The sequence below is a fragment of the Streptomyces capillispiralis genome, from assembly GCF_007829875.1.
GTDB lineage: Bacteria > Actinomycetota > Actinomycetes > Streptomycetales > Streptomycetaceae > Streptomyces > Streptomyces capillispiralis.
Window position 1 is genome coordinate 7,165,504 of sequence record NZ_VIWV01000001.1, and the last position, 230,686, is coordinate 7,396,189.

At 71.2% G+C, this 230,686-nt stretch carries 165 protein-coding genes and 7 pseudogenes (2 of these 172 running past the window's edge); 65 read left to right on the plus strand and 107 right to left on the minus strand.

The features are described 5' to 3' along the window. A protein-coding gene (locus FHX78_RS31500; protein WP_145870779.1) for a hypothetical protein crosses the window boundary here: on the minus strand, positions 1–1,488 show its 5' portion. Its footprint begins 60 nt before the window's first position; the window shows 1,488 of its 1,548 coding nt (coding positions 1–1,488); its start codon is at positions 1,486–1,488; its stop codon lies beyond the left edge, outside the window. Positions 1,489–1,976: 488 nt separating this feature from the next. Between FHX78_RS31500 and FHX78_RS31505 the strand changes: the two are divergent. Further along, positions 1,977–3,018: pseudogene (locus FHX78_RS31505) on the plus strand (IS110 family RNA-guided transposase). 96 nt (positions 3,019–3,114) lie between these two features. On the opposite strand, the pseudogene FHX78_RS38245 reads toward FHX78_RS31505, so the two are convergent. The 7 genes and pseudogenes from FHX78_RS38245 to grrM all read right to left on the minus strand — a co-directional run. Beyond that, positions 3,115–3,278 (minus strand): annotated as a pseudogene (locus tag FHX78_RS38245) (helix-turn-helix domain-containing protein); the annotation flags it as partial. A 169-nt stretch (positions 3,279–3,447) separates the two neighbouring features. Then, complete coding sequence (locus tag FHX78_RS37685; protein WP_229924131.1) at positions 3,448–5,082, minus strand: tetratricopeptide repeat protein; 1,635 nt, start codon at positions 5,080–5,082, stop codon at positions 3,448–3,450. Between the two features lie 489 nt (positions 5,083–5,571). Then, positions 5,572–6,066 (minus strand): annotated as a pseudogene (locus tag FHX78_RS38250) (S1 family peptidase); the annotation flags it as partial. Positions 6,067–6,086: 20 nt separating this feature from the next. Further along, positions 6,087–6,404, minus strand: coding sequence for a trypco2 family protein (locus tag FHX78_RS31520; protein ID WP_145870782.1), 318 nt, complete (start codon positions 6,402–6,404; stop codon positions 6,087–6,089). A gap of 52 nt (positions 6,405–6,456) precedes the next feature. After that, a complete protein-coding gene (locus FHX78_RS38255) occupies positions 6,457–7,116 on the minus strand; it encodes a 7-cyano-7-deazaguanine synthase (protein WP_145870783.1) in 660 nt (219 codons plus the stop codon). A gap of 15 nt (positions 7,117–7,131) precedes the next feature. Continuing rightward, a complete protein-coding gene (locus tag FHX78_RS31530) occupies positions 7,132–7,962 on the minus strand; it encodes an SAM-dependent methyltransferase (RefSeq protein ID WP_145870784.1) in 831 nt (276 codons plus the stop codon). Continuing rightward, the gene (grrM, locus tag FHX78_RS31535) at positions 7,952–9,124 is read right to left on the minus strand and encodes a cyclophane-forming radical SAM/SPASM peptide maturase GrrM/OscB (protein WP_145870785.1); all 1,173 of its coding nucleotides are present in this window, start codon (positions 9,122–9,124) and stop codon (positions 7,952–7,954) included. Before grrM ends, FHX78_RS31530 begins: the two co-directional genes overlap by 11 nt. A gap of 374 nt (positions 9,125–9,498) precedes the next feature. Between grrM and FHX78_RS38260 the strand changes: the two genes are divergently transcribed. From FHX78_RS38260 to FHX78_RS31545, 3 genes are all read left to right on the plus strand, one after another. After that, a complete protein-coding gene (locus FHX78_RS38260) occupies positions 9,499–10,341 on the plus strand; it encodes a formylglycine-generating enzyme family protein (RefSeq protein ID WP_145870786.1) in 843 nt (280 codons plus the stop codon). 12 nt (positions 10,342–10,353) lie between these two features. Next, positions 10,354–10,917 (plus strand): GNAT family N-acetyltransferase, encoded by a 564-nt coding sequence (locus tag FHX78_RS38265; protein ID WP_373313112.1) that lies wholly within the window; start codon positions 10,354–10,356, stop codon positions 10,915–10,917. A gap of 162 nt (positions 10,918–11,079) precedes the next feature. Further along, the gene (locus tag FHX78_RS31545; protein WP_145870787.1) at positions 11,080–11,805 is read left to right on the plus strand and encodes a hypothetical protein; all 726 of its coding nucleotides are present in this window, start codon (positions 11,080–11,082) and stop codon (positions 11,803–11,805) included. Between the two features lie 339 nt (positions 11,806–12,144). Here the strand turns inward: FHX78_RS31545 and FHX78_RS31550 are convergent, their stop codons facing one another. The 33 genes and pseudogenes from FHX78_RS31550 to FHX78_RS31715 all read right to left on the minus strand — a co-directional run bounded on the left by FHX78_RS31550 (position 12,145) and on the right by FHX78_RS31715 (position 41,145). Continuing rightward, positions 12,145–13,266, minus strand: coding sequence for a DnaB-like helicase N-terminal domain-containing protein (locus tag FHX78_RS31550; RefSeq protein ID WP_145870788.1), 1,122 nt, complete (start codon positions 13,264–13,266; stop codon positions 12,145–12,147). Beyond that, positions 13,266–14,537 carry a DNA cytosine methyltransferase gene (locus tag FHX78_RS31555; RefSeq protein ID WP_145870789.1) on the minus strand — a complete coding sequence of 424 codons (1,272 nt, stop codon included), beginning with the start codon at positions 14,535–14,537 and terminating at the stop codon, positions 13,266–13,268. Before FHX78_RS31555 ends, FHX78_RS31550 begins: the two co-directional genes overlap by 1 nt. After that, positions 14,534–14,671: a hypothetical protein gene (locus FHX78_RS37690; RefSeq protein WP_229924132.1), complete on the minus strand. Its 138-nt coding sequence runs from the start codon at positions 14,669–14,671 to the stop codon at positions 14,534–14,536. Before FHX78_RS37690 ends, FHX78_RS31555 begins: the two co-directional genes overlap by 4 nt. Further along, positions 14,668–16,461, minus strand: a complete 1,794-nt coding sequence (locus tag FHX78_RS31560) for a type IV secretory system conjugative DNA transfer family protein (protein ID WP_145870790.1) — start codon at positions 16,459–16,461, stop codon at positions 14,668–14,670. The genes FHX78_RS37690 and FHX78_RS31560 overlap by 4 nt, the downstream gene beginning before the upstream one ends. Positions 16,462–16,495: 34 nt before the next feature. Further along, a complete protein-coding gene (locus FHX78_RS31565) occupies positions 16,496–17,155 on the minus strand; it encodes an SPDY domain-containing protein (RefSeq protein WP_229924133.1) in 660 nt (219 codons plus the stop codon). Positions 17,156–17,288: 133 nt separating this feature from the next. Continuing rightward, complete coding sequence (locus FHX78_RS31570; RefSeq protein ID WP_189908712.1) at positions 17,289–17,813, minus strand: hypothetical protein; 525 nt, start codon at positions 17,811–17,813, stop codon at positions 17,289–17,291. 74 nt (positions 17,814–17,887) lie between these two features. Then, the gene (locus FHX78_RS31575; protein ID WP_145870792.1) at positions 17,888–18,709 is read right to left on the minus strand and encodes an SPDY domain-containing protein; all 822 of its coding nucleotides are present in this window, start codon (positions 18,707–18,709) and stop codon (positions 17,888–17,890) included. Continuing rightward, a complete protein-coding gene (locus tag FHX78_RS31580) occupies positions 18,700–19,053 on the minus strand; it encodes a hypothetical protein (RefSeq protein ID WP_145870793.1) in 354 nt (117 codons plus the stop codon). The genes FHX78_RS31575 and FHX78_RS31580 overlap by 10 nt, the downstream gene beginning before the upstream one ends. A 29-nt stretch (positions 19,054–19,082) precedes the next feature. Further along, positions 19,083–19,883: an SPDY domain-containing protein gene (locus FHX78_RS31585; RefSeq protein WP_145870794.1), complete on the minus strand. Its 801-nt coding sequence runs from the start codon at positions 19,881–19,883 to the stop codon at positions 19,083–19,085. After that, the gene (locus FHX78_RS31590; RefSeq protein ID WP_145870795.1) at positions 19,880–20,263 is read right to left on the minus strand and encodes a hypothetical protein; all 384 of its coding nucleotides are present in this window, start codon (positions 20,261–20,263) and stop codon (positions 19,880–19,882) included. The genes FHX78_RS31585 and FHX78_RS31590 overlap by 4 nt, the downstream gene beginning before the upstream one ends. 275 nt (positions 20,264–20,538) lie before the next feature. Further along, positions 20,539–20,742 (minus strand): hypothetical protein, encoded by a 204-nt coding sequence (locus FHX78_RS31595; RefSeq protein ID WP_145870796.1) that lies wholly within the window; start codon positions 20,740–20,742, stop codon positions 20,539–20,541. Further along, on the minus strand, positions 20,739–21,497 hold the full coding sequence (locus tag FHX78_RS31600; protein ID WP_145870797.1) for a hypothetical protein: 759 nt from the start codon (positions 21,495–21,497) through the stop codon (positions 20,739–20,741). Before FHX78_RS31600 ends, FHX78_RS31595 begins: the two co-directional genes overlap by 4 nt. Positions 21,498–21,522: 25 nt before the next feature. After that, positions 21,523–22,203: a hypothetical protein gene (locus FHX78_RS31605; protein ID WP_373313119.1), complete on the minus strand. Its 681-nt coding sequence runs from the start codon at positions 22,201–22,203 to the stop codon at positions 21,523–21,525. 34 nt (positions 22,204–22,237) lie between these two features. Then, positions 22,238–23,089 (minus strand): relaxase/mobilization nuclease, encoded by an 852-nt coding sequence (locus FHX78_RS31610; protein ID WP_145870799.1) that lies wholly within the window; start codon positions 23,087–23,089, stop codon positions 22,238–22,240. Then, positions 23,086–23,874: a hypothetical protein gene (locus FHX78_RS31615; RefSeq protein ID WP_145870800.1), complete on the minus strand. Its 789-nt coding sequence runs from the start codon at positions 23,872–23,874 to the stop codon at positions 23,086–23,088. The genes FHX78_RS31610 and FHX78_RS31615 overlap by 4 nt, the downstream gene beginning before the upstream one ends. After that, the gene (locus FHX78_RS31620; RefSeq protein WP_055495473.1) at positions 23,871–24,296 is read right to left on the minus strand and encodes a hypothetical protein; all 426 of its coding nucleotides are present in this window, start codon (positions 24,294–24,296) and stop codon (positions 23,871–23,873) included. Before FHX78_RS31620 ends, FHX78_RS31615 begins: the two co-directional genes overlap by 4 nt. Before the next feature lie 99 nt (positions 24,297–24,395). After that, positions 24,396–24,893, minus strand: coding sequence for a hypothetical protein (locus FHX78_RS31625; RefSeq protein WP_189908713.1), 498 nt, complete (start codon positions 24,891–24,893; stop codon positions 24,396–24,398). Positions 24,894–25,854: 961 nt separating this feature from the next. After that, positions 25,855–27,045 (minus strand): hypothetical protein, encoded by a 1,191-nt coding sequence (locus tag FHX78_RS31635; RefSeq protein ID WP_145870802.1) that lies wholly within the window; start codon positions 27,043–27,045, stop codon positions 25,855–25,857. Beyond that, positions 27,042–27,499 (minus strand): annotated as a pseudogene (locus FHX78_RS37695) (hypothetical protein). Before FHX78_RS37695 ends, FHX78_RS31635 begins: the two are co-directional and overlap by 4 nt. 36 nt (positions 27,500–27,535) lie before the next feature. Beyond that, on the minus strand, positions 27,536–28,642 hold the full coding sequence (locus tag FHX78_RS31645) for a hypothetical protein (RefSeq protein WP_145870803.1): 1,107 nt from the start codon (positions 28,640–28,642) through the stop codon (positions 27,536–27,538). Then, positions 28,635–29,378, minus strand: a complete 744-nt coding sequence (locus tag FHX78_RS31650; protein ID WP_145870804.1) for a glycosyltransferase family 2 protein — start codon at positions 29,376–29,378, stop codon at positions 28,635–28,637. The genes FHX78_RS31645 and FHX78_RS31650 overlap by 8 nt, the downstream gene beginning before the upstream one ends. A 48-nt stretch (positions 29,379–29,426) precedes the next feature. Then, on the minus strand, positions 29,427–29,942 hold the full coding sequence (locus FHX78_RS31655; RefSeq protein WP_167531903.1) for a hypothetical protein: 516 nt from the start codon (positions 29,940–29,942) through the stop codon (positions 29,427–29,429). A gap of 141 nt (positions 29,943–30,083) precedes the next feature. Then, a pseudogene (locus FHX78_RS38340) lies at positions 30,084–31,081 on the minus strand (DUF8094 domain-containing protein). 87 nt (positions 31,082–31,168) lie between these two features. Further along, positions 31,169–31,942: a hypothetical protein gene (locus tag FHX78_RS31665; protein WP_145870806.1), complete on the minus strand. Its 774-nt coding sequence runs from the start codon at positions 31,940–31,942 to the stop codon at positions 31,169–31,171. A 29-nt stretch (positions 31,943–31,971) separates the two neighbouring features. Then, positions 31,972–32,898, minus strand: a complete 927-nt coding sequence (locus tag FHX78_RS31670) for a hypothetical protein (protein ID WP_145870807.1) — start codon at positions 32,896–32,898, stop codon at positions 31,972–31,974. Continuing rightward, entirely contained in the window at positions 32,888–33,136 is a 249-nt protein-coding gene (locus tag FHX78_RS31675) for a hypothetical protein (RefSeq protein ID WP_145870808.1), read from the minus strand. Before FHX78_RS31675 ends, FHX78_RS31670 begins: the two co-directional genes overlap by 11 nt. A gap of 695 nt (positions 33,137–33,831) precedes the next feature. Further along, entirely contained in the window at positions 33,832–35,346 is a 1,515-nt protein-coding gene (locus FHX78_RS31685) for a TraC family protein (RefSeq protein ID WP_145870809.1), read from the minus strand. Between the two features lie 28 nt (positions 35,347–35,374). After that, positions 35,375–35,827, minus strand: a complete 453-nt coding sequence (locus FHX78_RS31690; protein WP_167531904.1) for a DUF6238 family protein — start codon at positions 35,825–35,827, stop codon at positions 35,375–35,377. 56 nt (positions 35,828–35,883) lie between these two features. Beyond that, positions 35,884–37,356 (minus strand): SCO6880 family protein, encoded by a 1,473-nt coding sequence (locus tag FHX78_RS31695; RefSeq protein WP_167531905.1) that lies wholly within the window; start codon positions 37,354–37,356, stop codon positions 35,884–35,886. An 81-nt stretch (positions 37,357–37,437) separates the two neighbouring features. Further along, a complete protein-coding gene (locus FHX78_RS31700) occupies positions 37,438–38,820 on the minus strand; it encodes an SCO6881 family protein (protein WP_145870810.1) in 1,383 nt (460 codons plus the stop codon). A gap of 37 nt (positions 38,821–38,857) precedes the next feature. Further along, the gene (locus FHX78_RS31705; RefSeq protein ID WP_145870811.1) at positions 38,858–39,553 is read right to left on the minus strand and encodes a hypothetical protein; all 696 of its coding nucleotides are present in this window, start codon (positions 39,551–39,553) and stop codon (positions 38,858–38,860) included. Next, positions 39,553–39,867: a DUF6112 family protein gene (locus FHX78_RS31710; protein WP_006143162.1), complete on the minus strand. Its 315-nt coding sequence runs from the start codon at positions 39,865–39,867 to the stop codon at positions 39,553–39,555. Before FHX78_RS31710 ends, FHX78_RS31705 begins: the two co-directional genes overlap by 1 nt. Positions 39,868–40,011: 144 nt before the next feature. Next, positions 40,012–41,145: a C40 family peptidase gene (locus FHX78_RS31715; RefSeq protein WP_145870812.1), complete on the minus strand. Its 1,134-nt coding sequence runs from the start codon at positions 41,143–41,145 to the stop codon at positions 40,012–40,014. Positions 41,146–41,660: 515 nt separating this feature from the next. On the opposite strand from FHX78_RS31715, the gene FHX78_RS31720 reads away from it, so the two are divergent. From FHX78_RS31720 to FHX78_RS31810, 19 genes are all read left to right on the plus strand, one after another. After that, on the plus strand, positions 41,661–42,416 hold the full coding sequence (locus tag FHX78_RS31720) for a DNA-methyltransferase (protein ID WP_145870813.1): 756 nt from the start codon (positions 41,661–41,663) through the stop codon (positions 42,414–42,416). Positions 42,417–42,669: 253 nt separating this feature from the next. Continuing rightward, positions 42,670–43,212, plus strand: coding sequence for a DUF4913 domain-containing protein (locus FHX78_RS31725; protein WP_167532007.1), 543 nt, complete (start codon positions 42,670–42,672; stop codon positions 43,210–43,212). Next, a complete protein-coding gene (locus FHX78_RS31730) occupies positions 43,209–43,694 on the plus strand; it encodes a hypothetical protein (protein ID WP_145870815.1) in 486 nt (161 codons plus the stop codon). Before FHX78_RS31725 ends, FHX78_RS31730 begins: the two co-directional genes overlap by 4 nt. A gap of 18 nt (positions 43,695–43,712) precedes the next feature. After that, entirely contained in the window at positions 43,713–44,411 is a 699-nt protein-coding gene (locus tag FHX78_RS31735; protein ID WP_145870816.1) for a hypothetical protein, read from the plus strand. 16 nt (positions 44,412–44,427) lie between these two features. After that, positions 44,428–45,168: a hypothetical protein gene (locus FHX78_RS31740; RefSeq protein WP_145870817.1), complete on the plus strand. Its 741-nt coding sequence runs from the start codon at positions 44,428–44,430 to the stop codon at positions 45,166–45,168. A gap of 179 nt (positions 45,169–45,347) precedes the next feature. Continuing rightward, positions 45,348–45,641, plus strand: coding sequence for an SH3 domain-containing protein (locus FHX78_RS31745; protein WP_145872242.1), 294 nt, complete (start codon positions 45,348–45,350; stop codon positions 45,639–45,641). Between the two features lie 97 nt (positions 45,642–45,738). Beyond that, on the plus strand, positions 45,739–46,221 hold the full coding sequence (locus FHX78_RS31750; RefSeq protein WP_145870818.1) for a hypothetical protein: 483 nt from the start codon (positions 45,739–45,741) through the stop codon (positions 46,219–46,221). Then, positions 46,218–46,661 (plus strand): hypothetical protein, encoded by a 444-nt coding sequence (locus FHX78_RS31755; RefSeq protein WP_145870819.1) that lies wholly within the window; start codon positions 46,218–46,220, stop codon positions 46,659–46,661. The genes FHX78_RS31750 and FHX78_RS31755 overlap by 4 nt, the downstream gene beginning before the upstream one ends. Positions 46,662–46,671: 10 nt before the next feature. After that, on the plus strand, positions 46,672–47,085 hold the full coding sequence (locus FHX78_RS31760) for a hypothetical protein (RefSeq protein ID WP_167531906.1): 414 nt from the start codon (positions 46,672–46,674) through the stop codon (positions 47,083–47,085). Positions 47,086–47,128: 43 nt separating this feature from the next. Further along, positions 47,129–47,971, plus strand: a complete 843-nt coding sequence (locus tag FHX78_RS31765) for a winged helix-turn-helix transcriptional regulator (protein ID WP_145870820.1) — start codon at positions 47,129–47,131, stop codon at positions 47,969–47,971. Further along, positions 47,968–48,480 carry a regulator gene (locus tag FHX78_RS31770; RefSeq protein WP_145870821.1) on the plus strand — a complete coding sequence of 171 codons (513 nt, stop codon included), beginning with the start codon at positions 47,968–47,970 and terminating at the stop codon, positions 48,478–48,480. Before FHX78_RS31765 ends, FHX78_RS31770 begins: the two co-directional genes overlap by 4 nt. Then, entirely contained in the window at positions 48,477–49,712 is a 1,236-nt protein-coding gene (locus FHX78_RS31775) for an MFS transporter (RefSeq protein ID WP_145870822.1), read from the plus strand. The genes FHX78_RS31770 and FHX78_RS31775 overlap by 4 nt, the downstream gene beginning before the upstream one ends. Before the next feature lie 33 nt (positions 49,713–49,745). Next, positions 49,746–50,048 (plus strand): hypothetical protein, encoded by a 303-nt coding sequence (locus FHX78_RS31780; RefSeq protein WP_145870823.1) that lies wholly within the window; start codon positions 49,746–49,748, stop codon positions 50,046–50,048. 210 nt (positions 50,049–50,258) lie between these two features. Continuing rightward, positions 50,259–51,485, plus strand: coding sequence for an ATP-grasp domain-containing protein (locus FHX78_RS31785; RefSeq protein ID WP_145872244.1), 1,227 nt, complete (start codon positions 50,259–50,261; stop codon positions 51,483–51,485). Further along, complete coding sequence (locus FHX78_RS31790; protein ID WP_145870824.1) at positions 51,482–52,627, plus strand: MFS transporter; 1,146 nt, start codon at positions 51,482–51,484, stop codon at positions 52,625–52,627. Before FHX78_RS31785 ends, FHX78_RS31790 begins: the two co-directional genes overlap by 4 nt. Next, entirely contained in the window at positions 52,624–53,244 is a 621-nt protein-coding gene (locus FHX78_RS31795; RefSeq protein WP_145870825.1) for an HAD-IA family hydrolase, read from the plus strand. The genes FHX78_RS31790 and FHX78_RS31795 overlap by 4 nt, the downstream gene beginning before the upstream one ends. 30 nt (positions 53,245–53,274) lie before the next feature. Continuing rightward, the gene (locus FHX78_RS31800; RefSeq protein ID WP_145870826.1) at positions 53,275–54,144 is read left to right on the plus strand and encodes an SPDY domain-containing protein; all 870 of its coding nucleotides are present in this window, start codon (positions 53,275–53,277) and stop codon (positions 54,142–54,144) included. Positions 54,145–54,174: 30 nt separating this feature from the next. After that, complete coding sequence (locus FHX78_RS31805) at positions 54,175–54,663, plus strand: hypothetical protein (protein WP_145870827.1); 489 nt, start codon at positions 54,175–54,177, stop codon at positions 54,661–54,663. A gap of 65 nt (positions 54,664–54,728) precedes the next feature. Next, positions 54,729–55,772 carry a SpaA isopeptide-forming pilin-related protein gene (locus tag FHX78_RS31810; protein WP_145870828.1) on the plus strand — a complete coding sequence of 348 codons (1,044 nt, stop codon included), beginning with the start codon at positions 54,729–54,731 and terminating at the stop codon, positions 55,770–55,772. Positions 55,773–55,974: 202 nt separating this feature from the next. Here FHX78_RS31810 and FHX78_RS31815 read toward each other — a convergent pair whose 3' ends face one another. The 3 genes from FHX78_RS31815 to FHX78_RS31825 form a co-directional block, all read right to left on the minus strand. Beyond that, positions 55,975–56,310, minus strand: coding sequence for a DUF2267 domain-containing protein (locus FHX78_RS31815; protein WP_145870829.1), 336 nt, complete (start codon positions 56,308–56,310; stop codon positions 55,975–55,977). Between the two features lie 453 nt (positions 56,311–56,763). Then, complete coding sequence (locus FHX78_RS31820; protein WP_229924136.1) at positions 56,764–58,287, minus strand: gamma-glutamyltransferase; 1,524 nt, start codon at positions 58,285–58,287, stop codon at positions 56,764–56,766. Between the two features lie 147 nt (positions 58,288–58,434). Then, on the minus strand, positions 58,435–61,005 hold the full coding sequence (locus tag FHX78_RS31825) for a GIY-YIG nuclease family protein (RefSeq protein WP_167531907.1): 2,571 nt from the start codon (positions 61,003–61,005) through the stop codon (positions 58,435–58,437). 700 nt (positions 61,006–61,705) lie between these two features. Here FHX78_RS31825 and FHX78_RS31830 point away from each other — a divergent pair. The 5 genes from FHX78_RS31830 (at position 61,706) to FHX78_RS31850 (ending at position 65,394) form a co-directional block, all read left to right on the plus strand. Beyond that, a complete protein-coding gene (locus FHX78_RS31830) occupies positions 61,706–62,956 on the plus strand; it encodes a hypothetical protein (protein WP_229924137.1) in 1,251 nt (416 codons plus the stop codon). A gap of 219 nt (positions 62,957–63,175) precedes the next feature. Next, the gene (locus tag FHX78_RS31835; protein WP_093724906.1) at positions 63,176–63,529 is read left to right on the plus strand and encodes an SPDY domain-containing protein; all 354 of its coding nucleotides are present in this window, start codon (positions 63,176–63,178) and stop codon (positions 63,527–63,529) included. Between the two features lie 102 nt (positions 63,530–63,631). Beyond that, on the plus strand, positions 63,632–63,922 hold the full coding sequence (locus tag FHX78_RS31840; protein ID WP_061915897.1) for a hypothetical protein: 291 nt from the start codon (positions 63,632–63,634) through the stop codon (positions 63,920–63,922). Between the two features lie 15 nt (positions 63,923–63,937). Continuing rightward, positions 63,938–64,759: an SPDY domain-containing protein gene (locus tag FHX78_RS31845; protein ID WP_145870832.1), complete on the plus strand. Its 822-nt coding sequence runs from the start codon at positions 63,938–63,940 to the stop codon at positions 64,757–64,759. 230 nt (positions 64,760–64,989) lie between these two features. Beyond that, positions 64,990–65,394, plus strand: coding sequence for a hypothetical protein (locus FHX78_RS31850; protein WP_145870833.1), 405 nt, complete (start codon positions 64,990–64,992; stop codon positions 65,392–65,394). A 55-nt stretch (positions 65,395–65,449) separates the two neighbouring features. On the opposite strand, the gene FHX78_RS31855 is transcribed toward FHX78_RS31850, so the two are convergent. From FHX78_RS31855 to FHX78_RS31900, 9 genes are all read right to left on the minus strand, one after another. Further along, positions 65,450–66,145 carry a hypothetical protein gene (locus tag FHX78_RS31855; protein ID WP_145870834.1) on the minus strand — a complete coding sequence of 232 codons (696 nt, stop codon included), beginning with the start codon at positions 66,143–66,145 and terminating at the stop codon, positions 65,450–65,452. 79 nt (positions 66,146–66,224) lie between these two features. Continuing rightward, positions 66,225–66,668 (minus strand): hypothetical protein, encoded by a 444-nt coding sequence (locus FHX78_RS31860; protein ID WP_167531908.1) that lies wholly within the window; start codon positions 66,666–66,668, stop codon positions 66,225–66,227. A gap of 442 nt (positions 66,669–67,110) precedes the next feature. Continuing rightward, positions 67,111–68,853 carry a relaxase/mobilization nuclease domain-containing protein gene (locus FHX78_RS31865; protein ID WP_145870836.1) on the minus strand — a complete coding sequence of 581 codons (1,743 nt, stop codon included), beginning with the start codon at positions 68,851–68,853 and terminating at the stop codon, positions 67,111–67,113. 15 nt (positions 68,854–68,868) lie between these two features. Then, positions 68,869–69,480: a plasmid mobilization protein gene (locus FHX78_RS38270; RefSeq protein WP_373313118.1), complete on the minus strand. Its 612-nt coding sequence runs from the start codon at positions 69,478–69,480 to the stop codon at positions 68,869–68,871. A 320-nt stretch (positions 69,481–69,800) separates the two neighbouring features. Further along, on the minus strand, positions 69,801–69,992 hold the full coding sequence (locus FHX78_RS31880) for a hypothetical protein (RefSeq protein WP_093724892.1): 192 nt from the start codon (positions 69,990–69,992) through the stop codon (positions 69,801–69,803). Continuing rightward, the gene (locus FHX78_RS31885) at positions 69,989–71,656 is read right to left on the minus strand and encodes an ICP22 family protein (RefSeq protein ID WP_145870838.1); all 1,668 of its coding nucleotides are present in this window, start codon (positions 71,654–71,656) and stop codon (positions 69,989–69,991) included. The genes FHX78_RS31880 and FHX78_RS31885 overlap by 4 nt, the downstream gene beginning before the upstream one ends. Continuing rightward, positions 71,653–72,294, minus strand: coding sequence for a WhiB family transcriptional regulator (locus tag FHX78_RS31890; RefSeq protein WP_145870839.1), 642 nt, complete (start codon positions 72,292–72,294; stop codon positions 71,653–71,655). Before FHX78_RS31890 ends, FHX78_RS31885 begins: the two co-directional genes overlap by 4 nt. A gap of 154 nt (positions 72,295–72,448) precedes the next feature. Continuing rightward, the gene (locus FHX78_RS31895) at positions 72,449–73,165 is read right to left on the minus strand and encodes a zinc finger domain-containing protein (protein WP_145870840.1); all 717 of its coding nucleotides are present in this window, start codon (positions 73,163–73,165) and stop codon (positions 72,449–72,451) included. A 2-nt stretch (positions 73,166–73,167) separates the two neighbouring features. Continuing rightward, positions 73,168–74,055 carry a helix-turn-helix domain-containing protein gene (locus tag FHX78_RS31900; protein ID WP_145870841.1) on the minus strand — a complete coding sequence of 296 codons (888 nt, stop codon included), beginning with the start codon at positions 74,053–74,055 and terminating at the stop codon, positions 73,168–73,170. An 849-nt stretch (positions 74,056–74,904) separates the two neighbouring features. Between FHX78_RS31900 and FHX78_RS31905 the strand changes: the two genes are divergently transcribed. From FHX78_RS31905 to FHX78_RS31920, 4 genes are read left to right on the plus strand one after another with little or no spacing between them, the layout of a single operon-like run. Beyond that, positions 74,905–75,375, plus strand: coding sequence for an XRE family transcriptional regulator (locus FHX78_RS31905; protein ID WP_229924139.1), 471 nt, complete (start codon positions 74,905–74,907; stop codon positions 75,373–75,375). A 35-nt stretch (positions 75,376–75,410) separates the two neighbouring features. Next, on the plus strand, positions 75,411–75,923 hold the full coding sequence (locus tag FHX78_RS37710) for a hypothetical protein (protein WP_229924140.1): 513 nt from the start codon (positions 75,411–75,413) through the stop codon (positions 75,921–75,923). After that, the gene (locus FHX78_RS31915) at positions 75,920–77,128 is read left to right on the plus strand and encodes an MAB_1171c family putative transporter (RefSeq protein WP_145870842.1); all 1,209 of its coding nucleotides are present in this window, start codon (positions 75,920–75,922) and stop codon (positions 77,126–77,128) included. The genes FHX78_RS37710 and FHX78_RS31915 overlap by 4 nt, the downstream gene beginning before the upstream one ends. After that, entirely contained in the window at positions 77,125–78,573 is a 1,449-nt protein-coding gene (locus tag FHX78_RS31920; protein WP_145870843.1) for an amidase family protein, read from the plus strand. The genes FHX78_RS31915 and FHX78_RS31920 overlap by 4 nt, the downstream gene beginning before the upstream one ends. On the opposite strand, the gene FHX78_RS31925 is transcribed toward FHX78_RS31920, so the two are convergent. From FHX78_RS31925 to FHX78_RS31970, 10 genes are all read right to left on the minus strand, one after another. Next, positions 78,551–79,069: a P-loop nucleotide/nucleoside kinase family protein gene (locus tag FHX78_RS31925; protein ID WP_145870844.1), complete on the minus strand. Its 519-nt coding sequence runs from the start codon at positions 79,067–79,069 to the stop codon at positions 78,551–78,553. The two genes, FHX78_RS31920 and FHX78_RS31925, sit on opposite strands and share 23 nt — an antisense overlap. Positions 79,070–79,108: 39 nt before the next feature. Continuing rightward, on the minus strand, positions 79,109–79,744 hold the full coding sequence (locus FHX78_RS31930) for a M15 family metallopeptidase (protein WP_145872249.1): 636 nt from the start codon (positions 79,742–79,744) through the stop codon (positions 79,109–79,111). 75 nt (positions 79,745–79,819) lie between these two features. Then, entirely contained in the window at positions 79,820–81,019 is a 1,200-nt protein-coding gene (locus FHX78_RS31935; RefSeq protein ID WP_145870845.1) for a bifunctional class I SAM-dependent methyltransferase/NUDIX hydrolase, read from the minus strand. A 29-nt stretch (positions 81,020–81,048) separates the two neighbouring features. After that, positions 81,049–81,876 carry an NUDIX domain-containing protein gene (locus tag FHX78_RS31940; RefSeq protein WP_055493683.1) on the minus strand — a complete coding sequence of 276 codons (828 nt, stop codon included), beginning with the start codon at positions 81,874–81,876 and terminating at the stop codon, positions 81,049–81,051. Between the two features lie 324 nt (positions 81,877–82,200). Then, positions 82,201–83,691: an NUDIX domain-containing protein gene (locus FHX78_RS31945; protein ID WP_145870846.1), complete on the minus strand. Its 1,491-nt coding sequence runs from the start codon at positions 83,689–83,691 to the stop codon at positions 82,201–82,203. Between the two features lie 57 nt (positions 83,692–83,748). Further along, complete coding sequence (locus FHX78_RS31950) at positions 83,749–84,888, minus strand: NUDIX hydrolase (RefSeq protein WP_145870847.1); 1,140 nt, start codon at positions 84,886–84,888, stop codon at positions 83,749–83,751. A 78-nt stretch (positions 84,889–84,966) separates the two neighbouring features. Beyond that, on the minus strand, positions 84,967–86,262 hold the full coding sequence (fxlM, locus tag FHX78_RS31955) for a methyltransferase, FxLD system (protein ID WP_167531909.1): 1,296 nt from the start codon (positions 86,260–86,262) through the stop codon (positions 84,967–84,969). A 23-nt stretch (positions 86,263–86,285) separates the two neighbouring features. Beyond that, positions 86,286–88,277, minus strand: a complete 1,992-nt coding sequence (locus FHX78_RS31960) for an ABC transporter ATP-binding protein (protein WP_145870849.1) — start codon at positions 88,275–88,277, stop codon at positions 86,286–86,288. Next, positions 88,274–88,741: an NUDIX domain-containing protein gene (locus tag FHX78_RS31965; RefSeq protein ID WP_145870850.1), complete on the minus strand. Its 468-nt coding sequence runs from the start codon at positions 88,739–88,741 to the stop codon at positions 88,274–88,276. The genes FHX78_RS31960 and FHX78_RS31965 overlap by 4 nt, the downstream gene beginning before the upstream one ends. A 471-nt stretch (positions 88,742–89,212) precedes the next feature. Then, on the minus strand, positions 89,213–90,421 hold the full coding sequence (locus tag FHX78_RS31970; RefSeq protein ID WP_145870851.1) for a hypothetical protein: 1,209 nt from the start codon (positions 90,419–90,421) through the stop codon (positions 89,213–89,215). Between the two features lie 166 nt (positions 90,422–90,587). Here FHX78_RS31970 and FHX78_RS31975 point away from each other — a divergent pair, with 166 nt between their 5' ends. Continuing rightward, positions 90,588–91,094: an NUDIX domain-containing protein gene (locus FHX78_RS31975; RefSeq protein ID WP_425282241.1), complete on the plus strand. Its 507-nt coding sequence runs from the start codon at positions 90,588–90,590 to the stop codon at positions 91,092–91,094. A 20-nt stretch (positions 91,095–91,114) separates the two neighbouring features. Here the strand turns inward: FHX78_RS31975 and FHX78_RS31980 are convergent, their stop codons facing one another. The 21 genes from FHX78_RS31980 to FHX78_RS32080 form a co-directional block, all read right to left on the minus strand. Beyond that, positions 91,115–91,660 (minus strand): NUDIX hydrolase, encoded by a 546-nt coding sequence (locus tag FHX78_RS31980; RefSeq protein ID WP_145870852.1) that lies wholly within the window; start codon positions 91,658–91,660, stop codon positions 91,115–91,117. Further along, on the minus strand, positions 91,657–92,502 hold the full coding sequence (locus FHX78_RS31985; RefSeq protein WP_145870853.1) for a class I SAM-dependent methyltransferase: 846 nt from the start codon (positions 92,500–92,502) through the stop codon (positions 91,657–91,659). Before FHX78_RS31985 ends, FHX78_RS31980 begins: the two co-directional genes overlap by 4 nt. Positions 92,503–92,562: 60 nt before the next feature. Then, positions 92,563–93,492, minus strand: coding sequence for a DUF2797 domain-containing protein (locus tag FHX78_RS31990; RefSeq protein ID WP_145870854.1), 930 nt, complete (start codon positions 93,490–93,492; stop codon positions 92,563–92,565). 36 nt (positions 93,493–93,528) lie between these two features. Then, a complete protein-coding gene (locus tag FHX78_RS31995) occupies positions 93,529–94,221 on the minus strand; it encodes a dTMP kinase (RefSeq protein WP_006143029.1) in 693 nt (230 codons plus the stop codon). Further along, positions 94,218–95,297 (minus strand): purine-nucleoside phosphorylase, encoded by a 1,080-nt coding sequence (locus FHX78_RS32000; RefSeq protein WP_145870855.1) that lies wholly within the window; start codon positions 95,295–95,297, stop codon positions 94,218–94,220. The genes FHX78_RS31995 and FHX78_RS32000 overlap by 4 nt, the downstream gene beginning before the upstream one ends. After that, complete coding sequence (locus FHX78_RS32005; RefSeq protein ID WP_145870856.1) at positions 95,294–96,121, minus strand: hypothetical protein; 828 nt, start codon at positions 96,119–96,121, stop codon at positions 95,294–95,296. The genes FHX78_RS32000 and FHX78_RS32005 overlap by 4 nt, the downstream gene beginning before the upstream one ends. Further along, the gene (folE, locus tag FHX78_RS32010) at positions 96,118–96,747 is read right to left on the minus strand and encodes a GTP cyclohydrolase I (RefSeq protein WP_145870857.1); all 630 of its coding nucleotides are present in this window, start codon (positions 96,745–96,747) and stop codon (positions 96,118–96,120) included. Before folE ends, FHX78_RS32005 begins: the two co-directional genes overlap by 4 nt. A 56-nt stretch (positions 96,748–96,803) precedes the next feature. Beyond that, positions 96,804–97,547: a 7-carboxy-7-deazaguanine synthase QueE gene (locus tag FHX78_RS32015; RefSeq protein WP_145870858.1), complete on the minus strand. Its 744-nt coding sequence runs from the start codon at positions 97,545–97,547 to the stop codon at positions 96,804–96,806. Then, positions 97,544–97,954 (minus strand): 6-pyruvoyl trahydropterin synthase family protein, encoded by a 411-nt coding sequence (locus FHX78_RS32020; RefSeq protein ID WP_093593327.1) that lies wholly within the window; start codon positions 97,952–97,954, stop codon positions 97,544–97,546. Before FHX78_RS32020 ends, FHX78_RS32015 begins: the two co-directional genes overlap by 4 nt. Positions 97,955–98,013: 59 nt before the next feature. Next, positions 98,014–98,481 (minus strand): DUF6082 family protein, encoded by a 468-nt coding sequence (locus FHX78_RS32025; RefSeq protein ID WP_093593323.1) that lies wholly within the window; start codon positions 98,479–98,481, stop codon positions 98,014–98,016. A gap of 73 nt (positions 98,482–98,554) precedes the next feature. Next, on the minus strand, positions 98,555–99,130 hold the full coding sequence (locus FHX78_RS32030) for a DUF6624 domain-containing protein (protein ID WP_145870859.1): 576 nt from the start codon (positions 99,128–99,130) through the stop codon (positions 98,555–98,557). Next, entirely contained in the window at positions 99,127–99,699 is a 573-nt protein-coding gene (locus FHX78_RS32035) for a carbohydrate kinase family protein (RefSeq protein WP_145870860.1), read from the minus strand. Before FHX78_RS32035 ends, FHX78_RS32030 begins: the two co-directional genes overlap by 4 nt. A gap of 74 nt (positions 99,700–99,773) precedes the next feature. Further along, the gene (locus FHX78_RS32040) at positions 99,774–100,265 is read right to left on the minus strand and encodes a LuxR C-terminal-related transcriptional regulator (protein ID WP_341874758.1); all 492 of its coding nucleotides are present in this window, start codon (positions 100,263–100,265) and stop codon (positions 99,774–99,776) included. Between the two features lie 128 nt (positions 100,266–100,393). Next, positions 100,394–101,647 (minus strand): acyl-CoA dehydrogenase family protein, encoded by a 1,254-nt coding sequence (locus FHX78_RS32045; RefSeq protein ID WP_145870862.1) that lies wholly within the window; start codon positions 101,645–101,647, stop codon positions 100,394–100,396. Between the two features lie 87 nt (positions 101,648–101,734). After that, entirely contained in the window at positions 101,735–102,376 is a 642-nt protein-coding gene (locus FHX78_RS32050) for a GAF domain-containing protein (RefSeq protein ID WP_145870863.1), read from the minus strand. After that, positions 102,376–102,963, minus strand: a complete 588-nt coding sequence (locus FHX78_RS32055) for a GTP-binding protein (protein WP_167531910.1) — start codon at positions 102,961–102,963, stop codon at positions 102,376–102,378. The genes FHX78_RS32050 and FHX78_RS32055 overlap by 1 nt, the downstream gene beginning before the upstream one ends. Before the next feature lie 52 nt (positions 102,964–103,015). Next, positions 103,016–103,420: a DUF742 domain-containing protein gene (locus FHX78_RS32060; RefSeq protein WP_145870864.1), complete on the minus strand. Its 405-nt coding sequence runs from the start codon at positions 103,418–103,420 to the stop codon at positions 103,016–103,018. Beyond that, a complete protein-coding gene (locus tag FHX78_RS32065) occupies positions 103,417–103,932 on the minus strand; it encodes a roadblock/LC7 domain-containing protein (protein WP_061916021.1) in 516 nt (171 codons plus the stop codon). The genes FHX78_RS32060 and FHX78_RS32065 overlap by 4 nt, the downstream gene beginning before the upstream one ends. 69 nt (positions 103,933–104,001) lie before the next feature. Continuing rightward, positions 104,002–105,516, minus strand: a complete 1,515-nt coding sequence (locus tag FHX78_RS32070; RefSeq protein ID WP_145870865.1) for a sensor histidine kinase — start codon at positions 105,514–105,516, stop codon at positions 104,002–104,004. A gap of 25 nt (positions 105,517–105,541) precedes the next feature. Beyond that, positions 105,542–107,437, minus strand: coding sequence for a glycoside hydrolase family 15 protein (locus FHX78_RS32075; protein ID WP_145870866.1), 1,896 nt, complete (start codon positions 107,435–107,437; stop codon positions 105,542–105,544). A gap of 232 nt (positions 107,438–107,669) precedes the next feature. Beyond that, on the minus strand, positions 107,670–108,161 hold the full coding sequence (locus FHX78_RS32080; protein WP_229924143.1) for a DUF6415 family natural product biosynthesis protein: 492 nt from the start codon (positions 108,159–108,161) through the stop codon (positions 107,670–107,672). Positions 108,162–108,350: 189 nt separating this feature from the next. Between FHX78_RS32080 and FHX78_RS32085 the strand changes: the two genes are divergently transcribed. Continuing rightward, positions 108,351–109,739 (plus strand): NsdA family TPR-like regulatory protein, encoded by a 1,389-nt coding sequence (locus tag FHX78_RS32085; protein ID WP_189908716.1) that lies wholly within the window; start codon positions 108,351–108,353, stop codon positions 109,737–109,739. Positions 109,740–109,811: 72 nt separating this feature from the next. Beyond that, entirely contained in the window at positions 109,812–110,312 is a 501-nt protein-coding gene (locus FHX78_RS32090) for an SAM-dependent methyltransferase (RefSeq protein ID WP_055493703.1), read from the plus strand. Positions 110,313–110,374: 62 nt separating this feature from the next. Here FHX78_RS32090 and FHX78_RS32095 read toward each other — a convergent pair whose 3' ends face one another. After that, the gene (locus FHX78_RS32095; RefSeq protein WP_145870867.1) at positions 110,375–110,884 is read right to left on the minus strand and encodes an ATP-binding protein; all 510 of its coding nucleotides are present in this window, start codon (positions 110,882–110,884) and stop codon (positions 110,375–110,377) included. 130 nt (positions 110,885–111,014) lie between these two features. Between FHX78_RS32095 and FHX78_RS32100 the strand changes: the two genes are divergently transcribed. Then, a complete protein-coding gene (locus tag FHX78_RS32100) occupies positions 111,015–112,256 on the plus strand; it encodes a helix-turn-helix transcriptional regulator (protein ID WP_145870868.1) in 1,242 nt (413 codons plus the stop codon). A gap of 74 nt (positions 112,257–112,330) precedes the next feature. Here FHX78_RS32100 and cutA read toward each other — a convergent pair whose 3' ends face one another. After that, complete coding sequence (cutA, locus tag FHX78_RS32105; protein ID WP_073948164.1) at positions 112,331–112,651, minus strand: divalent-cation tolerance protein CutA; 321 nt, start codon at positions 112,649–112,651, stop codon at positions 112,331–112,333. Between the two features lie 1,548 nt (positions 112,652–114,199). Between cutA and FHX78_RS37715 the strand changes: the two genes are divergently transcribed. From FHX78_RS37715 to FHX78_RS37725, 6 genes are all read left to right on the plus strand, one after another. After that, complete coding sequence (locus FHX78_RS37715; RefSeq protein ID WP_073946053.1) at positions 114,200–114,397, plus strand: helix-turn-helix transcriptional regulator; 198 nt, start codon at positions 114,200–114,202, stop codon at positions 114,395–114,397. Further along, positions 114,388–115,782 (plus strand): tyrosine-type recombinase/integrase, encoded by a 1,395-nt coding sequence (locus FHX78_RS32115; RefSeq protein WP_073946052.1) that lies wholly within the window; start codon positions 114,388–114,390, stop codon positions 115,780–115,782. The genes FHX78_RS37715 and FHX78_RS32115 overlap by 10 nt, the downstream gene beginning before the upstream one ends. A 675-nt stretch (positions 115,783–116,457) precedes the next feature. After that, positions 116,458–116,670 carry a hypothetical protein gene (locus tag FHX78_RS32120; protein WP_145870869.1) on the plus strand — a complete coding sequence of 71 codons (213 nt, stop codon included), beginning with the start codon at positions 116,458–116,460 and terminating at the stop codon, positions 116,668–116,670. Beyond that, a complete protein-coding gene (locus FHX78_RS32125) occupies positions 116,670–117,344 on the plus strand; it encodes a restriction endonuclease (RefSeq protein WP_145870870.1) in 675 nt (224 codons plus the stop codon). Before FHX78_RS32120 ends, FHX78_RS32125 begins: the two co-directional genes overlap by 1 nt. 43 nt (positions 117,345–117,387) lie before the next feature. Beyond that, on the plus strand, positions 117,388–117,693 hold the full coding sequence (locus FHX78_RS37720) for a hypothetical protein (protein WP_244403713.1): 306 nt from the start codon (positions 117,388–117,390) through the stop codon (positions 117,691–117,693). Positions 117,694–117,701: 8 nt separating this feature from the next. Further along, positions 117,702–118,100, plus strand: coding sequence for a restriction endonuclease (locus tag FHX78_RS37725; protein ID WP_244403714.1), 399 nt, complete (start codon positions 117,702–117,704; stop codon positions 118,098–118,100). Positions 118,101–118,298: 198 nt separating this feature from the next. Here FHX78_RS37725 and FHX78_RS32135 read toward each other — a convergent pair whose 3' ends face one another. Beyond that, entirely contained in the window at positions 118,299–119,144 is an 846-nt protein-coding gene (locus FHX78_RS32135) for a helix-turn-helix transcriptional regulator (protein WP_145870871.1), read from the minus strand. A gap of 135 nt (positions 119,145–119,279) precedes the next feature. On the opposite strand from FHX78_RS32135, the gene FHX78_RS32140 reads away from it, so the two are divergent. From FHX78_RS32140 to FHX78_RS32150, 3 genes and pseudogenes are all read left to right on the plus strand, one after another. After that, positions 119,280–119,726, plus strand: a complete 447-nt coding sequence (locus FHX78_RS32140) for a nuclear transport factor 2 family protein (protein ID WP_145870872.1) — start codon at positions 119,280–119,282, stop codon at positions 119,724–119,726. Then, entirely contained in the window at positions 119,723–120,589 is an 867-nt protein-coding gene (locus FHX78_RS32145) for an NAD(P)H-binding protein (protein WP_145870873.1), read from the plus strand. Before FHX78_RS32140 ends, FHX78_RS32145 begins: the two co-directional genes overlap by 4 nt. Before the next feature lie 112 nt (positions 120,590–120,701). Then, positions 120,702–121,040 (plus strand): annotated as a pseudogene (locus tag FHX78_RS32150) (helix-turn-helix domain-containing protein); the annotation flags it as partial. Positions 121,041–121,248: 208 nt separating this feature from the next. On the opposite strand, the gene FHX78_RS32155 reads toward FHX78_RS32150, so the two are convergent. Together FHX78_RS32155 and FHX78_RS32160 are read right to left on the minus strand one after the other, a co-directional pair. Beyond that, complete coding sequence (locus FHX78_RS32155; RefSeq protein WP_229924207.1) at positions 121,249–122,673, minus strand: amidase; 1,425 nt, start codon at positions 122,671–122,673, stop codon at positions 121,249–121,251. Between the two features lie 63 nt (positions 122,674–122,736). Then, positions 122,737–123,492, minus strand: coding sequence for a thioesterase II family protein (locus tag FHX78_RS32160; protein WP_145870874.1), 756 nt, complete (start codon positions 123,490–123,492; stop codon positions 122,737–122,739). Between the two features lie 458 nt (positions 123,493–123,950). Here FHX78_RS32160 and FHX78_RS32165 point away from each other — a divergent pair, with 458 nt between their 5' ends. From FHX78_RS32165 to fabD, 10 genes and pseudogenes are all read left to right on the plus strand, one after another. Further along, positions 123,951–138,158: an SDR family NAD(P)-dependent oxidoreductase gene (locus tag FHX78_RS32165; RefSeq protein ID WP_167531911.1), complete on the plus strand. Its 14,208-nt coding sequence runs from the start codon at positions 123,951–123,953 to the stop codon at positions 138,156–138,158. Continuing rightward, positions 138,155–160,180: a non-ribosomal peptide synthetase gene (locus FHX78_RS32170; RefSeq protein WP_167531912.1), complete on the plus strand. Its 22,026-nt coding sequence runs from the start codon at positions 138,155–138,157 to the stop codon at positions 160,178–160,180. The genes FHX78_RS32165 and FHX78_RS32170 overlap by 4 nt, the downstream gene beginning before the upstream one ends. Continuing rightward, the gene (locus tag FHX78_RS37740) at positions 160,180–174,480 is read left to right on the plus strand and encodes an SDR family NAD(P)-dependent oxidoreductase (RefSeq protein WP_268257236.1); all 14,301 of its coding nucleotides are present in this window, start codon (positions 160,180–160,182) and stop codon (positions 174,478–174,480) included. The genes FHX78_RS32170 and FHX78_RS37740 overlap by 1 nt, the downstream gene beginning before the upstream one ends. Further along, positions 174,477–182,039 (plus strand): annotated as a pseudogene (locus FHX78_RS38345) (amino acid adenylation domain-containing protein); the annotation flags it as partial. The gene FHX78_RS37740 and the pseudogene FHX78_RS38345, both read left to right, overlap by 4 nt. A 137-nt stretch (positions 182,040–182,176) precedes the next feature. Continuing rightward, a complete protein-coding gene (locus FHX78_RS32200) occupies positions 182,177–191,428 on the plus strand; it encodes a non-ribosomal peptide synthetase (protein ID WP_244403715.1) in 9,252 nt (3,083 codons plus the stop codon). Positions 191,429–191,481: 53 nt separating this feature from the next. Next, complete coding sequence (locus FHX78_RS32205) at positions 191,482–191,736, plus strand: acyl carrier protein (protein ID WP_145870878.1); 255 nt, start codon at positions 191,482–191,484, stop codon at positions 191,734–191,736. A 1-nt stretch (position 191,737) separates the two neighbouring features. Then, positions 191,738–192,961 carry a beta-ketoacyl synthase N-terminal-like domain-containing protein gene (locus tag FHX78_RS32210; RefSeq protein WP_145870879.1) on the plus strand — a complete coding sequence of 408 codons (1,224 nt, stop codon included), beginning with the start codon at positions 191,738–191,740 and terminating at the stop codon, positions 192,959–192,961. Positions 192,962–192,981: 20 nt separating this feature from the next. Beyond that, a complete protein-coding gene (locus tag FHX78_RS32215; protein WP_145870880.1) occupies positions 192,982–194,247 on the plus strand; it encodes a hydroxymethylglutaryl-CoA synthase family protein in 1,266 nt (421 codons plus the stop codon). Beyond that, positions 194,235–196,571: an enoyl-CoA hydratase/isomerase gene (locus FHX78_RS32220; protein WP_145870881.1), complete on the plus strand. Its 2,337-nt coding sequence runs from the start codon at positions 194,235–194,237 to the stop codon at positions 196,569–196,571. Before FHX78_RS32215 ends, FHX78_RS32220 begins: the two co-directional genes overlap by 13 nt. Before the next feature lie 4 nt (positions 196,572–196,575). Further along, positions 196,576–198,528, plus strand: a complete 1,953-nt coding sequence (gene fabD, locus FHX78_RS32225) for an ACP S-malonyltransferase (protein ID WP_244403716.1) — start codon at positions 196,576–196,578, stop codon at positions 198,526–198,528. Positions 198,529–198,610: 82 nt separating this feature from the next. Here fabD and FHX78_RS32230 read toward each other — a convergent pair whose 3' ends face one another. Then, on the minus strand, positions 198,611–199,843 hold the full coding sequence (locus FHX78_RS32230) for a cytochrome P450 (protein ID WP_145870882.1): 1,233 nt from the start codon (positions 199,841–199,843) through the stop codon (positions 198,611–198,613). A gap of 210 nt (positions 199,844–200,053) precedes the next feature. After that, positions 200,054–200,881 (minus strand): pentapeptide repeat-containing protein, encoded by an 828-nt coding sequence (locus tag FHX78_RS32235; RefSeq protein WP_145870883.1) that lies wholly within the window; start codon positions 200,879–200,881, stop codon positions 200,054–200,056. Between the two features lie 719 nt (positions 200,882–201,600). Between FHX78_RS32235 and FHX78_RS32240 the strand changes: the two genes are divergently transcribed. Next, on the plus strand, positions 201,601–202,998 hold the full coding sequence (locus FHX78_RS32240; RefSeq protein ID WP_145870884.1) for a glycoside hydrolase family 43 protein: 1,398 nt from the start codon (positions 201,601–201,603) through the stop codon (positions 202,996–202,998). Between the two features lie 205 nt (positions 202,999–203,203). On the opposite strand, the gene FHX78_RS32250 is transcribed toward FHX78_RS32240, so the two are convergent. Then, the gene (locus FHX78_RS32250) at positions 203,204–204,292 is read right to left on the minus strand and encodes a CU044_5270 family protein (protein WP_189908647.1); all 1,089 of its coding nucleotides are present in this window, start codon (positions 204,290–204,292) and stop codon (positions 203,204–203,206) included. Beyond that, positions 204,289–204,921: an RNA polymerase sigma factor gene (locus FHX78_RS32255; protein ID WP_145870886.1), complete on the minus strand. Its 633-nt coding sequence runs from the start codon at positions 204,919–204,921 to the stop codon at positions 204,289–204,291. Before FHX78_RS32255 ends, FHX78_RS32250 begins: the two co-directional genes overlap by 4 nt. 675 nt (positions 204,922–205,596) lie before the next feature. On the opposite strand from FHX78_RS32255, the gene FHX78_RS32260 reads away from it, so the two are divergent. After that, a complete protein-coding gene (locus FHX78_RS32260) occupies positions 205,597–206,157 on the plus strand; it encodes a hypothetical protein (protein WP_208766194.1) in 561 nt (186 codons plus the stop codon). Positions 206,158–206,230: 73 nt separating this feature from the next. On the opposite strand, the gene FHX78_RS32265 is transcribed toward FHX78_RS32260, so the two are convergent. From FHX78_RS32265 to FHX78_RS32280, 4 genes are all read right to left on the minus strand, one after another. Continuing rightward, the gene (locus FHX78_RS32265) at positions 206,231–207,187 is read right to left on the minus strand and encodes a sigma-70 family RNA polymerase sigma factor (protein WP_189908645.1); all 957 of its coding nucleotides are present in this window, start codon (positions 207,185–207,187) and stop codon (positions 206,231–206,233) included. Positions 207,188–207,197: 10 nt separating this feature from the next. Next, a complete protein-coding gene (locus tag FHX78_RS32270; protein ID WP_145870888.1) occupies positions 207,198–208,451 on the minus strand; it encodes an NAD(P)/FAD-dependent oxidoreductase in 1,254 nt (417 codons plus the stop codon). 175 nt (positions 208,452–208,626) lie between these two features. After that, on the minus strand, positions 208,627–209,367 hold the full coding sequence (locus tag FHX78_RS32275; protein ID WP_145870889.1) for a VOC family protein: 741 nt from the start codon (positions 209,365–209,367) through the stop codon (positions 208,627–208,629). 309 nt (positions 209,368–209,676) lie between these two features. Then, entirely contained in the window at positions 209,677–211,557 is a 1,881-nt protein-coding gene (locus FHX78_RS32280; protein WP_145870890.1) for an SMI1/KNR4 family protein, read from the minus strand. A gap of 85 nt (positions 211,558–211,642) precedes the next feature. On the opposite strand from FHX78_RS32280, the gene FHX78_RS32285 reads away from it, so the two are divergent. The 3 genes from FHX78_RS32285 (at position 211,643) to FHX78_RS32295 (ending at position 215,866) form a co-directional block, all read left to right on the plus strand. Further along, positions 211,643–212,047 carry a hypothetical protein gene (locus FHX78_RS32285; RefSeq protein ID WP_145870891.1) on the plus strand — a complete coding sequence of 135 codons (405 nt, stop codon included), beginning with the start codon at positions 211,643–211,645 and terminating at the stop codon, positions 212,045–212,047. Continuing rightward, entirely contained in the window at positions 212,034–214,442 is a 2,409-nt protein-coding gene (locus FHX78_RS32290; protein ID WP_145870892.1) for a caspase, EACC1-associated type, read from the plus strand. Before FHX78_RS32285 ends, FHX78_RS32290 begins: the two co-directional genes overlap by 14 nt. Before the next feature lie 188 nt (positions 214,443–214,630). Beyond that, entirely contained in the window at positions 214,631–215,866 is a 1,236-nt protein-coding gene (locus FHX78_RS32295; protein WP_145870893.1) for a TolB family protein, read from the plus strand. A 62-nt stretch (positions 215,867–215,928) separates the two neighbouring features. On the opposite strand, the gene FHX78_RS32300 is transcribed toward FHX78_RS32295, so the two are convergent. The 3 genes from FHX78_RS32300 to FHX78_RS32310 all read right to left on the minus strand — a co-directional run bounded on the left by FHX78_RS32300 (position 215,929) and on the right by FHX78_RS32310 (position 219,318). Beyond that, positions 215,929–216,462: a TetR/AcrR family transcriptional regulator gene (locus tag FHX78_RS32300; protein WP_145872258.1), complete on the minus strand. Its 534-nt coding sequence runs from the start codon at positions 216,460–216,462 to the stop codon at positions 215,929–215,931. Between the two features lie 22 nt (positions 216,463–216,484). Then, positions 216,485–217,321 carry an alpha/beta fold hydrolase gene (locus FHX78_RS32305; protein ID WP_145870894.1) on the minus strand — a complete coding sequence of 279 codons (837 nt, stop codon included), beginning with the start codon at positions 217,319–217,321 and terminating at the stop codon, positions 216,485–216,487. Between the two features lie 68 nt (positions 217,322–217,389). Next, on the minus strand, positions 217,390–219,318 hold the full coding sequence (locus tag FHX78_RS32310; protein ID WP_229924039.1) for an ATP-binding cassette domain-containing protein: 1,929 nt from the start codon (positions 219,316–219,318) through the stop codon (positions 217,390–217,392). A gap of 115 nt (positions 219,319–219,433) precedes the next feature. Here FHX78_RS32310 and FHX78_RS32315 point away from each other — a divergent pair, with 115 nt between their 5' ends. Further along, positions 219,434–220,027, plus strand: coding sequence for a helix-turn-helix domain-containing protein (locus FHX78_RS32315; protein ID WP_145870895.1), 594 nt, complete (start codon positions 219,434–219,436; stop codon positions 220,025–220,027). Between the two features lie 8 nt (positions 220,028–220,035). Here FHX78_RS32315 and FHX78_RS32320 read toward each other — a convergent pair whose 3' ends face one another. Beyond that, positions 220,036–221,061: an SMP-30/gluconolactonase/LRE family protein gene (locus FHX78_RS32320; RefSeq protein ID WP_145870896.1), complete on the minus strand. Its 1,026-nt coding sequence runs from the start codon at positions 221,059–221,061 to the stop codon at positions 220,036–220,038. A gap of 175 nt (positions 221,062–221,236) precedes the next feature. Between FHX78_RS32320 and FHX78_RS32325 the strand changes: the two genes are divergently transcribed. Beyond that, on the plus strand, positions 221,237–223,036 hold the full coding sequence (locus FHX78_RS32325; RefSeq protein ID WP_145870897.1) for a flavin-containing monooxygenase: 1,800 nt from the start codon (positions 221,237–221,239) through the stop codon (positions 223,034–223,036). 86 nt (positions 223,037–223,122) lie between these two features. Here the strand turns inward: FHX78_RS32325 and FHX78_RS32330 are convergent, their stop codons facing one another. Next, a complete protein-coding gene (locus FHX78_RS32330) occupies positions 223,123–223,884 on the minus strand; it encodes an SDR family NAD(P)-dependent oxidoreductase (protein WP_145870898.1) in 762 nt (253 codons plus the stop codon). Positions 223,885–224,048: 164 nt separating this feature from the next. Between FHX78_RS32330 and FHX78_RS32335 the strand changes: the two genes are divergently transcribed. The 3 genes from FHX78_RS32335 (at position 224,049) to FHX78_RS32345 (ending at position 227,196) form a co-directional block, all read left to right on the plus strand. Next, a complete protein-coding gene (locus tag FHX78_RS32335; RefSeq protein WP_145870899.1) occupies positions 224,049–224,675 on the plus strand; it encodes a TetR/AcrR family transcriptional regulator in 627 nt (208 codons plus the stop codon). Between the two features lie 390 nt (positions 224,676–225,065). Next, a complete protein-coding gene (locus FHX78_RS32340) occupies positions 225,066–226,127 on the plus strand; it encodes a right-handed parallel beta-helix repeat-containing protein (protein WP_145870900.1) in 1,062 nt (353 codons plus the stop codon). 40 nt (positions 226,128–226,167) lie between these two features. Further along, positions 226,168–227,196: a methyltransferase gene (locus tag FHX78_RS32345; protein WP_145870901.1), complete on the plus strand. Its 1,029-nt coding sequence runs from the start codon at positions 226,168–226,170 to the stop codon at positions 227,194–227,196. An 84-nt stretch (positions 227,197–227,280) separates the two neighbouring features. Here FHX78_RS32345 and FHX78_RS32350 read toward each other — a convergent pair whose 3' ends face one another. The 5 genes in view from FHX78_RS32350 to FHX78_RS32370 are tightly spaced (at most 29 nt apart) and all read right to left on the minus strand, a layout consistent with a single transcriptional unit that may run on beyond the window. Continuing rightward, complete coding sequence (locus FHX78_RS32350) at positions 227,281–227,616, minus strand: TcmI family type II polyketide cyclase (RefSeq protein WP_145870902.1); 336 nt, start codon at positions 227,614–227,616, stop codon at positions 227,281–227,283. Positions 227,617–227,645: 29 nt separating this feature from the next. Next, on the minus strand, positions 227,646–228,128 hold the full coding sequence (locus tag FHX78_RS32355; protein WP_145870903.1) for an SRPBCC family protein: 483 nt from the start codon (positions 228,126–228,128) through the stop codon (positions 227,646–227,648). Positions 228,129–228,130: 2 nt separating this feature from the next. Then, positions 228,131–228,391, minus strand: a complete 261-nt coding sequence (locus tag FHX78_RS32360) for an acyl carrier protein (protein ID WP_145870904.1) — start codon at positions 228,389–228,391, stop codon at positions 228,131–228,133. A gap of 28 nt (positions 228,392–228,419) precedes the next feature. Next, positions 228,420–229,664: a ketosynthase chain-length factor gene (locus FHX78_RS32365; RefSeq protein WP_145870905.1), complete on the minus strand. Its 1,245-nt coding sequence runs from the start codon at positions 229,662–229,664 to the stop codon at positions 228,420–228,422. Further along, a protein-coding gene (locus FHX78_RS32370; protein ID WP_145870906.1) for a beta-ketoacyl-[acyl-carrier-protein] synthase family protein crosses the window boundary here: on the minus strand, positions 229,661–230,686 show its 3' portion. The gene runs 243 nt beyond the window's last position; 1,026 of the gene's 1,269 nt are visible here — the last part of the coding sequence; its start codon lies off the right edge, out of view; its stop codon occupies positions 229,661–229,663. The genes FHX78_RS32365 and FHX78_RS32370 overlap by 4 nt, the downstream gene beginning before the upstream one ends.

Consider the following 230,686-nt stretch of genomic DNA (forward strand, 5'->3'; position numbering starts at 1 on the left):
GGTGGGGGCATCGGATGGTCCGGGTGGGACCGAGGGCCGCGATTGGGTGCGGATCAGCAGGAAGTCGCTGCCGCCGAAGCGTTCGTCCAGCAGCTCGGTGCCGTCGTCGAGAGCCACGACGGCAGGCTCACCGACGGCCAGTTGACGTACCGGCACCCGCCGGAAGAGCTGCTGCACGCGCATCGCCAGGAGTGCGTCCGTGCCGGATTCAGGACCCATGCCGGGGCCGGGCAGGCGGGCGGAGCCCAGCAGCGCGGACAGCCGCACTCCCTGGTCGGTGGCCGTGTCCAGCAGGGCGTCCACCGCCTCGTGCTGCGCGTCGCTGAACAGGGCCGTGTGCTCGCTGTCGCCTGGGTCGTCGTCCTGTGCAACCGGTACCAGGTCCCCCGCGGCTGATTCGCTGACGCGGGCCAGGGCCTCGAAATAGTCCGGCAGATACATCACGCGGGGCTGCTGCGGGCCCAGGACGGCCCTGGTGAACGCCTCCAAGGGCTCCAGGCAGGCATCCAGGGAAAATTCCATCACCGGCTGCAGGAGCTGCTCGTGCATGTGCACCCGGGCGTGCAGCGTCGGGGCCACGAACACCTGGCGGTCCTGTTGGCGCCGGTACTCCGGGCCGACCTTCAACAGCATGTCGATAAGCACCGAATGCCGTTGCATGCATTCGACGATCAGAGCCCCCAGCCCCTCCAACTGCCGACGCTTTTGCGCGTCGTCAGTGACCTCCAGCAGCTGGTCGACTCGCTCCTTGAGCTGCTGCTCAGTCGCGGAGCGGCTGCGGACGTGCTCCAGGGCATCGTCGACGGTCTCCTTGACCTCAGTATCCCAGTCCACCGCCCGCACGTTCCGCTTCATCGCCTCGATGCGCCCATGGATGTCCTTGGCGTAACGGATGCTCTGCAGACGGGCCGTGTGCGCGATCTGCCACGCCTCGCCGATACGGGCACGCTTGAGCAGCGCCTCCAACTTGGCCTCGGCAGCGATCTGTTCGGAAGCGATGTCCACGTCGATGGCATGCACCAGCACGGTGATCGCCGCATCCGTGGCAATCAGCGCCGCCTGCCCCACATGGTCAGGCACCTCCTTGAGGATCTGGAACGACGTCATACGGGTCTGGAACCCCTCGTCCATCACGCTGCCGATCGCGTGACGGAACGCCCGGTCGCGCTCCTCGGTGTTGATCAGCCGTTCGGTCACCCAGCGCCCGACGGCCCGGTACTCCTCAGCCGGGCGTCCCGGCAGCTGCAGCGCGGCGAACTCGGACACATGGTCCACCACCGTCTCCTGGCGGACCGCCGTGCGCATGTCCGTGCGCAGCGTGACGACATCGATCGCAGCCAGCGCCAGCTCAGCCAGGCGGTAGCCCTCCCACCCCCGCTCGGCCTTGGCCTTGCTGCTGTCGAGCGCCAGCAGCGGGCGGACCACCGCCAGCGCCTTCATGCGTGAGGTAATGCTCTCGTAGACCGCCCGTGGCTCCTCAAAGATCACCCCGAAGGCTCCAATCGCCCTTTTTCCACTTGGAGTTCACGCTAAAACGCGGCACTGACATTTGCGCTGGGACCGAACCAGAACGGCCGACAGTGAGAGGGGAGAGAGGCGCGCACCTCCCGTGCGAAAGGAGCCATGCATCTTCACGGATCTTCCCCGCCCGGACCGGTTGATCGCCTGGCGGCCTCCGGGGGTACGCACGCGGTGGATGCGATCTGGGATCGGCATGCGGGACAGGCTGGGGGTGATCTCGGTGGTGATCCCTTCGGCGTCGAGGGCTTGGGTGGCCGGGTCGGCCCAGTAGGGCTCCGTAAGGTGTTGGTCAGTCCAGGAGAGTCGGATGTGGCTGAGTAGGGCCTGCCAGTAGTGGCTAGCGAGGAGTGGCCGTCCGACTCTCTAGGGCGCCCTGACTGCTGATTGAGATGTGCGCGCCTTGTGCGGCCCCTGTTTACGGTGCGGACAGCGGGGGTGTTCCTCGGGCTCACGACATGCCGTGCGGAGTGAGGAGAGGGCGAGTGAGCAACCGACTCAGCCAAGCCTGGTGTGGGATCGACGCATGCAAGGGCCATCACTGGGGCAGCAGTGGTCGACGAAACCGGTACGACCCTATGGTCGAAGAAGATCGACTACGATGAGACTGCCATCCTCGTGGCCCTCGGCGAGATCCTGGACCTGGCAGATGAGGTCCGCTGGTCGGTGGACATCTCCGGAACGGCTTCCGTTCTGCTCATAGCACTGCTCGCTAGTCACAGTCAGCAGGCTGTCTATGTACCTGGTCGCACGGTCAACCGCATGGCTGGCGCCTACCGTGGCGAAGCCAAGACAGATGCACGCGACGCCTACGTCATCGCCGAAACTGCCCGCCATCGCCAGGACTTCGCAACCATCGATGTGCCTGCCCAGTTGGCAACCGACCTGGCGCGAGACTCACGGCGCGTGGCTTGCCAAGCGCGGTGTCCGCGCCGCCCATGCGGTCGCCGCTACCGCGCTAGAGGCTTCTCAGGCTCAGCAAATCTTGCTGCCCGGTGAGGATGTTGCCGCCCAGATCGTCGCCGATTTGGCTGCGCAGATCCTTAGCCTGGATGACCGACTCAAGGGCGTCGACCGCCAGACCCGGGAAAGATTCCGCACCCACCCTCAGGCCGAGATCATCGAATCGTTGCCAGGTATGGGCCCAATTCTCGGTGCCGAGTCCGTCGTGGCCGCCGGTGACCTGTCGGCTTACGCGGACGCTGGCCACCTGGCCTCAGCAGCGGGGCTGGTGCCCGTGCCAAGGGACTCGGGCCGCCGCATCGGCAACCTGCACCGCCCCAAGCGCTATAGCCGGCGCCTACGCAGAGTGTTCTACCTGTCCGCCCAGACCAGCATCATCCGCGAGGGCCCCAACAGGGACTTCTACCTCAAGAAGCACGGCGAGGGCTGCAAGCAGTCCAGGCCGTCATTGCGCTCGCCCGCCGGCGCGCCAGTGTCCTATGGGCTCTCCTGCGCGACAACCGAACGTTCACCCCTGTCGCGCCGATCACGCGATAAGGATCTTCGAGGATGGCGCTGTCTGGCACTCCGTGTCCCTACCACTGGTAGCAGGAACGAGGCTAGCCTGATGCCCTCCTCGCGTGGGGAGCTGTGCCATTCCCGCCGCCAGCGCCGCACAGACCGCGACGTCACCCGAAGATCCCTCGCGACAGCCTCGCTCTTCTCGCCGCGAGCGAACCGCTCGGCCGCCTCAAGACGCACCCGCTCGTGCTTCTCCTGCTCCCTGGGCGTCAGCCCTCCCCATGCGCGTACCGCATGATGACGTCGTGCCGCAGCGATCAAGAACCGTCACGGCACGACGGACTCCGCGAATTCAACCTGAGTAACTGTCAGGATGGTGCAGAAAATGGGGTCAAGTTAAGCGGTCAACTGGTGCATTCCGCAGGCCAGTCTGACCGGTTCGTCGACCGCCGCAAGGTGGAGGGTTCAATGGCTTCCTTCGCCCTGGCGGCTGTCACGCTCATTGAGTAGGAGAGCCTGCACCTGCACGGACTCCGCTAGCAGGGGCTCAAATTCCTCTTTTCCGGCGGCAGTTAGGAAACGACGGATCTTGATCGCTTCTGTGATCGACCCTAGTGCCTCCTCCAGTTCTCCCAGTGAGTAGTGGCTGAGAGACTGGTTATGGAGTGAGCCAGCGAGGCCAGGCAGATAGGCATCGGGATACTCTTCGGCCAGGTGCCGATAAATTCCGACGGCTTCTATGGTCGCCTCTAGGGATGGCCGGTGGCGTCCCAAAGATGCTAGCTGGTTGGATTGGCTGGTTAGTGAGCTGGCAAGGTCTGGGCGATAAGCGTTGGGGTGCTCTTCCGCCAGGCTGCGGCGGATTGCGACCGCTTCGGTGGCGGCCTTGACGGATTCCTCCAGTCGCCCCAGTGAGGATAGGTAGGTCGACTGGTTGTGTAGGGACCCGGCAAGACTAGCGAGATAGACATCAGGGTGGTCCTTGGCTAGTTGCCGGTAAGTGTCAACGGCTTCGGTGGCGGCCTTGAGAGCATCCACAGGGCGCCCGAGCGAACCGAGGCGGCTCGCTTGGTTTGTGAGCCACCCAGCCAAATCCGCCCTATCTTTGCCCGTACGGCGTAGGGTTACGAGGCGAGTGGCCAACTCTGCGGCGAGCTCTGCAAAAGCCTGAGGCTGGTCGGGCATCACCGCGTACAACCGTTGCAGGTCTTCAGGTTTGCTGTGCGGGGCATGCACGAACAGGCTGAGAGCCTCCATGAGAGCCTTTCCACCGGGTCGCGCCGCAGCTCGGCTGAGAAGGGTGAGCGCATGCCGGAGCTGCTCTGGGTTGCACGCGGGCAACACATGGACTGCGAGCTCAGGCTCGCTGGTAATGCTGTCGATGAGATATTGCTCGGCCAGGGGGTCAGGTTGCAAGCTTCCCCAATAAGCATCCCCGGTGGCGGGGGGCGGATACAGGTCGCGGATCCATTCCGCGAGGGCGCGTCGATCCTGCTCGGCCATCTCACCCCGCAACCCGGGAACCTGGGCGAGGATATGTAGTGCGTTGGCGCGTGGGGCAGGTCCGGACAGCTGGGCGGCGGCCATCGCCAACGGGCGGATCTGATCCATATCGAGGTCACGACGGTTGGCGACGCGCTGCCAATATCGGCGTTCATGAGCGAGCAACACTCGTTGCGGTGGAAGATCCGCTTCAGGTTGTTCACTTAGGAGCTTCGCGAGCGCCGCGACATGCAATGTCAAAGCTTGGATAGAACCCGAATCTGCGAAGGCCGGTGGTCGGGCTCCCGTGCATCGAGCACTGAGGTCCACGGTTGTGTATACCTCGTCCAATAGCTGAAGCCCATTACCAAGGGCGGTGAGGGCTTCTTGCCAGGCGGCCTCGCGTTCCGTTGCTGTAATGGTGAAAGCTTCAACGCGCAGTGGTTCTGGGCGTACGGTGGTAGACATGGCCGTTGATGCGGAACGCAGAGCAGTGAACCACTCTCCGGACGCGCGGGCTAGGAGCAGCAACCGCACGGGGCAGCGCGGAGGATGACTGACGAGATAGTCGACGATCTGTTGTGCCTGCTCGGGTCGGGTCTCAACGTAGTCGAGCACCAGTAGCACGGGTGCCGTGCATCGCGTCAGGGTCAACAAATGTTGCGTCGACACGTCCGTGGGTTCCGCTATCTGACCGACCACCCAATCCTCTTCTGCTAGCAACTCGCACAGACGTCGGGCGAGACGGGTCTTACCCTGCCCGCCCGGCCCCGTCAGGAGTAGCGAAGAACACGTCTCGGGATCTTTACACCAGCTCAATAGGGCTTGCAGAGCCCGCTCACGGCCGCGGAATGGGACGACCTCATGCTCAGCTCTCAGCAGTGCAGCTGGAGATTGAGGGCCCTGAGCAGGAAACCATGGGGCGACAAGGTCCTGCAGTTCCACTGGCTCGCAAAGGACTTTCCGGCCGGTAGCCGACGTCACCGCCCGCCTGAAGCCTTCTTCGACGGCGAGCGCCTCGATCGGTACGGCAGTGAGCCGGCTCTGCCCGAAACCCCGGGGCGCCCAGCCAACCGAACCCACCAGCAAGTCCCCGCTCCACACGGCGGCACCCGACATTCCTGCCCACGGGGATATCTGCCCTATCTGGTCATCGGGCCCGCTGTCCACAAGTATCTCCAGTAGGTTCTGCTTTGAGCGTGCAACTGTATTTATGTGACCAGCCAGATGTTCACTGTCTCGCCGCAGCAGCTCAGGATCTTCGAGGAATCGCATAGCCTCGGGGAACCCGACTGCCTCGCACGGCACAGACGGGACAGAGCTAACCAGCCGGCCGAAGCGGGCGGGAGCCCGCCAACCGGGGTCGAAGGATGGGTCGGTGATTTCCACCAGCGCCGCGTCCAACTCGCCAAGCCAGACCACACGTGCGTCACGTAGGACGCCCTCGTCCAGCAAGCGCACTTGTACCGTGCTGCTAGGCGTGACCACGTGTGCCGCCGTTAGAAGGAGTCTCTCCCCTACTAGGCAACCAGAGCCTACGGCCCATCCGGGCTCCGAACCTCGAACCCAGACCTCTGCCACCGCACCTGTGTCCAACCCCATTGGAACCTACCGAAAGCACGTCATTCAGGGGGGATTTGTTGTTCTACTGGGCCCACTACACGCAGGCTCCTGTCCTGCTGGTCCTTGGGAGTGAGCACGAGCTTCATCCTGTTTGTGGCTGTCGCTGCGACTGACCCCCGCACCCCCAGCGACAACACATACACCCGTGCGCCGGCCTCGCCAGCAGCTTCCTTGCGGACATCAACAGCGAACTCGAGCTCAATTTGTCCCACCTCAAACCCGACTTCCCTCCCAGCACCTTCCTTCTGCGCCGCATCGAGTTCTGCCCTTACCCCGCGCACCGCGTCCGCCAGGCCGACCCACATCTCAGCTGCCACAGCAACCTCCCTAGACCAAAGCGACGCGAACCTCAGTTCCTATTTCAACGGGTTATTGCCTCTCGTACTGCGTGGCATCGACCACTGCGGCCTGCCTGAATGCATTTCTCCTTGAGAGACATGCCTCGCAAGTACCGCATTGCATACTTACTGATGGACGCAGACAACTCCAGGACCGAGACATATCCACACTCAGAGCGTTTCCTATCCGGACGATGTCGCATTTACTCATATCCTGGAATGGAACCAGAATTCGCACCTCACTTCCGACGAGCTTGATTCCTTGCCGTATATAGTTGAGGAATGATGGACTTTGCTCAATATATTCTTGCGCATCCTCTCGGTGGAGCCCGAACGCCACCGAGTTGATTTTGTGTGCCATTGCGAAAGCCAAAGCAGCCGAGTACATTGTGGCTGCGCCGAAAACAGCCCGCTCACCGCTCCCTTCCTGGGTGACTCGTGCGGATCTCCAGGACAGCAGCAACGATGACATATCGATGCTCCAATATGCGACTCGCGCCTGATGCGCGATGGCTCGAGCGGCTGCTGCCTCTTCCGGTGAGGAGAAACCCGCGAAGTGAACGGCGATCAGTTCGCTCGACTCCTCGGCGCACATCTTTCCCAGGAGAACGGTGGAGTCGACACCCCCTGAGAGGAATACAGCAACGCCGAACCGCCCATCGCTGATCGTATGGCCCTGTCCTGACCTCATATACACCTCTAAGTATTACCGATAATTCCTCTCAAACTCGCTTTGATCTCGAAAGCGGTCCGAGAAGTCTTCATCTGGCTTGAGCGGAACTGCTGCAGGGATGAAAAGAGACGCGCCTAGGGTCTGGGGTGACATTTCGGTCCCGCCTAGACAACTCAGCGGAAAGGACTCGACATGAGCCGGATTACCTGATCTCACAGAACACGTGATACAGGTCACCGTATGATCACTTGGGTAACACTTAAGAAGATGATCGCGCAGGGGCCACAACGCTGCCGCACGCGGCTTCCGCCCCATCGTCACAAATGCTGTGCCAAAAACGTTGGGCTGCATCACCAAACAGTCAATGTCATTTCGTGGCTGAATATTGTGAGCCACAAGGGAAGACGCATCAAAAATCTGGATCCCGGGTGCGTAATCGATCCCGAGATCAGCCATGATGGCATCTACGGAGGATACGCCAGCAACCACGCGGACGCGCATGTCGCCGCATTTAGCCCGCTCGATCAGCCCTGCAGTGACACTGTCGAAAACCACCGGATTTCCCACTGTGAGGTAAGCCACGGGGGGATTGCTGCGAGCAGCTTGCCATATGAGGTCGATCTCTTTCCTATAGACATCCAGCCGACGCCCACCCCGTTGGTATATCTCCTGCAGATCTCTCGTTTTTGATGCCCATCTGCTCGGCATCAAGCGGCTCGTGGACTGCGGTAGGATCGAATAGATCTCCTGGCACTGGTCCAGGGCGTCGATCGCCGCAGATGTGAGATGAGCCGGCACCTGTACCCCGGCGCCAACGATGAATACATCTGCCGGACATCGTCCACCATCTGCGCTAGTTGTCATGACTCCGACCTCCTCGAGACTCTTTCCGTGGGCGAGCGGAATCGACGAATGCGCTTACCATAACTTTTATTCTGAGCCTGCATGATCGAGTTTCCGCCACGTCGAACGTGCCGGCCTCCGCAATCTTGTTCGACGGAGAACCACCACCACAAAAGTCAAAGTAACCGCACTCAGATTGACACTTGGCCACACCACTTTGGACGGCCTTATTGACCGCGGTGAACTTTGGGCTCTCGACTATGGTATCTATTTCGTCGTCGTGAACGTTACCGAAGAGAAAATCTCCGAATGGCTCATGCCTTGCCGTCAAGAGTTCAGGTGAGAATGTAGAGATATTGCCCCGATGGTCGAAGCTCAAGATCGCCATAGGAACGTTGTCGTGGCAGCGCACTTCATTCGTGCGGAACGAACTCGCGAGCTGACGAAAGTTGTCGTACTCCCGCAAGCGGGGATACCCGCGCTGACCGATGCCCAGAGTCAGGATCTCATCGACGAAGGCCCGAAATCCGTGCTCTGAGTCGTCGTCGTGGATACTGGAGCACTCATGTGCTCCCTCGGCTTCTTCCGGATTCAGACCCACAACGCTAATGCCGGCATCAGCGAAGAACTGCCAGAACTCCCGGCCGTGTGTAAGTGAGCCTTTGGTGACGACCGCGATAACCGATGGATTCAGGCCGGAATCCTGCAGTAGGCGGACTCCCCGCATCACCCTATCGAACGTGCCGCGTCCCGCTCGGTCGACTCGATTTTGGTCGTGCAACTCCGCCGGCCCATCCAGACTCACACCTACGTTTACCTTATATTCGCTAAATAGGTCGCACCACTGTTGATTGATCATCATGGCGTTGGTCTGCATCGAGAAGGACAAGTCGACACCGCCCCAGTCCCGGTTCCGGAACAGATCGAAAGCCTCGCGGTAGAACTGGATTGGGAGTCGCAAGGGCTCTCCCGCATGCCAGACAACTGTCAAAGTATCCCGCACATGACGAGATTTAGACAATTGGTCGGCAATGCGCTCGAGCGTAGCCATGGAAATAACTTCGGTTGATCCACGGTCAGGCAGATAGCAGTATCGGCAGCGAATATTGCAGAATGGTGTCGCCTGTACGACCGCAAGCTGCGTCTGCACAGATGGATGCCCAGCTGTCATGATTGGCGCCATTTCGCGTTTGGCGATTTATCCCACGAGGCATACGGCGTTAGATGCCCGGAAGTAACGCATCATGCGATCTTGGTCCATGAGGCCCAGTTTGCCCACTGCCCCCACTGAAGTTCTGGGCTTTCGGGCAGGTTGTCCTCGGCAGTCTCGTCGGCGAGGTCTAGAACCGCATCACCCAGTTGGTCCAGGTGGGGTCCAATCTCCTGGTGGAAGGCATGCCGCTCAGAGTCCATCACTGCCTCCGTAGAATTTGACGAAGGTCGCTCACTAGTTATGGTAGATGGGGTCTGAGTCGCCGCAACCTGAGCCACGCAGGCACCGGTGAGCTCCGAGATTCGGGGCCTCCCGGCGGCGCCAATCAAGGGAGCGAGGCTCAAATGTCGAAGATCAATCCACGCACCTCCGCCAGCAAGCGTCAGGCGAGTGGTCAATTCGGCCTCTTTTCCCTACATGGATTGCCAGTCTACCTGCAAGAGCTCGGCTTTAGTGTCCAAGCATCTTGCGGGGCCGTAACCCCGCCGACCGTGCATGTTCCTCACGGATCATTTAGCATGGGCAGTGATCCGCAAAGAGACCGAGCCGCTTACACTGATGAGTGTCCAGCTCATATTGCAAATACAGTAGACATTGAGTTTGGTGTGTTTCCCGTCACGGTGGCGGAGTATGCGGTCGCCGTGTCCGATGGCGCCGTTCCCAGGCCATACACATTCCGTGGGGTGACGTGGGACGATCAGTTGGCTAAACCTGCTCTCCCGGTTACGTCTGTCTCTTGGTTCCATGCCGTCACTTATTCTGTTTGGTTGAGTGAACGGCTGGAGCGTCCTTGCCGCCTACCGACAGAAGCTGAATGGGAGAAAGCTGCCCGGGGTACAGACGCCCGGATCTATCCATGGGGTGATACCTGGGATCCTCAACTGGTGAATACGCCGGACGGCGGGCTGGGAAAAGCTGCTGAAATCGGCCTCTACCCCGCTGGGGTGAGTCCCTATGGCGCGCATGACATGGTTGGCAACGTTTGGGAATGGTGCAGCTCTATGCCGCTGCCCTACCCTTATGATGCATCAGATGGTAGGGAAAACCTGTATAGGATCTGCGACCGAGTGATGAGAGGGGGGGCATGGTACTGCGCACCCTACAACTCCCGGGCGGCATGTCGTGGATTCGGGTATTCGGGCATGTATCTGGGAGGAGGCTTCCGCCTTGTCTTTCCAGCTGACTAGCGGGTTTCTGTGATGGTCCGGTCGGCAGTGATCGTCCGACTTGGCTCGGCTGACCTCGCTTCTCGATGGCGTGACGAGATCACGGACTTGTACGTCGAGGTGTTTTCGGCGCCTCCGTTCGTGTGGTGCGATGACGAGGGATGCCACCAACGGAATCGCCTGTCGAGGCTCATGTTGACCGAGGGTTTCACGCTGGCTTTGGCTGTGACAGGGTCGACTTTGATCGGTTTCGTGTACGGAGCTCCTGTTCCCTCCCAGCAGCAGCGGGGATTCCTTCCGGATAGGGTCGTCCGTCGTTTCGCAGGGCCAGCTTTCCATGTTACTGATTTCGCAGTCCGACAGGACTTTCGGTTCCTTGGAGTAGGCAGAAGCCTGCATGATTCAATTCTCAGTGATCGGTCCGAGAAGTGGGCAACCTTGGCAGTGCAGCCGCAGGCTGGCGTTTCCATCTCCATCTATGAGAGGTGGGGGTGGAGGAAGATCGCTCAGCACCATCCGGACGCTGAGGGTCCAGCCCCTTCGCTCGACATATATGCCCATCGCTTGGGACTCTCAGATCCGAGTGTGGGGTGGTGATGACGCGTGGTACTCGAACGTGGAATCAGTTTCGTCGATGCAACAACAAGCCCCCGTTCAGAAAAGCCTCGGGTCTGGATAAGTTCTGGACTTGCCGCGCCGCCATATGCTTCAACCCTGTCATGCCACCCACGGCATGCTTTGCTGTACGAGGACAACGCTGTGGTTGCCAGAGAGCCATGGGTTCTTCCGTCGGCCTCCGAGCTTGACACCATCGTGAACGGAGTTTCCGCGGCGCCCGGCTGCTGCGTTGCGGTTCTATCTCTTTCGTCTGATCTCTACGATGAGTTCGATGCTGCCCGAAGTATGGCTGAGATGCTGTCCGACTGGGATGAGGTGAATAGATATGTAAGCGGTCAGCCGCTGCAGCGAGCGATTGAGTGCGCCACTGAACATGCTGAATCCGGTTCATCGCAGATATGGCAAATGGGTATCCGCGTTAATCCTCCGGGGCTGCCCAACGTCACAGTGGACAACAAGACTGGCCGTCTCGTTGGGCTTCATTGCGACAACTGGTTTGGGGCACAGATGAAAGCTCGCGATGGTTCCCCAAATCGTATCGCGATGAACCTTGGAAATGGGGATCGATATTTCACCTACATTAATCTTCCCCTCTCTAGAATATGGCAGCTTGGTAATGACGCCACGGATCTATCCGTTGCGCGGCTAACCGGAGACCTGCTTGTTCGCTTTGCGGAGCGTATGCCGGCCTATCCCGTTGTGCGGCTGCGTATTTCACCCGGCGAGGCGTACATAGCACCTACGGACAACCTCATCCACGATGGCAGTACCCAAGCGGGTTATGAGTGGGATATCTACTTCACCGTCGTCGGCCGCTTCGGAATTCCAATGCAGCGGCCCGGCCAAGCGGTGGGAGAAACTCGCTGATTACAGTGAGTGTTCTGCTCGGGCGATCAAGGCGGCTGCAGGCAGACCCCACCTCAGAGAGCCCGAGCCACGCAGGCGCTTGACCCAGTCATTGAGACTCTTCGTGGTCGATCCGGGCCAGGACCATGGTGTGTTCGTCGAACTGCTCGAAGCCGCGCGAGGTGAGCATGGCTTGGGCGGTTCGGTGGTGGGTGCCTGTGAGGGAGGGCGGCCACGGCGCTGGGGTGGGCGGGGTGGGTGTCGAGGCGGACATGGGCCTTGAGGGGGCTCTGGTGCATAGGGTGGCTCGATTCGAGTCCGGGGCCCCTGCCGCGGGTTGGCTGGGCCCGGAGGGTGAGGTCATCGGTGGGTGCGCGCGGCGGACAGGGCTGGCCGGTGTGGTGGGCCGGCCCGGGGAAGCGGCGCGGATCGTGCGGGTGCACTTGTGGTGGGCGCGGGGGTGGGTGAGGTGGCGCGGTTCCAGCGGGTACGCAAGGCGTTGAGGTCGGCCAGGGCGCGGCGGCTGCCGGTGATGAGCTGGTGGGGGGTGTTGGCGGGGTCGTCGGTGTAGGCGGTGATCCGGTCGGCGACCGTGTGGGCGCGGGCGAGGAGGGCGCGCTGGAGGATCTTCTCGCCCCAGTACTCGGGGGAGCCGGCGGGCGTGGAGACCAGGGCCATCAGGTCGCGGGGGGTGAGGGAGTCGGTGAGGAGTCCGCGGTGCTGGGCCTCGCCGAGGACGGTGATCGGGTCGACCATGTCGCCGCGGTGGACCAGCGCCGTGACGGACTGCCAGAGCGCGGCGTGCAGCGGAAGGATGAAGTCCTCCGCGGCCAGCCACCGCATCTGCTGCACATTCGCCGGATAGGCGGTGGCGGTGGCCAGGAGGAGACGTTCTTCGTCCAGTTCCTCCTCGCCAGCCTGCCGTGGGACATCCCCGCTGTGTGTGGTGCGGGGGAGGGAGCCGGGGTGTGGGGTGAACTGACCGGCGAGGTCGTCCAGGACAAGGCCGAGGGCGTCGGCCTGCATGAGGGTGGCGGCCGCCGGGTCGGGCCCGGCTGGGTCGGTGGCGGTATGGGCGAGGCGTTCGGCGTGCAGGCGCAGGGTTCGGCGGGCGTGGTCGGCGCGGATCATCCGGGTGTAGGCCGCGGCGTGCTTGGGCTGTGGGCAGAACTGGATGAGGGCGTGGAGGTGGGAGGCGTTCAGGCCGGGGGCGTGGGGGCGGGCGCGCTCCAGGACTTGGTTGAGCCAGGCGGTGTCCTTGGCGTGGTCGTCGGGGTCGGGCGGTGGAAGGGTGCGGATCGCGGTGAACAGGTTGGCGTGGGCGTGGTTGTCGAAGTGGTCGGCGGCCAAGGTGCCGGTGTCGGCCAGACGTGCCGGTTGGAGGAGGAGGGCGCCGAGCAGGGCCTGTTCGGCGTAGTGGACCGGCTTCGGCGCCGGGACGCGGTCGTCTTCCTCGTCGGGATCGGGGGTGGTGTAGAGCATCAGGCTGCCAGGGTGAAGTCGTCGGGGTTGAAGGGCTTGTCGAGGAGTGGAGCGAGCAGGTGCGCGGCCATCTGCGGGGGGACGGCGTTGCCGATCTGGGAGAACTGCTGGCCCTTGTTGCCCTGCCAGGGGTAGTCGGCGGGAAAGGTCTGCAGGAGGCCGGCCTCCCGGGCAGTGATCCGGATCGGCTCCGGCACCGCCGGCGCGTCCGTGCCGTTGGCCAGAGCCGACACCGGTTCGGCAACCCAGGTGCACTCGTTCGCTCGGTGTCCGAAGAACAGCGTGCCTGCCGGCTCGTACAGCGGGCGGACGGTGGCGTTGGCCTGGTTGTTGCTACGTAGGGACCATGACCATCGGTGTGCTTCGGCGGTGAAGGTTGGCGCAGGGGCGGTGGCGCCGCGGTTTTCACGGGTGCCGTGTCTGGCAGCCCAGCCGGCTCCTTCGCAGCAGGACTGCAGGACCACTCCGTCCGGCTGGGGCACCCAGGTGCCGCGCTCCCGGGCGTCGGACAGCGTCTTTCGCGAGCCGGAAGGGAACGGTTCTGGTCCGCCGCCGGGCCCACCGCCAGCGCAGACGGTCGGGACGGGCCGGTCGGTCGCGCCCCATCCCAGGGCCTCGGCCATGCTGACCCAACGGGCACGGCCCGGACCGAACAGGGATTCCGGCTCCTCGACCTGGGAGTGCGTCGGCGTGGGAGGCTGTGCCGTACGGACACGGGAGGCGAGCAGCATCGCCCGCCTTCTCGTCTGCGGAACTCCGAAGTCGGCGGCGTTGAGGATCCCGCACCAGACCGAGAAACCCCACCCGCGCAGGACGGCCGCGTACTGTTTCCACAGAGGCAGGACGTCCGGCACCTCCTCCATAGCCACCCACTCAGGCTCGCCGACCGTGTTCAGGGCCTGGAGGTAGCGCATCGGCTCAGCCGCCAGCAGCGACCGCTCGTCACGGCACGCGGTGAGGAGGCGTTCGCGGGTGTCCCGCCCGGCGGCCAAGTCCTCGACCGCCGCGTGCACTAGCGGCTGGTCCACCAGACCGAGGCGCTTGCCAGCCATACTCCACGCCTGGCACGGAGGGGAAGCGATCAGCCCACTAGTGCGGCCGATGAAGGGCCCCGTCGGATACATCGCCACGTCGGCCCGGATCGTCAACTGACTGGCGGCGGCACGAGTTTTGCAGGCCCACTCGTCCCACTCCAGGCCGACGTCGCGCACTCCGAGGACAGCCAGTGCTCGGCTCCAGCCGCCCGGCCCCGCGAAGAGGTCGAGTATCACGTGACCAGCCCCAACTTGTGCCGCTTCGATGCACCCGCATCCCCGCGGCAAGCGACGAGGCCATGCTCGGGCCAACATCTGTCCTTGCCGCCCGTCTGCACTTCGTCGGCTTCGTCCAGGCGTGTCCTGCTCATGCTGCCGATCCAAAGTCGGCTTGGCTGGGTGCGTGTTTCGTGATGGCACGGGCGGTGATCGCCGTGGAGGCACGGGCAGAGGCGGCAGCCAGTTCGCCGGCTCCGGGCTCGGCGTACCAGGGGCGCAGGTCGAGCATCGCGGCGCGCATGCCGGTGGCGAAGACCAGGGCGGTGCCCTTGGGCAGGGCGCGGATCGCATCGGCGGGCAGGATCCGCTCCTGCCGCATCGACACGGACGTCGACTTCCCGGACTCGGACGTTGAGGTGGAGGTGGTCTCGACGTCGTGGTCGCCGATCAGCCGGGACAGCTTGTCCGCGAAGTCCGGGTCGTCGATACCGGATCCGATGACCTTGACGGTCGCGGCTGACCACATGGCGTCCATGCCCGCGTCTCCCCAGACCTTCTGGCCCTGGCGGTAGGACTGCAGGATCGTGATCGGGATGATCCCGCGTGAGCCGAGGTGGGAGTACAGGTCCGGCAGATCGCTGATCTTGCAGACGTTGGCGGCCTCGTCCAGGATCGCCAGCATCGGCGGGTCGAGCCGACCGCCGGCCCGTTCGGCCTGGGCGGTCGCGGCCCGCATCACGGAGTCCGCGCACGCCGCGATCAGCGCCGACGCGCCTCCGCCGCCGTCCTTGGACAGGAGGTAGAGGGTGTCGGTGGAGGTGACGAACTCGGCGGGCCGGAACTCGGCGACGTCCTTCTGCGGGGTGACCCAGGCGGCTATCTCGCTGTTGAGGAGGGCGGCGGCGTACTGGCGGGCGGTCTCGTAGATGCCGTCACGGGTCTCCGGCGGTCCCTCCACGGTGCCCTTGAGCTGGGCGGCGACCGCGGTGAAGTCGTGGTCGCGCAGGATGTCGAGCGGGGTGCGGTCGGCCGGGAAGGCCAGCCACTGCATCACGTCGGTGATCGGCCGGTCATCGAGCGCGGCGGCGAGGAAGAGCTGGCTGAGGATGTTGGATCCGGCCTTGGACCAGAAGTCGCCCTGCTGGGAAGCGTCCACGGAAGCGGCGAGGAAGTGGCCGGCCAGGCGGCTGGCGCCGTCGAGAGTCTTGGCGTCGGCGAGGGGGTTCCACCACATCTCGCGGGCGGCGTGCGCGATCTGCTGTGGGTCCATCGACCAAACCCGTCCCACCGCACCACGGGCGTCGAGGGTGGCGGTGTAGGCGTCGCTGGCCGCCTTGTTCGAGGTCAGCAGGACCGGTCCGGGCGCGTTGAGGATGGACGGGATCGCCAGCGAGGTGGTCTTTCCCGAGCGCGGCGCCATGATGGCGACGGCCACGTCCTCGTAGCCCATGCGGATCTCGTGCTTGGTGCCCTGGAGGTTGCCGAGGAGGATGCCGGTGTCGCGGGCCTCGATGTGCTTGGCGCCCTTCAGGCTCGGGCGCAGGGAGCGGGCCTTGTCGGTGATCGCCTTGGCCATCAGCGGTTGGATGTCCCGTGCCTGGGCCATGCCGGTGATCTTCTTTTTCCGGCCGCGGCTGCGGTTCTTGTGCCGGGCCCACAGGATGCCCGCTGTTGTCCCGAGCGTCAGGAGGAGGAGAACGGGCAGGACGCGTGCCCCGATGAGCAGGGATGTTTCTCCCGCGTGGGGCCAGAGGCGCTGGGGGTGGAGCAGGGCGGTGGTCGGCTGGTACGGCGCCCAGCCGCCTCCGGTGAGGTAGGCGGTGATGTTGCCGGACAGCCAGGCGAGGTGGGACAGGGGGACGACGACGGCTGCGACGCCGATCAGGAGGCGCAGGACGATGTCGTACCCGTCGGTGGAACTGTTGGAGGAGGTGGGGGGCAAAGAGTCACGTGCCTTCCGGGCGGGGGCGGGGCATTCAGCGGCTGCGGCTGTTCCGGGCCGGCGGCTGGCGCGGCGGGCCTGGAGTCGTCGGCGGGACGGTGCGGCGCGCCGTGAGGGCGTGGACGCGTTCTTCCAGGGCGGCGGCGACGTGCACGGCGAGGACGTCCGTCGTGCGGCGGGTGACGACGTCCGGATCGAGGATCGGAAGACTGCGCAAGCTGTCGGTACGCGCTGCGGGGTGTGGATCGGTGAGCGCGGTGGTGAACGCGGCGACCAGTCGTGCAGGGGTGCGTTCGCCGAAGCGGGCCTGCCACACCGGCTTTCGCTCCGGGCCGAGGGAGGCGGTGACGAACCAGGCTCCCGGCTCCTGCGCGGTTCCCAGGCGCTGCACGTAGGCCGTTCCGTCGGGCGACACGAGGCCGTCAGCTCCGATAGTGGGGGGCTGCCACGCGCTCTGCCGGAGCGGTTCGTACGGATCCGAGGGTGTGCTCGCGGCGAGGGCGGGGGCAGGGTTGGTGAGGGCGTCGGTGAAGGCGGCGATGAGTTCGACCGGGGTGCGGGCGCCGAAACTCGCGTACCAGGCGGGCCGGTCCGCCTCCGCAGCATGGTTGAGGGTCCACCACTGTCCGTGGGGGTCGGGTTCCAGGCGCAGGAGGGCCTTCTGGTCCGGGCTGGAGAGCAGGACGCGGGGCATCAGGGGGTCGTTACCGTGGCTCCAGCCGCAGGCACGGTGCAGGGGGCCGGTGATCCAGGCTGGGTCACCGCCGCCGGCCAGGTGGCGCGGCGTGATGAAGTCGACCTCGACGGTCTCGGGAATCGGGGCATGCTCACTTCCGTGCCGCAGCTCGCCGGTCGGGTGCGGTGGCCGGGGCCGGGGCCGGTGTGGGAACCAGGGGTGAAGGGGCTTTGCGGGCGGCCGTGTTGATCTCGCGGAGCGCCTTGCCGTGGGTGGCCCAGTCGTCGAGGTAGCTCCACGATTCGGCGTGATGTTCTGCGAGTGCGTCGTCAAAGTCCTGCGTGCCGGGCTTGGCGGTGGCGGGGAGGGCGTCGCGGGTGACCAGCCATTGCTCGTGCAGTTCGTCGAGGCGGTCGAGGGCGTCGCGCAGGACGCCCAGCTGGTAGACCCAGCGGCTCTGCACGTTGGTCTCCGGCAGCTGGGCCAGTTGAGTCTCTGCCGTGGCCAGCAGGTGACGGGCGCCGTACCGGAGCGGCTCGAATGCCTCGGCGGTGTCGGCGTCGCGCTGGCTCGCGCGCCTTCCGTAGGCGTGGTCGTCGTAGGGCCAGCCGTCGAGGTCGGTGTGCTCGTCGGAGTAGGCGTCCCAGGCGTCGAGGATCTTCTTGCTGTCGCTCACGTAATGGTCGAGGTGACGGCGGAGGTCGCGGTGTGCGCGGTGATCGGCGGAAATGGGAAAGGGGTCCTGTCGGTTCAGCGGCGGGCGGCCGTCTGGGCGGTGTGGGCCTGCGCCGGGGTCGGTGCGGGTTTCGTCTGCTGCCTGCGGGCGGAGCGTGCCTGGGCGCGGAGCGACTCGATACGGGCGGTGTGGGCGTCGACCACCTGCTGCGGGCGCAGCGGGCTGGGTGCCTGCACGGCGCTGTAGTGGCCGGTGCGGTCGTACATGCCGCGCTGGAGCGGGCTGCGGTCGGCCAGCGCGGTGAGGAACGATCCGACGAGGTGGGCGGGGACGTCCTCGTCGAAGTAGGCGTGCCAGATGCGCGGGCCGGAAAACTGCCCGTCGCCGGGCTCGCAGGTCTCAACGTGCCAGGACGACCGGCCACTGAATTCGCTCAACGGGCGCAGTTCGATGTGGCACATGGAGTCCGGCGAACGCGCCGTACCGTCCGAGTCGCGGTGCCAGCCCGCCGAGGTCGCCGGCTGCCACGGATCGTGCTGCTGTGGCGGCGGGGCGATGAGGGCGTCGGTGAAGCCGGCGAGGACCTCGGCGGGCACGAGTTCACCGAACTCGGCGTACCAGCCGGGCTCGGTGTCGGTGGGCTCGGCCCGCAGCCTCCACCATGCGGAGGTGGTGGACTGCGGGTCGAACTGGAGGCTGTGGCGAAGGTCGGGACTGCGCAGGACGATCTCGGCACTCAAAGGGTCGGAGACGGCGCTCCATCCGGCGGCGGCCAGGCCGTGGGTGACGTGGCGGGCATCCCCGGGGCCGGCGAGGTGGCGGGGGCCGGTGTCGAAGGGGATCTGCCAGGCGTGCTTTTCGGCGAACCCGGCGAGCTGCCGTTCGCTCAGCGGCACCGACCGCACCCCGGCTCACTCGGGGCGGTGCTGACGACCTTGCGCAGCTCGTCCAGGACGTAGTGGAGCATGTACTGGTCGGTCTGCACCCACGCTGCGGCACGCAGCTCGGTGACCAGATCGCTGATCTTCTCGCTGTGCGGTGTGTTCGGGTGGCTCTGTACGGCGCGGGCGAGGGCGCGCAGTGTGTCGCCGAGCTGGATGGGCAGGCCGGTGTATTCGTCGAGGAGGGGCTCGACGAGAGCGAGCGCCTCCTTGGGGTCGGGGTTCTCGCGCAGGTATTCGGTGAGACGGCAGAGGGTGTCGGTCGCGGCGCGGATGGTGTCCGGGGTGAGTGCGGGCATCGGGCTCCTTGGGGTGGTGGGTGTCGTGGTCAGCGGCGGGTTCGTACGCCGGCGGCGGCGTGGGCGCGGGCGGTGGTGCGCGGTCTGGTGCTTCGGGTGCTGTTGCGGGCCCAGGTGGCGGCGCGGGCGGCCGTGATGCGGGCCTGTTGCCAGGCGCTGAGTTGGGAGGGCTTGACGGATACCGACCAGGTGCGGATCTGCGCGCTGTGTGGGACGCGTCCGCGCGGGCGCATCACGGGGTCGGGGCTGGCGAGTTCGGTGGAGAAGGCTTGCACGAGGTGCATCGGGGTGTTCGGCGTGAAGTTGGCCGTCCAGCCGTTGCCTTGCTTGTCCTGCGCTCCGCTCCACCACATCGCCGCCCCGTCGGGGTTCTGGCGGTACTTCATCCAGGCGGTGCCATCGGGGCTGGTCGCCACGTAGTGTTCGCCCTCGAAACGCGTGTGCCAGTTCTGCTCCTGCAGTGGAGCCCAGACGTTGGGGGCGTGTGCGGAGCGGGGACGGGTGAGGGCGTCGGTCAGGCCGGCGACGATCTCCACCGGGGCCTGACGGCCCAGGTGCGCCGACCACTTGCCGCTGGCCCCGTCTGCCCGGCCGTGGATGGTCCAGCCGCCGGGAAGGACGTAAGGGTCGTAGGCGACGCGGACGGTCCGGTCCGGGCTCTCCATGAACAAGGGGCCGCCGGTCTTGGACTTGTCCCGCCAGCCCGAGGCACGCAGGAACTCCGAGACGTGCCGGACGTCGCCGCCGCCTGCCAGGGCACGGGGCTGGACGAGGTAGTGCTGCTCGGCCTGCTCGCCGGGCCCCCAGCCCTGCCACTGCTTCTTCTTCACCGGCGCCGCCGGACCACGAGCGGTGCGGGCACTGGGGGCTTCGCCGCGGGGGTGGCGGGCTGGGTGCTGACGTGCTGCAGGGCGTCCTTGTGTTCGTCCAGGTCGAGGGTGATGTCGTGCAGTTCGTTCGAGGCACGGCTCAGAGCGAGCCACACCTCCGCGGGGAGCGCGCCGCGCTCTGCCTGGTTTTTGGCGAACACGCTTCCGGTGGCGACGAGGTGAGTGACGCCGCCGAGGACTCCGGCGTCCGGGTCGAGAACGCGGGCGATGATCTGCGCGGCCTGGGGTGGGGGAAGCTGCGAGAGGTGGTCGGCGAGCTGGCCGAGCTGGCGGGTGATCTCGTCGGCCAGTCTCACCGGATAGGGGGCGGGGTGGGACATGCTCCTCCGGGTCGGTGGACGGTCAGTGGTGGTGGCGCTGCCCGACGCGCTGTGACTCGGTGAGGACGCCCTCCGGGCGGGCGCCGGTCAGCGGGGAGGTGTGGTCGGGACCGGTCGGTATGCAAGCGCGCAGATAGCGGCGGAACAGGGCTGTGGCGAGCCGGGGCTTGAGCCGGTTGCTGATCGGTGGGGGTGTGCGGGGTGCTACGGGTTTCTCCGGGAGTCGGGCGGTGTGCTGGGCGGCCCCGGCGTGGTGCCGGGGCCGCTCGGGCGTCTTACGGGGTACGGCGGGCCGGTGCGGAGTGCGACGGGGAGCCGTCCGGTGCCGGTTGCTGCGCTGCGGGACGGGCCGCTCTGGTGCGGAGGCCGTGCATGGCCAGCCGGCAGGTGGCTTCGTCGAAGATGCCGGGCGTGCACTTGACGTCATGACCGGTCAGGAGCAGGGCGGGGATGCCTAGGTCGGCCTCCGCCTGGTTCATCGAGTCCTGGCGGTTGGCGTACGGGTGCCGGACGGGGTCGGCGGCATGGATGCCGGGGCTGAGGTAGGCGCGGTCCGTCCGGCGGGGTGCTGGAGGGCGGTACCGATGCCGAGCGCGTCGAGGCGCGGGCCGATCTCGCGTAGGGCGCGGGCCTGGACCTGGGTGTCGTCACCACTCAGGCGGTAGATGCCGCTCTGCGGGTCCTGGATAAAGCCGTGGGCGACGAGGATCGTGCCGGCCCGGTCGTCGGCGGGGGCGGTGGCGACGCTGCCGTCCGGCTGCCAGGTCAGGACGATCCGGTCCGGCTGGGAGGGCTGGATGCCACCCAGGGCGTTGTGCCGGACCTGTGCGAGCGCACGGTCGTAGCGGGCGAGCAAATCGCCAGCGACCTGCTCGGCACTCAGGAACGGGTCGTCTGCCAGGGCGACGCCGTTGGGCTCAGGGACAGCCCGGTACGCCTCGTCGGGCAGGGCGCGCGGGGCGACGGCGGCGAGAAGGAAGCCGTCGCGTCCGTCGTGCCGGTCCAGGAGGACGAGCTGGGCGCCGTCGGGGCGGCTCAGGACGGCTGCCTGCGTCAGCGGGTGCTCGGCGAGGGAGGCGGCGACCAGGTCCAGGTCCCAGATCCGGTCGGCGATTTCGGCGAGGTCGTCTTTGGCGTCGGCTGTCAGGTGCGTGCTGGTCCAGGTATCGGGGAGTTCACCGGCGAGGACGTCGGCGTACGAGGCGAGGTGCTCGGAGGTGTCGTGGTCGTGCATGGTGTCCTTGGGCAGTTGCAGGGGCTCAGCGGCGCAGGCGGGTGGCACCGACGGGCGGCGGTGCCGGGGCCGGCAGTGCACGCGGCGTGGGTGGGCAGGCGTACACGGCGGAGCGTTCGGGCTCGTGGTCGGGCACCTGCTCGGCGCAGGGGCGGCGGCCGGGGTGAGGGGCGTGCCGGTCGGCCAGCCGTTCGCGGGTGTACGCGAGGTCGGAGTGGATGACGCGGACGTATTCGTCGGCGAGGTAGCGCAGGCGCCGGGCGGTGTGCGGATCGGTCGCGTTGCCGAGTTCGTCGAAGAACTCCGCCAGAGCGCCGAGGGTTTCCTCCAACCCGGCGAGGATGCCGTCGTGGGGCGCGGTGAGTTCGGTGAGGATGTCGGCTGCCTCGGCGGTGTCGGTGGCTTCGCGCAGGCGTTCGGCGAGGTGGGAGACCGAGGTACCGAGCGTGGGATAGCGCGCGGGGCGGGCGTCGGTGTCGAAAGATTCGTCGCAGTCGACGTGGTACCCGGCAGCCCGCAGGCGCGCTACGGCATCGGTGGCGAGACGGGACCCGTCGTCCTCGGTGAGGCCGGCGGGGGCGCGGTGGTAGGTCTTGTGCAGGCGGACGACCGCGATGAATCCCGCGCGCTGGAGAATGCTGTGTGCCTCCAAGTCCCCGCCGCGCGCGAGGAGTTCGCTGGAGTTCGAGTCGCGGCGGATGTCCATGAAGCGGCCGGTATGGGGCAAGAAGGCGTTGCTCCTACGGAGATCTGTGGGCGGTGTGCCGGGCTACGGGCGGTGCAGCGGCGATCCGGGACCGGCGGACCAGGTGGGCCGCGGTGGTGTCCAGGTCCTGCTGGATCGCGTGGAGCCGGCGGGCGATCAGCTCCAGACCGTGTGCTGCTTCGATGCTGGCGGCTCCGGGCTGGCGGGCGATGCGGTGAGCGGTGTGCTCGATCAGTCCGCGGACCGTGGCCAGCGGGCCGGCCTGCTCGTCGGCGAGCTGCGTAAGGACGCTCGCGAACTGCGCGGATGCGGTGGGCGCCGTACGGACAGCGGGGCGTGTCGCGGGTCCGGTGCGGGCGGGGATCAAGTTGAGGTCCTGTTCGATGCGGCGTGCCTCGTCCGCAAGGCGCCGCAGTATGTCTGAGGGCGGGGTGCGCCAGGTGCCGTCGAGGTGGATCAGGTTGGCGATCAGGTCCAGGCGCCCGGGCTGTGCCTGGACGGCGATCCACCGCCAGCCGTGCTCCGCGGCGCCGGGTATCTCGATACCGGCGGCTCGCGCGAACCGGTGAGCGGTTTCGGCCCACTCGGGACCGGTCAGCTCCCGGTCGTCCGGGTGGAGGCGGATGTCGAGATGGAGGATCGCCCGCCGGTCGTCGTCCGCACTGGCAGTGAACGGATGCTCCAGGTGGGGATCTTCGAGGTGCTCGGCCCACTGAACGGACGTCCAGGTTCTCTGCTCGTCATCCGGGGTGTAGTAGTCCAGGCCCGGCCAGTGGGCGACGATGGTGTACTCCGTCGGACCCTCGTTCGGGGAAAGGGGCCGCCTGAGTGCCTCGGCGAGCGGGTCGCGCGGCGAGTGGGTCCGCGCGTGCAGGCGGGGGATCATGACGGCACCCCGCTCGACGTGCGGGTGGGCGGCCGGTGCTGATGAAGGTCGCGGGCTGTGCAGAGCAGGGAGCGCTCGCGGACCAGGTCGGCGTGCACCGAGGTGTCCCCCGGCGGGAGACAGTCGATCGCCCTGTCGATGGCGCCCAGCCCTTCGTCGTACCGGCCCAGCCGCCGCAGGGCACCCGCCACGCGGAAGAGGACGATCGGGTCGCTGCCGGTGGCGAGGGCCGGTCGGGAGCGGAGGGCCAGGAGACGCTCCGCGCCGTGGTCCAGGTCCTGGCCGAGCCACAGCCCGTGCAGCAGGACGTGCAGGGTCTTGGTGTGCTGCCCGGCGTCCGCGAGGACCTCGTCCATGACCGCGAGGCCCTCCGGGCGGGACTGGCCCAGCAGCGCGAAGGCGTACAAGGCCCGCGTGTAGCAGTCCAGCGGCTGACGCGCGGTTTCCGCGAGTTGTTCGACGAGGCGTTGGAGGGTGGGGCAGCGGAAGTCGAACCGCAGGGCGCTCAGGTACAGATGAGCCAAGGTGCGGGCGGTGATCGGGTCAAGGCCCATTGCGGTGACGTCCTGCGGGGACAGCAGGGCCAGGACGCTGTGTCCGGCCGACCGTGCCGCCCAGGCAGCATCCGCGCACACCTCGGCCGAAGTTCTCCAGTCGGCCTCGATGTCGCGGAGGTCTTCGGCCAGGTGAAGCGGCCAGGAAGAATCGACCGGAGATGCGGTGGCTCGGGCCCTGGCTCTGTCGAGCGCGGCGAAACGGCCGGGACGGTGCGTGGGGGAAGTCATCGACCACTCCGGATGTCCGCGATGTGCACGAGCTGGCCCAGGGCGGTGGTGGTGTACCAGCCGCAGTCGATCAGCTCGTCGCGGTCGGCGAACCGCGTAAAGAGGGCATCCTCCATGGCGCGCAGGTAGATCAGGCAGTCCGGGCAGCGGCGCGAGAGGTGCACGAGGTAGCGGGGGTGGGCGGTGACGTAGGACTGGGCGCCGCCGGTCGCATCACGCAGCCGCCAGCCGTCCTCGTCGGTCGGGGTGTGCCAGGACGGGGCCACGACGCGCATCGCATCGCCCCACAGTTCTCCGCCGGCCATCCCCTTCAGGACGACGACAGTGTCACCGGCCTGGAAGTGGGCGTGGGTGATATCCCGATCGGGGGTGAGCGGGTCGGGCGTCGGTGCGAACGCCGAGGTGGGCGGAAGCTGGGACATGAGTTCCTTCCACGCAGATGCTGGCGGGGTGGGAGCATCAATAGTCCGGAGGAACGCCGGTTTGGCTAACCGGCGTTATCCGGTTATGTTGCCCCGCCGTCAGCGGAACGGGTTCTCCGTCCCGCGGTCCGCCTCACTGGCTGCGTCGAGGAGTTCGAGCAGGTCAGTGCCTTCGGCGTCGCGCTGGTCGATCCACCATCCGGCACGGGTGATGGCGCGGGCCTTCTCCTCCAGCTCCGCCCAGTCCGCCTCGTCCCACGTGCCCTCGATGACGAGCGCGGTGTGCGCGGATGTCATCAGTTGGTGGCGGGAGCGTTCGCCCCAGTCCAGGGCCTTGGCCGGGCCCTCCAACTGCGGCATGTCGAACTGCTTCGCCCACGTGAGGGCTGCCTCCTGCTCCTCGGCCCGCTTGGCCGCGAGCCACTCCTCCTTGGACTCGGTGTCGGCGTCGCGCGCCACCTTCCAGCAGTCGGTGCAGTTCTTCGACGCGAGCCAGCGGGCGAAGCCTGCCCGCTTGTCGGCAGGGCGATTGGACAGGTCATGATCCACACGGTGGGAGCAGGCGTGCTCCACAGTCCAGTGCGTACGCACAGCCATAATTCGATCTCCTCAAAGGGGTTGCAAGGTGGGGGTTGCGCCCTGATCAGGGCGTCTTATGCCGGCCTCGATGCAGGCACCGGCGCCAGCCGCACCGCGACTGCCCGCGGGGCCCAGACGTCGGCGCGCGGCGAGAAGGACGGTGAGAGCGAAGGCCGCGCCGGTGCCAGGGAGCGCCGGGTCGGCGAGCGGCTGCTTGGCGAGGTGTCCGGCGAGGGCGGTGCGGCGGGCGGGACGCTTGGCCAGGAGCACGGCCACCAGGAGAGGTTTGCCTGCAACGAGGCTTCGCGCGTGAAGACCAGGTAAGTGGGAGTCGCTGTAGATCGGCGCTTGGGCTCCCCCGAAGCGGTCACCAACTTGTCTGTGTGTCAGTGGGGTTGGCTACTATGGACGTGGTCGACGAGATCCTTGAAAGGCATGGTGCATCGGTGATGATGGCCAACCGCTACGGCGCTCCATCCGAGGAGCGATAGGCGCGCCTGGCCGGCGCTTCCCTATCGCGACGCCCGCTGGGCGGCGACGCTGTGACGTGAATCCAGCGCAGGATGCACCCTGCCCTGATTCAGGTGACGGCGCTCCGACGGAGTATGGGAGGGCCCTACTTGTCTGCCACCACTTCTACCTGTGACCACCGCGTGTATCACGTTGTCGTCGTTGCTCTGGTATCCGTCACTGCTGGGCTGGTTGCGGGGATCGGCTCCGCTGTTCTGGGGCAGCCTGCCCTCACCGCCGTCGCTTCTGGCGGGGCCGTCCTTGCCTTCACCTACGGCGCCGGCATGACCGCCGTGTCACACGTGAGTAAGCGTCAGCAGTAGCCGCTGCTCCGGGGCGGCTGGCATGGCCGCCCCTAGGCCGTGGGCGCTCAAGACAGCTCACGATCGTGCTCGTATTTTGCGAGGGCAAGGTTGATCGCGTACTGCTCCATGGGCTCGTGTTCGTCAAGACCAGGTGGGACATGGGCTTAGCGGTGTCGGGCGGTGGTGCTGGCGCGGGGTGGCGGCTTGGGCGGTGTGGTGTCCACGGCGGGGCGCGGACGGGTGCGCAGCACGGGGGTGCGGTGCGGGGGCAGGACGGCGACGGTCGCGCCGAGGTCCTCGGCCGCCTCTTCGACTTCGCGGGTGAGGAACTCGATCTGCCGGCTCAGCGCTGCCAGGCGGGCGGCGATCTGGCGGCCCTGCACGGTCTCCAGGGCGCTGGCGAACTGGCCGCTGGTCTCCAGGAGTTCCTGCAGGCGGACCATCGGTCCGGCGTCATAGCCGCGCTGGACAGCGCTGAGAAGCGCATTGGAGGCGTCACCGGCACTGTGGCCTTCGACGACATCGCGGATGAGGTCCTGCAGGGACACCTCCGGGACCGGTGCCGGGCGGTTGAACCGGGAGACGTCCGCGCGCAGCACGCCGGGCGGAACCGGAGCGGGCAGTACCTTGCCCGCCTCGTACTCGTGGGCGTAGTGCCCGATCACCTGCCAGCCCGGTGCGTCCGGATCGCCGCGCAGCGCGACCACCGTCGAGTCGTCATCCTCGACCAAATAGGCGAGGGTGATCGGCTGCCCGTCGGCGGCGTACCACGACTCGGTCAGCTCCAGCTCGCCGCGCCTTTGCGCGGCCTGGGCCTTCTTGGTCCACATTTGCTGTTCCTCGTCGGTCAGCGGAGTCTTGTGGTGCTGGCCGCCCTGCTGGTCGGCGAGGTTGCTGGCGATGGAGCCGTGGTCCGCCCAGGCGGCCAGGTGCGGCCACAAGGCCGCGTGCTGAGCGCGCTCGGCCGGGGAACCGGGTGCGGCTGGCCGGTCGAGCGCCCGGCGGATCTCGGCGGCCGAAACGGCCAGGCCGTCCAGGACGGCCCGCCACCCGGCCAGGTGCCGAGCGGGTGGCAGCTCATCGAGCGCCAGGCGGGCGGCATCGAGGAGAGCCTCGGCGTGCGGGGCGAGGTGGGCGGCGTACGCCTCCACCGCGGCCTTGTCGCGGTGGGCTCGTGCGGCTGCCGCGGCGCCCGCGTGGACGGTACGGCCGTAGCGGTCGCGTGTCATGTCGAGCGCTGCCTCGGTCTCGCGGTCGATGACCGCCAGCCGCAAACGGAAGTCGCGTGCCGCGTTGGCCAGTTCGGGAGCGGTCGGCAAGGGGCCGTCGGGGGTCGGACCGCTCGCGGGTGTCATCGGGACCGCCCGCCGGTCGCGGCCGTCAGATGGACGGTCGGAGCGTACGTGGGCTTCGGCGGGATCGGCCGGGCCGAAGGCGGGGAGGTGGTGGGCGGTGTAGAGCGCTGCGTCGTCCGGCCGGCGGCGGCCTGGGCGAGACGGCTGCGGCGCTCCTCGAGTCCGTGGGGCCGGGCGGGGTGTGCCGGGCCGGCCGAGAGGGACGGGTCAAGGCGCATGTCGCCTGCACGGTGTAGCCGTGGCGGCGCAGGTCGTGGACGGCTTGGCGGGTGCGGCGGACTCCGTCACGCTCGGGCTCGCTGAGCCGGTACAGGCCGGGTTCTCCGGGAACGGGCTCGAACTGCTCGCGCTCCAGGTACCAGTGGGCGAGGTGCGCGGGCATAGAGGCGGTGAAGGAGGCCACGAAGCCGTGTTCCTCGTGGTCGCCGAAGGTGAAGTGGGTGCCGGGTTGCAAGGGGGCGGTGTTCTCCTCGGGGCGGGGGCGGAAAGGTCAGGGGCCGCGGTGCGCGGGCCGGGCCGCGGTGAGGGGGTGGGCCGGCGCGGCGACGGGCAGAGCCGGGCGGCGGTGGGGTGCGCTGATGCGGGTCTGCCGCAAGAACGTTTCGCCGTCAGTGAGCCAGGTCTCGATGGCCGGCCACGCGCGTGCTCGGCGCTCCTGCTCCGGCACGAAACCGCCGTGGACGATCTCGTCGACCAGGGTCTCGGCATCGATCACGGCGTCGGCCAGACGGGAGAGGGCCGCGGCGTCGTCGGGCCACGGGCTGCTCGCGGGTCGGCACCGGTCCAGCAGCGCCGGGGCGTGGTCGACGACGGTCAGGAAACGGCGCCAGGCGTGGTCGAGGAACAACTCCGTCGCGGCGCCGAGAGCGGCGGCGCTCAGCGGGGTGGCGTCGCTGTAGCGGCCGGAGGCGTTCATGGCCTGCCAGGTGTCGTGCTCGCAGCGGATGTCCCCGAGCACGGCGGCGATGGCCGCCGTCTGGCGGGCGTGGACGGCCTGCTCGTAGGCGGGGAGGTACCGGCCGGTGAGGGCCTGGGCAGCCCGCCCGGCAACCGGCGGCAGGACGATGCTGCGCGGGGCGTGGGGATCGCCGTAGCCCCCTTCCAGTCCCTCGGGCGAGAAGGCTCCGACCAGGTAGTCGAGTTGACTGCCGGGGCGTTCGATGAACAGCAGCGCGGTGCGCTGCACCGCGTCGGTGAGGAGCGCGGCGTAGGGGATTCGCTCGGTCTGGACGGCGCGGCCGAGTTCGCCGCTGTCCCAGATCCAGGGGACGAGGTCTTCCTGCCAGGCGGGGTGCGAGTAGATCTCGACCGAGGCGTGCCACTGGCCGGGCAGGAGGCGCGCGAGGTCGCGGGCGGCGTCGCCGATGAACCGGCGGCTGCTCATCTGCACGCTGGTGCGGTGCCGCTTCGCGCACGTGACCAGGTCGACCACGGTGGTCTGGGTGCTGTCCGCGGGCAGGTGCCAGACGCCCTCGTCGTCCCGCTGGAAGCCGCTCTCCGCGAGGGCGGTGTGCGCCCAGGCATAGCGCTCGCCCGAGGCGATGGCGACGATCCCGGACTCCCGGCTGTGCGCCAGGATGATCTGCGCCTCAGTCACGGACCAGGTCCTCGCCGCCGCGCAGGACGGCGCGCAGGCTGCGGCCGTACGCCCAGGCGTGCTCACGGGCAGCCGCCTCCAGCTGGTCGTATCCGACCTGGGCTGTCATCTGCCCGTTCCACTTGCGGTATCGGTACACGGGGACCGGCAGCAGGATCCCGGGCGCGAGAGCGGTGACGCCGAGGGCCGCGCAGTAGTCCTCGCCCTGGATGAGGCCGCCCATCGGCGCGGCGCGCACGAGGTCGGTGCGGGCGAGGATCGTAGTCGGCCCGATGGGGATGGTGTCCGCCGGTGACTTCCAGTACGTCCACACGTCACCGGCCTCGTGCCGGCCGGGCGGCGTGGGGCAGCGCCACAGTGTGGTCGAGCCGTCGGGGTGCTGGTCCTCGCTCCAGCCGGCACACCAGCCGACTCCGGTGGACTCCAGGGTGTTCAGCCGTAGAGCCATCGCATCGTCGGTGAACTCATCATCATCGTCCGCCCAGTTGGTGTACGGGGTGCGTACGTGGTTCAGGGCCAGGTTGCGGGCGCAGGCGGCGCCGACCGGCCGGGGCAGCGACAGGGTGCGAACGCGGGCATCCTGTGCGAGCGGGGCCGGCAGGCGGTCGGGCGAGGCACCGTCGAGTGCGATCACGGCCTCCCACGGCACGGACTGCCGGGTCAGGCTCGCGTGCATGGCGGTCAGGTAGTCGAGCCGGTCTTCGCGCAGGCGGCTGGCGATGACGACGGTGATCAGGGGCGTGGTGTGCGGGGGCAGGGAAGGCTCCGGGAAGACGAGGGAAAGCTAGCGGTGGGCGGTGGGGCGCGAGGGGCCGGCCTTCGCCGGGGCTGCGGCAGGAGCGCCCGGAGTCGGCGTGCTGCGCGATGCCCGGATAGCGGGCGGGGAGTCGCGGGAGGACCAGGCCGCCGGGTGGTCGTTGAAGGCGGTGCGCGGGTCGATGGACCAGCTCACGATGGGGCCGATGTCCTCGTGTAGGAGGCTGATCACCTCGACGCCCTCCTTGTGTAGGACGTACCCCCACTCCATGTCCTCCACATCGGCGGTCTCGTCGGTGACCGACATGCGTACCGGCGGAGAGCTGTCCGGGGTGACCAGCTGGTCGAGGGTTCGGCTGGGCCAGTGCTCGCCGCCGGTCAGCGCGGCCACGAGTGCGGGCGGGGCATCGTCGAGGAGATCGGTGCCGAGTTCCTCCCAGCCGACGGCGACGTCGTCGATGAGGTGCCGCCACATGGCCTCGACGTTGCGTCCGAACTTGTACTGGTAGGCGGCCAGGAGCAGGGGGAGGTGGTGGCTGGGCACGCCGTCGAGCTGGACGTGGATGCCGGTGTACCCCGTGCCGACGGTGGGGCGGGCGATGAAGGAGCGAGTGGACAGGGAGTTCTCCGCAGCAAGCAGGAGGCGGGAAACGGTCGGCGGCCATCAGGTGGCGCGCGGGTGCGTCTACGCGCGGTCCGACCAGGACGGGAACGGCGGGCCGGAGGCGTCGGTGCGCGCACAGGTGTAGCCGATCAGGCGGGACGGGGCGGCCTTCGCGGGGACGGTGGTGGCGTCGTTGCACACGAACGTGTACGTGATGGAGGTGCGGGGCACGGCGTGGAGCCAGGCCCGGTCCTCCTTGCCGGGGTTGATCTGCAGGCCGGAGTGCGCGACGGCGTCGGTCTGGGTGTGCATGTGGGAGAAGAGGATCAGCGCGCCGCCGTCGGTGGTCTTGAGGGCGTAGGCGTCCTTGTAGCGGTTGTCGGCGCCGGCGAAGACGGTGGTGCCCCGGTCCCCGTAGCGGGTGCCGGTCTTGTCGTGGACCTCGATCTGCCGCTTGCTCGCCGTGGTCGGCGTGAAGACCTTCGTCCCGGTGTGCGTGCCGCCGGTGGCGAAGTTGTCGAGCACCGCGGCACGCAGAACGCCGGCGTCGGCGGCAAGGTGCTTGTTGCCGTCGGCGGCGACGGCCGTCGCGTACCCGTCGTGGTCGAGTGCGATGTCCGGCAGCTTCGGGCTGTCGAGGTCGACGACGGAGACCATCTCCCAGCGCTTGCGCTGGGGTCGTTCGGCAACACCGCCAGACGCGAGGGGACCTTGCCCTTGTCGTCCGAGAGCGCGGCGGCGAACCAGCGGTTTTGTTCGGCGGCCAGGCGCGGGATGTACAGCTTGGCGCTGGCGGTGTCGTAGGACCAGGGCTTGTAGGGCGTGCGGTCGGCCGCGGGGAGTCCCTCGGTCTCGGTGTAGTCCGAGACGGACATGGCGTACAGCGGGCCGTCCTCGATGGTGTCGAGCAGGACGCGGTTGCGATCGGCGTTGGCCTCGTTGTTGATCTGCGAGTAGTGGGTGATGACGGCGCGGGCCTGGGCGGCGCTGAGGGCAGGCGCCGGCTGCGGCGCGCTGCTGGCGCTGGGCGTCTGCTTGGCGACGGCAGCATCGTTGTCGGTGGCACAACCGGTGAGCACCAAGGCGAGGCAGGCGGCGCCGACGAACAGCGGCAGGGTGCGGCGGGCGATGCGGATGGAGACTCCAAGGATCTAGGGGCCGGGGGGTCAGCGCGTACGGCGGAGCGGGGACACGGCCTTCGCTAAGGCCGGCGGAAGGGCGGCGCTGGTGGCGGGCGCCGAGTGGCGCAGGTTCACGCCGATGCCCTTGGCCGTGAGCTGCTGAACCACGGCGTGGACGCGAAGGGCGCGACCGGTGTCCCCGTAGGCGGTGGGCAGGAGGAACGCTGCTTGGTGCGGGTGGTACTGGAAGCCGTGGGTGTACAGGGTCATGCGGGCATCCACCGGCACGCTCTCGTACGGTGCGCCGAGGGCGCCGTCGCTGTAGAGGGTCAGCGTGAGGACCTGGTCGACCTGTGGCGGTTGGGGCCGGTGCGGTGGCTGGGGCTGGTGCGCCGCGTTGTTGAGGACGGCCTGCAGGGCTTCTTCGTAGCGGGGCAGCAGCCGCCGGGCGACTCGTGCTGCCGCGCGTGCGGGGTCCTTGGGAACGGCGATGCCGTTGGGTTCCTCGACTCCGGCGAAGTGGTGGGGCTTGATGTGCGTGCTGTCGGGTGCGAGCGGGGCGACGACGAACTGGTGCAGATAGCGGGGGCGGTCGGCCACGTACAGCCTCTGGTCGGCCGGCCCGTGGAGCACGGCGCCGTGGGTGAGGACGTACTGGCTGACGACATAGTCGACGTGACCGGTGTCCCAGAGCTGCTCGGTACGGGGGAACTGGTCCGCGTACTGCGCGTGGCACTGGTACTCGCTGGTCCAGGTGCCGGGCAGGCGCGCGGCAAGGCCGGCGGCGAAGGCGGCCAGGTCGGTGCGGGGTGACGTCATGTGTTCCTGGAGGGGAGCGATGGTCCGGGTCAGCGCGGGTTCCGCGGCTGCGCCGGCGGGAGCACTCGCGGGGGAAGGGACGGTGTACGGGCCGGGCTGGAGGGCAGTCGCGGTGCCGACGCGAGCGGGGTGAGGGCCCGCATCCGGTCCTCGGCCACGTGCAGGACCTCCACGAGGTTGCGGATCTCGGCGGCGGCGTCGGCGAGGTCGTACGACAGGTCGAAGCCGTCGTCCTCCTCCGCTTCCTTGGCCTTCTCCCCGGCTGCTTCGAAGAACTCGCCGAGTTGCGCCAGCAGGCCGTCGGTGGGCTCCAGGATCTGGTGCAGCAGGGCAGCGGCATCCGCATGCGACTCGGCTCCATTGAGCCGGTCGGTCAGAGCGCGCAGCGCGTCGCCGTAGACGTAGATGGGAGCGTCGTCGGGTGTGCCGGGGACGTCACGGGCCTGGGGCGGGGGCGTCGGCTGGGCTGAGTGCACGTGTGGGCTTTCACCGGGCAAGACGGGGTGCGGCAGCAGTCCGAGCTGGGTCAGGCGGTGGTTGATTGCTTCGATCAGGGGCTGGGCGCTGCCGCCGTGGCGGGCTTCGGGCCGCTGGGGAGCACCGGGGTCGTCGGAGGGGGCCGAGTCGTAGAGGACCTCGAACAGCGACGGGTCGTCGGGGTGCTCACGCGTCGCGATCCAGCCCTCGGGGTCTCCGGGCGGGCGCTCGGAGGACGGCTCCTGCGGCGGACAGATGATCAGGTAACTGTCGTCGGGGAGCGAGGCGCGCACGATGTAGGCGCTGAGGCCGAACTCGATGTCGCACTGCAGGCCGCGCGCCCGCAGCGGCGTGGTGATGTGTGCGTGGCGACGCCACAGCTCCTGCCACCACGGGGTGTCCACGTTGCGGTGGTCGGGAAGCGGTGCGAGCGAGGCAACGCGGCGGGAGTCTGGGGTGCTCGCTTCGTCAGCGGCCACGGTTCCTCCCGCGGGAGGAGGCGGGCGATCGGTGCGGTGGAGGCGTCCGTCCAGCGGGAGTGACTCCCGGCTGCGACTCCTGACTGAAGCCGAGTTCGTACTCGTCGTGGGTGGCGATCAGGTCGTGTTCCATCTGGGCTTCCTGGTCGGCGACCTGTGCCATGAGGTCGTCGAGTTCGGCTTGGCGTTGTTGGTATTCGGCCCATTCGGTGGCGTTCAGGTGAGGGGGACGTTTCAAGAGGACTCCGTGTGCAGGCGGTGGCGGTGCCGTGTCGATCAGTGGTGGTCCCTCGGGATCGCGTTTGCGAGAGTCGGGCGGGACTGGAATCGCAGAAAGAGAGCTATCGGCGGGGTGCGGTACCGGGGGACGGAGGAGCGGGCGGGACGCCTGCGCTGGCCCCAGGCTGGCCGCCGGTCGGTGTCGCGGGGGTGGGAGCCGGGTCGTAGGCGGCGCGCAGCCTGCTCAGGCCGGCCTCGTCGGCGAGGGCCAGGACCGACAGCGCCCGGCTGGCCCGTCATCAGCAGGTTTGAGGGAGATCCCTTGGCCGCACCGCGGTTCTCCCGCCGCCATCGGGCGGCGGCGACGAGGTAGTCGCTCACGGCGCGCAGTGCAGGTTCGGCGGCGTCCAGGACGTGGTCGGTGACTGCTTCGATCTCTGCCGGAGTCTGAGCCGCGGCGAGGGCGTCCAGGTAGGGGGTGAGATCAGGTGCGGGCCAGGGCTGGTCCGGCAGCGGATGCGCGTCGCGGAAGGGCTGCGCGTCGCGTCGCGCCCACCGCTTCAGGTCGCCGCGGGTGGCGAGGTTGTACCGGGCGGCGTGGATCTGGTCGGCGTCGCGGCCGACGTTGTCGTACAGGTCGAAGTCCGGGTCACGCGGGGAGATACGAGAGTCCTTCGATGGGGTGTTGTCAGGATTCGTGAACTAGACGCTTTTTCAATGCATTCGGGCGTCGGTGTCGAACAGCGCCAGCTCGTTGGGATGCAGCAGGTGCTGGACGATGAAGGATCTGCCAGCGACTTTCCACAGACCACGGCCCCGGTTGAGGTGCGCGATGGCGTCCATTTCCACAGAGGTCAGGCCGAGCAGGGCGGCGGCGGCGTGGAGTTGGTCGGTCTCCTGGCGGTAGATGATCCGGGTGCTGCAGTCGGCGAGGAGGCCCTCGGCGAGGGCGCGGCCTTGTGATCCGGCGTCGCCGGCGGTGAGCAGGTCGGACAGCCGGTGGATCACCATGAGGTTGGCGATACCGAGGCCGCGGCTGAGCTTCCACTGGGCCTGCATCCGCTGCAGCAGGCCGACGTGCCGCATCAGTCGCCACGCCTCGTCGTACACGATCCAGCGCCGGCCGCCGTTCGGATCGGAGAGGGCGGACTCCATCCAGGCACTTGCGCAGGTCATGGCCAGGACGAGGGCGGTGTCGTCGCCGGATCCGCCGAGGCGGGACAGGTCGATTGTGAGCATCGGCGCGTGCGGGTCGAAGGCGACGGTGGATGGGGCGTCGAACATGCCGGCCAGGTCACCGTGGACGAGGCGGCGCATCGCGTGGGCCAGGTCGCGGGCGGCGTCGCCGAGCTGGCCGGACATCATGCCGGCGGCTTCGTCGAGCGCACTGGGGGTGTTGAGGGTGGCGGCGACGTCGCCGAGGAGCGGGGTGCGGCCGGTGGCGGCGGCGCGGGTGACGACGGCGTCGAGGGCGACGTCGAGGGCGGTGTGCTCCATGGGCATCAGGTCCCGGCCCAGGACGGTCCGGGCGAGGGAGCCGAGCAGGAGCAGGCGCCGTTTGCGGATCTCGCCGACCCAGTCGGCCTCCGTGACGCTGTCCGGTCGCGGGGCCGCGTCCAGGGGGTTCAGGCGTCCGGGCAGTCCGGGGCCGAGAGCGACGGACCGGCCGCCGAGGGCTTGCGCCACCGGCGTCCACTCGCCTTTGGGATCACAGGGGACGTAGACGCGGTAGCCGAAGGCCACCGAGCGCAGCGCGAAGGACTTGGCGAGCGCGCTCTTGCCCTGGCCGATCACCCCGGCGAGCAGGAGGTTGGGGTTGGTGAATCCCTCGACCTTGCCGTACAGCGCGAACGGGTCGAAGACGAACGACGCTTCCGCGTGGACGTCGCGGCCGATGTAGATGCCCTCGGCGCCGAGCCCGCCTTCGGCGAGGAAGGGGTAGGCGCCGGCGGCCACGGCGGTGGTCATGCGGTGGGCGGGCAGCTTCAGCCGGTTGTTGCGCGCGGATGCGGGCCCGGAACGTCCGCTTGGAGGGTAGAGCGGAGCGGGCATCTCGTGCTCGGCGGGTGTTCTCTCGGCCTGGTGGGCGCTGGCTTCGGCGCGGGCCTTGGCGGCGGCTTCGGCGAGCTGGCGGCGGGCTGCCTTGCGGCTGGCCCGGTCGGTGCCGTGGGGGGTGAACAGCGGGCTGGCGGAGGCGCGGCGGGCGCGGCGAGCGGGCCGGTGGCTCATCGGAGGCCCTCGATTCTGCGGGTGGTGCTCATCGCACGCAGGCCGTGGTATGTGGGCGGAGGTCGGTGGGGGTGGTCTTGCGCCGGATGCTGTGCCCGGCGGCGAGGTGGCGTTGGCAGATGGTCAGCACGGGCGGCCCTTCGGGCAGCCGTTCCGGATGGCACGCGCTCGTCTCGGTGTCTGCCTGCGCTGTATTGCCGGGCAGCAGGTGGAAGGCGGCATGGATCTCGGTGGCGGCCTGCCACAGCCGGGTGTGCGCGGTGGCGAGGTGGCGGCCTGCTGCAGGATGCGGGGGCCCTGCTACCTCGACCAACTGGTCGATGAACCGGTGTAGTTCGGTGAGGTGGGCGTGGAGGGTGTCGAGGTGCCCGCGATCCGGGGGCGCGGCACGGTTGAGGGCCCGAGCGTGGTGGCGGACGCCTGCGGTGGCGGCCCGAAGGTAGGGGTGCGCATCGGGCGCGCTGGGACGGGGATGGATCAATGGGAGGTCCTTGCCGCTAAAGAGGCGGGAGCGGGGTGGGGGGGGCGAACTGGCAGCTACAGGGTGGTGCGGGCCAGGGGGAGTGCGGCAACGGCGAACGCGTCGGGCTGCTGGTAGTTCAGCCGTCGCAGGTCGACGCCCGAGGTGACGGCGTGGGTCTCGATCTGGGCGCAGGCGGCGTCCAGGAGGGCGTCGGTCTCGGCGGTGACGGTGACGAGGCCGGTCAGGGCGACGTCCGCGTGTCCGGCGATGAGCTGGCGCTCACGCTGTTTGACGTCGGCGTACTCGACGGAGTCTTCCTCGCTGTCGACCTGCCCGCGGCGGGCGCGCTCGTTGGCGTCGGCAATGATCGCGGCCTTCTTGCGCTGGACGTCCCGCAGCGCGGACTCGAGCCCCTGCGGGACATAGATGAGGGACAGGCTGCGTCGCACGCCGGCCGTGAACATGAGGCCGTGCATGAAACCGGCGTTCGTCTCGGTGCGGGGCCAGTTCTCCACCCAATACGTGGCGTGCCGTGCGCTGTCGGTGGCGAGGCGGTCGTACTCCTCGACCTGGACGACGGGACCTGCGGCTGCGGGATCGGCCTCGGCGCGGCCGGTGTCGGACCACTGCTGGAGTGCGGCGAGGGCCCCCGGGTCGTAGGCGGTGCGGATGACGGCGGCGATCTCCCGCGCGGTCAGCCACCCGGTGACCATCAGTCCGGCGTTGCGGGCCGCCTGGGCGATGGACGCGGTGGTCTGCTCCATGACGGTGAACGCCCCGGGCAGCCCGCCGCCAGCCTGCGAGATCAGCCGCCGGGCGGCCTTCAGATCGAGGGAGATGGCGAGGTAGGTCTCGTGGGGTGCGGCGGCGGGACCGGCCGAGGCGACCAGTTCGGAGTAGATCTGGCCGGCGACCGGTGTCTGGGGCTGACCGTTCTGGGCCCAGTGGCGGGTGAGGGTGTCGCCGCTGTCGGGGACGGTGCGTTCCAGCACCTGCACGGTGGCGATGTGCCCGGTGCGGGCGATGCCTGCGAGCGCGCGTCCCCAGCTGCCCACGTTGTGGTTCTGGGTGGCGGGGTCGAGGAGGGCGAAGGCGCGGCTGCTGACCCGGGCGATGGCGGTCAGGGTCTGCCGGTGCGGGTCGTGCACGGCCGCGGCGCCGTTGGCGGAGTCGCCGGGTGTGACCACCTTGAGGGAGGCGGCCGTGCCGGGCAGGTGGAGGATGCCGTCCTGCCGGGGCCGGGTGACGGGCCGGGCGAGCCAGAGCGTCTGGCCGGTGCGTCGGCGCTGTGCGTAGCGGGTGACGATCGGCGCCCAGTCGATCAGGGAGCGTCCGTGCCGACGGATCACCACGAGCGCACCGGAAGCCGCCCACAGCGGTGCCAGGGCGACGGCGCCGACCAGCCCGGTGGAGACCACCGTCATCAGCAGCAGCGCCAGCGTGCAGGAAACAAGGACGAGTTGCGGCAGGGAGAGGCCGAGGAGGATGCCGCGGCGGGACCGGTGCGGAAACTTCACCGTGACCGGAGCGACGGAGAGATCAGTCAAGGGGCGGGTCCTGAAGACGCGGGCGGAAACCCGGGGGCGGGGGTGCAGTACACGCCCCGCCCCCGGTAGACGGACAGGGGATCAGAGGCCGGTCGCAGGCGGCGGCGGTGAGGCCGTCCCGCTGGGCGTGGCGTTCTGTGCCCCAGGGGACGGCGGTGCGCCCTGCGGCGGCGGGGTCGTGGTCGGCGGCACTGACTGCCAGCCGCCTTGCTGGCCGGACGCGGCGCTCACGCCGGATCCACCCGGCCCCGGGCTGCCGCCCACCTGGCCGCTGGTGTCATCCGACACGCTCGTCGGCGCGGGCTGGACGGCCTTCTCCAGGCCGGACTTCATGGCACCGCCACCGGGCGAGCCGCCCGTTCCGCCACCCTGCGAAGCGTCCTTGCCGCCGCCGCTGTCGCCGGTCGGGTTGGCGGCGATGTCGCCGGGGAATCCGCCTCCGCCTGCGGCGTCGGGGCCTTGCGCGGCGGCGACACCCGCTCCGGCTGCCGCGCCGCCGGTTCCGGCGGTGGCGGCTGCTGCCGCGGCCTTGCGGGCGACGTTCTCGGCGTGGGCCTTGGCGATCTGCGCTCCTGCGCCGCCGGCGCGGTGGATGGACTCGCCGTCGGTGCCGTCGGCCGCCCAGTGCACGAACTTGAAGACGGCATAGGGGCACAGCAGCACCAGGATCATGATCACGATGCCGGACATGACGTCGGCGAGGGCGGCGATGCCGTCGGTGGCGTCGGTCTTGCCCATGGCGGCGATGCCGAGCACGAAGATCACAGTCATCAGCAGCTTGCTGACGACGAGGGTGGCGGTGGCTTCGATCCAGCCCTTGCGCCAGCGGCGTGCGACTTCCCAGCCGCCGCCGGCGGACGCGAAGACGGCCAGGGTGACCATGACGAGGATGCCGACCTTGCGGACCATCATCACGCACCAGTAGAGGAAGGCGCCGATGGCGGCGCCGAGACCGACGACGACCGGGACGAGCCAGCCGAGTCCGGCCAGGGACCCGATCTGGCTGACCTTCACGATGCGGCGCACGGCCGACTCGATGCTCAGGTGCGCGGTCTTGAACAGGCCGTCGCTGACGGCGTCGACGACTTCGACGGCGACCGTGGTTAGGGCGATGGCGCAGAACGCGAACAGGACCCCTGACATGGTGCCGGTGAACGCCTGGGTGAGGGCTTGTCCGTCGCGTCTGACGGCGGCCCGGACGAGCTGCGCGCAGAAGGTGGCGACCAGCAGGACCAGGCCCAACGGCAGCAGCATCTTGTAGTTGTCGCGGAACCATCCGGCGTTCAGGTCGACCCTCGTGGTGGTGTTGACCGCCTTGGCGGCCAAGTCGGCCGCTGCCGCAGCCAGCTCACCTGCGGACTTCGCCATCCAGTCACCGATGGCCTTGCCAGGGTCCGAGGCGAAATCGACCGCGTCGCCGACGGCACAGAGCTTGTCCGCCAGGGGGTAATCACAGAAACCCACGGGGAATTACTCCTCCTTATATCGTGTCAGGCGCGGGTCACTGCGTGACGCTCGGAGCGATGGCGGCCAGGGCACAGTCGTGGCCGGGGCGGCACTGCACGGCGAGGGTCACGGCGCGGTCCTCGGCTCCGCCGCCGCCCTTTTTCCAGGCGATCTGCTGCGTGCCGTTGACGGTGACGACGTAGATGTACGCCTCGGTGATCGCCGAGGGGTCCTCGGCGAGGGCCTGCTTGAACGCGCCCGGGTAGTGGCCTTCGGTGACGCGGGCGGTGGCGTGCTGGTCCTGGTCGGCCATCCGCGACCACAGCAACGGATCAGGGACCTGGCCGGAGACGGACGCCCAGTCGGCGTAGGCGGGCTCTTTGGTCATCCACGCGCGCATGCCGGCGAGCTGCTGGTCGCGGCTGGTGTCGCGGGTGTCGTAGGACCACAGCATCTGGGCTACTGCCTTGGCGTACGCGACCGGCTCGGCGATCTGCGGAGGCTTGGGCACGGAACCGGAGTCGGCCTCGGGTTTCGGGGCGGGGGCCTCGGAGGAGGACGGGCTGTGCGTCGCGGCCGGCCCGGCAGCGGTCGGATCCCGGTGGGCGTTGCCGCTGCCGGACAGCCAGGCGACGGCTGCGGCGATGGTGAGCAGGACGGTGACGACCAGAGCGACGATGGCGACGCGCCGGTTGGCCGACCAGCCGACGCCGTAAGAGGACAGCGAGAGGGTGGGGAATCGGTTCCGCATCAGTGAACCTGCGAGCCGAGGGTGGAGAAGAACGCGACGATTCCGTTCGCGGCGCCGAGGCCGAGGGCGGCGCCCGCGGCGACGACGGCGCCCTTCTTGCCGTTGGCCTCGGCCTGGTGGCCACCGGTGTGGTGGCCCCAGGCCCACACGCCGAGCGAGACCGCGAGGGCACCGACGACGGCGATGATCCCGAACATGTTGATGCTGTTGACGACGTTCTTCAGCACGCTCAGGCCGGGCAGGCCGCCGCCCTTGGGCGAGATCCCTGGGTCGTAGGCGAGCTGGATGACGCGGTCTGCGAGAGGGAGGGACATAGGTGTGGCGGGGCTCCTTGCCTACGCGGGCCAGACGAGGGGCCGGCGAGAAGAGGGGAAGCAGAGGGGGTGGGGAGATGCGCTCGGGGCGCGGGAGATCGCCGCGGCGGCGGCCCGCCCGGGCGGTGCCCTGGCGGGGTGGCGTCAGATGACGCGGCGGGCGGCGAGAATCGTCCAGTCCTTGATCGGGGTGATCCGGACCGGCTTTGATGTGCGCGGTGCCTCGATCACGAGGCCCTCGCCGATGTACATGCCGACATGCTCAGGCCGGGCGGCGGTGCCGCGGCTGAAGATGAGGTCACCGGGCTTGAGCTGGGCGGGCGAGACCGCCTTGCCCTCGTTGACCTGCGTGTACGTGGTGCGGGAGAGCGTGACGCCGGCGTGCGCGTACGCCTGCTGCATCAGCGAGCTGCAGTCGCAGCGGCCCATCGGGTCCGGGCCGTGGGCGTTGGTGCAGGCTCCGCCCCACTGGTAGAGGGTGCCGAGCTGGTGCATCGCCCACTCGATGGCCTTGCGCGCCTTCGGGTGGGCGTCCTTGGGGATCTTGTATCCCTTCGGGACGCTGCCCTCGGGGATCGGGCCGAAGCCGGAGCCGTCCTGGCCCGGAGCACACCCGGTGGTGCCGGCGTCCGGGTCCTTTCCTGGGTTCGGATCCTTGGCGTCCTTGTCGTTTCCGGCGCCGGGGAAGGTCTTGGCGATGGCTTCCTGCAGCGCGGTGGCCAGGTGCTCCCACTGCGCGTAGGCGTCCGGCAGGCCGGACTGCTGGACGGCTTGGGCGGCCTGGGTGACGGTCATCTGCTGCCAGCCGTGCACCTTGAGCAGGTGCTTGTAGAACTGCTCGCTCGCGTACGTCGGGTCACGGATCTGCTCGGCGGTGCCCCAGCCCTGGGAGGGACGCTGCTGGAACAACCCAAGGCTGTCCCTGTCGCCGTAGTTGAGGTTGCGCAGCCGCGACTCCTGCATCGCCGTGGCGAGCGCGATGACCTGGCCCTTTTTGGGGACGTGGAGGCTGATACCGGTGGCCACGATCGTCTGGGCATTGGGAACCTGCTCGGCGGGCAGGTCCAGGCCCTCGACGTGGACGTCTTTGCCGGACGCCCCGTCGAGGATCTCGGTGACCTGCTCGGCGACCTTGCTGGTGTCGATGTCGTTCAGGCAGATGAGGGAGCTGCTGCTGCTTTGAACGGCGTCGGCGGAGGACGCCATCATCATGCCGGTGCCGGCGAGCAGGAGCGGGGAGAGGAAGACGACGCCGATGCCGGCGGCGAGCGCCTTCAACCGGAGCGGACCGCTCGCGGGTCAGCGAGGTCGGGCAGGGGTGGGTAGCGAGACGTCATGAGCGTGTCCTTCGGGGATGCGGTGTCCGGCGTGCCGCGTGCGCGAGGCGTGGTGGAAGGGCGCGGCGGCCGGGGTGGGCGATCAAGGCGGACCGACGCGGGGCGAGTTGCCGCTCGCTCCAGCTGGCCGGGCCGTGAGCTAGGTGTGCCGGAGCAAGGGGGTACCTCCGTGAGGTGTGGCGGGGGAGTAGCCAGCGGCGGTGTGCGCCGGGCGGTTCAAAAACAGTAGATGCGGATTGGCGGTTGACCAAAAAGCTGGCGCGAGGTGCCGGAATCCGGCACCCCCGCACGGCACTTCTTGGTCGTCGGCGGATTCGCCTCTACAGTTTTTGGACTCCCCCTCGCCTCCTCGGTCTGCGGCCCTGGGCTTCTGCACGCCCACTTCCGGCCCGCGAGGACTCCTGTGCGAGGCGGCTAGTTCCCCCCGTGAATCCGCACCCGAATAGGGGCCCCTCTTTGCCTTTTTCCCTTCACCAGGGCGACGCCCTGGCCGTTCTCTCCGGCCTTCCGGACGGCTGCGTCGACTCCGTCATCACCGACCCGCCGTACAACAGCGGTGGCCGGACCGCGAAGGAGCGCACCACCCGCTCCGCGAAGCAGAAGTACACCTCCGCCGATGCCAAGAACGACCTCGCCGACTTCACCGGCGAGAACATGGACCAGAGGTCCTACGCGTTCTGGCTCACGCAGATCATGACCGAAGCGCACCGTCTGACGAAGACCGGCGGGACCGCGCTGTTGTTCACCGACTGGCGTCAGCTCCCGACGACGACGGACGCGATCCAGGCCGCCGGGTGGCTGTGGCGCGGCGTGCTTGCCTGGCACAAGCCGCAGGCCAGGCCGCAGAAGGGCCGGTTCACCCAGAACTGCGAATTCATCGTCTGGGCCAGTAAGGGGCCGATCGACGGCTCCCGGAACCCGGTCTATCTGCCCGGCATGTACTCGGCGTCGCAGCCCTCGGGCGCGCAGCGCCGGCACATCACGCAGAAGCCGGTCGAGGTGATGCGCGAGCTGGTCAAGATCAGCCCCGAGGGCGGCACGGTCCTCGACTTCTGCGCCGGCTCCGGCTCCACGGGCGTGGCCGCTCTGCTGGAAGGCCGGGACTTCATCGGCGTGGAGAAGACCGAGCACTACGCGTCGATCGCGGCTGACCGGCTCACCGAGACGATCCGCGAAACCCTCACGCAGGACGACGTGGACCTTAGCGGCTGAGCCCCGTCCTTGCCTGCTGCCAAGGCGACCGGCTCCCCAAGCGTAGCCGCCGGCGCAATACCGCCGCAGTGGCCGTGCAGCTCGCCGGATGGGCCGCGCGCAGACGCTTCCGTCCTTTTTTCATCCCGTGTCTCGTAGGAGGCCGAGCTTTTCAATGCCCGAATCAACAAAGTCGCCTGACGATGGCGAGTTGGAGCCGGTTCGTATTCCGGATCGACAGCTGGAGGGAATCGAGGCGAGCGTGCGGCGGCTCATGGAGCAGTCGGCGCAACAGGCTCAGCAGCTCGACCACCTCGCGTCCGCCCCGCCGCCCAGCGGATCACCGTTCGCCGCCTTCGGCATGCCAGGACTCGGCGGGCCGCCTCCCGCCGCTCCACCGGAGCCCCGCCCGATCCTGGAACTCGACGGAGAAGAACGCGAGGACGAACTCGACGCCCTGTCCGACTGGGTGGATGACTTTTTCCTCCCGGTGTACGGGGCGGAGGTCACCACCGCGGCTCCCTGGTGCCTGCAGTGGCAGGAGCACGACGACGTGGTGGCCTGGCTCCACGCCCTGTGGCTCGCCTACCAGCAGCACAAGGATCCCGAAGCCGGGCTGTCCGGTCTGTTCGTGTGGCACCGGGACTTCCTCACCCACGCCGTCGCGGCGATCCGCGCGCCGGGTGGGCCGCTGTCGGCCTGCATGACCTCGCCCGACCGGCCCGCGCACCGCCTTCTGCCCGGCCCGCCGCCGTCCGTGCGCACGGAGACGGCGAACACGACACAAGTCGCCGAACCGGACGAGCCGACGTCATGACCGCGGGAGCGGGACAGCCCGCCTTCGCACTGAGCTTCGACCCCCGCGCGCTGACCGATCTCCTCCAGGCCCCCAGCGACATACGCGACCTCACCCTCGCCTACCTGCAGGAAGTCGTGAACGCGCAGCGCTTCGGCCTGCGTCTCGACGGTGACCTGGAGGGATTCAGGAAGCTGTTCGTGGACTCGCGCAGGGACTGGCGTGTCGTCTACGGCGTCCGCCCGGCACCCGCGGAGTCCGCGCATCCCAAGGAGATCCACGTCGTCGCCATCCGGCCGCGAGCAGGCAACGACGTCTACGACGAGGTCGGCCGCCGCCTGGGGATGACTCGTCGGCCGCTGAGCGCCCGCACCCACGCGGCACGCTCGCGTTCCCCGCAGCTGACCACCCGCGCTCCAGTACCCCGGCCCGGTCCGCCGCCCACCGCACTGCCGGGGCTGCCCCGTCCCGCCCCAAACCCCGCGCACCATCACACCCGCTGAACGCACAGAGGTCCGCCTATGCACCCTCCACCCGCGCCGGCACCCACCCGGCGTGCGGTCTCCCCGCTCGACCACCGCCTCCAAGCCGTCACCGGGCACGACGTCGACACCCTGTGGGCCTACCGCGACCGCGGCATCCTCGACGAGCAGCACGCCCACCTGGTCGACCGGCACCGTGAACTGGCCAAGGCCCAGACCAGCGTCACCTTCTACCTCCGGCTCCTCAACCGCCTGTCCAGCGGCGAGTTCGACGTCGACAGCGCCCTGTTCACGCGCATCGACCGCACCGTGGACCAGCTGGAAGAGGCCACCGCCGCGCGGGACGCCGCGGCTAGGAAGGTGCTCGCCGCCCTGGAGCCCATCGAAGCAGCAGCGGCGGCTTGCGCGCCCGACGCCCGGCAGCTCTCGACGGATGACCAGGCGGCGCTGCTCGCCATCGCCGGCGGCGCCAAGCTCTACGAACACCTGCTGACCGGCCGGATGTCCGTCACAGCCGCCTCCGGTATCCGGATCCCCCACGCCAAGCTGCAGCAGTTGGAGGATGCCGGCCTGGTCGTCCGGGACACCGGCCACCCCTTGCACGCCGGCCAGCCGGTCGCGCTCACCGATGCTGGACGGGCCGCGCTGTTCGCCGCCCGCCGGGCTCCCACGGTGCAGGCGCCGAAGGTCTCGGCTCGCCCCGGCGCATCGCGGCCCACCCCGGCGCAGCGGCGCTGACTTCACCGAAAGGCTCTTGTTGTCTCCCACCGACCCGGCGCCGGACCGGAAGTCCATCCCCCAAGTCGACTTCAATCTGGACGACCTCGACGCCGACGAGGAGAAGTACCTCGACTTCTACCGCAAGGTCGCCGTCCACGAGGACATGCTCGTTCCCCTCGCCGAACACCACGACGGCCCGCACAGCTACTACGTCCTGTTCGACCGCACCGCCACCTGGGGACACCCCGGCATGCCGCAGGTGCTCGCCGTGCATCTGCAACGGGACCACGAGAAGCGGACGTTCAGCTTCGAGCATGCCCCTCTGCCGCTGCCCGCGATGGCGCAGTCCTGGCTCATCCACCGTGGCTGTCCGTCCGATGCCATCGCCCTCGCCCCACTGGGCCCGCCGCCAGCGGACGAGGCCACGCGCGCGCTGGAGTTGCGCCTCGCCGGCGACGGCGACCACTACGCCATGGGCTACTCCTACACCAGCGACGACCCGGACGACATGGTCATCGTCGTGGCCCTGCGTGCCCTGGACGAGCGAGCTCCCTCGCCGTTCCGCGTCGTGGTCGAAGAGGTCGACACCGAGACGTGGACGCACACCCTGCGCGAGGGCGGCTTCGACACGCTCGGCGAGGCACTGCAGTGGTGCGACGACCGCCTCGCGGGCGAGGCCGGCCCTCTTCCGCCGGTCCGCCCGGCAGCCGCAGTTAGCCGCCCGGCCGGCTTGCCGAAGGCTCCTGCCCCGCGCCCGCCCGGCCGCTCACGCTGAGCGTCAAAGCCGACCAGGGCGGCGCAACATAGCCGACGATCGCCGGTTAGCCAAACCGGCGAATATCCGGACTCTTATACAGCCGCCGGGACAACCCCGCGGCATCTTCCCCGCAATCCCTATGCCTTCACGGAGGTTTCTTCCGCATGCGCTCCACCCGAATTGCCATATCCGCAGCCATGCTCGGCGCACTCGCTCTGCCGGTGCTGTCCGCCACCACCGCCAGCGCGACCCCCGCGAGCAGCTGCTCGTCCCAGCCGCCGCTGCCGTACGAGGTGCACACCGCGGCCGTGACCATCCGGTCCAAGGCCACCACGCATTCCACCGCGCTCGGCGTGCTCTACAAGAGCCACCGCTTCAGGGTGCACAAGAAGAGCGGCAACTGGCTCTACATCACGGACAAGACCACCGGGGTCAAGGGCTGGGTCTCCGGCACCTACGTCTACCGCGACGTCCGAATGTGCCTGGACTGACAGGCCCCAGCAGGTGACCGTAAGCGGCTCAGCCACCGGGTACGGCAGCCCCTCCCATTCCCCAGGGATCGGCCTTTTGAGAACAGGAGATTTCCCTATGCCCGATGGCATATCCGATGAGTCTGAGGATGTCGTGGGCGTGCTCACCGAACGGATCGAAGCGCGTTTCGGCATGGGCATGGACCAGTTGAAGTCCGCGGTCGCCGCCGCGCCGACCGCGAATCCTGACGCCACCGACGTCGTCAAGTGGCATGGCCTTCTCGTCGAGAGCCAGTCCGTGCTGGACCGTGCGGAGGACGATCTTGTTGCTGCGCTGCAGACCCAGCCCAGCGAGGTCGACGATCCGACGATGGGCCTCGCCCACCGGGTGAACGCGGCTGTCACCGCCCGCGACGGCCGGGCCATGGTCGTGCGGTGGCTCCTTGACCCGGACGCTCCGGGGAAGAAGGACCTTGCCGCCCAGCGTCTCGCCCGCCTCCGGCCCCGAACCGGTCCGGCGGTGCAGACCAGCGCTCCCCATCGTCCCGCCGGTACAGCCGCACCGGCGTCGGCGTGGCGGTCGGCCAGGGCCGCCCGATGAGCCGGGGCGAGGCCAGCACCATGGACGACGACCTGCAGAAGGTCTTCGGGAAACCGGTACCCGAGCTGTACGAGGCGGCTGCCGGCCAGGATGCTTCGCCCGCGCTCGCCCGTGCCCTGGAGCTGCGGTCGTTTCTGGCGCTCACCGAGGAGCAGGTCGTCCGCGTCCGCGACCGCGTCCACGCCGACATGGACCCGGACCGCGACATGGGAGAGCTGTCGGCGGACAAGCTCCGCTTCGACGCGCAGTGGCTGGAAGCAGCCCTGGAGGCCCGCGACGGCTACCGCGCCGCCCTCGGCGAACTGCTGCGCGCCATGCCCCCGCCTGCCCAGCAGGCACGTCCCGTCCGCACGGCACAGCTCAGGGCCACCGCAACCCTGCCCCCGTCTGCCGCCCCGGCACCCCAGCGTGCCGGGGCGGCCCGGGCCCGCCGACCGTGAAAGCCCCCGATTGCCCCACCTCACGTCCACCGACATAGCCGGACGGATCGAGGACCTGTACGGCGCGCCGCTCGCCGACCTCGAAGCCCACGCCCAGGACCAGCCGCCCGGCATGCTCTCCGCCCTGCTCGGCATGCACGAGGGCCTCGCCCTCGCCGAGCGCAGCATCGACGTCCACCGCGACCACCTCGCCCGGCTCCTCCACCCCGAGCGGCAGATCGGCCCGCACGAGGTCTCCCACCTCCTCGACGGTGCACGCCGGCTAGCCGAAGCCGTCGCCGTCCGGGACGTCCATGCCAAGTCGGCCGCCGCCGTTCTGCAAAGCCTGGCCCGCGTCCCTGCCCCCACGCATGCCCCGCCGGCTTGCGCGCCGCCCGTTCCGGCTCCACCTGTTGCGGCGCCGAGCCCGGCGCACAGCCGCTGACCCCAGGCGATCCCTCTCTTTCCTTCACCCAGGAGCTCCTCCCTTGGCCATCACCGCTCTGCCCCCTGACACCGACGCCGACATCGCCCGGGTCACCGAGGCCCTCGCCATGATCACCCCGCGCTGGAACGTGAGGATCCTCCTGGCCCTCTCCGGCCCGCCGCTGCGCTACAGCGAGCTGGCGGCCAAGGTGTCCTGGCTGCAGAACGGCCAGCTCCATCCCAAGCTCAAGTCGCTGTGCGATGCCGGACTCGTCGAACGCACCGAACACACCGCACGGCACGTGACCTACCGCCACACCGAACGCGGTGCGGCCCTGCTGCAGGTCCTGCCGGTGATCGTCACCTGGGCCGAGGAACACCTGGAGAAGGCGGAACGCCCGCTGCCCGCGATCGAGCAGATCGAGGACAGCCTGACCCTGCTCACCCGGCGCCACGCCGCCGCCATCCTGTGGGTGCTCAAGTCCCGGCAGGAGGTCAGCGGCCGGGCCCTGGCCCGGATCGTGATGCCCAGCAGCGATTGGACCAACATCTACCCGCCGCTGCGGCAGCTCGTCGCCGACGGCCTGGTCGACACCGAGGGCATCGGCCAGCCCTACCGCCTGTCCGCAGCCGGCGATGGCCTTGGCCCCGTGCTCGGAGCCCTGTCCGCCTGGTCCGCCGGGCAGCCCCTCGACCAGGCGTCCCACCATCCGGTCTGGGGACACCCGCAGGCGAAGCCCGCGCCGAGGCCGTGGCTCAGCAGCCAGCCACGGCCGGCCCCCGCGGCGCTCCCACCCGTTCGCACGACCGGATCCTCTCTGGCGTGGCACCACCGCGATCTCTTCTCGCACGCCACGACCGCCCGCCCGAAGGCAGCCATCCCGGCGGGAGGCCCGCGCCGATGAGCACCCCCTTCACCCCTGCCGAAGTACGCCACGCCGTCGAACTTCTCGCCTCGCGCTCCTTGATCCGCCTGGTCACCGAGATCGACGACAACGGCGCCATACCGCCGCGACGGCTGGCCGGCACCCTGCCCGACCTCTCCACACACCAACTGCGAAGCGCCTCCGACACGGCCCGCACCCACGGTCTCATCCGGGTCGCGTCCGGCGCCGGTCTGGAACTCACCGACAGTGGATCGGAGTTGGCCGACCTGTACGACGCGATGGCGCGCTGGGCCCGACGTCACGCCGTCCCGGCCCCCGTCTGCGAGTTCAGCCCCCGTATCCGACACGTCCTCGACCTGTTGGCGCCCTCGCTCACCACCGAGCACGGCGATGGCCTCGCACCGCTGTCCGCCGTGACCGGCGCCGGGGCGGCGGCGGACCTTGCCCGTCCCCGCACGCTGCTGATCCAGTGGCTGGCCGCTAACCCCCAGGTGGCCAGGGCGTTCGAGCCTGAGCCGGTCGCGTGAGCGCAGCGGTCACGCCCCGGCACGCACGCCACACCGCCGGGCTGCTGCGCGGCATCTACCTGCCGCGCACGGCGGACGCGTTGGCGTTCGCCATGTCCACCTACGGCATCCCGCTGCTGGTCCTGGCCACCACGCGCTCCGCCGCGCTCACGGGAGCGGCGTTCGCGTTGGAGTGGATCCCGAGGCTGGCGGCGTTCGGGTGGGCCGGATCGATCGTCGACCGGCGCGGGGCGTCCGTCGTCTTCCACCTCGCCTCCCTAGGACGTGCGATGGCTCTCGCCGCCGGCGCGGTCCTGCTCCACCATCACCCGTCCGGCACGGTGGCGAGCGTGACCGTGATGGTGCTCGCGGCGGTCACGGGCGTGCTCACCGAGTTCAGTTACATTGCGGCCGAGACCGCGGGCGCCGCCGTCGGCCGCCGAGCGGGAACGCGGGCCCATCGCGTTCAGGCCGTCCTGCTCGGCATCGACCAGATTGCGACCCTGGCCGGGCCGGCGCTCGCCGCAGTGCTCCTGCTCGCAGGGCCGCCGCCGATGCTCGCGGTGATCACCGTGTTGTCGCTTCTCGCCGCGCTGCTCGCCCTGCGAACACCCCCCTCGCCCGTCGCCCCGGCCCGCACGCCGAAGCGGCAGGCCAGCGCCGGGCTGCTCACCGGGTGGCGCACCATCCGATCGCTGCCCGCGCTCGGCTGGCTCGTGACCGGGCTGACCCTGTCCAACCTCGCCACGGGGCTCCTCCAGGCGGCCGGTCCCGTGATCGTCGTCAAGCACTTCGCGCAGTCCACCACCGACGTCGGCCTGGTCTGGTCCGCCGCTGCCGCAGCGACGCTCCTCAGCGTCACCCTCTGCCGGGTTGCGATCGACCGCCTGGGCCTGTGGCCGGTGGGCGCCGCCTGCGCGGCCCTTGCCTCGCTTGCCTCCCTCGCCGCCGCCCAAGCCCCCGACTACCTCTCCTACCTTGTCCTGGTCGCGGTCCTCATGGCGGCCGAGGGCGGCATGACGGTGGTGCTGCGCACGCTGCGCTCCCAGCTGATCCCACCGGAGAAGTTCGGCAGCACCCTGTCGGCGACCATCCTCATCCTCCTGCTGCCCTACCCCGTCGCTGGCGTACTGACCGCGCTCACGCCGCCCGACGCACTGGGCCACGTCATCACCGCTTGCGCCGTCCTGCAGGGCCTCGGACTGGCCCTCGCCTTCACGCGCCTGCGCACCGACCCAGCCCTGCGCACCTGACCCTGCACTTTTCCCTAGCCTGTGGAGAACCCCATGCCCACCGCCGTCTCCAGGATGAACCGTGCGAGCGGTCGCACCATCACCGAGCGGTTCCACGCCTTCGACACGCAGAACCCGCACGTCTACCGCGCCCTGGAACGCATGGCCGCCCGCCGCCTGGACGCAGGCGCCACGCGCGTCGGCGTGAAGGGCCTCTTCGAAGACCTGCGCCGCCAACTCCCGTACGGAGTCGCCGGGCTGAACAACAACTTCACCGCCCTCTACGCCCGGCGGCTGATCACCGCGCACCCGAACTGGGCCAGCGCGTTCGAGCTGCGCCGCCGCCGGGCCGACTGACAGCTCCCCGTCCGTTTCCTCCCCTCTGAGCACCCCCGGCCCTGCACCGACTACGCCGCTCAGCCCCGCCTGTCCCGCTCGCGCTGGAGCAGGCGGGGCAGGCGCAGCGTTCCTCGGCCGCCGAGGTCCGCCGTCCACACATCCACGCCCCCTCCGAGGAGCCCTTTCTTGTCCGACCGTCCTGTCGTCCTGGTCGTCGCCGCATCCGACATGGAGGCCGAGGCGTACCGCGGGTACTGCCTTCAGTCCGTGGCCGCCGCCTACGACGTCGTCCTGATCACCGGCGAAGAGCCCTCGTGGGAGACGCCGTACCTGCGGGACTGCGTGGTCGTGCCCGACCCGACCGACCAGGCGGCGCTGTCCGCCGCCGGCCGGGCCCTGGCCGACCGCTACGACCTGGCAGGCGTGTTCACTTGGACCGAGTGGTACCTCGTCCCGGTCGCCCGCCTCGCGCGCCAGCTCGGCCTGCCCACCACCGTCCCGGAGGCCATGCAGGCATGCCGTAACAAGGCCACCTCCCGTGCATTGTTCGCCCGGCACGGGGTTCCGTCGGCTGCCTCGGTGAGCGTGCGCACGCCTGCCGAGGCCGAGGCAGCGGCCGAGCGGATCGGCTACCCGGTCGTGCTGAAGCCCGCCGCGCACGCGGCCAGCATCGGGGTGATCCGCGCCGACACCCCCGAACAGCTCACCGCCGCCTTCGCGTTCGCCGACCAGGCGGCCGGGCTGGGGCTCGAGTCCACCAGCGTGCTGGTGGAGGAATATCTCGACGGGCCTGAGGTGTCGGCCGAGTGTGTCACCTACGGCGGTGAGACCACCGTGGTGGCCGTCACCCGCAAGACGGTCAGCGCCCCGCCGTATTTCGAGGAACTGGCCCACTCCGTCGACGCCGCCGACCCGCTGCTCGACTTGGTCGCCCCGGCGGCACGCGCCGCGATCCACGCCCTGGGGATCACCGACGGCGTCTCCCATGTCGAGATGCGGCTGGTCGACGGCAGGCCGCGGCTGGTCGAGGTCAACGGCCGGATCGCCGGCGACATGATCGGCCACCTCGTCCAGCTCGCCACCGGCATCGACCTACCGCGCGCCGCCGCCGACATCGCCTGCGGCCGTGCCCTCGAGCTCACCCCGACCCGGTCCTCGGCCGCCGCGATCCAGCTGCTCTACCCCGACACCTCCGGCACCCTGCTCCGCCTCGGATTCGACGGCGTCAGCCCGCGCTGGCTGGAACGCGTTTATTTCCAGCACCAGGTCGGCGACCAGCTGCTCCTCCCGGCCGACGGCGGCAACATGTTCACCGCCCGTATCGGCTACCTGATCACCACCGCGCCCACCGCGGACCTCGCCCAGGACCGCGCCCAGCAGGCTGTGCGCCATCTGCAGGTCGACGTGGCGCCCCGCACAACCGACGAGCCTGTTCCAGGTGGCCGCCCTGCATGAGCCGCACCGACGCTTCCGTTCGCCGCAGCCGTGTCCTGCTGACCGGCTACTTCCTCGGCCTGGGCGTGGTGATGGCGGTCTGGGGCGCCCGGATGCCTGCCGTCCAGCACGCCGCCCACCTCACCACCGCCGGCCTGTCGCTCGTCCTGCTCGCCGCCGCTGTCGGTATGGTCGCCGGACTGCAGGCTGGCGGCCGACTCGCCCGGCCCGACCGACTCCCCCTGCTCCTGATCGGCGGAGCCGTAGCACTAGCAGCAGCCCTCGCCCTGCTGGGGCAGTGCCGGACGCTGGCCTCACTACTCGCAGCGGCCCTCGCCTTCGGCGCCGCGCACGGTGTCCTCGACGTCGTCGCCAACACCGCGGCGGTTCGCTGCCAGAACGCCGCTGACCGGCCGGTCATGTCCTCCCTGCACGCCGCGTACTCCATCGGCGCGCTGGGCGGTGCCGCCCTGGCCGCCGCCACGGCGCGCACAGCCCACAGCGCCTTGTTCCTGGCCACCGGCCTCGCGCTGACCGCGACCGTGCTCGTGGCCGGGCCGCGCACCCTCGCGCTGAGCGGCGCCGACCAGTCCGAGCCCTCCGAGCCCCAGGGGCCCGGCCAGGGTCGGGCGGGCAGTGTGTGGCTGTTGGGGGCGCTGGCGGCTGCGAGCTTGCTGGGGGAGGGGGCGGCAGCCGACTGGGCCGCAGTGCACCTGCACACGCTGCACGCCACAACCGCCCTCAGCGCGACAGCGTTTGCCCTCTACAGCACGGGCATGGCGATCGGCCGGCTCACCGGCGACCGGCTCACCGCCGCCCTCGGCGCCTCTGCCGTGGTCCGCACCGGGGCTGCGCTCGCTGCCGCCGGACTGGCCACCGGGGTCCTGGTCGACAGCGTGCCTGCGGCGCTGGCCGGTTGGGCGGTCTTCGGGCTCGGCCTGTCCGGCACCGTCCCCTCCCTGATCGCCGCCGCCGGCAGACACGGCCCCAGAGCCGTCGCCACGCTCTCCGTCACCGGCTATCTCGGCCTCCTCGCTGGCCCCGCCGTCATCGGCGCCCTCGCAAGCGCCACCACCTTGCCCACGGCCCTGCTGCTGCCTGCCCTCCTCGCAGCCGCTCTCGCCGCCCTCACCCGCCGAGCCCTGGAGAACACCGCCCCTTGACCCGTCCCACCGGCCCCGACGCCGTCATCCTCGACTACAACGGCGTTCTCGGCCTGCAGCCCACCCGCGCCCAGTGGCTACGGCTGGCCCGTACCGCTTCCTGGCCCGAAGATGACCTCGCAGCATTCCAGCGCGCCTTCTGGAACGCCCGCGACCTCTACGACGCCGGCCAGCTCAGCGACCTGGCGTACTGGGCCCGCGTCCTCGGCTCCCACCCCGGCCCCCGCCTGTTGCGCGAACTCCTCGCCGCAGACACCGACATGTGGACCGCGACCGACGCCAGTGTCCTGTCCGTCCTGCGCCGCGCCCATGCCACCGGACTGCCGATGGTGCTGTTGTCCAACGCACCCGCCCACCTCAGTACCGTGCTCGACACCCACGACTGGCGCCGCATGATGACCCAGGCGCTCTACTCGGCCCGCCTCCAGCTGTGCAAACCCGCCCCTGACACCTACCAGCAGGCGCTTCAGGCCACCGGGGTCCGTGATCCACGATGCGTGCTGTTCGTGGACGACCGCGTCGACAATTGCCAGGCCACCGCCCGCTTGGGCCTTCGCACGCTGCACTACACCGGCTCGACCGACGCCCTCCGAGCAGCTTTGCTGCCCGCTGCCTGACTCATCCGCCTCGCCGCTACTGAGGAACCCGTGTCCCTCCACGACGACCTTCACACGCTCGACGGAGACGTCTTCGTCTCCCCCCGCTATCTCGCCGGCAGCACCAGCACCGGCGACCTGGCCCTCGCCCCGCTCCTCGACCATGGCTGGGACCTCCAGCACGATGACCTCGGCAACGTGTACGTGAATGCCCCCGACCGGCGCGTGCGCCTGGGCTACCTGCCCGAAGGCGAGGACGACGGGCTCTGGCGCATCAACGCCTACAAGGACTTGTTCGGTCCGCCGACATGGGGCGTCTGTTTCAACGACCGCGTCCCCACCGAGTTCGTCCAGGCGTTCACCACCGCCCTCGCCACCGCCTACGAACAGGGGCCCGATGCCTACCTCGCCAGGCCGGTCACCGGGATCGACGAGCACGATCCCTTCCTCGCCGTCGTACCTCTCCTGAAGCAGGGCTGGGAGATCGACCGTCCCCGTTGGGGCGTCTTCGCCGTCCAAGCCCCAGACGGTCTTGCCGGAATGGAGTTCACCACCGGGGACCTCGATCCGGAAGCCGAGCTGACGACCCGTGACGCCCGCTGGCAGCTGTGGGCGGGCAAGTCCATCGACCGGCCCGTCTGGTACGCGACGGCCAGCACCGACACCCCCGTCGCCCTGCTCACCGCAGTCACCCGGTGCGTCGCTGATCCGGCTCCGCTGCCCCGGTGGCGCCAGGACACCCTGAGCTACATCGAGGGCATGGCCCAGCTCACCCCCATCGTTCCCCCGCAGCCGCCGGCCCCTACCCCGCTTGACGTGCGGCGGGCTGCCGTGTCCCGCCGCCCGGCCGCGCTTCCCGCTGTCAGCGTCCCACGCTGGAGCACCACCAGCCGACCGGCCCTGCCCGGCCAGCGCCGATGAAGTCGGCCCCACCTCGACCGGAGATTTCTCTTGCCCCTGCAGGCCGCCGAGTTCTTCGCCGAGCTGTGCCTTCCCTTCCACGACTTCGCCGTCGTAGGAGCCACCTACTTCGCCGTCCCGGTCCCGGGCGCACCGCTGCGGCTGCGGATCGACTTCACCGCCACCATCCACGCGGACACCTGCGGCGGTCTTCGTGTAGCGGTCATCCACCCGGACCGCGGTGAGATCGACGCGGTCGCCCTCAGCTTCCTCGATCACGGCACCTTCCACCGCCGCGACGAAGCCCACAACACCCAGCCGAACACCAAGCAGTACAGCACGTTCCGCACCTACCGCTATCCCGGCCGTCCACCGTGGGAGGGAGCCGTCACCACCGGGCTGCGCGACGCCATCGAGCAGTACACCGCCGTCTGGTTCCCCGGCGCCTGGGCCGCGTCCACGCCGAACCGCACCGCGGGTCGTTCCGCGCACCGGGCGCCCGCCCCGCCGGCCACCCGCAGCCAAGCCCGCACCCGCTGAGTCCTGACCTAATTCCCCGTCCGGTGACCGACCTTCCACCAACTGATCAAGGAGTCCCCTTCCTCGTGCACGCTCGTTTCGTCCGTGGCGCCGTCCGATCCGCCGCCGTCGCCGCCGCAGTGACCGGTACCCTCACCTGGGCGCCGGCCGCGAACGCCCAGCCCTCCGAACCGACACCCTCGACCTCGGCAGTCGCTGCCGACACGCCGGCCGCGGACGCGGGCAGCGTCGAGATCACCACCAGGGACACGGCCGGAGATGTGCTCCCGGGCGCCGCGTACCTGCTGCTCGACTCAGCCGGTCAGGAGGCCGGGCGCGGGACAACCGACGCGCAGGGGAAGCTGACCTTCCCCGACCTCACGCCGGGCGTCTACCGGCTCAAGGAGACGGCCTCCGGCAACCCGCTTCACGAGGTTGTCGCCGACCAAGACGTCATCGTCACGCCCGGGGCGACCACGCGGCTGACGATCACGGACTCGTACAAGGCCGCCAAGGTCCTCCTGCAGGCCAAGGACGACAAGACCGGCAAGCTCCTGTCCGGCGCAACGGTGAACATCGGCACCGGCACCTCAACGCTGCTCACCCTGACGACCGGTGCCAAGGGCACAGCCTCCGGGGAACTGCCGGTGTCCAGCCGGAAGACGGAGTTTTGGGTCAAGCAGGTCAAGGCACCCGCCGGATACGGCCTCTACAAGCCGTCCAAGACGTTCACCGCGGGCCCCGGCGCCCCTGTGACTGTGACCGTCACCAACACCAAGGCCGCGACCAGCCCGAAGCCCCACCCCTCGGACAAGCCGACCACCGAGCCCACCGGTACCCCGTCCACCCCTGCGGATAGGCCGGGCAGCGAGACCGGCGGGGCCAAGCCCTCCGCGCCGGGCACCGGCACGCCGGATATCGACCCTTCGGCCACCGCAGCCGCAGTCCCGGACGGCGACTCCACGCCGGCGACCCAGGCAGGCTCCCTCGCCCACACCGGCGCCGACGCCACCCCTTGGATCGCCGCAGGCGCGGGGATCCTCATCGTCTCCGGCGCCGTCACCCTGGTCGCTGTGCGCCGTCGTAGGGCTGCCGAGTCCGAGCCCGACGACAACAGCAAGACCAACTAGCCGAAGATCAACCACCGCCAGCAGGCCCCCGTGAAGCGCATCCGGGGGCCTGCTGGCGTCTATCGACGCCGAACCGCTGCCCCACCTCTGGCACGTTTGGCGTGCCGCCGCTATGCCTGGCTCGGCATAGCGCAGGCCGGCCCGCGCGTGGACCGTTCGCACCGGCACGGCCGAGCGCTGTGTCGTGCTGCGCCCCGACTGGTCAGGCTGGCTGGGGGCGACCGAAGAGAAGGTCGTAGCCCGCGGGGAGCTGCAGCAGGATCCGGTTCAGCAGGTCGTCGCCAGCGATGTCGGCGACGACGCTGAGCACGGCGCTGACATCCCAGGCCGCGGTCTGCTCGGTGGCGCCCTCGATCCAGGCCGCTGTCGCCCGGACGAACCCTTCTGGCACAAGCGGTTCGTGTGCCTGGAGCGGGTTGAGCAGGACCAACGCGAGCGTCTCGGGGAGGCGGGCGGCCAGCTCGCTTCGCACCTCGCCCACCAGGTGCGCGCTCAGCAGAGCGAGCACGACGCGGGAGGATCGTTCTGCCTCTTCCATGGTCGGGTATTCGCCGCGCTCTTGGACCGCTGCCAGGAAGCGTCCCAGTTCACACGCATGATCTCCTCCCGAACGAGCGGGCGGGCACCACCGCGAGGGGCTGCCGCACGGGCGGCAGCCCCGTCTCCCGACTTGTGACCGTCGCTGTCGATTCAGCCGCGCTCAGAGCCGTAGGCGACGGCACCAAGCCCTCGCAGTTCTCCCGGCCGCTGCCGGGCAGCCCTCGCGGCAGCGGCCAGAGATCCCATTGCGAACACCCTTCGGTCTACCCCGATACCTTGATCCATGCCATCACGCGCCCGACTGTTCAGCTACGCCCCCACAGCGGCGAATCGGCTCTGTGCGTTCGGTGCTCCATCCGTCAGGCGCTAGCTAGCTGCCGCCTGTCATGCCGGCAAGGGGAGCTGCTCCTTTGCGCACCCCCGAACGCTTGGTATCGGCTGATGCGGAGATTTAGGCGCGTGCCGGGGGCAGGTCGTAGCGGCTGACCGCCAGGTACGTCTCTGGTGTCGCCGCTTCGAGGAGGCTCTCGTCGCCTTCCAGGTCGAGTGCCGGCTCCTGGGATCGGCGCAGCAGGCTGCTCCAGTCGCTCGTCGCACCCCGCTCGTAGGCGTCGCGGAGCAGGAGGCGCAGCCGGGGGCGGGCTTCCTCCTGCTGCTCGCGGAAGATCCGCCGCTGGGTGAGCCGCTGTTCTTCCTGGGCTTCGTCGCTGAGCTCTTGGTCACCGCTCGGCTCGTCCTCGGCGCGCAGTCCTGGAGTGCGCCGGGCGATGTCGAAGTCTTCCTCATGGAGGCGCTCGCAGGCGGCGAAAAGCTTCCGGGACATGCCGAGGTGCACTTCGGTTCCGGGGATGCGGCAGGTGAGGAAGTCGTCGAGCCCTATGGAGCGGATACCGGCGCGCAAGGTGTGCTGCTCGGCTTGGAGCGCTGCTCCGCGGGCATCGGCCCGCATGGCGAGGGTGAGGCCGTCGTGCTCCAGGGGCGTGGTGAGTCCGGTGCGCCGACGACGGGAAGTGCGGTCTGCGGGCACGGGCACGGTGCGCAGTTGCGAGGCGGGAGCGGAGCGCAAGGCGAGGTAGGTGAGCATCTGGGCGCGGGCCGCGCCGATGAGCGCGTCGTCGCTGTCGCCGAGGCGGTCTTCCAGGTTGCCCGCGCCTGCCGCCTCCTCGTCGGTGCCAGACCTATCAGGGCTGAGGGGCGGCTGGCCAGGGTGCAGGTTGTGGTCGATGGTGAGGAAGAGATCGTCACCGGGTCGTACGGACGCTCCGACCAGGACGGTGCGGTGCGCATACGCGCCGAGGATCTTGCTGCCGGCCGCCAGCTGCGCCCACCCTTTGCGGAGCGTGCCCAGGCCGACGTCGCCACCCTTGGCCTCGATCAGCCAGTACCTCTCCTCTGCCTCGTGGCGCCCCCACAGGTCGGGCTGCTTCTTCTTCGGGTCCTTGAACGTGTCGTACAGAGCGGCGATGGGCCCGCCGAGTTCGAGGTGCTCGGTCTGGCCGAGGCCCAGCAACGAACGGCAGGCCCACTCGGTCATCGTCATGCCCAGCCGGTAGCCGGCGGCGTTCTTCGCGCTGCGCTCGGTGCCGTGCGCGTACACCGGGTTCCAGGTCAGGCGCCGCCCCTTGTACCCAGGCACGGGGTGACGGGGCTCGACGACGTGCGCGCCAAGGTAGGCGTACAGCGGAGAGACCCGAGCGACCAGTTCCCCGTGTGCGTAGCGCGGCTGGTTCTGCAGGTGCGGGGTGACGTCCCGGCCTACTTCGGTGGCAGCCTTGATGATCTCCCGCCACGTGGTGGTCGGGGCGTACCAGCCGTCGGCCGCCGGGAACCCGTCCGATCCCGCCCACGCCTTGTGCTTGGCCGTCCGCCACTGCCGCCGAGGCTTCTTCGCGGGTCCGTTTCGGAACAGGACTGGTATGTCGAAGCTGTCGGGGTAGGTCAGCGGCGGCTCGTCGGGGATGTGCGCGGGGATCATGCGGTTCACTCTGGCATGTGCTCAGACCGCTCCCGGAGCCGGGTATCGAGCCGTCTACGGAGCCGCGGCGCAATCGATCCGGCTGGTAATTCAGTCTTGGCGCTGGACATGGACTCGTCGAGCTGGCCCCCCCATTCCGCACGGTTCTCAGGGTCGGTCCCGGCGCACGTCCTTTCGCCGTCGTTCGAGTTGAGGGAGCCAGTGCTCGGGTGGCTGGGGATCCGTGGCTGCTACCGCCCAGCCGTCCTCTTCTTGAGGGTTCCGGGGAGCCCAGGTGCGCGGTGGGCGCAGTGCGAGGACATCCTTGACGAGTGCCCCCATAGCATCAGGAAGGTCCCGGTCAGGATTGTTCAGCAGGAGAGGAATACCCAGCGGGCCCCGTTGGGGGGCTGATGTCCGGTAGGTGACCTGGCAGGAGGCGTTCGCTTCAAAGACGACGCCGCGGGCGTCGGTCGGCCCCTCCTCGTCCGAGAACCAGATCAGCCGGTCGCCGGCTACCAGGCGCTCCCTGCCATGGAGCATGCCGTTCCGCACGGTTCCGTCTCTGTCGAGGAAGGGAACGGGGTCCTCGTAAGCGCCGGGATCGTTGTCGCTGATTCCGGCCACGTGCCCGGGGTCATGCGTGGAGTGGATCTCCAGGAGGTCGCCGTCCGCGTGGGCCATCCAGATGTCGAGAACCTCAGCGGACGAGCTGAGTAGATGGGGGTACGCGGTGAGCACGAACAACTGCCCTGCCCTCAGGGGCAGGACGACTCGGTCATTCGCGGGCAGGCGATGAAGCGCTGGGATCGGCTCCCAGCTGTTGATACCGGTTACCTCCCTCTGGCATCGGCGGATCGCCTCGATGGCCGTGTCCAGGGAAACGCGGAAAAACTCCTTGCTTGCGTTAACGCGTTGGGCGGTGAGGAGGCGGTGGACAGCCTGTTCGACGTCTTTGGGCCGGGACGTGTGGGCCCTGAAGAGCACGTCGAAGGGGAAGGGGACCGATGTGCCCGACAGGTTCTTAGCTCGGTCCTCCGCGAGCAGGTCTGTGTAGCCGATCTTGAGCATGTCCGGGAAGGCAGGGTTCCGCTGGACGTACACGAACCCAGTGGTCCGAGGAGGGGGCAGAGGAGTCCCGATGTCCGTCTTCCTTGGGCTGCTGGTTTTCTGGTGCCTCTTGGTGCCCCTGGAGAATCCGGAGAGCGTGACTGGCGGGTCGGACGACAGTACTTCGATCCCACCTTCGAGGTTGTGATGGGATGAGACGGCGATGCGGCGTCCCGAGGAGAAGTGCTCCACCTCAGCGCGGGACAGACAGCGCAACGCTTCTTCGAGCGGTTCGATCCCCTCATGTTCGTCGTAGTCGCGGTTACGGAAGTCTGGCAGGGATCGGGCCAGTGCATTGGTGGCGGCTTCCGTGATCAGACTGGCGAGCTCCGGGCCGATGTGTGCGTACACAGTGCCTAGGTGGGTGGACTCGATTTCGTCGTACTCGTTGTGTGCTTGGCCGTAGAGGTCGATAGGGACGCCGGCACGCTTCGCGATGAGGAGCAGCTCGCAGGCGTGGCCTGGGTTGTCCAGGTCGAAGACGAAGTGGGCTTGCATGCCCGGGGACTCCGTCCTGGGCTTACGGCAGATGAGTAGAAGGCGGTTCCGATGTTCGGGATCCCGCTCGAAACCGAGGGGCAGCACCCCCTCTGTGAATGCGGCGAGGGCAGCCTCCGCCTCTGCTGCGGTTCGGACGATGACGTTCCACCAGGGCAGAGGGCCGAAGGTGCCGTGTACCGCTTCGGCATCAGGAACGAAGGAACTGCGGGGGGACGACTGCCGGAAGTCGAGGGACTGGTTCAGGAAGGTCTGAATGCAGGCGTCCTGAAAACGCTCCTGATGGGTGCGCGCCCGCAGCATGTCGCGCTCTGTGTCGCTCAGGCAGCCGATCGCCTCGCCGAGCATCTCTAGCTGCTCGTTGACCAGTTTCAAGGCTCGGGCGATCACTGGCCGCAGAGCGTGATTCGTCCGGAGCTGTCGGCTAACCTCTCGAAGGTGCTCCTTGGCCGCGGTGCAGTAGGCCACATCTGCGCCCAACTTCCATAGGTGCCTGGCCTCGTCGGCGGGAAACTGCGCCAGCCACAGGCGATGAGCGTCGTTACCCTTCCTGATTAAGGCAACTGAGGCGGCATGCCGCACATGAGCGTCGCGTTCCGCTTCCAGCCTGGACCAGATGGTGTCGGAGTACGCATCAAGAGATATGACTGAGAGAGGCACCAGAGCCTCTCCGGTGCGAGCCTCCACGCCCCAGTGCCGGGCCAGTTCCCTGGCCACCTGGGCGGCGGTCGCCGCGCGGGACGACCGACGTGACCAGTGGTCCAGGAGGAGGGCATACGTGCTCTCTGGATCCGCAGCGCGCAGTCCGAGGCCGAACAGCAGGACGGAACCGACAAGGCCGTCGCGCTCCACGTGCCGGCGGACATGCTCGACCAGGCTGGTGAGTTGATCCGCGTCAGGCTTGGGATCGGCGAAGACCGGGTGCTTTGCCAGCAGTCCCGTGATGTGCGCGGTGGACCGGCCACGCGCGTCCAAGACGGCGATCCGCAGGATCAGGAGGGCACGCAATAGATCCAGATCACTCGGGTTACCGACGATCCGCGCCGGATCCAGCAACGGGTGGTGGCGACCGACAGAGGTGGCAATCCCCGCGCAGATCTTCTGGATCCACTGCTCGCGCAGATCGGTCAAGCCAGTAGCGGAAGGCACAGCTCTAATCCCCCTGTTGGACAAGGACGGTAATGGAACCCTCTCCGACATCCGCACCGGAGACCGTCACACCTCGTGAAAGCTCTGCCGGCGCGTGCTGCCGGCGACCTGTGGGACATGCAGGCGCCTGGCAGACGCCATGCCCATCAGCCCTGGTGGCCACGGCCAGGCAGCTCATCATCCTGGCCTGTCGCATCTGCGGAGTGTAGGAGGTGCCGCTGACAAGAGACCCGCATCGCGACGTTCCCGCTGACTTCCTCGGGCCCGTGGCGGTGTGGGAAGCCCCCACGACTCGGTTCGCTGTCAAGCGCCTGGATCAGATGCCAGGGCGACTGGCTTCACTGTTGTAGGTTCTCAACTTCAGTGTCAGGCGCCGACCCTGTGACCTGGATATTTCCCTTGAGTCTCACGATGTGTCGGCAGGCGGCTAGCTCAGATCGGTGTCATTTCCTCAGGCTGTCCAGCAGGCTGCAACGCGGCCCGGGGCGTCACGAACCTGCATCGGCAACCATCCGTTCCACCCACTCACACACCTTCGTTGCACACGAACGTCCCGAGCGTCGTCGCCGACAAGCGCCTGCGGGACTACGGACGGGTTGATCAGCCCATAATTGGAGTCAGTGCCGAGCGACCCGGCGCATCGCACCCGCCCCGGGTGCACTCACCGCGATCGGAGAGCATCGTGAAGAACAGCGCGTTGTGGCGAGTGGTTGACAACGAGAGTGGTACCCAGTCCATCGTCAGCACGCCCTCCGAGGCGGTCGCGTTCGTCAACAGCCGGTTCGACACCGATGACGACGACGAGCCGTTCAGCATCACCAAGGTCGGCCCTCTCCTTCCGAAGCCGCTCGGGGTCATCACCGCATGGGCAGCCAAGAAGGACGGCGAGCGAACCGACGGGCGTACTGCCCCGATCACCATCAGGCCGGTTGTGACGGACAACGCCAGCGAGTGCGATGACGTCGTGCTCTGGGGCGACGTGTACGTCTCCTGGGACCACGACATGTACACCGTCGAGGAGCCGGATAGCTCCGAGTACAGCGAGGCTTACAGCGCAGCCGAGTTGAGCGCGATCCTCGACGGGTACGCCGACGACTACGAGTACGCGCCTGAAGGGCCTGAAGGGCCCGACAGCCACAGGTGGCCGAAACCGGAAGAGTTGATCACCTACGGCGCCCAGGAGTGTGCCAAGCGGTTCGGGCACCTCGACGACGACGCCCTGCTGTGGCTCGCTGCCACCCGCATCACGCTCGCCGTGTGGCGCAACACACCCGTCGAGAACTGGCATGCCGGGAAGAGTCCGCTGCACGACGGCACAATGATGCGGATCAACACGGCAACCACCCGACTCGTGCGCTCGATGCTGTCGTTCGACCATGTCGACTGGATCGGTCTCGGTCTCGCGATCGTCAACCCGTCCCGGGTTCTACCGACCGGGCAGTCTGTGCTCGAGCTCGGGCTGGCCTGCCACAACCCTGACGACCCGGCACACGAGGTTGATCCGCGCGTAGAACTCGCGGGGATGGCACAGGTCGCGATCTCATGGGGGCGAAGGTACTGCCTTAGCGAGAAGGAGTTCGGCCTGCGAACCCTGATCGAATCCTTCTGCGCGTCCGACAACGGCTGGTTCGGAGCACCGAGTTGGGGGCGCATCGTCGATCGGTTCCTTACGGCTGTCGACGACCGGGAGAATGCGCACTGGCGCATACACCGGGACAAGCCTTGGTTCGACGAGTGGTTCACCAACCGGCCGGCCGACATTGCGGACACCACGGAATTTCGTCGGCTGCTCCTTGCCGGGCCCGACCTGCTGTCCGAGGAGGCCGCCGAATGGTGCGTGGAAGGTGCCATCGGCTACGTCTGCCAGGACGACCACGCAAACGGCTGCCCGCGGTGCGGTATCCCGCTGGCAACGGAGTCCTCAAACGAGTGACGGCAGTGGCCAGCGATTCTCAATCTCGTGTCAGTTCGGCCAGTCACATGACATCGCGACTGAGAAAATGACACGGGATCTGAGAACCTACAACTGTCCAAGGACGACAGTTCGCCGGGGGCAGACAGGAAAGATCACGGAAAGACTGGCCAACCTGCGCGGGAGCATGTCAACGTAGACGACCTTGCAAGAAACCCCAGGTCAGAGAGGTGATTGTCTGTGACCGTGGCTTCCGTCGGCCCCGGTTTCTCCACCACCGTCGAAGCCCTGCGGCTGCGCGAGTGGCAGCTGGGCCCTGGCCAGCCCACGCTCGTCATGGACCAGTTCTGCGCCGAGGACTTCAACCTCATCGTGGACGACCGTGCGGACGTGCACGTCAGCTCCAAGGACGGCCGGTTCTACCTCGGCTGGTTCCCGCTCGGTCGTCCCGGCACCGACGGCGAGGGATGGAAGATCGCCGTCACCGGAACCGCCAAGGTACCCGGCTACCAGCTGTCGTTCGACACCGAGACGCCGGCCGACATCGTCGCTGCCGCCGTGGCGCGCGTGCTGGAAACCTCGCGTCGCGTATGACAGTGCCCCACGCGTAGTCCTCGCTGGGAGGGTGGTCGGCTGACTGCCAGGCCGCCGGCTCACTCCACCGCTCACCGTTTTCCTCACCCAAGGAGGCCGTTCATGACGTCCACGGAGATGACCGTCGGCGATCTCATCGACCTGCTGTCCGGTTGCGACCGCAGTGCTCCCGTCCGCCAGGCCATGAACCCGTTCTTTCCGATGGCACACCGCTTGGCGCAAGTCGTGCAGTCCGTGGACGAGACCGGCCAAACCGTCGTGTACCTCGCCGAAGGCCGAGACGAGGGCTCACAGCTCGGTCATCTGCCGCCCGAGGTCGCTGTCGCCCTGACCTGGCAAGGCGACACGCAGGCACCGCCGCGCCGCCCCCGCCGCCGTGCCGGCGGTAACTAGACCCGCACCGAGCCCTTGGAGGCGCCCCTGTATCCCGAATTCCCGCCCGACCCGTCCACTCCACGTGGCGGCCAGCCTGCGTTCTGGGTCGGCCCCCGGCATCTGGCCGGTGACGATGGGCGGCTCTACGACACCGTCGCCGACACGCTCGCCGGCTTGGGCTGGACGAGCCTGACGATCGTCCGCGGACGCCACGAGCCGGACGAGGCACCCGAGGGCCGCCAGGTCCTGCGCAGCACCGTCCTGCACATCAGCCCCGACACCCTCCGATGGGCCCAGTGGAGCCTGGCGGACGAACCGTTCCACTTGGGGGACCTGCCGATCGCGTGGCAGATCTCCGCCCGCGCTGACACGAGCAGCCCGCTAGCCCAATGGTCGGCCTACTTCACCCCCGACGTCCCTGGCGAGGCCGTGTCCGACTTCCTCGTCGCGCTCGACGCCCGCGACCAGGCCGCCATGCCGCTCGCCGGCCCCGAGATGGTCCTCGACGCCGTCGCCGCACACGGCTGGCTCCGCGACATCGACCAGCCCCAGGCGGCAGCGACGGACCCGACGTTCACCTCGCACATGAGCCTCGGCGAGGTTCCGCCGCTCATCCAGGACGCCGACCCTCGCGCCCTGATCACTGAGACCGAAGAGGCGGGGCTGGCCGGTTGGCAAGCGTGGGCCGAGCCCGCGCTCGGCGCACCGTGCCTGTGGGCGGCCTCCTTCGGTTCCAGCGTCCCGCACGACCTCGTGGCAGCCTTCGCCGCCTCCCTCAGCTCGACGGCACCGGTCCTGCGACGGGTGCTGCCCGAGGCCACCCGGGAGCGGCTCCTGCGCGCGCCGGCCATCTAACGCCCCGCCGTTGCCTTTCCCCTCAAACACACAGCCCGGCCTTTTCCGAAATGGATGGCCGGGCTTCGTGCTCACGGGCTGGCACTTCTGTGCACACAACGCGCTGTTGGCTTTCCCGGGCAGCAGGGACGGGTCCCGGCTCGCGAGAGGCGCAGTCGCTGCCTGAAACTGCTCCTCGATGTTCGGCGAAGGGTTTGCCACCCTGTGACGCCAGGCTGCAGGATGCAGCAATGCACCTCGGCCCCGGCGTCCTTCTTGTCCTCGTCCTTGGCGTCGCCGTGATCGTCGCGCTGAAGGTCCGTTCACACCGCAAACGCACGGCCACCCTCGCGGCACAGTGGCAGGCGTTCCAACAGCACAGGAATGCAGGCCGAGGAGATCTTCTTCAGATCACGCGGGTCTACCAGCGCGGACGCCGCGGGTCGAAGGCCGTTGTGACCTGGTGCGACACCGGTCGACAACAGGACGCCTGGTTCTGGAACTGGCACGTCCCCGCGGGCGCGTACCTGCTCGTCAATGCCTCTAGCGGCTATGGACCCCACAGCCACAATCCGAACGTGCTCTACGTACAGCCCGGCCAGGTCCAAGCCTGGGTCCCCGCCCAGGCGGCGCGCGCTGCTCAGCGCGTCGGCTGACGCGCTGCTGCCCCCCGACCACCATGGTCGGGGGGCAGCAGCATGACCGGGCAGGTCAGCCGGTTGCTGTGGCCTTGGCGAGGGCCTTGTCGAGGTGGCGGTCGACGAGGGCCGGAGCGCCGGAGACGATCAGCAGCAGATTGCCGTCCCGGATCGCGGTCTGCTTCACCACGGTGCTGCGCCCGGCGGTGGAGAACGTCAGGAGCTGGCTCCACTGCTGATCCCCGAGTCGTCGGGGCGCGGGCAGCTTCTGCGCGGTTATGTCGATCGGTGTGCCGCCCGCGACGACCTGATAGGCGGGGCAGCCGGTCATGGCGTCGAAGATCCGTCCGATGCCGGCGGACAGCTTGTTCGCCGTGTCGCTGTAGAGCTCCTCGGAGAACTCCGAGGAGCTGTCGCCGTAGGTGAAGGCGGTCTTCGCCTTGCGCGGGAAGGTGAGCGTGCCGCCGGTCGCCGCGCCGCCGCCCAGCTCGCTCAGGGCCGGGCAGCCGATGACGGTGACGTCGTCGTGCTGGGCAGGACGCTGCGACTTGGACAGGTAGCCGCTGCCGAGGTCGCTCTGGTCGAGCAGACGGGACTCGAGCGCGGCCGAGGAGAGCGCGGCTGGCTTGTGGACCGCGCCGGAAAGCTTTCCGGTCCGGGCGGAGGAGGGGGTCTGGTGCTTGGCCCCGGTGGTGTCGGTGGAGCAGGCCGGCAGGGCGAGGAGGGCGGCGGTGATGCCGAGGGCGGTGATGGCGACGCGAACGCGCATGACGGAACTGACCCCTTGGTGCTAGGCGACGGGTGGTCAGTGCAGGCCCGAGGGCCCGGTGGGGTCGTAGGAGTGGTGGTCAGTGCCCGAGGTGGCGCAGGCAGTCCTCGAACGTGGCGTGCGTCGCGTCCGCCGGTCCGCTGTTCCGGTTGAACCACGCCGTGTCGAGGCGGGTCTCCTGCTGCTGGTGGCCTGCTCGGCAGCGCAGCCAGATCTCGCCGCGGGTGGAGAGGATGAGCCAGTCCCGGTAGGCGCCGCACTCGGCGCAGGCGGCCATCTCGCCGTCGAGGACGAGGGGCTGCTTCCACGGCATCATCTTGCCGTCGACCTGGTCGTGGCTCGGCACGCGCAGCTCCGGCGGAAGGAAGTCGTCCACGAGGCGGGCCGGCTCGGCGGGCTCCGGTTCGGCCGCTGGCACCCCAATGCCTGGCGGGACCTGGCCCTGCATCCGCGCGTGCAGCTCGGCGAACTGCCTTTGAGCTTCGCTCGGCTCTTTCGCCCGGCGGCGTATCCGGTGAAACACCCTGGCGCCCTCCTCTACTTCGTCACCTCGTCCTGCGCGCTTCAAGATCGTGCCCCACGTCCCCGACGGTTGCAATTCACAAAGTCCACAGCCGCCTTCGGCCAGGTCATCTGGGGTGCTCCGGCTTCTCGGTTGCCTGGATGACGAGTTGGCCACCGTGCGTGTCTTCGTGCTGTGAGATGCCGTTTTCACGGTGTGCCCGATCACACGTCGCCGTTTCCCTCGACCGCCCAACTCCGCGACGCCTACTGGCTCGACTCGCCTCATCTACGTCATGCTCGCCTGTCCTGTAGGTGCGCGGATTTCGACGGCCTCCACATCGAACCTGGTCGTCACCGAGGTTCGATGTGGCGTACGGCCATGCCGAGGGTTGCGAGCGGAGCGGTGGTGCTCTCCCTTCTTTCGGTGATGCGCTGAGACCGCGTGCCGGCACCCGTCGGGCTCACCGCGTCTTACGCGATGCCTCCTCTCCGCTGCGCCGCCTGCCGGGCGCGGAGGTCCTGGTCGTCGTCCCGCGCGTTGCGGACCGGCTCCCCGTGGTGCTGCTCTCGGGCAGGTGGGAGGCGTCTGCGGGCAGGTCGGCCGTCCGCCGCATCCGCCACACGAGCACGTCGCTCACGGAGTCCGCGGTACCGAGTTCACGGCGTTCGGCTACGTCGGACAGGAGGGTGGCCGGGTCGTGGCCGGCGGCTTCTGCCTCCGCGATGGTCGCTGCCAGGGCGTACCAGCCGGGCTCGGCGAGGATCTGCTCGGCCAGCTCCGGCAGCGCCTCGCGCAGCAGCACGGTCTGCCGCTGGAGTATCGGCCGGCTCATACGCCGGCCTCGTTGGTAGAGCGCTCCGAGGGGCTGGGCGGCGGCGGTCTGGTAGGCGGTACGCAGGTGCTCGGCGGCCCGGGCGGCGGCCTCGGCCTGCTGAGCGTGGCCCTTTCTGGCGTGCCAGTGCGCGGCGGCAGTGATGAGGAAGAACAGCATGTCGATGGCCATCGCCGTGGTGGCGCCGTCCTCACCGCGGCCGAGGGCCGGGCCGCCGTGGACGAGGTCGCGGGCGGCCTGCCGCAGGGCTCGGTCGTGCCCGCGTACGGCGCGGACATGGGAGCGCGAGGCACGTTCGAAGGCCGTAGCCGCGTCCCGGAGTTCGCGGCGGGTGTGGGCGGCGGACGTCTTTGCGAGGGCATCCAGGACCTCGCCGACCGCGGCGATGTGGGCAGCGGCGATCGCATCGTCGCCGTGCTCGACGACGAGGACGGCCTGCCAGGCGGCTGATGCCGTGCTGCGGCGGGCGGAGGCCGGAGCGCCCGGTCCTGTCCGGGGTGCTTGCTGTTGCCGGGCGGCTGGGTTGTCCTGGGCGTCGCCGGACCAGCGCTCTCGGATGCGGGGCAGGGAGAGGTCGGGGGCGAGGCGTGCGCCGGGGTAGAAGACCGGCTCGCCGTCCTTGTTGAGGTCGTCGGGCAGAGCGACCTTGTATCCGAGGAGGTCGCCGGAGGGGGCGGCACGCTTGCGGATCAGGAGTCCGGCGGCGACGAGCCGGTCGAAGAATTCCTCGTCGCTCCTCGCGCCGGTCACCGCGCGCCGTACCTTTTCCCGCAGTTCCTCGCGGGCGGTGCGCTCGCGGCCCTGGCGCTCGGCCTTGTGGCGCTCAGCGCTGGTGGGTCGCTTCGCGCCGGTGCCGTCGCCCTTGTTCAGGCGGCGCAGGCCGAGTTCGGCTTCGAGGGTGCGGGCTTGGGCCTGGACCCGGACGGCGTCGTGGTCGAGGTCGGGCTTGAACCCGTCCTCGCGCACGAGGGTGGCGATGATGTGGATGTGGTCGTCGGCGTGCCGGACCGCCGCCCATCGGCATCCGGCGCCTTCCTCGGGGTCGTCGATGCCGGCGGCGGCCACCATGCGCCGGGCGACCTCGCCCCATTCCTCGTCGCTCAGAATACGGTCTTCTTCGGCGTTGCGGACCGAGAGGTGCCACACATGCTTCTTGGGCCGGTCGGCCTGCTCGACGTTCTCGACGGGCTGATCGAGGAGCTGCTGGAGCTGTTTGAGCGTGGCGGACGGGTCACGGCCGGGGTCGGGGGCGTTGCCATCCCAGGAGGCGACCAGGTGCGGGTCGGTGTGCTCTTCGAACTTGCCCGGCCCGTAGAGGTAGGAGAGGAGGCCGATGGTGCGCTGTCCGCGCTTCTGGATCCTGGGGATCATGCCGGTGAGGGGGTCCTAGTCCTGGTGGAGGAGCCGGTCGGTGGCGTGCTGGACGCGCTGGACTGCGCGGTCGGTGGCCGCGATGACCACGTCGAGTTCGTGCGGGTGCCCTCCGGCGTTGACCGCTCGGGCGATCTGGTTCAAGTTGCCGCCGACATGACCGAGGTGCCGACGGGCGGCGAACAACTCGGCGATCACCTCACGCTCGCCGGCGACGGCACTCGCGGTCCGTTCAAGGTCGCGGGCGGCGGACAGGGCAGCGCGGGCGAGGAAGCCAGCGAGAGTGAGGCCGGCGGCCTTCGCGCCGGCGGTCACGAGGGCAAGTTCGTCGTCGCTGAAGCGGGTGTTGCGGACGTGGGGGCGCTGGCGACGCTGGTACTTGCGGCGGCGCGTGCGCGGCTGCTCACGTCCGTCCTTTATCCCCTCTGGCTGCGATCCGCCCTCGGTCGCAGCCTCCTCGTCTGGCGTCCCCCGGCGCCGGACGAGCCCCTGCCCCCCAGGGGCAGGGGAACCCTTGGATACTCCGCTCAAGGCGGAGTATCCAAGGGGATAACTTGCTCGCCCCGAGACCGAGTTGGAGTCACCAGCAGGTTCCGGGGTGGTGCCGTTCTGGGTGGGGTTCGTCATCGGGATTCGGGCCTCGTAAAGCGGGTGTGGTGCTGGATGGTCGCGGCCAGCGCGAGGACGTCGGCCGGTCCCTTTAGGACGCGGACGGGTCCGTCGGGCTTGTCCTGGACGAGCCACTGGCCGCTCGGCGTGAGGACGGCCGCGTGCAGGAGCCGCCGGCGGACCAGGACGTCCGCCCAGGCGCCAGCCTCGACGACTGTGGGCTCGGATGAGCGAGCAGGACGCGGAATCACGGCGTGTCTCCTCAAGTGGGGCGGCGGCCCGGCACAGAGCCGGGCCACCGGTTGCGATTAGGGGCGTTGAGCTGGGGCTTTGCAGATTCAGCCGCACTCGGGGCAGCGACCGACGTGGCTGCTGAGCGCCCGTGCCATCCGCTGCTTCGTCGAGGCAGCCTGCTTCGCGCTGGATTTCGCCGCCGGCCTGCCCTCGTGCCGCTTGGAGTGGGCGAGCATGAAGCCGATCTCCCGCTCGTACTCCGCACGGACGGCGTCGAACTGGTGGCAGGTCTTCACGGGGCGGTGCTCCTTGCTGTAGTGGTGGCGTCGCTCCGCAGTTGCTGGAGCACGAGGCTGAGCCGGTCGTTCCGGCCGCCCTTCAGGCCCTCGCGGCGGAGGATCTCTCGCAGCTGGACCCGGGTGACGGACTCGTTGCCGTCCCGTTCGAGCAGGGCAGGGACGTGCGGACGGACCTGCTGGACGAGCTGGTCCACCGACTGCTCCGGCTCGCGCGGCGGACGCTGCGTCTGCGGGGTGCGGGACCGGGTGCGCTTTCCCTTGGTCTTCGTCCGCGGCTTCGGAGTCGTCTTCCGGCGGAGAGGGACCTTGTGCCCCCGGTCCCCGGTGGGCTCGGTCCCCGTGTCGGTCCCCGGTCCCCGGTCCTCGGTGGGCTCGGTCCCCGTGTCGGTCCCCGGTCCCCGGTCCTCGGTGGGCTCGGTCCCCGTGTCGGTCCCCGGTCCCCGGTCCCCGGTGGGCTCGGTCCCCGTGTCGGTGTCCTTCGGTCCCCGATGCGGATCCGGGCCCTGAGCAGGCGATTCTCGCGAAGTTCTGTCGGTCCCCGCGCCTCCCGGGTCCCCCTGCAAGGCTTCCGGATTGGCACGACCGGTCCCCGGGACCGCACCTGCTTCTGGGGCCTCGATCCCCGCCCTGATCCCCGCGGTCTCGCCCTCGGTCCCCGCGCTAGCTGGCTCCTTCGAGTCCGCGATTTCGGGGACCGGTCCCCTCGGAGCGCTCGGTCCCCAGTCCCCGACCGACTCGTCGGAACCGTCTACAGGGACCGGCGCTTTCGAGGCCGGCTGTGCGGGGACCGTGGCTGCCGTCGAGGTGGTGTGCGCCGGGGACCAGGGGGAGGGAAGCGGGACCGTGGCGAGCGTGAGTGCGTGTCGGCGCGCGGCGAGCTGGTCGAGCAGTTGCGCGCGCTGGCGGGCGTCGGTCCCGACCGAGGCCCTGCCGACCGCCTTCGACAGGCGCCGCGTCAGCCGCCGGCCGCCTCGGCTCTGTTGCTGCTCGGGTGTGCGTTCGGCGAGGCGGGCGGCGAGGGCGACTGCGCGGGCGGTGGCCCGGTCCCGGGTGATCTGCGCGGCGTCGCGGTCGCGTGCGGCGATCCCTAGGCGGGACAGCAGTCGCTCGCGTGCTTCCCGCCCCAGGACGGCGATCAGTCCGTGGGAGGCGGCACCCGGGGTGCGCAGGCGCAGCTCGATCCCCATCGCGAGGTGCCACAGCATCGCCGCCATGACCGGCCCGACGAAGGCCCTTACCGTGCCGCCGATAGGACCGCTCTCGGCATAGGCGGGGATCACCTGCACTGTGGTGATCACCCAGACCAGCGTGCCCGGCAGGCCGGGGGCGCCCTCGGTGGCCAGGTTCTGCCGTGCCATCAGCGCCGTCGCGAAGAGCGCCAGCTCGGCCGCGGCGAACATGCCGGCTCGCTCGGCGGCGCCGGCCATGTCGAGGTAGTCGGCGGCGAACCGCCAGCTCGTGTCCGCGGAGTAGCAAGTACAGCCGAGGGCGGCAAGGGCAGCGACCTTGACCGCCGGACCGCTGAGACGTTTCTGCGGGCGCGTGCTTCGGCGCCGGATCGTCCAGGCGGTCAGCACCAGCACGACGGCGGCGGGCACGACGGCGGCGAGGAGGAGAGGGAGGTCCGGAGCGGCGCTGAGGGACAGGAGGGGGTGGGTCATGCGGCCTTTCCGAGAGAGGCGTGCGCCGGAGTCGACGCTGCCGGGCGGGCTGCCGGCTGCTGTGTGCCGGGTGCGGCGGGCGCGGGGCCGCCTGCTGCTGGGGCGGTCTTCTTCCGCTTCTTCTTGGGCCGGGGCACGCCGTAGGTGCGGTCGCGGTCGAACACCTTGTTGGCCGCCTGCCGGAGCAGGTCACGGGCGTGCTTGTGGCTGATCTGCAGGGCGGTGGCGAGCCGGTCGGGCCGCCAGCCGCGTACGTAGGCGTGGTCGATGACGACCTGCCGCTCGGCCTCGGTCAGATGCACGTCGCGTCCCAGGAAGAAGGACGTGACGCGTCGGTAGTCGAGGCGCTGGTGCAGTCCGTCGTGCCAGGGACGCCGCTCGGCCTCGGTGAGGCCACCCCAGATGCCCTCCTTGAGAACGTTTTCCAGGGCGAAGTTGAGGCAGTCGCTGCGTACCGGGCACCAGCCGCACAGCTCCTTCGCCTCGGCTATGGCTTCGTGGTCCCGCGGGAGCGGGAAGAAGACGGCGTCAGCGTCCTCGACGTCCATGCCGTGGCACGCTCCCTGGGTGTGCCAGCTGGTGTCTCCGATACTGCGCAGGCCGGTGGCCGGCGCGTCGTGGGTGGTGATGTGACGCAAGGGTGGTCTCCGATGTGCTGCCGCGTCGGCCGGCTGGGCGGGCGCTGGGCGCGGCGTCGGGTGCCGGCTACGGCGCGCGGGCGTGCGCCGCATCCGGGGCGGGACGGTGATGTTGGGGTGGCGGTGCGCCGGGAGGCACGCGCCGATGCGCCGGTCAGGCCAGCGCGGGCTGCTGGACCTGCTCGCTCTGCTGGGTCTGCTGGGCGGCGGCGAGGTCGACGCGGCCGGGGTGCGGGGTGGCGCGCGGGGCGGTCGTGCGTACGCCGTCGTCGGGGCCGATCCGGCGGCGACGACACGGCTCGCCGGGCTGGGCCAGGCACCACTCGCACTTGACGCTCAGGGCGTCGGGCAGTCCCTGCGCGACGGCGGCCTCGCGGGCTGCGCGGGCGGGCCGGTAGGGGGCGAGGGCGGCGCGGGCGGCGGGCGGTATGCAGGAGCCGATCTGCCGCAGCCTCACCTCCAGCCTCGGGTCGATCCGGTCGCGACCGCTGGTGATGGCTCTGGCCTGGGCGGGCTGCGCGGTGCCGGCGGCGACGGCGCGGCGGGTGCCGACCAACTCGGCGGTCCAGGCTGCTTGGTCGTCCGGGTCGGCGGACGGCGTGGGATCGGAGTGCCGGGCCAGGCGGTCGCGCCGGTAGCTCTCCCAGGGGCGGGCCACGTCCGCGGGCAGGATCTGGTAAGGCGAGACTCGGATGTGCTGTCGGGCGGCGACGCGGGCGTCCCAGCCGTGCGGAGTGGCCATCGGCACGTCGCCGAGCAGCTCGTGCCACTGGGCGAGCTGGTCGCGTGCCTCGCCCTGGTCGGTGCGGATGGTGCGGGGGTCGAGTCGGCCGATGTAGGCCAGCAGGGCGGCGATTTCACGGCGGTCCACGGCTACTGCTCCGTTCCGGTCGGCTCGTTCAGGGCAGCGAGAAGTGCGGCGGTGTGGGCCTCTGCCCGCGTCATGCCGCCGGGCTGGCCGGGACCCGTGCCGGGCACGGCGTAGACGTTCGGGCGGCCAGGGGGGTGCTCCCGGGCGACCCAGGAACGCCAGTCGGCAGCCCACGCAGCCGCCGACCTCGGCTTGAAGCCGGAGCGGTGGGCACGCCACTTCGTGTCGGCCGCCTGCAGGCCCTGCTCGCCCAGACGGTCGAGGTGCCCCTGCTCGCGGGCCCAGGTGTGGGTGGCTGGGTCGACCTGCCACTCGGCAGCTGAGAGGACGGCAGCACCACCACTGCTGTACCTCCGGTTCAAATCCGGTTCACTACGGTTCTGTGTGCCGGTTTCCGGTACATCGCTGTGCCGGTTCCCGGCACGTCGAGGTGCCGGTTTCCGTCCGGACCTGCCGGATTCCGGTACTGCCGGTTTCCGGGCCCTCGCAGGGGATTCCGGCACCTCACGCGGGCGGATGTTGTAGCGCCGCAGGGCCGAGATCCGGAGCGCCGGGGTGGCTTCGGTCCCCTCCGCCGGCGTCTGGTCGGGGTCCTTGTCGTCCACGGTCTCCGCCAGGACCTTGGCGGCGAGGGGGAGGCGGTAGACGGTGCTGCGCTGCGGGCCGGTGAGGTCTTCGAGCTGCTCCAGCTCACCGGCGTCGACCAGACGGTCGATGGCTTCGCGGACCGTGGAGACGGAGGCGCGGGTGCGCTTGGCCAGGCTCGACAGGGAGGCCCAGGAGACGCACTGCTCGTCGCCCACCCGGTCGGCGATCGACAGCAGGACCAGACGCGCCGTCCCCCGGCTGCAACTGTGCTCCCACACCCAGTCGCGGGCTTCGCTGCTCATCGGCAGCTCCCGACGAGCGGGCGGGTCCCGCAGCTCGGCGGGGCCATGAACGTGCGGTCCGGCTCGGGGCGCTGAGGCGCCGAGGCGGAGATGGCTGCCGCGCAGGCCAGGCGAAAGGGCCTTTTGCGCAGGGCAGGAGACATGCGATACTCCCCTTTGCAGTGTTGCCACGCTGACGCGCCCCTTGGAAGGACTCAGCGTGGTGATGGTGGGCAATCTCCGCCCTTGCCGGGGTGGGTATGCCGCTTAGCGTTCGGCGTCCGTGAGTTACCGCTCCCGGGCGCCGTCGCTGTTTGTGGACCTTCGCGGTCCGGTCCGTCCTCGTGCTCTCCTCATGTCCGTCGCTGCGGGCGGGCTGCCCGGGGACGACGAACATACGCACGGACCCGTATCAAGATCCAGACTTGGTTCTTAAACTCTGTACTGGTTGCAGAGAGTCATCGGATGATCGTGTGCCGCAAGTGTCCGTACGGCGCGACCTGGGGCGCACCCCCGCGTCGAAGCGCACCGTTGCCGCGGTTGCCTCGAACGCCGAGAGCGTGTCACTGTGTCCGAATTGGAACGGGTGTCTGTTATTCCCTGCAGCGGAAATGCGAGGCGGATGGGGTGTTTCCACTGCCGCCTCCGCGCTTTCCGGTCGAAGATAAAATCCTGCGTGCCAGACGTGACCTATGTCGCTGGCTGAATGTGGCTTGTGCCACTCACCCGGCATACTCCTGCCGGTAGAAACGGACAGGCCGACCTGAAACAGGCGGTACGCGTCACACGGAAACGTGCTGGTGAGGAAGAACTTTCCATACAGTGGATCAGCTCGTCAACTCACGTTTATCGCGGGGTAGGGTGCTTGAAGTGACGACGAAGTCCACCCAGGAAAGGATCATGAAAGACTCGACCGAAGGCCAGGTGAGCCCCAAGGGGCTCATGGACCGCCTAAACCGCCTGTTCGACACAGTGCACCCGCCCGACCGCGGCCCCTTCAGCAACGCCGAGGTGGCCGAACTCATGGAGAAGCGCGGGCTGGGCAAACTGTCGGCCCAGTACCTCTGGCTCCTGCGGACCGGGCAGCGCGATAACCCGACGAAGCGTCACCTCGAAGCGCTAGCAGGGTTTTTCGGCGTGGACCCCGCATACTGGTTCGACGACGCCGTCGCCGAAAAGACCGTGCAGGAACTTGAGTTGCTCGCACTGCTTCGCGACACGAAGATCAAAAACGTGCTCCTTCGCCTGTCCGACGTTTCCGCAGACGGAAAGGATGCCGTCCTGGGAATCGTCGAGAGCGTACGAAAATCCGAGGGGCTGCCACCCTCAACTGGCTCGTAAAACGGCCGCGTTCAGTAAGTGATCAAGGAAAAGCAATGTGGTCCGCACGTAGGCTGCGCCGGCCTGACCTCTTGGCCGAGCTGCAGCTCCCGCACGTCACCAATATCCGCGACCTCAGCGACGAGGTCTCACGCCGCACGGGACGGAAGGTGGTCCTGGAGGCCCGTGAGCAGGCGCCCTCCGTGTGCGGGGCATGCGCCGTCACGGAGAGTGCCTTCCACGTGTACTACGACCCGCGGACCAGCTCCCTGCACCAGGACCACATCATTGCCCACGAGTTCAGCCACCTGCTGCTCAGCCACCACAAGAACCGCCCGGCGTCCGCGCTCTCCTCAACGATCTTCACCAGCGTGGGCTCGGCCACCGTCGAGATGATGTTGGGCCGTACCAAGTACGACGAGGACGAGGAGCGGGACACCGAGCTCCTCGCCTCGTTGATCCAGCGCCGGATCATCGACCGGTGGCTGCGCAGCGACGAGTCCTCCGGAGACGAAGTGCAGGACCGGGTCACGCACACGCTGCTGCGCCGACGGGAGGCCCGGCCGTGAAGGACCTGCTCCACCCGATCAGCCTCGTCGTCGCCACGCTCGGCTTCCTCTGCTTGCTGCGGGACGTGCCGACCCGCCGCCGAGACCCCGCCTTCACCGCGCTGGCCGCCGTCTTCCTGCTGTCAGGGCTGTCGTTCCTGTTCTCCATCACACTGATGTGGCAGTACCTCGACCATGTCCTGGGCGTGGTGAACCTCTCCGTACCCCTGGCGATGGGGTGCGTGGTCGCGCTGCTCGCCTGCCAGCAGATCGTCCTCACCTACTGGGGATCACCCCCCGAAGTTGCCCGCAGGAGGGCACGGGAGTGGCTAGCCGCAGGCTTCACTGTGATCGCAGGGCTGCTGGTGCTGTTCGCCCTGCTGACGCCGAACGCGCCGCGACCGATCAACTTCACGCTGTACTACGCGCATGATGGCTGGTACGCCGCGTATCTCACCCTGTACGTCACGGCCTACACCATCGGTGAACTGTCCCTCGCCCGTGCCTGCTGGCGCCTGGCCCACCGCAGCACACGCGGGTCCGTCCGTATCGGCCTGCGCATCGTCGCCCTCGGCGCGACCGTCACTCTCGGGTACAGCGCCGTGCGCATCGGGAACGTGATCGCCGGTGCCTTCAACGCGTCGCTCGCAGAGTGGGAGGGCTTCGCGTGGACCTGCGGCGATGTCGGCGCCATGCTCACGCTCATCGGCTGGCTAGTGCCCACCATCAACGATCAGGCTCAGAGCCTCCAGTACCGGATCAAGCAATACCGCAGCTACTACGGCCTACGCCCCCTGTGGCTGGCGTTCTACAGCGAGGCGCCCGAGATCGCACTGCCGATCGACCGAGTCGACCCGGCCCAGAGGCGCCGCTTCCGCAGCATCTCGATCCGGCTCTACCGCCGAGCAGTCGAGATCAGAGATGGACGGTTCGTGATCCGTCAGTACCTTGATGCCGCAGTCCGCGAAGCCAGCGAAGCCCGCCACCGGGCCCGAGGGCTTCACGGAGAAGAGCTGTCCGCGGCCGTCACCGCCGACCAGATCCTCGCCGGAATCGCCGCCCGGGCAGCCGGTACCCGCCCGGAGACCGACCAGCTCACCGAGTTCGCCGACTCCGAACGCCAGACCAGCAGGCCCATGGACGACATCGACGCTCTCCTCGACGTCGCGCGCCACCTGCCCCGCCAGCCCGCACGAGCCCCCCACCTTGAGCAGGTCTCTGCATGACGACCGACCTCACCCACCAGCCCGCCCACGTCCAGCTCCAGGCCCTGGATCGTCGCGAGATCTCCAGCCGCGAACTGCTCGACCTCCACCTGGCGCAGATCGACGCCAGCCAGATCAACGCCGTCGTCACCCGCGACGACAGCGCTGCCCGAGCCGTCGCACACGCGGCCGACGAACGCCGCGCCCGCAACGAGAGCACCGGCATCCTCGACGGCCTTCCCCTCACGATCAAGGACAGCTTCGAGACGGCCGGCCTGCGCACCACCAGTGGCGCCGAAGACCTCGCCGATCACGTTCCCGCACACGACGCCGACGCAGTCGCCCGGCTCCGCCACCAAGGCGCCGTCATCATGGGCAAGACCAATACCCCGGCCTACTGCCAAGACCTGCACACCGACAACGTCCTGTTCGGCCCCACGCTTAACCCGCATGACCCCAAGCGCACTACCGGCGGCTCCTCCGGCGGCCCCGCCGCAGCAGTCGCCGCCCGTCTGACCCCCGCCGACCTCGGCAGCGACCTCGCCGGCTCCCTGCGGCTCCCCGCCCACTACTGCGGTGTCTACGGCCTGCGCCCCACGCAGGGACTCATCCCGGCCCGCGGCCACGTCCCTCGCCCGCCGGGCTGGATCACCAGCAATGACATGGTCACCCCCGGCCCCCTGGCCCGCCACCCCCGAGACCTCGACCTGCTCCTCGCCGCACTGACGACACCGTCACCCGACGAGAACAACCCCTGGAGCGTCACGCTGCCCACAGCGCAACGCCCGATCGGCCAGCTCCGCGTGGAAGTGTGGGCCGACGACGCGAGCTGCCCAGTCGACCGCAAGACCGCCGATGCTCTCGCCACCGTCGAGCGGACGCTGACCTCCGCCGGCGCGAGTGTCCGCCACACCACGGGACCGGTCGGCTTCGCTGACTCTCTGCGCCTCTTCGAGCAGCTCCTCTACGCCACCACGACCGCAGCCACCGATGACGACGTCGGCGCCGCTGAACTCGCCGCTGCCCGTGACCTGCACACGGACGATGCGAGCCCTCGAGCCGCCTTCCTCCGCCACCGAACGCAGACACACCGTGTCTGGCTCCGCGCCAACGAGGAGCGCCTCCGGCTCCGGCAGACGTGGCACCGGTTCTTCGCCGACGCCCAGCACGACGTCCTCATTACGCCCGCCGCTCCTACTGCGGCGATCCCAGCCGGGAGCCGCTCTCTCGTGGTCGACAGCGTCGAGCGGAGCTTCTTCGACCAGACCGGCTGGGCCAACCTGACCAGCCACGTCGGTCTGCCCAGCCTGGTCATGCCTGCTGCGCGTAGTGCCGATGGCCTCCCGATCGGTGTGCAGCTGGTAGGACCGGCCTATTCGGAGCGGTCCTTGCTCGTGATGGCCGAGCACCTGGCGCCTCTGCTCGGCGGGACGGCCGCGGGCGTCATCGGATCATGGAGCGGATGACCTCTGCGTCGCCGTTGCAGGTGATGACGGCACCTTCATCGTCGGTAGGCGGTTCGAACCGAGCGAAGAAGTCGTCCAAGGCTTCGGGAGTCACGTTCAAGGCATTGGCGTCCTTGCGCTGGTTGCGCGCGGCGAGGCGTCGCAGGAGCTCCTCCCTGGAGGCTGGCAGGTAGACGAGCAGCGGGAGTCCGCCCGCGGCCTGGACTGTCTTCTTCCATTCCTCGCGATCGGAACGACGCCACAGGCCGTGGTCGAGGACGACGGCACGGCCCGCGCGCAGGTGCTCCGTGAGCTGCGCACGTACGGTCTCGACCGCAGGAGCCTCGCGCTCGAAATACCCGTGCTCGGGGTAGTCGACCCCATACCGGCCGTGGAGGCGGTGGACCTCCTCGTCAACGCTGAGGCGGACAAGGCCCATCGCGGCGAGGGCCTGTGCAAGGTGCGTCTTGCCGGAGCCGGTGATCCCGATGAGCAGGACGGCGGTCGGCTTGCTCACGATGTCGCGCTCCCTCGCGGTACTGCTGATAGCTGCTGCTTACGTGCGGTCGCGTGGTCCGTAGACGGCGGCTGCCTGGCCGGTGTGGAGGGCCCAGTATCGGTCTCCGTAGCTGAAATGCCACCACTCCGTTGGATAGTTCACAAAACCGGCGGCTGACATGACGCGGCAGAGCGTGTCGCGATGGGCCCGGGCGGCGCCGATGATCGAGTTCGCGTGGGTGTAACAGGCGCCGTCGCTTTCCTCTGGGGAGGCGTTCATCCTCGTCCCCATGTCCACCTCCTGGCCGTCCGGGGCGGCGAGGGTCAGGTCGACGGCCGCGCCGGCGCTGTGCGGCGCGATCTCCGGCGGGGAGACGTAGCGGCTTGCGGCCTCGTGGACGCGGCTGTCGCTCCAGTCGGGGTTTCCGCGACGCAGCTTGGTCGCGTACTCCTCGAAGTACGCCCGCTGGAGCGCCGGAGGCCGGTACCCCTCGACGACGAGCAGGCGGAACTCAGTGGGAAGCAGTCGCTGGGCGTGTTCCAGGCGCTCGATGAGCCCGTGCCGCAGGTGCGCGAAGTGGCCGCCGGGGTCCTGCTTGCGTTGATCGACGAGAAACAGGCCGGACGCCCGTGTGTCGATGAGTTCCTCGCCGCATTCCTGGACAGGGATGGCGGCGACCCGAGGGTCGGACATCAGCACGATCTTCAACTACGTCTCCTTCGACGCTAAAAGAGGAGCGGCGCGACAGGCGTACGTCGGTGTCGACGGTCAGGCCAGGCCGTCGCCAGGCGTGGCCGCTGGTCCGGATGCGAAATGCGTGAAGTGCGCTGGCGAGTGGTCGATGGCCAGGTCGGGCCGCCATGCGGTGAGGATCTGGGCGCTGCACACGAACAGGCCGTCGGGCAGTTGATCGAGCGGGTGCCAAGCCCACTCGCCGACGCTTTCGTCCGGCTGCGTGGTCGGCTGCCCCTGCCAGGCGTGGACGAGTGCGCCGACGGTGACCCGCAGGACACCTTCGACGTGGTCGACCAGCGTGCCCAGGAGCTGGACGTCGCCGGTCCGAGCGACCAGACCGGTTTCCTCGCCGAGTTCTCGGATCACCGCGTCCTCGAAGGATTCCCCGGCCTCCACACTCCCACCGGGCAGTTCGAGGGTGCCGCGTCGGTGTCGGCCCAGCAGAATGCCCTGTTCGCTCAGCAGGATCGCTCCGACGCCGACGGCTGCGTGGGCTGCTGGCGCTCGGGTGCTGCGGGGCCGGCTGGAGACTCGCGCCGGCCGGTCGGGAAGGCGCCGGGCGTGGATGAGCTGCTGGATAACCGTGGCGCCCTCGTCGGGGTGAGGCAGCAGGTCGATGGCCTCGACGCGGAAGCCGTACTCGGTGAGCAGGTCCTCCCAAAGCTGCGGTGACAGGACCCACATCTGCGTCGGCAGGGGCGGATCGTCGCGCAGCAGGATCATCTGCTCGCGCGGCGCCACCTCCGTGGACGGGCCGCGGCCGTGCAAGTCGGTGTGGAGGAGCGAGAGGATCAGAGGGGCACCGGGGCGCAGTCCGTCGCGCAGCGCGGGCAGGGAGCGGTGCGGATCGATGAACCCGAGCGTCCCGATCGCGTATGCGGCGTCGAACGGCGCGGTGCCAGCCAGGTACTCGGCCACGTCTCCTTGGACGAACTCCACGCCCTCCACGTTCGTGTGGGCGGAGATGGCGCGTTCGTGCTGGGTCGGGGACAGCTCGATTCCGGTGACGCGGGCTCCGTGCGCCTGGGCGAGATGGACGGCGTGGTGGCCAGCTCCCGAACCGATGTCCAGGACGCGGCGGCCGGTGACGTCACCGAGGACTTCTGCTCCCGGTCCGACCCCTTCCCAAGGCGTCCAGGTGAGCTGGTCGGGGACGGGCGGGGTGTAGGCGCGAGCCAGTTGTCGCTGCCCATACATATGCCAGGCCCGTGTGTTGGTGTCCTCGGCGGCCACGATTGCCTCCTGGGTGGGTGCGCTGGGGATCAGGTGTGCGTGGTGAGGTAGGCGGGGCCCTCGCCACGACGGGCCTGTTCGATGGCGTCGAGGCGGGCGAAGGCGCGCGGCGCCATCAGTCCCTGCCAGGTGGCGAGGTCGTGCACGGCCCACATGTCGTGCTCGGCGGGATCGAGTCGGATCCGACCGAGCTGCTCTGCGGTCAGCCGCCCTCCGTCGAAGATGAGCCCTACCTTGTTCAGCGGCAGGCGGGGCCCGGCGTGCAGGAAGTGCGTGAGGAGAAGCTTCGGCGTATCCAGGCCCAGTTCGAGGCCGGTCTCTTCGACTGCTTCGCGGCGAGCGGTTTGCAGCGGGTCCTCTCCTTGGGCGTCCAGGTTGCCGCCCGGGAACTGCCAGAGGCGCGAGCCGTAGACCGAGCGCAGTTGAACCGGCCGGTCGTGTTCGTCGCGGATGTACAGGCAGCCGTACACCGTGTGGTGGGGGACGGTGTGCGCGTACTGCGCGGGCGTCATCGGCATCGGTCGGCCTGGCCGTGCAGGGCGGTGGTCGAATGCGAAGGCGAGGACGCCGAGGCCCTCCTTGGCTGGCGGGTAGATGCTTCGCAGGTTGGCGAGCAGTTCTCCGGGCGGCCCGTTCGGGTCGATGCGCGCGGGGTCCTCTGAACTGAGCAGATCCTCGAAGGAGGGGTACGGGGTGATCCGCTGCACGATGACGTCGAGCTCCCGGCCGGTGTCGCGGTCGTGGAAGACGACCGTGTCGCCGACGGCAACGGCGCGCTTCCGCGGGGTGGCCACCCTCACTTCGATCGTCTTGCGGCCTGCTTCCACTAGGCGGTAGTACCGCGGGAGCAGGCGCATGTGGTGCTCTTGCCGTTCCTCTCTGGCCGCCGGACTCGGGACGGCTGGGATCGCCTGTTGGGTGTCGTCTGGCACACATGCCTCCGATAGATACGGTGTGGTTCGTTGCGTTCAGCGGCTCATGGAAGGTGAACGGGGGTTGCTCCGTGACGGAATCTTCAGGGTGGACCATGTCCCGCCCCCTGCTCCGTCGGCCCGTCACACCCGGCTGCTCTCGCGGGCCGCGGAGGTGTCCGACCAGCTGGCGATGTAGCCCACTGCTTGTTTCGGCGAGCTGCCGCACTTCCTCGGGCGGGAGGTCCGGGTGCATGGAAGCGGCCATGTTCACACCCAGCCCGTTTCGGAGTAGGAGCGGCCGGCCCGGATGCCTTCGATGGCGACCCTGGTATAGGGGACGAGGTCCTCGGGGAGGGCGGCCGGATCCCAGAACTTCCACTGGGTGCACTTGTCCGGCTCGCGTAGTTCCGGCTCGCCGCCCCAGGTCCGAGCGCGGAAGAACAGGCCCATGCGGGGCCGGCCCCCGGCCCGGTCGATGTGGTGGACGACGTGGACGAGTTCGACGTCCTGTCGTTCGATGCGCAGACCGGCCTCCTCCCAAGCCTCTCTGATCAGGCAGGTAATGGCGCACTCCTGCTCGCAGTGGCCGGCCAGGACGTGCCAGGTGGAAGGCGCGAAGTTGGAATCGGGGTGGCGCAGCCCGAGCAGCACCGTCCCGTCAGGCCGTTCCAGGTAGAGGTGAACGCCGATGATGTTGGGAACCGTGCCGTGCGGAGCGGCCGGGCGGCGCCCCTCGTGCGATGCGGGCCCGCTCTGCGACGTGGTGCGGGATGCGCCGGCCGGGCGGCTGGCGGCGTGGCGCCGTACGAGGGCGCTGGTGGTGTCTGCGATGCGGAGGCGGTGGAGGTCGTCGGGGGCGAACCAGGCCAGCATCACCCCTTCCGTCAGGTGGAGTTCGCGGGGGTCACCGTTCCAGCGGCCGGCGTAGATGGCGATGGGTACGGTCACGCCGGCGTCGTCGGTTGCTTCCTCGATGCCGAACGGGGTCAGGTCGGCGATGTGGAGGTCGGCTTCCTCGGCCAGTTCGCGCCGCACAGTGTGCTCCAGGGTGGCGTCCTGGGGCTCTCGGCCACCACCCAGCAGTGACCACATCCCCGGCTCCCAGATCCGGCCGGGGAAGTAGTCGCGCAGGTGGAGCAGGTACTCGCCACGGTCGTTGTAGATCAGGGCCGAGGCGTTGGCGGTCGCCGGTCCGGTTCCGGGCGGGAGCTTGAGCAGCTTCTGGCGCAGGGAGGGGGAGGCCACTCTGTCCGCGGGACGCCATTCGATGCCGCCGACCTCTTCTTCCTGCAGCACCAGCGGCACCTCTGCCGCGGTCTGCAGGCGGAAGAGGAACCGGAGGTCGAAGTGCCGGTGGCCGGGTTCCCCCTTGCCCGGGTGGGCGTCGATGTCGTGTATGTCGATGTCGAACGGGACAGTCTCGTAGCCGGGCCACGGTGCCACGGCCTGGGGCGGAATCCCCGTCTCCTCGTGCAGCTCCCGAAGAGCCGCCCCTGCCAGAGACTCGTCCTCGGGCTCGGTGTGTCCGCCGGGAGCGAGGACTTTGCCGCTCGCCAGGTGCAGCACGTGCAGGACGCGGCCGAGCGGATCGACGACGATCGCGCCGCAGGTGACGTGTCCGGTGAAGGTGGAGCGGCTGGCGATATCGGTGGGACGGTCGAGGGCGCCCAGGATGCCGCCGAGCTGCGCGCGTTCGTGAGGGTGGCGAGCGAGGTAGGTCTCGACGGTGGTGCGGATGTGGTCGGGTGACAGCGGCATTCGGCTACCTCAGAGGAGCGTGAAGCGGGACAAATGGAGACGGGGTAGTCGTTCGTGTCAGCTCAGCCGCATCCCCTCAGCAGGGATCTCCTCGATGGCAGCGGGCCGAGCGGCAGGCAGACCCCACCGCTCCCGGGCCGTCTCAGCGGCAAGCAGGGCTTGCCGCGCTCCGGGCGGCCCCCATCCGAGCAGGGCGGCTGCTTGGGCGGGGGAGGCGAGCAGGCGTGCGAAGGGGTGGCCGGTGGCAGGGTCGACGGCCGCCGGCCCGACGGCGGTGACCCGGGCGGCCAAGCGGAGCCGGGCGTTGGGCCCCACCCCGCCGTAGACCTCACCGGTTTCGTCCAGCACCCAGCCCAGTCGCACCGGGTCAGTCAGAGCGAGCTGCGCTTCCTCGGCGGCTTCCCGGTGGAGGGTGTCCTCGGGAGTCGCGTCGGTCTTCTCCACCGTGCCGCCTGGCAGCATCGGCAGCGCGCCTCGCGGGCCGGGGTCGGCCAAGAGGACGACCCGGCCGTCGGGGACGAAGCACCACGCCCAGGCTTGCTGCACGGGGAGCCGTTCCGGGACGGGGTCGCGGTTGAAGGGGCTCTCCCACAGAGGCCGGTAGCAAACGTGCACGTCATGGCGGTCCAGTACCGGGACGTCGAGGATGTGCCGGCCGTCCGCGAGGTGAGCGGTGGCTGTGTTCCCGAGCCGTGCACGGTAGGCCGCGAGCATGATCTGCCCGTCCACGCGGCGCAGCCGCTGCACCGCGTCCCGGGTCTCCAGGAAGGCGTACTCGGACAGCTCCTCGCGCGGGAGGCGGATGGCCTCCGCCTGGTCAGGAGTGAGCGTTCCGCCATCGAAAACGAACCGGATCTCTCCGGGGAAACGCGTGCTGTGCTGGCTGTCCGGGTGGTGCGGGGAGAGGGAGTGGACGGCGAGCACGCCCGACAGGGGCAGGCTCGTCAGGCCGAGCTCCTCGGTGATCTCGCGCCGGCAGGCGACGTGCGGGTGTTCGCCGGGTTCGACGACTCCTCCGGGCAGCAGCCACCGGCCGTCCTCGCGGTAGGTGGGGTGAACGAGCAGGACGCGGCCGACTTGGTCAGTGACGAGCGCGGCGGCGCCGACCCACACCGTGTGCCGGGGGACGGCGTGCTGCCCTGCGGACAGGGCGGCACGCGGTGCGACGTCATCCGAACCTGAGACGGGAGTGGTCACTTGGCGGTGCCTTCCATATCGGTGGGGCGGGCATGGGTTCGGCACGGGCCGGGAGCGGTGATCAGGAGGTACCGCCGTTCATCCGGCGCTGCAGCTCCCTCGGCCGATGAGCAGTGCAGCGGGGCCGGGAACGATCGGCCAGTCCACGGTGATGCGGGTGTGCTTCTTGGCAAATACGTGCAGTTCGTGGTCTCTGGCCGGCGGGGCGCAACTGGCGGCCGGTCGGGCGGTGATGCGGGGGCAGAGGGCGCCGCGGTGGTTGTGCTGCCAGTGCCGGACCTGCTCGGCCATCTCCTGTGCAGCGAGGTGTCCTCGGGGGCCGTGGCCATGGACAACGAACTCGTACAGGCCCTTGCCCTCGTCTCCGTCGCCGATGCGCTCGGTGGCCAGTCGCGCGAGGGAGTTGCCGCGGACGATCGCGGCGCCGGGCCAGTGCTTGGGCGGCGGGTTCAGGACCCCGTTGTCGCCGTCGGAGTCGGCCGAGAGGCGGCAAAAGCCCGGCAGGGCGCCGGCGAGGTAGAGGGTGAGGGCGTCGAAGGGTTCCTGGCCGCCTACGGTGACGTGGGTGTGCGTCACGGTCGGCTCGCAGGTGAGGGCTAGGGCGAGTTCGTCGACGGGCAACGGGGTGCCGTCTTCCCAGGACAGGTGGACGCCGGTGCCTGGGACGGTGCGGCGATTCCTGTGCCAGGCGCCGTCGCCCTGCATGGCGACAAAGCCGCAGACGATGAGCGGCTCGTCGCTGTGCAAGGCCCCGTCGCGCTTGGTGAAGCTGATGGCCCAGTGGTACCCGTGCAGACGCAACGGTGCGACGAGACGGCCGCCCTCGGCCAGGGCGTCGATCCAGGGCAGATCCCAGGTGTCGACGGTGACCACGATGGCGTCGAATCCGCCGTCCGGTACTACCTCGGCAGGCACGTGCTCGGCGTCCGCGGTGACCACGCGGATGCGGCCGTATCCGGTCTGGGTCAGGAAGCGGGTGGCCCGGTCGGTGACGGCTGGGTCGATGTCGAGGGTGGTGACGTGGCCGGTCGGGCCGGCGAGTTCGGCGATGAGAGCAGCGTTGTAGCCGCCGGAGCCGATCTCCAAAGCGTGGTGGCCCGGCTGGATGCGGGCGGCTTCGAGCATGTCGGCCTGCAGCCAGGGTGCGGAGATGGAGCTGATGACGGTGCCGTCGTCGCTTTGGCGGGTGGCGATGATCTCGTTGGCGTACGCAGCATGGAGGGGCCTTTCGGGGGCGAAGGCGTGCCGGGGCACGGTGCGCAGGGCGCGGTCAACCGCGGGGGTGCGGATGTGTCCGGCGGCGGCGAGTTCGTCGGCCAGTTGGTGGCGCAGAGCGGTGGCTTCGTCGAGGTCCGTGCTGGGGCGTGTGGTCACGGCGCGCCCTTCGGTCGTGCGGGTCATACCTGGTCCGAGACGGTGGGCGTTGCAGGGTTCGGGATGGTCACGGTCGGGGCGTACTGGGCGGCCTGGGCGTCGAACATGGTGGCGTACCGACCGCGGGCGGCGATGAGTTCGTCGTGGGTGCCGTGCTCGGCGAGGTGTCCGTTGTTGAGGACGTAGATGTGGTCGGCGTGGCGGACGCCGGACATGCGGTGGGTGACCAGGACGACGGCTCGGTTCGGTGCGGCGAGGCGGCGGATGCGGTCGAAAGCTTCGATTTCGGCTTCGGGGTCGAGGGCGGAAGTCGGTTCGTCGACGATGAGGACGCCGTCTGCATGTGATGTTGAACTGCGCCAGTGCGTGCGGGCCAGGCCGACTTTCTGCCATTCGCCGCCGGACAGTTCGATGGCGCCGCGGAACATGCGGGCCAGCAGACTGCGCAGGCCGTCGGGGAGTTTGGCGATGACGGGGCCGGCAACGGCGTAGTCGACCGAGGGCTTGAGGTCCTGGTCTGTAGCGGGGTGGTCGGGGCGGCCGAGGCGGATGTTCATCGCGGCGGTCACGGGCCAGCGCTGGAAGTCCTGGGTGAGCAGGGAGACACGCTCGAAGACCTGGGAGCGGTCGAGACCGGTGAGGTCCGCGTCGCCCCAGCGCAGGGTGCCGGCCTCGGGAAGCAGCATGCCCGAGAGGATCTTCATCAGGGTGCTCTTGCCGGAGCCGTTCTCACCCACCACGGCGGTGACCGATCCCATAGGCAGGGTCAGTGACACGCTGTCCAGGGCGGCGGTGTCCCGGTCGGGGTAGCGGTAGGTGACCTGGTCCAGAACGATTTCCCTGACGCGTTCCGGTACGGGCGCACCGCCGGCGGGCAGCGTCCGCTGGGCGGCCTGGGTGAGGAAGCGGCCGTGGTCACGGACGTAGAGGCTCTCCTCGTGGAGCTGGTTGATGTTCATGACCAGCGCGCCCAGGCTCGCCGAGCCGGTGCGTACCGCGATGACGGCGGTCCCGGCGACGGCGAGGCTCATGTGCCCGTCCATGATCAGCCAGAACATGGCCCCGTAGGTCGCCGCCATCGCCAGACCGGACAGCGCGGAGGCGACCCACTCGGTCAGGGCCTTGTTGGAGGCGAGGCGTTCCTGTTCGGCCTCGGCGCTCTCGGCCATCTGCTCGTAACGGCTCAGGAGGAAGTCGCCGACGGCGTGGAGGCGCACTTCCTGGGCGGCGGTGCGTTCGGTGAGCAGGTTGCCGATCAGGCGGCTGGCCCGCACGTGCTCGATCCAGCTCATCACCGACACGTATCGTTCCTGGGCCACGCGCATGGCGCCCCAGCCGCGCGGGGCGGCGATGAGGATCAGCATGGGCAGCAGCACGGGGTGGAGTACGGCGAGGACGCCGGCGGTGGTGATCAGCGAGATGAGGCCGTTCAGTGCGGCGACGCAGGCGCTGATCATGCGGCGGGCCGAACCCGGGCCATGCTGGGCGATGTCCACGAGCCGCCGGAAGTCGGGATCGTCGATGGCCTCCAGTTCGACGCTGGCTGCGGCGGCCAGGTACTGCGTGGTAGCGATCCGCTCGACCTTCGGCTCCAGCCGCCCTGCGCGGGAGGTGGACCAGGCGGACAGGGCGGAGTTGATGACGCCGATAGCGGCGGCGGCCAACAGTCCGGGTAACAGGGCGTGCAGCCGCTCGGCAGCGCTGCCGTTGCCGGCGAGCAGAGCGTGCATGACGGCGTTGACGGCGAGCAGGCCGGCGGCTGCGGCGATGCCTTGGCCGATCTCGCTGACCCCGACCGAGAGCAGAGCACGCCGGTCGGCCTGCCACGCCATGCGCAGCGTTGCGCCGACGAGTGTGGGCATGGAGCGCAGCGCGGACATCATGGTCAGGTCCAAGGTCGCGTGCTCGTGCTGGGACCAGCCCATGTCGTAGCGCAGGGGGCCGCCGAACAGCTCGTGTTCGGCGTCGGAGACCTGCGGATCGGCCATCGTGACCGGGCCGAAGAATCTCTTCACCGGGCGCCTCCCGCAGGCCAGTTGATGGCCCGGTAGGACGGGCCGTGGGTGAGCATGTGGAAGATGGTGGCGGTGTAGGGGTGACAGTCCGGCGACGGTCGTTCCATCGGCACCCAGAAGAGCCCTTCGTGCTTGTGTGGCTCGGCGTTGTACGGCTCACCCGTCCAGGACTGCGCCCCGAACACGGCGGTGATCCGGTCCAGGCCATTGTCGGAGTCGTGGTGGTGGATGAGCCCGCAGAACTCCTGCTGCTCAGCAGTGATAAGGACCCCCACCTCCTCCATGGCCTCGCGTCGCGCAGCATGGTCGAGTGGTTCGCCGACTTCCAGGTGGCCGCCCACGACAGTGAGCTGTCCCGGTGCGAGGGCGGCGTCCAGTGCGCGGCGTACGCACAGGGCGGTGCCGTTCGTACGGGGCAGGACCTGTGCCACGTCGGCGATCAGCTGGTGAGGCGAGTCGCTCACGGGCGGCCCTCCTGTACCAGGCGTTCTACGGTGTGCCGATCATTGGTCACCAGGGCACCGCCGTGCCGAAAGCTATAGGTGAGGACGGAGGACGGGAGAGGTGTGGGCTGCGTCATGCCAGGTACCTCGTATCCGGTCGTGACCCGTCGGCGAGCAGAGCTGCGCGACCGGAGGTGAGGTGAAGGCTGGCGCCCGAGGAGGTAACGGCATTTTCGAACGCAGGATGAACGAGTCCAGGACGGCGTACGGGATGCATGGGGACTCCTCGGGGCGAGATGCGGACAGGTGATCGGGTAACGGCGGTCCTGCTGTAGCCGTAACGGGTGGAGGGGGGCGAAATCTAGAACGCGATTTCGGATACCGGGCTCTCTCCTTGTGTGGTCGGGTGGGGCGGGCTGTGATGCAGTGTTCGATCACTCATGTGGGTTGCGGTACCTCCTGCGGGGGATTGCCGGGGGGGCGCTTGGTCAGTCATCGCGTGGCGAGGTCCGGGCGGAGGGCGATGGCGTCGCGAAGGAAGCTGCGCTTGGAGTAGAAGGTGTGCTCGGCGGCCCAACCGTGACTGGCGAGGTACTCGCAGAGCCAGCTGTCGATCCGCTTCATCTCGATGAGGATCTCGTCCTGGTCGTGGTCGAGGATGCTGCGTGAGCGGCGGTACTCCAGCTCGCACTGGGAGAGCACCACGTCGGGGGCCGCCAGGAGGGCGCAGCGGTCGAGGAAGATGCCGTAGACGTGTCCGGTGCGCAGCGACTCGCACTGGATGTCGTAGCGGACGCGCTGGAAGGGCGGCATGGCCCGGACCTGGAGGTTCAGGTCTTCGCGCAGGAACGTCTCGAAGCGGTCGGGGGGGATGTCGAGGCCAGGGGTGAGTTCCTCGCGGCGGGCGAAGGCGTCCTCGGTGAACCACTTTCGCTTGAGCACGTGCCCGGCGGTGACGGTGGGGATGAAGGAGGCGTAGCCGATCTCGGGCTCGGGGCCGGTGACGTCGAACAGATGGTTCTCGGTGTGGTGGATCTGGAACTCTTCCCGGTACTCCGGACGGCAGCCTTCCAGCTTGCCGTCGCGCAGGGCCTTGAGCAGTTCCATGGACGCGGACCAGATGTCCGGTGCCGGGTCGAGGGTGTACTTGATCTCCAGCTCGGTGCCGGAGAAGTGCTTGCGGAAGTACCGCAGATGGTTGTTGAGCGCCGTGCTCGACTCTGCGTGCGCCGTCAGCACGGGGTCGAACCAGCGCAGTTCCTCGACCGGGCCGTGGCCTACTGGGTCCCGGGTGGTGCGGACGAAGCAGGCGTCCTCGGGGTGGAAGCGGATCTGCGCGTACGCGTGGTAGCCGCCGCCGGGGTGTTCGGCCAGGTAGCACAGCGGCACCAGGCCGGGGGCGGCCTCGGTGCCGACCAGGCCGCGCAGGGCGGGGCCGGCGATGGCGTCGGGGAACAGTTCGCCGCCGTCGATCCTGGCCGCCCCGAGCCGGGTGCCGCCGGGGTGCAGCGCTTCGGCCGGGCAGGGCCCCAGCGCGTTCCAGCGGACGATCACGGTGGTGGCCGGTCGGCATACCTCCTGCGGTGGCACCCGGACGAGCACGATCGGCTCGTCTGGTCGCCGTGGCGCGGTGCGGTTGAGGAGGTGGACGCCGCCGAGGACGACCCAGGCTCCCCGGTCCGAGGGCTGCTCATCGGGCACGCTGGTCTCCTTCGTGTGAAGCGGGTGCCACGGGTGATCGCCCTGCAGCCCGAAGGGGCCACCGGGTCGGCCGGACATCCCCGGATGGCTGCCTGCTCGTCGCTGCGACGTCCGGCCGGTTTGTCGGCCTAGGGTGGGGCGGGTGAGTCATGGTGAAGTCGGTCAGGTGATTTTGGACGAGGCTGTTGCGGATGCCCGCCTCGCCGCATGGGAGTTCGACGGTGCACGGGCCTGGCTGGAGGAAGCCCGCCGGCATCCCATGGAGCCGTTGGCGGCCGAGGTGTGGGTCACCGACCCTGCTTTCGAGCACGTCCTGCTGGTCAAGCACCGCGTGCGCGGATGGGTGCCGCCAGGCGGCAAGGTGGAGCCGGGCGAGGCGCCGCGTGCGGCGGCGGCACGAGAGCTGCTGGAGGAGACCGGCCTGCGCTGCGAGCTGCTGCCCGAGCCCGCAGCCGTGGCGGTGCGTTCCTACCGGGCCGACTGGACTCCGACGCTGGGCCTGTCCTACGCAGCGGTCGTCGGACGCGACGTTCCGCTCGCCGGGGAGCAGAACCAGCCGGCGGCATGGTTCCGTCTGGACACAGGCTGGGACAGCGTCTTCCCCGAGGACCGCGAGCGGATCCGTGCGCACGCTCGCCGTCTGGCAGCCGGCCGGGCGGTCGGCTCCCGCTGAGGTAGGCCCCTGGCCGCCGTTCACAGGACGGCCTCGATCTGGTCGAGGTCGGCCGAGGACAGGGTGACGAGCTCAAGGTCGTGCAGGAAGCGGCACCACACCGGCTCCAGGCCGGGTTCGCGCTCGAACTCCTCACGGTCCAGGCATCCGTTGGCGTGCGCGGCGGTCCGCAGCGCGTGCTGCTGCAGCTGGGCCGGGTGGATCCACCGAGGGGTGCGGACCTCCCGGGGCGAGGGGCACAGCGACCCGGAAACCTCGGCCTGGAAGATCCACCAGTGGTGGCCGACCAGACCGCTGGGCGTGCGGTGGCAGTGGTTGGGTCGCCACTGGTCCAGCAGCAGGTGCAGGTGGGTGACGGTAAGACCGACCTCTTCGGTGACTTCGTCGCGGGCGGCCTGCTCGGGGCCGCCATGCTCGTCGACGTGGCCGGCGACCGGGGCGATTCCGGCCGGAGGAATCGCCCGCTCGAACACCAGCAGGCCGCTCGGGGAGGAGATCAGTACCCCGACACTTGCGTGGTCACAGAGGCGGGCCCCGCCGCCGGGAGCCGGGGCGGCCGGAGTCATGCGGCGGCCTCCGGCCGTTGGGCGACGACGACGAGCCAGCTCGTCACGGCCGGGGCGTCGGGGGTTGTCATGGCGTAGGCGGTGTCGAGGATCTGCATCCGCTGGGCGTGGGTGAAGTCGCCCTCGGGCCGCGCGAAGACTGGGATGGACAGCCACGCCTTCTTCTCGGCCATGGTGCTGTGCTGGGCGGTGACCTCCGTGCCGACGACCGTCAGTCCGGCTGAAGTCAGCTGCTCGGTGACTGTTTTCAGCGGCAGCTTCGGCGGCCTGTCCGCGTCGCGCGGCGGTGGGGCGTATCCGTGGGTCTCAGCGGCGACTTGGCGGATGAGGGCGTTCAGGGTAGGTCCGGTGCGGGTGGACAGTTCGTCGGGGTGCCGGACGCCGGCGAAGCCGCCGCCGATGTTGAAGACGAAGTGCCCGCCTGGGCTCAGGATGTGGGCGACGGCCGCGAACACTGCGGCGGTGTCGGTCTTCCAGATCGCGGAGTTGCACACTACGGCGTCGGCGCTGCTGGCGTGCAGGTGGTCGGCGAGCCGTTCGGCCGGGGAGGTGATCCAGGTCAGGCGGACGTCGGTCAGGGTGCGGCGACCGACACGCTGCATCGCGGCGGCGTTGTCGACGGAGACGACCCGAGCGCGGGCCGGGATCAGGTCGAGGATCGCGCGGGCGGTCGCGCCGGCGCCGCCGCACAGGTCGACCACCAGGCTGGCGTTGGCCAGATGGCCTCGGCGGGCAAGGTCGCGGCTGGTCGCGTCGTACATGGGGTGGGCGCGGGTGAATGCGTCGTACGCCTCGGCGTTGCTGTCCTCGTCCCAGCCGAGGATGGCGTCCTGGGGTGCCATGTTGCTGTGGCCTCGCTTCTCAGAGCGGCCCGGCAGTGCAGGCCGGGTGTTCGGGCAGGGTCAAAAGAGCGCGGACTGTACGGCGGCGGGCGGTGAGGAGAACTGTGCGCCGAGGACGATGCGCCGGCCCTTGAGGGTGCCGAGGTCGAGCAGGTAGGGCAGTTGTTCGCCGTCGCCGTCGAGGGTGGCGAGGACCTGGGAGCCGAGGCAGGAGAGCACCGTCAGCCCGTGCTCACCGGAGCGTGGGTCGTGCGGGTACAAGGCGCGCCCGGTCCTCGGCGTCCGCAGCAGGTCGCCTTCGCCGGGCGGCGTCCACGGCTCCGGTGTGGCCAGGACGTTCAGGCCGCTCAGGGCCGCGGTGGCGCGGTCGAGGTGCTGATGGTGGGCGGCACCGGCCGGGGCGAGGTCGCGCAGCTCGGCCAGGGCCGTCAGCTTGGCCGCGGCTCGCACGGTCTGCGTCAGGCCGAGGTGGCGGGTGAGGGCATCCTCCAGGAACCGCACGGCGCGGCCGTCAGCACTCCGGGCGAGGTAGGTAGCGATCAGGGCACCCTGTTCGTCGAGGCGGGAGCGCTTACGGGGTTCGGCCGCGGTGCCGATCTTGGTGGTGCCGTCGGCGAACGTCGCCAGGTACAGCCAGTGCGGCTGGGCCATGTACGCCGCCAGGGCGTCGGGAACATGCCCGCCGGAGTGGAACCGGTGGGCGAAGCGGAAGTCGTCCCGCCCGGCGCAGGCCGGGCACTGTCCGCCGGCCTCGGCCGGGGCCCGGTCAGGGCAGGCGACCGCCTCGACGCGGACGCGGTCGGCGAACCGGTACCGGCCGGTGCACCACCGGCCGGTACCGCTCACCTGGTAACTCAGGCGCCTGCCCATCACCGGGGCGTAGACGAGTGGTCCGCCGGTCACGGGGGCGAGCAGAAGACGGGGGTCTGCGCTCGCCCAGGTGATGCCGTGACAGACGTATGTCCCGCTGGCGGGCAGGGCCTGGTCCATGGTGCGTTCCTTGTCGATCGGGGAGGGAGGGCCGGTTTAGACGGTCAAGCGCAGACGGTCGGCCAGGGCAGCGGCGGCGGCCTTGAAGACCTGGTCGCGGTCCAACTGGGCGACGTCCAGCGTCAGCCAGGCGCCGCGCTCCGCCTGTTCGCGCATCTGGTCCAGGACGGTGTCCTGGTAGCGGATGAAGTCCTCGTCACCGCCGCCGGCGTGGCCGGCCTCCAGGGAAGTGAACGAGCCTTTGCGGACGAGAGCCTCGCGGGCACCGATGTTCAGGAAGAACACCAGGTCCGGCTTTGTGAGATGCGCGAAGACCTGCTCGCACAGGCGGGGGGAGACCTCGGGGTTGACCGCGTACCGAGCGAGGATCTTGTGGTGCGCGTTGTCGAGGATCACGTGGGTTCCCGCGGCGAGGGCCGGCTGGATGACGAGCCGGTCCTGCAGGGTGTACCAGGAGGCCAGGGCAAGCAGCCAGTAGTGGTCGCCGCATGCCTGGGCGACGCCGGCGTCGCGCCGGTAGACCAGCTCGTTGAGGCGGTCGAGGTAGGCGGACAGCTCCGGGTCCCGGCGGACGTCGGTGCTGTGCTTGCCGATGAGGACTGCCGTGTGGCCGGCGTCGTTGAGGGCCTGGTGCAGGCGGGCGGCGAGGGTGGACTTGCCGGCCCCGTCACCACCGACGAAGGTGATCAGCTTCCCGGCTGCGGTGGTGGTCGGCGCGTTCGCCGTCATCGGGATTCTCCCAGGGCGTGGGTCGGGCTGGCGGTCAGGCGGCCGGTGATGATGGTGCGGATGCGGTCCACCAGGACGGCGCGCTGGCGCAGGACGTCGCTGTGACGCTCATTGGACAGGTCGGCGGGATAGTGCGTGGCGAGGTTGTTGGAAATGACGTGGAGGTAACCGAATCTGATCCCCGCCTGGCGCGCCGCCGCCCCCATGGGGCCGATCTCCGGGTCGACGAAGGCGTACGAGGCGGTGTGCTGGGCCAGCCAGTCGCGGTTCTCCAGCAGGATCGACGGGGAGGACACGTGCAGGCCGCTGCGCACCCCATCGTGGGCGGCGGCGTAGTCGCCGAAGAAGTCGTCCCAGCTCACCATCGCCCCGCGTACCAGGCTGGCGTTGCCGGTCGCCAGCCAGGCGTTCGGTTCGACGCCGGGGGTCAGCGAGCCGACCTTGCCGACGTAGACGATGTCGCCTGCGCCGAGTTCGGCAAGGCGCGTGACGACCCGTCCGGCCACGTCTCCCCAGATGCTGTGGAGGAACCCGAGGTAGACCACGCGACGGCCCGCGATGTCGAGGCGCTGCCAGGCGTAGCCGGGTCCGCGGGTCCACACTCCGTTCTCGGGAGCGAGGTACTGAAGGCCCCAGCCGACGATCACCAGGTCGCCGTCCAGTTCCACGTCGAGCGCATCGAGCGCCGTTCGGCACTCCTCCTGCTCGGGCGGCTGATAGGTGACGGTATCGGCGGGGCGGCCGGTCATGGCCAGGTACGTGGCGATGATCAGGGCGTAGTGCTGGACGTAGTCGGCTCCGGGGAACGCCTTGACGACGAGGTCACGGCCGTGGATCTCTGCGGTGGGCCGTTCGATGTTGAACAGCTTCCCGGTCTTCTCGTACCGGGAGACCACCGCCGTGCGGTCGTAGCCGCCGATGACGCGGATGCTGTCCCAGTCCTGGTCCTGGATGAGGTGGTGGACCTTGATCTCCAGGTAGCGCAGCAGCCTCGCGTGGGTCATAGTGTGCCCGGCCGGCTCGATCGGGGCGGCGCGCAGGAGTCCGGGGGTCGGGTCGGCGAGTAAGGGCGTCATCGGTGCTCCTCGGCGATCGTCACGGTGCTGCCGGCCGCCGTGCGAACGACGGAGATGTTCTTCCGGATGAGGTCGAACCGGTCTTCGGGGATCGGGCCGAGCTTCTCGATGCGGGGCGTGGAGGGCTTCTCGTACGGCCCTTCGGGCAGCAGGGCGACGCCCATCGCGCCGAGGATGACCGGGGCTGCGCCGTCCACGGAGGAGATCCACTCGTGCTCGCGCTGCTCGATCAGCTCCAGGTGCCCGGTCCGGCCCAGACCGAGCAGCCGGTAGATGAGCAGATCGTCGACCAGGCCGCGATCCTGCAGGTAGGCGGTCGCCAACCAGCGGGTGCGGCACAGTTGCTCGTCGGGATCCGGTCGACGCGAGGCCGGCAGGGCGATGGCCCCGGCCCAGCCGCTGGTCACGAAGGCGTCGTAGGTGCGCAGCCACTCGTCGTCGTCCGCGGCGTGCAGGACCGCGCACAGCCGGAATGCGTCGCCGGACAGCTTCCGGATCTCTCGCGCGGCCTTCTCGCTCGCCTTCAAGGTCGCGGTCCCGTCCCGCATGACGTCCGGCAGGATGATCTCCCTCGCGGACACCGCCAGCGCGGCTTCGACGAGGCTTTCCGCCGGCAGGGCGTAGCCGAGGTCGAAGAGCCCGTTGTCGATGATGATCTCGGCGCCGCGCTCGGCCTCGTGAGCGAAGAAGGCCCGGTAGCTCTCGTTGGACAGCACATGCTGGGCGGCCACATGGTGGACGCGGGCCGGCTCCTGGGCGACGAAGTTCTTCAGGTAGGCAGGCGGAGCGATGACGGAGAAGTCGATGCCCGCGGTGGTGATCACGACGCCCCCCACAGGCCGGTGGTGAGGGTGAGGAACTGCTGGGAAAGGACGGGGTCGGTGCCGAAGCGCCCGCCCGAGTGCACCGTGGTGGTGCGAGCCTCCTCCATCCGTACGCCCCGCATGCTCATGCACAGGTGCACGCCGCGCACGGCGACGGCGATGTTCTCGTGTCCGATCACGCCGTTGAGGTATTCGGCGACCTGGCGGGTGAAGCGTTCCTGGACCTGCAGTCGGCCGGCGAAGTGCTGGGCGATCCGCCCGAACTTCGACAGGCCCACCACCTCGCCATCCGGCACGTATCCAGCCGTGACCTGCAAGTTCATGGGCAGCATGTGGTGCTCGCAGAGCGACCACACGCTCATGCCGCCCACGATGACCAGCTGACCACCCAGCTGGGACTCGGTGAAGCAGGTGGCCGTTTCGGCGCCGTCCGGGGACAGGAAGGCTCTCCACCAGGCCGCGACGCGGTCCGGGGTGCCGGTCAGCCCCTCGCGGGCGGGGTTCTCGCCCAGCTCGACCAAGAGCTGGTGGATCAGGCCGGCGACCCGGCCGGTGTCGATGACCGCAGTGGGCCCGGCGCCGGCAGCCGTCGGCGCCGCCGCAGGGCTGGCGATAGAGGTCGTCATGGGCGTCTCTCGTTTCCGGGGACTGGGGAACGGATGGGGCGTGGAGTCGCGTGCGGTCAGCGGCCTCGGGCGTCCGCGAAGGCCAACACGTGAAGGCGGGTGGTGAAGTGCCAGTGCCGGGCCGCGACCCCGTCCGCGAGGACCCGGGTAGTCGCGGTGATCACCTCGGGGGTGGTGCCCTCCGGCATCACCCACACCGGCGCGAGCCGGTGGGCGTCGGCCAGCTCGGCGATCCGGTCGAGGTCGTCCACCGTGGAAGCGACGAACTTGAACGCCGCCCGCCCGGAGGCCACAAACGCCTCCAGCGCGGCTGGCACGATGCTCTTGGTCTCCTTCACGCCGAAGCTGGCAAGCTTGGGCGAGACGTTGAACCGGACCCCGTCGGCTACCAGCTCGGGAGTGGGCGCGATGGTGCCGTTCGTCTCGAACTCGATCCGCTTGCCGGCTGCTATCAGTCCCCGGACGAGAGGCACCAGTCGCGCCTGCTGGATCAACGGCTCGCCGCCGGTGATCACGACCAGCTCGACCGGTGAAGACGTGGCCCAGGCCACCAGGCCCGCGACGGATTCCCTCGTCGACTCCTCGTGCGGGTCGAAACGAGACCAGTCCCAGGTGTACTTCGTGTCGCATCTCGTGCAAGTGAGGTTGCACCGGGACAGGCGGATGAACAGGGCCGGGTGTCCGCAGCTTGGGCCCTCGCCCTGAAACGTCGGCACCTCGGTACCGAAGCACTCCGCGACGATCAGGGATTCGCCTTCGGCAGCTTCCGGTTCGAGGTTGAGCGGCTTGGTTGTGGTCATTGGCCCACCACATCGAAGCGGGCCCAGCTGCTTGCGGTCTCGCGGACTAGGACGGCGACAAGGCGGCCGGGGATCTCCGACTGGAGGTTCTGAACGAACCAGCCGGCCAGGAACTGGGCCAGGCGCTCCGAGGTGGGCTCGAAGGGCAGGATCTCGTGCAGGTTGTGGTGGTCGAGCTCGGTGTCCAGGAACGACTTGAACGGGGCGAGCGCACCGAAGTCCGTGACAAAGCCGGGATCCTCCAGCGCGGATGCAGTGAGGATGACCTCAACCTCGTAGCTGTGCCCGTGCTGGCGGGAGCACTTGTGCTCATGCGGCAGCCGGGGAAGCCGATGGCCAGCCTCGAAGGCGAACTTCTTACCGATGGTGAAATTGCCGGGCGGTAGTGGAACAGCAGTGAAGCCCATTCGATTTCTCCGAGAGGTGAGGGTGTGGCTGATTCGGGCGGGGTGGGGCAGCCGCCTCTTCAGGCGGCTACGGGCTGTGCCCCCAGGTGGTTCTTCGCGGCCTTGTCCAGCACCTTGGTGAAGTGCTCGGCGCGCTCGTCGCCCTCGGCCTCCTGAGCGCGGAGGCCCCCGAAACGGGCCCAGTACCGCCGGCAGACGTCCCTCTCCATCAGCTTCGAGGCGTAGAACGGCAGACGCCCGTCCCGGACGAAGCCGAGGCGGTCGCGCAGGCTGAGCATGCAGATGAGCTGGTTGGCCTTCAGCAGCTGCATGTACTCCTCGACATCCAGGTCCTCGGGCGTCCAGAGCTTGGCGAGGTCAGGGTTGGCGGACATCTGCGTCAGCCAGTCGAGTTGGTTGCGCGCGACGGTCGCCTCATTTCGTTCGGCCTGGTGCCGCGCGTCCTGCCTCAGCCGGGCGGCTCCGACCACGACGGTGGCGAGGGAAACCGCGGCGCCGGCAGCGAGGACGGCGGTGGTGAGCTTCATGCTTTAACGGTCCTTTCACGCAAAGTGATCTGGGGCGAGGGCGGGTCTGTGGAAGCCTGCGGGGCTCGCTGCGTCATGCGACCCCCGCTAGCACGACGGCCGGTGAGCCGCCGTCAATGCGATCCAGGGCGTACCGGCGGCGCACAGTGTCCAAAGCGACGGCGATCGGCGGCAGTCCGACGGCGGCCCTTCGCTGGTCCAGCAACTGCGGCGCACGCAGTGGGCACAGCTCCACCCCTGCTGCGCTGAGGACGAGTTGCGTCCCGAACTCCTGGGGTCGCCCGCTGTTGACCAGGGCGCGGTCGTGAAGGTGGGCCCAGTGCTGGATGCGCGCATCGCCGTCCTGGACCGCACGTTTCAAAAGGGTGGTGGCCGCCCGCTGGAAGTCGGGTTCGTCGTCGGCGTGCAGAGCGATGCTCCAGGCGGCACGTGCTGCGTCGGGGCCCACGAGACGGTGGCCGGGCCAGTCATGTTCGGCCAGGATGCGGCGCAGCACTTTGGTGTCGGCGTGCTCAGCGTGACGGTCCTGGCCGAGGTGGACGGCGTCGAGCTGGTTGCGTACGCGTCTTGCCCGGCGTGCTGCCGACTGTGCGGCGCGGGCGATGAGTTCGCGGGCGAGGTCCGCCCGCAGCGGTTCCGCGGTCCTCACGCGATACTCCGCTGGTCGGCGGCGGACTGCGGCTCGTGGACCTGGCAGCCGATGAGCGCGCTCAGCCCAGGCCGAAGCTCGGCGGTGAGTTCGAGGCGCGCGACTCGCTCATGGTGCTGTCCGGTGCCCCATCCACGGACGTCCCAGCCCATGTCGGTGAGCCGACGAAGGAATGTGGCGATCGGATCGACGTCGAGAGGATGGCGGGCCATGGCCTCGGCCCGCACAAGCGGTACCTCGAGCCGGGCGGCGAAGTCGGAGGCCCACAGAGTGATCAGCGGGACGGTGTCATCGGAGTGACCGGGCAGGGTGTGGACACAGTCCAGGAAGAGGCACGGGCCTTCGCCCCATCCGAGGTCGGGCCCGCGTTGCGGGATCATGCAGGCCAGCAGCAGCCCGTCCTCGAACAGTCCAGCCGGCTTCACCTGCGGGGCGCGGAACAGGGCCGGGATATCGGACCGGGCGGGTGTAGGCATGCCGCGCATGGCGAGCCAGCGCTGACGGTCCTGGACGAGGGCCGCGGCCTCGTCCCGTTCGGCGTCGGTGCGCAACGACCGAATCTCGTACACGGCCGGTAACCCTGTCGCGCACTGGCTTCGAGGCGCGGGGGAGGACTCGATGGCAGTAGAAGCGGGTGAGGCATTCACTGGCGAGCTCCGCTCTCCATCGTGGTGACCCGCCTGGCGCCCAGCAGGCCCCACGCGTGGGCCCAGACGACAAGTTGGGTGGTGTTGGCCGCCCCGGTCTTGGCGAGCAGTTCGTCATGTGCGGCTCGCACGTCGGCGGGCGCGATCTTGGCTATGGCAGCAATGTCGCTGGGATTGCTGTGCTCAGCGACCGCCCGCAGCAACAGTTGCTGCTCTGGACTGAGTTCCGGCATTGACCTGTCCGTTGCGGGCGGAGCGACCTGCCGGGCGCTGCACAGGAAGTGCACGATCACCGGGGGCTTGCAGCGGGGCGGGCAGTGGAGGCTCTCCCGGATGTCGCGTACGTACTGGCGGACGGTCACGGCCGACAGCCCGGTCCTCGCGGCGATCTCTTGAGGGCCGAGGCCGTCCACGAGGTGCTGGGCGACGCGCTGCTGGGTCGGGGTCAGGGGGGTGATCGGTGCGCTGGTCGTCATGCGCGGGGTCACGGGTGTCTCTTTCGCGGCTGGGTTGAGGGATATCGGGTGGGGTGTCGCCGGACCTCGCGGGGGCCGGGGGCCGGCGACACGGGCCCGTGCGCGGCGGTCTGGATTCACGGGGCGCCGCACACGGGGGCTCATGCGGCTGTCGGGTCGGGGCGGGCCCACGCCGCTTCGGCGGCGAGACGTTCTGACCACTGGATGTGGGCCTCGTCGAAGGCGGCGTCGGCGAGGCGTATGCGCTGGACTTCGCCGGTTCCGGCCGGTGGGTAGGTGAACTGGATGTCGCGCCACAGGCGCTGGAGGATGTAGTCGCCGTTGAGGGCGTGGGCGCCGTGCAGCTCCATGGCGTCCTGGGTTGACTGCATCGCCCACTGGTGGCCGAGGTACTTGGCGTTGATCAGGTCGGTGTCGCAGGGCAGGCCCTGGTCGAGGAGGTGCACGGACTGATAGGCCAGGATTCGACCGGCGCGCAGGCGGGCCTCCATGTCACCGATGCGGTCCCGCAGAACCGGCAGATCGGAGAGGGCGCCCCGGTAGCGGGAGCGCGCCTTGAGGTAAGCGGTCGAGGCGGCCACGACTGCCTCGTGTATTCCCAGGCTGACTGCGGCCAGGTTGGGACGGCCGTACAGGATGCTGCTGCTCTGCGCTACGCCCAGCCCGTGGCCGATCTCTCCGACCACGTTTTCCTCGGGGACGCGGACGTGATCGAGGTCGAGGCGGCCGGCGGAGAAGCCGTGCAGGCCGAGGCCGGGACGGTGGTCGGCGACTGAGAGCCCTCGGCGCTTGGATTCGACCATGAACGCGGTCAGCGCCTGGGAGGTGCTCACGCCTGCCTTGGCGGTCCGGGCGACCACGAGGTGGGCTCCCGCGAGGTGGCTATTCCCGATGTGGATCTTGCTGCCGGTGATCACCCATTGGTTGCCGACGTGCTCGGCGATGGTCTCGATGCCGCCAATGTGCCCGCCAGCTCGCGGTTCGGTCACGGCGATCGACAAGAGCAGTGAACCGTCCGCTACGCGGGGCAGCCAGCGGCCCTTCTGCTCGTAGGTGGCGAAGTGCAGCAGGGCGCCGACGGGGATCAGCGTGGCCTGGAGGATGGCCGCCGCAGCCGCCGAGACGCGGGCAATGCGGTGGACGAGGATGGTCTTGGCCACGTGCCCGGCGCCCAGCCCGCCGAAGGAGGACGGGACGGTGACGGCGAACCAGCGTCGTGCGGCCATCAGGTCGGCGACCTTGCGCTCCACCCTGCCGGGGGCGGCCTCCATGCGTGCGGCGCGCGGCGCGATGTGCTCGGCCGCGAAGGCGTCCGCCTCGTCCCACAGCAGTTCGTGGCGGGCGGTGAGATAGGGGCGCAGCGCCGGCGGCGGCGTGGGGGGTGTGGCGGGCATGGTCGTCTCCCTCTCCCTGGATGAAGGTCGCACGGTGGAGCGGCCGGGGATCGCCTGCGGCTCCCGGGTGGGGGGTCGTGGAACGGACTAGCGGACGGGCGCGCGGGCGATGTGGTCCATCACCCGGACGCCGGCGTTGATGACGATGTCTCTCAGCCGTCGGGCCTCGCTCAGGGGCCGCTTCTCGGGGTCGATGACGCACACCGTGCCCAGCACGGTGCCGCTGTCGTGGATGAGCGGGGCACCGAAGTAGGAACGGATCCCGACCGCGTCGACCACGTGGTTGCCGCTGAAGCGCGGGCTGGCGTGCACGTCGTGCAGCGGAAGGGCCTTCTTGCGGGCCATGACCTCCGGGCACCAGCCGTGGTCGCGGCTCATGGTGCGGCCGACTATGACGTACCCGCTGTCCGCGGGCGGCTGGTGCAGCCCGACGAAGGTCTGCTCCTCCAGGAAGAGGTTGACGAAGCCGTACAGGAACCCGGCTCGTGTGGCCATGTCGCGGGCCAGTTCGTCGAAGTCCTCGCTGGCAGCGGTGGGCACGCCTAGGCGATCCAGCAGCTCGTATCGCTGCGCCAGCTCGCTCGCCTGCTGGGCCTGCGGGACGGGGACGGCGGCGCCGGCGGGGAGGGATGGCCCATGGGTGACCTCGCGCATGGTGCGTCGCGGCAGCGACTGCGTGAGGGGGGCGATCTGCCGTGTGCGGTAGGGATCGTTAGGCTGATACGACATCAGGCGTCCTGAAAGGTGGTAGTGGATGCGGGGCGAGCGGGGCTTGCCGATGCGCTCTTCAAGGCGTGGCCAACTAGGGTCAGCAGGACGCCAGCGACGTGGTTCGGATCGCGAGCGTCGCAGGTGACCACCGGCACAGAGGCGGGCAGTTCGAGGGCGGTGCGGACCTCTTCGGGGGGGTAACGATGTGCTCCGTCGAACTGGTTCACCGCGACGACGAAGGGCAGGCCGATGTCCTCGAAGAAGCCGACGGGGGTGAAGCTGCTTTCCAGGCGGCGGGTGTCGACCAGGACGACCGCGCCGACGGCTCCGCGACAAAGGTCGTACCAGAGGTCGACGAACCGGTCCTGGCCGGGCGTGCCGAACAGGAACAATTCCAGGGGCACGGGCGCGTCGGGCAGGTTGAGGCGACCGAAGTCGAAGGCGACCGTGGTGGTCTGCTTGGCCTCGACGCCCGCCAGGCTGTCCACGTCCGCGCTCGCCTCGGTCAGGTACTCCTCCGTGCTCAGCGGCGTGATCTCACTGACGGCACCCACGGCGGTGGTCTTGCCCGCGCCGAAACCGCCAGCGATCACGACCTTCAGCACGGTCGGTGCACCGGTACGCGGGCGCGACGACGGCCGCAGCACCACGGCCGGGTCACCCGGCCTGGGGGTAGGCGATGGCATCGGGCCACTTCCTCTTCAGGCCGGCAGACAGGGCCGCCAGCAGTTGTGCAGAGGGACGTGCATGCGCGTCGGACGCGGCATAGGCGGTGACAGGGACGACCAGGGCGTCGGCGTCCAGGAGGTCGGAGATGAGGATCTTGATGGCGGTTACGGGACGGCCGAGTCGGCCCGCCAGCTCGGTCACCGAACGCCGGTGGTCCCGGCACAGGGCGAGGATCTCTGAGCATTCCTCGGCCTGGCCCGGGCCGGGCCGCCCGGGTCCGGCATCCAGCACCGTGTCCAGGCCGAGCAGATGCCGTGGCCGGGTGCGACCGCGCGTCAGGGTGTAAGTCCGCACGAACGTCGAATCCTCGGCCGCGCTGCCGTGTGCGGTCACCGGACCTCATCACCCGTGCCGACGCGGACGGGGATCTGCATGTAGGGGGCGAACTTCTGCACCAGGCGCCCCATCTCGAACCCGACGGTGCCGGCATCGGCGTCCATGGTCGCGATCACCGCGAGGACCGTGTCCACCACGCCCCGTTCGTTGCCGGGATGGCCCTCGAAGGCCGCGCTGCGACCGGAGCTCTGGACGAAGATCAGACAGTCGTCTCGCTCGATGACGACCTGCCTCGCCGGCCTCTTCTTGTGGGTGGGACCGGTGATGTTCGCCGCGAGTGAGGCCACTCCGCTGATGGCGGCCGACAGTTCGTCCGCCCAGTCCTTGTCGACGTCGCTGTCCAGCAGCCGTAGTCCGTCCCGCGAGAGCAGGACGGCGTGCGTGACGCCCGTCGTGTCGGAGGCGAACTGCCGCAGCAGCCACGCCATGTTGTCCCGCTGTCCGCTTGCCGTTGTCTCGGTTGCGGGTGCGTCGCCGGTCACGTTGTTCATCGCGGGGTGGGTGCTCATAGGGATCGCTCCAGAAGGGGGGAAGGGCCAGCGGATGTAAGGGCCACCGGGAACGTGGAGGGACGAGGTTCAGGAACTGGGGTGCTCTGTCGAAGCGGTGGGAGAACCGGCTTGCCCGCCGGCCTGGATGCCGGTGCGGAAGGCGGCTGCGAGCCCTGGCGTCGCCGCGGTCACGGGGGCTTGCTCCCGCTCGTGTGGCGGATGGAACGTGCCGGCCTGGCGTCTACGCATGGGAAGGGCGGGCGCATCAGCAGAGTGACCTGCCTGTGCGGCTTCCGGCGCCCCTGCGGTACCGGGGCGTGGGACCTGCCCCGGCCTCGGGGTGGCTGGAGTCGCTGCAACCTGCTGCGGTTGCGGCGCCAAGGGGCGGGCGTCCTGGGGCGGCGCGCTCGCATCGTCGACGGAGGGAATCGCTACTAGGAGCCGTGCCGGGATGACCACCAGGGCGGTGGTGCCTCCCGTCACGTTCTCCTGCAGGAGAACGGACAGCCCGTGCGACTGGGCGATCTTCGCGGCGACCAGCAAGCCGAGCTGCCCCGCTCGCACCTGGCCGCTGACGTCGACCTCGTCGGGGGCCTGGAGCAGGTGGTTCATCTGCGCCCGCGTCTGCGGATGCATGGGGATGGCCCGGTCCTCGACCTCGACCGCCAGCCCGTTCGCCACCCGCTGCGCACGCACCATCACCTTCGTAGCCGGATCGGAACACTCACAGGCGTTCTCGATCAGCTCAGCCAGCAGGTGCGTCAGGTCCGGCCCCACATGGCCGGGAAGACCCACCTCCGCGCCCACGGACCCGGCCGCTACCGCCACCCGCGGATACTGCACGACCTCGGAGACCGCGCCGCGTAGCACGCTCTTGACGGGAACGGGCCGACGCACGCTGCGCAGGGACTGCCCGCCCAGCACCGCCGTGCTCTCGACCTGGCGACGCATCCGCGTCACGAGGTGATCGATCTCGAAGATCTTGGCCAGCAGCTCCGGGTCGTCGGTCAGCATCTCCAGCTGGCTCAGTGCTTCAAGTGCCTTGCCGACCAAGGCGTGCTCGCGCATGGCCAGGCGGCGCAGCACTTCCAGGAGGACGACGGACTGGGACTCGTCGTGCACCCGTATCAACGACGCGACGGCCCGCACTTGGAGAGCACTCAACGCCTTGTCAATCTCGGCGTCAGGGCTGGCAGGTGGCGCCTGCAGGTCCGGCAGCGGCGGGCGTCCCCCGCGGCACAGCTCGTCCGCCGACCACTGCACCGACTTCTCGATGGCCGCGGCTGCCCCTGCGATTGCTGCCAGTGCCGTTGCCCGGGCCTCCTCCGCCGCTGCCTGTATGGCTCCTGCGGCCGTTCGCGCTCCGCGAGCCGCCATCGTGGCGACGCCCGCGAGTCCGCAGATCAGGCCGGCCAGGAGCCAGCCGGGGCCCACCGCGGACACCGACCAGAGGGTGAAGGCGGCACCCAGCAGGGCGGCAAGGAGTACTAGGGGCAGTGCGACGGCGCGGTGGACACGGTGCAGGGTGAACGCGTTGATCGGAGGCCGCCGTCGGCGGTGGCCGGTGGCGGCCGGCCGTGCCGAAAAGGCGCTGTCAGGCATGGGAATCCTCGTCAGGGTGGGGTGGCTAGGCGTGCTGCAGCGTCAGATCTGCGCAGGTCTTGTGTGTGCTGCGTGCGGTCGAGCGGGGTGACGGAAACGCGACCGCGCCGCGGTGGGAGGACTGCGTCGCCAGGAGTTGAAGCAGCCGGGCGCTCTGGATCAGGCCCATGTGGCTGAATGCCTGCGGGAAGTTGCCGAGCTGGCGCTGCTGGACGGGGTCGTACTCCTCGGCCAGGAGGCCGAGGTCGTTGCGCAGTGCGAGGAGGCGTTCGAACAGGGCGTGGGCCTCGTCGAGGCGGCCGGTCAGGGCCAGGGCGTCTACGAGCCAGAAGGAGCAGAGGACGAATGTGCCCTCGTCTCCGCTCAGGCCGTCCACCCCGGTGTGGTCGCCGATGGTCGGGTAACGGCGCACAAGCCCGTCAGACGTGGAGAGTCCACGGCGCACTGCGTCCACGGTGCCGATGACGCGCGGGTCGTTCGGCGGTAGGAAGCCAACGCGGGGGATCAGCAGCGTGGCGGCGTCGAGTTCCTTGGAACCGTAGGACTGGGTAAAGGTGTTGCGCACCGGATCGAAGCCCCTGGTGCAGACCTCGTGGTGGATGGTTGCCCGCAGCTCGGTCAGGCGGGCCAGGTCGATGTCGAGCGCGCCGGCTTCGGCCAGGCGGATGGTGCGGTCGATCGCCACCCAGGCCATCACCTTGGAGTGGACGAAGTGCTGGCGTGCCCCGCGGATCTCCCAGATCCCCTCGTCGGGCTCCCGCCAGCGCTGTGCCAGGTGCTCGACGAGCCGCTGGTGCAGGACCGCGGTGTCGGCACAGTGGGCCACACCGCTCTCGTGCGCGAGGTACAGGGTCTCGATCACCTCGCCGTACACGTCGAGCTGGAGCTGGTCCGCCGCCCCGTTCCCGACCCGCACCGGCGTCGAGCCCTCATACCCGGGCAGCCAGGGCAACTCCCGTTCCCGAAGATCACGCTCTCCGGTGATCGCGTACATGATCTGCAGGTTCTCTGGGTCGCCGGCCACGGAACGCAGAAGCCAGCGCCGCCATGCCTGCGCCTCCTGCCGGTAGCCGGTCTCCAGTAACGCGGCCAGGGTCGTAGCGGCGTCGCGCAGCCAGGTGAAGCGGTAGTCCCAATTGCGTCGGCCGCCGATCTCCTCGGGCAGCGAGGTGGTCGGCGCGGCGACGATCCCGCCGCTCGGGTGGTAGGTCAGTGCCTTCAGTGCGATCAAGGAACGGACCACGGCCTCACGGTAGGGGCCGTCGTAGGTGCACTGCTGCGTCCAGTCCTGCCAGAAGGCGAGCGTCTCGGTGAGCGCCGCGTGCGGGTCGGGGATCTCCGGAGCCGGTGCGTGGGACGGGCACCAGCTGAGCACGAACGCCACGCTCCGCCCGGCGCGGATGGCAAAGGCACTGACGACGACCCCGTCCTTCTCCGCCTGCGGGACGCAGGTGTCGAGCCACAGTGCGTCCGCGCCGGCCTCCGCGACCATGCGCCCATCGGCCTCGTGGATCCACGGGCTGACGCTGCCGTATCCCGGCCGCGGACGCATGGCCGAAACCAATGCCACCTCACCGGCCAGACCCTCGACGATCCGGATCACCTGCGGTGCCCCGTCGCGAGGCGGCATGAAGTCCAGGACGCGGACCGACCCGGCCGGTGTGCGCCAGATCGATTCGAGGACGAGCGTGTCACCGCGGTACCGGCGCTCGGCGACCGCTTCGGGCCCGGAGGGGCCAGGCGCGGCCGGGGCGATCTGCCAGGTGCCGTGCTTGTGCGTGCCGAGCAGGCCGGCGAAGACGGCCGACGAGTCGAACCGGGGCAGGCACAGCCAGTCGATCGAACCGTCGTCGCAGACGTGGGCACTGGTCTGCATGTTGCCGATCAGGCCGTACTGCTCGATGCGCGGGAGGCGTTTCATCGTGTGGGTCTCCGTAGTCCCCGTGGACCCGGGGGTGGCTTCGGGGCCGCCGGGGCGGCCGGGAAGTGTCGGTGAGAGAGGCACGGTGGTTACCGGTCCGGGGGAGGTCTGTTCTGCCTCGGCCGGGGATCCACGTCCCGTGGAGCAATGCGGCCGGTTACTCGCTCACCACGAAGAGCCAGCCACGCCATGGGACCGAGAATCAGCGCGATCAGAACTGCCCCGGCGGCGGTCATGTCCGGGGCGCCGACGCGGCCAGAACCACGCACGCGAGGGCGAGAGCGAAGACCGCGCCGCGCAGCACGTTGATCGGCGGCTTCCACCAGCGCCGTCTCTGGACCGACTTCGCAGGGGCCACGTCGTGGGCCTGCACGGCAGCGATAAGGTCTTGGGTCGCCTCGGCCAGCCTGACCAGATGAACCCTGCTGGGCATGTAGCCATCGGGGAGGCCGCCTGAACAGAGCTGCTGCGCACCGAGCAGGGCTGGCTCTTGCGAAGGCGTCAGAGCTCCGAGCTGGCTGACGTGTCCTCGCAGCCGCAGTGCGAGGTCCTCCACATCGGCGGCAGTATCGGGTAACGGCGAGTCCTCGCCCAGCACGAGCGCCACCGTTTCCGTCGCCGAGGCCGCCGGGTCCCGTCGCAGGATGGGCTCACCAAGGGCGTGGCTTCTCCTTCCCTGATCACTGAGTTGGCACGCCCGGCGAAGGGCCAGCGAGGGACGCATGACGCAACTCCTAGGTGAATCAAGCCAACTTGAGCGAGGAACGCTGTGCACCGCAGGCAACTGACGTGCAAGGTGAGTGATCCTGCGGCTACGTTGAGCGAACCGCGAATCCCTGTCAGGGGGTATGCCTACGCGGCCCTCAAGGCCGTCAAAGGCGTCAAAGATCATTTCGGAACCGAGGGGCAGTACATGGCCCGTGAGAGAAACGTCGCCCTTGCCGCGCTCCTGCGCGAAGCGGGCTGGTCCCAGCCCCAAGCAGCCGCCGCGGTCGCTCGCGTTGCCGCGGAGAGCGGTGTACGCGAACTGGAGGCCATTTCCCGCTCCCACATCGCCATGTGGGTCCAGGGCACGAAGCCCAGTGGACGAGCGCCTCATATCCTGCGTGAGACGCTGTCCCGCAGGCTCGGCCGACGCCTCACCCTCGCTGACCTCGGACTGGAAGATGGGCCGACAGGATCCACTGACAGTAGTTCTGACTGGAGCGTCGACCCTCTGACCGTGCTGGCCGAGCTGGGAAGCGACGATCTGGACATGCACCGACGCAAGCTGTTGGCTACCACCGCGTACTCGGCCGCCAGCCTCGTCCTGCCTGCCGCTCCATGGTGGGCAGCCGCCCCGGCCGCGGCGGCCTCGCGCCCTGCAGTCTCCTCCCGGCTGGTGACTCAGGCTGACATCGACGATGTCCGCAAACTGACCACCTTCTACTCCGCGAGGGACCAGCAGCGCGGTGGAGCCTCGGGGCGCTCGGCCCTGGCCGGCCATCTTCGCGACGAAGCGGTGCCGCTCCTGGGCAGCAGGTTCCGAACGGAACAGCACCGCCGGGATACGTACTCGGCTGTGGCAGAGATGACCTACCTCGCCGGCTGGATGGCCTTCGACGCCTCCGAGCATCGGACCGCCCAGCGCTACCTCACCCTCGCCGCACGCATTGCGGCCGAAGCCGCAGACGGACCGCTGGGCGGCCACATCTTGCGTGCCCTCGCCCATCAAGCAGTCGACCTCGGGCACCCACGCAGAGCGCTCGACCTGGCAGACGCCTCCATGTCCCGCACCCACTATGGCCAGGCCAGCTCGCGGGAGAAGGCCCTGCTCGCGGTAGTCCATGCCCGCGCCCTGGCCGCCGGCGGCGACCGCCGCGGCACTCTCGCGGCCATCAGTCGCGCGGAGAGGGACCTCGCACGTGCCGATAACGAGGATGCCCCCGACCGCGTCAGCTTCTTCCAGGAAGCCTCCCTCGCCCACGAGACTGCGTGTGCCTTGCGGGACCTGGGAAATCCTCTCGACGCGGAGTTGCATTTCCAGCGCAGCGTCGCCACCCGCCGGCGGCAGCAGTATGCCCGTACCCACAGTGTGACGCTCGGCTACCTCGGTGCTGTCCAGGTCCAGCAGGGACGCCTTGATGAGGCATGTGGTACCTGGGGACAAGCGCTGGACGCCATGGCTGGCGTCCAGTCCGGCCGCGCCCGCGACGTCATCGTCCGCATGCAGAGCGACCTCTCGCCTGTGCGGCAACGTGGTGGCCGCCACGTCGCCGAACTGGACCGCCGGGCGCGGGAAATGCTGCGCGCCATAGGCTGACCACAGGGCACGTCCGCAGCTATTGACGGCAGCTGCTGAACACGCGACCCCGTTAGAGAGGAACGAGCGCCGATGGCAACGTACGAGGTCGAATCGATCGCAACGGTGGTCGGGGGCCACACCCGCGTTCAGGACGATTACCAGGGCGGAGTCGAGTCGGTCATCCGACTCAACGAGGCGTACCCGCTTGAGACGCTGCAGGGAATCGAAGAGTTTTCCCACCTGACGGTGACCTGGCTCTTCCACCTGGCGCGACCGGAAGATGTCCAGCTCCACGCACGCAGCCCCCGCGGGAATCCGGACTGGCCGTCGACCGGTACCTTCGTCCACCGCAACCATCGGCGTCCCAATCAACTGGCGATCAGCTACCCGCGGCTGCTCGAGGTCGAGGGACGGGACCTGTTGGTCACCGATCTCGATGCTGTAGACGGAACGCCCGTGATCGACTTGGCACCGTACTTCGAACAGATGGGGCCTCGTGGCCCGATCCGTCAGCCCGCCTGGCCCGGCGAGATGCTCGAACCGAATTACTGGGCGAAGGCAAGCGAACGGCCCTCGGAGCGCCCTGTGTGACAGAAGCGACTGAGCTGCCCGGCTTGCCATTTGCATCGTCGGCAACCAACTGGAGGTCTGGCTCAAGCTGCAGCCCTCGCGTCTTGGAACTCACACCACGTCTCCTCGCCGCTGCTATCCCATGCGTCTGAGATCGCATCGACCAGCCGGATCCCGCGCCCCGATTCACCGTCGGGTCCGGCTTCCTTGAGCACAGCGGGCGCCGGGTTGTGGTCGGTTACCGAGACACGCACCACGTCGACGCCCACCGTGATGCGGAGCACGACTTCGCCCTCACCGTGGACTACGGCGTTGGTGACCAGCTCCGAGACGGCCAGTACGACGAGCCCCGCCACCGGCTCCGAAACACGGCACCGCCGCAGGAACGCCCTGGCTATGCGCCGCATCTCCCCGACCTTCGCGAGGTCGGGGAGAAGGGCCGCCTGACAGGCATGGGATGCCGCCGGTACCTCTGCCCTCGCCCATGCGCCGGGCTCGTCTTCCTGAACGGGCCTGACGCATGACGCGCCTGCTGTGTCCGCACAGCTACGGATGCCCCCGCCGGGCGGGGCCGCCTCTTGGAGCCTGGTCATGTGGGCTATGGCACCGCGCGGCGACGCCGTCGACCAGGGGAATCCAGAGGGGGAAAAGTACGGCAAGGGGGAAACTGCAGGGGGAATTGAGGCCATGATTGGATTCCGCCCACCAACAGAGGTCACACTCATGCCAGACCCGTTCGCCGACCTGCTCCTCCGGCTTCGGCAGGAGGCGGGCCGGACTCAGGAGGAGCAGGCGGAGGCGATCAACGCTGTCTCCGGCCGGGACACCATGACCCGCCGAGAGATCAGCCGTTATGAGAACTTCGAGAACATTCCTACCAACCACACGATCGGGCACATCGCGGCGGCCTGTGGTGTCCCCTTCGAGGAACTACAGCGAGAGGCCAAGGCCGCCCGCGCTCGGAAGAGAAAGGGGCATGCCGATGCAGGGGAGGAGCAAGACGCCGTGAAGCGTCGCACGCTCCTGGGTAGCGCCACCATCGGCGTGAGCGTGGCCGCCGAGCCCTGGGGGCGCCTCGCCTTCGCCCTCAGCAAGGGGGCCAAGATCGATTCGCCCGCTGCCGCCGCGCTCATCGACCGAGCCGCTGAACTGCACGTCCAGGAACTCAACCTCAGCGCGCGGCGGCTACAAAAAACGGTCGAGTCGCATCTTGACGCGATCACTGCGGCCCTGCCTCGTGCAGGCGATCACGAAGGCGCTCTCACCATCGCCGCCGGAGAAACCGCCGCTCTGGCCGGTTGGGTGGCCTGGGACCTAGGGGAGCACGACAAAGCCAACGCCTACTACAAAGTCACGTCGCAGTGCGCGGCGGCTGCCGGGCATCCTCCACTCCGAGCCCTGGCCCTGACCTACAGCAGCTACGGCGCTTTGACGCCAAAGGCGAAGATGGAGTTCCTCTCCCAAGCCGCCAACGACGTGCGCGGCCACGGTAACGCTACTGCTGCCGCCTGGGTTCTCGGTAGGCGTGCGGAAGAAGCTGCGGCGGCCGGCGACGAGGTGGGGGCGCTCCGGGCGTTAGACCGAGCGCGCTTCGCTTACGATTTCGCGGACCACGCCAGCGAGCAGGCATGGGTCAGGTTCGTGACCCCATACCGCATGGACTCGTTGGCCCTGTCCGTGTACGGCCAGCTGAGGCGTCCCGAGCTCACGTCCACAGCTGATACCGCGGTCGACCGCCTCGGAGACGGACTACCGGACGGGGGCGTCGTGGTCCTCGGTGATCTCGCTTCGGCCCTACTGCGTGGGGGTGACGTCGATCAAGGGGTGTACGTGTCACGTCAGTTCGTCGCAGCTGCAGAGGCCAAGCCCAACACGATGGGCAAGGAGCGCGCATCGACTATCGCCTCGTCGCTCCCTGACAGTGAGCAGGAACTCGGCCGCCATCTACGGAAGTTCGCATCCTGAGACCCCACACGCAGTAGGCGGGTAAGCCCAGGACGCGAGCGCCGTCGTACGGGCGGCCCGGCGCTCCGCAGAACCTATGCCGTCTCCTCGATAACCCAGGATAGGTACGCCTCCGACCCGCCGGTCACGGGCAGCGTGATCCACTGGGGAACGTCGTAGGGGTGCTTCTCGTGCAGCCACGCCTCTAGTGCCGGGAGACGGTCCGTCGTAGTCATGTACGAGATCCGCCACTCCTGCGCCGTCTCGACCTTCCCCTTCCACCAGTAGAAGGCTGTGATCGGCGCATCAATGTGAACGCCCGCTGCCAGCTTGCTCTCGACCGCGCCACGGGCCAACGCCTTCGCCTGATCCTCGTTGTCGCTGGTCGTCTGCGCGATCACAATCTCGTTGGCCATGCAATTACCTCTCCAGTTCAGTTACCGCGACTCTACCGAGCCGTCAAGGGCACACGTCACGCTGCTGAAACAGCATCATCCCGGCCCGTGCCGGACCATCCGCTAAACAGAGCGGCGTGATCATGCGGGTCACCGAGCCATCGAGGCGGCGACGCCCCTGTCCGAGGACGGTCACGGGTAGTTGCGGCATCGAAAGCGGAACCCCGCAATTAGGGGGCACAGAGCCGCGGGCACACCCGAGTGCGTGACCTGTGAACGTCGACCGCACGACGGCCCGTCCGCTACTGATGGACTTCAAGCGGGTCGCCGTCGTGCCGTCGGAGTGTGATCTTGACTCTATGGCCGCGGAGATGACGACGGCCAACGCGGCCACCGAGACCGAGTACGCCCAGTTTCGCGAGACGTACGGCACGGACGTCACCGAGGTGCGAAGGATACGAGTTCCTCCTCGCGAGTTGCGCATGGCAACCTACAAGCCCCGTATGAGGCCACGCGACCGAGTGGCAAGCAGAGGCTCAGTACCGTGTCGACTGCCTGCATGGCCGTGCAGCGCCGTGACCCTGGAACTGGAGAGGGATCCATGTAACCCTCACGAACACTCCGACACTCAGGTGTTGTAGCTCTTCAGTTTCACTTCGCTCCCCAATTGCCTGCGCCCTCCACTGGTATGTCTGCAGCGTAGCCGGCGACCTCCGCCGCCTTCTTTTCGGAGGTTGTCTGCCGCTCGTCCGGGCTGGTCCCTGGCATCGTGCACATCGACATCAAGGTGCGACCGAGTCAGGTGAAGGAGGAGCACGCCTTGCCCCTCTTCTCCGACGGAACGCCCCCTGCGTCTTTCGGTTGGCCTTCCCGCGGCTCGGCATTCGCCCACGGCAGACGAGAAACAGCCCCGAAGGACTGGAACCTCCTCTGGGAATATGTCAACGTACAACGTCCCGGAAAATACCAGGTCAGTGGCGGGATTCAGGATTCCAGGCCGACCTGCACGTCGGCCATGACGACGTCCGACACCTCGCGCTGCTCGGCCTCATCGCAGAGGCCCCGACCCAAGGAGCACCCCTGTCGAATGCCGCTCTCCGATCGGTCCGATTCAACGCCCCCATCTGCTCGACACTTGGTGCCCTGAACGTATGGACCACATCGGAGCGAGAGGATTGCGCCGCTCCTCCCCGGCGCTGTGCCTCTGTGTTTGTGCGACCGCGTTGACAACGGACTCGGGGTGTTCGTGACGGACGGCGCGGCCTTGTTCTCCGATCGCGCCGATTGGCCCCCTGCGTTTCGTCCGTTGCAATCGTCCGTGAGTTGCCCTGCGGGGCGCAACATAGACCACGATCGCCGGTTGGCCAAACCGGCGATCGTGACGACCATTGAGGTGTTCTCAGCGGCTGTGCTTGGCGGTGGAGCCGTTCGGACACCATGGCCCTTCATGTCGGCGACCAGTAGTCCCCGTAACTGACAGAGTTTGCCCATCAGTTGCGGCGGAGTGGGTGCAAGTCGAGCACTGCTGCTTGGGCCGCCGACATATCTGGAACATCCGAGGAAACATCAATGGCTCGTCCACCTGCGCTCAAGCTCGCCGAGGTCCTAGCGGAAATCAGGATGAGCCCGTCGGCTTTCTATCGCCTGCGCGCTCGCGGTCAGGCACCCCGAATGATCAAGCTGCCCAATGGTGAACTGCGCTGCCGCCGCGCCGATCTGGATGCGTGGTGGGATGCGTGTGAAAGGGATACGCCTGGATGGCGATGAGTTATAACATCCGCTTCTGGGAGATACGTGAGCGCCCCGACCGGCGCAAGCCTTTCCAGATTCGGTGGACGGTTAACGGGCGAGAGAAGTCTGAGTCCTTCATCGCGTTCGCGCTTGCTGACAGCCGGCGTGCGAAGCTGATGACAGCCGCGCGCGAGGGTGAGCCGTTTGACGAGCACACAGGTCTGCCAGCATCCGAGTTGCGGTCCATCAAGCAGCGCACTACGTGGTACGACCTGGTGCACGAATACATCGAGCAAAGATGGGAGCGCACGCCAGGGAACACCCGCCGCACCCTGGCTGATGCCTTCGCTACGGTCACGCCCGCCCTGGTACGCCCCGGCGCAGCCTATTCCGATCCGCGGGTACTGCGGCGTGCCCTGTACTCGTGGGCATTCAACAAGAAAGCTTGGGAGTGCGAGCCCACCGAGGAGTGGCTCCATGCGCTGGACTGGATGAAGCGCAACTCGCTGCCGGTCAGCGCCCTCGCGGAAGCCGACGTTCTGAGGCGGGCCCTCGATGCGATGTGCCGCAAGCTGGACGGCAAGGCGGCTGCGGCTAAAACAGCCCGACGCAAGAGGGCTGCGTTCAACGAAGCTCTCAACACTGCGGTGGAGAAGGGGTACTTCGCAGAAAACCCCCTCAAAGGGCTCCGGTGGCAAGCGCCAGCAGTCAGTGAGGAGGTGGATCCGGCCGCCGTTCCCAATCCGGCCCAGGTGCTTCGGCTGCTCGAGGCCGTTGCTCGCCAGCGGGGGCGGGGTCCTCATCTTGAAGCATTCTTCGGTTGCATGTACTTCGCGGCTATGCGGCCAGCAGAGGTCATCCACCTTCGGATCGAGCAATGCCACTTGCCAAAGACGGGATGGGGCATGCTGAACCTCTCGGGCGGGGTCGTCACGTCTGGCAAGGGGTGGACCGACGACGGTGAGGTGCACGAGGTGCACTCGCTCAAGCGTCGCGCGGCAAGCGCGACGCGGCCTGTTCCCATCCCGCCGCAGTTCGTACGCATGCTGCGTGCCCATGTGAATCGGTTCGACGTGGCACCTGACGGTCGACTTTTCCGGAACCAGGCTGGCAACTACGTGGACGCTGCCGCCTACGGCATCACATGGGCGCGGGCCCGGGAATACGCCCTGACCCGTACTGAGCGCACTTCTCGCCTGGCCAAGCGGCCTTACGATCTCCGTCACGCCGGGATCTCGTTCTGGCTCTACTCCGGAGTGGACCCGGCCGAGTGCGCCCGCCGCGCCGGCCAGAGCATCGAGGTTCTCTTTCGCCACTACGCCAAGTTCCTTGACGGCCTTCGAGAGCAGGCGAACCGTCTCATCGAGCAGTCCATGAACGAGTGGCAGCGCGTCAGTCAGGGTGACGTACCCGAGGGCTGAACCGGGGGTTTGGTCCGTGACTGGTCCGGAAGCACTGGTCAGGAGGGGTGCAGTCGTGGGAGGAATTGGGAGTTAGCACGCAAGCCGGGCCCGGTCGAGAACGGGTTGCACGAAGGGCGCCTGACGGGTGAAAACCCAGGTCAGGCGCCATTTCGCATGTGTCTAGAAGAAGCCCAGCCTCTTCGGCGAGTACGACACCAGAAGATTCTTCGTCTGCTGGTGGTAGACGGCTCAGATGCAGTTGGACCAGCGAAACAGCGACCCTGTGACGCCCCCGGGCCGTGGTCGCAGTACCACGGTTCGAAGGGGGCGGCTCCGGCGCACTATGGCTGTGAGTGCGCCTCCGCTGCTTTTCGCCATTCGTCGGTAGAGATCCGCTTGGCGTGACCGGGGCTGTTTCCGCAGGTGAGAGATGGACGGTCACGCGCCGTGTGAGGACTGGCGGGAAAGGGCCGTGGTGAACCGCTTGGGAGCTGAGAAGGGCATTCGCCCAGCTGAGCTGCCTCAGGCTCGCTGCCTCGTGAATTGGCCTGACGGTGTGGGCACTCCTGGCCTGATGGCGACTCGACCGGGGCGTAGCGCCGTGATGACCCATCAGTTGCTGTCAGTGCCCACTGCTACACCCTTTTGTTGGGATGAGCCGCGCTCCGCGGCCCACCGACGGGAGGGGGAAACATGTCGAAGGTGCCGGACGGGTTCCACCGGGTGCGCGGACACATCCGTCGCAATCCGAAGCCCAGGAGTGCCAAGCGCATGAGCGGTTGGATGATTGCCGGCTTACTGGCGGGAGTGTGGCTGTGGGGGCAGGTGTTCGGGTTCAGTGAGTCCACTGCCACGACACCGCCGGCGGATCCGAAGCCGGCGGCCAGCGCGACGGGCGACCGCTGATGGGACGGGTACGTCTGCGGCGTCCTCGCGGTGCCGCGGAACTGGTCGCAGCGGCTGTCGTCGCCCTGGCTGTGCTCGTCCTGGTGGCGCGGACGGCGGCCACGGCGGTCGGCACACTGAAGGCGGCCTGGCCTGCCCTGCTGGCTCTCGCCCTGCTCACGGGGGCCGGCGCGGCGTGGCGGATCAGGCAGGCGGCCACGATGCGGCGTCGGGAGAAGGAGCGGCTGGCCACTCTGCGGATCACGCTCGCGGAGTTCGACACCATGGACGACCGTCGCTTCGAGTACGCCCTGCGGGATCTGCTGGTCCGCGACGGCTGGCCGGCCCGCAGAGTGGGTGGCGGCGGCGACCAGGCCGCCGACGTCATCGGTGACCATCCGCAGCGCGGCCGGATCGTGGTGCAGGCCAAGCACACCCGCGTCGGCGGGAAGGTGGGCTCAGCTGTGATGTACGCGGTGAAGGGGACGGCCGGGCCGGTCCACAAAGCCGATCACGCTGTCGTCGTCACCAACGGAGCCTTCACACGCGATGCCATGGCGTGGGGCGACCGGCACGGCGTCCACTGGATCGACCGGGAAAAGCTACGGCGCTGGGCCGAGGACGGTGCCGCTCTGCACGAGCTCCTCGGATGGTCCGCGCGCTCCCGCCCGAGCCGATTCAGGCGTGTGGCATGACTGGCACAGATCGTGATCGCTGCCCAAGACGTCTGGAGGTGTGGTGTTCGACGAGGACGGGTCGCTCGACCCGCTGCTGAAGTTCCTGCTGTATGCGGTCATCGTGCTGGCCGTCGGAAAGATGCTCTGGGAGTGGCTCACCGAGGACGTCGGCCAGTGGATCACCGTAGATCTGTGGGGGCTGATAGCCGATCACCCGTGGTGGACCGGGCTCTTCGTGGTCGGCGGAGTGTCCATGCTGCTCCTGCTCCCAGAATCCTGTCATTTCTGTTCGGCGCCGACACCTACGCCTGCGCGGACGACACGTTCGCCGTTCCCTCTGGCGATGCGATCGAAGCGGACGCGCTGACCTTCAAGATGAAGCAGCTTTCGGCGATGAGCGCGACGGGTTTCGAGCAGGCGTGCGCTGAGCTCCTGGCCCGTGACGGATTCCGGCGTCCCAAGCGGGTCGGAGGCGCCGGTGACCTCGGCGTGGACATCACTGTCCGCGATGACGAAGAGCGCCTCCTGATCGTGCAGTGCAAGCAGTATCAGAGCCCAGTCGGGTCAGGCCACGTGCAGAAGTTCAACGGGACAGCCCGCCCGCATCACGGAGCCGACCTCCCGATCATGATCGCGCTCAACGGCTTCACGCAGCCGGCGATCGACTTCGCCCAGCATCACCAGCTCATCCTCATGGGCCGCCCGGAATTGAAACGATGGGCCCACGGCGAGCACCTCTATGACGTCCTCGGCATCCAAAGCACGACACGGTGACGCCAGCGCACACGCAGCAGAGTCAGTCCCGGGGAGCTCCCGCCTGTCGTCGGTACAAGGCACTGGTTGAGGTGCGCGGCTGTCTACGGGACTGGGACGATGGCCGTGACGCGGCCGCGAAGCCGTGCCAGTCACGGGACCGGGGCTCTCGAGCGTTCGGGACAAGGGTTTACCCCCCCACCTGGCCTGGGCCAACGGTCACGGTGCCGTGTCGGGAGTGTCCAGCTGGGCCAGTATGGTGGCGCTCGGGCTGCCGGGATCTGCGGTGTAGAGCACCAGCCGCAGGCTGGTACCGGGCATGAGCAGGGTTTGGCGGTCCAGTTCCAGCTCGCCGAGTTCCGGATGATGCAGGCGTTTGCGCAGTGTCGGGCGGGGGCGCACGTCGTGGCTGCGCCAGCCGGCGACGAAGTCCGGGTTGTGTGCGGCGTACTCGTTGACCAGCTCGCCCAGCGCACGGTCCGCCGGGCGGCGGGCGCCGGCCGCGCGCAGGTGGGTGGCGGACTGCCGGGCGAAGTCGCCTTCCGCGCCGGTGGGTGCCGAGCAGAGGGTGCCGCCCAGCCGGATGGCGAGGCGCACGGTGTTGCGCTCGTGGAGGGGCAGCTGTGCGAAGTCGGTGATCAACGTGGCCGCCGCAGCGTTCCAGGCCACGATGTCCTCCAGGTCGTTCACCAGATAGGCGGGTATCGGCCCGAGCCGGTGCAGCAGTCGGCGTGCATCGGCGGGCACCGGCGCACGATCGGCGTCCGTACTGGGCGGGATCTGCCCGGCGAGCCGCGCCAGGTGCTCACGCTCTGTGGTGGTGAGGCGCAGTGCCGTGCCCAGCGCGGTCAGCACCTGCGGTGACGGACGCGGCGCGCGGGCCTGCTCCAGTCGCTCGTAGTAACTGGTGGACACCCCGGCCAGGGCAGCCACCTCTTCCCGGCGCAGCCCGGGGGTGCGCCGTGCCCGCAGGCCGGGTGGGTGGACGGCCGTGGCCGGCATCTCGGCCGGGCGCAGCGCCTCGCGTCGACGGCGCAGGAAGTCGGCCAGTTCTCCTCTGTTCACCCGGCCAGGTTGGCACAACGGCACTCGGCCTATCCACGGACCAGTGGTCCGGGGCTCATTGGTGCGTTCCGCGGTGCCGCCCCGTGCGCCCACTCTGGTGCGGTCACACGACCTGCTGAACGCTGGAGAATCACCGTGCCACCACGCACTTGCGAAGAGACCTTCCGCCGGCTGCTGGAGCTGCTGCTGGCCAAAGACATGGATGCCATCGCCGATCTGTGGGCGGAGTACGGCACCGCCGAGTTCCCCTTCGCCGCAGGGGCCTCACCGAAACAGCTGACCGGACGTGAGGCCGTCCGGGACTATCTGGCCGGCTACCCGGAACTGATGGACGTGCGGGCGATCCCGACCGTCACCGTGCACCACACGGATCAGCCGGACACCATCGTGGTGGAGTTCACCGCACACGGCCGCACGGTGGCCACCGATGAGCCGTACCAGTTGGACCACATCACGGTGCTCACCACCCACCACGGCCTGATCACCCGTTACCGGGACTACTGGAACCCGCTGACCGCCGCCTCAGCGGCCGGCACGCTGCCCGAACTGCTCGGCTCGCTGCGTTCGCAGGCCACCCGATGACCGGCGTGCTGATCAGCGGCGGCACCGGGAAGACGGGCCGCACCCTGGCCGGACTGCTCCGCAAAAGGGGTGTACCGGTCCGGGTGGCCAGCCGCACCCCACCGGCCGACGCCCCGGACGCGGTGCGGTTCGACTGGAACGACCCGGCCACCCATTCGGCCGCGCTGCACGGGATGGATCAGGTCTACCTGGTGCCTCCGGTGAACACCACGGACCCGATGCCGCTGGTCGAACCGTTCCTGGCCGAGGCCGAACACCTCGGCGTGCGCCGGGTGGTGCTGCTCGGCTCCGCCATCGTGCTGCCCGATGCCCCCGGCGCGCTGGAACTGGCCGCGCACGTGCGGGCCCGGCCCGGATGGGTGGTGCTGCGCCCCTCCGGGTTCATGCAGAACTTCCTGGCCCCCCACCCGCTGGGTGAGCGGATCCGGCGACACGGCGAGATCCGCACCGCCGCCGGAACCGGCCGGGTGGGCTGGATCGACGCACGAGACATCGCGGCGGCCGCCGCCGCACTACTGACCGACCCCGACGAACACCCCGACGACCGGCGTGACTACCTGCTCACCGGGCCGAAGGCGCTGAGCTACCAGGACGCGGCACAGATCATCACCCACCACACCGGGCGACCGGTCCGGGTCGTGCCCGTCGGGGTCACCGAGCAGGCAGACACCTACCGTGCGGCCGGCCTGCCGGACGCCTTCGCGACCGCCCTCGCCGCCGTCGACGCCGGCATCGGAACCGGCCGGGACGACCAGGTCAGCACTGCGGTGCTGGACCTGACCGGCCGCCCGCCCCGCACCTTCGCCGAGTTCGTCCAGGACCACGCACCCCAGTGGGCGAGCGCCGGGACACCCGAAGACTGAGCTTCTTCGAGTGGGCCACCGATCGGGTGATGGGCCGTGAAGCGCAACGAGCGAGGCCCCCGGGCTGTTGATCGAGGTGTCTGACGTCTCCATCACGTTGCTCGGAGCCTCGTTGGTCGTCCGTCCCGCCGCACGCGGCCTTCCGCATGCACTCGTGGAGTGGGTCACCCTGCTGATCGTCACCCGTGAGGGCGACCGGCGCTGCAAGCTGCGTCCGGCCCAGCGCGCGATGGTGGCACTGGTGTACGTGCGCGAGCACACCACTCTCGCGAAGATCGCCACGGGCTTCGGGATCAGCGAGTCCACCGCCACGCCTGCACCAGCGCGGTCGTCGACCTGCTCGCCGGGCGTGCGCCGGGCCTGCTCAAGGTCCTGCGCGAGCACGAACCCGACTTCGTCGTGCGACCGGGTCGGCGACGGCCGGGCGGACTACTGCGCCAAGCACCGGCGAGAGCTCTCCTTCGTTCTGCGTAGGCAGCAGCCGTCAGGCCATCACGGTGCCGTCGTCGCCGAAGGAAACGGGGCCCACAGCGGGGCCGTGGTGCTGGTCGGGCAGGTGTCGCGTAGCTCGTACGCCCGGTTCCGGTATGCCTCCACCTGTCCTTTGGCCAGCAGGTCGTACAGTTCCTCGGCGCTTGTCGGTCAGGGGCCGGGCGCGCTCAGCCGACGTGGATCCGAGGGGTGCGGTCCCGCCACGGAACGGCCTGCTCCAGCTGCGCGGCCACCTGGAGCAGCAGGTCCTCACGGCCGTGCGTGGCCACCATCTGTACACCGATGGGCAGGCCCTCGCGGCTCTGGCCCAGCGGGAGGCTGATCGCCGGGTTGCCCGACACGTTGAACGTGGCGGTGAAGGGGCCGTATGTGAACAGGCGGTGCAGCCACGAGCGCGCCGAGTGCCCGTCGTGGTCGTAGTCGAGGGCCCCGTGGGGTGCGGGCAGACGGCCGAGCGTGGGCGTCAGGAGCAGGTCGTACTCCTGGAAGAAGCGGCCGACGGACCGCGTCACCTCGTTCTGCGCCTGCGTCGCGGCCATCACGTCGAGCAGCGTGAACCCCTCGGCCTCGGTGAGTACCCGCCGGGAGACCGCCTCCAGCTTCGCGGGGTCGGGCCTGCGGGGTGCGCCGCGCAGCACGGCGCCGCCGGTGGTGACGACCGTCAGCATCGCGGCCTCGATGACGGCTTGGCCGTCGACGTCCGGCCCGGCCCCGGTCACCGCATGGCCGATCCACTCCAGGACCTGGCCCGTGGTGACCGCCGCGTCGGCGACCTGGGGGTCCACGGTGCCGCCCGTCCACGGTTCGGTGGTCAGGGCGATCCGCAACCGCCCGGGGTCGGTGCGGATGGCCTCGGCATACGGCCGGGCGGGTGGCGGCGCCTGGTACTTGTCGCCGACGGCGGGCGCGCAGACGGCGTCCAGCAGGTGGGCGGTGTCCCGCACGGTGCGCGTGACCGCGAACTCCACCAACTGCCCGAAGGCGATCTCTCCGCTGGTCGGCCCGCACGGCGTGCGCCCGAGGCCCGGCTTGAGCCCGACGAGGCCGCACGACGAGGCCGGGACGCGAATGGACCCGCCCGCGTCGTTCGCGTGAGCCAACGGCACCGCGCCTGCCGCGACCAGGGCGGCCGCCCCGCCGCTCGACCCGCCCACGCCGCGTTCGGGGTTCCAGGGGTTGCGCGTCGGGCCGTAGCGCACCGACTCGGTCGCGAAGTTCAGGCCGAACTCCGGCGCGGTGCTCTGCCCGAGCGTCACCAGGCCCGCGGCGCGGAACCGGGCCATCAGGTCGTGGTCGACGAGGGCGTAGGCGCCTTCGATGGCACGGCTGCCGATGGTGAAGGGCACGCCCTGCGCGAAGGGCCCGCTGTCCTTGATGACGAACGGCACCCCGCCGAAGGGGCCCTCGGGGTCATGGGCGAGGGACGGGTCGAACGGCGGCTGCGTCAGCGCGTTGAGATCGGCGTCGGCCTGCTCCAGGGCGCGCCGCGCGCAGTCCTCGACCTCGGCCGCGGTCACCTGGCGCGTCCGGATCAGCTCACGCAGCCCCACCGCGTCGAAGGACGCGTACTCGTCGAGCTCCAGCGCTCCCACTCCTTGTTCTCTCTGTGCCGTGCGTTGCGGTCGTGTGGGCGAGTGGGCGAGTGGGCGGAGGGGTCAGCAGCCCGGGGCAGTGGCGCCGAGGTGGTCGGTGATCTCCCGCACGATCGACTCGGTGTGATCGCTGAGGAAGAAGTGACCACCAGGGAAGACTCGCAACTGGAACGGCGCCACGGTGTGCTGCGCCCAGGCCCTGGCGTCGGCGACCTCGACCAAGGGGTCGCTGTCGCCGGTCAGCGCGAGGACCGGGCAGTTCAGGGGCGGCCCCGGCCGGTAGCGGTAGGTCTCGATGGCTCGGTAGTCGTCGCGCATGGCGGGCAGCACCATGGCCAGGACCGCCTCGTTGGCGAGCAGGTCCGAGTCCGTGCCGCTCAGCCGCCGCAGCTCCTCGACGAGCCCCTGGTCGTCGCGCAGGTGCACCTGCTCCTCGCGCTGCCGCGACGGCGCCCGCCGCCCGGACACGAAGAGGCCGCGCAGGACGACACCGCGTGCCTCCAGCCGCCGGGCCACCTCGAAGGCGACCGTGGCGCCCATGCTGTGCCCGAAGAACGTCAGTGGCCGCAGGGCCCAGCGCTCGAGCTCATCGGTGAGCTGGTCCGCGAGGGCCGAGATGTCCGTGATCCGCGGTTCGTGAAGGCGGTCCTGCCGGCCGGGGTACTGCACGGCCAGCACGTCCGCCGCCGGGGAGAGCGCGGCCGAGAACGGGAAGTAGTACGTCGCCGAGCCACCCGCGTGAGGGAAGCAGACGACGCGGTCGCGCGCCTCCGGTGCCGGATGGAATCGCCGGACCCAGGCGCTTCCCATAGCTGCCATCACGGTGCCTCTTCTTCGCGTCGTGCCAGTGGCGACGGACGGCCGGGTGGTGCCCGCTCCCGCCGACGGTGCTCGCGCACGACTGGCGCGCGGGCGAGGGCCACCCTAAGCGCCCCGCGTTCCCGACAGGACACCGGAGGGGGTCCCGGAGCGCTGAGGTAGGAATGGTGAGCCGATGCGGCCACCGGCTCATGACTCCGTCCCCGCAACTCGCACCCACCGGATCCTCGGATCACCAGGAAGTCCTGAGCAAGCGGAACCGGTGATGACGAACGAGGCGTGAACAATTGACGCTTGACATTTGGTCACTTCGTGACGCAGCGTAGCGTGGTAGCCGTCAACGAGTGGGTTGGCAGGCGGCTGCTCGACGGTGGGAAACGCCGGGCACGGGGGACGGGGCGTACACATACATGGTTCAGCAGCGCTATGACGTCATTCGGCATGCCCGCCTCTCCGACATGCCGCGACTTCTCGAACTCGAGGAGTTGTGCTGGCCCGAGCCGCTGCGCGTCTCCGGAGAAGTCATCCGACGGCGCCTTTTCTCCTATCCCATCGGTCAGTTCGTCGTCGAGTCCGACGGCGCGGTGCACGCGGTCATCTACTCCCAGCGCATCGGGAGTCCGCACGACGTGTTCTCCGTCACCTTCGACACCGCCGACCGTCTGCACCGCCCCGAGGGCCCGGTCGCGCAAGTCCTCTCGCTGAACGTCGACCCGTCGAAACAAAGCCTCCGTTTCGGCGACATGCTGCTGGAACATCTGCTGACGTGGGCGGAGGACGAGCCGTCCGTGCACACCGCTGTCGGTGTGACCCGGTGCCGGGACTTCGGCCGGCATCCGGACACAGAGTTGGCCGCGTACATTCACGCGACGAACGTTCAGGGCCGCTGTCTGGACACCGTCCTGCGTATGCATCAACTGCACGGCGCCGAGATCCGCGCGCTCGTCCCGGGATATCGGCCGGGCGATCTGGTCAACGAGGGAAGCGGTGTACTCGTCGTCTACGATCTGCCGAACCGCCGGGAACGAGTGCGCGTCCTGCGAAGCGAAGGACAGAATTCCGACGCGGCCCGGATACCGTCGAGCGGTCAACTCGCCCAAGAGATAGGCGACTTCCTCGACGCGATACTCGGCGGTGACCACGAGGGGATCGAAAATCCCCTGGAAAGCCCTCTCTTCGAGCTGGGGTTCGACTCGGCGGGGCTCTTGGATCTCCAGGAAAAGATCGAGTCCCGCTACGGAATCGCGCTCGCCCCGCTCTTCTTCTTCGAGCACAACACGGGCGCCCTGATCGTTTCCTATCTGCAGAACCTCAGGGGCCCCGAGGACCGGGGGAACGAGGAGACGAACCCCGCGCCGGACGCCCCGCCCTCCGCCCCGCCCTCAGCCCCACCCGCGCGGCCCGGGCGCTCCGACGCATCCCGCGACGTGGCGATCATCGGCACGGCCTGCCGGCTGCCCGGCGGCATCGAGGACCGCGCCGCACTGTGGGAACTGCTCGCCTCCGGCGGCAGCGCGATCGGCACCCTGCCCGAGGGGCGGTGGAAGTGGCCCGACGGAACCGGACCCGACACCCACCCCGGCATCGACCGGGGCGGCTTCGTCACCGACGCCGGGGCCTTCGAGGCGGGCCTGTTCCGCGTCACCCCGTACGAGGCGCGGCACATGGACCCGCAGCAGCGCTGGACCCTCGAACTGGCCTGGGCCTGCCTGGAGGACGCCGGATACGCGCCGAGCGGCGTCTCGGGCACGCGGACGGGTGTCTTCGTCGGCGCCAGCGGCTCGGACTACCAACGCCTCATGGACACCCTCGGCCTCCCCGTGCGCGCCCACAGCGGCCTGGCGACCTCGATGGCCGTCATCGCCAACCGCGTCTCGTACTTCTTCGACCTGCGCGGACCGAGCGTGCAACTCGACACGGCCTGCTCCAGCTCGCTCGTGGCCGTGCACACGGCCCTGCGCGCGCTACGCGCGGGGGAGTGCGACACGGCCCTGGTCGGCGGCGTCAACGTGCTCTGCCACCCGGCCAACAGCATCGCCTACCACCAGGCGGGCATGCTGTCGCCCGACGGGCGGTGCAAGACGTTCGACGCCTCGGCGAACGGCTATGTGCGCTCCGAGGGCGGTGTCGCCCTCCTCCTGAAGCCGCTCGCCGCCGCGCTCGCCGACGGCGACACGGTGCACGCCGTCATCAAGGGCAGCGCCACCAACCACGGTGGTCGGGCGGGCGGCCTGACCGTGCCCAGCGCCCCCCTCCAGGCGAGCCTCGTCGAAGCCGCTCTCGCCGACGCGGGCGTGAGCGCACGCGACATCGGCTACGTGGAGGCGCACGGCACCGGTACCGCTCTCGGTGACCCCATCGAAGTCCAGGGGCTCACCAGGGCGTTCGCCGGAAGCGACGCCCCCTGCGCGCTCGGCTCGGTGAAGACGAACCTGGGCCACCTGGAAGCCGCCGCCGGCATCACCGGACTGCTGAAGACGGTCCTCGCCCTCCAGCACCGGCAGCTCCCCGCCTCGCTGCACTACGAGCGTCCCAACCCGCACATCGACCTGGACGCTTCGCCGTTCTCCGTCGTGACCCGGCTCTCCGACTGGCACCTCGACGGACGCCCCACGCGCCTCGCCGGAATCAGCAGCTTCGGCTCGGGCGGCAGCAACGCCCACGTCGTCGTCGAGGAGTTCCCGCGGGCCGGGGCCGAGCCGGACGCGGGCAGCCGGGGCGCGGCCGGGACCTCGATGGTGGTCCTGTCCGCCCGCAACACGCCCCAACTGCGACGTCAGGCCCAGCGCCTGCTCGACCATCTCCGGCGGGAGCGGCCGGCCGACGCCGACCTGCGGGACATCGCGTACACCACGCAGGTCGGCCGCGCGGAACTGCCCGAGCGGCTCGGCCTGCCGGTGACGAGCGTCGCCTCCCTCACCGCGCTCCTCGAAGACGTCGTGTCGGGCGACGCCACCTCGCCCGCCGTCCTGCGCGGCCGCGCCGAGCGGGACGCCGGGGGCACCGGGGTCGACGTCCCCGGCGCGGCGGCGGAGGAGGACGTCCTGGCCGCGTGGGTGCGCGGCGCCCGCGTCGACTGGGAGGCGCACCACCAGGGCGGCCCCCGGCCGCGCCGCGTCCCGCTGCCCACGCACGCCTTCGACCGCGACCACCACTGGATCGGCGACGAGCCCGCCGCCTCCCCGCGCCCCCGTGCGGACCGGGACGCCGGGACGTCCGCGCCGGCCCGGCACCCGCTGCTCCACCGCGAGGCGCCGGCCCCGGACGGCCCCGCCGCCTTCGAATCCACCTTCAGCGCGGAGGACTTCTTCCTGCGCGACCACCGGGTCGCGGGCGAGCCGGTGCTGCCCGCCGTCGCCTCCCTGGAGCTGGCGCGCGAGGCCGCGAGCCGCACCTTGCCCGACGCCGAGGCCGCGGGTCCGGCCGACACCGTCGAGGTGCTCCGCCTGGAGAACGTGGTGTGGTCCCGTCCCGTCGTCGTGGGGGACGGGGCACAGACAGTCCGCACGGTCGTGGGGGAGACCCCGAACGCCCGGACCGGCCGAGAGGGCGCGGCCGCCCGGGACGCGGTCCCGGACAACACGCCGGACCGCTCGACCGCAGCGGAAAGCCCGGTTCCCTTCGAGATCCGCGCCGCCGGCGTCATCCACGCGCGTGGATTCGCCTCGCGCACGCGGACGGCCCCGCCCGAGCCCCTCGACCTCCAGGCGCTGACGTCCCGCACGCGCGCGGCGGGGCCCGGCGTCGACGACTTCTACGCGGCGCTGCGCGCGACGGGACTCGACTACGGCCCCGCGCACCGGGCGGTGCGCGCGATCCGCCTGGGCGACGGCGAACTCCTCGCCGAACTGGGCGTACCCGACGAGGTCGGGGCCACCCTCGACGACTACGTACTGCACCCCAGCGTGCTGGACGGCGCGCTCCAGGCGGCGTACGCGCCGGACCTCCACACGGCGGAGGCGGGCGGCCTCGCGCTGCCGTTCGCCCTCGACCACGTCGACGTCCACGGGGCGACGCCGCGCACCGCGTACGTGTGGATCCGCGCCGTGCCGACCGCGTCGCGCCAGGTACGGCGATGGGACCTCGACCTCTGCGACACCCGGGGAAGGATCTTCGCGCGGCTGCGCGGCTACTCCCTGCGCAAGACCACGGAGGTCACCGCGGAGGCGGGGGCCACGCACGACGTGACACTGTTCCGCCCGGTGTGGCGCGAGGCGGACATCCCGGCGGATGCCACCGCTCCCGCGTACACGGCGCGGCTCGTGCTCGCCTGCGGCTTCACCGACCGACTCGACGAACTGCGTCGCCTGGCACCGGAAGTGACGTTTCTGGAGCCGCCCGAGCAGGTCTCCGCCGCCCGGACGGCCACCACCCCGGTGGCGGACGCCGTCGCCGAGCACGCCGTCGAGCTGCTCCGCGCCGTCCGGGGGCTGCTCGCCGGCAAGCCGACGAGGCCGGTCCTGCTGCAAGTCCTCACGCACGCCGAGGGCGAGCAGGCGCTCCACCAGGCGCTGTCCGGACTCCTTCGCACGGCCCGTCTGGAGAACCCCGCCCTCGTCGGCCAGCTCGTCGCGGTGCCCGCCGACGCGTCCGCGGCGTACCTCGCCGAGACCCTGGAAGCGGAGAGCCGCCGCACCGGCGACGGGAGGATCAGCCACGGCGACGGTACCCGCAAGGTCCTGCGCTGGGAGGCGCTCGACGAGACGGCCGCTCCCGGGACCGCGCCCGTGCCGTGGCGGGCGGGCGGCGTGTACCTCATCACCGGCGGCGCGGGCGGCCTCGGCCGCATCTTCGCCGGGGACATCGCCCGCCGCGCTCCCGGAGCCGTGCTCTGCCTGACCGGCAGGTCCCCGCTCGGCCCGGCGATCGAGACGCAGCTCGCGGCACTGCGCGCCGAGGGCGCGCGCCCCGAGTACCACGTGCTCGACGTCACGGACGCGCGCGCCACCGAGCGCCTCGTCCGTGAGCTGGCGCGGCGTCACAAGGCCCTGCACGGCGTCGTGCACGCCGCCGGTGTCCTGCGCGACGCCTTCCTCCAGCGCAAGTCCGACGCGGAATTCCGCCGCGTTCTCGCCCCCAAGCTCGCCGGCTGCCGCGCCGTCGACGAGGCGACCAAGGACCTCGACCTGGACTTCTTCGCACTGTTCTCCTCCGTCATGGGAGCGACCGGCAACGTGGGCCAGGGCGACTACGCCGTGGCCAACGCCTTCCTCGACGCGTTCGCCCACCACCGCGGCACGCGTGTCGCAGCGGGCGAGCGCAGCGGGCGCACCCTGTCGGTCGCCTGGCCGCTGTGGCACGGCGGCGGCATGGGCGCGGACGAGGACACGCGCAAGGCCCTGCGGCTGCGCGGCTTCCTGCCCCTGGCCACGGACGCGGGAACCGACGCGTTCCACCGCGCTCTGGACAGCGCCGAGCCCCACGTCGTCGTCTGGGCCGGTGACCGGGCGGCCGGCGTGCGCGCGCTCCAGGACGAGGCGCCCGCCCCCGAGGCCGCCCGGCCCGCGCCCCCGCGGCCCACGAGGGCGGGCGAGCCCGAAGAGCGGGCCCTGCGCGCCCGCACGGCGGAGTTCCTCGAGGCGGAGCTGTGCCGCCTCACCCAGCTGCCGCCGGGCGAGATCGACCACGCCGAACCCCTGGGCTCGTACGGCATGGACTCGATCCTGGCGACCGAGCTGACGGCGAGCCTGGAGAAGACGTTCGGCCCGCTGCCGAAGACGCTGCTGTTCGAGTACCACACGCTCGCCGAGCTCGGCGACTACTTCCTCGGCGGCCACCGGGCCGTGCTGGAGGGCATGTTCGCGGGCGCCCCCGAGCGGACGCGGGCGCGGGCCGTGGAGCCCGTGGCCGCCCCCGCGCCGCCGCGCGCGGGGACGACGGCACCCCGGCCGGAGGGCCGCGCCGACGCCCCCGCGGCGGAGGACACCGCCCTGGACATCGCCGTCATCGGCCTGTCCGGTCGCTACCCGGGAGCACGGGACGTCCACGAGTTCTGGGACAACCTGCGCGCCGGGCGCGACTGCGTCGTCGAGGTCCCCGAGGACCGCTGGGACTGGCGGGAGTACTACGAGCAGGACCGCACCGTGCCCGGCCGCCACTACAGCAAGTGGGGCGGCTTCATCGCCGAGGTGGACCGCTTCGACCCGCTGTTCTTCAACATCGCGCCCCACGAGGCGGACTACCTGGACCCGCAGGAGCGGCTGTTCCTGGAGCACGCCTGGACGGCGATGGAGGACGCCGGGTACACCCGGGAGCGGCTCGGGCGCGCCACCGGCGACGGCGCCGGGGGACGGGTCGGCGTGTACGCGGGCGTCATGTGGGGGCAGTACCAGCTGCTGTTCCCCGACGGGGGCGCGGGCCGCGGCAACCCCCACGCCCTCGGCAGCAGCTACGCGAGCGTCGCGAACCGTGTCTCCTTCGTGCTGAACCTCCACGGCCCCAGCATGACCGTGGACACCATGTGCTCCAGCTCGCTCACCGCCGTGGAGCTGGCCTGCCGCGACATACGCGGCGGCCGTACCCGGCTCGCCTTCGCCGGCGGCGTCAACGTGACCGTGCACCCGAACAAGTACCTGAGCCTGAGCACCGGCCAGTTCATCTCCAGCCAGGGCCACTGCGAGAGCTTCGGCGTCGGCGGCGACGGCTACGTACCCGGCGAGGGCGTCGGCGTCGTCCTGCTCAAGCCCCTGCGCGACGCCGAGCGCGACGGCGACCACGTCTACGGCGTCATCAAGGGCAGCGGCGTGTCCCACGGCGGCCGCACCAACGGCTACACCGTGCCCAACCCGCGCGCCCAGCAGGCCGCGATCCAGGACGCGCTGAGCGAGTCCGGCGTCGACCCGCGGGCCATCAGCTACGTCGAGGCGCACGGCACCGGCACCAAGCTCGGCGACCCCATCGAGATCACCGGCCTCAGCCAGGCCTTCACCGCCGCGTCCCCGGACGGGGCGGGCCCGGCGGCGCGCTGCTACCTCGGCTCGGTGAAGTCCAACATCGGCCACGGCGAGAGCGCCGCGGGCATCGCCGGGCTCACCAAGGTCCTGCTCCAGCTCCAGCACGGCCGGATCGCCCCGTCACTGCACTCCGCGACGCTCAACCCGCACATCGACTTCTCCCGCACGCCGTTCGTCGTCAACCAGGAGCTGCGCGACTGGGAGCGCCCCGTCGTCGACGGGCGTCCGCAGCCACGGATCGCCGGGGTGTCCTCGTTCGGCGCCGGTGGCGCGAACGCGCACCTGATCGTGGCCGAGCACACCGACCGCCGCCCGGCCCCCGCCGCACACGGACCGCAGCTGTTCCCGCTCTCGGCGAAGAACGCCGACCGCCTGCGCGCGTACGCCCGGCAGCTGCTGGACTTCGCCAAGGACGCGCGGAACAAGGCGGAGGCCGCCGCCATCACTCCCGCGGACCTCGCGTACACCCTCCAGACCGGGCGTGAGGCCATGGACGAGCGCCTCGGTGTCGTCGCCGACTCCTTCGCCGCGCTCGCCGAGAAGCTGGAGCGCCATCTCACCGGGGACACCGCCGTCGACGGCGTCCGCCGCGGCAACGCCAAGCGGGACCGCAAGGAACTGGCCGTCCTGCCCGCCGAGGAACTCGCCGAGACCGTCGCCGCCTTGGCGCGGCGCGGCAAGCCGACCGAACTCCTGGAACTGTGGGTGCGTGGCGCCGCGCCCGACTGGCAGACCCTGCACGCCGACGCGGCCGCCGCGCCGCGCAGGATCAGCGCGCCCACGTATCCGTTCGCCCGCGAGCGGCACTGGGTACCGCAGGCCGCGCCCGTCCCTCCTCGCACGGAGCCCGCCCCTCCCACTGCCGGCCCCGCGTTCGGTACGGCGCTCTACCTCACCAAGCAGTGGCGCCCCGCCCCGGCCGCGCCCGGCCGGTCCGCGCCGTCCGGCGCCCTCGTGCTGCACGACCGCGGCACCCGGCACCTCGCCGAGCGCGTCGCCGGACTCCTCGACGCCGCCACGCTCCTGGACGCGTCGGACCCCGGCGCGGACGGCGTCGTCGACCGGAGCGCCGCCGTCTGCTCCGCCCTGATCGACCTGACCGGGATCGGGGACGGCACTGCCCCGTCCGGGGGCATCGACCGGATCGCGGAGGACAGCACCTCCGGCCGCGCGCTCGCACTGCTGCGGCGCGTGCTGGACGCGAAGGCGTCGCGGGACGTCCGGCTGCTGTTCGTGACCCGGGGACTTGAGGCCGTCGACGCGCCGGGCGGGTCCCGCCGCAGGCCGCTGGCGGGCGCCGCGCGGGCCGCGCTCTACCGGCTGCTCCAGAGCGAGTACCGGGGCCTCACGTCCCGCCACGTGGACCTGGACCCCGACCTGCGGGACGCCGCGCTCGCGGCCGCCGTCCACCAGGAGCTCCTCGACAACGGGCCCGCGCCGGAGGTCTGCCACCGCGACGGCACCCGGCTCACCCCCGTACTCGCCGAGTCCCCGGCGCTCACCGGGCCCCGGCCCGCCCCGCTCGCCTTCACCGCCGACGAGGTGCTGCTGGTCACCGGCGGCACCCGGGGCATCGGGCTGCTCTGCGCCCGGCACTTCGTCGCCCGCCACGGCGTACGACGGCTCGTCCTGACGGGCCGTGAGGCGCTGCCGCCGCGCCACCTGTGGACGGACCCGGCCGCCTGCCCGCCCGCCGTGCGGGCGAAGACCGACGCCGTCGCCGCCCTGGAGGCACAGGGCGTCGAGGTGAGGGTGCTCGCGCTGCCGCTGGACGACGCGGACGCGGTGGCCGAGGCCGTCGCGCACGTCACGTCCACGCTGGGTCCGGTCGCGGGCGTGCTGCATGCGGCGGGCCTCGTCGACACGGAGGATCCGGCGTTCGTCCGCAAGCACGTGAGCGGCATCGCCCGGGTCGTCTCCCCCAAGATCGACGGCACCGTGCACCTGCTCGAGGCCCTCGACCCGCGCGCCCTGCGCTTCGCCGTGCTCTTCTCGTCGGTCTCCGCGGCCTTGCCCGCCCTGGGCGCCGGACAGAGCGACTACGCCATGGGCAACGCCTTCATGGACTACTACGCCCAGGCGCGCGCCCACGAGCTGCCCGTCACCAGCGTCCAGTGGCCGAGCTGGCGCGAGACCGGCTTCGGCGAGGTCACGAACAGGGCCTACACCGACACGGGCCTGCTCAGCATCACCGACGCCGAGGGCCTGGCCTTCCTCGACGACATCCTCACCGCGCCGCGCGGCCCCGTGGTCATGCCGGTCCGGGTCGACGCCGCCCGCTTCGACGTGACCGCCCTCCTGGACGCGCACCCGGCCTCCCCGGCGGCCCCGACCGCCCCGGCCCCCCGGCCCCGTACCGTCGAACCCCGGCAGGACACCGCCGGGTCCGCTTCCCCCAGGGACCGGCTCACCGCCTTCCTCAGCGACACCTTCAGCGAGGAGATCGGCCTCAAGGCAGGCCAGTTGGACGAGGACACCTCCTACGCCGACTACGGCGCCGACTCCATCCTGCTCGCGCAGGTCCTCCAGCGGATCCGCCGGCGCCTCGACGTGCCGCTCGACCCGTCGGTCCTCCTGGAGTACCCGACCCTCAGCGAACTGGTGACCTGGCTCCTCGACACCCACCCGGCGGAGGTCGCCGCGCGCTTCGGTACCGAGCCGGCGCCGTCCGTCGCCGTGCCCTTGCCCCCGGCCGCCGCGCCGGTCCGTACCGAGCCGCGCGCCGCGGCCGAGGAGGCGGACCGCGCGGGCGGCCACCGGGTCGCCGTGGTCGGCATGGCCTGCCGGCTGCCCGGCGCGCCCGGCCTCGACGCCTACTGGGAGCTGCTGTCCCGGGGCCGCCGCGCCGTGCGCGAGGTGCCCGTCGAGCGCTGGGGGCGGCCCACCGGCTTCCGTGCCGGACTCGTCGACGACGTGTACGGCTTCGACGCCGGGCACTTCATGCTTCACGCCGAGGACGTCCGCGCCATGGACCCGCAGGCCCTCGTCCTGCTGGAGGAGAGCCTCAAGGCCGTGCACCACGCCGGCTACCGGGCGGCCGACCTGGAGGGCTCGCGCACCGGCGTGTACGTGGGAGCCCGCAGTGGGCAGCGCCCCGACGGCACGCTGGTCGACGGTGCCCGCAATCCCGTCATGGCGGTGGGCCAGAACTACCTGGCCGCCAACGTCTCCCAGTTCTTCGACTGGCGCGGACCCGCCATGGTCATGGACACCGCCTGCTCGTCCGCGCTGACGGCCATGAAGGTCGCCACCGACGCGCTGGCCGCGGGCTCCGTCGATCTCGCCCTGGTCGCGGGCGTCAGCCTGCTCGCCGACGCCGAGGCGCACGAGCTGTTCCGGCGCCGCGGACTGCTGCGCGCGGACGGCGAGTTCCACATGTTCGACCGCCGTGCGGGCGGCGTCGTCCTCGGCGAGGGCGCGGGCGTCGTCCTGCTCAAGCCGCTCGCCGCGGCCGAGCGCGACGGCGACACCGTGTACGCCGTCGTGGAGGGCCTCGCCGTCAACAACGACGGCCGCACGGCCGGACCCGCCACGCCCAACCCCACCGCCCAGAAGCAGGTGATGCGGGAGGCGCTGCGCCAGGCCGGCTGCGCCCCGCGGCAGGTGGGCCACCTCGACGTCAACGGCTCCGGATCCGAGCTCACCGACCTCCTGGAGCTGAAGGCCGTCCAGGAGGTGTACGGAACGGACCGGACCGCGCCGCTGCACATCGGGTCGATGAAGCCCAACATCGGGCACCCGCTGTGCGCCGAGGGCATCGCCGCGTTCATCAAGGTGGCGCTGACGCTGCACCACCAGCGGTCGGTGCCGTTCCTCTCGGGCGAGCAGCCCATGGAGCACTTCACGATCGACCCCGCCGCGCTCCGCCTGCCCCGTCACGCCGAGCCCGTGGACCTCGCGTACGCGGCGGTGAGCAGCTTCGCCGACGGCGGCACGAACGGACACGTCGTCCTGGGCCGCGCCCCGGCGCGGCTCCCCGGCCACGAGCCGCGCGGCCCCGTGCCGCTCCCGGACCTCGACCGCCGCGACGTCCGCACCGGCGCACCCGTCGCCACCGGCGCACCCGTCGCCACCGCCGAGGCACGGGTGTGGATGCGGCGCGTCGACGCCCGCGACGCCGTCGTGGACGGGCACCGCGTCCACGGGCGCAGGCTGCTGCCCGGCCTCGCCTGGATCGACCTGCTGTACGGCTGCTGCGTCGACCTGGCACCGGACGCGTCCACCGCCGGGCTCGTGCTGCGCGATCTGTCGATCTACAAGCCGCTCGCCGTGGAGGAGGGCGGTGCCGTGGACCTCCGTGTCGAGGCGCGCGCCACGGCCGCGGACGCCTGGCGGATCACCGTCACCGACGCCGTACGCGGCGACGCCGGAGCCCCGGAGCCGTACGTGACCGCCGACGTCCACCTGACGGACGGCACCACCGCCTTCGACGAGACGGTGCCCGCCGACGTCCTCGACGCGCTCCGCGTCCCCGGTGAGGACGCGCGCGACCTCACCGAGGTCTACCGGAGCTTCCGCTCGCGGGAACTCGTCCACTCGGGCGTGATGAAGGCTGTCGGCTCCGTGCGCACCACGTCCGACGCCATCTGGGTGAGCGTGGCGGTCGACGCGTCCGCCGCACCGGGGCACCGGTTCCACCCGGCGCTCATCGACGGCAGCGCGGTGGCGGCGAGCGCCGTCGCCCTGGACGGCGAACCGCGGCTCTTCCTGCCCCTGCACTACGCCTCGTTCCGGGCCGCAGCGCCGCTGGGCCGTGCCTGCCACACGCGCGTACGCCGCGCCGGGATCACGCGCGGGGACGAACTGCTCACCTTCGGGATGGAGTTCTTCGACGAGCACGGCCGCAAGCTGGGCGAGCTGACGGGGCTCACCACCAAGGCGGTGCGCGACGCCGGGCACCTCGACCCCGCGCGGAGCACGACGTCGCAGACGGTGCCCGCGGCCCTGGCCGCACCGGCCGACAGGAACGTTCCCGCGGCCGCCCGGGCGGACGACGCGATGCAGACGCTCGTACGGTCGGTCGTCGCCGGCCGGCTCGGCGTGCCCGAGGACCGGATCGACGGGGGCGCGAGCTACTACGCGCTGGGCCTGGACTCCGCGACGCTGCTGCGGATCGCGGCGGAGCTGGGGGAGCGGCTCGGCACCAAGCTCGCGCCGACGTTGCTGTTCGAGCACGCGTCCGTGTCGGCGCTCGCCGGGCACTTGGCACGCCACCACGAGCCGGTCGAGGTCCCCGCCGCGGCCGTCGCCCCGGCCGGGGCCACCGACGCGCCCGAGGACGCCGGGACGCCGCGCCCCGCCGCGGCCCCGGCCACCACGGACGCCGCCGGCCGGGACATCGCGATCGTCGGCATCAGCGGCCGGTACCCGAAGGCGAGCGGCCTCGCCGAGTTCTGGGAGAACCTCAAGTCCGGGCGCGACTGCGTCGGCGACGTGCCCGAGGACCGCTGGCCCGGCGACACCTTCGCCGGTGAGCGCACACCGTCGGGGCGGCCGGTGTCCCGTCTGGGCGGCTTCCTCGACGACCCCGACTGCTTCGACGCGGAGTTCTTCGGAATACCCGACGCCGAAGCGGCACAACTCGACCCGCAGGAACGGCTGTTCCTCGAAGTGTGCTGGGAGGCCGTCGAGGACGCCGGATACACGCCCGCGGGCCTTGCCGGGACCGGGACCGGGGACGGCGGCCGGCGCGGGGCCGTCGGCGTCTTCGTCGGCGTCATGCACCAGGACTACCTGCTGGTGCAGCACGACGCGGCGGACGGCGCCCCGGCCGCGCCCCTGGCGCTGAACGCCGCGGCCATCGCGAACCGCGTCTCGCACGTCTGCGACTTCCACGGACCCTCCCTCGCGGTCGACGCCGTGTGCGCCTCGTCGCTGAGCGCCGTGCATCTGGCCGTGGAGAGCCTGCGGCGGGGCGAGTGCGACGCGGCCCTCGCGGGAGGCGTGAACCTCTCCCTGCACCCCGCCAAGTACCGTACGTACGGCAGCCTCGACCTGCTGGCGGGCGAGACGCCCTCCCGTTCCTTCGGCGCCGGCGGCGACGGCTACGTGGCGGCGGAGGGCGTCGGCGCGGTGCTCCTGAAGCCGCTCGACCGCGCGCTCGCCGACGGCGACGCCGTGTACGCCGTCATCAAGGGCACCGCGGTCAACCACTCCGGGCGCACCCCCGGCATCCGGGTGCCGTCCGTCGCCGCGCAGGCGGAACTCATCGAGACCTGCCTGGAGCGTGCCGGGGTCGACCCCGGCACGATCGGCTACCTCGAAGCCCACGGCACGGGCACCGAGATCGGCGACCTCATCGAAGTGCAGGGGCTGCGCAGGGCCTTCGAGAAGCACACCGACGCCAAGGGCTACTGCGCGCTCGGCTCGGTCAAGTCCGCCATCGGCCACGCCGAGGCGGCCGCCGGGATCAGCGGGCTCACCAAGGCGGTCCTCCAGCTCCACCACCGCACCCTGACGCCGCTCGTCGGCGGCGCCGGGACCAACCCGTACCTCGACCTCGCCGACTCGCCGTTCCGGCTCCAGACGGAGCTCGCGGAGTGGACGGTGGACGCCGGCGGCCCCGGCACGCCGCGCCGCGCCGGAGTGAGCGCGTTCGGCGCCACGGGCACCAACGCCCACGTCGTCGTCGAGGAAGCGCCACCGGTGCTCGACCACGCCCTGCGGGGCGACCCGGCGGCCCCCGTGCTCGTGCCGCTGTCGGCGACCGACGGCGACCGGCTGCGCGCCCACGCGGACAGGCTGCTGCGCTTCCTGGACACCAAGGAGGGTGCCGCGCTCGCCCCCGCGGCCCTGGCCCGCACCCTGCAGACCGGGCGCGTGGCCCTGGCCGAGCGGGCGGTGATCCTCGCGCACGGCCTGGACGAGGTCCGCGAGGGCCTGGAGGCCCTGGCCCGCGGCACCGACGCCGACGGCACCGGCGTCCGGGTGTGGCGCGGCCGCGTGCCGGAGACGACCGCGGAGGCACGGCTCCTCGACGAGGACGACGTGCGCGCCGAACTCGTCGGCCGGTGGGCGGCACGGGGCAAGTGGGACAAGATCGCCGAGCTGTGGCTCGACGGCTACGCGGTCGCCTGGCCCGCCCCGCACGGCACGGCGGCCCCGCGGCGCGTGCACCTGCCCACGTACCCGTTCGCCAAGCGGCGCCACTGGGTCGCGACGCCCGGACGCACCACCACCGCGCCGGCCCCGACGAACACCGCGACGGTCCCCGCCCCCGCGACCGGTGGCGTCCACTGGCACTTCGTCCCGGACGGCGCGGCGCCGCCCGCCTCCGCCCACCGGGCCGACCTCCCCGCACCGGAGAAGGCCCACGGCTATCTGCGCCAGCTCCTCGCCGCCCGCGTGGGACGCCCCGCACGGGACATCGGCCCGCACGACGGGCTGATCGACCTCGGCCTGACGTCGCTCGGAGCCGTCGGACTCAGCAAGGACCTGGCGGCCACGGTCGCCCCGGGCTTCCTGCCCAGCGCCCTGTTCGAGTACGGCACCGTCGCCGAACTCGCCGGGCACCTGGCGGCGCAGTGGCCCGCCGGCCTGGCACGCCTCGTCGCCGCTCGCCCGGAGACCCCCGGAAGCGACCGGCCGGCCCCCGGGGCGGACGAACGGCCCACCGCGCCCGACGTCCTGGACGTCCTCGAGTGCCTGCGCACCGGGGCGCTGCACCTCGACGACGCCATCGCGCTCCTCGACGAAGAGAGTTACGGGAAGTGAAGCACGAGCTCAGCGCCCTCATCGCGGACTACAAGGCGGGCAGGGTCGACGCCCGTGAGGTCGGCGACCTCCTGCGCGACCTGCGCGACCGGGCCGGGGAGCCCCGGCCCGCCGGGGAGTCCGCCCACCCCCTCTCCGAGGGCCAGCGCGGACTGTGGGCGCTCCAGCGGGCGTACCCGGACATGGCCGCGTACAACGTGCCGCTGTGCTTCCGCGTCAGCGGCCTGGACACGGCGGTGTTCCAGGACGCCTGCCGGGCGCTGCTCGTACGCCACCCCGCGCTCAGCACCGTGATCCGCCAGGACGCGGGGGAGCCGACGCAGTCCTTCGACCCCGCCCGGGCCCTCGACTTCGCGACGGTCGACCTGACGGACACGCGCGACGAGGGCGAGGCCCTGGCCGCCGTCGAACGTGCGAGCAAGCAGGTGTTCTCCCTCGGCGGGGCGGCGGGGCAGGACGGCGACCGGCTGTTCCGCGTCCGCGTCTTCGACCGCCCGGCGGGCGAACGCATCGTCCTGATCGTCGTCCATCACATCGTCTTCGACGGCACGTCGGCGAGTCTCGTACTGAGCACCCTGTTCGAGGAGTACGAGGCGCGGCTGAAGGGCGTCCCGGCCGCGAGCCGCACCTCCGAGGACGCCGCGGGCTTCCACCACTTCGTCCGCGAGGAGCGCCGCACCCTCGCCGGGCGCGCCGCCGAGCGCCTGCCCTACTGGCGCGAGCGGCTGGCCGCGCCCCTGCCCGTCCTCGACCTGCCCGCCGACCGCCCGCACACGGCCCTCGCCGACCGCTTCGCCGGAAGGACCCTCGTGACCGAGGTGCCCGCCGGACTGGCCGCGCGTGTCGCCGAGTTCGCCGCCGCACGGCGCACCTTCGTGTCCACGGCCATGCTCACCGCCTACGCGGCGACCCTGGCGACGTACTCCGACGCCCGCGAACTCGTCGTCGGCATGCCCGTGAACGAGCGCGACGACGCCCTCGCCCGGACCGTCGGCCTGATGATCAACATGGTGCCGGTCCGCGTCGCGCTCCCGCCCGACGAGCCCTTCGAGCGGCTCGTGACCCGCGCGCAGCGGGACGTCTCCGACGACCTGCTGCACGGCCACCCCTTCCCGGCGCTCGTGCGGGACCTCGCGCCCGGGACCCCGGCCGGGCGCTCCCCGGTGTTCCAGACGGCGTTCGTCTTTCAGGACGTCCTCGACGGCATCGCCGGCGCCGACCGGCCCTACCGGCTCGTCGAGGAGCTGCACCAGGAAGGGGAGTACGAACTCTCCGTCGAGGTGTGGCCCGGCGGCGGGGGCTACGCGCTGTACTGGAAGTACCAGCCGGAGCTGTACGGCCACGCCTTCGTCGAGGAACTGGCGTCTCGCTTCCTGGACGTCCTGGCGGCGGCGTGCGAAGAGCCGCGCACGACCGTGGCCGCGCTGCGGCGGCGGAGCGGCGAGCGGTGCGTGCAGGACCTCGTCGACGAGACCGCGCGCCGCACCCCGGACGCGGTCGCCGTGGCCGGTCAGGAGGAGATCCTGACCTACGAGGCGGTCGGCGCCCGCAGCGCCGCGCTGGCCGCCTGCCTGGTGGCGCGGGGCGTGCGGCGCGGTGACCTGGTGGCGGTGCTCCTCGACCGCTCGCCCGACCTCGTGGTGACCCTGCTCGGCATCCTCAAGGCGGGCGCCGCGTACGTCCCCCTCGATCCGGAGCTGCCCGCGGCCCGGCTCACGGACATCGTGACCGACAGCGGCGCCCCGCTGATCGTGACCCAGGCCCGGCACGAGGTCCGCGCGCGGGGCCTGACGGACGGCAGCGGCACCGCCGCGCCCGGGCTGTTCGTGCTCGACGAGGAGCGGGACGCCCTCGCGGCCGCCCTCGGCACCGGACCGGTCGCCGTCCCCGTGACCGCCGACGACCTGGCGTACGTCATCTACACGTCGGGCAGTACAGGACGCCCCAAGGGCGTGATGATCCCGCACCGGGGCTTCACCAACCTGCTCGGCTCACTGCGCCGCGAGCCGGGCATGACCGCGGCCGACACCCTCCTCGCCGTCACCACCGTCAGCTTCGACATGGCCCAGGTCGAACTGCTCCTGCCGCTGGTGTGCGGGGGCCGCGTCCACGTCTGCGACGGGCCGGCCGTCAAGGACGTGGAGCGGCTCAAGGAACGCATCGCCAGGGTGCGGCCCACGGTCATGCAGGCGACCCCGGCGACATGGAGCATGCTGTTCCACTCGGGCTGGCGCAACACCGAGGGCGTCCGGGTCTTCTGCGGCGGCGAGGCGCTGCCCCGCACGCTCAAGGAGTTCTTCCGCGACACCGGGACCGAGGCCTGGAACCTGTACGGGCCGACGGAGACCACCGTGTACTCCACCGGCGGCCTCGTCCGCCACGACCGGCCGACCACCATCGGCAGGCCCGTCGCCCACACCCGGGTCCACATCCTCGACGAGCGGCTGCGCCCGGTGCCCCACGGGGAGACCGGCGAGCTGTGCATCGCGGGGAAGGGCCTCGCCCGGGGCTACGTGGGCCGGCCCGACCTCACCGCGGAGAAGTTCGTCGATCACGAGCTGGTGCCCGGCGGCAAGCTCTACCGCACCGGGGACCTGGCCCGCTGGACCGAGGACGGCGAGATCGACTACCTGGGCCGGAAGGACTTCCAGGTGAAGATCCGCGGCTACCGCGTCGAACTGGGCGACATCGAGTACCACCTGGGCCGCCACCAGGGCGTCGCCGAGTGCGTCGTCGTCGCGCGCGGCGACGACGGCGCCAGGCAGCTCGTGGCCTACTACGTGCCGCGCGGTGCGGGCGTCCGCGCCGCCGCCTTCAAGGAGCACCTGCGCGCGCTGCTGCCCGCGTACATGGTCCCGGACTTCTACGTGCCGCTCGACGCCGTCCCGCTGACGGACAGCGGCAAGGTCGACCGCACCGCCCTGATGCGGCGCGAGGTGTCCGCCGCGCCCGCCCCGGCCGCGCGCACCGAGCGGTCCGGGAAGCCCTCCCGCGACGTCGAGCGCGACGTCCTCGCCTGCTGGCGGGAGGTCCTGGAGGTCCGGGACCTCACCCCGGCCGTCTCCTTCTTCGAGTCCGGCGGCAACTCGCTGTCGGCGGTCGTCCTCGCGGACCTCATCAGCCGCCGGCTCGGGGTGCCGTTCGCCGCCGCCGACCTGTTCAAGTACGCCACCCCCGCCGACGTCGCCGCGCATGTGCGGGAGCAGGCGCCGGACCACGCGGAGCACGAGGAGCCGCTGTCCGTCGCCTCCACTCCCGAGCCGGAGCCGGAGCCGGAGCCGCAGCGCGCCTCCCTGCCCGAGGACGCCGTCGCCGTCGTCGGCATCTCCTGCCGCTTCCCCGACGCCCGCGACCACTGGGAGTTCTGGGAGAACCTCAAGCGCGGCCACGCCTCCGCGGGCCGCTGGAGCGAGGCGGAGCTGCGCGCGGCCGGCGTGCCCGAACGCGTCCTGCGCGACCCGGACTTCGTGCCGCTGCGCTCGGGACTCGACGGCAAGGAGGAGTTCGACGGCGCGTTCTTCCGCCTCTCGCCCCAGCACGTCGAGCTGATGGACCCGCAGTTCCGCCAGGTCCTGCTGCACGCCTGGAAGGCCGTCGAGGACGCGGGCCGCGACCACCGGGAGATCCCGAACACCGGGGTGTACGTCTCCACCGGCAACCACCACTACGGCGCCCCGGACGACACCGGCGAGACGCCCGCCGCGGTCATCGAGGACCCCCGGCAGTACCTGTCGTGGGTGATGAGCCAGAGCGGCACCGTCGCCTCCATGGTGTCCTACCAGCTCGGCTTCGGCGGCCCGAGCATGTCCGTGCACTCCAACTGCTCCTCCTCACTGAGCGCGCTCGCCCTCGCCGCCCGCGCCGTGCAGACCGGCGAGACGGACTTCGCCCTGGTGGCGGCGGCCTCGGCGAACAGCGTCGACGGGCTCGGCTACGTCCACAAGGCGGGCCTCAACCTGTCCGGCGACGGCCGCGTCAAGGCGTTCGACGCGGACGCCGACGGCATGGCGGGCGGCGAAGGCGTCGTGGCCCTGCTCGTCCGCCGCGCGGCCGACGCCGTCGCCGACGGCGACCACATCTACGGACTGCTGCGCGGCATCGGCGTCAACAACGACGGCGGCGACGCCACCGGCTTCTACAGCCCCAGCGTCAACGGCCAGTCGCGCCTCATCCGGCAGGTCCTCGACCGCACCGGCGTCGACCCGCGCACCATCGGCTACGTCGAGGCCCACGGCACCGGCACGAAGCTCGGCGACCCCGTGGAGGTCGCCGCGCTCACCGAGGCGTACCGCGCCCATACCGACGACACCGGCTACTGCGGCATCGGCTCGGTGAAGACGAACCTCGGCCACCTCGACACCGCGGCCGGACTCGCCGGTTCGGTCAAGGTGCTCCTGAGCCTCTACCACGCGCAGCTCCCGCCGACGCTCCACTACCGCGAGCCCAACCCCCAACTCCGCCTGGAGACGTCGCCGTTCCACGTCGTCGACCGACTGCGCGACTGGCCCGCCGGCACCGGGCCGCGCCGCGCCGCGCAGAGCTCCATCGGCCTCGGCGGAACCAACGCCCACGCCGTCTTCGAGGAGTACGTCCGCACCGCCGACACCCCGGCGCGCGCCGACGGCGCGGGCGCGCCGCAGCTGGTGCCGCTGTCCGCCCGCACGCGTGACGACCTCGTGCGCGCGGCCGCCGCGCTGCGCCGGCACCTGACAGGCCCGCGCGCCGCCGCGCTGCGCCTCGACGACGTCGCGCACACGCTGCGCACCGGCCGGGTCGCCATGGCCTGCCGCGTGGCGTTCGTGGTGCGGGACCTGGAGAGGCTGGCCGCCGAACTCGACGCGTTCGTACGGGACCCGGACGGCGAGGACACCGCGCGCCGCTTCACCGGACCCGCGGCGGGCCCCACCGGGGGCGCCGCGCGCAAGCACACCGCGCGGCTGGCCCGCGCGCTCGCCGACGGCAAGCCGAAGAAGGCGGCCAGGGCCTGGGCGCGCGGTGCCGACGCCGACTGGAGCCGGCTCACCGGGCAGCGGCCCGCCCGCCGCGTGAGCCTGCCCGGGTACGCCTTCGCGCCGGTGGCCCACCCGTACCCGGCCCGCGCGCCGCACGCCCGCGCCGCCGCGCCCCGCCCGGGCGAGACCCCCGGCGCACCGCTCGCGCACCCGTTGCTGCACGAGAACGTGTCGCGGTTCGACGAGCAGCGCTACCGCTCCGCCTTCACCGGCGACGAGTTCGTCCTGCGCGACCACGTCGTCGACGGCAGGAAGCTGCTGCCCGCCGTCGCGAGCCTGGAGATGGCCTGCACGGCCGTACGACGGGCCCTGCCCGAGGACGCCGGGCGGCGCATCTTCCTGAGGAACGTGACGTGGGCGCGCCCCGTCGTCGTGGGCGACGGCGGCAGGCAGGTGGAGTTCACGCTCACCCGCGACGGCACGTCCCCCTCCGGACCGTTGACCTTCGCCCTCCTGACGGACGGCGACCAGGTGTGCGTCCAGGGCCGCGCCGTCACCGGGGCGGCCGCCCCGCCGCCCCGCGTCGACCTCGACGACCTGCGCGACCGGCTGCGCCTCACGCCCCTCGCGGGCGAGGACGTGTACGCGCACATCGCCCGCGCGGGCGTCGCCTACGGCGCCGGCTTCCGCCTCGTGCACGTGCTGCACCGGGGCGAGCGCGACGGGCGCCGCGAGGTGCTCGCCGAACTGCGGCTGCCCGCGCACCTGCGCGCCACCGCGGACGCGTACGCCCTCCACCCGAGCTTCCTCGACGCCGCCGTGCACGCCTCGCTCGGCCTGGACCCCGCCTTCGACTCCGCCACGGCCGTCCCGGTCGCGGACGGCACCACACGGGTGCCCTTCGCCCTCGACCGGCTCGACGCGCACGCGCCGTTCGACGAGACGATGTACGCCTGGGTGCGCCCGGCGGCGCGGCGTGCCACGGGTGCGGAACGCGTCCTCGACATCGACCTCGTCGACCCGGCCGGCCGGGTCTGCGCCACGCTGCGCGGCCTCGCCTACCGCGCCCTGACCGCCCCCGGCCGCCGGGAGCCCGCCCGCCCCGAGGCCGCCCGAGCCTCCGAGCTGCGCACGCTCCTCCCGGTGTGGGAGCCCCGGCACCCCGCCGAGGCCTCCGCCCCGGCCGACGGTCCGCGAGGCGCGGTGCTCGTCCTCGACGCCGACCGCAGGCTGCGCGCCGAACTGGCCGCGCTCCACCCCGGCCACCAGCGCGTCGACCTGCCCGACGGCGCGTCCGTCGACGACATCGCCGCACTGATCCGCACCGCCTGTGCCGCCGTCGGCGGCCGGATCGCCCGGATCGTCTGGGTCGCCCCCGCCGAGCACCCCGACGGCATGGTCCAGGGCCAGGAGCGCGGCGCCGTCGAGGTCTTCCGGATCGTCAAGGCCCTGCTGGCCCTCGGCCACGGTACGCGCGACCTCGCCTGGTCCCTCTACACGTTCGGCACCCAACGCGTCCGCGACCACGACCCGGTCGCGGCCACGCACGCGAGCGTCCACGGCCTGGCGGGCAGCCTCGCCCAGGAGCACACGCGCTGGACGGTCGACCTCGTCGACCTTCCGCACCCGGACTCCGGCGACCGCGCGGGCGACCGCCTGGGCGAGGAGCGGCACCTCACCGGCGTGCGCCCCGGCACCACCGTGGCCCTGCGCGGCGGCCGCTGGTTCTCCCAGGAACTGCTGCCCACCACCGCCCCGGAACCGGCCGCGGGCCCCTACCGGCACGGCGGCGTCTACGTCGTCATCGGCGGCGCGGGCGGCATCGGCGGACTGTGGAGCCGCTACATGGTCGACCGGTACCGCGCGACGATCGTGTGGATCGGCCGGCGCCCCCCGACCGGCGCGGTCGGGCGGAGCCTCGCCGGCCTCGCCGAGCGGGCCCGCGCCGCGGGCGCGGCGGCCCCCTCCTACGTCCAGGCCGACGCCCGCGACGACGCGAGCCTGCGGGCCGCCCACGCGCGCATCAGGCGGGAGCACCCGCGCGTCGACGGCGTCGTGCACTCCGCGATCGTCCTCGCCGACAAGACCCTCGCGCACATGGACGAGGACCGCTTCCGCGCCGCCCTGACCGCGAAGGCCGACGTCGGTGTCCGCGTCGCCGACGTGTTCGGGGCCGAGCCGCTGGACTTCCTGCTGTTCTTCTCCTCGGTGGAGAGCTTCGTCAGGGCCCCGGGCCAGGCCAACTACGCCGCGGGCTGCACCTTCAAGGACGCCCTCGCGCACGCCCTGAACCAGCGCGGCACCACCGTGGCCAAGACGGTCAACTGGGGCTACTGGGGCGTCGCCGGCGTCGTCAGCGACTCCTTCTACCGCGAGCGGATGGCCGCCGCCGGAGTCGACTCGCTCGACCCCGACGAGGCGTTCACCGCCCTGGAGTCCTTCCTCGCGGGCGAGCACGGCCAGATCGCGCTGATGCGCACCTTCGGCGACGAGGCGCTGCGCGGCCTCGCCCTGGACGAGCGGCAGGGGCACCACCGTCCCGCGCTGCCCTCCGTGCGCGACGCCGTCGTGGCCGCCCACCGCGCGCCGCACGGCGAAGTGGAACGGCTGCGCCGCTTCCTGCCGCACCCGCGCGTGCGCGAACTCACCCTGCGCCTGCTGTACGCGACGCTCCGCGACCTCGGCGCCGAACGCCCGGACCGGACCGGGCACCGCGTCCTGCCCCGGTACGCGCGCTGGCTGGCGGAGAGCCACCGGCTGTTCGCCGAGGCCGGACCCGCTCTCGCCGCACACGACCAGGACAGCGCGGAGCTGTGGCGGCAGTGGCGGGCCGACCGTGACGGCCGGCAGGCGGGCGACAACCAGCGCGCGCAGACCGACCTGGTCGAGTCCTGCCTCGAAGCCCTGCCGGACGTCCTCACCGGCGCCCGCCAGGGAACCGAGATCCTCTTCCCCGGCTCCTCGCTGTCCCGCGTCGAGGGCGTCTACCGCGGCGACCCGGTCGTCGACTACTTCAACGACAGGCTCAGCGTGCTCCTCGCCGACGCCGTGCGCGCCTGGGGCACGGCCGAGCCGGGGCGGCGGCTGCGCATCCTGGAGGTCGGGGCCGGGACCGGCGCCACCAGCGTCAAGGTCCTCACGGCCCTCGAACCGTTCGGCGACCGCATCGCCGAATACCACTACACCGATCTGTCCAAGGCCTTCCTGTTCCACGCCGAGGAGCGCCTGAAGCCCCGCTACCCGCACGTGACCACCGGCATCTTCGACGCCGAGCACGCGCCCGGGCCGCAGGGCCTCGCCCTCGGCGGCTTCGACGTCGTCGTGGCCACGAACGTCCTGCACGCCACCGCCGACATCTCCCGCACCCTGCGCAACGTCAAGGCGACCTTGCGGGAGGGCGGCCTGCTCCTCCTCAACGAGATGAGCCGCAACACCCTCTTCGCGCACGTCACGTTCGGCCTCACGGACGGCTGGTGGCGGTACCGGGACGCGGCCCTGCGCATCGCCGGCAGCCCGGTGCTCTCCGCCGAGAGCTGGCGCGAGGTCCTGGAGGACGAGGGGTTCCGCACCGGCGCCCAGCCGGACGCCGAGGCCCACGCCCTGGGACAGATGCTGCTCGTGGCCGAGAGCGACGGACGGTTCCGCACGACGGACGCCCCCCGGACGCCCGCGGCCCAGGCAGCGCCCCGGCCCGCCTCCTCCTCCTCCGGCACGCGGCCCGAGCCCGCCGCGGCCGCGCCCCCCGCGGACGACGAGGCAGAACTGCGCGCACGGACCGCCGACTACTTCGAGCGGCTGCTGCGCGAGGCCCTGCACTTGGCGGACGAGAACCTCGACCCGACCAGGGACCTGCACGACTACGGCCTCGACTCCATCCTCGTAACCGGCATGAACAGCACCGTGTCCCGCGACTTCGCGGACGTCAGCAGCACCCTGTTCTTCGAACTGCGCACGCTGGACGAGCTCGTCGAGCACTTCGTGGAGCGGCGGCGCCCGGAGCTGAGGACGCTCTTCGGCCTCGGAAGCCGGGGCACCGGCGGCGCGCAGGGCGGACGGGCCGAGGGTGCCCGGGGATCCGACGCCTCCCTCACCGACCGGGCCGTCGCGTACGTCACCGGCCTCGTCGCCGAGACCCTGAAGCTCGACCCCGAGCGGTTCGACGTGGACGCCGACCTGTTCGGCCTCGGCCTCGACTCCATCCTCGTGGTCCAGCTGAACAACACGCTCGGCCGGGACTTCGAGGACCTCAGCAGCACGCTGTTCCTCGACCGGCCGACGGTCCGCGGCGTGGCCGCGTACCTCACGGAGACGTACGCGGCACGCCTGGCCGAGGTCCTGGGCACGGCGGCCCCCGCGGCCCCGCCGCGGGAAGACACCCTCCCGGTACCGGTGAGCACAGGGGTCCGGGAGGTCCGGTCGGCTGCCGAGGCCCGGCGCGGGCCCGAGCGGCAGTCCGCCGACATCGCCGTCGTGGGCCTCGCGGGACGCTACCCGGGCGCCGACAGCCCGGCCCGCCTGTGGGAGAACCTGACCCGGGGGGAGAGCGCGGCCGCGCCCTACCCGGCCGACCGCTGGTGGTGCGACTGGCAGGGCGGGGAGCGCCCCTGGGGCGGCTTCCTCGACGACGTGGCCTCCTTCGACGCCGCGTACTTCGGCATCGACGAGCGCGAGGCCGCGGCCATGGACCCGCAGGAGCGGCTGTTCATCGAGACCGCGCACGGCGCCGTGCAGGACGCGGGCTACACGCCCGCGGCCCTCGCGGGACACGGCCGCGTCGGCGTGTTCGTGGGCGTCATGAACGCCACGTACAACGGACGCACGGCCTACTCCTCCATCGCCAACCGCACCTCGTACCTCTTCGACTTCCAAGGGCCGAGCGTGGCGGTCGACACGGCCTGCTCCGGGTCACTGACGGCCCTGCACCTGGCCGTGCAGAGCCTGCTGTCCGGCGACAGCGCCTGCGCGGTGGCGGGCGGCGTCAACCTGGTCCTGAACACGGACCACTTCGACGTGCTCCGCGAGCACGGCCTGCTGTCACCGGGCGAGCGGTGCCGCCCCTTCTCCGAGCACGCGGACGGGTTCCTCGTGGCGGAAGGCGTCGGCGCCGTGGTGCTGCGGCCGCTGCGCGACGCGGTGGCCGCGGGCGACCACGTCTACGGCGTGATCAAGGGCAGCGCCGTCAACTCCGGGGGCCGCACCAGCCGGTACGGCATGCCGAGCCCGGACGCGCAGCGCGACGTCGTCACCCGCGCTCTCACCCGCGCCGGGGTCACGCCGGACACGGTCAGCTACGTGGAGGCCCACGGCACGGCGACGCCCCTCGGCGACTCCCTGGAGATCTCCGCGCTCAGCCGCGCCTTCGCCGGCCACCGCCCGGGGCAGTACTGCGCGGTCGGTTCGCTCAAGTCCAACCTCGGCCACTGCGAGAGCGCCTCCGGCATCGCGGGCCTCACGAAGGTCCTGATGCAGCTGCGCCACGGCATGCTCGCGCCCTCGATCAACGCCGAGGACCTCAACGCCGGCATCGTCTTCAAACAGTCGCCGTTCCACGTCCAGCGCGCACTCGCCCCCTGGAACCCGGTCGACGCCGACGGGCGCCCCCTGCCGCGGCGCGCGGGCCTCTCCTGCTTCGGCGCGGGCGGCTCGAACGCACACCTGATCATCGAGGGATACGAGAACATGCCCGAGGACGAGGCACGCACCGACGAGGCCTGCCTGGTCCCGCTGTCGGCGCACACCCCCGAGCAGCTGCGCACGGCCGCCGGGCGGCTGGCCGCACACCTGGGCGACGCGGAGCGCGAGCGGCGCCCGCTGCCGCTGCGCGACCTCGCGTACACCCTTCAGACCGGCCGCGACGAACTGCCGGTACGCCTCGCGCTCGTCGTCCGCTCCACCACCGAACTCGGCGCGGCGCTCACGGAGTTCGGTGAGCACGGCGTCGTGGAGCCCGGCCGGTACGCCGACCTCACCAGCACCAGCACCAGCACCAGCACCAGCACGGGTAAGAGGCCCGTGGCGGGCGGCGTGGCCGGTGACCCGTACGCGGCGGCCCGTGCCTGGCTGACCGGAGCGAGTGTCCCGTGGGACGAGCTGCACGCCGGGCGCCCGCCGCGCCGCGTCAGCCTGCCGACGTACCCGTTCGCGCGCCGCGCCCACTGGTACGAGCCCGCTGTCGGCGCGCCGCCCCGGGCCGACGGGCCCGCGTCCGGCACCTCGGGCGAGGCACACCCAGCACCGCGTCCCGCGAGCGGCACCGCCGACCTCCGCGCCTGGCTGCGCGCCGCGCTGGCCGACGAGCTGGACGCGGCGCCCCACGAGGTGGCCACCGGCCGCGAGTTCGCCGCGCTCGGCGTCTCGTCGATGGGCCTGGTGCGCCTGGCCAGGCGGGTGCGCGACGAGCTCCACGCGGACTTCGCATCGGCCGCGCTCTTCGAGCACCGGACCGTGGACGCCCTGGCCGCGCACCTCCGCGGCCTCCTCCCGCCGGCGGTGCGGATCCCGGACGGGGCCGACGCGTTCGTGCCGCACCCGCTGTCCGAAGGGCAGCGGGGCCTGTGGAGCCTCCAGAGGTCCGCACCCGACGCGAGCGTGTACAACGTGCCGCTCTGCTTCGAGGTGTCCGGCCTCGACCTCGGCGCCCTGCGCACCGCCTTCGACGTCGTCCGCGTCCGCCACCCGCTGCTCGCGGCCGTCGTACGACGGGACGGCGACCGCCTCGAGTTCGTCCGGCCCGAGACCGCGCGGGCGGCGCTCACCGAGCACGAGCCGGCCGCGACGGACCGCGGCGAGGTGCGCGCACGGCTGCGCGCGCACGCCAGGGAACCGTTCGACCTGGAGAACGGCCCGCTGTGCCGGCTGAGCGTCTTCCACGGCGCCCCGGGCACGGACACCTCCTGGGTGCTCCTGAACGCCCACCACCTCGTCCTGGACGGCGCCTCCGCCGTCGTCCTCGTCAAGGACCTGCTGGCCGCCTACCGGAGCGCCGCCGAGGGCGCCGCCCCGCCGCCGGCCGCCGCGTCCGCGCCGTACGCCGAGTTCGTCGCCGCCGAGGCCGGCCTGCTGGCCGGGGACGAGGGCGCGGCCCGGCTCGCGTTCTGGCGCGGCCGGCTGGCCGCGCTGCCGCCCGCCCCCGCCTTCCCCACGGACCGGCCGCGCTCCGCCCCGGAGCGGGGGCGGCACGGCGCCACTGAGGTCCTGCGGCTGCCCGCGGACCTCGGCGACCGGGTCCGCCGGTTCGCCCGCGAGCGGGGCGTCTACCCGTCCGCGGTGTTCCTCGCCGCGCACCAGGTCCTGCTGCGGCAGTACACGCGGCAGGACGACCTCGTCGTCGGCATGCCGGTGAGCACCCGGACCGGCCGCTTCGACGGCACGGTCGGCCACTTCGTGACCATGGTGCCGGTCCGGACCAGGACGTCCGGCGGCCGCACGTTCGCCGAGCTGTGCGCGGACGTCCAGGGGACCCTGATCGACGCCCTCGCGCACGCCTACCCGTTCGGGCCGCTGGTCCGCGAGCTGGGCCTGGGCACGGCCGACGGCACCGCCCCGGTGTTCCGCAACGCCTTCATGTACCAGGACTGGCACGAGGACGTCACGGCGAGGGCCCCCGGCGTGCGCTACGTCGAGGGCATCCACCAGGAAGGCGAGTACGAACTCGTCGTGGAGGTCATCGAGCCGCACGCCGCCGAGGACGCGTACACCGTCAAGGCGAAGTACGACCCGGCCCTGTTCGACGCCGTGACCGTGGACCGGCTGCTGCGGCAGTACGCCCACCTCCTGGAGTCGGCCCCGGCCATGGACCCGCGCCGGCCGCTCGACGACTGCTCGGCGGCCTCGCCGCAGGAGCTCCACACCCTCGAGGTGGAGTGGAACGACACCGCCGTCACCCAGCCGGAGCGGTGCGTCCACGACCTGTTCGCCGAGCAGGCGGCCCGCACCCCGGAAGCGGTCGCGCTCGTCGCGGGCACCGAGTCCGTGACGTACGCGCGCCTCGACGAGCGCACCCGGGCGCTCGCCGCACGGCTGCGCGCGACCGGCGTGCGGCCGGGCCAACTCGTCGCCGTGTACCTGGAGCGCTCCGTCGACCTCGTCGTCGCCCTGCTCGCCACGCTGCGCGCCGGGGGCGCCTACATCCCCCTCGACCCGGACTACCCGCGCGAGCGGATCGCCCACATCCTCGACGACGCCGTGCCCGCCGTGCTGCTCACCCACACCGCGCTGCGCGCACGGTCCGCGGACCTCGACCGGCCCGGCCAGCGGCTGCTCGTGCTCGACGACCCCGGCGCCGACCCGGAGGCCGGAGAGCCGGGCAAGGGCGCGGCTCCCGGCGCCGAGGACCCCGCGTACGTCATCTACACCTCCGGCAGCACGGGCCTGCCCAAGGGCGTCGTGGTGCCCCACCGCGCGCTCACCAACTTCCTGTGCGCGATGGCGAAGCGGCCGGGCCTCGGCGCGGCCGACCGGGTCCTCGCGGTGACGACGCACAGCTTCGACATCGCCGCCCTGGAGCTCTTTCTGCCGTTGGTCACCGGCGCCGAGTGCCATCTCAGCGACCCCGCGACCGCGCGCTCCGGCGACCGGCTCGCCGCGCTGATCGCGCGCGTGCGGCCCACCGTGATGCAGGCGACCCCCGCGACGTGGACGATGCTGCTGCACGCGGGCTGGACCAACGCCGACGGCCTGCGTGTGCTGTGCGGCGGCGAGGCGCTGTCCGCGTCGCTCGCCGAGCGCCTCACCGGACTCGGCGGCGAGGTGTGGAACCTGTTCGGGCCCACCGAGACCACCGTGTGGTCCACGGTCGCCCGCGTCGAGGCGGGCCGCCGCGTCACCATCGGGCACCCCATCGACAACACCCGGATCCACATCCTCGACAAGAGCGGCGCCACAGCCCCCGTCGGCGTGCCCGGCGAGCTGTGCATCGCGGGCGACGGGCTGGCGCTCGGCTACCTCGACAAGCCCGGGCTCACCGCCGAACGGTTCCCCGCCGATCCCTTCGCACCGGGCGGCAGGCTGTACCGCACCGGCGACCTGGCGCGGCGCCTCGCGGACGGCGCGATCGAGTGCCTGGGGCGCATCGACTCTCAGGTGAAGGTGCGCGGCTTCCGCGTCGAGCCGGGCGAAGTCGAGCACGCCCTGACCCGGCATCCCGCCGTGCGCGAGTGCGCCGTCGTCGCCGGGGCCGAGCCGGCGACCGGCGCCACCCGGCTCGTCGCCTACTGGACCGGAACGGACGCCACCGCGCGCGAGCTGACCGAGCACCTGCGCCGCACCCTGCCCGCGTACATGGTGCCCGCCCTCGTCCTGCCGGTCGAAGGACTGCCGCAGACCCCGAACGGCAAGGTGGACCGGCTCGCCCTGGCGCGCCGGCCGATCACGCTGCCGGACGAGCCCGCGGCGGAGCCGGGCGCGACCCGGCAGCCCGCCGACGGCGCTGTGCGGGAGGGCGACGTCCTCGCCGTGTGGCGGGATGTGCTCGGCATCGCCGGGCTCCGCCCCACCGACGCCTTCCTGGACGCGGGCGGCAACTCCGTCCTCGCGGTGGTGCTCGCCGACCGCGTCGCTGAGCGCTTCGGCGTGCCCTTCACGGCGGCGGACGTCTTCGGCTGCGTCGACGCGGCCGGCACGGCCGCACGGCTGCGCGAGGGCCTCGGCGCGGAGCGCCGGCCGGACGCCGAGGCCCGCACCGGCCACGCGCCCCGGGCCGAGCACGCGGCCCCGGCCGCCGCGGAGCAGCCCGCCCACCTCGAAGGGGCCGTCGCCGTGATCGGCGTCTCCGTCGGCCTTCCCGGCGCCGACGACCACCGCGCGTTCTGGCGCAACCTCGTCGCGGGCACGGAGAGCGTGGAGCTGTGCACGGCGGACGAGCTGCGCCGCCTCGGCGTCGACGAGGACCTGATCCAGGACCCGGCGTACGTGCCGGTCCGCGCGAGCATGCGCGGCAAGGGCCACTTCGACCACGCCTTCTTCCAGGTGTCGGCGCGCGACGCCGAACTGATGGACCCGCAGGCGCGCCAGCTGCTCCAGCACGCCTGGAAGGCCGTCGAGGACGCCGCGTACCTGCCCGGTGACATCGCCGACGCGGCGGTGTACATGTCCACCGCCAACTCCCTCTATCAGGCGCCCGTCACGGGCCCCGGCACACGCCGCGACTCGGAGGCCCTCGTCGGCTTCCTCCAGGCCCAGCCCGGTACCGTGCCGACGACCGTGTCGCACCGGCTCGGCCTGCGCGGACCGAGCCTGTTCGTGCACAGCAACTGCTCATCGGGGCTGGCCGGTCTCGCCCTCGCCTGCCAGGGCATCCAGTCGGGCCAGACCACGCACGCCCTGGTCGGCGGCTGCGCGATGTACGGCGAGGAGACCGTCGGCCACCTCCACGAGGAGGGCATGACGCTGTCGCCCGACGGGCACTGCAGGCCGTTCGCCGCGGACGCCCGCGGCATGGTCGGCGGCGAGGGCACCGTCGTCGTCCTCCTGAAGGACGCCCGTGCGGCCGTGCGCGACGGCGACCACATCCACGCGCTGGTGCGCGGCGTCGGCATGAACAACGACGGCGCCCGCAAGGCGGGTTACTACGCGCCCAGCCTCGCCGGCCAGAGCGAGCTCATCGCCTCCGTCCTCGACCGCGCGGGGGTGCGCGCCGAGTCCGTCCGCTACCTGGAGGCGCACGGCACCGGCACCGTCATCGGTGACCCCGTCGAGGTGAACGCCGTGTCGGAGGCGTTCCGGCGGCACACGCGGGCCACCGGCTTCTGCGGCATCGGCTCGGTGAAGGGCAACCTGGGCCACCTCGACGCGGCGGCGGGCCTCGCGGGCCTCGTCAAGTCCGCCCTCGTCCTGAGCCACCGCACGGTGCCGCCGACCATCAACCATGAGGCGCCCAACCCGCAGATCGACTTCGCGAACTCCCCGTTCCACGTGGTGGACCGGCTCACCCCGCTGCCGCCGTCGGACGAGCCGCTGCGCGCCGCCGTCAGCTCCTTCGGCATCGGTGGCACGAACGTCCACGCCGTCCTCGAAGAGGCCCCGCCGCGCGAGGGCCCCGCAGCGGACCTGCCCGGCCCTCACCTCGTACCCCTTTCGGCGCGGACCCCCGAGGCCCTGCGGCGGTACGCCCGTGCCCTGGCCCGGCACCTCACCGACGAGCGGGACGCGCGCCTCGCCGACGTCGCCTTCACCTTCCAGGTGGGCCGCACCGCCCTGCCCTGCCGGGCGGCGTTCCTGGCCGGGACGGTGGCCGAACTCGTGGCGGCCCTGGCGGACTTCGCGGAGCGGGGGCGGGTCGCCGCTCCGGCGCCCGGCGTCCTCGACGTCCTGGACGACGACGACCGGCTCGCCCTCCTCGACCAGTGGCTCGCCGAGCGCAGGCTCGACAAGGCGGCCCGGCTGTGGGAGGCGGGCGAGCCCGTCGACTGGCGGCGGCTGTACGCGGACGGGCCGCGCCCACGGCGCCTGAGCCTGCCCGCCTACCCGTTCGACGAGCGGCACTTCTGGCTGCGGGCGGAGCAGCCGCGCCCGGCGCCGGACGCCGTCGCCCCGCACCTGTTCGAGGAGCGCTGGGTGGCGCGCGCCGCCGCACCGGTCTCGGACGCCGCCGCCCGGCGCGTGGTCGCGGTCTTCCTGTCCGACCCCGCGGCCCAGGACGCCTACCGGGCCGCGGCGCTCCGGCACGCGCCCGGCACCCGCCTGGCCTTCCTCGCCAGGACCGGCGGTCCGGAACGGGCCCCGGCGACCGGCACCCCGGAGCAGCCCGCGGCCGGACCGCCGGAGTACCGCGTCGACGCCGCCGACGAGCAGGCGCCGGCGCGGGTGCTCGCCGCCGTCGCCGAGGCCCACGGCCCCGTCGACGCCGTGCACTACCTGTGGCCCACCGAGCGGGTGGACGGCGGGCCGCCGCTGCGCGAACTGGCCGACGTCGGCGTGCTCGTACGGGCCCTCGCCGCCACCGGCCGCCCCGTCCCCGACGTCCTCGTCGCCGGCCACTTCGACGACGCCGTGGAGCAGGCCGCCCTCGACGCCCTGATCGGCTACGAGCGTTCCCTGTCCGGGCCACTGCCCGGCACCGCGCTGCGCGTGGTGCTGCACGAGGGCGCCGCGCCCGCGAGCCGCTGGGCGGAGCTGCTCCTGACCGAGCAGCACCAGAAGCCGAGGACCGCCGCCCTGTACCGGGGCGGACAGCGGCACGTGTGCGCGGTGCGGAGCCTGCCCGACACCGCCGCACCCGCAGCGGGCGCCCTGCGCGAGGGCGGCACGTACCTGATCACCGGCGCCTTCGGCGGCCTCGGCCGCCGCGTCGCGGAGCACCTGGCCCGCGGCTACCGCGCGAACCTCGTCCTGCTCGGCCGCTCACCCCTGAGCCCCGCCGACGAGACCTGGGCCACGGGGCTCGGTGAGTACGGAGGGGCGGTCGTCTGCCGCCGCGCCGACGTCACCGACGAGGACGCCCTCGTCGAGGCACTCGGCACCCTGCCGCCCGCGCTGCGCGCCATCGACGGCGTCGTGCACGCCGCCGGCACGGCGCAGCGGCACGCCGTGACGGACTCGACCCGCGAGGCGGCGCGGCGCGTCCTCGCCGCCAAGGTGGACGGCACCCTCGCCCTCGAACGGGCCCTCGCCCGCACCCCGGCCGGGCGCTCCGCGGAGTTCGTCTGCCTCTTCTCGTCCAGCTCGGCCGCCCTCGGGGACTTCGGCAGCTGTGACTACGCGGTCGCCAACCGCTTCCAGTGGGCGTACGCGCGCGCCCTCGCCGAGCGCGGCGGGCGACGGCTGCTCGCCGTCGCCTGGCCGTTGTGGGAGGACGGCGGCATGGGCGCCGCCGCCCAGCGCGTGGCCGACCACGACCACGTCACCGCGTACCTGGCCGCCGGCGGCCAGCGGCCCCTGACCGCCGGCACCGCGCTCGCCGTCCTCGAACGGCTCCTCGCGGAGCGGCCCGGCACGGCCGCACCGCTGGTCCTCAACGCGCCCGCCGAGCAGGCCAGGACCCTGGCCGAGCGGGCCGTCACGCCCGCGCCGCGCCGTCCGCAACCCCTGGCCGCCGCAGCCGCCGCAGCCGTCGCACCGGACCCGGCCGCCGCACCGGACCCAGCCTTCCCACGGGAGTCGGCCGTGGCGCGCGACCGGCGGCACGCCGCCCTGGCCGCCACGGTCCGCGAGGTCGTCGCGCACGTCCTGAAGTCCCCCGTGGACGAGCTCGACGACGACAGCGGCTTCCACGACCTGGGCCTGGACTCCATCCGCCTCACCCAGCTCGCCCACCGGCTCGCCGACCGCCTCGGCGCGCCGCTCCAGCCGACCGACCTGTACGACCACCCGTCCGTACGGCGCCTGACCGACCACCTGGTGGACGAGCCGGGCGTCCGGCTGCCCGCGTCCGCCGAGCCCGCGGCGGCTTTGGCGGGCCCGCGGCCCGCCGCCCCCGAAGCCGGCCGCACCGGCTCCGGCCCGGACGCCATAGCCGTCATCGGCATGAGCGGCATCTTCCCGGGCTGCCGCGACGTGGACGCCTTCTGGACCGCGCTCGCCGACGGCAAGGACCTCGTCCGCGAGCTGCCGCCCGCCCGCTTCGGCGCGGCGCGGAACGGGGACGAGGGCGCGCCGCGGCCCTACCGGTGGATGGGCAGCATCGACTGGGCGGACGAATTCGACGCCGCCTTCTTCGAGATCGCCCCCAAGGAGGCGCGCGCCCTCGACCCGCGCCAGCGCCACCTCCTCCAGGAGTGCTGGAAGGCCCTGGAGGACGCCGCCCTCGGCGCGCAGGAGCTGGAGGGCCTCAGGGTCGGCGTGTTCGTCGGCGTGGAGCAGGGCGACTACCAGCTCCTCGACGGGGCGGGCGGCAACCTCACCTCGAACCACGACGGCGTGCTCGCCGCGCGCCTGTCGTACTTCCTCGACCTGAAGGGGCCCGTCCTCGCGGTCAACACCTCCTGCTCGTCGGGCCTGGTGGCCCTGCACCAGGCACGCGCGAGCCTGCTCCAGGGGGAGTGCGACATCGCCGTCGTCGCCGCGGCGAACTTCGTCCTGACCCCGCAGGCCCTCGCGGCCATGAGCGACGCCGGCATGCTGTCGGCCGCCGGCCGGTGCGCCACGTTCGACCAGGACGCCGACGGGATGGTGCCCGGCGAGGCGGTCACGGCCCTGGTACTGCGCCCGCTGGCGGACGCGGAGACCGCGGGCGACCCCGTGCACAGCGTGATCACGGCCAGCGGCCTCAACCACGACGGCCGGACGAACGGCATCACCGCGCCCTCGGGCGACGCCCAGCGCGAACTCCTGGAGTCCGTGTACGAGCGCGGCGGCATCGACCCGGCGGACCTCGGCTACGTCGTCACCCACGGCACCGGCACGAAGCTCGGCGACCCCGTCGAGGTCGGCGCCCTGCGCGCGGCCTTCGCCCGGTACACCGACGAGCGCGGGTTCTGCGCCCTCACCTCGACCAAGCCCAACGTCGGCCACACCTTCGCCGCCTCCGGCCTGGTCGGCCTGGTCTGTCTCTCCGAGGCGCTGCGCCACCGGGCCATCCCGCCCAGCCTGCACTGCGAGCGCGACAACGAGTACATCGACTGGAGCGCGAGCCCCTTCTACGTCAACAAGGCCACGAAGGAGTGGCCCGCCCCCCGGCACGGCCACCGCACCGGCGCCGTCAGCGCGTTCGGCATGAGCGGCACCAACGCCCACGTGGTCGTACGGGAGTACACCGGCCGGCCGGACACGGCCGGCCCCGCCCGGCCCGCCCACCTCCTCCCGGTCTCCGCTAAGACGGACACCGCCCTGGAGGGGATCGTCGACGCCCTGCTCGACCGGATCACGAGCGGTGCCCTGACGGACACGGACCTGCCCCGGCTCAGCGCCACACTCCTCACCGGCCGTCACCACTTCCGGCACCGGTGCGCGCTGGTGGTGGCCTCCCTCGACGAGGCCGCCGCGCTCTGGCGCGCCTGGCGCAGCTCACGGACCGCCGCGCCCGGCGCGTGCTTCGAAGGCGTCGTGCCGCGCGGCTTCACCGCGCGGGCCCAGGACGCCGACCGGCTCCTGGCCGCGGCCGACCGCGCCCGGGACACCGGCCTCGACCCGGCCGCGCGGCGGGAGGCCCTCGTCGAGGTCGCGCACGGCTACGTCGCGGGCCACACCGTGCCGACCGCCGTCGCCCGGCCCGACGGCCGCCGCGTCACGCGCCTGAGGCTGCCCGTGTACCCGTTCGCGCGCAGCCGCCACTGGGTGCGCGCCGAGCAGCAGGCTCCGGCCCCCGCGGCCGTGACCACGGTGGAACAGAGCCCGGCCCCCACTGCCCCGGCCTCCCCGCCGGCGCCCCGCAAGCCCGTGGTCCTGCGGGACCTGGCGGACGTACCCCACCGGATCGACACCGCGGACGCCGCACCGGCCGCGGCGAAGCCGCAGGTCTCCCTGGCGCCCCTGACGCCCGCGTCGCCCCGCCCGGAACCGGAGCCCGAGGCCCCGTCGGTGTGCCCCGTCACGCTCGAGCACGACGTCCTGGACGACCTCAAGGCGGCGGCCGACCTGGACTTCGGCGGGATGGTCGCGACCCTGAACCGCACCGGCGTGATGGTCGAGCGGCTGATCCCGTACTCCGAGGAGTTCGCGGAGTACGCGGGGAACAGCGGCGGCGAGGCTCTCGACCTGGGCTGCGCGTACGGCGTGGCGAGCATCGCCGCGCTCGAACGAGGGGCGCGGGTGGTGGCGCTCGACATGGAGCAGAAGCACCTGGACATCCTGGGACAGCGCGTCAACGACGAGGCCGGGCAGCGCCTGTCCCTGCGACGGGGCATGCTGCCCGACGTCGACTTCGAGGCGGGACGGTTCACGGCCGTGCACGCCAGCCGCGTGATGCACTTCCTCGCCCCGGACGACTTCCGGCTCACCCTGCGCAAGATGTACGACTGGCTCGCGCCGGGCGGCAAGGTCTTCCTCAGCTCGGACTCGCCGTACTTCGGCTACTGGGCGTCCAGGGCCGCCGACTACGAGGCGCGCAGGGACGCGGGTGACCCGTGGCCCGGCTACATCGACGACGTCGCCGCGCACTTCGAGGAGGCCCACGTCGTCGGCGGTCCGCCGCTGATCAACGCCATCGATCCCGAGGTGTTCCGCAGGGAGTGCGAGGCCGCCGGGTTCGTGGTGGAGCGGGCCGGGTTCTTCGGCGCCGTGGGCGTCGACCGGGAGTCGTACGGCGCGCCCGCGCCCGACATGGAGCACGTCGGCATCATCGCCCGCAAACCGCACGGACCGGCCTCTCCGTCCACCGCAGCGGCCACCTCCGCCGACGGCAACCGCATCCGCTACCGGGTGCGCGGCGGCGGGCCCACGGCCCTCGTGCTCATCCACGGCCTCGGCTGCGACGCGTCGTACTGGGACCGGCAGTTGGAGCACTTCGCGGACCGCTTCACCGTGGTCGCCCCCGACCTCGCCGGGCACGGCGGATCGGGGAGGTCCCGGCAGCGGTGGACCGTCGAGGCGTTCGCCGAGGACGTGGTGGCCGTCGTCGAGCAGGAGGGCCTCGACGACGTGATCCTCGTCGGCCACTCCCTCGGCGGGCCCGTGATGGTGGCCGCCGAGCGGCTCCTGGGCGGCCGGGTCCGCGGCCTGATCGGCGTGGACACGCTGCACAACCTCGAGCCCAGGGCCGTGTCGGCCGAGCAGCTCGACCGGTTCGTACGCACGTTCAGCGAACAGCCGGTCCAGGCGCGGGAGCTGTTCCTCGACGGCGCGCGCGACGACCTCGTCGCCCTGGTCGAGCGCACCCGCGAGAAGACCGGGGCCGCCGTGGTGGACGCCGCGTTCCGCGAGATGCTCACCTACCTCCAGGACGTGCCCAAGCACGTCGACGTACCGCTCGTACTGATCAACTCGACGTCCTGGATGCCGACGAACCTGACCGCGGCGCGCCGGTACGGCGTCGAGGTGGAACTGGTCGACGGCGTCGGGCACTTCGTGATGCTCGAAGCGCCCCGCGTCTTCAACGCCGTTCTGCGCCGCCGTCTTGAGCAGCTGGCGCCGGATGCCGCCGCGGGCCGGCACGGCAGCGGGCGGCCCGGAGCCGTGGCGGAAGGGGCCGATTCCTGATGCCCGTGCCACGCACCGGGAACCACTCGAGCAGCGACCCGCATCGGTACCTGCGCGACACGCTGGCCGTCGTCCTCGGAACCGAGGTGGCTCCGAGCCGTGACGACGTGTCCCTCGTGGAGCTGGGTCTCGATTCGTTCGGCTGCGTCCAGTGGCTGCACGAGGTCAACCGGACCCTCGGGCTTTCCCTCACGGTGGCCCAGGTCTGCGGTCACCCCACGTTCCGTACGCTGTCCGCCCTGATCGAGGGCGCCATGGGAGAACAGATGAGTGCCACACCCCCTGGGTCCTCGGCCGCCCGCGGTACGTCCGCGCCGGGGCGCCCGGCCATCGCCGCGCACCTCCGCGAGAGCCTCGCGGAGGAGCTGGAGCTCGTCGCGGCGGACATCGACGACGAGGCGCCCTTCGTGGAGCTGGGCCTCGACTCGATCACCGGTGTCACCTGGACCCGGAAGCTGAACACGCACTTCCAGCTGTCACTCTCCGCGACGCAGGTCTACAGCCACCCGACGGTCGACGACCTCGCGGACCACCTCGCCGAGCTGCTCGGTGGCGGGGGAGAGGCGCGCCCGGCCGCCGTGGCCGCGCCCGCGCCGGAGCCCGGGCCCGCGCCGGGGGCCGGGGGATCCGCCCCCGTGCCTCCGGCCGCCGCCGAGTCCGCACACGCCGCCGAGTCCGCGCTCGCCGCCTGGCTGCGGGCCAGCCTCGCCGGGGAGCTTGAGCTCGACGCGGCCGAACTGGACGACGAGGCGCCCTTCGTGGAGCTGGGGCTCGACTCGATCTCCGGCGTCACCTGGACCAGGACCCTCAACACGCACCTTCGGCTCTCCCTGTCCGCCACCACGGTCTACGGGCACCCGACCATCAGCGACCTGGCGCGCTATCTGACGCGGGAGCACGGCGCCGCAGCCCCCGACGCGGGGGCGGCCGCACGGCCCGGGTCCGCACCCGAGGCCGCCGCGACGCGGGTGCCCGAGTCCGCCGCCGAGCCCGAGCCCGTCCCGAGGGCCGAGCCGGCCGAGTCCCAGTCCGCCGCCGAGCCCGAGTCCGTCCTGATGTCCGAGCCCGCCGACTCCGCTGCCGAGCCCGAGTCCGGGTCCGTCCCGAAGCCCGAGCTCGCCGCCGAGCCCGAGTCCGGGCCCGTGTCGAAGTCCGAGTCCGCCGGGGCCGAGTCCGAGCCCGCCGGGGTGGCGGAGCCCGAGGCCGTCGCCGGGGCCGTGCGCGTTCCCGGCCTCGTGGACATCGCCGTCATCGGCATCTCCGGCGCGTTCCCCCGGGCGGAGAACGTCGACGCGTTCTGGCGGAACATCCTCGAAGGCCGCGACTGCATATCCGAGGTGCCCCCCTCGCGCTGGCCCGTGGAGACGTTCTACGACGAGCGGCCCGGCGTACCGGGGAAGTCCTCCAGCAAGTGGATGGGCGTCCTGGAGCACGCGGACCGGTTCGACCCGCTCTTCTTCTCCATCTCGCCCGGCGAGGCCGCCGCCATGGACCCCCAGCAGCGCCTCCTGCTCCAGGAGAGCTGGGCCTGCGTCGAAGAGGCGGGCTACGATCCCGACGACCTCTCCGGCACCCGGTGCGGCGTCTTCATCGGCTGCTCCGTGAACGGCTACGGCGCCACGGCCGACGCGGCCGGGCTGAGCGCGCACCAGAACCTCGGCACCAACAGCGCGATCCTCGCCAGCCGTGTCTCCTACGCCCTGAACCTCAAGGGCCCCTGCCTCTCCATCGACACCTCGTGCTCGTCGTCGCTCGTGGCCCTCGCGCAAGCCTGCGACAGCCTCTGTCTCGGCGACAGCGACACCGCGCTCGCGGGCGGCGTCTGGGTCATCCCGGGCCCCGGCGTGCACGTGGCCATGAGCCAGCTGCGGGCCCTGTCGCCCGACGGCCGCTGCTACGCCTTCGACGAGCGCGCCAACGGCTTCGTGCCGGCCGAGGGCGTCGGCGTCCTGCTCCTGAAGCGGCTCGCGGACGCGCAGGCGGACGGCGACCGGATCCACGCCGTCATCAAGGGCTGGGGCGTGAACCAGGACGGCAGGTCCAACGGCATCACGGCCCCGAACGCGGAGGCGCAGGCCCGGCTCCAGAAGCACGTGTACGACAAGTTCGGCATCGACCCCGGTGACATCGAGCTCGTCGAGGCGCACGGCACCGGCACCGCACTCGGCGACCCCGTCGAGATCGACGGCCTCGTCGACAGCTTCACCGCGCGCACCGACCGCCGCGGCCACTGCGCCGTCGGCTCGGTGAAGAGCAACATCGGCCACACCGCGTGCGCCGCCGGGGTGGCCGGCGTCCTCAAGGCCACCCTCGCCCTGGAGCACGCGACGCTCCCGCCGACCGCCCAGTACGAGCGCCTCAACCAGCACATCGACCTGGACGGCACGCCCTTCTACGTCAACACCCGGGCGCGCGAGTGGCGGCGCCGGAACCGGCCGCGCCTGGCCGCCGTCAGCTCCTTCGGTTACAGCGGCACGAACGCCCACGTCGTCCTGGCCGAGGCCCCCGAGGCCACCGCGGTGGCGGCGCCGGAAGGCGCCGACGGCTCCCGCCTGATCGTCCTCTCCGCCCGCACGGCCGGGCAGCTCCGGGACCGGGCGCGGCAGCTCGCCGAGCACCTCGACGCACACCCCGGCCTGAGCCCGCGCGATCTCAGCCACACCCTGGGACGCGGCCGCAAGCACTTCCGCCACCGCCTCGCGTTCGTCGTGGACACCACGGCGGAGGCCGCGGCGCTGCTGCGCGCCTGGCTGGAGAACGGCAGCGCGCCGTCCGCGTACACCGGTGACCACAAGCCCCGGCGTGCCGCGCGGCCGGACGTGCGCGAGGCCCGGGAAGTGACGGACCCGGCCCGGCTGCGGACGCTCGCGCGGGAGTACGCCCAGGGCGCGGCCGTCGCGTTCGAGCTGCTGTTCGCGCCGGACCGGAGGCCGGCCCGGCTCTCCCTGCCCACGTACCCGTTCGCCCAGGACGCGTACTGGCTGTCCGAGGACGCCTCCACCGCGGCCGCCGACGTGCCGGAGGCCGCGGGCGACCTGCTGGCCCTCGAACCGTGCTGGACACCGCTGCCCCTGCCGCCCGCGACCGCGGACGCGGACGCGGCCGACCGGGTGGTGTGGCTCGTCGGTCCCGGAGCCGGCGCGGCGGCGAGCGCCCTGCGCACCCGGCTGCCCCGCACCGTCGTCGTGCACACGACCGACATGGCCGCGGACCGTCCGCCGGACGCCGCGTACGCCCGTCTGACCCGGGACGTACTGGGCGAGCTGCGCACCCGGATCGCCGAGGGGGACGTACCGGACGGCGGTCTCGCGCAGATCGTCGTCCTCGGTCATGGCGCCCCGGCCACCCGGGTGTTGACCGGAGTGTCCGCGCTACTGCGCACGGCCGTGCTCGAACATCCGTGGCTGAGGACCCAGCTCCTGGAGCACCTCGACCCCTTCGACGCCGCCGACGACCGGTCGGCGGACGCGCTCGCCGAAGCCGTCGAGGCGAGCGCCCGCGCCCACGCCGAGCAGCACGTCCGGCAGCTGGGCGGCCGTCTCTCCGCGCGGCGCCTGACCGAGGCCGGGGCGCCGCCCGCGCGCGGGGCCGCCGCCTCGCCGTGGCGCGACGGCGGCGTGTACCTGATCACCGGAGGCACCGGCGGGCTCGGCCTCCACGTCGCCGGGGAACTGTCGCGCACCCTGCGAGGCGGCACGGTCGTCCTGGTGGGCCGCTCCGCCGCCGACGTCGCGCGCCCGCGCCTGGCGGCCCTCGCGCCGTCGGGCGTCACCGTCGAGTACCGGCAGGCGGACGTCACCGACCGGGACGCCGTCGACGCGCTCGTCGCGGACGTCGTCTCCCGCCACGGCGCGCTGCGCGGCGTCGTGCACTGCGCCGGAGTCCTCCGCGACGGATACCTCGCCACCAAGCCCGACGGCGACCTGACCGCCGTCCTGGCGCCCAAGACCACCGGCCTGGTGAACCTCGACGAGGCCACCGCGGACCAGCCCCTCGACCACCTGGTCGTCTTCTCCTCCACGGCGGCCGCGCTCGGCAGCGCCGGCCAGGGCGACTACGCCGCGGCCAACGCGTTCCTCGACACCTACGTCGAGTACCGCGCGGACCTCGCCGCCCGTGGCCTCCGGTCCGGCCGTGCGGTGTCCGTCGGCTGGCCGCTGTGGGCCGACGGCGGCATGCGCGTCGACGACGCGGCCCTCGAACGGCTGCGCGGGATCGGCGTGACGCCCCTGCCCACCGGGGCCGCACTGCGCGCCCTGACCGCCGCCGTCACGGGCGACGCCCGGCACACCCTCCTGCTGTACGGCGACCGCGAACGACTGCTCACCCGCCTGGCCGCACACATCACCACGGAGCGGCGGCCGCTGCCCGCCCCGGCCGCGGAGGCACCCGCCCCGGCGGCGCGCCCGAGCCGCGAGGCGTGGGAGCGCACGCTGGTCGCGGTCGTGTCCGAGCAGCTCAAGGTGCCCGCCGAGGAGATCGACAGGGACGGCGAGTTCGGCGAGTACGGCTTCGACTCCATCAGCCTGACCGAGCTCGCGCAGCGGCTGAACGACGCCCACGGCCTTGGCCTGGCGCCCACCGTCTTCTTCGAGCACACCACGGTGGGCTCCGTCGCGGCCCACATCGCCGAGCACGCGTCCGCGGCACCCGGGACGTCCGCCCCCGCCGGCGGGCCCGCCAAGGCCGACGTATCCGCCGAGGCCGACGTATCCGCCGAGGCCGACGCGCCCGCCCCGGTGGCGGCGCCCGGCCTCGACGCGATCCGGCAGCTCGTGATCGCTGAGGTGTCCGGGCAGCTGAAGGTCCCCGCCGAAGAGATCGAGGGCGACGGGGAGTTCGGCGAGTACGGGTTCGACTCCATCAGCCTGACCGAGCTGGCGGGCCGGCTCGGCGACCGGTTCGGCGTCCACCTGGCACCCACGGTGTTCTTCGAGCACCGGACCGTGGACAGCGTGACGGCTCACCTCGCGGAGACCGCCCCCGCACCGGCGGCGCCGGTCGCGCAGGCCCCGTCCGGTGAGGCCGCGCCCTCCGCCGGACCCGGGACCGCAGTGCCACCGGCCACCGACCCCGGCGCGCCCGAGCCGATCGCCGTCATCGGCATGAGCGGCAGCTTCCCGCAGGCGCCCCACCTGTCCGCCTTCTGGGACAACCTTTACGCGGGCAAGGACTGCGTCACGGAGATACCCGGGGACCGCTGGGACTGGCGTGCCCTGGAGGAGGCCCCGGACATCCCGCGCGGCAGGAAGCCGGTGCGCTGGGGCGGCTTCCTCGACGGCGCCGACCGGTTCGACCCGCTGTTCTTCGGCATCTCGCCCCGCGAGGCACGCAGCATGGACCCGCAGCAGCGGCTGCTGCTCACCCATGCCTGGCAGGCGCTCGAAGACGCCGGACACGCGCCCTCCAGCCTGGCCGGAAGCGACACCGCCGTCCTGATCGGCACCGCGCCGAGCGGTTACGGCAGCCTCGTCATGGGCGAGCGGGCGGGAGAGGACGGCTACGCCGCGACCGGCGTCTCCGGCTCCGTGGGCCCCAACCGCGTCAGCTACCTGCTCGACCTGCACGGGCCCAGCGAGCCCGTGGAGACCGCCTGTTCGAGTTCGCTCGTCGCGCTGCACCGCGGTGTCGAGCTGCTCCGCTCGGGCCGCAGCGGCCTCGCGCTCGTCGGCGGCGTCAACACCATCGTCAGCCCCGACCTGCACATCGGCTACAGCCGCGCGGGCATGCTGTGCGAGGACGGCCGCTGCAAGACGTTCTCCGCGCGGGCCGACGGATACGTGCGCGGCGAGGGCGTCGGCGTCCTGGTCCTCAAACCGCTGCGCCACGCCCGGCGCGACGGCGACCGGATCCTCGGCGTCATCCGCGGCAGCGCCGTCAACCACGGCGGCCGCGCCCACTCGCTCACCGCGCCCAACCCGCGCGCCCAGGCGGACCTCCTCAAGAGCGCCTACCGCGACGCGGGCGTGGACCCGCGCACCGTCACCTACATCGAGGCGCACGGCACCGGCACCGCACTCGGCGACCCCGTCGAGCTGAACGGCCTCAAGAGCGCCTTCGGCGAGCTGTACGCGGAGACGGCGGACATGCCCGGCCGGCTCGACGCCCCGTCCCGCTGCGGCCTCGGCTCGGTCAAGAGCAACATCGGGCACCTGGAGCTGGCCGCGGGCGTGGCCGGAGTCATCAAGGTGCTGCTCCAGATGCGCCACGCCACCCTGGTCGAGAGCCTGCACTGCGCGGACCTCAACCCCTACCTGGACTTCGCTGACAGCCCCTTCGAGGTCGTCCGCGCGCGGCAGCCGTGGCACCGGCCGCGCGACGCCGACGGCCGGGCGCTGCCGCGCCGGGCGGGCGTCAGCTCCTTCGGCTTCGGCGGCGTCAACGCGCACGTCGTCATCGAGGAGTACGCCGAGGAGCACGACGGCCCCGGCACGGCCGGGCACGGACACGAGCGGCACCACCGCACCGAGGATCACGGGGGACACGCGGCCATGGGATCGCACACCGCGGCGCACACGGGCACCGCGCCCACGGCCGGGGCACCCGCACCGTCCGCGGCGGCGCTGATCCCCCTGTCCGCGCGCACCGGGGAGCAGCTCGTCGCGCGGGCCCGCGCGCTGCGCGACCACCTCAGGGCCGGGCACGTCGGCGCCGGACGCCTCGCCGACCTCGCGTTCACGCTCCAGGTGGGCCGCGACGCGATGGAGGAGCGGCTCGCGACCCGGGTCACCTCGACGGCGGAGCTGGAGCACAGGCTGACGTCGTTCGTGGCGGATCCGGAGGCCCACGAGGGCTGGCACCGCGGCACGGTGTCCCGCAGGACGGGCACCGCGCCGGAGACCCGACAGACCCGCGCCCTCGCGGCGGGGGAGCACGACGACGCCCTCGCCCAGTGGGTGGCAGGGCGGCCCCTCGACTGGCAGAGCCTGTACGAGCCGGGGAACCGGCCCGTGCGGATCGGCCTGCCGACGTACCCGTTCGCCGAGGAGAGCTACTGGGCGGGACGCGGCACCGCGCCCACCAACGCGCCCACCAACGCGCCCACCAACGCGCCCACCAACGCGCCCACCACCGGGCTCTCGGCCGCGCGGCCGGACGGCGCACCCGGCACGCACCCGATGCTGCACCAGGCCCCGGACGGCACGCCGACGGCGTACCGCACCGTCTTCGACGGCTCCGAGCCCTTCCTGAGGGACCATCGGGTACGCGGTCTGCGGGTCCTGCCGGGCGCCGCGCACCTGGAGATGGCCCACGCGGCCGTGGCCCGCGCGGCCGTGGCCCGCGCCACCGGGGCGCGGGGCCGCGTCCGGCTGAGCGACGTGGTGTGGCTGCGGCCCGCCACCTGCCCCGCGGACGGACGCCTCGAGGTGCGCCTCGACCTGACGCCGGCGGGCCCGGACACCTTCGCGTACACGCTCCACACCGTGGGCCCCGACGGCGAACGCACGCTGTCCAGCCAGGGGCGCGCGCACCTGGCCGACGTGCCCGCCGAACGTCCCGCGCTCTCACTCGCGGAGCTGCGCGCCGTCTGCGCCGGGGCCGCCTTCACCTCCTCCGACGTGTACGGCCGGTACGACCGCGTGGGCATGGAGTACGGCCCGGCGCAGCGCTCCCTGTCGGCCCTCGTCGTCGGCACGGACGCCGCGGGCCGCCCCCAGGCGCTCGCCGAACTGCGGCTGCCCCGCGCGGCGGAGACCACCGACGCCTACGCACTGCACCCGAGCATCCTCGACGGCGCCCTCCAGGCGACGATCGGCCTGGGGCTGGGCGACGGCGAGGACACGGCCCCCGCGCGGCCCGCGCTGCCCTTCGCCCTCCAGGAAGTGGACGTCCTGGCCCCCACCCCGGCCACGGCGTACGCCTGGATCCGCCACCAGGACGGCAGCGACCCCGGCGACACCTCCGCCAAACTGGACATCACCCTCCTCGACGCCGAGGGGCGGGCCTGCGCGGAGCTGACCGGTCTGCTCGCGCGGGTGGTCCCCGCCGACGCGGCCCCGAGCACCGCCGGGCCGGCCGCGCGCCCGGCCGCGGAGACCGCCGGCACCTCCCTCGCCGAGCGCGCGCTGCCGTATCTGCGCGACCAGCTCGCCGCGGCGCTCGAAGTCGCCCCCGAACGCCTCGACGTGGACACGCCGTTGGAGTTCTTCGGCATGGACTCGATGATGGCGATGGAGCTGACGCACCACCTGGAGTCCACCTTCGGGAAGCTGTCGAAGACCCTGTTCTTCGAGGTCCGTACGGTCCGGGCACTCAGCGAGCACTTCGCCGAGGCGTACCCGCGGCCGCTGCGCGCCGCCCTCGGCACGGCGGCTTCGGAGCCCGCCCCGCGGACACCGGCCCCGGTCCCTGTGGAGACCGCCGCCGCGCCGCGGGACGCGGACCGCGTCACCGACATCGCGATCGTCGGTGTCAGCGGCCGCTACCCGCTGGCGGAGAACCTCGACGAGTTCTGGCAGAACCTGCGCTCCGGCCGCGACTGCGTCACCGAGGTCCCCGCGGACCGCTGGGACCCCCGCGACCACGAGGGCACGTCCCGGTGGGGCGGCTTCCTCGACGGCGTCGACCGCTTCGACCCGCTGTTCTTCCGCATCTCGCCGCGCGAGGCGGAGTTCCTCGACCCCCAGGAACGGCTGTTCCTGGAGTGCGTCCACCACACCCTGGAGGACGCCGGATACACCGGCGAGACCCTGTCCCGGCAGTCCACCGGGTCCGACGGCACGGGCCTGGTCCCCGCCGGCGAGGTCGGTGTCTTCGTCGGCGTGATGTACGAGGAGTACCAGCTGTACGGCGCCCAGGCGCAGGCGCGCGGCCACCGCGTGGCGCTCTCGGGCAGCCCCTCGTCCATCGCCAACCGGGTGTCGTACTTCTACGACTTCCACGGCCCGAGCATGGCCGTGGACACCATGTGCTCCTCCTCGCTGACCGCGATCCACCTCGCCTGCGAGGCGATCAGGAGCGGCCAGTGCGCGGCGGCCGTCGCGGGCGGCGTCAACGTCAGCGTCCACCCGAACAAGTACGTGATGCTGAGCCAGGGCAAGTTCACCTCCAGCGACGGGCGCTGCCGCAGCTTCGGCGAGGGCGGCGACGGCTACGTGCCCGGTGAGGGCGTCGGCGCCGTCCTGCTCAAACCCCTGGACCGGGCCCTCGCCGACGGCGACCGGATCCACGCGGTCGTCAAGGGCACGGCCCTCAACCACGGGGGCAGGACCCATGGCTTCTCGGTGCCGAACCCGGCGGCCCAGGGCGACGTCATCACCCGCGCGCTCGCCCGCGCCGCCGTCGCGCCGCACGAGCTGAGCTATCTGGAGGCGCACGGCACCGGAACCTCCCTCGGCGACCCCATCGAACTGAGCGGCCTCGTCAAGGCGTTCGGGCGGACGACCGGGGAGGCCGCCCCGACCTGCGCGATCGGCTCGGTGAAGTCCAACATCGGGCACTGCGAGAGCGCCGCCGGCATCGCGGGCGTCACCAAGGTGCTGCTCCAGATGCGCCACGGCGAGCTGGTGCCCAGCCTGCACGCGGACACGCTCAACCCCCACCTCGACTTCGACGGGACGCCGTTCACCGTGCAGCGCGACCTCGCGCCGTGGCACGGGCCGCGCATCGCGGGCGTCTCCAGTTTCGGCGCGGGCGGCGCCAACGCGCACGTGGTCCTGGCCGCGTACGAGCCCGAGCCCGAGCCCGCCCCCCGGCCGCGCGTGGTCGTCGTACCCCTGTCGGCCGCGACCGAGGGCCAACTGGTCGCATCCGCGCGGCGGCTGCGGGACCGCGCGGACGAGCTCACCGAGAACGACCTCGCCTCGCTCGCCTGGACGTTGCAGACCGGCCGCGTCGCCCTGGAGGAGCGCCTCGCGTTCACCGCGGACTCCCTGGCGTCCCTCCGGCGCACCCTGGACGCCTTCCTGGCCGACCCCGCGGCCCCGGGCGGCTGGGTACGCGGCAGCGTCCGGCCCGACGGGCTCCCGGCCACGACCGCGGGCGACCCGGCCACGAGCCCCCCGGCGTGTGCGGCCGGGTGGGCCCGTGGCGAGACCGTCGACTGGGACGGGCTGTACGCGGCGGACGGGCCGGTGCGCCCGCGCCGCCTGAGCCTGCCCGGCTACCCCTTCGCCCGCGAGCGCCACTGGCTCGACGTGCACGCGGACGTGGCGGCGGGCCCGCCGGACCACGTGATCCTGACGCACCCCGTGTGGGAGACGGAGGAGGGCGACGGCACGGCGGCCGGGCCCGTGGCCGAGCGGCACGTCATCCTCGTCGGCCGGTTCGCGCCGGGCGAGGAGTCCGCGCTGACCACGGCCCTGACGGCCACTCTGCCGGGCGTGGTGCGCCACGAGACCGTGGACCTGGCGGCCGACGCCTCCCCGGACTCCGCGTACCTGACGGCGGTCCGGCACGTGTTCGCGCGGGTACGCGCCCTGCTGGCGGACGGCGTCCGCGGCGGCGCGCTGCTCCAGGTCGTGCTCGTCGGCGACCGCGACCAGGACGCGACCCAGGCGGTGCTCGGCGGCCTGAGCGGCCTGCTGCGGACCGCGGCGCTGGAGAACCCGAAGCTGTGCACCCAGCTCGTGGACTGCCTCGACGGCGCCGCACCGGCCCTCGTCGCCGAGCGGCTGCGCGCGGAGACGGCCCCCGGGACGGCGCCCGAGGTCCGCCACCACGCGGGCCGCCGCGAGGTCAGGCGGCTCACGGAACTCGCCCCGGCACCGGACGCGGGCACCACCCCGTGGCGCGCGGGCGGCGTGTACCTCATCACCGGAGGCGCCGGGGCCCTCGGCCTGCTCACCGCGCGGGACATCGCCTCGGCCACCGCGGGCGCCACCGTCGTACTGACCGGCCGTTCGGTGCTCGACGACACCCGGCGGCAGGCGCTGGACGACCTGCGCGCCGCGGGCCTGACCGTGGAGTACCGGCGGACCGACATCACCGACCGCGCCGACGTCGCCCGCCTGGTCGCGCACATCACGCGGACGCACGGGCCGCTGACCGGCGTCGTGCACGCCGCCGGCGTGCTGCGCGACAACCTCGTCGTGAACAAGACGCCCGGGGAATGCGAGCACGTCCTCGCGCCGAAGGTCGCGGGCCTCGTCCACCTCGACGAACTGACCCGGGAACAGCCCCTGGAGCTGTTCCTGTGCTACTCGTCGACGACCGGCGCCCTCGGCAACGCGGGCCAGGCCGACTACGCGGCGGGCAACGCGTTCATGGACGCCTACGCCGCCCACCGGAGCCGCCTCGCGGCGACCGGGGCGCGCCACGGCCTGACACTGTCCCTGAACTGGCCCCTGTGGGCCGACGGCGGCATGGGCACGGACGCCGCCGTCGCGGAACGGCTGCGGCGGATGGACCTCGTCCCGCTGGACACCGAAAGCGGCCTGCGCGCCCTGCGCGCCGGCGTGGCCGCGCGCCGCACCGGCCTCGCGGACGGTCAGCTCCTCGTCGTCGCCGGACGGCGCGACGCGGTCCTGCCGCGCCTGACCGCGCGCCCCGCGCGGGCACCGCATCCCGAGCCGCACGCCGACGGCGGGACGCCGGCCGCGGCCGGGCCGAAGGCGGGTGCGGCGGGCGACGACCGTGCCCTGCTCGACCGCACCCGGCGCCACCTGCGCGCGCACCTGGCGGCGGGCCTCAAACTCGGCGTCGACCGGCTGGACGCGGAGGTGCCCCTCGAGCGCTACGGCATGGACTCCGTGGTGGCGATGAGTCTGATCGCCGAGCTGGAGACGGACTTCGGCACCCTGCCCAAGACCCTGTTCTTCGAGGTGCAGACGGTCCGCGAGCTCGCCGAGTACTTCGTCGCCCAGCACGGCGACGCGCTGCGCGCCCTGTTCGGCGAGCCGGCCACGGAGGCGCCCTCGCCGGAACCCGTGGCCACCCCTGCCCCCGTGGCCGCCGAGCCCGCGAAGGGCGCCGGCGACCGGCCCCAACCCGCCACGGTCCCGCCGCTCGCCCCCGCCCCGCGCGACGAGGGCGTGGCCATCATCGGCCTCGCCGGACGCTACCCGGGCGCGGCCGATCCGGACGCCCTGTGGACCCTGCTGCGTTCCGGCGCCGACTGCGTCACCGAGGTCCCCGCCGACCGCTGGGACCACGACGCGGTGTTCGACCCGGACCGCGACGCGCCCGGCAAGAGCTACGGCAAGTGGGGCGGCTTCCTCGACGGCGTCGACCAGTTCGACCCGCTGCACTTCGGCATCTCGCCGCGCGAGGCCGAGACCATGGACCCGCAGCAGCGGTTGTTCCTGGAGACGGTGTGGCAGCTCCTGGAGCAGAGCGGCGTCACCCAGGAGGCCGTCGAGCGCCGCTACGGCCGCCGGGTCGGCGTGTACGTCGGCGCGATGTACCAGATGTACCGGGCCGACACCGCCGACGTGGTGCGCTCCGCCCTGACCTCGGCGGCCTCGTACAACCTCATCGCCAACCGCGTCTCGCACTTCTTCGGCCTGGAGGGCCCGAGCCTCGCCGTGGACGGCATGTGCGCGTCCTCGGCGGCCGCCGTCCACCTGGCCTGCGCCGACCTGCTGAGCGGGGACAGCGAGCTGGCGATCGCCGGAGGAGTGAACCTGACCGTCCACCCCGACAAGTACCGGGCCCTCGCCCGGGCGGGTCTGCTCGGCAGCCACCCCGGCAGCCGCAGCTTCCGCGACGGCGACGGCTATCTGCCCGCCGAGGCGGTGGGGGCGGTCCTGCTCAAACCGCTGGCCGCCGCCCGCCGCGACGGCGACACCGTCCTCGCGGTCATCAAGGGCAGCGCCTCGCTGCACGGCGGCCGCGCGGGCCAGTTCATGGCGCCGAGCCGCCGGACGCAGGTCAACGTGGCCCGCAGGGCCCTGGAGAAGGCGGGCTGCGCGCCCGAGTCGATCGGCTACGTGGAGGCCGCGGCCAACGGGTCCGCGCTCGGTGACGCCGTCGAGGCGGGCGCGCTGCGCGAGGTGTTCGGCGACGTCACCGAGCCGATCGCGCTCGGCTCCGTGAAGTCCAACCTGGGCCACCCCGAGGCCGCGTCCGGCATTGCCCAGCTCACCAAGGTCGTCCTCCAGCTGCGCCACCGGGAGCTGGCCCCCCGCACCGCGGTCGGCACGCCCAACCCGGAACTGCGCCTGGACGAGGGCCCGTTGCGGTTGTGCGAGACGCTGACGCCCTGGGAACCGCGCCCCGGCACGCCCCGGCGCGCGCTGCTCAACTCCGTCGGCGCGGGCGGAAGCCACGTCAGTCTCGTCGTCGAGGAAGCACCCGACGACCGCGGCGACCGCGACGAGCGCGCGGAGGCGGCCCGGCCGATGCCGCGGCGGCCGGAGCTGATCCTGCTGTCCGCCGGCGACCCCGAGCGGCTGCGCACCGCGGCCCGCCTGCTGCACGACTTCGTCGAGCGGACGGACGCAGCGGGCCCGCACGACGCGGACGGCCCCGCCTGGCTCGCGGACGTCGCCCACACGCTGCGGACGGGCAGGGAGGCCATGGCCGAGCGCCTGGCGTTCGTCACGGACTCCCGCGCGGGCCTGCTGCGCACCCTCGCGGACTTCCTGGCCGGCCGGCCCCCGTACGCCCCGCTGTACCGGGGCAACGCCGAGGCCGGCGCCGCCACCCTGGGCGACCTGCTCGCGGGCGGCCACGGCGAGGCGTTCGTCCGCGCGCTCGTCACCGACGGCGAACTCGACCGGCTCGCCGAGCTGTGGGTGCGGGGCGGCCGGATCCCCTGGCACGCCCTGCGCACCGGGCGCGAGGGCCGCCTCGTACCGCTGCCGACGACGGCGTTCCGGCGCAAGCGGTACTGGGTGGGGCACACGGGCACGCCCACAGCGGCACCGACACCCGACGCGGCCCCCGTATCCGACGTGGCCCCGCACGCCGGGCAGGCCGGCCCCGCCGCCCCGACCGACGGCGGCGGCCACGGCGACGACATCCTCCGCTACCTCGCCGACTACTTCACCGAAGCCCTCGGCTTCACCCCCGGCGAACTCCCGCTGGACAAGGACCTGCACAGCCTGGGCGCCGACTCGGTCCTGTGGGTGCGCCTGCGGCGCGGCGTCGAGGCCGACCTCGGGCTCACGCTCACCACGCGGGAGATCGTCGAACTCGCCACCCTGGAGCGCATCGCGGCACGGCTCGCCGCGCAGCGCGCACCGGCCGACACCGGTCGGCACGACCTACCCGGGGCCGCGCGAGCGCGCGTGACCCCGCAGCCGTCCCGAGCACCAGACGTACGCGAAGCACGGGCCAGGGCGCTGGAGGAGTTCCGCCAGGGCCACGTCGGACTCGAAGAACTCAAGTCACTCATGAAGGAAGCACCGGGCGCGTGAACGAGGATCAGATTCTGGCGGGCTTCAAGGCGGGCCTCTGCACCGCCGAGGACGTGCTCGCGTTCTACGAACGACTCCAGGACTCCGCGCCGGCGGGCGGCACGGACCGGCGCGCCCTCTCCGAGGGGCAGAAGGGGCTGTGGCTGCTCCACAAGCTGCGGCCCGCGTCGGACGTGTACAACGTCCCCGTCTGCTTCCGCACGTCGGCGCCGCTCGACATCGCGGTCCTCCAGGAGGCCTTCCGGCAGGTGACGTCCCGGCACACGCTGCTGCACAGCGTGGTCGTCGAGGACGAGGGCACCCCCTACCTGGTGCGACGCCCCGACGGCGGCAACGCGCCCTTCCGGCACCGGACCGTGCCGCAGGGGCTGCCCGACGACGTCCTGCTCGCCCTCGCGCGCGAGCAGGCCAAGGCGCCCTTCGACCTGCACCAGGAGGGACCGGCACGGGCCGTCGTGTACACGGCGGGCACGGCCGACGCGCCGCGGACCCTCGTGCTGCTCGTCCTGCACCACCTGGTGTTCGACGGCGCCTCGACCCCCGTCCTGCTCCGCGACCTGCTCCACACCTACGACATCCTGCTCAAGGGCGGCACCCCCGAGCCCCCGTCCGCGCGGCACGACGCCTACGACGCGTTCGTGCGCCGGGAGGCGGACTTCCTCGCGAGCCCCGAGGGCGCCCGCCACCGCGCCTACTGGCAGGACACCCTGGCGGGTGACCTGCCCGTGCTGCGCCTCGGCATCGAGCGCGCCCCCGCACCCGGCACGCCCGTGGTGGGCGAGACCGTCGCCCTGCCGCTGCCCCAGGCCCTCGCCGCCCGGGTGCGCGACCTGTGCGCGGCCCGCGGCGTCAAGCCCGCGGTGCTCTTCCTCGCCGTGTACGAACTGCTCCTGCACCGCTACAGCGGCGAACGCGACCTCGTCGTCGGCGTGCCGTCCCTGGGCAGGCCCGACGCCGCCTATGACGACGCCGTCGGTTACTTCGTGAACATGCTGCCCGTGCGCCACGGGGTCCGCGCCGACGTGCCGTTCACGGACTTCGTACGCGAGCTGACGCTGGTCATGGCCGACGGCCTCGACCACGCGGCGTATCCGTTCCCGCGCATGGTCCAGGACCTGAACCTGCGCACGGACCCCGGCACCTCCCCGGTCTTCCAGGTGTCGTACGTCTTCCAGAACCGGCGCATGATGCGCCTGACGGACGGCGACGTGCGCGGCCTCGACCTGGCCCGTTCGCTGCGCTTCGTGGAGGAGATCTCCCAGGAGGGGGAGTTCAAGCTCCACCTGGAGATCGTCGAGCACGCCGCCGACGCCTACACCCTGCATCTGAAGTACGACGCCGAGCGGTTCGCCGCCGCGGACACCGAGCGGTTCCTCGGCCACTACGAGACCCTGCTGCGCGCCCTCGTCGACGCCCCGGAGCAGCGCCTCTCCGAAGCCTCGCACCTGTCCGAGGACGAGGTTCGCCGGTTCGACGAGTGGAACGCCACCAGCCGGCCCTTCTCCGCGGAGCGCAGCCTGCCCGACCTCCTCGCCGACGCCGTCGCCCGCCACGGCGACCGCACCGCCCTCGTGTATGGCGAGCGGTCCCTGACGTACGCCGAACTCGCCGCGCGCACCGACGCCCTGGCCGCCGAGCTGCGCCGCCGCGGCGTCACCGCGGACACGGTCGTGGGCATCTGCATGGAGCGCTCCGTGGAGATGGTGATCGCCCTGTGGGCGGTCATGAAGGCGGGCGGCGCCTACCTCCCCCTGGAGCCGGACCACCCGGCCGAACGGATCCAGTACATGATCGAGGACTCGGGCGCCCGCCTCGTCCTCACCCGGTCCGCCGCCGACGTCTTCCCGTCGACCGGGGCGTGCGCGGTGCTCCGCCTGGACGCCGACGGACGGCCGGTGCCCGCCGGCGGCCGGGACACCCGCGTGCCGGCCGCCCGGGCCGTGCCCGCCCGCGTCGCCCCCACCGACCTCGCGTACGTCATCTACACCTCGGGCTCCACCGGCCGCCCCAAGGGCGTCATGGTCGAGCACCGCGCGGCCGTCAACCGCGTCGAGTGGATGCAGAACGAGTACGCGCTGACCCCCGACGACGTCGTGCTCCAGAAGACGCCGTTCAGCTTCGACGTCTCCGTGTGGGAGTTCGTCTGGCCGCTGATCACGGGCGCGCGGCTGGTCGTCGCCGCGCCGGGCGGCCACAAGGACCCCGCGTACCTGGTGTCGCTCATCCGGGCCGCCGAGGTCACCACCGCGCACTTCGTGCCGCCCATGCTGCGGCTCATGCTCGACCACGAGGGCTGGGCCCGCTGCACCTCGCTGCGCCAGGTCTTCTGCAGCGGCGAGGCCCTGCCGCCGGAGCTGCCCGCGCGCCACTACGCCCAGCACCGCGCGCGCCTGCACAACCTGTACGGCCCGACCGAGGCCGCCATCGACGTCACCCACTGGGCCTGCCCGCCCGACACGACGACCCGCACCGTGCCCATCGGCCGCCCCATCCAGAACATTCAGCTCCACGTCCTGGACGACCTGGGCGGGCGGCAGGCCGTGGGCTGCGCGGGCGAACTGCACATCGCGGGCGTCGGTCTGGCCCGCGGCTATCTGAACAATCCGGGCCTGACGCGCGAGCGCTTCGTGCCGAACCCGTTCGCCGCGGACCCGGACGCCCGCATGTACCGCACGGGCGACCTCGTCCGGTGGTTGCCGGACGGCACCCTGGAGTACCTCGGCCGCATCGACAACCAGGTCAAGCTGCGCGGCTTCCGCATCGAACTCGACGAGATCGAGGACCGTCTCTCCCGCCACCCCGCCGTGCGCGCCTGCGCCGTCCTCGCCCGCGAGGACAGCCCCGGCAACCCGCGGCTCGTGGGCTACGTCGTCCTCGACGGGGACCGCATCGACGACGTGGGTCACGGCGAAGACGAGACCCGCACCGGAGGCGAGGGGCGCACCGGCGGCTTCCACGACGCCCTGGTGCGGCACCTGGGGCAGTCGCTGCCCGAGTACATGGTCCCGGGCGCCCTGGTCCGCCTCGACGCCCTGCCGCTGACCGCGAACGGCAAGCTCGACCGGAAGGCGCTCCCGGCCCCCGACGCCGACGCGTACGCCGTGTCCGGTGACCGGGTCGCCCCGCGCACCCCCACCGAGCGGACCCTGCTGGCGGTCTGCGCGGGCCTGCTCGGCTTCGACGAGGAGCGCATCGGCGTCCACGACAACTTCTTCGCCCTCGGCGGGCACTCCCTGCTCATCCCGAAGCTGACCGCGCGCCTGCACGACGCGGGGCTCGACTGCGATCTGCACAGCGTGTTCGCCGCCGCCACGCTCGCCGACCTGGCCGCCGCGATCGACGCGGCCCACACGACGGAGGGCCCCGACGCGCCGGACACCGCCCCGGCGCGGACGGCGTTCACCGTCCCGCCGAACGGCATCCCCGCGGACTGCGACCGGCTTACCCCGGACATGCTGCCCCTGGTCTCCCTGACCGAGGACGAGCTGGCGGCGATCGTCGCGGCCGTGCCCGGTGGCGCCCCCAACGTCCAGGACGTGTACCCGCCGGCGGCCCTCCAGGAAGGCATGCTCTTCCACCACCTCAAGGAGGGCGGCCGCGACCCGTACGTGCTCTCCGGCGTCTTCTCCTTCGAGAACAGGTCCCACCTCGACGACTTCGTCCGAGCCCTGCGCGCGGCCGTCGCCCGGCACGACGCGCTGCGCACGGCGATCCTCACCCAGGGCCTGTCGCGGCCCGTCCAGGTCGTGGTGCGCCGCGCCGAGCTCGAACTGGAGGAGTTCGAGGTGCCCGCGGGCCGCGACGCCGAGGCCGTGATCCGCGAACTCCTCGCCCGGCCGCAGGCGATGCGCCTGGACCGCGCCCCGCTGATCCGGCTGCGCGCCGCCCGGCAGCCCGGCGGGGCCACCTGGTACGCCGCGCTCAACCTGCACCACGTCATCGACGACGCGACCTCGCTCGGCCTGCTGTTCCGTGAGATCGTCGCCCATATGACGGGTCGCGCCGGGGAACTGGCCCCGCCCGCGCCGTACCGCGACTTCATCGCCCACGTACAGCACCGCGCGCGCGAACTCGACCCGGCGGACCACTTCCGGGACCTGCTCGGCGACGTCACCGAGCCCACCGTGATGTTCGGCCTCCAGGACGTCCACGGCGATGGCCGCCGCGTCCTCGACCTGCGCCGCCCGCTCGACGCCCGCCTCGGCGAGCGGATCCGCGCCTGCGCGAAGGACCTGCGGGTCGGCCCGGCCACGCTGTTCCACGCGGGCTGGTCCCTGGTCGTGGCGGCGTGCGCGGGCCGCGACGACGTGGTCTTCGGCACCGTCCTGTCCGGCCGCCTCCAGGGCCCGCGCGGCATCGAGCGCATGCTCGGCAACTTCATCAACACCCTCCCCGTGCGCGTCGACCTGGCCGGGACGAGCGTGCGCGACCTGGTGAGCACCATCGACGGCACCCTGCGCGGCCTCGTGCGCCACGAGCAGACCCCGCTGGCCGTCGCCCACGGCCACAGCGCCGTACCGCCGGAGACGCCGCTGTTCAACGCGATCCTGAACTACCGGCACCTGGAGTCCGACGACCGCATCGACGACACCGAGCTGGAACGCGCGGGGGTCACGTCCCTCGCGGGCGTCATCGAGCGCAGCAACTACCCCATCGCCCTGTCCGTCGACGACCTCGGGCATGCCTACTCGCTCGACGCGCAGATCGACCAGGCCCAGGACGCCGAGTCGGTCATCCGCTACCTAGAAACCGCCATGGAACGCCTCGTCGACGCCCTCACCACCGAGGGCGAGGAGCAGCGCCCCGCCCTGGACCTGCCGGTCCTGAGCGATGCCATGCGTCATCAGGTGCTGGCCGGGTGGAACGGGGTGCCTGTGGTGGCTCCGGTGGAGCGGTGTCTGCATGGTTGGTTCGAGGAGGTTGTGGCGGGGTCGCCCGATGCGGTGGCGGTGGAGTTCGAGGGGCGTGGTCTGTCGTATGGGGAGTTGAACGCGCGGGCGAACCGCCTGGCCCGGTATCTGCGGGGTGTGGGGGTGGGTCCTGAGGTGCTGGTCGCGTTGTGTCTGCCGCGCAGTGAGCATCTCGTGGTGGCGGTGCTGGCGGTGCTGAAGGCGGGGGGTGCTTATGTGCCGGTGGATCCGGCGTCTCCGGCGGACCGGCTGGCGCACATTCTGGCGGACAGCGGGCCCCGTGTTCTGATCAAGGACGGTGCGCTGCCCGACGGCCTCGCCGTTCCGTCGGTCCCCGTCGTGGACGTGCGTGCCGACGCCGGCCTGTGGGCGGACCTTTCGGCGGACGACGTCACCGGCACGGGTGTGGGTCCCGCGCACGCCGCCTACGTGATCTATACGTCGGGTTCGACGGGTGTGCCGAAGGGTGTGGTGGTCGAGCACCGCAATGTGGTGCGGTTGTTCACGTCGACGGACGACTGGTTCCGTTTCGGTGAGCGGGATGTGTGGACTCTGTTCCACTCGTTCGCGTTCGATTTCTCGGTGTGGGAGATCTGGGGGGCGTTGCTGCACGGGGGCCGGCTGGTGGTGGTGCCGCAGGCGGTGACGCGTAGTCCGGAGGAGTTCTACCGGCTGTTGTGTGCGTCGGGTGTGACGGTGCTGAATCAGACGCCCAGTGCCTTCCGGCAGTTGATCGCGGCGCAGGGCGAGGATCCGGAGCCGCATGCGGTGCGTGTGGTGGTGTTCGGTGGTGAGGCGCTGGAGGTCGCCTCGCTCAGGCCCTGGCTGCGCCGTCCGGTGAACAAGGACACGCAGCTGGTGAACATGTACGGCATCACCGAGACCACGGTGCATGTCACCTATCACCTGCTCACCGACGGCGACCTCGGCCGGCCCGTGAGTCCCATCGGCCGTCGTATCCCGGATCTGTGCACCTACGTCCTGGACTCGCACGGTCGTCCCGCGCCGGTGGGCGTGGTGGGGGAGTTGTATGTCGGTGGTGAGGGTGTGGCCCGTGGTTATCTGAACCGGCCGGAGCTGACGGCCGAGCGGTTCCTGGAGGATCCGTTCCGTGAGGAGCCGGGGGCGCGTATGTACCGTTCCGGTGACCTGGCCCGGTGGCTGCCCGACGGTTCGCTTGAGTATCTGGGCCGCAATGACGACCAGGTGAAGATCCGCGGTTTCCGTATCGAGCTGGGTGAGATCGAGGCCCGCCTCGCCGGACACCCCGCCGTCCAGGACGCCCGCGTCCTGGTGCGCGGCTACGACGACCAGGACCAGCGCCTCGTCGCCTACGTCGTACCGTCGTCCGAGACCGCGCCGGCCGTACGCGAACTCCTGCGCCTGGACCGCACCGAGCCGGAAGCGCTCGCACGGACCTACGAACTGCCCAACGGCATGACGGTGTTCCAGCAGAACAGGAGCGAGACCGACTTCGTCTACGACGAGATCTTCACCCACCTCGAATACCTGCGGAACGGCATCACCATCGAGGACGGCGACACCATCCTCGACGTGGGCGCCAACATCGGCCTGTTCACGCTGTTCGCGGGCAGCCGCTGCCCCGGCGCCCGGATCCACGCCTTCGAGCCCATTCCACCCGTCTTCGACTCGCTGCGGCGCAACGTCGCGCTGCACGGTCTGAACGCCACGGTGCACGAATGCGGCCTCGCCGCCGAGGCCAAGCAGGAGACCTTCACCTTCTACCGCCACAACACCGTCATCTCCTCCAGTGTCACCACCGCCGAACAGGCCCACGACCTGGTGCGCTCCTACCTGCGCAACCAGGAGGAGCTGACCGACGAGGGCGCGGACGCGGCCACTGCCGGGGACGACCTCGTCGACGCGGTGGTCGACGCCCGCCTCGACAGCGAGCAGTTCACCTGCCGCCTGCGAACCCTCTCGGAAGTCATCGCGGAGGAGTCCCTCGACCGGATCGACCTGCTGAAGGTCGACGTGGAGAACGCCGAGTACGAGGTGCTCAAGGGCATCCACTGGCGGGACTGGCCGAAGATCCGGCAGCTCGTCGTCGAACTCCACGACGTCGACGGACAGCTGGAGAAGGTCGTCACCCTCCTCAAGGCCCTCGGCTACGACGTCGTCTGCGAGCAGGACAACCGTCTGCTGCGCAACACGACCCTCTACAACGTCTACGCCCGCCGCGCCGCCGCCGACGGCACCCCGCGGACCCCCGCGCCCGCCGCGACCGCGGCCCCGCGCTGGTCCGGCCGGACCGCCCTGCTCGCCGACGTGCGCGCCGCACTCGGCGCGGCGCTGCCCGAGTACATGATCCCGGCCGCGCACGTCCTCCTCGAAGAGCTGCCCCTGACCCAGAACGGCAAGCTCGACCAGCGGGCCCTGCCCGCACCCGAGGACCGCCAACGGCTCGCCGGGCGCCGCGTCGCACCCCGCACCGAGGCGGAGCGGACCGTCGCGGGCGTCTGGGCCGAACTGCTGCGCACCGACGCCGAAACCCTGGACGTCGACAGCGACTTCTTCGCCCTCGGCGGCAACTCGCTGCTCGTCACCCGCCTCGTCAACCGCCTCGCCCAGGCGACGGGCGCCGAACTCACCGTGCAGGCCGTCTTCGAGGGGCCCACGCTCGCGGCGATGGCCGCCGAGCTGGAGCGGCGCGCGCCCGTGACGCCGCAGGGCGGGGAACTCGACGTCGCCGCGATCCTGGAGAGCATCGACTTGATCGAGAACATGAGCGAAGAAGAGCTGGACGCCTGGGAAGGCCGGATCAAGTGACCACGACGCCGACGACGACCACCCCGGACAACGGCACCTCCCTCGACCTGATCCGGAGGATCAAGTCGCTGCCCGCCAACAAGCAGCGCGCCCTCATCGCGATGCTGAAGAAGCAGGGCGTCGACCTGTCGGCCCTGGAGGCGATAGGTCCCCGCCCGCACACCGCGGACGAGCCGGTCCCGCTGTCCTTCGCCCAGCAGCGCCTGTGGTTCCTGGCCCAGCTGGACGGCACCAGCGCCTACTACAACATCCCCATGGCGATGCGGCTGAGCGGCCCGCTCGACCGCCCCGCCCTGCTGCGCGCCCTGGAGACGATCGTCCAGCGCCACGAGGCGCTGCGGACCCGCTTCGTCGTACGCGACGGCGTGCCGTACCAGGAGATCGGCGACGGCCAGGACTTCACCGTCGGCGAGGAAGCGCTCACCGACCCCGCCGCGCTCCCCTCGCTCTGCGAACGCGAGGCCGTGGCGCCCTTCGACCTGGCCCGCGACTCGCTCATCCGCGTCCGCCTCCTGCGTGAGTCGGAGCGCGAGCACGTCCTGCTCGTCACCATGCACCACAGCGTCTCCGACGGCTGGTCGCTCGGTGTGTTCTTCCGCGAGATGGTCACCCTGTACGAGGCGTTCCACGCGGGCGAGCCGTCCCCGCTCGCGCCGCTGCCCATCCAGTACGCGGACTACGCGCACTGGCAGCGTCAGTGGCTCGTCGACGAGGTGCAGGACCGCCAGCTCGGCTACTGGACCCGCCGGCTCGAAGGCGTCGACCCGCGCCTGCCCCTGCCGGCCGACCGCACCCGCCCGGCCATCAAGACGTACGAGGGCGCGCACGAACGCTTCCACCTGCCCGGGGACCTGCTGCGGCAGCTCAAGGCCCTCGCCGAGCAGCACGACGTCACGCTCTACATGACGCTGCTGTCCGTCTACGCCCTCCTGCTGCACCGCTACAGCGAGCAGACCGACATCGCCATCGGCACGCCCGTCGCGAACCGCCAGCGCATCGAGTCCGAAGGGCTCATCGGCTTCTTCGCCAACACCCTGGTCATGCGCGCCGACCTGTCCGGCGACCCGTCCTTCACCGACCTGCTCGGCCGCGTCAAGGACATGGCGCTCCAGGCCTTCAGCCATCAGGACGTGCCCTTCGAAGCGGTCGTCGACGCCCTGCAACCGGAACGCAGCCTCAGCCACTCGCCGCTCTTCCAAGTCGCCTTCGTGCTCCAGGAGGCGCACACCGACCGCGAGGTGCGCCTCGGCGACCTCGACGTCTCCCTCATCGAGTTCGACTTCGACATCACCAAGTTCGACGCGACGCTCGACCTGCGCGAGACCCCCGACGGGCTGATCGGCGCCTTCGAGTACAACACCGGCCTCTTCGACCGCGAGACGGTCGAACGCTTCGTCCGCCACTACACCGCGCTGCTCCACGCCGTCGTCGCCGCGCCGGAGGAGCGGCTCTCACGGCTCAGCACCCTCGACGCCGACGAACGTCACCAGGTGGTGGCCGGGTGGAACGAGGTGTCCGAGGAAGCCCCGGTGGAGCGGTGCCTGCACGGGTGGTTCGAGGAGGTCGCGGAGCGTTCCCCCGACGCGGTGGCGGTGGAGTTCGAGGACCGCTGTCTGTCGTACGGGGAGCTGAACGCGCGGGCGAATCGTCTGGCCCGGTATCTGCGTGGTCTGGGGGTGGGCCCGGATGTCCTGGTGGCGCTGTGCCTGCCGCGCAGCGAGCACCTCGTGGTGGCGGTGCTGGCGGTGCTCAAGGCGGGGGGTGCCTACGTGCCGGTGGATCCGGCGTCCCCGGCGGACCGTCTCGCGCACATTCTGGCGGACAGCGCGCCGCGGGTTCTGATCAAGGACGGTGCGCTGCCCGACGGCCTCGCCGTTCCGTCGGTCCCCGTCGTGGACCTGCGCGCCGATGCCGGCCTGTGGGCGGACCACGCCGCCGACGATCTGTCGCTGCCGGACCTGACGCCGTCCGCCATGGCATATGTGATCTACACGTCGGGTTCGACGGGTGTGCCGAAGGGTGTGGTGGTCGAGCACCGCAATGTGGTGCGGTTGTTCACGTCGACGGACGACTGGTTCCGTTTCGGTGAGCGGGATGTGTGGACTCTGTTCCACTCGTTCGCGTTCGATTTCTCGGTGTGGGAGATCTGGGGGGCGTTGCTGCACGGGGGCCGGCTGGTGGTGGTGCCGCAGGCGGTGACGCGTAGTCCGGAGGAGTTCTACCGGCTGTTGTGTGCGTCGGGTGTGACGGTGCTGAATCAGACGCCCAGTGCCTTCCGGCAGCTGATCGCGGCGCAGGGCGAGGATCCGGAGCCGCATGCGGTGCGTGTGGTGGTGTTCGGTGGTGAGGCGCTGGAGGTCGCCTCGCTCAGGCCCTGGCTGCGCCGTCCGGTGAACAAGGACACGCAGCTGGTGAACATGTACGGCATCACCGAGACCACGGTGCATGTCACCTATCACCTGCTCACCGACGGCGACCTCGGCCGGCCCGTGAGTCCCATCGGCCGTCGTATCCCGGATCTGTGCACCTACGTCCTGGACTCGCACGGTCGTCCCGCGCCGGTGGGCGTGGTGGGGGAGTTGTATGTCGGTGGTGAGGGTGTGGCCCGTGGTTATCTGAACCGGCCGGAGCTGACGGCCGAGCGGTTCCTGGAGGATCCGTTCCGTGAGGAGCCGGGGGCGCGTATGTACCGTTCCGGTGACCTGGCCCGGTGGCTGCCCGACGGTTCGCTTGAGTATCTGGGCCGCAATGACGACCAGGTGAAGATCCGCGGTTTCCGTATCGAGCTGGGTGAGATCGAGGCCCGCCTCGCCGGACACCCCGCCGTCCAGGACGCCCGCGTCGTCGCCCGCGAGGACACGCCGGGCGACCGGCAGCTCGTCGCCTACACCGTCCTGCGCCCCGGCGCCGACGAGCCGGACCAGCACGCCGAGTTCGCTCGCCACCTGCGCCGGACCCTCCCCGACTACATGATCCCCAGCGCCTTCGTGGCCCTGGAGCGACTGCCCATCACCGGCAACGGCAAGCTCGACCACAAGGCCCTGCCCGCACCCGGCATCGAGGCCTTCGCGCAGCGCGCCTACGCGGCACCGAGCACCGTCACCGAGCGGACCCTCGCCGCGGCCTGGGCCGAACTCCTCGGCTTCGACGAGGACCGCATCAGCGCGCGCGACAACTTCTTCGCGCTCGGCGGCCACTCCCTGCTCATCACCGTCCTCATCGCCCGCCTCAAGGAGCGCGGCCTCGACGTCACCGTCCGCAGCGTCTTCAGCAGCCCCACGCTCGCCGACCTCGCCGCCGACATCGACCGCGCGGGCCCGGCCGCCACCGGCTACGCCGTACCCGCACCGGCGATACCGGAGGGCTGCGAGCGGATCACGCCCGAGATGCTGCCGCTGGTCCGCCTGGACCAGGCCGCCGTCGACGCCCTCACCTCCCGGGTGCCCGGCGGCGCCGCCAACGTGCAGGACGTCTACCCGCTCGTGCCCTCGCAGGAAGGCATCCTCTTCCATCACCTGATGGACCCCGCCAACGACCCGTACGTCATCCCCATCCTGCTCACCGCCCCCGACCGGGAGACGTGCGACACCTTCGTGGCGGCACTCCAGGCCGTGGTGGACCGGCACGACGTGATGCGCACGGCCGTCGTCACCGAAGGCCTCGGCGAACCCGTGCAGGTGGTCCTGCGCGACGTCCGCCTCGACGTGGAGCGGCGCACCCTCGACGCCGCCGACTCCGCAGCCGCCGAGGAGCGGGCCCGCGCCTGGCTCGCGGACCCGGGCACGATCACGCTGGACCGGGCGCCGCTGCTGCGGCTCGCCGTCGCCGCCGACCCGCACTCCGCACGGCACTTCCTGCTCCTCCGCGTCCACCACCTCATCGAGGACGCGACCTCGCTGCGCCTCATCCTCGAAGAGCTCGCCGCGCACATGACGGGCCGCGCCGACGAGCTGCCCCCGGCCCCCGCCTACCGCGACTTCGTCGGCCACACCCTGCACCAGCTCGCCGCCAACGACGCCGAGGCGTACTTCCGCCGCGAACTGGGCGACGTCACCGAACCCACCACGCCCTTCCAACTCGTCGACGTGCACGGCGACGGCAGCCGCGTGCGCGACCTGCGCCGCTCCCTGCCACCCGCCCTCACGAGCCGTCTGCGCGAGCAGGCCCAGCGCCTGCGCGTCAGCCCCGCCGCGCTCTTCCACGCCGCCTGGGCCCTGGTCACGGCGGCCACCGGCGGACGCGACGACGTGGTCTTCGGCACCGTCCTGTCCGGCCGGCTCCAAGGCGTGCCCGGCGTCGAACGGATGCTCGGCAACTTCATCAACACCCTGCCCCTGCGGGTGCGCCTCGCCGACCGCACCGTCAAGGACCTGGTGTCCGCCGTGGACGCCTCCCTCAAGGAACTGATCGCCCACGAGCAGAGCGCGCTGACCCTGGCCCAGCGCTCCAGCGGCCTGGACGGCGACGCCACCCTGTTCAGCTCGATGATCAACTACCGGTACTTCGAGCCGCGCCAGGGCGACCTGGGCCCGGCCACGCTCGAGGACCTCGGCATCCACTGGCTGGGCTCCCTCGACCGCACCAACTACCCGGTGGGCGTGTCCGTCGACGACACCGGCACCGAACTCTCCCTCAACGCCCAGGTCGACACCGCGCTCTCGCCCGACGCCGTCCTCGGCTACGTGGAAACCGCGGTGTCCGGCCTCGTCGACGCCCTGGCCGCCGACGACGGCGCCGGCACGCGGGCGCTCGACATCGACGTGCTTCCGGCCGCCGAACGCCACCGCCTGCTGACCGAGTGGAACGACACAGACCAGCCCTACCCGGACGACCACTGCCTCTTCGAACTCTTCGAGGAACACGTCCGGCGGCGCCCCGACGCCATCGCCGTCGAACACGGCGAGCAGCGCCTCACCTACGCCGAGGTCAACGCCCGCGCCAACCGCGTCGCGCACTGGCTGCGTGAGCAGGGCGTCGGCCCCGACACCCTGGTCGGCCTGTGCGCCCGCCGCTCCCCGGAGCTGGTGACCGGCCTGCTCGGCATCCTCAAGGCCGGCGGCGCCTACGTGCCCATCGACCCGGACTACCCCCGAGAGCGCATCCGCACCCTGGTCGCCACCTCCGGCGTCGGCATCGTGCTGAGCCAGTCCCACCTGCCGTCCGGGACGCTCAGCGACGCGGACGGGGGCGAGCGACTCCAGATCGTCCACCTCGACACCGGCGAACGCGCCGGGGACGGCACACAACTGCTCGCCGGCCGCCCCGAGCACGACCTGACGCGCGCCGAACTCGGCCTCACCCCCGAGCACCTCGCCTACGCCATCTTCACCTCGGGCTCCACCGGCGTGCCCAAGGGCGTCCTCGTCGAACAGCGCGGCGTCGTCCGTCTGGTGCGCAACCCCGACTACTTCCCCACGGACCGCGACACCGTGGTGCTCCACCACTCCTCGATCTCGTTCGACGTCGGCTCCCAGGAGGTCCTCGGCCCGCTGCTGTGCGGGGGACGGCTCGTCCTGCACGACGGCGACTCCAAGGACGCCGGCGCGCTCCTGGACCGCGCCGAGCGCTCCGGCGTCACGATGATGGCCCTGTCCGCGGCCTTCCTGCCCGCCTTCGCCGAGGCCGCGCAGGGGCGGCGGCTGCCGCTGACGTACCTCGGCGTCGGCGGCGAGGCCTTCTCCGCCAAGGACGTGCGCCGCCTGTACGCGGCCCACCCCGGCCTGACCGTCGTCAACGCCTACGGACCGACCGAGAACAGCATCGCCTCCACCTGCCACGTGATCCCCCGGGACATCCCCGAGGACGCGGTCGTCCCCATCGGCAGGCCCATCGCCCAGTCCACCGCCCACGTCCTCGACGCGCACCTGCGGCTGGTGCCGCCGGGCGTCGTCGGCGAGCTGTGCGTGGGCGGCGCGGGCGTCGGCCGCGGCTACCTCGGCAACCCCGAGCTCACGAAGGAGCGGTTCGTCACCGACCCCTTCGCCACGAAGCCCGGCGCCCGCCTCTACCGCACCGGCGACCTGGTGCGCCGACTGCCCGACGGCACCCTGGAGTTCGTCGGCCGCGTCGACGACCAGGTGAAGGTCCGCGGCTTCCGCGTCGAACTCGGCGAGATCGAGAACGCGCTGCACTCCCACCCCGCCGTGCGCGGCGCCGTCGTCACCACCCAGGCCGACGGCGAGACGAAGAGGCTCGTCGCCTACGTCAGGCCCACGGCCGACTGGCTGGACGCCACCGCGCGTGAGCAGAACGCCGACCGCCTGGAGCAGTGGCAGGACCTCTTCGAGGACCAGTACGGCACCGGCGCGGACGAGCGGACGAACACCACGACACCCGGCCCCGCCGCCTTCGGGGACGACCTGAACCTGGTCGGCTGGAACTGCAGCTACACCGGGGACGCCATCCCCGAGCACGAGATGCGCGAGTGGATCGACGGCACCGTCCGCCGCATCGAGGAACTGCGGCCCCGCAGGCTCCTGGAGGTCGGCTGCGGAACGGGGCTGCTCCTGTTCCGCTACGCCGGAGCCTGCGAGGCCGTCCACGCCGTCGACATCTCCGCGTCCGCCCTGGCCGGGGTGCGGCGCGGCGCCGAACGGCGCGGCTGGTCGCACGTCACCCTCGCGCAGGGCGACGCCCGTTCCGTGACGCTGCCCGAAGGCGCCGACGGCACGGAGAAGTTCGACACCGTCGTCATCAACTCCGTGGTCCAGTACTTCCCGAACCGGCTCTACCTCGAAGAGGTCATCGAGCGGCTGCTGCCGCTCGTCACCGACGGCGGCCGGATCCTCGTCGGTGACGTCAGGAACCTCGACCTGTTCTCCGCGCACGTCACCGCCGTCGAGCGCAGCCGCCTGTCCGCCCGCGCCACCGTGACGGCCCTGGCCCGCCAGGTGCAGCGCCGCCGCCAGCAGGAGACCGAACTCCTCGTCAGCCCGAGCTACTTCGCCGCGCTGCCCCGGCGGTTCGCGGACATCGGCTCCGTCGACATCGCCGTCAAGCGCGGCACCGGCGGCAACGAGATGCTCGGCTACCGCTACGACGTGGTCCTCACCAAGGGCCCGGCCACCGCACCCGACGCCGACCTGCCGTGGCTGACCGCCGGCACGCCCGGCGAACTGCGCGCCCTGCTCGCCGACGGCCGCCCGCGGTTCGGCGTCACGGGCCTCGACAACCCGCGCGTCGCCGACGACGTCCGGGCCTGCGAGAGCCTGCGCGGCACCACGGCACACCCGTACGTCGAGCCCCTGGGCGCGAGCCGCCTCACGGACGCCGCCGTCCAGCGGGTGCACGACCTGGAGGACGCCCTCGCGTACGCCGAGGAACTCGGCTACGGCGTCGCCGTCACCTGGTCCCAGGACCGCCTCGACGGCCTCGACGTGCTCCTCGCCCAGGGGGAGCGGCCGACCGCGCGGGCCCGGAACGCCTACGCCGCGACCCACCTGGCCAACGTGCCGCAGATCGCCACCACAGGCCAGGCCCTGACCCGCACCCTGAAGGACCACCTGACGGGCAGGATCCCCGAGTACATGGTCCCCAGCGTCTTCGTCGCCCTCGAAGAGCTGCCGCTCACCCCCAACGGCAAGGTCGACAAGCGGGCCCTGCCGGCTCCCGACGAGGCCGACGTGCACAAGGAGGCCTACGTCGCGCCGCGCACCGCCACCGAGCGGACACTGTGCCGCCTCGTCCAGGACGTCCTCGACCTCGACCGCGTCGGACTCCAGGACGGCTTCTTCGACCTCGGCGGGCACTCGCTGCTCGCCACCCGGCTCACCATCCGTGTCAAGCAGGAGACCGGCAAGGAACTGCCGCTCCAGTCGATCCTCGCGGGCGCGACCCTCGGCGAGCTGGCCGCCGCGCTGGACGCCTCGCCCGGCCGCCCGGCCGACGAGAGCGCCCCGCTGACACCCGGCACCGGACCCGGCGACGAGAGCCCGCTCTCCTGCCAGCAGAGCGAACTGTGGTTCCTCGACCCGCACGAGCACCTCGGCTCGGCCCACGACAACGTGCAGATGGCCTACCGCGTCATCGGCCCCCTCGACCGGCGGGCCTACGCGCGCGCCTTCGAAGCGCTCGTGGCCCGGCACGCCGTGCTGCGCACCAGCTACCCGCGGCGCGGCGACACCTACGTCCAGCGGGTGAACGACCCCACCGGCTTCGCCGTCGCCCTCGAGGACGTCACGGGCGACAGCGAGGTCACCGAGTTCCTCCGCGCCGAGCGGCTCCGGCCGTTTGGGCCCGAGGACCGGCACATGCTGCGCGTCCACATCCTGACGCTCACGCCGTACGAACACGTCGCCGTCGTCACCCGGCCCTGGGGCATCTTCGACGGCTGGTCGACCGGCGTCTTCATCGCCGAACTCAACGCCCTGTACCAGGCGCTGAGCCGCGGCGAGGAACCGACGCTGCCCGAACCTCCCGTCCAGTACGCGGACTTCGCGCGCTGGCAGCACCGGACCTTCGACGCCGGGGCCCGCGCACGGCAGACGGAGTACTGGCGCTCCCAGCTCGCGGGCCTGCCGGCCCGCACCGCGCTGCGCACCGACTACCGGCGGCCCGGGACCAAGTCGTACCAGGGCTCCTCGGTCGAGGTGCACGTTCCCGCCGCGGTGCTCGACCAGCTCAAGCGGGTCAGCAAGGAACGCGGCGGCACGCTCTATCTGACGCTCCTCTCGGCGTTCGCGACGCTGCTCGGCGCCCGCACCGACGACCGGGAGCTCGCCATCGGCTCGCCGGTGACCAACCGGCCCCGCCCCGAGCTGGAGCGCCTCGTCGGCTACTTCATCAACGTGCTGGTCATACGCCTGGACGTGCGGCCCGAGCAGGCCTTCGACGAACTCCTCGCACAGGCCCAGCAGGTGACCGCGGCCGCCCACGAGCACAAGGACGTCCCGTTCGCCGACCTCGTCACGGCCCTGGTGCCCGAGCGCGACCCGGCGCACTCGCCGCTGTTCCAGGTCATGTTCAACCTGGTGCCCGCCGCCGAAGCCGCGCCGGCGGACCCCACCGGCCTCGGCTTCGTGCCCCTGCCCACCGACAGCGGCACGGCCAGGTTCGACCTCAACCTCGTCGTCCGCGAGACCCCCGAAGGGCTGCGAGGCTACCTGGAGTACAGCACCGACCTGTACGCCAGGAGCACGGCCCGAGAGCTCGCGGCCGCCTACGAGAGACTGCTGCTCAAGATCGTCACGCAGCCCGGCGAGAGCCTCGCCCGGCTGCGCGAGGCGGCGGCGGACGGCGGTGCCGGATGAGCACCGCCGCCACCCGCCCCGCCCGTCCCGCCCCGACCAGCGAAAGCGCGCACATGACCAAGGAAAAGACCTTCACCCTGATCGTCGACGCCGTCCGCGAGATCCTCCCCGAACTCGCCGACCACGACTTCGGCGAGACCGACACCCTGGACGGGCTCGGCGCCAACTCCATGGACCGCGCGGAGATCGTCATGACCGTCCTGGAGGAGATGGACCTCGACATACCCCTGGTCGACACCCACGGGCCGCGGAACCTGGGCGAGCTCGCCCAGCACCTCAGCGACACGGCAGCGGTCAAGGCCGGGTGACGTGAGCGACTCCGCAGGGCTCGTCGTCACCGGCATCGGCGTCACCACCGCCGTGGGCCGGGGCAAGGCCGACTTCACCCGGGCGCTGTTCGCCGGGGAGCACCGGTTCGCCGTCATGGACCGGCCCGGGCGGCAGTCCGGCACCCGCTTCGTGGGCGCCGAACTGCCCGACCCGGTCCCGGCCCCCCGGCTCGACGCCCGCGACCTGCGCACCGCGTCCCTCACCGGACAGGTCGCCCTGGCCACCCTCGAAGAGGCGTGGACCGAGGCGGGCCTCGACGGCTACGACGCCGACCGGATCGGCCTCGTCATCGGCGGCAGCAACCTCCAGCAGCGCGAACTCGTCCGGGCTCACGACCGGCACCGGGCCAAACCGCACTTCCTGCGGCCCAGCTACGGCCTGTCGTTCCTGGACACCGACCTGTGCGGCCTGTGCACGAGCGCCTTCGGGATCCGCGGCCTGGCCCACACCGTGGGGGGCGCCTCGGCCAGCGGGCAGCTCGCCGTCATCGAGGCGGCCGAGGCCGTCGCCGCGGGGCGCGTCGACGTGTGCGTCGCCCTGGGCGCGCTCGCCGACCTGTCGTACTGGGAGCTGCTCGGCCTGCGCGCCATGGGCGCCATGGCGGGCGAGGACCACGCCGACGCGCCCGCCGAGGCCTGCCGCCCCTTCGACAGGGGGCGGTCCGGCTTCGTCTACGGCGAGGCCTGCGCCGCCCTGGTCATCGAGCGCCGGGACGCCCGCCCGGCCGCCCCCGCCCCCTACGCGCGGCTCAGCGGCTGGTCCGTGCGCCTGGACGGCAACCGCGACCCCAACCCGTCCCTGGCGGGCGAGACCGCGGCGATCCGCCAGGCCCTGCACCGCGCCGGACTCACCGCACGGGACATCGACTACGTCAACCCGCACGGCACCGCGTCCCCCACGGGCGACGAGACCGAAGTGGCGGCGCTCAAGGCCTGCGGCCTCACCCACGCCGCGGTCAACGCCACCAAGTCGATCACCGGCCACGGTCTGACGGCCGCCGGAGCCGTCGAGGCTGCCGCCTCCCTGCTGCAGATGCGGCACGGGCGACTGCACCCCACGCGCAACCTCACCGCACCCGTCGACGACGCCCCGCGCTGGGTGCGCGGGCAGGCCGTCGACGCCGACATCCAGCACTGCCTGAGCCTGAGCATGGGCTTCGGCGGCATCAACACCGCACTGTGCCTGAGCGCGTGCGCCGCATAGAGAGCAGAACAGCGAACCCCATGTCCCGCGTCGGTATCGAAGCGATGAACGTGTTCGGCGGCTCGGCCGTGCTCGACGTCATGCAGTTGGCGCGGCACCGCCAGCTCGACCTCGCGCGCCTGAACAACCTCCTGATGAAGGAGAAGACGGTCGCGCTGCCCTTCGAGGACCCGGTCACCTTCGGGGCCAACGCGGCCCGGCCGCTCCTCGACCGCATGAGCGAGGAGGAGAAGAGCCGCATCGAACTCCTCATCACCTGCACCGAGTCGGGCTTCGACTTCTCCAAGTCGGCGAGCACGTATCTGCACGACCAGCTGGGCCTGAGCCGCAACTGCCGCATGTTCGAGGTCAAGCAGGCCTGCTACGCGGGCACCGCCGGATTCCAGATGGCCTGCAACTTCATCCTCTCCGGCACCTCGCCGGGCGCCAAGGCCCTGGTGATCGCCACCGACATCTCGCGCTACATCCTGGAGGACGGCGACGACGCGGCCGCGCAGGACTGGGCGTACGCCGAACCCAGCGGCGGCGCGGGCGCCGTCGCCCTGCTCGTCAGCGACGCCCCGCACGTCTTCCAGCTCGACGTCGGCGCCAGCGGCACCTACGGCTACGAGGTGATGGACACCTGCCGCCCCGCCCCGGACAGCGAGGCCGGCGACGTCGACCTGTCCCTGATGTCGTACCTGGACTGCTGCGAACAGGCCTACCGCGCCTACGAGGCCAAGGTGGAGGGCGCCGACTACCGCGACACCTTCCAGTACCTCGCCTTCCACACCCCCTTCGGCGGCATGGTCAAGGGCGCCCACCGCACCATGATGCGCAAGTTCGCCAAGGCCAAGGGCGCGGAGGTCGCCGAGGACTTCGAGCGTCGCGTCGCGCCGGGCCTCGGCTACTGCGGGCGCGTCGGCAACATCATGGGCGCGACGGTCTTCCTCTCCCTCGCCGGCACCATCTGCGACGGCGCCTACCCCGACCCGCGGCGCATCGGACTCTTCTCGTACGGATCCGGCTGCTGCTCGGAGTTCTACAGCGGTGTCGTCACCCCGGACGGCGCGCGGCGGCTGCGGGCCATGGGCATCGAAGCCCATCTCGACGCCCGCCACGAGCTCTCCCTCGACGAGTACGACCAGCTCCTGCGGGACAGCGCGTTCGTCCGCGTCGGCACCCGCGACACCGTCGTGAACCAGGACTTCGTCGCCCGGACCGCCCGGAGCGCCGCGGGCGCGTCACCGCGCCTCGTCCTGCGCGCGATCAAGGAGTTCCACCGGGAGTACGCATGGATCGACTGACCTACTCCACCCTGCGCGTCCGCGAACAGGGCAGCGTGCTCTTCGCCCGGATCCACAGGCCGGAGGCGGGCAACGCCATCAACGCCACGCTCGTCCACGAACTCGACGACGTCCTGACACGCGCCGCCGGCGCGCAGCACACCACCGTCGTCGTGCTCGAAGGATCGCCCGAGGTGTTCTGCTCCGGTGCCGACTTCGGCGTGATCAGCGACGCGGTGCGCACGGGCCGGGACACGTCCTTCGACCCCGAGCCGATGTTCGAACTCTTCCGGCGCTTGGCGTACGCCGACGTGCTCACCGTCGCGCACGTGCGCGGCAGGACCAACGCGGGCGGCGTCGGCCTGGTGGCCGCGTGCGACGTGGTGATCGCCGACGAGAGCGCGACCTTCGGCCTCTCCGAGCTGCTCTTCGGCCTGATCCCGGCCGTCGTGCTGCCCTATCTGATCCGCAGGACCGGCTTCCAGCGCGCCCACTACCTCGCCGCCACCACCCAGACCGTCGACGCCCGGCAGGCCCACGAGTGGGGACTCGTCGACGCGCTCGGCACCCCCGGCGAACCCCTCCTGAAGCGCCACCTCCAGCGCCTCGGCCGGCTCTCGAAGAAGGGCGTCGCGGGCTACAAGGCGTATCTGCGCGAGCTGTCCCCGCTCACCGAGCACACCAAGGACGTCGCCCTCGCCACCAACCGCCGCGTCTTCGGCGACCCCGACAACCTACGGGCCATCCGGCGCTACACCGAGGAGGGCGTCTTCCCCTGGGAGACCGCGAGCCAGGACGCCACCGCCGCTCCGCCCCCGCAGCCGTCACCGCCCCCGCAGCCGTCACCGCCCCCGCAGCCGTCACCGCCTCCGCAGCCCTCCCCGAGCGAGACCACCGTGGAACCACAGCACCGGCGGCCCGCCGTCCCGTCGCGGCCGCCCGCCCTGTCGCCCCGGGCCCTCGGCAGCCCGCACTTCCGCGCGGCCCACGGCGTCGACTACGCCTACGCCGCCGGAGCGATGTACAAGGGCATCGCCTCCGTCGACCTGGTCATCGCGCTCGGCAACGCGGGCATGCTCGGCTTCTTCGGCACCGGCGGGCTCCCCCTCGACGAGATCGACGACGCGATCACCCGCATCAGGAAGGAACTCGACCCCGGCCGCGCCTTCGGCATGAACCTCCTGAACAGCCCGGACGACCCGGACCTGGAGGACCGTACCGTCGAGCTGTACCTGCGCCACGGCGTGCGCTCCGTCGAGGCGTCCGCCTATCTGCGGCCCACGCTGCCGCTCGTCCGCTACCGTCTCGCGGGCCTGCGCACCGACGCCGAGGGACGACTCCGCCAGGACCACCACATCGTCGCCAAGGTGTCGCGCACCGAGGTCGCCGAGCACTTCCTGCGCCCCGCCCCGGAACCCCTGGTCCGCCGCCTGCTCGACGACGGCCTGATCACCCCCGAGCAGGCCGGACTGGGCGCCCGCCTCCCGCTGGCGCAGGACCTGTGCGTCGAGGCGGACTCGGCGGGCCACACCGACGGCGGCAACGCCTACGTCCTCATGCCCGCCATGCGCGCCCTGCGCGACCGCGTGACGCGCGAGCAGGGCTACTCCGAGGAGAACGGCGTGCGCGTCGGCGCCGCGGGCGGCATCGGCACCCCCGAGGCCGCCCTCGCCGCCCTGACCCTGGGCGCCGACTTCCTCGTGACCGGCTCCATCAACCAGTGCACCGTGGAGGCCGGGACCAGCGACGAGGTCAAGGACCTCCTCCAGGGCCTCGGCGTGCACGACACCGAGTACGCGCCCGCGGGCGACATGTTCGAGGTCGGGGCCCGCGTCCAAGCCGTCAGGAAGAGCACCTTCTTCCCCGCCCGTGCCCAGAAGCTGTACGAGCTCTACCTGCGGCACGACTCCCTCGACGACCTCGACGCACGCACCCGGGCCACCCTGGAGAACAAGTACTTCCGGCGGTCCCTCGACGAGGTGTGGGAGGAGACCCGCGCCCACCTGGCACGGCGCTCCCCGGCCCGGCTCGCGGAGGTCGAGCGCAGCCCCAAGCAGAAGATGGCCCACGTCTTCCGCTGGTACTTCGTGCACTCCACACGCCTCGCGCTGCGCGGCGCGGAGCCGCGCGTCGACCACCAGATCCACTGCGGCCCCGCCCTCGGCGCGTTCAACACCTGGGTGCGCGGCACCGAGCTGGAGCCCTGGCGCGGCCGCAGGGTCGACGTCATCGCCGAGCGGCTGCTGCGGGGGACCGCGGCCCTGCTCTCCGAGCGCATGGCCGCCTACGGCGCCCTGGCCGCGGGCGGCACCCCGCCCTCCTCCGACACCACGACGGCTGAGTGATCACATGACTTCCGTGTACGTATTCCCCGGGCAGGGCTCCCAGCGCAAGGGCATGGGCAAGGAGCTGTTCGAGAAGTACCCCGACCTGGTGGCCCGCGCGGACCGGCTGCTCGGCTACTCACTGCGCGACCTGTGCGTCGACGACCCCGACCGGGTCCTCCACCGCACCGAGTACACCCAGCCCGCCCTCTACGCCGTCAGCGCCCTGCAGTACCTCGACCACGTCGACTCCGGCGGCGCCCCGCCCGCCGTCGTCGCCGGGCACAGCCTGGGGGAGTACAGCGCCCTGTTCGCCGCGGGCGCCTTCGACTTCGTCACCGGGCTCGACCTCGTGCGCCGGCGCGGCGAGCTGATGAGCCGCGCGCCCAAGGGCGCGATGGCCGCCGTCGTCAACCTCGACCAGGAGCGCGTCGCGGAGATCCTGGCCGCGCTGCCGTACTCCGGCATCGACATCGCCAACATCAACTCCCGCGGCCAGTGCATCCTCTCCGGCGTCCACGACGAGATCCACGCGCCCGCCGTCCGCGCGGCGTACACCGAGGCGGGAGCGAGGTTCGTCCCCCTCAACGTGAGCGCGGCCTTCCACTCGCGTTGCATGGCCGACGTCCAGGACGAGTTCGCCCGCCACCTGGCGGGCGTCGCGTTCCGCCCGCTGCGCATCCCCGTGATCGCCAACTGCACGGCACGCCCGTATCCCACGACCGGATACACCGACCTGCTCGTGCGGCAGATCTCGAGCCCCGTGCGCTGGTACGAGTCCGTCTCCCGGTTGCTGGCGAGCGGCCACGACGACTTCCGTGAGTTCGGCCCCGGGGACGTCCTGACCAAGCTCACCGCCAAGATCCGCGAGGAGCCGCTGGCCGTGGCGGAGCCCTCACCCCTCTCGGGGCCCGTCGCCCCGCCGCACCCGTCCGTCCCCGCGGGACCGCCGCGCCCCGCCCCGCACCGGACCGCGCGGCGCCCCGAGGTCGTCTTCATGTACGGCGGCCAGGGCACGCAGTACTACCGCATGGGGCAGGAGCTGTACGACACCCACCCCGCGTTCCGCGAGGCCATGGACCGCTGCAGCGCCCAGTACGAGGCCGCACAGGGCACGTCGCTGGTCGCCGCGATGCACGACGGAACCCGGCGCGGCCAGGACTTCGACGACATCCTGCACACGCACGCGGCGCTCTACAGCGTCGGCTGGAGCCTGACCGAGGCCCTGCGCGCGGAGGGCTTCCGGCCCGACGCGGTCCTCGGCCACAGCCTCGGCGAGTACGTAGCGGCGACCGTTGCCGGGGCGATGTCCTTCGAGGACGGCCTCGACCTCGTGATGAAGCAGGCCCACCTCCTCGAGCTGCGCTGCCGCCCCGGCGGCATGCTCAGCGTCCTCGCCCCGCCCTCCCTGTACCAGCGGCGCCGCGACCTGTTCGCCGGACTCGCCCTGGCGGGCGTCAACTTCCACGGCGAGGACACCGGCAACTTCGTCGTGAGCGGCGAGGCCGAGCGGGTCACCGAGGCCCGCGCAGCGCTCGACCGGGAAGGGGTGATCGCCGTCCGGCTGCCGGTGCGCCACGGCTTCCACTCCAGCCTCCTCGACGACATCCGGCACGAGTGCCGGAGCCTGGGGCGCGCGGTCACGGTGAACTCGCCCGGCCTGCCGGTGTATTCGTGCGTGTACGCGGCAGAGCTGGACGCCACGGCGCTGACCGGCTGGGACGACTACGCGTGGGACGTCGTCCGGGGCCGCGTGCGCTTCGACGAGCTGATGGCCACCGCGTTGCGCGACCCGGCACGCCACTACTTCGTCGACCTGAGCGCCAGCGGCTCCTTCGCCAACTTCCTCAAGCACGGCTACGGCCCCGGCTACCGGGGCGCGTTCGCGATCAACCAGTTCGGCAACAACGCGGCGTCGATGCGCCGGCTGTGCGAGGGCCTGGAGGAGATCACCGGAAGGGCGTCCGCCCTGGTCTGACTCCGGCGGGCACGGAGCAGGGGCCCACCGTGCCTTGGTGGGCCCCTGGCGCCTTCTCGGGCAGGTGCCGGCGTCGGCCCGGTCAGCCGGCCGAGACCGGCAGCGAGGCCACACCGCGCACGTTGATGCGGCCGTTCCAGGTCACGTCACCGGCCAGGGCGAGGTCCGGGAACCGCTTCAGCATGCGCTCGAAGGTGATGCTCGCCTCCAGACGGGCCAGGGCCGCGCCGAGGCAGTGGTGCGAGCCGGAGCCGAACGCCAGGTGGGCGCGGGCCCCTTCGCGGTCCAGGCGCAGCGTGTCCGCGTCCTCGCCCCAGCGTGCGGCGTCGCGGTTCGCGGAGGCGAGAGCGGCGACCACCATCGAGCCCGGCGGGATCTCCACGCCGCTGAGCACCGTCGGCTCCAGCGTGATGCGGCGGCTCGACTGCAACGGGCTGTCGTATCGCAGCAGTTCGTCCACGGCGTTGGGCATGAGGCCGGCGTCCGCGCGCAGCGCGCCGAGCTGCTCGGGGTGGCGCAGCAGCGCGAGGGTGCCGTTGGCGAGCAGGTTCACGGTCGTCTCGTGGCCCGCGATGTAGAGCAGCTCTATCTGCGCGACCAGTTCGTCGTCGCTCAGCTTGTCGCCGTCCTCCTCGGCCTCGATGAGGGCGGTCATGAGGTCGTCGGCGGGGTTGCGCCGCTTCCAGGCGATCATCTCGGCGGTGAGGGCGGCCAGTTCGGCGTCCGCGTTCTCGATCTCCTGCATGAGGGCGGGGTCGGCGACGGGCTCCAGGGAGCGGACGATCGTGCCGCTCAGCTCCCGGATCCGCTCGTGGTCGGTGGGCGGGGCGCCCAGCATGTCCGCGATCACCGTGAACGGCAGCGGCGAAGCGAGCGCGGGCACCAGGTCCGCGCCGCCGTCCTCGGCGATGCGGTCGAGCATGCCGTCGACGAGCTCGCCGATGCGCGGTGCGAGCGCCTGGATCGACTTCGGTGTGAACGCCTTCTGCACCAGGCGCCGCAGCCGGGTGTGGTCCGGGGCGTCACGGTCGATCATCGAGAAGCCGTCGATGAGCGGCGTCTTGCGCGACTCGTCCTTCTGGCGCAGGCTCTCCAACCCGCTGGAGTCGACATTGCGCAGTTCGACCGATGCACCCGAGCGCAGCAGGCCGAACACGTCCTCGTACCGGGTGACCACCCAGAACCCCATGGGGTGCGGATAGACCGGGGCGGTTTCGCGGAGCGTCGCGTACTGCGGATACGGATTGTCGGTGAACCCCTCGGCGAAGGGATTGAACAGCGGTATCTGTTCCTGAGGGAGAACGCCCCCGGTCATCTCGAGCTCCTTGCGTTAGCACCGGTTGGAGGGACCCCGGCGGCCGGTTCCGAGGGAACCACCGCCTCTGCCATCGGCCGCGGCGGGATAAGAGTGCGCGGATCACAGTAGTGCGGCCGGGGCACCAGCGGCACCGGCCGGACGAGGACGGACGCGGGGGAGTACCTGGCGAGGCCGGGCGGGGGACGGAGCCCTCAGGTTGCTTACGAGTCAGGCCGCCCAGTGCGACGGGCGCTCCAAGGGGTGGGGGATCTTCGTGCGGGCGTCGCCGCGCGCGGCGTTCAGCTGAGGCTGGGTGAGGAACAGCGCGCCGCGCAGGTCTGCCCCGCACAGGTTGGTGTCCCTCATGTCCGCGCCGATCAGGTCGGCGTCGCGCAGGTCGGCGTCGGACAGGTCGGCCGCGATGAGGACGGCGCCGCGCATGCTGGCGCCGCGCAGCTTCGCGCCGCGCAGCCGCGAGCCGATGAGGTTGGCGCCCCGGTGGTTCTTCTTGCGCCCCGGGACCGCCGCGCGGGCCAGTTCGCTGGCGCGCAGGAGCAGTGGGTTCACTTCGCCGCGCAGTGCGTCCACGTCGACAGCGAGCAAGGTCTGGGCCGTGTCCCGGGTGAGCGCGTCGATCTGTTCGTACGCGCGGCGGAGGTCCCGGTGGACGGGCCGGGCCGAGGGCAGGTCCAGGGCTTGCGCGGTGTACTTCAGGAGCTCCTGGAGCTGGCGCACGACGGGGAAGACCTCGTACATCGCGCGGGCCGAGTCCGGGTCCTCGCGCCAGCTGACGCCCTTGAAGGTGACCTGGGAGACCTTCTGGCCCGCGCCGAAGCAGTCGAACACCGTGCAGCCGCTGTAGCCCTTGTCGCGCAGCCGCTCGTGGATTCCGCAGCGGAAGTCATCCTGGAGGTTTCCGCAGGGCGTGCCGGCGGACTTGTTCACCGGGAAGTCCGACGAACGCGAGAAGGGCAGCGCCACGCAGCACAAACCGAAGCAGCTGCCGCAGTCGGCTTGCAGGTCGGGGTGGGCGGCGTACGAGGTGCGCTCGGGCAAAACGGTGACTCCTGGTTCGCGTGCGGCGAGGGCGGCGTGTCCGCATCCCCACGCTCCCATTGTCCCCCATCAGCAGATTCTGCTCGTATGCGGATCGTGACAGCTGGTCCGTGGGCGGCGGAAAGGAGAAGAGGTGGCCGCTGACCTGGGAGCACTTCGTCGGTGAGAGGCTCCCACGGCCCCGCGCCCGCTGTTCGCCGCGCTCGACCACCGGACCGGATCGCACTGCCGGGCTGTCCCGTCCCCAAGCGGTGGACACCTCCGACCCCGGGCGGCAACGGCCGCTCGGTTCTCCCCGGAGGCGTCTGGTGAACCTGTCGTCGCGCTGCGTGTCCATGGGGCTGGTTTGTACTGGTCAGGGGGGCGGGAGGAACGGAAAGGTGGTCGGGGAGTCTCTCTCCGCCCTTACCGTCGCACCGTTCGGTATATCGAGAAATGTTCGAGGCGACTGCGGATCCATAGGTGCGGCCGCAATGCGGCATCGATACCGCCGACATCTTCAAGTGGCAGGCGCGGGAGGCTGATTGGCCGGATCGGTGATGCCGGAAAAGTCGTGCGGCAGGCATTGACGCACAGGGGGTGGCACCCTACTTTCTGACCGATCCCCCGAACTGTGTTCGTCATTCCGAACGCGGACTGGAGTCGTCGAGCGGGCCACCACTCGTACCGGCTCGTCCGCCACCGTTCGCGCGCCACCCCCACAGACACCTGGAGAGCCGATGAACGCACGTCCCCGTACCCCGGCCATGCCGTCCCGCAGACGGTTCCTCGGCGCCGCCGCGGCCACGACGGCGGCCCTGGCGGCCGATCTCTCCCTGGGCGCCCGGCCCGCCCGGGCGGCCGACTCCGCCTACGTCATGGGCTACTTCACCGAGTCGCCCGACTGGCTCGGCGCCGACTACGGACTGCACCTGGCCGTCAGCCGGGACTCCCTCAACTGGACGCCGCTGAACCAGAACAACCCCGTCGTCACCCCCACCGCCGGCGCGGGCGGCCTGCGCGACCCGTTCATCATGCGCAAGCGCGAAGGCGGCTTCATCGTCCTCGCCACGGACCTCAAGGGCACCGACTGGGGCTACAACAGCCAGACCATCCACGTGTGGGACTCCGCCGACCTGCGCACCTTCACCAACTACCGCCGCCCCCACCTGCACGACATGGCCACTCACAGCTGGGCCCCCGAAGCCTTCTGGGACGCGAGCCGCGGCCAGTACGCCATCCTCTACTCGGCCGTGAACTCCACCGGCCACAACGTCCTGATGGTCAACTACACGAGCGACTTCACGACCGTCTCCGCCCCCCAGGTCTTCTTCGACCCCGGCTACGACGTCATCGACGGCGACATGGCCGTCGGCGTGGGCGGCGTCAACTACCTGTACTTCAAGAGGAACGGCACCCTCGTGGGCGCCCGCTCCACCTCACTGAACCCGGGCAGTTTCACCCCCTTCGGCACGGCCGTCTCCCACGGCGGCACCGAGGCCCCCACCCTCGTGAAGTCCCTGACCTCCCACACCTGGTACCTGTGGGGCGACACCTACAACCCCAACGGCGTCCTCTACGCCTGGCAGACCACCGACCTCGCGGCCGGCACCTGGACCCCGGTGGACCAGAGGCTCTACACCCACCCGGTCAACGCCAAACACTGCACCATCGCCCCCATCACCGCCGCCGAGTACGACGGACTCCTCGCCCGCTGGGGCGCCCCCGTGTGGAACCGGCTGAAGTCGTACAACTACCCGGCCCGCTACGTCCGTCACGCCGACTACCTGGCGCGGATCGACCCCTACCCCTTCGACCCGTACACCGACTCCCAGTGGAAGCTGGTCCCCGGACTGGCCGACACCTCGGGCGTCTCCTTCCAGTCCGTCAGCCACCCCACCCGCTACCTGCGGCACTACGACTACGCACTCCGCCTCGACGCCCACGACGGCACCGCCGCCTTCGCCCAGGACGCCACCTTCCACCGGACCGCCGGCCTGGCCGACGCCGCCTGGTCCTCCTTCCGCTCCCACAATCACCCCACCCGCTACATCCGCCACTCCGGCTACGCCCTGCGCATCGACCCGGTCGCCACCGCCACGGACCGCGCCGACGCCACCTTTTCGGTCGGTCATTGAGCCGGAGTGGTAGGGGTGTCGGCGGCGATCCGGTCGATCGGCAGCGGGGTGCCGTCCAGGATCACGAAGGCTTTCGCCCGTGGTCGAGAACCCGTCCACCAGGAGCTTCGTCGTTCCGTGCAGCTGGCAGCTTCCAACACCTCACCGCCGCAGTCAGGTGGGAAAGGGCTCACTGTCGGGGCGAGGGTGCGCACGGTCCCGTTGTTCAGGCCGTCTTCTGTTTGTCCGTGGGTTCGCGGTCGTCCCGGTCCACGACGCCGGTTTCCATGATGGCGGTGCTGTTGTAGAGGGTGGAGGGCTTGGTCCCGGCTGTGTGCGTGAGGTAGGAGCGCGAGCCGAGAAGTGTGAAACTGTTCCGGTCGAAGATCCACTCGTCTCGAGTCGCGGCGCCGGTCTCCTCGCGGGTGATTCCGATCCCGTGGCGCCCGGCAGCGTCGGTGGCGTCGGGAGTCACGCTCACGCCTGGGATCGTGGCGACGGTCTTGTACAGGGCCGCGGCATTGGCCGGCGGCATGACCGTTTCGTTCAGGAGATCGCCGATCTTCCTGAAGACGGCCTGATCCTTCGATTCGTTCTCGAGGGGTCGAGTCTGGGCGTAGAGCAGTTTGCGCAGAGCATCGGTGTCGGTGGGCAGCTTGGCCAGCCACTGGTAGGTGGGCCGGTCGATTCCGGCTGGGACTCCCTGCTCGGCACTGCCGTCAGGGGCGGCCGTCTCGATGGGAATCCGCTGCCCGGACATGGGAACACCCTTTCCGGACTCACGGATCACCCCGGTGCGAGTGATCGGTGCGGAGTCCTGAGACACCCAGATCTCGCGGCGGTGTGGAGCGCCGAGCTTCACCGGGCCGTCGAAGGCGCCTTCGTTGCCGCGGACCAGGCTTCGGACGTAGACGAATTGGTCGTCGCGGACCGGTTCGACGTCGACTTCCATGGACGCGGCGGCGATGCGGTCGAGCGTGAGCACTACGCCGTTCGCTGCGGCGTGCTTCGCGTCGGTCGCCTCCGCCTTGGCGCCAGGTTCCTGCTCCGTGCCGGGAAGCGTGAGGATCAGAGCGCCGGCGAGGGCCATGGCCGTGGCGGGCAGCAGGAAGACCGGACGCAGCCACCGCCGCTGAAGCGCAGGCGTCACCGGGGTGGGGGCGGCCGTCTGCTCCTGGTCGATCTCGCGCAGCAGCACGTTCCGGTGGTGGAGGTGGCGGGTGGGCGTGAGGTCCCATTCGGGTGCGTCCGGCAACAGCCCGCGCAGATGTGCGGCGTCGTCGCCGGAACCGTCATGGCGGTTAGAGGCAGTCATCGGCTTTCCTCCTGTGAGCACGCGGCCGCGAATGCGGCCTGCTTCTTTACCTCTCCGCGGGGGCCGTGCGGTTCCATGTTCTTTGCGCTGAGCCGATCGAGCCGTCGGCGGGCGCGCGCGAGCCGTGAGCGCACGGTGCCCAGGGGAATGTCCAGTGCCTCGGCGCATTCCTGGTAGGTGAGGCCGGACCACACGCACAGGACGAGAACTTCACGGTCCTGGCTGCGCAGTCCGCTGAGGGCGCTGCGGACCACGGCCAGCCTGCGGGCGTCGTCGATCCGGCCCGCGCTCTCCTCGGCGAAGTCCGTCACCGCAGGTGGAGCCGGTTGGCGTGAGAGGAACAGGCGCTGTCGGCGCAGGCGGCGTGTGGCATTGTGCGCCTTATGGGTGGCGATCCCCAGGAGCCACGGTCTGAGCGACCCGCCCTCGACGTTCAGGGAAGCCCGGGTGCGCCACGCGGCGAGGAACGTCTCGGACATGATGTCCTCCGCCAGCGACCAGTCCCCGGTCAGCCGCAGCCCGTGGTTGTACACCGCACGCGCGTGTGCGTCGTACAGGGTGCCGAACGCATCGCGGTCCCCGGCTCTTATGCGCGCACGTAGCTCATCATCTCGATCTGTGTCTCTCACACCATGTACTCTCCGCAGCCCCGCCGGGGTTCCCGTGGCCTGCGTCACACCCCTTCCGGGCCGACACGAGTCCACAGGGGGATCTCTCCTGCACCCGCGCAAACGGGCACACGCCCGGAGCGACGCCCTAGATGTGCTGTCCCGGGACGTTGGTGACACGCGTGCTGGGCGGCCTCGTTTGCGCCCTGGGGAGGCGGCCTGCTCGACGGTACTACCGCAACACGACGCGACACCGCCCGTATCCCAGTGACCTCTCCGAGGCGCGCTGGGAACCAACTGATCGGACCCACGCAATAAAGGTCGCAGGCCGCAAGCACCATGCTGCCGTGAAGGGGAACTGCCGTGTGTGGGTGCGGTATTCCGGAGGGGCTCCCCGCGCGAGGCGATACCGATTCAGTGTGCGCGGGATTCTCGCGGTCACGGGTGCGGACGGAGCGGGGCGGGCGGACACCCGCACCCGCACGGGGCTTCGCCGCCGCACCGTCGAGGCGCCGCCGCGGTGGGTCTTTTGCCGGAACCCGGCAACGTGCGAGGCGGCCGTCCGTCCGGCTGAGGGCAGTGAGGATTGTCAGAGCCCGGTGGCAGGATGCGAAGCCGTAGCCGGAGACTCGCACAGAGGGCGGAGGACGCATGCGCAGGCCACGTCTCGCTCCGCCGCCACCGGAGCCGCATCTGATGACGCACGTCAGGGCCGTGGTCTGGGGCCCCGCGGAGTTCGTCGGGTTCCCTCCGTGGCGGCTGGTGGGGAAGGGGCTTCTCGCCGGGACCCTCGGTGTGGCGTTCATCGTGGGGTCCACGGTCGTCGGCGCCTGGTACGGCCTGCCCGTACTGGCCAGGGGCGAGGCCGCTCTGGTCGGTGTCGGCGCGCTCTGCCTCTATCTCGGCCTGGTGCGGGCGGGCCGGGCGCTGATCGGCATGGTCGCCGTGCTCGGCGTGTGCCTCGCGCTCCAGGCGCCGCAGGCGGCCACGGGTGTGGTGCCGGCGGAGCGGGGGCGGGTGGAGGCCGGGGTGGTGACACTGGACGAGGGCGGGCCGGTCGCCGTCGTCCACGACCCGAACGGACGGGTGCCGTCGCGCGGGGTGGCGGCGGACGCGACGGCGGGAGGGGCGCTGCCCGGCCTCGGCGGCCGGGCAGCGGCACTGGTCGCCGGGTGCGTGGTCGCGGTCGTACGCTCCCACCGCCTGACCCACACCACGGCCGTCCCCGTGCGGGACGCCGACGCGAGCCCGCCCTGAGGAGCCGCAGAGACGGCAGTAGGCGGAGTCGTGCCGACGGCCGGTGGCGGTTCGCCGCCCCCCCGGTGGCGGCTCACCACCGGGGGATGAGCGGCGGCGTGTCCGGTTCGTGCCGGCGCCAGGCCGCGGTGAGGCGGATCAGACGGGCGGGGGCGGCGATGCCGCGCACCGTCGCGATCCTCCCGTCCGCGATGTCGAAGGTCACGGCGCCGACCACCTTGTCGCCGACCACGACGAGGACGGCGGGGGCGCCGTTGACGAGGGCGTAGTGCATGGCCGGCGTACCGCCGGCGAGTCGCCGTTTCGCGGGCGTGGGGGTGAAGCCGGCCCGTGCGACGGCGGCGATGCGCCGCGGGGTGTCGAACCGCAGCAGCCGCTCGGCCAGGCCGGCGCCGTCGGAGATCGCGGTCGCGTCGTCGGTGAGCAGCGCCACCAGCCGTTCGGTGCGGCCGGACGAGGCGGCGGCGAGGAACTCCTCGACGACCTTGCGGGCGGATGCGGGGTCCGTCCCACCGCCGCGGCGGCGCGCGGTGGTGAGACGGCGCCGGGCCCGGTGGAGGTGCTGCTGGCTCGCGGACTCGGTGAGGTCGAGGATCCCGGCGATCTCGGCATGGCTGTACGAGAACGCCTCGCGCAGGACGTAGACGGCCCGTTCGAGGGGTGACAGGCGCTCCATGAGGGTCAGCACGGCCAGGGAGACCGATTCGCGCTGTTCGAAGGTGTCGGCCGGACCGAGCATCGGGTCGCCGTCGAGGAGCGGTTCGGGCAGCCAGGCGCCGGCGGTGCGTTCGCGGCGGGCCTGTGCCGAGCGGAGCCGGTCCAGGCACAGGTTGGTGACGACCCTGGTCAGCCATGCCTCCGGCACCCTGATCCGCCGCCGGTCGGCGGCCTGCCAGTGCAGGAAGGCGTCCTGCACGGCGTCCTCGGCGTCGGTGGCGGAGCCCAGCAGCCGGTACGCCAGTGAGGCCAGCCGGTTCCGGCCGGCCTCGAAGCGGCCGGTGTCGAACTCGTCGGCGGCGGCGCTGTCCACGCGGACCACCCTAGGAGGCGTCGTTCGCGACGCGCCGGGAGACGGACGGCACACCCTGGGCGGTCCCGACCGGTTCGGCGGCGGACGACGCGTCCGGCGCGACGGCCACGCGGCGCTTCCTCCGGGGCAGGCCGAAGGTCGGGTGCGCGATGGCCCACAGGGAGAGCCCGAGGATGCCCGCCTTGATCCGCGCGGCCGTCGGGCCTCCCAGGTACTTCGGCTTCGGCCGCGCCTCGGCGTCGACCATCTGCAGGATCGCGTCGCGCCGCCCCAGGCTGATGTGGTTGCCCACGTAGACCAGCTTGGTGTGCGCGATGCCGCGGCCGGTCAGGCGTCCCACGATCGCGTCCGCGGCCTGCCGGCCGGTGTAGCCGGCCGAGGCGCAGGACATCGGCAGCGGCCGGCCGTTGTCGCCGACGGCCCAGGCGCTGTCGCCGACGGCGTAGACATGCGGGTGCGAGACCGACCGCATGGTCCCGTCGACGACGATCCGGCCGCTCTCGGTGACCTCCAGCCCGCCGGCGGCGGCGAGGGGGCCGACCGCGAACCCGGCCGTCCACACGGTCGCGTCGGACGCCAGGGCGGTGCCGTCGGCGCACAGCACCCGTGTCGCTTCGACGGCTTCGACGCCGGTGTGCTCCAGGACGGTGATGCCCAGCCGGTCGCAGGCCCGCCGCAGGTGGCCGCGGGCCCCGGCGGAGAGCTGGGCGCCCAGCTCCCGGCGGGCCACCAGCGTCACCGACAGACCGGGCCGGGACTCGGCGATCTCGGTGGCGGTCTCGATGCCGGTCAGCCCGTCGCCGACGACCAGCACCCTCCCGCCCTCTCCCCGCCGGTCCAGGCCGTCCAGGCGTTCGCGCAGGCGCAGCGCCGAGGGCCGGCCGGCGACGTCGAAGGCGTGCTCGGCCACGCCGGGGACACCGTGGTCCGCGACGTGGCTGCCGAGCGCGTGGACCAGGGTGTCGTAGCCGATCTCACCGCCGCCGGCGTCGTCGGCCACGGCGACGACACGGCGCTCGGGGTCGACGGCCGTGACACGGGCCAGGCGCAGCCGTACCCCCGTCCCCGCGAAGACATCGGCGAGCTTCCGGGTGCCGGCCTCGTGGCCGGCCGCGAGCTGGTGCAGCCGCAGCCGTTCGACGAAGTCCGGCTCGGCGTTGACGACGGTGATCCCGACGTCCGCCGGCGACAGCCGGCGGGCCAGGTTCCCGGCCACGTAGGCCCCGGCGTAGCCGGCGCCGAGGACGACGATGCGGTGCTTCATGGTCTGCTCCCTGTCGGTTCGCTTGCTCCCGTGGACTGAGCGGAACGGCGACCCGATTGCTGACAGGAAACGCATGTGACGTGAGTCACACCCGCTGGATGGGTGTCGTACGACCCGCACGACCGTACGGCGCGCGGACGCGGCGCACGCCGGCGGGGTGCTGCGGCGCTCCGCGTCAGGACGGGGCGAGGACGCAGAACTCGTGGCCCTCGGGGTCGGCCAGGCACGTCCAGGGGACGTCGCCCTGGCCGAGGTCGATGTCGGTGGCGCCGAGCGCCCGCAGCCGGGCCACCTCCGCCTCCTTGTCGTCACCGGGGTACGGCAGCAGGTCGAGGTGGACGCGGTCCGGCACGGTCTTCACGTCCGGTGTCCGGAGGAACTCGAGATACGGGCCGGTGTTCCCGGCGGAGCGCAACACCGCCTGGTCGTCGGTCACCTCGCGCAGGGTCCAGTCCGTCGCCTCGCCCCAGAACCGGGCCATGGCCCGCGGGTCCGCGCAGTCGACGACCACCGCGGCGATCGGCCCGGTGTCCCGGTACACCTCCCGGGGCTCCAGCACGCAGAACTCGTTGCCCTCCGGGTCGGCGAGCACCGTCCACGGCACCCGGCCCTGGCCCACCTGGGCGGGCGTCGCGCCGAGGGCGCGCAGGCGCGCGACCAGCTCCGCCTGGTGGGCCGCCGAGGTGGTGGCGAGATCGAGGTGCACCCGGTTCTTCGTCGCCGTCCCCGGTTCCGGAACGGGCACGACGTCGATGCCGAGGACGACCGGGTCCGGCCACACGAGGCCGCCGCCGGGGCCGACATAGGTGGTCACGCCGGGGCTGTACGCGGTCCAGCCGAGCGCCTCCGCCCAGAACCGGCCGACCGCCGGAGCATCGAGGGCCTTGATGTTCACCATGACGGGTCGCAGTGCCATGCCGGCGATCCTAGGGACTCCGCGACGACAACCTCAGGTGTGCCGACACCGAACCGAATCCGTCCGCCCGACCGTTACCCCGCCGGATGAAGTGCCGGGGCGCTGCACGCGCCTCTCCGGCGTCACGCAGACCGTCGGGCACGGCACCGCCTGACGTCCGCCGAGCGCGGTGCACCCGCGCGTGCCGGCATGGGTCCCGGAGCTACGCCAACCCCATCGACATCGTCACCCAGGCGCTGGACGTCTTCATCACGGTTTGAGGAACCCGTCTCCCGGCCGTGCTGTGCCGTCCCCGGGGCGCGTGGCCGCTCAGGACAGGCGGATCACCGCGTACGACTCCCCGTCCCCCGGCGGCCGTGTCCAGGAGCGGGTGGTGAACGTGTGCAGCCGCCCGTTCACGATGGCGTGACGGGGGAGAGCGACGCCGAACTCCCGGGCCACGGCGTCCAGCAGCGGCCGCTCCACCGCGGCGGCGTCCAGCGGGTCGCCGAAGAAGCGGCCGGGGTCCAGCGCCCGCGGTATCTCGCCGCTCGTCCGGAGCCGGCCGTCCGCGTAGGTGAACGCGTACCGCTCGACGCCGTCCCGCGCCACCGAGAGGTGGAAGTACGGTTCCCCGTGCCATGTCCTCAGACCGCTCCACACCACCACCGCGCGGGTGCCCGCGCCGGCGGCCGCGGCCGGGGAGACGAACCGCTGCCGGTGGAACGGGGCGGGGTCGTCGTCGAAGGCGAAACTCCACCCGGTGCCGGTCCGGCCGACCGCCATGAGAGCCCTGTCGTCGTAGGACGAGAACTCCCTCCCGCTGCGCGACGACCCGTGACGCGCATCCCATGAGGTCATGGGCTCGTTCAGCACGGTGCCGTCCCCGTCCGCGAGACGTCCGGGCAACTCCTGCGGCCCCACACCCTCCACCAGGACGAACCGGTACGACGTGCGGCGGTTGCCGGGATCGGGCTCCGCCAGCCACGTCAGGCCGCCCGGGTCGACGCCGGCCGTCGGTGCCGGTGCCTCGCCCCGTTGTCCGGCCCTCGGCGTGGACAGCAGTTCGCGCCCCCGCTCCGGGGTGAGCAGTGGCCCGAGCAGGAGGTCGGCCACCCATCCCAGCGGGACCAGGTGGTCCGGGCCCAGCGGCTCCCACAGCGGCACGGCGTCGGCCAGCGTCCGCCATGCGCCGTCGGTGTCACCCCACCGCGCCAGCTCCCGCGCCCGTTCCACCGCTTCCCCGAACGGTCCGGCCGCCGTGTACCGGTATGTACCGGCGCGCATCTCCTCCAGGATCGCGCCGGCCAGTGCCATCAAGTCGGCGTCGGCGCCGCGCAGTCGCACCTTCAGCGTGGAGTCGTCCCAGTACGAGCGCGCCGCGTGCTCTGCGACGAGCGGCGGCAGCAGTTCGGGAGCGTACCGAGCGTCCGTCACCAGCTCCTCGTAGGACGACCTGTGGGTCCGTCCCAGCAGGACGCGTATCTGGTCCCCGAGACCGGCGGCCCGTGGACGGCCGTATCCCCTGGCCTCGTCCAGAGCCTCCAGGGCCTGTTCCCAGCCGCCGCGCAGCGCCTCCAGGCGGGCCTCCTCCACGTGGGCGTCGAGCGCGCGCGTCGTGTCGTTGACGAACTCCGGCTCCCCGTCGCGGCGTCGCGCCCCCAGACCGTGGAACTCCCGGTACATCGCCCGCATGAAGGCGAGGAAGTCCGCGTGCCGCTCGGGCGGTGCCGCCCGCCAGCTCGACCACGTGTACACGGCCCACTCGCCGTCCTCGTCCACGTCCTCGGGATCCATCAGGACGTGGGTGACATCGGACTCGACGTCGAGCTGCAGCCCGCGCCGCCAGATGCCGGCCTCCCACCGCTCGTCCGGCCCGGCGTCCTCCTCGAACAGGTCCGCCAGTCCCGACTCGTTGGCGTGCCAGTGCGCTTCCTCGGTTCCCGCCAGCAGCCACACGAACCCGCCCGCGTGCCGCCATCCGTCGCTGACCGCGAGGAACTGCCGGTACGACGGCGGCATGCGCCGGCCGAGGCGCTCCTCCATGGCCGCGATCCGCTCCTCGGACGCAGGGGGGAAACCCAGCCAACGCCCCTGTCGCGCGGCTTCGTCGCCCTCGTCCCGCGCCCTGTCGTCGGGCAGGGAGTCCGCCCACTCCCCGCTCCACCGGAGCAGGAAGGACCGCCAGTCGTATGCCGTCGTGTCCGTCACACGACCGATGCTGCCACCCGCCACTGACACCGCCCGGTCCGCGGAGTGATCCACTCGACCACCACTTGTCTGCCAGGATGTTCACATGAACACTGCGCGACTTCGCATCGTGGTGGACGCGGGCCCCGGAGCCGATGACAGGGAACGTGTCGAAGCCTCGCGGCAGTTGCGGGAGATGCTGCTGCGACAACGGGTCGAGCAGGTGGTTCCCGCGCGCACGGAGACCGCGCCTCCCGGAAGCAAGGCGGGCGAGCTGGTGGTCGCCGGCACCCTGGTGGTGACGCTCGTCCCCGCCGTCATCAGCGCGGTGGTGGCCACGGTGCAGGCATGGTCGGAGCGGGCGGCGGGGCGCAGCGCCAGTCTGGTGCTGGGCGAGGACAGCCTGGAACTGACCGGCCTGTCCGCAGGACAACAACAGCAGCTGATCGACCGCTTCCTGGAGGCAACGGCCGGGGGTGCGGAGGAGGCGGCAGCCGATGAGCCGGCGTAAGGCCCTGCTGATCGCCACCGCGACGTACGAGGACCCCCAGTGGAACCCGCTGAAGGCGCCCCTGCGGGACGCCGAGGAACTGGCCGCGGTCCTCGGGGACCCCGCGATCGGCGGTTACGAGGTGACCCAGGTCCTGGACCAGCCGGCGTACGCGATCCAGCGGCACGTGCAGCGCTTCTTCAACGAGGCGTGGCGCGACGACGAGCTGCTCGTCTACTTCTCCTGCCACGGCATCAAGGACTACGACGAGAAGCTGTACTTCGCCGGCACGGACACGGTGAAGGAGCCGGACCTGCTGGAGTCCTACGCCGTACCGGCGGAGTTCGTCAGCAGGCAGCTCCAGCGGTGCCGTGCCGAACGGAAGGTGCTCGTGCTCGACTGCTGCTTCAGCGGCGCCTTCCGGCTGGGCGCGAAGGGGGACGGCGCGGACCTCGACCTCCGCACTCCCTTCAGGGGCAGCGGAACGGTGGTGATCAGTGCGACCGACGAAACGCAGCCGGCGTTCGAAACGGTGTCCGCGGAGGGCGACAGCGGCACCCTGCTGTCGGTGTTCACCGCCGCGCTCGTCGAGGGGTTGAGGACGGGGGCGGCCGACGTCGACGGCGACGGCCGGGTGTCCGTGGAGGACCTGTACCGGTACGTCAGCCGGGAGATGCGGGCGGGCCGGACGAGGCAGACGCCGAAGCTGTGGATCCTGGACGGCGTGGGCAGCCTCGTCCTGGCCCGGCGGGGGCGGGGCGGGGAGAAGCCCGGCCCGCCGGTGCCGGAGGATGCCGCCCTCTCCTCCGGCGGCCCGGTGACCCGCGTGGTCCCCGCCCTCCCTGCCCGTGACCCGGTGACCTCCGCGGTGCCCGTCCTCAGCCCGGCGGCCGAGGTGCTGGCCGGTCTGTCCGCGGTGGCCGGCCTCCTGCGGCACACCGTCGGACCAGGCGCACGCCCGCTGTTGATCAGCCGCCCGGACGGGTCGGTCGCACCGCTCACCGACCCGGCCGTGATCACGCGGGAAGTGGTGGTGCAGCCCGGCGGGGCCGCCACGGGGGCGCGGCTGGTGCGCGACCTGGTGGACAGGATGCGGCAACGGGCAGGGGACGGTGCCGCCACCGCGGCCCTCGTACTCGACGCGTTGCTGCGGCACTTGCAGCCGGCGCTGGACGACGGGACGAGCCCGGCCCTTCTGGCACGGGCCGTCCCCGGCACTTTCCGCCGTGCGGAAACGCTGCTGGGCGACGGGCGCTCGGTCGAGACCAAGGAGGAGATCGCCGACATCGTCGTGACCACGCTGCGGGATCCGCGGCTGGGTGAGGTGGTCGCCGACGCCCTGAACAGGGTCGGCCGGGAAGGCGTCCTCGTCGTCCAGGAGTCGGCCACGCCCGGCCTGGAACTCCTGCGCGTGGAAGGCATGGTCGTCCCGGGCGGCTGTCTCTCTCCGCACTTCCTCACCGACAAGGGCGCCGGCACCGCGGTCCTCGACGACCCCCGCATCCTGCTGCACAAGGGAGTCGTCCCGTCGCGAGGCTCCCTGCTCGCCCTGGTGGAGAAGGTGAGGAGCACCGGACGGCCCCTGCTGGTGATCGCCGAAGGCGTCGACGACGAAGCGCTGTCGGCGCTGCTCGTCGGCAAGAAGGGCGCCTTCACCTCCATCGCCGTCAAGGGCCCCGACCGCAGCCGCCGGGGCCTCGACCTCCTGGGCGATCTCGCGGCCCTCACGGGCGGCGAAGTGGTCGCCGAGGACACCGGACCCGGGCTGGGCGACGTCACCCCGGACATGCTCGGCCGCGCCCGCCGAGTCCTCGTGACCGAGGATCACACGACCGTCGACGAGGGCGCGGGCTCACTGGAACAGATGCACGGCCGTATCGACAGCATCCGCGCCGACATGGAGAACAGCGGCTCCGACGCCGACCGTGCCTGGCACGGTGAACGGATGGCCCGGCTCGCCGGAGCGGTGGCGGTCGTCCGCGTCGGAGCGCCCACCCCGGCCGAACGCGAACGGAAGACGGCCGACCTGCACCGTGCCACCCGGCTGGCGAAGGCCGCTGTGGCGGACGGTGTCGTCCCGGGTGCGGCGGCCGCGCTCGCGGTGGCCGGCGGCCGTCTCGTCACCCCGGCCAACGCGGACCCGGACGCCGCGCGCGCTGCCGCGAACACCCTCGCCCAGGCGCTCGCCCACGGACTCGTCCAGCCGTTGCGAGCCGTGGCCGACAACAGCGGTGACCCGGACGGCACGTCGGTGCTCGTCATGGTGCGGTCGGCGTGGCCGCACCGGACGTACGACGCCGCTACCGCCACCTTCCCGGAGACGTCGGCGGCCGGGGTCCTGGACCCGGTGTCCGTGCCGCGCACGGTATTGCGGGAAGTCGCCCGCTCCGTCGAGGAGTACCTGTCCCTCTTGTAGCGGCGGCCCCCGTACGAGCCGGGCGGCCATGCCGACGACCGCGCCCCTGCGTCTCCTGGAACGTACGGCGATGGACGCATTGACTGCGCACCCGCGAGCCGTTTGCATGAAAGCGAGCCCGGGCCGCAGGGCCGGGGCAGACGGGGCGACCGGGGGGAACCATGCGGGGTGGATGGAGAACGGCTGCCGTGGGCGCTGTGGCGGCGGTGTGCGCGACCGCGCAGGCGACGCCCGCGGGGGCGTTGGAACTGAAGCGGGGCACCCAGTACGTGAACGTCACGTCCGACGACGTGCTGGGCAACGAGCGGAGCCAGTACGCGGCGATCAGTGCCAACGGCCGTTTCGTGGCCTTCTGGTCACGGGCCTCGAACCTGGCGCCCGGCGACACCGGCGACACCGACGACGTCGACGACGTCTACGTGAAGGACCTGCGGACCGGACGGGTGCACTGGGCCAGTGACCTGGCCGAGGGCATGGACCGGGGAGCGCCGGTCGTCGCTCCGTCCATCAGCGCCGACGGCCTGCGGGTGGCCTACGCGACGCTGGACGCGACCCGGGCGTACGTGTACGACGTGCGCACGGGCCGCACCACACTGGTCAGTGACGAGGCCCACGCCGGGTTCGGCACCCTGAACGCACCGGCCATCAGCGGAAACGGACGGTACGTCACCTTCACGGCCCGGCCGGCCCAGGACACGGCGCGACCTCCTCTCATCCGCCTGCGCGACCTCGTACGGGGCACCGGCGAGTGGGTCGACGACCCCTGGCCCGGCGACGAGCAGCGGGTGACGATGCCGTCCCTGAGCCATGACGGCCGGTACCTCGCCCATCTGGCGTCGGGCCCCGGCACGGATGACGCCGGTGACGGCAAGACGCACGTCTACGTACTCGACCGCCGCACGGGCGAGCGGGTACGGGTCGACCCCGAGTGCGCGGACGATCCGGCCGAGTACGGGGTCGACGACCCGGTGATGGGCGCGGACGGCCGCCACGTCGTCTTCCGCTTCAAGTGCCGCACCCTGCGGCCCGGCGGAACCAACGACACCGGCGACGTCTTCCTCAAGGACCTGAGGAGCGGAACGCTGCGCCACGTCCTCGGCCCGAAGCCGCAGTTCGCCACGCACACCGGCCGGCTGAGTGCGGACGGCCGGCACATCGTCTTCGTGGCGGCCGAGGAAAGGGTGCCCCGCGGCCCGCTCCAGGTGATCTACCTGCTGGACCTGCGCACCGGCCGCACCGACATGATCACCGCACGTCCCGACGGCACCGTCAACCAGAGGCCGGCGTCCGACCCGACCGTCGACGCGCACGGCCGCGCGGTGGCGTACGACGCGGTGCCGCGCGACCTGCTAGGGGAGTCGTCCACCGGCGGCGACCGACAGGTCTTCGTCACGCATCCGCGCCGGGGGGCGCAGGCCGGCTGATCGTCGGCCGGCAGCGTGCCGTCAGGGCCCGCAGGCCGGCCGACCGTCGGCCGACGGCGTGCTCACAGCGCGCGCAGACCGCGGTCGGCGAAGGCGATCAGCCACTCGAAGCTCTCGTCGACGTCGGCGCTCCACTGGAAGCCGTTGGCCGACTGCAAGGTGGCGAAGCCGTGGCAGAGGCTGCGGAGCGTGCGCAGGGCGTGGTCCACGTCGGGTTCCGCGATGTCGTAGCCGCGCAGGACCGCCTCGAACGCGCCCAGCAGCCGCTGACCGGCGGTGGCCAGGGGGTCGTCCGGGCCGGACGGTTCCACGCCGATCGTCGCGGCGTACCGGCCCGGGTGCCGCAGGACGAAGGCGCGGAAGGCGCGGGCCGCGGCGGCCAGGGCGTCCCGGCCCGCGTACCCCTGGACGGCGCTGCCGACGGCGTCGGCGGCCTCGCCCAGCGCCAGGGCGGCGATGCGCCGGGTGAGGTCGTCCTGCCCGCCCACATGCTTGTAGAGGGACGGCGTCCGCACGCCCAGCCGCTCGGCCAGCGAACCCATCGTCAGACGGGCGATGCCCACCTCGTCGGCGAGGGCGGCACCGGCCGCGACCACGGCCGCCGGGTCCAGACCCGCCCTAGACACGGTCGGCCTCCGCGCGGAGGAAGCCGAGCAGGAGGGAGACCACCTGCTCGGGGAACTGGTCGTGCGGATAGTGCCCGGCGCCCTCGATCATCTCCAGGCGGCCCAGACCGGACGGCAGGGCGTCGACGATCGCCGCACCCTCGGCCCGCGGGTCGGCCCAGTCGGGGTCGAGGGTGCCCATGACGACCAGGACCGGGCAGCGGACGTCGCCGAGCCGTGCGCCGGCGTCGGTCGGGGCGCTGCGGCCCATGGCCCGCAGGGCCTTCATCCGGCCCGGCTCGCGCAGCAGGGCCTCGATGCGGTCGAGCCGCTCGGCCCAGTCGGCCGGCTTCGCGCCGGGGCATGCGACGTCGAGGTACGAGCGCCAGAGCGGCACGCTGCCGAACAGGCCCGTGCCGAGCAGCCGCAGCATGCCCTGCCGGAAGCGTTTCACCCGCAGGTCGCCGAGGCGGACCGACTGCTTGCGGGTGAACGGGGCCAACTCGACCACCGCGGTGATCAGTGAGGGCTCCTGTGCCGCGGCGATGGTGGCGGCGCCGCCGGAGACCGAGTGGCCGACGAGCACGGCCGGGCCGCCCAGGTGGCGGATCAGGGCGAGCAGGTCGCCGGCGATGGCGGTGCGGCTCCAGGCCGGCCAGTCGACGCCGGACTCGCCGCAGCCGCGCAGATCGACCGCGGCGACCCGGTGACCCGCCGCCACCAGCGGCGGGACCACGGCACGGTACGCGGCGCGGCTGTCGCCCATGCCGTGCGCGAGGACGACCAGCGGTCCCGACCCCGCCACCTCGTAAGCGATCGTGCCGCCGTCGACGGCGAGGTACTCGGTCATGACAGCCCTCCACACTGTGGCTAACTTTGTTAGCTAAAAGCTAATGCCATTAACCAACCCTGTCAACGTCAGCTCTCGCCGGTCCGTTGCTGCAGTCGCCACAGGGAGCGGAACAGGCCCGGCTCACGGGTGAGTCGCTCGTACGTGCCCTCCTGGACGATCCGTCCCCGGTCCAGGACGACGATCCTGTCCGCCACGGCGACGTTGGTGAGCCGGTGGGTGATCAGCAGGACCGCCCGGTCCTTCGCCAGGGCCCGCAGGCCGGTGAAGATGTGGTGCTCCGCCCGCGCGTCGAGCGCCGCGGTGGGCTCGTCCATCACCAGCAGGGCCGCCTGCCGGTGGAACGCCCGGGTGAGCACGACGCGCTGCCACTGCCCTCCGGACAGTTGCTGGCCGCCGAACCACTCCGAGGTCAGCAGGGTGTCGATGCCGGACCGCAGGCCGGGCAGCATCTCCACCGCGCCGGACGCCTCGCAGGCCGCGAGGACGGCGGCGTCACCGGTGTCGCCCTGTCCGAGGGTGATGTTGTCGCGCAGGGTCAGCGGCAGGTAGGTGAACTTCTGCGGGATCAGCGCGACATGCTTCCACGCCTCCCAGGGCTCCAGCCGCGAGGTGGCCGTGTGGTCCCACGCCACCTCGCCCGACGTGGGCAGCAGCAGACCGCAGATCAGCCGCGACAGCGTCGACTTGCCCGACCCGTTCTCCCCGACCAGCGCCACGATCTCGCCGCGCCGCACCCGCAGCGACACCCCGCTGAGGCTGTCCGCGGGGGCGCCGTCGTACCGGTAGCTGACGTCGCGCACCTCGAACCGCTCCGGCGCCCGCGGCAGGGTCCTCGTACCGCGGGAGGCCGCCATGGCCTGCCCGTGGGCGTTGTCGAGGAAGTTCTGCCAGTCCTGCACGTACCAGCCGGTGCGGACCAGCCGGGCCCCGCCGTTGATGATGCCGCGCACCGACGTGGTCGCCGTCTGCAGGGCGAAGACCGCGCCGCCGCCCGCGGCGAGGTCCATGCGGCCGGAGGCCAGCAGCCACAGCAGCGCGGCCCACACGGCGGCCGACGCCACGCCGCCGGCGGCCGCCCCGGCCACACCCATCCGGGCCCCGGTGTCCGCGGCCCCGCGCTCGGCCGCGTTGACCGAGGCGGCGAGCCGCCGGTACCGGGCGATGAGGAACGGTCCGGCCAGACAGGCCCGCATCTCCTCGCCGGACTCCGCGTAGGCCATGTGCCAGCGCAGCTTGAACAGCAGCCGGCGCCGCCCGGAGGTCTCCAGTGCCGCCAGGTACAGCTCCCGCGCGGCCCGGACGTACGCGGCGGCCTGCGGCAGACACGCCAGGAGCAGCAGCGGGAGCAGGACCGGGTGGAGCACGGCGAGGACGGTCGCCCCGGCGGTGAGCGTCGCCGTCGCGGCGAGCACGTCCTGGGCCTCGGCCACGAGGTCCGGCGTCACCTGGGCGCCGCGGTCGGCGATGTCGTAGAAGTCGTTGTAGCCGGGCTTGTTGTGCGCCGCCGGCTCCGCGCCGAGCGCGGCCTCGATCATCGTCACCTCGGCCGCCCGGGCCAGCACCGGCCGCAGCCGGCCGGTCAGCCAGGTCACCGTGATGCCCAGCAGGGCGCGCAGGCCGGTCGCCGCGGCGATGACCAGCAACTGCGGGGCGGCCTCCCGCAGCCGCTCGGTGATGTCGCCGGACGCGACGAGCGCGTTGATCGTGCCGGTCACGGCGAGCAGCCCCAGGGCGGCGAGCACGCCGGTGCCCGCCTGGCACGCCAGCAGACCGGCGGTGGCGCCCCGGTCGACCTGCCAGGCCATCCTCAAGGACCGCACCACCAGCGAGGGCAGGCGCCTCGCCATGGTGGCGGTCGTCATCTGCGCACCGGCCTGGAGACGGGACGCGTCGCGGAACCGGTACTCCTCGTCGTGGGCGTCGGCTGCGGTGTCCGGGACGGTCCCGTCCGAGGCACCGGACGCCGTCGTTCCTCCTGTGGTGTCCGAGGTCAACGTGGTCCCCCTTCGATCGCGCGGTGGTTCGTGGGGCTCAACGACCCCGCCGCCCTTTCGAACACATGTGTTTCGGTCGGCCTCGCACCCCCGGCGGTGCCGGTACCCTCTCCGGGTGACGCAGCAGCCCCTGTCCGACGAGCGGCGGCCCGCGAACGACGGGCCGAAGGCCGCCGCCCGCAACCGTGCCGCGCTCGTCCGCGCCGCCCGCGAGATCTACGCGGAACACGGCCTGGACGCCCCGCTGTCCGCGATCGCGCGCCGGGCCGGCGTCGGCCAGGGAGTGCTGTACCGGCACTTCCCCGACCGGGCCGCCGTGGCCATCGCCGTCCTGGAGGAGAACGTCCGGCAGATCGAGCGGGCGGCGGCAGCGGACGGCGCCGACATCGCCCGGGTCCTCGGCGTCCTCACCTGGCACCAGACGGAGTCGGCCGCCTTCGTGAGGGTCCTGCACGCCGACGGGCCGGGCGGCCGCACCGACGCCCCCGCCTACGCCCGGGCCCTGTCCCGGCGGGTCGAGCTGGCCCTGCGCGGCCATCTGCCGGACGCCCACCCGCTGGCCGGGCGGGCCGAGGACCTCATGATCGCCGTCGGCATGGTGTCCGGCGCCGTCACCGGCACCACCCGGGAGCAGCGGGAACGCCGGGCGCTCGCGGCGTGGCGGCTGCTCGGTGTCGAGGTGGGGCCGGTGCGTCCCTTCGACGGGTGAGGGCGGGGTCAGCCCCCGTTGGATTGGCGGATGCCCTCCGCCGGAGCGTCGAAGGCGTACAGGTAGCCCCCGGCGGGTCCGCTCACGGTCATGTACGCCCTGGTCCCGCCGGGCGTGATGGCCACGTTGGTCGCCGAGGTGAGGCCCTCGGCGTCCCGGGCGGGCACCTCGACGGTGGCCAGGCGCTCGCCGTGCCGGTCGTACACCACCATCGCGGGCCGGCCGTGCAGGGCCTGGTAGACGTTGCCGTCCGCGTCCACGGCGATCGAGTCCGTCTGGGCGATCCCGCCGTCGACACGGAGGGCTGTGTGCCGGGAGGAGACCCCGCCCTCGCCGTCGAGCAGCAGGTAGGACACGCGGTTCTCCGTGAGCTCGCTGACCCACAGCCCGCGGTACTCGGTGTCGAACGAGATGCCGTTGGGCGCCGCCAGCCCGTCCGCCAGGACGGTGGCGTTCCTCCCGTCGCGGTCGATCCGTACCACGCGTCCCTTCGCCTCGCCCTCGGACAGGCCGCGCGAGTCGCTGACGTACAGGTTGCCGTCCCGGTCGAAGGCGAGGTCGTCGGGGTTCATCGGCGCTCCGTCGACCGCCCCTGAGAAGAAGGTCCGCGGGTCACCGCCGTCGGGGGCCAGGCTGACGATCTCGCCGTGGGAGAAGTCCGTCAGGTAGACGCGTCCGTCGTGGGGGCTGAACTGGGCCGAGGTGTAGGCGCCGCGGTCGTCGGTGTGCACCGGGCGCGACGTCTTCCTCCGTACGTCGACACGGAGCACCTTGGGCGCGCCGGCCGGTGCGGTGACATCGACGACGAGCAGACCGCCGTCCGCGTCGAGGACCGGGCCCTCGAGCAGGGTCATGCCGGTCTCGGGGTGCACCTCCGTCAGCCGCATGAGCTTGTGGGCGCGGATGGTCCTGTCCGCGCCGCCGGCGGCCGCGGGGCCCGTGCCGGCGGCGCCGGTGTCCGTACCGCACCCGGTGAGGGCCAGCAGGCCGATGGCGGCCAGCCCGGCGAGGGATCGGATCGGGAGTCGTTGCATGGGGGTCGCTCTTCCTGTCCGAGACGGGTGTGCGGAGTGCTCCCCGCACCAACCGGACAACACTGTCCGGTACTTGCTACGGTAGTGCACGCCCGCTCAAGTCCCGTGACCGGAGGGTCAGTTCGTGGACGGGCGGCGCCATGGCAGCGAACCGGAAGGATTGAGGTCCCCCCACATGACGACTCCCCAACCGTTGTCCTCCGCGGCACTGGCCGAGCTGAGGCGGCGTTACCGCGTCGAACGGGAGCGACGGGTACGGCCCGACGGCGCCCGGCAGTACCGGGGCGCCGACGCCGAGTTCGGCTACTACGCCGAAGACCCGTACGCGGGGGAGGCCGTCGCGCGCGAGCCGCTGCGGGACCGGGTGGACGTCGCGGTCGTCGGCGGCGGTTTCGGCGGCATCCTCGCCGGGGCGCGGTTGCGCCGGCGGGGCATCGGCCGCGTACGCGTCATCGAGAAGGGCGGTGACTTCGGCGGTACCTGGTACTGGAACCGGTACCCCGGCATCCACTGCGACATCGAGTCGCACGTGTACCTGCCGATGCTCGACGAGACCGGATACGTACCGGAGTGGAAGTACGCCCCCGGGGAGGAGATCCGCCGGCACGCGGTGCGGATCGCGGAGAAGTTCGACCTCCGCGCGGACGCCCTGTTCTCCACGGCGGTCACGTCGCTGTCCTGGGACGAGGGGGCCCGGGCCTGGACCGTCACGACCGACCGCGGCGACGAGTTCCTGGCCACGTACGTCATCACGGCCACCGGCACCCTGTCCGAGCTGAAACTCCCCGGCATCCCCGGCATCGAGGACTTCAAGGGCCACACCTTCCACACCTCGCGCTGGGACTACGCCTACACCGGCGGCACCCCGGACGGCGGACTGACGGGCCTGAGGGGGAAGCGCGTGGGCGTGGTCGGCACCGGCGCCACCGGCGTCCAGGTCATCCCGAAGCTGGCCGAGGACGCCGGACACCTCTACGTCTTCCAGCGCACCCCCTCCACCGTGGACGTGCGCGCCAACCGCCGCACCACCGCCCGGGACGTCGGCGCCGACCACGAGGGCTGGGCGCGCGAGCGCCGCGACAACTTCCTGCGCATCGTCTCCGGTGAGACCGCCGAGGTGGACCTCGTGGCGGACCGGTGGACCTCGTCGGCCGTCCTCCTGGAGAAGCTGCTGCCGAGCTTCCGCCGACAGGGCGACCGGGAGGCGTTCGAGGCGGCCTACGAGGTCGCGGACGCCGCCAAGATGAACGAGATCCGCGCCCGTGTCGAACGGATCGTCACCGACGCGGACACGGCGGAGAAGCTCAAGCCCTGGTACCGGTACGCCTGCAAGCGCCCCACGTTCTCCGACGCGTACTACGAGACGTTCAACCGGGACAACGTCACCCTGGTCGACACCGCGGACACCCACGGCATCGAGCGGATGACCGAACGGGGCGTCGTGGTCGGCGGCACCGCGTACGAGCTCGACTGCCTCGTCTTCGCCACAGGCTTCTCCGTCGGGGTCTCCGGTGTGCACTCCGGCAGGCTGCCCGTCCACGGCCGGGACGGCGTCCAGTTGCAGCAGGTGTGGAGGCAGCGGGGGCCGCGCACCCTGCACGGCTTCACCAGCAATGGCTTCCCGAACCTGATCCAGCTGGGCGGGACGCAGAGCGCCAGCAGCGTCAACTACACGCACGTGCTGGACGAGCACGCCGTCCACGCCGCGGCGCTCGTCGCGGCCGCCGAGGCCGCGGGCGCCGTCGTCGAACCGTCCCGCGAGGCGGAGGACGCCTGGATCGCGGTGCTGGCCGAGGGCGCCCCCGACCACGAGTGGTTCCACGCGGAGTGCACCCCCGGCTACTACAACGCCGAGGGGCGCGGCCGGCCCAACGGCCCGATCGCCTACCCCGACGGGGCGGTCGCCTTCCACGCCCTGTTGAGCCGTTGGCGCGAGGAGTCCATGGACGAGATCCTCCGGGACCGGACCCACTAGGTGCACTGTCCCGGGACGTCGGTGACGGGCGTCCCGGGACGGCGCACCCGGAGCGGTCCGCGGCGCGCGCGGGGTGCGGTGGCGCGTCAGACCGCCGACCAGCCGTCGTCGACGGGCAGGATCGCGCCGTTGACGTTGCTCGCGGCGTCCGAGGCGAGGAACAGGATCGCGGCCGCCTGCTCCTCCGGCCGGGACACCCGGCCGAGGTTGACGAAGTGCGGGCCGAGCGCCGCTGGGCCGTGCGCGGTGCGGTCGGCCTCCACCGAGATGGCGGTCGCGGTGCCGCCGGGGCAGATGGCGTTGGCGCGGATGCCGTTCTTGCGGTACATCACGGCCAGCGACTTCGTCAGCCCCACCACACCGTGCTTGGAGGCCGTGTAGGCGGCGCCCGCCGCGCTGCCGCGCAGGGCGGCCTCGGAGGCGGTGTTCACGATGGCCCCCCGGCCCGCGGCCAGCATGTGCGGCAGCACCGCGCGCGCGAGCAGGAAGGGCGCGGTGAGGTTGACCCGGATGACCCGCTCCCACTCGGCGTCGCTCACGTCGGCCGGGGCCGACATGCTGTCCATGATCCCGGCGTTGTTCACCAGGACGTCCACCCCGCCGAACCGCTCCACCGCCGTCGCCGCCACCCGGTCCACGACGGCCTGCTCGCTCAGGTCGCCCGTGACGGCCACCGCGGTGCCGCCCGCCTCCCCGATCTCGCGGACGACCGCGTCGGCCCGCCCGGCGTCCAGGTCCGCCACCAGCACGCGGTCGCCCTGGGCGGCGAAGGCCAGCGCGGCCGCGCGTCCTATGCCCGAACCCGCCCCGGTGACGATCACGCCGCGTCCGTTCGAACCGCCCGTCATGAAGTGCTCCGTCCAACTGGGTCAAGAGGGTGAGTGCTCGCGCGGCGGACCCGTCTCACGCCGCGTCGGCACCCTACAACTTTATGTCTCTGAGTGACATAAAGTCGTGGAGGAGCAGTGGAGGAGAATGCGTCCGACAGGGATCACCGGCACCGGAGGGGCACATGACCGCAGCCCGCGGACGGACGGGGCGACCGCCGCTGACCGAGGAGCGCAAGGCCGCCGTCCGGCTGGAGATCGCCCGCGCCGCGGTCGGCCTGTTCATCGCCCAGGGCGTCGCCGCGACCACGGGCGAACAGATCGGGCAGGCGGTCGGCGTCTCGGCGCGGACCGTGTGGCGCTACTTCCCCACCAAGGAGAGCTGCGTACGGCCGCTGTTCTCGACCGGCATCGACACGGTCGCCGCGGCCCTGCGGCAATGGCGTCCGGGCCGGCCCCTCCAGGAGGCCTTCGACCACGTGTGGACGGCCGACGCGGGCCTGCCCGGACTGGACATCGGGGCCCTGGTGCGGCTGACCCGGACCGAGCCGGGCCTGCGCGCGGTCTGGCTGCGGACCCACGACGAGGCGGAACCCGCGTTCGCGCGCGCCCTCGCCGAGCGGGCCGGGCTCCCCGCCGACGACGTACGGCCGGCCCTCTGGGCCGCCATGCTCAACGCCGCGCTGCGCGCCGCGGTGGAACACCACGCCCACCGGACGACCGGCCCGGGCACCACCCCCGAGGCCGCCCGGGCCGACCTCGCGGCGACCCTGCGCACCGCCCTGGCCGTCACGGCGGCCGGCCTCACCTGACCCGTCGGCCGACCCGCCCGGCGCGCACCGCGGTCACGCGGCGGGCTCGCACGACCGGTGCCACCGGGGTGAGCGCGGTCAGGGCGTCGGCGCCGGCCGCACGCCCCGCGACTCGGCCTCGGCCCAGCGGAAGACGCCGGTCGACATGGTGCGGCGCTCCCGGGCGGCCCGCGGACCGTAGAAGTGCTGCCACTCCCCGCCGACGAGCCGCCGCCCGCGTCGATCTGAGCGGGGAGCAGATCGGGAAGCGGATCGGGAGCAGATCGGGGAGGGCGAAATTGTCGCCGGTGGCTGCCCCGTGCGGCGGGCCGCCGCCCAGCCGGGTACCACCCTGCTCGGCTGGGCGATCACCGGTGGCGGGGCGCAACCCCCGCTCATAACTTCGGCCTCATGAACAAACGACACCTCGCGTATCTCGCATGCACCACCGCCGTCGTGGCCGCGGGGCTGGGGGCCGCACCGTCGACCCACCAGCCCACCGTGCACCGTGTGCAGCCCGGGCAGTCGATCCAGAAGGCCGTGGACGCCGCCCGGAAGGGAGACACCGTCCTCCTCATGCCCGGCACCTACCGGCAGAGCGTCGACGTCAAGCGGTCCGGCATCACGCTGCGCGGCAGCAGCGCGAAGCTGACCGTGCTGACGCCCCCCGCCGAGGCCGGGAAGAGCGCCTGCGCCAAGGCCGGGAACGGCGTCTGTGTGACCGGCACCGACAAGGCTCCCCTCCAGGACGTCACGGTACGGTCGCTGACGCTCCGGGGCTTCGACAAGAACGGGCTGTGGGCCACCGGCACCGACGGGCTCGAGGTCCGCCACGTGATCGCGGAGAAGAACGGCCAGTGGGGCATCGCCGAGGAACGCTCCGTGCGCAGCGTGCTCAGCCACAACATCGCCCAACAGAACGGTGACGCCGGACTGTTCGTCGCCAACACCGTCGACACCGAGGAAGGCGCCCGGGACGCCGGCAGGACGGTGATCCGGCACAACAGGACGGCCGGCAACCGGATCGGCGTCACCGTGCGGCGGCTGCGGAACCTGACCGTCGACCACAACGAGGCGACCGGCAACTGCGCCGCCGTCTTCGTCGTGGGCGACGAGTCCAAGCCGCGCGCCGGCGCCATGAGCGTGACGCGCAACCACCTCCACGCCAACAACAAGTACTGCGCCAAGACGCCGCGGCTGCCCTTCCTCCAGGGCTCGGGCATCGTCCTCACCGGTGCCGAGGAGACGCTGGTCGCCTGGAACCGGGTGGAGAACAACAAGGGCACCTCGCCGCTGTCCGGCGGCATCGTGCTCTTCAAGAGCCTCGTCGGCACCTCCAACGAGCGCAACGACATCCGCGACAACCTGGTGACCGGCAACAGCCCGGCCGACCTGGCCAACCGGGACACCGCGAAGAGCAACACGTTCAACAGCAACACCTGCACGCTCTCCGAGCCCGCCGGTATGTGCTGACCCCCCCACAGACGGCACAACAGCAGAAGCGAGGCAACGGATGACCACCGTTGATCCGGCTCCGCCGCCGCCCATGCGGCTGCGGGAGCTCGTATTCGGGGCGGCCTGCGCCGCCGCCGTCCGCGCGGCCGTCCGCCTGGGCGTGGCGGACGCGCTGGACGACAGCCCCATGACCGTCGACGACCTGGCGGCGGCGGTGAAGACCCAGCCGCACACCCTGCGCAGGCTGCTGCGCGCACTGTCCTGCCAGGGCGTCTTCACCGAGAACCCCGACGGCACCTTCGCACACACCGAGATGTCCCGGCTGCTGCGCGAGGACGACCCGCACAGCCTGCGCTACATCGCCCTGTGGTGCACCGAGCCCTGGACCTGGAACGTCTGGCCGCTGCTCGACGAGGCGGTGCGCTCCGGCCGCAACGTCTTCGAGGACGTGTACGACCGCGAGTTCTTCACCTACCTCAACGAGTCGGCCCCGGAGTCGGCCCATGTGTTCAACCGGGCCATGACGACGTCCAGCGAGCAGTCCGCACGGGACGTGGCCCTGCTCCTCGACCTCGACGACGCCTCCTCTGTCGTGGACATCGGGGGCGGCCAGGGACACGTCCTGGCCAGCCTCCTGGAGAAGCACGCCCACCTCCACGGCACCCTGCTCGACCTGCCCGGCGTCGTCGAGAACGCCGACCCGCGGCTGCGCGAGGGCGGCGCCCTGGCCGGCCGGGTCGAGGTGGTGGCCGGGGACTGCCGCGAGGACGTCCCGGTCCGCGCGGACGTCTACATCATCAAGAACGTCCTGGAGTGGGACGACGACAGCACCCGCAGGGCGCTGGCCAACGTCCGCCGGGCGGCGGAACCCGGAGCCCGGGTGGTGGTCATCGAGAACCTCGTCGACGACACCCCGTCGATGCGGTTCACCACCGCCATGGACCTGCTGCTGCTCCTCAACGTCGGCGGTGCCAAGCACACCCGGCAGAGCATGGTCGACCGCCTGACCGACGCGGGCCTGGTCATCGACGGCATCCGCCCCGTCAACGCCTACCTGCACGCCTTCGAGTGCACCGTCCCCGGCTGACCGCACGCACCGCGAGAACCCCGAGGCCGCCGGCCCGCGACTGACGCGGGACCGGCGGCCTCGGGGTTCTGCCGGGCACCGGGATCAGGAACCGGCGCCGCGCTCCCAGCGGTAGAAGCACTGCGCCATGGCGTCCTTGGGGCCGCGCCACGTCGCCGGGTCGTACGGGCTGACGTACGCCTGGAGTTCCTCGCTGATCCTGCGGAACTCGGGGTGTGCGGCAGCCTTCGCGATGGCGGGCGCCGGGTCCTGCTCGGACTCGATGAGGTGCAGGTACACGTCGTCGCCGAACTGGAAGAGGCTGCGCCGTGCGACACCGACCAGATGGGGGAGTTCACCCCGGTCGGAGGCGGTGAACACCTCGGCGATGTCCGGCGCCGAACCGGGCTTCATCCGGGCGACGATGAGGGCGTGGTGCATGGGGGTTCCTTTCCTGGACGGAGCGGCGCTCAGCGGGAGGACGCGACGGACGCGCTCTCGCTGTCGCGGGCCGCCTGCTCGATCCGGTCCCGGATCAGGGCCAGCTGGACGCGGGAGTTGCGGTTGATGTTGTCCGTCATCCACGCGTCGTCGACCGGCGCGTCGGGCTTCATCGCGAAGTCCTGCGTCCAGCGCATCTGGACACCGCCGGGCAGCTCCGCGTACTCCCACAGGATGTCCATGTGGGCGAAGGGTCCGGTCTCCACGCGCCGGGCGCGGACCGTCAGATTCTCACGGTCCGGGGTGCGCTCCGACACCCAGCTCCACACCTTGCCGTTCTCGTCCGGGTGCATGGTCAGCCGGAACGTCGTCGTGGCGCCCTCACGGGAGAGGATCTCCACGGAGGCGTACTCGCTGAACAGCCGCGGCCAGTTCTCGAGGTCGTTGGTCATCTCCCACACCAGGTCGAGGGGAGCGTCGATGGTGATGCTGTTCTCGGTGTGTCCGGCCACTTTCAGGCTCCAGCCGTGAGGGTGCTGTTGACGAGGTCCAGGAACTCCCGGGGGGTCCGGCAGCGCTCCGAGTCGGGGGGGAGGGACCGGCCGTACCGGTTCTCCAGCTCGCCGACGATGCCGAGCAGGCCGAGCGAGTCGAGGCCGAAGGAGTCGAAGGGGGATTCCGCGGACTGCTTCAGTTCCTGGGGGTCGACGGTGATGCCGGCCGCCTGCTTGATCAGGGCGGCCAGTTCGTCGAAGGTCACTTCGGTGGTGATCATGGGTGACTGCTCCTTCCCCGCCCGGGTCCTACCGGGCGGAATCGTCACCGCGGCGCACGACCAGCGCCGCGTTGGAGCCCATCAGTCCCCTGCTGAGGACGAGGGCGGTGCGCAGCTCGGCGGGACGAGCGCGCGACATCACCAGGTCGAGGTCGTGGCAGATGTCGAACACGTGGGGCGTCGGGGGCACCCGGCCGTGTTCCATGGCGAGCACCGCGGCCACCGTGTCCAGCACGGGCGCCGCGCAGTAGGCGCGGCCGAAGCCGGTCTTCGGCGCCGTGACGGGGACGCGGGTGCCGTGCGCGCCCAGGGCGTCGGCGATCGCCAGCGCCTCGGCGCGGTCCGCCTCCGGGACGCCCATGGCGTCGGCGAACACCACGTCGATCTCCTCCGGGGCGCAGCCCGCCTCGTCGAGGGCGCCGCGGATCGCGCGGGCGAGGCCCTCCCGGGACTCCGCCCACCGGGACGCCCCGGTGAACGTGGCGGCGTGGCCGGCCACGGTGGCCCGTACCGGCACCCCGCGCTCGCGGGCCCGCTCCTCGTCCTCGACGACGAGCAGGGCACCGCCCTCGGCGGGCACGAAACCGCACGCCTTCTCGGTGAACGGGCGGTAGGCGCGTGCGGGGTCGTCGACGGTGCTGAGCTCGGGGTAGCCGAGCTGGCACACCATCGAGTACGGGGCGAGGGGCGCCTCCGCGGCGCCCACCACCATGACGTCGGTGCCGCGCCGCACGGCACGCGCCGCGTGCGCGAGGGAGTCGAGACCGCCCGCCTCGTCGCTCGCCACCACCCCGCACGGCCCCTTGAAGCCGCCGCGGATGGAGATCTGGCCGGTGCTCGCGGCGTAGAACCAGGCGATGGACTGGTACGGGCCGACGAACTTCGAGCCCTGACCCCACAGCTTCTGCAGTTCGCGCTGGCCGAACTCGCCGCCCCCGGATCCGGCGGCGGTGACCACCCCGATGCCGAACGGCTCGGCGGGGTCACCGCCGAGTCCGGCGTCGTCGAGGGCGAGCGCGGCCGCGGCCATCGCGAAGTGGCTGAACCGGTCGGTCTGGACGAGGAACTTCTCCTCGATGAGGGCCGCCGGGTCGAAGGCCCGGACCTCGCCCGCCACCCGGAGCGGCATCTGTTCGCAGCCTTCGCGGCTGATCAGGTCCAGCACGTCGAGACCCTCGCCGACGGACTTGCCGTAGGCGTCGGTCCCCAGTCCGTTGGGCGCGACCACACCGATGCCGGTGACGGCCGCGCGCCCAGGGCGCCGATTGCTCATCGTGTCCTCCCACCCGGCCCGGACAGCAGCACCGCGGACTGGAAGCCGCCGAACCCGCTGCCGACGGAGAGCACGTGGTTCAGCTTCCGCGGGCGGGCGGTGCGCGGCACGTAGTCCAGGTCGCACTCCGGGTCGGGGGTCTCGTAGTTCGCCGTGGGCGGCACGACCTGGTGCTTCAGCGCGAGGACGCAGGCGACCACCTCGATCGCGCCGATCGCGCCCAGTGAGTGACCCACCATGGACTTGATGGAGCTCATGGGGGTGTCGTAGGCGTGGGCGCCCAGGGACCGCTTCACGGCGGCCGTTTCGTGCCGGTCGTTCTGGCGGGTGCCGGAACCGTGCGCGTTGACGTAGTCGATCGCGGTGGGGTCGATGCGGGCCTGGTCGAGCGTGGTGTCGATCGCCCGGGCCATCTCCAGGCCCTCACTGGTCAGACCGGTCATGTGGTAGGCGTTGCCGTAGGTGGCGTAGCCGCTGATCTCGCAGAGCACCTCGGCGCCCCGGGCCCGGGCGTGCTCGTACTCCTCCAGGACGAGCACCGCCGCGCCCTCGCCCATGACGAAGCCGTCGCGGTGGGCGTCGAACGGCCGGGAGGCGTGTTCGGGGTCGTCGTTGTTGGGCGACGTCGCCTTGATGGCGTCGAAGCAGGCCATCGTGATCGGGGAGATCGGCGAGTCCGACGCGCCCGCGATGCAGACGTCGGCCCGGCCCTCGGCGATCGTGTGGAAGGCGTAGCCGACCGCGTCGAGCCCGGAGGTGCAGCCGGTGGAGACGGTCTGCACCGGGCCCATGGCGCCGAACCGCTCGGCGACGACCGACGCGAGCGTGCTCGGCGAGAACGCCATGTGGAGCTGGGGCTCCGCCGCCCGGTGGTCCACGTCCCAGCGCCGGCCGCCTTCGCTGACCAGCACGTAGTCGTGTTCCAGCCGGGTGGTCCCGCCGACCGCGCTGCCCAGGGACACCGCGGTGCGCCAAGGGTCCGCGGCCGCGGTGTCGAGTCCGGCCTCGCGGACGGCCTCGCC

Bases quoted from the DNA above. Each gene is read 5' to 3' on its own strand.
- FHX78_RS38255 (WP_145870783.1), bottom strand. From the start codon at position 7,116: ATGAGGTCAGGACAGGGCCATACGATCAGCGATGGGCGGTTCGGCGTT.
- FHX78_RS31530 (WP_145870784.1), bottom strand. From the start codon at position 7,962: ATGACAACTAGCGCAGATGGTGGACGATGTCCGGCAGATGTATTCATC.
- grrM (WP_145870785.1), bottom strand. From the start codon at position 9,124: ATGGCGCCAATCATGACAGCTGGGCATCCATCTGTGCAGACGCAGCTT.
- FHX78_RS38260 (WP_145870786.1), top strand. From the start codon at position 9,499: ATGTCGAAGATCAATCCACGCACCTCCGCCAGCAAGCGTCAGGCGAGT.
- FHX78_RS38265 (WP_373313112.1), top strand. From the start codon at position 10,354: ATGGTCCGGTCGGCAGTGATCGTCCGACTTGGCTCGGCTGACCTCGCT.
- FHX78_RS31550 (WP_145870788.1), bottom strand. From the start codon at position 13,266: ATGCTCTACACCACCCCCGATCCCGACGAGGAAGACGACCGCGTCCCG.
- FHX78_RS37690 (WP_229924132.1), bottom strand. From the start codon at position 14,671: ATGAGCAGGACACGCCTGGACGAAGCCGACGAAGTGCAGACGGGCGGC.
- FHX78_RS31565 (WP_229924133.1), bottom strand. From the start codon at position 17,155: ATGCCCCGCGTCCTGCTCTCCAGCCCGGACCAGAAGGCCCTCCTGCGC.
- FHX78_RS31580 (WP_145870793.1), bottom strand. From the start codon at position 19,053: ATGCCCGCACTCACCCCGGACACCATCCGCGCCGCGACCGACACCCTC.
- FHX78_RS31590 (WP_145870795.1), bottom strand. From the start codon at position 20,263: ATGTCCCACCCCGCCCCCTATCCGGTGAGACTGGCCGACGAGATCACC.
- FHX78_RS31595 (WP_145870796.1), bottom strand. From the start codon at position 20,742: ATGAACCAGGCGGAGGCCGACCTAGGCATCCCCGCCCTGCTCCTGACC.
- FHX78_RS31600 (WP_145870797.1), bottom strand. From the start codon at position 21,497: ATGCACGACCACGACACCTCCGAGCACCTCGCCTCGTACGCCGACGTC.
- FHX78_RS31605 (WP_373313119.1), bottom strand. From the start codon at position 22,203: ATGGACATCCGCCGCGACTCGAACTCCAGCGAACTCCTCGCGCGCGGC.
- FHX78_RS31610 (WP_145870799.1), bottom strand. From the start codon at position 23,089: ATGATCCCCCGCCTGCACGCGCGGACCCACTCGCCGCGCGACCCGCTC.
- FHX78_RS31615 (WP_145870800.1), bottom strand. From the start codon at position 23,874: ATGACTTCCCCCACGCACCGTCCCGGCCGTTTCGCCGCGCTCGACAGA.
- FHX78_RS31620 (WP_055495473.1), bottom strand. From the start codon at position 24,296: ATGTCCCAGCTTCCGCCCACCTCGGCGTTCGCACCGACGCCCGACCCG.
- FHX78_RS31625 (WP_189908713.1), bottom strand. From the start codon at position 24,893: ATGGCTGTGCGTACGCACTGGACTGTGGAGCACGCCTGCTCCCACCGT.
- FHX78_RS31635 (WP_145870802.1), bottom strand. From the start codon at position 27,045: ATGACACCCGCGAGCGGTCCGACCCCCGACGGCCCCTTGCCGACCGCT.
- FHX78_RS31665 (WP_145870806.1), bottom strand. From the start codon at position 31,942: ATGACGTCACCCCGCACCGACCTGGCCGCCTTCGCCGCCGGCCTTGCC.
- FHX78_RS31685 (WP_145870809.1), bottom strand. From the start codon at position 35,346: ATGAGCCACCGGCCCGCTCGCCGCGCCCGCCGCGCCTCCGCCAGCCCG.
- FHX78_RS31705 (WP_145870811.1), bottom strand. From the start codon at position 39,553: ATGCGGAACCGATTCCCCACCCTCTCGCTGTCCTCTTACGGCGTCGGC.
- FHX78_RS31710 (WP_006143162.1), bottom strand. From the start codon at position 39,867: ATGTCCCTCCCTCTCGCAGACCGCGTCATCCAGCTCGCCTACGACCCA.
- FHX78_RS31725 (WP_167532007.1), top strand. From the start codon at position 42,670: ATGGAGCAGTCGGCGCAACAGGCTCAGCAGCTCGACCACCTCGCGTCC.
- FHX78_RS31730 (WP_145870815.1), top strand. From the start codon at position 43,209: ATGACCGCGGGAGCGGGACAGCCCGCCTTCGCACTGAGCTTCGACCCC.
- FHX78_RS31735 (WP_145870816.1), top strand. From the start codon at position 43,713: ATGCACCCTCCACCCGCGCCGGCACCCACCCGGCGTGCGGTCTCCCCG.
- FHX78_RS31745 (WP_145872242.1), top strand. From the start codon at position 45,348: ATGCTCGGCGCACTCGCTCTGCCGGTGCTGTCCGCCACCACCGCCAGC.
- FHX78_RS31750 (WP_145870818.1), top strand. From the start codon at position 45,739: ATGCCCGATGGCATATCCGATGAGTCTGAGGATGTCGTGGGCGTGCTC.
- FHX78_RS31755 (WP_145870819.1), top strand. From the start codon at position 46,218: ATGAGCCGGGGCGAGGCCAGCACCATGGACGACGACCTGCAGAAGGTC.
- FHX78_RS31770 (WP_145870821.1), top strand. From the start codon at position 47,968: ATGAGCACCCCCTTCACCCCTGCCGAAGTACGCCACGCCGTCGAACTT.
- FHX78_RS31780 (WP_145870823.1), top strand. From the start codon at position 49,746: ATGCCCACCGCCGTCTCCAGGATGAACCGTGCGAGCGGTCGCACCATC.
- FHX78_RS31785 (WP_145872244.1), top strand. From the start codon at position 50,259: ATGGAGGCCGAGGCGTACCGCGGGTACTGCCTTCAGTCCGTGGCCGCC.
- FHX78_RS31790 (WP_145870824.1), top strand. From the start codon at position 51,482: ATGAGCCGCACCGACGCTTCCGTTCGCCGCAGCCGTGTCCTGCTGACC.
- FHX78_RS31815 (WP_145870829.1), bottom strand. From the start codon at position 56,310: ATGGAAGAGGCAGAACGATCCTCCCGCGTCGTGCTCGCTCTGCTGAGC.
- FHX78_RS31820 (WP_229924136.1), bottom strand. From the start codon at position 58,287: ATGATCCCCGCGCACATCCCCGACGAGCCGCCGCTGACCTACCCCGAC.
- FHX78_RS31840 (WP_061915897.1), top strand. From the start codon at position 63,632: ATGACGTCCACGGAGATGACCGTCGGCGATCTCATCGACCTGCTGTCC.
- FHX78_RS31850 (WP_145870833.1), top strand. From the start codon at position 64,990: ATGCACCTCGGCCCCGGCGTCCTTCTTGTCCTCGTCCTTGGCGTCGCC.
- FHX78_RS31855 (WP_145870834.1), bottom strand. From the start codon at position 66,145: ATGCGCGTTCGCGTCGCCATCACCGCCCTCGGCATCACCGCCGCCCTC.
- FHX78_RS31865 (WP_145870836.1), bottom strand. From the start codon at position 68,853: ATGATCCCCAGGATCCAGAAGCGCGGACAGCGCACCATCGGCCTCCTC.
- FHX78_RS38270 (WP_373313118.1), bottom strand. From the start codon at position 69,480: ATGACGAACCCCACCCAGAACGGCACCACCCCGGAACCTGCTGGTGAC.
- FHX78_RS31885 (WP_145870838.1), bottom strand. From the start codon at position 71,656: ATGACCCACCCCCTCCTGTCCCTCAGCGCCGCTCCGGACCTCCCTCTC.
- FHX78_RS31900 (WP_145870841.1), bottom strand. From the start codon at position 74,055: ATGAGCAGCGAAGCCCGCGACTGGGTGTGGGAGCACAGTTGCAGCCGG.
- FHX78_RS37710 (WP_229924140.1), top strand. From the start codon at position 75,411: ATGTGGTCCGCACGTAGGCTGCGCCGGCCTGACCTCTTGGCCGAGCTG.
- FHX78_RS31920 (WP_145870843.1), top strand. From the start codon at position 77,125: ATGACGACCGACCTCACCCACCAGCCCGCCCACGTCCAGCTCCAGGCC.
- FHX78_RS31930 (WP_145872249.1), bottom strand. From the start codon at position 79,744: ATGTCCGACCCTCGGGTCGCCGCCATCCCTGTCCAGGAATGCGGCGAG.
- FHX78_RS31940 (WP_055493683.1), bottom strand. From the start codon at position 81,876: ATGCGCCTGCTCCCGCGGTACTACCGCCTAGTGGAAGCAGGCCGCAAG.
- FHX78_RS31945 (WP_145870846.1), bottom strand. From the start codon at position 83,691: ATGCCGCTGTCACCCGACCACATCCGCACCACCGTCGAGACCTACCTC.
- FHX78_RS31980 (WP_145870852.1), bottom strand. From the start codon at position 91,660: ATGACTCCGGCCGCCCCGGCTCCCGGCGGCGGGGCCCGCCTCTGTGAC.
- FHX78_RS31985 (WP_145870853.1), bottom strand. From the start codon at position 92,502: ATGGCACCCCAGGACGCCATCCTCGGCTGGGACGAGGACAGCAACGCC.
- FHX78_RS31990 (WP_145870854.1), bottom strand. From the start codon at position 93,492: ATGGACCAGGCCCTGCCCGCCAGCGGGACATACGTCTGTCACGGCATC.
- FHX78_RS31995 (WP_006143029.1), bottom strand. From the start codon at position 94,221: ATGACGGCGAACGCGCCGACCACCACCGCAGCCGGGAAGCTGATCACC.
- FHX78_RS32000 (WP_145870855.1), bottom strand. From the start codon at position 95,297: ATGACGCCCTTACTCGCCGACCCGACCCCCGGACTCCTGCGCGCCGCC.
- folE (WP_145870857.1), bottom strand. From the start codon at position 96,747: ATGACGACCTCTATCGCCAGCCCTGCGGCGGCGCCGACGGCTGCCGGC.
- FHX78_RS32015 (WP_145870858.1), bottom strand. From the start codon at position 97,547: ATGACCACAACCAAGCCGCTCAACCTCGAACCGGAAGCTGCCGAAGGC.
- FHX78_RS32020 (WP_093593327.1), bottom strand. From the start codon at position 97,954: ATGGGCTTCACTGCTGTTCCACTACCGCCCGGCAATTTCACCATCGGT.
- FHX78_RS32025 (WP_093593323.1), bottom strand. From the start codon at position 98,481: ATGAAGCTCACCACCGCCGTCCTCGCTGCCGGCGCCGCGGTTTCCCTC.
- FHX78_RS32045 (WP_145870862.1), bottom strand. From the start codon at position 101,647: ATGCCCGCCACACCCCCCACGCCGCCGCCGGCGCTGCGCCCCTATCTC.
- FHX78_RS32050 (WP_145870863.1), bottom strand. From the start codon at position 102,376: ATGTCGTATCAGCCTAACGATCCCTACCGCACACGGCAGATCGCCCCC.
- FHX78_RS32065 (WP_061916021.1), bottom strand. From the start codon at position 103,932: ATGAGCACCCACCCCGCGATGAACAACGTGACCGGCGACGCACCCGCA.
- FHX78_RS32070 (WP_145870865.1), bottom strand. From the start codon at position 105,516: ATGCCTGACAGCGCCTTTTCGGCACGGCCGGCCGCCACCGGCCACCGC.
- FHX78_RS32075 (WP_145870866.1), bottom strand. From the start codon at position 107,437: ATGAAACGCCTCCCGCGCATCGAGCAGTACGGCCTGATCGGCAACATG.
- FHX78_RS32080 (WP_229924143.1), bottom strand. From the start codon at position 108,161: ATGCGTCCCTCGCTGGCCCTTCGCCGGGCGTGCCAACTCAGTGATCAG.
- FHX78_RS32085 (WP_189908716.1), top strand. From the start codon at position 108,351: ATGGCCCGTGAGAGAAACGTCGCCCTTGCCGCGCTCCTGCGCGAAGCG.
- FHX78_RS32090 (WP_055493703.1), top strand. From the start codon at position 109,812: ATGGCAACGTACGAGGTCGAATCGATCGCAACGGTGGTCGGGGGCCAC.
- FHX78_RS32095 (WP_145870867.1), bottom strand. From the start codon at position 110,884: ATGACCAGGCTCCAAGAGGCGGCCCCGCCCGGCGGGGGCATCCGTAGC.
- FHX78_RS32100 (WP_145870868.1), top strand. From the start codon at position 111,015: ATGCCAGACCCGTTCGCCGACCTGCTCCTCCGGCTTCGGCAGGAGGCG.
- cutA (WP_073948164.1), bottom strand. From the start codon at position 112,651: ATGGCCAACGAGATTGTGATCGCGCAGACGACCAGCGACAACGAGGAT.
- FHX78_RS37715 (WP_073946053.1), top strand. From the start codon at position 114,200: ATGGCTCGTCCACCTGCGCTCAAGCTCGCCGAGGTCCTAGCGGAAATC.
- FHX78_RS32115 (WP_073946052.1), top strand. From the start codon at position 114,388: ATGGCGATGAGTTATAACATCCGCTTCTGGGAGATACGTGAGCGCCCC.
- FHX78_RS32120 (WP_145870869.1), top strand. From the start codon at position 116,458: ATGTCGAAGGTGCCGGACGGGTTCCACCGGGTGCGCGGACACATCCGT.
- FHX78_RS32125 (WP_145870870.1), top strand. From the start codon at position 116,670: ATGGGACGGGTACGTCTGCGGCGTCCTCGCGGTGCCGCGGAACTGGTC.
- FHX78_RS37725 (WP_244403714.1), top strand. From the start codon at position 117,702: ATGAAGCAGCTTTCGGCGATGAGCGCGACGGGTTTCGAGCAGGCGTGC.
- FHX78_RS32145 (WP_145870873.1), top strand. From the start codon at position 119,723: ATGACCGGCGTGCTGATCAGCGGCGGCACCGGGAAGACGGGCCGCACC.
- FHX78_RS32160 (WP_145870874.1), bottom strand. From the start codon at position 123,492: ATGGCAGCTATGGGAAGCGCCTGGGTCCGGCGATTCCATCCGGCACCG.
- FHX78_RS32165 (WP_167531911.1), top strand. From the start codon at position 123,951: ATGCCGCGACTTCTCGAACTCGAGGAGTTGTGCTGGCCCGAGCCGCTG.
- FHX78_RS37740 (WP_268257236.1), top strand. From the start codon at position 160,180: ATGCCCGTGCCACGCACCGGGAACCACTCGAGCAGCGACCCGCATCGG.
- FHX78_RS32205 (WP_145870878.1), top strand. From the start codon at position 191,482: ATGACCAAGGAAAAGACCTTCACCCTGATCGTCGACGCCGTCCGCGAG.
- FHX78_RS32215 (WP_145870880.1), top strand. From the start codon at position 192,982: ATGTCCCGCGTCGGTATCGAAGCGATGAACGTGTTCGGCGGCTCGGCC.
- FHX78_RS32220 (WP_145870881.1), top strand. From the start codon at position 194,235: ATGGATCGACTGACCTACTCCACCCTGCGCGTCCGCGAACAGGGCAGC.
- fabD (WP_244403716.1), top strand. From the start codon at position 196,576: ATGACTTCCGTGTACGTATTCCCCGGGCAGGGCTCCCAGCGCAAGGGC.
- FHX78_RS32230 (WP_145870882.1), bottom strand. From the start codon at position 199,843: ATGACCGGGGGCGTTCTCCCTCAGGAACAGATACCGCTGTTCAATCCC.
- FHX78_RS32240 (WP_145870884.1), top strand. From the start codon at position 201,601: ATGAACGCACGTCCCCGTACCCCGGCCATGCCGTCCCGCAGACGGTTC.
- FHX78_RS32250 (WP_189908647.1), bottom strand. From the start codon at position 204,292: ATGACTGCCTCTAACCGCCATGACGGTTCCGGCGACGACGCCGCACAT.
- FHX78_RS32260 (WP_208766194.1), top strand. From the start codon at position 205,597: ATGACGCACGTCAGGGCCGTGGTCTGGGGCCCCGCGGAGTTCGTCGGG.
- FHX78_RS32270 (WP_145870888.1), bottom strand. From the start codon at position 208,451: ATGAAGCACCGCATCGTCGTCCTCGGCGCCGGCTACGCCGGGGCCTAC.
- FHX78_RS32275 (WP_145870889.1), bottom strand. From the start codon at position 209,367: ATGGCACTGCGACCCGTCATGGTGAACATCAAGGCCCTCGATGCTCCG.
- FHX78_RS32285 (WP_145870891.1), top strand. From the start codon at position 211,643: ATGAACACTGCGCGACTTCGCATCGTGGTGGACGCGGGCCCCGGAGCC.
- FHX78_RS32290 (WP_145870892.1), top strand. From the start codon at position 212,034: ATGAGCCGGCGTAAGGCCCTGCTGATCGCCACCGCGACGTACGAGGAC.
- FHX78_RS32305 (WP_145870894.1), bottom strand. From the start codon at position 217,321: ATGACCGAGTACCTCGCCGTCGACGGCGGCACGATCGCTTACGAGGTG.
- FHX78_RS32320 (WP_145870896.1), bottom strand. From the start codon at position 221,061: ATGCAACGACTCCCGATCCGATCCCTCGCCGGGCTGGCCGCCATCGGC.
- FHX78_RS32325 (WP_145870897.1), top strand. From the start codon at position 221,237: ATGACGACTCCCCAACCGTTGTCCTCCGCGGCACTGGCCGAGCTGAGG.
- FHX78_RS32330 (WP_145870898.1), bottom strand. From the start codon at position 223,884: ATGACGGGCGGTTCGAACGGACGCGGCGTGATCGTCACCGGGGCGGGT.
- FHX78_RS32335 (WP_145870899.1), top strand. From the start codon at position 224,049: ATGACCGCAGCCCGCGGACGGACGGGGCGACCGCCGCTGACCGAGGAG.
- FHX78_RS32340 (WP_145870900.1), top strand. From the start codon at position 225,066: ATGAACAAACGACACCTCGCGTATCTCGCATGCACCACCGCCGTCGTG.
- FHX78_RS32345 (WP_145870901.1), top strand. From the start codon at position 226,168: ATGACCACCGTTGATCCGGCTCCGCCGCCGCCCATGCGGCTGCGGGAG.
- FHX78_RS32350 (WP_145870902.1), bottom strand. From the start codon at position 227,616: ATGCACCACGCCCTCATCGTCGCCCGGATGAAGCCCGGTTCGGCGCCG.
- FHX78_RS32360 (WP_145870904.1), bottom strand. From the start codon at position 228,391: ATGATCACCACCGAAGTGACCTTCGACGAACTGGCCGCCCTGATCAAG.
- FHX78_RS32365 (WP_145870905.1), bottom strand. From the start codon at position 229,664: ATGAGCAATCGGCGCCCTGGGCGCGCGGCCGTCACCGGCATCGGTGTG.